Origin of the sequence: Paenibacillus sp. alder61 (assembly GCF_020179875.1) — a bacterium.
Taxonomy (GTDB): domain Bacteria; phylum Bacillota; class Bacilli; order Paenibacillales; family Paenibacillaceae; genus Fontibacillus; species Fontibacillus faecis.
Window position 1 is genome coordinate 1 of record NZ_JAIUDG010000004.1, and the last position, 230,686, is coordinate 230,686.

The 230,686-nt window shown below is 54.9% G+C and carries 176 protein-coding genes, 1 tRNA gene, 4 pseudogenes and 3 riboswitches (1 of these 184 cut by a window edge); of the genes and pseudogenes, 134 read left to right on the forward strand and 47 right to left on the reverse strand.

Features of this window, described 5'->3' with window-relative positions:
- The first annotated feature begins 683 nt into the window (after nt 1–683).
- The 14 genes from LBW89_RS05030 to LBW89_RS05095 all read left to right on the forward strand — a co-directional run bounded on the left by LBW89_RS05030 (nt 684) and on the right by LBW89_RS05095 (nt 20,517).
- Nucleotides 684–2,513 carry a sensor histidine kinase gene (locus tag LBW89_RS05030; RefSeq protein ID WP_148455287.1) on the forward strand — a complete coding sequence of 610 codons (1,830 nt, stop codon included), beginning with the start codon at nt 684–686 and terminating at the stop codon, nt 2,511–2,513.
- Nucleotides 2,506–4,023, forward strand: coding sequence for a response regulator transcription factor (locus tag LBW89_RS05035; RefSeq protein WP_148455289.1), 1,518 nt, complete (start codon nt 2,506–2,508; stop codon nt 4,021–4,023). Before LBW89_RS05030 ends, LBW89_RS05035 begins: the two co-directional genes overlap by 8 nt.
- Nucleotides 4,024–4,158: 135 nt before the next feature.
- Nucleotides 4,159–5,664, forward strand: coding sequence for an ABC transporter substrate-binding protein (locus tag LBW89_RS05040; RefSeq protein WP_148455291.1), 1,506 nt, complete (start codon nt 4,159–4,161; stop codon nt 5,662–5,664).
- A gap of 158 nt (nt 5,665–5,822) precedes the next feature.
- A complete protein-coding gene (locus tag LBW89_RS05045) occupies nt 5,823–6,713 on the forward strand; it encodes an ABC transporter permease (protein WP_211373340.1) in 891 nt (296 codons plus the stop codon).
- A 22-nt stretch (nt 6,714–6,735) separates the two neighbouring features.
- Nucleotides 6,736–7,653: a carbohydrate ABC transporter permease gene (locus LBW89_RS05050; RefSeq protein WP_148455295.1), complete on the forward strand. Its 918-nt coding sequence runs from the start codon at nt 6,736–6,738 to the stop codon at nt 7,651–7,653.
- Nucleotides 7,654–7,680: 27 nt separating this feature from the next.
- Nucleotides 7,681–9,978, forward strand: a complete 2,298-nt coding sequence (locus LBW89_RS05055) for a glycoside hydrolase family 3 N-terminal domain-containing protein (protein WP_225038684.1) — start codon at nt 7,681–7,683, stop codon at nt 9,976–9,978.
- Between the two features lie 3 nt (nt 9,979–9,981).
- A complete protein-coding gene (locus LBW89_RS05060; protein WP_225038685.1) occupies nt 9,982–13,212 on the forward strand; it encodes an alpha-mannosidase in 3,231 nt (1,076 codons plus the stop codon).
- A 44-nt stretch (nt 13,213–13,256) separates the two neighbouring features.
- A complete protein-coding gene (locus LBW89_RS05065) occupies nt 13,257–13,442 on the forward strand; it encodes a hypothetical protein (RefSeq protein WP_148455301.1) in 186 nt (61 codons plus the stop codon).
- A gap of 295 nt (nt 13,443–13,737) precedes the next feature.
- Complete coding sequence (locus LBW89_RS05070; protein WP_225038686.1) at nt 13,738–15,057, forward strand: glycoside hydrolase family 125 protein; 1,320 nt, start codon at nt 13,738–13,740, stop codon at nt 15,055–15,057.
- A 68-nt stretch (nt 15,058–15,125) separates the two neighbouring features.
- Nucleotides 15,126–16,121 carry a glycoside hydrolase family 130 protein gene (locus LBW89_RS05075; RefSeq protein WP_213509117.1) on the forward strand — a complete coding sequence of 332 codons (996 nt, stop codon included), beginning with the start codon at nt 15,126–15,128 and terminating at the stop codon, nt 16,119–16,121.
- A 97-nt stretch (nt 16,122–16,218) separates the two neighbouring features.
- Nucleotides 16,219–18,960 carry an alpha-mannosidase gene (locus tag LBW89_RS05080; protein WP_225038687.1) on the forward strand — a complete coding sequence of 914 codons (2,742 nt, stop codon included), beginning with the start codon at nt 16,219–16,221 and terminating at the stop codon, nt 18,958–18,960.
- Nucleotides 18,961–19,127: 167 nt separating this feature from the next.
- Nucleotides 19,128–19,550 (forward strand): DUF5360 family protein, encoded by a 423-nt coding sequence (locus tag LBW89_RS05085; RefSeq protein ID WP_211373341.1) that lies wholly within the window; start codon nt 19,128–19,130, stop codon nt 19,548–19,550.
- Nucleotides 19,551–19,554: 4 nt separating this feature from the next.
- Nucleotides 19,555–20,103, forward strand: coding sequence for a TetR/AcrR family transcriptional regulator (locus tag LBW89_RS05090; RefSeq protein ID WP_148455311.1), 549 nt, complete (start codon nt 19,555–19,557; stop codon nt 20,101–20,103).
- An 87-nt stretch (nt 20,104–20,190) separates the two neighbouring features.
- Nucleotides 20,191–20,517, forward strand: coding sequence for a DMT family transporter (locus LBW89_RS05095; RefSeq protein ID WP_148455313.1), 327 nt, complete (start codon nt 20,191–20,193; stop codon nt 20,515–20,517).
- A 158-nt stretch (nt 20,518–20,675) separates the two neighbouring features.
- Here the strand turns inward: LBW89_RS05095 and LBW89_RS05100 are convergent, their stop codons facing one another.
- Nucleotides 20,676–23,825 (reverse strand): alpha-mannosidase, encoded by a 3,150-nt coding sequence (locus tag LBW89_RS05100; protein ID WP_148455315.1) that lies wholly within the window; start codon nt 23,823–23,825, stop codon nt 20,676–20,678.
- Nucleotides 23,826–24,080: 255 nt separating this feature from the next.
- On the opposite strand from LBW89_RS05100, the gene LBW89_RS05105 reads away from it, so the two are divergent.
- The 6 genes from LBW89_RS05105 to LBW89_RS05130 all read left to right on the forward strand — a co-directional run bounded on the left by LBW89_RS05105 (nt 24,081) and on the right by LBW89_RS05130 (nt 34,160).
- On the forward strand, nt 24,081–25,922 hold the full coding sequence (locus LBW89_RS05105) for a sensor histidine kinase (protein ID WP_148455317.1): 1,842 nt from the start codon (nt 24,081–24,083) through the stop codon (nt 25,920–25,922).
- On the forward strand, nt 25,922–27,493 hold the full coding sequence (locus LBW89_RS05110; RefSeq protein WP_148455319.1) for a response regulator transcription factor: 1,572 nt from the start codon (nt 25,922–25,924) through the stop codon (nt 27,491–27,493). The genes LBW89_RS05105 and LBW89_RS05110 overlap by 1 nt, the downstream gene beginning before the upstream one ends.
- A 254-nt stretch (nt 27,494–27,747) precedes the next feature.
- Nucleotides 27,748–28,677, forward strand: a complete 930-nt coding sequence (locus LBW89_RS05115) for an ABC transporter permease (RefSeq protein WP_148455321.1) — start codon at nt 27,748–27,750, stop codon at nt 28,675–28,677.
- A gap of 18 nt (nt 28,678–28,695) precedes the next feature.
- Entirely contained in the window at nt 28,696–29,649 is a 954-nt protein-coding gene (locus LBW89_RS05120) for a carbohydrate ABC transporter permease (RefSeq protein WP_148455323.1), read from the forward strand.
- Between the two features lie 142 nt (nt 29,650–29,791).
- Nucleotides 29,792–31,309 carry an ABC transporter substrate-binding protein gene (locus LBW89_RS05125; RefSeq protein WP_148455325.1) on the forward strand — a complete coding sequence of 506 codons (1,518 nt, stop codon included), beginning with the start codon at nt 29,792–29,794 and terminating at the stop codon, nt 31,307–31,309.
- A 73-nt stretch (nt 31,310–31,382) separates the two neighbouring features.
- Nucleotides 31,383–34,160, forward strand: a complete 2,778-nt coding sequence (locus LBW89_RS05130; RefSeq protein ID WP_225038688.1) for an endo-beta-N-acetylglucosaminidase — start codon at nt 31,383–31,385, stop codon at nt 34,158–34,160.
- A 145-nt stretch (nt 34,161–34,305) separates the two neighbouring features.
- Here the strand turns inward: LBW89_RS05130 and LBW89_RS05135 are convergent, their stop codons facing one another.
- The 3 genes from LBW89_RS05135 to LBW89_RS05145 form a co-directional block, all read right to left on the reverse strand.
- Nucleotides 34,306–35,166 (reverse strand): sugar phosphate isomerase/epimerase family protein, encoded by an 861-nt coding sequence (locus LBW89_RS05135; RefSeq protein WP_225038689.1) that lies wholly within the window; start codon nt 35,164–35,166, stop codon nt 34,306–34,308.
- 264 nt (nt 35,167–35,430) lie between these two features.
- Nucleotides 35,431–36,306 carry a sugar phosphate isomerase/epimerase family protein gene (locus LBW89_RS05140; RefSeq protein WP_225038690.1) on the reverse strand — a complete coding sequence of 292 codons (876 nt, stop codon included), beginning with the start codon at nt 36,304–36,306 and terminating at the stop codon, nt 35,431–35,433.
- A gap of 25 nt (nt 36,307–36,331) precedes the next feature.
- Nucleotides 36,332–37,390, reverse strand: a complete 1,059-nt coding sequence (locus LBW89_RS05145) for a Gfo/Idh/MocA family protein (RefSeq protein ID WP_225038691.1) — start codon at nt 37,388–37,390, stop codon at nt 36,332–36,334.
- A gap of 131 nt (nt 37,391–37,521) precedes the next feature.
- Here LBW89_RS05145 and LBW89_RS05150 point away from each other — a divergent pair, with 131 nt between their 5' ends.
- Nucleotides 37,522–38,382, forward strand: a complete 861-nt coding sequence (locus LBW89_RS05150) for a helix-turn-helix domain-containing protein (RefSeq protein WP_148455335.1) — start codon at nt 37,522–37,524, stop codon at nt 38,380–38,382.
- Nucleotides 38,383–38,391: 9 nt separating this feature from the next.
- Here LBW89_RS05150 and LBW89_RS05155 read toward each other — a convergent pair whose 3' ends face one another.
- The gene (locus tag LBW89_RS05155; protein ID WP_225038692.1) at nt 38,392–39,342 is read right to left on the reverse strand and encodes a helix-turn-helix transcriptional regulator; all 951 of its coding nucleotides are present in this window, start codon (nt 39,340–39,342) and stop codon (nt 38,392–38,394) included.
- Nucleotides 39,343–39,619: 277 nt separating this feature from the next.
- Between LBW89_RS05155 and LBW89_RS05160 the strand changes: the two genes are divergently transcribed.
- From LBW89_RS05160 to LBW89_RS05190, 7 genes are all read left to right on the forward strand, one after another.
- Nucleotides 39,620–39,937, forward strand: coding sequence for a thioredoxin family protein (locus LBW89_RS05160; RefSeq protein WP_225038693.1), 318 nt, complete (start codon nt 39,620–39,622; stop codon nt 39,935–39,937).
- 140 nt (nt 39,938–40,077) lie between these two features.
- Nucleotides 40,078–41,187: a hypothetical protein gene (locus tag LBW89_RS05165; RefSeq protein WP_225038694.1), complete on the forward strand. Its 1,110-nt coding sequence runs from the start codon at nt 40,078–40,080 to the stop codon at nt 41,185–41,187.
- Nucleotides 41,188–41,357: 170 nt separating this feature from the next.
- Nucleotides 41,358–42,341 (forward strand): AAA family ATPase, encoded by a 984-nt coding sequence (locus LBW89_RS05170; RefSeq protein WP_148455344.1) that lies wholly within the window; start codon nt 41,358–41,360, stop codon nt 42,339–42,341.
- A 3-nt stretch (nt 42,342–42,344) separates the two neighbouring features.
- Complete coding sequence (locus LBW89_RS05175) at nt 42,345–43,439, forward strand: DUF58 domain-containing protein (RefSeq protein ID WP_148455346.1); 1,095 nt, start codon at nt 42,345–42,347, stop codon at nt 43,437–43,439.
- Between the two features lie 18 nt (nt 43,440–43,457).
- Complete coding sequence (locus LBW89_RS05180; RefSeq protein ID WP_225038695.1) at nt 43,458–44,342, forward strand: GNAT family N-acetyltransferase; 885 nt, start codon at nt 43,458–43,460, stop codon at nt 44,340–44,342.
- A gap of 124 nt (nt 44,343–44,466) precedes the next feature.
- Nucleotides 44,467–45,741, forward strand: a complete 1,275-nt coding sequence (locus LBW89_RS05185; RefSeq protein ID WP_148455348.1) for a glycosyl hydrolase family 28-related protein — start codon at nt 44,467–44,469, stop codon at nt 45,739–45,741.
- Nucleotides 45,742–45,945: 204 nt separating this feature from the next.
- A complete protein-coding gene (locus LBW89_RS05190) occupies nt 45,946–47,448 on the forward strand; it encodes a sugar transferase (protein WP_225038696.1) in 1,503 nt (500 codons plus the stop codon).
- Here LBW89_RS05190 and LBW89_RS05195 read toward each other — a convergent pair.
- Nucleotides 47,384–48,700, reverse strand: a complete 1,317-nt coding sequence (locus LBW89_RS05195) for a glycosyl hydrolase family 28-related protein (protein WP_225038697.1) — start codon at nt 48,698–48,700, stop codon at nt 47,384–47,386. The two genes, LBW89_RS05190 and LBW89_RS05195, sit on opposite strands and share 65 nt — an antisense overlap.
- 132 nt (nt 48,701–48,832) lie before the next feature.
- Between LBW89_RS05195 and LBW89_RS05200 the strand changes: the two genes are divergently transcribed.
- Nucleotides 48,833–49,816 carry an NAD-dependent epimerase/dehydratase family protein gene (locus LBW89_RS05200; RefSeq protein WP_225038698.1) on the forward strand — a complete coding sequence of 328 codons (984 nt, stop codon included), beginning with the start codon at nt 48,833–48,835 and terminating at the stop codon, nt 49,814–49,816.
- Between the two features lie 77 nt (nt 49,817–49,893).
- Nucleotides 49,894–51,324, forward strand: coding sequence for a DUF4129 domain-containing protein (locus LBW89_RS05205; protein ID WP_225038699.1), 1,431 nt, complete (start codon nt 49,894–49,896; stop codon nt 51,322–51,324).
- Nucleotides 51,325–52,527: 1,203 nt separating this feature from the next.
- Here LBW89_RS05205 and LBW89_RS05210 read toward each other — a convergent pair.
- Complete coding sequence (locus LBW89_RS05210) at nt 52,528–53,847, reverse strand: hemolysin family protein (RefSeq protein ID WP_225038700.1); 1,320 nt, start codon at nt 53,845–53,847, stop codon at nt 52,528–52,530.
- A 259-nt stretch (nt 53,848–54,106) separates the two neighbouring features.
- Nucleotides 54,107–54,206, forward strand: a riboswitch (purine riboswitch).
- 70 nt (nt 54,207–54,276) lie between these two features.
- On the opposite strand from LBW89_RS05210, the gene LBW89_RS05215 reads away from it, so the two are divergent.
- On the forward strand, nt 54,277–55,713 hold the full coding sequence (locus LBW89_RS05215) for an NAD(P)/FAD-dependent oxidoreductase (RefSeq protein ID WP_225038701.1): 1,437 nt from the start codon (nt 54,277–54,279) through the stop codon (nt 55,711–55,713).
- A 763-nt stretch (nt 55,714–56,476) separates the two neighbouring features.
- The gene (locus LBW89_RS05220; protein ID WP_225038702.1) at nt 56,477–59,953 is read left to right on the forward strand and encodes a DUF6359 domain-containing protein; all 3,477 of its coding nucleotides are present in this window, start codon (nt 56,477–56,479) and stop codon (nt 59,951–59,953) included.
- A 66-nt stretch (nt 59,954–60,019) separates the two neighbouring features.
- Here the strand turns inward: LBW89_RS05220 and LBW89_RS05225 are convergent, their stop codons facing one another.
- Entirely contained in the window at nt 60,020–60,763 is a 744-nt protein-coding gene (locus LBW89_RS05225) for a zinc-ribbon domain-containing protein (protein WP_225038703.1), read from the reverse strand.
- A 412-nt stretch (nt 60,764–61,175) separates the two neighbouring features.
- On the opposite strand from LBW89_RS05225, the gene pulA reads away from it, so the two are divergent.
- The 7 genes from pulA to LBW89_RS05260 all read left to right on the forward strand — a co-directional run bounded on the left by pulA (nt 61,176) and on the right by LBW89_RS05260 (nt 71,771).
- Nucleotides 61,176–63,137 (forward strand): type I pullulanase, encoded by a 1,962-nt coding sequence (gene pulA, locus LBW89_RS05230; protein ID WP_148455368.1) that lies wholly within the window; start codon nt 61,176–61,178, stop codon nt 63,135–63,137.
- A 99-nt stretch (nt 63,138–63,236) separates the two neighbouring features.
- Nucleotides 63,237–65,276 (forward strand): amylo-alpha-1,6-glucosidase, encoded by a 2,040-nt coding sequence (locus tag LBW89_RS05235; RefSeq protein WP_148455915.1) that lies wholly within the window; start codon nt 63,237–63,239, stop codon nt 65,274–65,276.
- Nucleotides 65,277–65,506: 230 nt separating this feature from the next.
- Nucleotides 65,507–66,547 (forward strand): zinc-dependent alcohol dehydrogenase, encoded by a 1,041-nt coding sequence (locus LBW89_RS05240; RefSeq protein WP_148455370.1) that lies wholly within the window; start codon nt 65,507–65,509, stop codon nt 66,545–66,547.
- A gap of 40 nt (nt 66,548–66,587) precedes the next feature.
- Nucleotides 66,588–68,537 (forward strand): alpha-amylase, encoded by a 1,950-nt coding sequence (locus LBW89_RS05245; RefSeq protein ID WP_148455372.1) that lies wholly within the window; start codon nt 66,588–66,590, stop codon nt 68,535–68,537.
- A gap of 22 nt (nt 68,538–68,559) precedes the next feature.
- A complete protein-coding gene (locus LBW89_RS05250) occupies nt 68,560–69,711 on the forward strand; it encodes an extracellular solute-binding protein (RefSeq protein WP_148455374.1) in 1,152 nt (383 codons plus the stop codon).
- 20 nt (nt 69,712–69,731) lie between these two features.
- The gene (locus LBW89_RS05255; protein ID WP_148455377.1) at nt 69,732–70,391 is read left to right on the forward strand and encodes a dihydrofolate reductase family protein; all 660 of its coding nucleotides are present in this window, start codon (nt 69,732–69,734) and stop codon (nt 70,389–70,391) included.
- A gap of 18 nt (nt 70,392–70,409) precedes the next feature.
- Entirely contained in the window at nt 70,410–71,771 is a 1,362-nt protein-coding gene (locus LBW89_RS05260) for an MATE family efflux transporter (protein ID WP_148455379.1), read from the forward strand.
- A gap of 472 nt (nt 71,772–72,243) precedes the next feature.
- Here LBW89_RS05260 and LBW89_RS05265 read toward each other — a convergent pair whose 3' ends face one another.
- The 4 genes from LBW89_RS05265 to LBW89_RS05280 all read right to left on the reverse strand — a co-directional run bounded on the left by LBW89_RS05265 (nt 72,244) and on the right by LBW89_RS05280 (nt 78,307).
- On the reverse strand, nt 72,244–74,562 hold the full coding sequence (locus LBW89_RS05265; RefSeq protein ID WP_148455381.1) for a glycoside hydrolase family 65 protein: 2,319 nt from the start codon (nt 74,560–74,562) through the stop codon (nt 72,244–72,246).
- A gap of 33 nt (nt 74,563–74,595) precedes the next feature.
- A complete protein-coding gene (gene pgmB / locus LBW89_RS05270; RefSeq protein ID WP_148455383.1) occupies nt 74,596–75,267 on the reverse strand; it encodes a beta-phosphoglucomutase in 672 nt (223 codons plus the stop codon).
- A 104-nt stretch (nt 75,268–75,371) separates the two neighbouring features.
- On the reverse strand, nt 75,372–76,409 hold the full coding sequence (locus tag LBW89_RS05275) for a LacI family DNA-binding transcriptional regulator (protein ID WP_148455385.1): 1,038 nt from the start codon (nt 76,407–76,409) through the stop codon (nt 75,372–75,374).
- A 152-nt stretch (nt 76,410–76,561) separates the two neighbouring features.
- Nucleotides 76,562–78,307, reverse strand: a complete 1,746-nt coding sequence (locus tag LBW89_RS05280; RefSeq protein WP_148455387.1) for an alpha-glycosidase — start codon at nt 78,305–78,307, stop codon at nt 76,562–76,564.
- A 553-nt stretch (nt 78,308–78,860) separates the two neighbouring features.
- Here LBW89_RS05280 and LBW89_RS05285 point away from each other — a divergent pair.
- The 5 genes from LBW89_RS05285 to LBW89_RS05305 all read left to right on the forward strand — a co-directional run bounded on the left by LBW89_RS05285 (nt 78,861) and on the right by LBW89_RS05305 (nt 86,107).
- Complete coding sequence (locus tag LBW89_RS05285; protein WP_148455389.1) at nt 78,861–80,183, forward strand: maltose ABC transporter substrate-binding protein; 1,323 nt, start codon at nt 78,861–78,863, stop codon at nt 80,181–80,183.
- 97 nt (nt 80,184–80,280) lie between these two features.
- Entirely contained in the window at nt 80,281–81,582 is a 1,302-nt protein-coding gene (locus LBW89_RS05290; RefSeq protein ID WP_148455392.1) for a carbohydrate ABC transporter permease, read from the forward strand.
- A complete protein-coding gene (locus LBW89_RS05295; RefSeq protein WP_148455394.1) occupies nt 81,579–82,424 on the forward strand; it encodes a sugar ABC transporter permease in 846 nt (281 codons plus the stop codon). The genes LBW89_RS05290 and LBW89_RS05295 overlap by 4 nt, the downstream gene beginning before the upstream one ends.
- A 112-nt stretch (nt 82,425–82,536) precedes the next feature.
- Nucleotides 82,537–84,606, forward strand: coding sequence for a methyl-accepting chemotaxis protein (locus tag LBW89_RS05300; protein ID WP_148455396.1), 2,070 nt, complete (start codon nt 82,537–82,539; stop codon nt 84,604–84,606).
- 124 nt (nt 84,607–84,730) lie between these two features.
- Nucleotides 84,731–86,107 (forward strand): MATE family efflux transporter, encoded by a 1,377-nt coding sequence (locus LBW89_RS05305; protein ID WP_148455398.1) that lies wholly within the window; start codon nt 84,731–84,733, stop codon nt 86,105–86,107.
- Nucleotides 86,108–86,627: 520 nt separating this feature from the next.
- Here LBW89_RS05305 and LBW89_RS05310 read toward each other — a convergent pair.
- Nucleotides 86,628–88,259, reverse strand: coding sequence for a response regulator (locus LBW89_RS05310; protein WP_148455400.1), 1,632 nt, complete (start codon nt 88,257–88,259; stop codon nt 86,628–86,630).
- Nucleotides 88,260–88,263: 4 nt separating this feature from the next.
- Complete coding sequence (locus tag LBW89_RS05315; protein WP_225038704.1) at nt 88,264–90,000, reverse strand: sensor histidine kinase; 1,737 nt, start codon at nt 89,998–90,000, stop codon at nt 88,264–88,266.
- Nucleotides 90,001–90,392: 392 nt separating this feature from the next.
- Here LBW89_RS05315 and LBW89_RS05320 point away from each other — a divergent pair, with 392 nt between their 5' ends.
- From LBW89_RS05320 to LBW89_RS05360, 9 genes and pseudogenes are all read left to right on the forward strand, one after another.
- On the forward strand, nt 90,393–91,316 hold the full coding sequence (locus LBW89_RS05320; protein ID WP_148455402.1) for an ABC transporter permease: 924 nt from the start codon (nt 90,393–90,395) through the stop codon (nt 91,314–91,316).
- A gap of 25 nt (nt 91,317–91,341) precedes the next feature.
- A complete protein-coding gene (locus LBW89_RS05325) occupies nt 91,342–92,253 on the forward strand; it encodes a carbohydrate ABC transporter permease (protein ID WP_148455919.1) in 912 nt (303 codons plus the stop codon).
- Nucleotides 92,254–92,289: 36 nt separating this feature from the next.
- Complete coding sequence (locus LBW89_RS05330) at nt 92,290–93,906, forward strand: extracellular solute-binding protein (RefSeq protein ID WP_148455404.1); 1,617 nt, start codon at nt 92,290–92,292, stop codon at nt 93,904–93,906.
- Between the two features lie 99 nt (nt 93,907–94,005).
- On the forward strand, nt 94,006–96,423 hold the full coding sequence (locus tag LBW89_RS05335; protein ID WP_225038706.1) for a glycoside hydrolase family 31 protein: 2,418 nt from the start codon (nt 94,006–94,008) through the stop codon (nt 96,421–96,423).
- 32 nt (nt 96,424–96,455) lie between these two features.
- Nucleotides 96,456–98,182 (forward strand): annotated as a pseudogene (locus LBW89_RS05340) (glycoside hydrolase family 13 protein).
- A gap of 344 nt (nt 98,183–98,526) precedes the next feature.
- Nucleotides 98,527–99,918: an L-cystine transporter gene (locus LBW89_RS05345; RefSeq protein ID WP_148455406.1), complete on the forward strand. Its 1,392-nt coding sequence runs from the start codon at nt 98,527–98,529 to the stop codon at nt 99,916–99,918.
- 754 nt (nt 99,919–100,672) lie between these two features.
- Nucleotides 100,673–101,404, forward strand: a complete 732-nt coding sequence (locus LBW89_RS05350) for a prepilin peptidase (RefSeq protein ID WP_148455408.1) — start codon at nt 100,673–100,675, stop codon at nt 101,402–101,404.
- 91 nt (nt 101,405–101,495) lie between these two features.
- Entirely contained in the window at nt 101,496–101,930 is a 435-nt protein-coding gene (locus LBW89_RS05355; protein ID WP_148455411.1) for an NfeD family protein, read from the forward strand.
- Nucleotides 101,930–102,862, forward strand: coding sequence for an SPFH domain-containing protein (locus LBW89_RS05360; RefSeq protein WP_148455413.1), 933 nt, complete (start codon nt 101,930–101,932; stop codon nt 102,860–102,862). Before LBW89_RS05355 ends, LBW89_RS05360 begins: the two co-directional genes overlap by 1 nt.
- 507 nt (nt 102,863–103,369) lie before the next feature.
- On the opposite strand, the gene LBW89_RS05365 is transcribed toward LBW89_RS05360, so the two are convergent.
- Entirely contained in the window at nt 103,370–104,047 is a 678-nt protein-coding gene (locus LBW89_RS05365) for a PspA/IM30 family protein (protein WP_148455415.1), read from the reverse strand.
- Nucleotides 104,048–104,095: 48 nt separating this feature from the next.
- Entirely contained in the window at nt 104,096–104,320 is a 225-nt protein-coding gene (locus LBW89_RS05370; RefSeq protein WP_148455417.1) for a PspC domain-containing protein, read from the reverse strand.
- A gap of 249 nt (nt 104,321–104,569) precedes the next feature.
- Between LBW89_RS05370 and LBW89_RS05375 the strand changes: the two genes are divergently transcribed.
- The 3 genes from LBW89_RS05375 to LBW89_RS05385 all read left to right on the forward strand — a co-directional run bounded on the left by LBW89_RS05375 (nt 104,570) and on the right by LBW89_RS05385 (nt 107,288).
- Nucleotides 104,570–105,124 carry a flavodoxin family protein gene (locus LBW89_RS05375; RefSeq protein ID WP_148455419.1) on the forward strand — a complete coding sequence of 185 codons (555 nt, stop codon included), beginning with the start codon at nt 104,570–104,572 and terminating at the stop codon, nt 105,122–105,124.
- 207 nt (nt 105,125–105,331) lie between these two features.
- Nucleotides 105,332–106,069 carry a glycerophosphodiester phosphodiesterase gene (locus LBW89_RS05380; RefSeq protein ID WP_148455421.1) on the forward strand — a complete coding sequence of 246 codons (738 nt, stop codon included), beginning with the start codon at nt 105,332–105,334 and terminating at the stop codon, nt 106,067–106,069.
- 4 nt (nt 106,070–106,073) lie between these two features.
- A complete protein-coding gene (locus tag LBW89_RS05385) occupies nt 106,074–107,288 on the forward strand; it encodes an SLC45 family MFS transporter (RefSeq protein ID WP_148455423.1) in 1,215 nt (404 codons plus the stop codon).
- Between the two features lie 51 nt (nt 107,289–107,339).
- On the opposite strand, the gene LBW89_RS05390 is transcribed toward LBW89_RS05385, so the two are convergent.
- The gene (locus tag LBW89_RS05390) at nt 107,340–108,071 is read right to left on the reverse strand and encodes a YcnI family protein (RefSeq protein ID WP_148455425.1); all 732 of its coding nucleotides are present in this window, start codon (nt 108,069–108,071) and stop codon (nt 107,340–107,342) included.
- A gap of 48 nt (nt 108,072–108,119) precedes the next feature.
- Nucleotides 108,120–109,829, reverse strand: a complete 1,710-nt coding sequence (locus LBW89_RS05395) for a copper resistance CopC/CopD family protein (RefSeq protein WP_170287147.1) — start codon at nt 109,827–109,829, stop codon at nt 108,120–108,122.
- Nucleotides 109,830–110,085: 256 nt separating this feature from the next.
- Between LBW89_RS05395 and LBW89_RS05400 the strand changes: the two genes are divergently transcribed.
- From LBW89_RS05400 to copZ, 9 genes are all read left to right on the forward strand, one after another.
- A complete protein-coding gene (locus LBW89_RS05400; protein ID WP_148455429.1) occupies nt 110,086–111,063 on the forward strand; it encodes a diaminopimelate dehydrogenase in 978 nt (325 codons plus the stop codon).
- A 626-nt stretch (nt 111,064–111,689) separates the two neighbouring features.
- Entirely contained in the window at nt 111,690–112,664 is a 975-nt protein-coding gene (qoxA, locus tag LBW89_RS05405; RefSeq protein ID WP_225038707.1) for a cytochrome aa3 quinol oxidase subunit II, read from the forward strand.
- 24 nt (nt 112,665–112,688) lie between these two features.
- Nucleotides 112,689–114,632, forward strand: a complete 1,944-nt coding sequence (gene qoxB, locus LBW89_RS05410; protein ID WP_148455433.1) for a cytochrome aa3 quinol oxidase subunit I — start codon at nt 112,689–112,691, stop codon at nt 114,630–114,632.
- A complete protein-coding gene (qoxC, locus tag LBW89_RS05415) occupies nt 114,629–115,225 on the forward strand; it encodes a cytochrome aa3 quinol oxidase subunit III (RefSeq protein ID WP_148455435.1) in 597 nt (198 codons plus the stop codon). Before qoxB ends, qoxC begins: the two co-directional genes overlap by 4 nt.
- Before the next feature lies 1 nt (nt 115,226).
- On the forward strand, nt 115,227–115,511 hold the full coding sequence (gene qoxD / locus LBW89_RS05420; protein WP_148455437.1) for a cytochrome aa3 quinol oxidase subunit IV: 285 nt from the start codon (nt 115,227–115,229) through the stop codon (nt 115,509–115,511).
- A gap of 203 nt (nt 115,512–115,714) precedes the next feature.
- Nucleotides 115,715–116,296 (forward strand): RNA polymerase sigma factor, encoded by a 582-nt coding sequence (locus LBW89_RS05425; RefSeq protein ID WP_148455439.1) that lies wholly within the window; start codon nt 115,715–115,717, stop codon nt 116,294–116,296.
- Nucleotides 116,257–117,234 (forward strand): hypothetical protein, encoded by a 978-nt coding sequence (locus tag LBW89_RS05430; protein ID WP_225038708.1) that lies wholly within the window; start codon nt 116,257–116,259, stop codon nt 117,232–117,234. Before LBW89_RS05425 ends, LBW89_RS05430 begins: the two co-directional genes overlap by 40 nt.
- Nucleotides 117,235–117,472: 238 nt before the next feature.
- Nucleotides 117,473–117,811, forward strand: coding sequence for a metal-sensitive transcriptional regulator (locus tag LBW89_RS05435; protein WP_148455925.1), 339 nt, complete (start codon nt 117,473–117,475; stop codon nt 117,809–117,811).
- Nucleotides 117,812–117,843: 32 nt separating this feature from the next.
- On the forward strand, nt 117,844–118,044 hold the full coding sequence (copZ, locus tag LBW89_RS05440; protein ID WP_148455441.1) for a copper chaperone CopZ: 201 nt from the start codon (nt 117,844–117,846) through the stop codon (nt 118,042–118,044).
- A 114-nt stretch (nt 118,045–118,158) separates the two neighbouring features.
- On the opposite strand, the gene LBW89_RS05445 is transcribed toward copZ, so the two are convergent.
- The 5 genes from LBW89_RS05445 to LBW89_RS05465 form a co-directional block, all read right to left on the reverse strand.
- Nucleotides 118,159–118,758: a hypothetical protein gene (locus LBW89_RS05445; RefSeq protein ID WP_148455443.1), complete on the reverse strand. Its 600-nt coding sequence runs from the start codon at nt 118,756–118,758 to the stop codon at nt 118,159–118,161.
- Between the two features lie 3 nt (nt 118,759–118,761).
- The gene (locus LBW89_RS05450) at nt 118,762–118,941 is read right to left on the reverse strand and encodes an Arc family DNA-binding protein (RefSeq protein WP_148455445.1); all 180 of its coding nucleotides are present in this window, start codon (nt 118,939–118,941) and stop codon (nt 118,762–118,764) included.
- A gap of 18 nt (nt 118,942–118,959) precedes the next feature.
- A complete protein-coding gene (locus LBW89_RS05455; RefSeq protein ID WP_148455447.1) occupies nt 118,960–119,811 on the reverse strand; it encodes an SPFH domain-containing protein in 852 nt (283 codons plus the stop codon).
- Nucleotides 119,812–119,948: 137 nt separating this feature from the next.
- Nucleotides 119,949–120,557 carry a hypothetical protein gene (locus tag LBW89_RS05460; RefSeq protein ID WP_148455449.1) on the reverse strand — a complete coding sequence of 203 codons (609 nt, stop codon included), beginning with the start codon at nt 120,555–120,557 and terminating at the stop codon, nt 119,949–119,951.
- 72 nt (nt 120,558–120,629) lie between these two features.
- Nucleotides 120,630–122,075, reverse strand: a complete 1,446-nt coding sequence (locus LBW89_RS05465) for a PLP-dependent aminotransferase family protein (RefSeq protein WP_225038709.1) — start codon at nt 122,073–122,075, stop codon at nt 120,630–120,632.
- Nucleotides 122,076–122,272: 197 nt separating this feature from the next.
- Here LBW89_RS05465 and LBW89_RS05470 point away from each other — a divergent pair, with 197 nt between their 5' ends.
- The 7 genes from LBW89_RS05470 (at nt 122,273) to nfsA (ending at nt 130,185) form a co-directional block, all read left to right on the forward strand.
- Nucleotides 122,273–122,896, forward strand: a complete 624-nt coding sequence (locus LBW89_RS05470) for a LysE/ArgO family amino acid transporter (protein ID WP_225038710.1) — start codon at nt 122,273–122,275, stop codon at nt 122,894–122,896.
- Nucleotides 122,897–123,048: 152 nt separating this feature from the next.
- The gene (locus LBW89_RS05475; protein WP_225038711.1) at nt 123,049–123,648 is read left to right on the forward strand and encodes a short chain dehydrogenase; all 600 of its coding nucleotides are present in this window, start codon (nt 123,049–123,051) and stop codon (nt 123,646–123,648) included.
- Between the two features lie 617 nt (nt 123,649–124,265).
- Nucleotides 124,266–124,391, forward strand: coding sequence for a hypothetical protein (locus LBW89_RS27445; protein WP_263639035.1), 126 nt, complete (start codon nt 124,266–124,268; stop codon nt 124,389–124,391).
- 377 nt (nt 124,392–124,768) lie between these two features.
- Nucleotides 124,769–127,198: a heavy metal translocating P-type ATPase gene (locus LBW89_RS05480; protein ID WP_225038712.1), complete on the forward strand. Its 2,430-nt coding sequence runs from the start codon at nt 124,769–124,771 to the stop codon at nt 127,196–127,198.
- A gap of 371 nt (nt 127,199–127,569) precedes the next feature.
- Entirely contained in the window at nt 127,570–128,754 is a 1,185-nt protein-coding gene (locus tag LBW89_RS05485; protein ID WP_225038713.1) for a YhgE/Pip domain-containing protein, read from the forward strand.
- A gap of 86 nt (nt 128,755–128,840) precedes the next feature.
- Nucleotides 128,841–129,446 (forward strand): TetR family transcriptional regulator, encoded by a 606-nt coding sequence (locus LBW89_RS05490; RefSeq protein WP_225038714.1) that lies wholly within the window; start codon nt 128,841–128,843, stop codon nt 129,444–129,446.
- Nucleotides 129,439–130,185, forward strand: coding sequence for an oxygen-insensitive NADPH nitroreductase (nfsA, locus tag LBW89_RS05495; RefSeq protein WP_225038715.1), 747 nt, complete (start codon nt 129,439–129,441; stop codon nt 130,183–130,185). Before LBW89_RS05490 ends, nfsA begins: the two co-directional genes overlap by 8 nt.
- A gap of 122 nt (nt 130,186–130,307) precedes the next feature.
- On the opposite strand, the gene LBW89_RS05500 is transcribed toward nfsA, so the two are convergent.
- From LBW89_RS05500 to LBW89_RS05510, 3 genes are all read right to left on the reverse strand, one after another.
- Nucleotides 130,308–131,666 carry an MFS transporter gene (locus LBW89_RS05500; protein WP_225038716.1) on the reverse strand — a complete coding sequence of 453 codons (1,359 nt, stop codon included), beginning with the start codon at nt 131,664–131,666 and terminating at the stop codon, nt 130,308–130,310.
- Between the two features lie 144 nt (nt 131,667–131,810).
- A complete protein-coding gene (locus LBW89_RS05505) occupies nt 131,811–132,395 on the reverse strand; it encodes a metalloregulator ArsR/SmtB family transcription factor (RefSeq protein WP_148455465.1) in 585 nt (194 codons plus the stop codon).
- A gap of 102 nt (nt 132,396–132,497) precedes the next feature.
- Nucleotides 132,498–133,286: a TatD family hydrolase gene (locus LBW89_RS05510; protein ID WP_225038717.1), complete on the reverse strand. Its 789-nt coding sequence runs from the start codon at nt 133,284–133,286 to the stop codon at nt 132,498–132,500.
- A 146-nt stretch (nt 133,287–133,432) separates the two neighbouring features.
- On the opposite strand from LBW89_RS05510, the gene LBW89_RS05515 reads away from it, so the two are divergent.
- Nucleotides 133,433–134,047 carry an HD-GYP domain-containing protein gene (locus LBW89_RS05515; RefSeq protein WP_225038718.1) on the forward strand — a complete coding sequence of 205 codons (615 nt, stop codon included), beginning with the start codon at nt 133,433–133,435 and terminating at the stop codon, nt 134,045–134,047.
- Nucleotides 134,048–134,098: 51 nt separating this feature from the next.
- Here the strand turns inward: LBW89_RS05515 and LBW89_RS05520 are convergent, their stop codons facing one another.
- Genes LBW89_RS05520 through LBW89_RS05535 form a run of 4 tightly spaced genes read right to left on the reverse strand, consistent with a single transcriptional unit; the run spans nt 134,099 to nt 137,078 of the window.
- A complete protein-coding gene (locus tag LBW89_RS05520; protein WP_225038719.1) occupies nt 134,099–134,920 on the reverse strand; it encodes an ABC transporter ATP-binding protein in 822 nt (273 codons plus the stop codon).
- A gap of 16 nt (nt 134,921–134,936) precedes the next feature.
- Nucleotides 134,937–135,707: an ABC transporter permease gene (locus LBW89_RS05525; RefSeq protein WP_225038720.1), complete on the reverse strand. Its 771-nt coding sequence runs from the start codon at nt 135,705–135,707 to the stop codon at nt 134,937–134,939.
- Entirely contained in the window at nt 135,704–135,997 is a 294-nt protein-coding gene (locus tag LBW89_RS05530) for an MTH1187 family thiamine-binding protein (RefSeq protein ID WP_148455474.1), read from the reverse strand. Before LBW89_RS05530 ends, LBW89_RS05525 begins: the two co-directional genes overlap by 4 nt.
- Nucleotides 135,998–136,049: 52 nt before the next feature.
- Nucleotides 136,050–137,078, reverse strand: coding sequence for an ABC transporter substrate-binding protein (locus LBW89_RS05535; RefSeq protein WP_225038721.1), 1,029 nt, complete (start codon nt 137,076–137,078; stop codon nt 136,050–136,052).
- 157 nt (nt 137,079–137,235) lie between these two features.
- A riboswitch (TPP riboswitch) is annotated at nt 137,236–137,346 on the reverse strand.
- A 239-nt stretch (nt 137,347–137,585) separates the two neighbouring features.
- On the opposite strand from LBW89_RS05535, the gene LBW89_RS05540 reads away from it, so the two are divergent.
- Nucleotides 137,586–137,786, forward strand: coding sequence for a cold-shock protein (locus LBW89_RS05540; protein ID WP_009223993.1), 201 nt, complete (start codon nt 137,586–137,588; stop codon nt 137,784–137,786).
- Between the two features lie 120 nt (nt 137,787–137,906).
- Nucleotides 137,907–138,116: a cold-shock protein gene (locus LBW89_RS05545; protein ID WP_148455476.1), complete on the forward strand. Its 210-nt coding sequence runs from the start codon at nt 137,907–137,909 to the stop codon at nt 138,114–138,116.
- Between the two features lie 1,669 nt (nt 138,117–139,785).
- Here LBW89_RS05545 and LBW89_RS05550 read toward each other — a convergent pair.
- Both LBW89_RS05550 and LBW89_RS05555 read right to left on the reverse strand, forming a co-directional pair.
- Entirely contained in the window at nt 139,786–140,445 is a 660-nt protein-coding gene (locus LBW89_RS05550; RefSeq protein ID WP_213508002.1) for a response regulator, read from the reverse strand.
- 76 nt (nt 140,446–140,521) lie between these two features.
- Complete coding sequence (locus tag LBW89_RS05555; protein WP_225038722.1) at nt 140,522–141,679, reverse strand: sensor histidine kinase; 1,158 nt, start codon at nt 141,677–141,679, stop codon at nt 140,522–140,524.
- Nucleotides 141,680–141,892: 213 nt separating this feature from the next.
- Between LBW89_RS05555 and LBW89_RS05560 the strand changes: the two genes are divergently transcribed.
- The 4 genes from LBW89_RS05560 (at nt 141,893) to LBW89_RS05575 (ending at nt 146,809) form a co-directional block, all read left to right on the forward strand.
- On the forward strand, nt 141,893–142,828 hold the full coding sequence (locus LBW89_RS05560) for an ABC transporter ATP-binding protein (protein WP_225038723.1): 936 nt from the start codon (nt 141,893–141,895) through the stop codon (nt 142,826–142,828).
- Nucleotides 142,829–142,839: 11 nt separating this feature from the next.
- Nucleotides 142,840–144,015 (forward strand): ABC transporter permease, encoded by a 1,176-nt coding sequence (locus LBW89_RS05565; RefSeq protein WP_225038724.1) that lies wholly within the window; start codon nt 142,840–142,842, stop codon nt 144,013–144,015.
- On the forward strand, nt 144,008–145,159 hold the full coding sequence (locus LBW89_RS05570; RefSeq protein ID WP_225038725.1) for an ABC transporter permease: 1,152 nt from the start codon (nt 144,008–144,010) through the stop codon (nt 145,157–145,159). Before LBW89_RS05565 ends, LBW89_RS05570 begins: the two co-directional genes overlap by 8 nt.
- Before the next feature lie 180 nt (nt 145,160–145,339).
- Nucleotides 145,340–146,809 (forward strand): GGDEF domain-containing protein, encoded by a 1,470-nt coding sequence (locus LBW89_RS05575; protein WP_225038726.1) that lies wholly within the window; start codon nt 145,340–145,342, stop codon nt 146,807–146,809.
- Here LBW89_RS05575 and LBW89_RS05580 read toward each other — a convergent pair.
- Nucleotides 146,806–147,297, reverse strand: coding sequence for a CcdC family protein (locus LBW89_RS05580; protein ID WP_211373342.1), 492 nt, complete (start codon nt 147,295–147,297; stop codon nt 146,806–146,808). The two genes, LBW89_RS05575 and LBW89_RS05580, sit on opposite strands and share 4 nt — an antisense overlap.
- Nucleotides 147,298–147,421: 124 nt before the next feature.
- Here LBW89_RS05580 and LBW89_RS05585 point away from each other — a divergent pair, with 124 nt between their 5' ends.
- The 6 genes from LBW89_RS05585 to LBW89_RS05610 all read left to right on the forward strand — a co-directional run bounded on the left by LBW89_RS05585 (nt 147,422) and on the right by LBW89_RS05610 (nt 152,817).
- On the forward strand, nt 147,422–147,913 hold the full coding sequence (locus LBW89_RS05585) for an Rrf2 family transcriptional regulator (protein WP_213508008.1): 492 nt from the start codon (nt 147,422–147,424) through the stop codon (nt 147,911–147,913).
- Nucleotides 147,894–148,946 (forward strand): lactonase family protein, encoded by a 1,053-nt coding sequence (locus LBW89_RS05590; RefSeq protein WP_225038727.1) that lies wholly within the window; start codon nt 147,894–147,896, stop codon nt 148,944–148,946. The genes LBW89_RS05585 and LBW89_RS05590 overlap by 20 nt, the downstream gene beginning before the upstream one ends.
- A 385-nt stretch (nt 148,947–149,331) precedes the next feature.
- Nucleotides 149,332–150,378: a sulfate ABC transporter substrate-binding protein gene (locus tag LBW89_RS05595; RefSeq protein WP_148455496.1), complete on the forward strand. Its 1,047-nt coding sequence runs from the start codon at nt 149,332–149,334 to the stop codon at nt 150,376–150,378.
- A gap of 76 nt (nt 150,379–150,454) precedes the next feature.
- Entirely contained in the window at nt 150,455–151,285 is an 831-nt protein-coding gene (gene cysT, locus LBW89_RS05600; RefSeq protein WP_213508010.1) for a sulfate ABC transporter permease subunit CysT, read from the forward strand.
- 393 nt (nt 151,286–151,678) lie between these two features.
- The gene (cysW, locus tag LBW89_RS05605) at nt 151,679–152,545 is read left to right on the forward strand and encodes a sulfate ABC transporter permease subunit CysW (RefSeq protein WP_225038728.1); all 867 of its coding nucleotides are present in this window, start codon (nt 151,679–151,681) and stop codon (nt 152,543–152,545) included.
- A 56-nt stretch (nt 152,546–152,601) separates the two neighbouring features.
- Nucleotides 152,602–152,817 (forward strand): YezD family protein, encoded by a 216-nt coding sequence (locus LBW89_RS05610; RefSeq protein ID WP_213508013.1) that lies wholly within the window; start codon nt 152,602–152,604, stop codon nt 152,815–152,817.
- Between the two features lie 76 nt (nt 152,818–152,893).
- Here LBW89_RS05610 and LBW89_RS05615 read toward each other — a convergent pair whose 3' ends face one another.
- Nucleotides 152,894–153,829, reverse strand: a complete 936-nt coding sequence (locus tag LBW89_RS05615) for a hypothetical protein (RefSeq protein ID WP_225038729.1) — start codon at nt 153,827–153,829, stop codon at nt 152,894–152,896.
- A gap of 148 nt (nt 153,830–153,977) precedes the next feature.
- Here LBW89_RS05615 and LBW89_RS05620 point away from each other — a divergent pair, with 148 nt between their 5' ends.
- From LBW89_RS05620 to LBW89_RS27850, 4 genes and pseudogenes are all read left to right on the forward strand, one after another.
- Nucleotides 153,978–154,685, forward strand: coding sequence for a DUF421 domain-containing protein (locus tag LBW89_RS05620; protein WP_225038730.1), 708 nt, complete (start codon nt 153,978–153,980; stop codon nt 154,683–154,685).
- A gap of 15 nt (nt 154,686–154,700) precedes the next feature.
- A complete protein-coding gene (locus tag LBW89_RS05625; RefSeq protein WP_148455510.1) occupies nt 154,701–155,123 on the forward strand; it encodes a GNAT family N-acetyltransferase in 423 nt (140 codons plus the stop codon).
- A gap of 60 nt (nt 155,124–155,183) precedes the next feature.
- Nucleotides 155,184–155,816 (forward strand): NAD(P)-dependent oxidoreductase, encoded by a 633-nt coding sequence (locus tag LBW89_RS05630; RefSeq protein ID WP_225038731.1) that lies wholly within the window; start codon nt 155,184–155,186, stop codon nt 155,814–155,816.
- 602 nt (nt 155,817–156,418) lie between these two features.
- Nucleotides 156,419–156,784, forward strand: a pseudogene (locus tag LBW89_RS27850) (NAD(P)H-hydrate epimerase); the annotation flags it as partial.
- Here the strand turns inward: LBW89_RS27850 and LBW89_RS27855 are convergent.
- Complete coding sequence (locus LBW89_RS27855) at nt 156,755–157,069, reverse strand: hypothetical protein (RefSeq protein WP_412066990.1); 315 nt, start codon at nt 157,067–157,069, stop codon at nt 156,755–156,757. The pseudogene LBW89_RS27850 and the gene LBW89_RS27855 sit on opposite strands and share 30 nt — an antisense overlap.
- A 9-nt stretch (nt 157,070–157,078) precedes the next feature.
- Between LBW89_RS27855 and LBW89_RS27860 the strand changes: the two are divergent.
- Nucleotides 157,079–158,242 (forward strand): annotated as a pseudogene (locus LBW89_RS27860) (NAD(P)H-hydrate dehydratase); the annotation flags it as partial.
- Between the two features lie 52 nt (nt 158,243–158,294).
- Here the strand turns inward: LBW89_RS27860 and LBW89_RS05640 are convergent.
- A complete protein-coding gene (locus LBW89_RS05640; RefSeq protein ID WP_225038733.1) occupies nt 158,295–159,194 on the reverse strand; it encodes an SDR family oxidoreductase in 900 nt (299 codons plus the stop codon).
- Between the two features lie 252 nt (nt 159,195–159,446).
- Here LBW89_RS05640 and ssuE point away from each other — a divergent pair, with 252 nt between their 5' ends.
- The 14 genes from ssuE (at nt 159,447) to LBW89_RS05710 (ending at nt 178,552) form a co-directional block, all read left to right on the forward strand.
- Entirely contained in the window at nt 159,447–160,001 is a 555-nt protein-coding gene (gene ssuE / locus LBW89_RS05645; protein WP_148455516.1) for an NADPH-dependent FMN reductase, read from the forward strand.
- Nucleotides 160,002–160,048: 47 nt separating this feature from the next.
- Complete coding sequence (locus LBW89_RS05650; RefSeq protein ID WP_225038734.1) at nt 160,049–160,651, forward strand: AAA family ATPase; 603 nt, start codon at nt 160,049–160,051, stop codon at nt 160,649–160,651.
- Nucleotides 160,652–161,133: 482 nt separating this feature from the next.
- Nucleotides 161,134–162,909 carry an ABC transporter ATP-binding protein gene (locus tag LBW89_RS05655; protein ID WP_148455520.1) on the forward strand — a complete coding sequence of 592 codons (1,776 nt, stop codon included), beginning with the start codon at nt 161,134–161,136 and terminating at the stop codon, nt 162,907–162,909.
- Nucleotides 162,890–164,779: an ABC transporter ATP-binding protein gene (locus LBW89_RS05660; protein WP_148455522.1), complete on the forward strand. Its 1,890-nt coding sequence runs from the start codon at nt 162,890–162,892 to the stop codon at nt 164,777–164,779. The genes LBW89_RS05655 and LBW89_RS05660 overlap by 20 nt, the downstream gene beginning before the upstream one ends.
- A 22-nt stretch (nt 164,780–164,801) precedes the next feature.
- Entirely contained in the window at nt 164,802–165,527 is a 726-nt protein-coding gene (locus tag LBW89_RS05665; protein WP_148455935.1) for an AAA family ATPase, read from the forward strand.
- Nucleotides 165,528–165,541: 14 nt separating this feature from the next.
- Nucleotides 165,542–166,297 carry a class I SAM-dependent methyltransferase gene (locus LBW89_RS05670; RefSeq protein ID WP_225038735.1) on the forward strand — a complete coding sequence of 252 codons (756 nt, stop codon included), beginning with the start codon at nt 165,542–165,544 and terminating at the stop codon, nt 166,295–166,297.
- Between the two features lie 16 nt (nt 166,298–166,313).
- Nucleotides 166,314–167,498 carry a DUF4272 domain-containing protein gene (locus LBW89_RS05675; protein ID WP_148455527.1) on the forward strand — a complete coding sequence of 395 codons (1,185 nt, stop codon included), beginning with the start codon at nt 166,314–166,316 and terminating at the stop codon, nt 167,496–167,498.
- 487 nt (nt 167,499–167,985) lie between these two features.
- Nucleotides 167,986–168,378 (forward strand): hypothetical protein, encoded by a 393-nt coding sequence (locus tag LBW89_RS05680; RefSeq protein ID WP_148455529.1) that lies wholly within the window; start codon nt 167,986–167,988, stop codon nt 168,376–168,378.
- Between the two features lie 852 nt (nt 168,379–169,230).
- On the forward strand, nt 169,231–170,568 hold the full coding sequence (locus tag LBW89_RS05685; RefSeq protein ID WP_225038736.1) for an extracellular solute-binding protein: 1,338 nt from the start codon (nt 169,231–169,233) through the stop codon (nt 170,566–170,568).
- 61 nt (nt 170,569–170,629) lie between these two features.
- Entirely contained in the window at nt 170,630–171,508 is an 879-nt protein-coding gene (locus LBW89_RS05690; RefSeq protein ID WP_225038737.1) for a carbohydrate ABC transporter permease, read from the forward strand.
- Between the two features lie 34 nt (nt 171,509–171,542).
- Nucleotides 171,543–172,421, forward strand: coding sequence for a carbohydrate ABC transporter permease (locus tag LBW89_RS05695; protein WP_148455533.1), 879 nt, complete (start codon nt 171,543–171,545; stop codon nt 172,419–172,421).
- A gap of 19 nt (nt 172,422–172,440) precedes the next feature.
- The gene (locus LBW89_RS05700) at nt 172,441–174,282 is read left to right on the forward strand and encodes a sensor histidine kinase (RefSeq protein ID WP_225038738.1); all 1,842 of its coding nucleotides are present in this window, start codon (nt 172,441–172,443) and stop codon (nt 174,280–174,282) included.
- Nucleotides 174,279–175,883, forward strand: a complete 1,605-nt coding sequence (locus LBW89_RS05705; RefSeq protein ID WP_225038739.1) for a response regulator transcription factor — start codon at nt 174,279–174,281, stop codon at nt 175,881–175,883. Before LBW89_RS05700 ends, LBW89_RS05705 begins: the two co-directional genes overlap by 4 nt.
- A 77-nt stretch (nt 175,884–175,960) precedes the next feature.
- Entirely contained in the window at nt 175,961–178,552 is a 2,592-nt protein-coding gene (locus LBW89_RS05710; RefSeq protein WP_225038740.1) for a beta-mannosidase, read from the forward strand.
- Nucleotides 178,553–178,974: 422 nt separating this feature from the next.
- On the opposite strand, the gene LBW89_RS05715 is transcribed toward LBW89_RS05710, so the two are convergent.
- The 4 genes from LBW89_RS05715 to LBW89_RS05730 form a co-directional block, all read right to left on the reverse strand.
- The gene (locus LBW89_RS05715; protein ID WP_148455537.1) at nt 178,975–180,006 is read right to left on the reverse strand and encodes a ribonucleotide-diphosphate reductase subunit beta; all 1,032 of its coding nucleotides are present in this window, start codon (nt 180,004–180,006) and stop codon (nt 178,975–178,977) included.
- A 60-nt stretch (nt 180,007–180,066) separates the two neighbouring features.
- Entirely contained in the window at nt 180,067–182,400 is a 2,334-nt protein-coding gene (locus LBW89_RS05720; RefSeq protein WP_148455539.1) for a ribonucleoside-diphosphate reductase subunit alpha, read from the reverse strand.
- 199 nt (nt 182,401–182,599) lie between these two features.
- On the reverse strand, nt 182,600–183,130 hold the full coding sequence (gene nrdG, locus LBW89_RS05725; protein ID WP_225038741.1) for an anaerobic ribonucleoside-triphosphate reductase activating protein: 531 nt from the start codon (nt 183,128–183,130) through the stop codon (nt 182,600–182,602).
- Complete coding sequence (locus LBW89_RS05730) at nt 183,127–185,118, reverse strand: anaerobic ribonucleoside triphosphate reductase (protein ID WP_148455543.1); 1,992 nt, start codon at nt 185,116–185,118, stop codon at nt 183,127–183,129. Before LBW89_RS05730 ends, nrdG begins: the two co-directional genes overlap by 4 nt.
- A 170-nt stretch (nt 185,119–185,288) precedes the next feature.
- Nucleotides 185,289–185,533: riboswitch (cobalamin riboswitch) on the reverse strand.
- A 542-nt stretch (nt 185,534–186,075) separates the two neighbouring features.
- Here LBW89_RS05730 and LBW89_RS05735 point away from each other — a divergent pair.
- The 5 genes from LBW89_RS05735 (at nt 186,076) to LBW89_RS05755 (ending at nt 190,923) form a co-directional block, all read left to right on the forward strand.
- Nucleotides 186,076–186,384 (forward strand): MTH1187 family thiamine-binding protein, encoded by a 309-nt coding sequence (locus tag LBW89_RS05735; protein WP_148455545.1) that lies wholly within the window; start codon nt 186,076–186,078, stop codon nt 186,382–186,384.
- Nucleotides 186,385–186,495: 111 nt separating this feature from the next.
- A tRNA-Thr gene (locus LBW89_RS05740) sits at nt 186,496–186,567 on the forward strand.
- 363 nt (nt 186,568–186,930) lie between these two features.
- The gene (locus LBW89_RS05745) at nt 186,931–188,418 is read left to right on the forward strand and encodes an oligosaccharide flippase family protein (protein ID WP_225038742.1); all 1,488 of its coding nucleotides are present in this window, start codon (nt 186,931–186,933) and stop codon (nt 188,416–188,418) included.
- 26 nt (nt 188,419–188,444) lie between these two features.
- Complete coding sequence (locus tag LBW89_RS05750) at nt 188,445–189,188, forward strand: polysaccharide deacetylase family protein (RefSeq protein WP_225038743.1); 744 nt, start codon at nt 188,445–188,447, stop codon at nt 189,186–189,188.
- Between the two features lie 220 nt (nt 189,189–189,408).
- Nucleotides 189,409–190,923, forward strand: coding sequence for a glycoside hydrolase family 43 protein (locus LBW89_RS05755; protein WP_225038744.1), 1,515 nt, complete (start codon nt 189,409–189,411; stop codon nt 190,921–190,923).
- A 13-nt stretch (nt 190,924–190,936) separates the two neighbouring features.
- Here the strand turns inward: LBW89_RS05755 and LBW89_RS05760 are convergent, their stop codons facing one another.
- Nucleotides 190,937–191,797, reverse strand: coding sequence for an AraC family transcriptional regulator (locus LBW89_RS05760; RefSeq protein ID WP_225038745.1), 861 nt, complete (start codon nt 191,795–191,797; stop codon nt 190,937–190,939).
- 215 nt (nt 191,798–192,012) lie between these two features.
- Here LBW89_RS05760 and LBW89_RS05765 point away from each other — a divergent pair, with 215 nt between their 5' ends.
- From LBW89_RS05765 to LBW89_RS05800, 8 genes are all read left to right on the forward strand, one after another.
- Nucleotides 192,013–193,719: an ABC transporter substrate-binding protein gene (locus LBW89_RS05765; protein ID WP_225038770.1), complete on the forward strand. Its 1,707-nt coding sequence runs from the start codon at nt 192,013–192,015 to the stop codon at nt 193,717–193,719.
- 216 nt (nt 193,720–193,935) lie between these two features.
- Nucleotides 193,936–194,517: a TetR/AcrR family transcriptional regulator gene (locus LBW89_RS05770; protein ID WP_148455943.1), complete on the forward strand. Its 582-nt coding sequence runs from the start codon at nt 193,936–193,938 to the stop codon at nt 194,515–194,517.
- A 36-nt stretch (nt 194,518–194,553) separates the two neighbouring features.
- Nucleotides 194,554–195,564, forward strand: coding sequence for an ABC transporter permease (locus LBW89_RS05775; RefSeq protein ID WP_148455551.1), 1,011 nt, complete (start codon nt 194,554–194,556; stop codon nt 195,562–195,564).
- On the forward strand, nt 195,557–196,438 hold the full coding sequence (locus tag LBW89_RS05780; protein ID WP_213508036.1) for an ABC transporter permease: 882 nt from the start codon (nt 195,557–195,559) through the stop codon (nt 196,436–196,438). Before LBW89_RS05775 ends, LBW89_RS05780 begins: the two co-directional genes overlap by 8 nt.
- Nucleotides 196,439–196,460: 22 nt before the next feature.
- On the forward strand, nt 196,461–198,074 hold the full coding sequence (locus tag LBW89_RS05785) for an ABC transporter substrate-binding protein (protein WP_148455555.1): 1,614 nt from the start codon (nt 196,461–196,463) through the stop codon (nt 198,072–198,074).
- Nucleotides 198,075–198,141: 67 nt separating this feature from the next.
- On the forward strand, nt 198,142–199,131 hold the full coding sequence (locus LBW89_RS05790) for an ABC transporter ATP-binding protein (RefSeq protein WP_225038747.1): 990 nt from the start codon (nt 198,142–198,144) through the stop codon (nt 199,129–199,131).
- Entirely contained in the window at nt 199,115–200,083 is a 969-nt protein-coding gene (locus tag LBW89_RS05795; protein WP_225038748.1) for an ABC transporter ATP-binding protein, read from the forward strand. Before LBW89_RS05790 ends, LBW89_RS05795 begins: the two co-directional genes overlap by 17 nt.
- Before the next feature lie 23 nt (nt 200,084–200,106).
- A complete protein-coding gene (locus LBW89_RS05800; protein ID WP_148455562.1) occupies nt 200,107–200,526 on the forward strand; it encodes an OsmC family protein in 420 nt (139 codons plus the stop codon).
- 107 nt (nt 200,527–200,633) lie between these two features.
- On the opposite strand, the gene LBW89_RS05805 is transcribed toward LBW89_RS05800, so the two are convergent.
- Both LBW89_RS05805 and LBW89_RS05810 read right to left on the reverse strand, forming a co-directional pair.
- Entirely contained in the window at nt 200,634–201,269 is a 636-nt protein-coding gene (locus LBW89_RS05805; RefSeq protein WP_225038749.1) for a phosphatase PAP2 family protein, read from the reverse strand.
- Nucleotides 201,270–201,283: 14 nt separating this feature from the next.
- The gene (locus LBW89_RS05810) at nt 201,284–201,733 is read right to left on the reverse strand and encodes a hypothetical protein (RefSeq protein WP_225038750.1); all 450 of its coding nucleotides are present in this window, start codon (nt 201,731–201,733) and stop codon (nt 201,284–201,286) included.
- Nucleotides 201,734–201,914: 181 nt separating this feature from the next.
- Between LBW89_RS05810 and LBW89_RS27865 the strand changes: the two are divergent.
- The 4 genes and pseudogenes from LBW89_RS27865 to LBW89_RS05830 form a co-directional block, all read left to right on the forward strand.
- Nucleotides 201,915–201,983: pseudogene (locus LBW89_RS27865) on the forward strand (zinc-ribbon domain-containing protein); the annotation flags it as partial.
- Between the two features lie 180 nt (nt 201,984–202,163).
- The gene (locus LBW89_RS05820; protein WP_225038773.1) at nt 202,164–202,772 is read left to right on the forward strand and encodes a hypothetical protein; all 609 of its coding nucleotides are present in this window, start codon (nt 202,164–202,166) and stop codon (nt 202,770–202,772) included.
- A gap of 204 nt (nt 202,773–202,976) precedes the next feature.
- A complete protein-coding gene (locus tag LBW89_RS05825; RefSeq protein ID WP_225038751.1) occupies nt 202,977–205,262 on the forward strand; it encodes a heavy metal translocating P-type ATPase in 2,286 nt (761 codons plus the stop codon).
- Nucleotides 205,263–205,274: 12 nt separating this feature from the next.
- Nucleotides 205,275–205,925, forward strand: coding sequence for a class I SAM-dependent methyltransferase (locus tag LBW89_RS05830; protein WP_148455572.1), 651 nt, complete (start codon nt 205,275–205,277; stop codon nt 205,923–205,925).
- 359 nt (nt 205,926–206,284) lie between these two features.
- Here the strand turns inward: LBW89_RS05830 and LBW89_RS05835 are convergent, their stop codons facing one another.
- Nucleotides 206,285–206,653 (reverse strand): ArsR/SmtB family transcription factor, encoded by a 369-nt coding sequence (locus LBW89_RS05835; RefSeq protein WP_148455574.1) that lies wholly within the window; start codon nt 206,651–206,653, stop codon nt 206,285–206,287.
- Nucleotides 206,654–206,839: 186 nt separating this feature from the next.
- Here LBW89_RS05835 and LBW89_RS05840 point away from each other — a divergent pair, with 186 nt between their 5' ends.
- The gene (locus LBW89_RS05840; protein ID WP_225038752.1) at nt 206,840–207,385 is read left to right on the forward strand and encodes a CueP family metal-binding protein; all 546 of its coding nucleotides are present in this window, start codon (nt 206,840–206,842) and stop codon (nt 207,383–207,385) included.
- Nucleotides 207,386–207,475: 90 nt separating this feature from the next.
- Here the strand turns inward: LBW89_RS05840 and LBW89_RS05845 are convergent, their stop codons facing one another.
- Nucleotides 207,476–213,382 (reverse strand): S-layer homology domain-containing protein, encoded by a 5,907-nt coding sequence (locus tag LBW89_RS05845; RefSeq protein WP_225038753.1) that lies wholly within the window; start codon nt 213,380–213,382, stop codon nt 207,476–207,478.
- A gap of 292 nt (nt 213,383–213,674) precedes the next feature.
- Here LBW89_RS05845 and LBW89_RS05850 point away from each other — a divergent pair, with 292 nt between their 5' ends.
- From LBW89_RS05850 to LBW89_RS05885, 8 genes are all read left to right on the forward strand, one after another.
- Complete coding sequence (locus LBW89_RS05850; protein ID WP_225038754.1) at nt 213,675–215,075, forward strand: nitrous oxide reductase family maturation protein NosD; 1,401 nt, start codon at nt 213,675–213,677, stop codon at nt 215,073–215,075.
- A complete protein-coding gene (locus tag LBW89_RS05855) occupies nt 215,072–215,629 on the forward strand; it encodes a nitrous oxide reductase accessory protein NosL (protein WP_225038755.1) in 558 nt (185 codons plus the stop codon). The genes LBW89_RS05850 and LBW89_RS05855 overlap by 4 nt, the downstream gene beginning before the upstream one ends.
- A complete protein-coding gene (locus LBW89_RS05860; RefSeq protein ID WP_225038756.1) occupies nt 215,626–216,447 on the forward strand; it encodes an ABC transporter permease in 822 nt (273 codons plus the stop codon). The genes LBW89_RS05855 and LBW89_RS05860 overlap by 4 nt, the downstream gene beginning before the upstream one ends.
- Nucleotides 216,440–217,186: an ABC transporter ATP-binding protein gene (locus LBW89_RS05865; RefSeq protein WP_225038757.1), complete on the forward strand. Its 747-nt coding sequence runs from the start codon at nt 216,440–216,442 to the stop codon at nt 217,184–217,186. The genes LBW89_RS05860 and LBW89_RS05865 overlap by 8 nt, the downstream gene beginning before the upstream one ends.
- A complete protein-coding gene (locus LBW89_RS05870; RefSeq protein WP_225038758.1) occupies nt 217,176–217,733 on the forward strand; it encodes a TlpA family protein disulfide reductase in 558 nt (185 codons plus the stop codon). The genes LBW89_RS05865 and LBW89_RS05870 overlap by 11 nt, the downstream gene beginning before the upstream one ends.
- Nucleotides 217,734–217,830: 97 nt before the next feature.
- Complete coding sequence (locus LBW89_RS05875; RefSeq protein WP_148455587.1) at nt 217,831–218,670, forward strand: sensor histidine kinase; 840 nt, start codon at nt 217,831–217,833, stop codon at nt 218,668–218,670.
- A 1-nt stretch (nt 218,671) separates the two neighbouring features.
- Nucleotides 218,672–219,355, forward strand: a complete 684-nt coding sequence (locus LBW89_RS05880; protein WP_225038759.1) for a response regulator — start codon at nt 218,672–218,674, stop codon at nt 219,353–219,355.
- Nucleotides 219,356–219,786: 431 nt separating this feature from the next.
- Complete coding sequence (locus LBW89_RS05885) at nt 219,787–220,251, forward strand: DUF523 domain-containing protein (RefSeq protein ID WP_225038760.1); 465 nt, start codon at nt 219,787–219,789, stop codon at nt 220,249–220,251.
- Between the two features lie 582 nt (nt 220,252–220,833).
- Here LBW89_RS05885 and LBW89_RS05890 read toward each other — a convergent pair.
- Nucleotides 220,834–220,992 (reverse strand): asparagine synthase, encoded by a 159-nt coding sequence (locus tag LBW89_RS05890; protein WP_114499079.1) that lies wholly within the window; start codon nt 220,990–220,992, stop codon nt 220,834–220,836.
- Between the two features lie 140 nt (nt 220,993–221,132).
- Between LBW89_RS05890 and LBW89_RS05895 the strand changes: the two genes are divergently transcribed.
- From LBW89_RS05895 to LBW89_RS05910, 4 genes are all read left to right on the forward strand, one after another.
- Nucleotides 221,133–222,014 carry a carbohydrate ABC transporter permease gene (locus LBW89_RS05895; protein WP_148455593.1) on the forward strand — a complete coding sequence of 294 codons (882 nt, stop codon included), beginning with the start codon at nt 221,133–221,135 and terminating at the stop codon, nt 222,012–222,014.
- The gene (locus LBW89_RS05900; RefSeq protein WP_148455595.1) at nt 222,014–222,850 is read left to right on the forward strand and encodes a carbohydrate ABC transporter permease; all 837 of its coding nucleotides are present in this window, start codon (nt 222,014–222,016) and stop codon (nt 222,848–222,850) included. The genes LBW89_RS05895 and LBW89_RS05900 overlap by 1 nt, the downstream gene beginning before the upstream one ends.
- A 65-nt stretch (nt 222,851–222,915) precedes the next feature.
- Nucleotides 222,916–224,178 carry an ABC transporter substrate-binding protein gene (locus LBW89_RS05905; RefSeq protein ID WP_225038761.1) on the forward strand — a complete coding sequence of 421 codons (1,263 nt, stop codon included), beginning with the start codon at nt 222,916–222,918 and terminating at the stop codon, nt 224,176–224,178.
- Nucleotides 224,179–225,181: 1,003 nt separating this feature from the next.
- Nucleotides 225,182–230,350, forward strand: a complete 5,169-nt coding sequence (locus tag LBW89_RS05910) for a glycosyl hydrolase family 8 (RefSeq protein ID WP_225038762.1) — start codon at nt 225,182–225,184, stop codon at nt 230,348–230,350.
- 102 nt (nt 230,351–230,452) lie between these two features.
- On the opposite strand, the gene LBW89_RS05915 is transcribed toward LBW89_RS05910, so the two are convergent.
- On the reverse strand, nt 230,453–230,686 hold the end of the coding sequence (locus LBW89_RS05915; protein WP_148455599.1) for an FAD:protein FMN transferase. It continues 888 nt past the right edge of the window; 234 of the gene's 1,122 nt are visible here — the last part of the coding sequence; the start codon falls outside the window, past its right edge; its stop codon occupies nt 230,453–230,455.

The window sequence follows — 230,686 nt, forward strand, 5'->3', positions numbered from 1 at the left end:
TAGATGCATGGGTGACGCTCCTCTCATGAATTGGATTAACTTACCTTTTTGACAAAAGAGTTATAAACCCTTTTTTATAGAAAAAAAAACTTCCCGCACTTAAGCAGGAAGTCCTAAGTAGTAACCAGAATTGCAGGTATTTTGAAATTCTTGTTCCGCACAGGAAAAAAACATGCATTTATGCAGGAATTCTATGTCATTAAGGTTTCTGTCGGGGCATTTAGTTGCAATTGCATAAACAATAAGACGCGTACCCTTGGCTCGAACCGATGCCGGGAGTACGCTTTTTTTGAGGCCAGTTCATTAACGGGAAACCCCCCCGTTAATATTGCGCATTTCGTCCATATGGGTACAATTAGGCGGAATTTCTCCAGCTAATTCTGCTAAAGTGGCGCCGAGAGAAGGCCACAGTTCCAAATTACCTGGAGATTCTCCAGGTAAATGTGAATCGCGTGCCTCCCGGCTCGAATTAACGTGAGGATTCCCCGTTAAATCTCTACGCCCGCCCCGGAGGGGGCGGGACAAAGCTAACGACGGATGGTTCGGTCGGGTGGATAATAAGGACACACTCCGTCGCGCTGCGTTAGCTTAGTTGTCAATATTTCTCTTGCTATGAAAACGCAATCTATCCCTGCCAGGCGTGTTATAATGCTCATGAATCAGACCGGCGGAAAGGGGGCGACATGATCGTGGGCGGCATTTACCGTAAATATTTCAAAAACAATCTGTTCATGAAAATCATCCTGTTCTTTTCCATGATCATGATCCTGACGATTATAACCTTCTCCTATCTGATGTATCAGGTGATGTCGGAGGCGGCCGTCGAGCGGCAGATGGACGTTCAGAAAAGCGCAATAGAGAGCGTTTCCAATTATGTCGCCGGGAAGTACGAGTCGGTTCACCGTATGCTGCGGGACATGTTCCGCGACCGGGAGCTGGCTTACAATACGGCCTATTTTCTGGAGCACCCCTATCAGGATTACATCAGGTATCGATTGGACCGTTTTTTCAGCGACACGGGGACGGGCTCCACAACGGATACGGTCCAGTATTTCCGGAACCGGGTCGAGGACGACCATGATATCATGAGCCTTATGCTGTACAGCGCGGATTTGCAGCAGCTTTACGTCTACAACAGCTTCAAGCAATTCAAAATCGTACCCACGAACGCTTCCCGCTCCTATGTACCCGAAGTCATGTACCTGGATGAGGACGCCAAAGTCTCGCTGCCGAATGTTTGGATCCGCAAAACGATCGGCATGCCGGAAACGCCGATGTATTCGGTAAGGGTTCCCGTCAACAACAATCAGTCCCTGCGGAATATGGGGCAGCTGGTCGTCTATTTCGACACGGCCCGCGTGCAGGAGAGCCTGGCGCGATATAAGGATAACTTAAAGGGTCAGATTTTGGTCCTTTCGGGCAAAGGCGAGGTGCTGTTCGACAGCTCGGGGATGTATTACGGCCAGAAGTATCCGTATTTCGAGCAGGTGAATTCCGTTTACGACAACGGGACGATAGGGAACGGGCTGATCGTGACGAAGCTAACGCAAAGTCAGGGCGGGTTTACCGTCCTCAGCACGGTGCCGGAGGAAGAACTGGCCAAGACGTACCGGGGGCTACGGAACACGATCGTAACGATCAGCGCGATTTGCATTATGGTGGCAATCATCCTGCCGTCTCTGTTTATCAGTAATTTTGCCAAACGGACTTACGGCATCGTCCGCTTCACCCGGCAGGTGAGAAACGGTGATCTGACCGTCCGGATCAAGGATGACCGCGATGACGAACTCGGCCTGATCTCCAAAAGCTTTAACAGCGTGCTGGATAATCTCAACATCTACATTAACCGGGTGTACAAAGCGGAAATCAAGCAAAAGCAGGCGGAATTGAAAGCGCTCGAATCCCGGGTGAACCCCCACTTTCTGTACAATACGCTGGAAGTGATCCGCATGCGAGCCGTGTCCCAAGGGGCCAAGGATGTCGGCGAGATGATTTACAGCCTGTCCATGCTGTTCAAAAACTATGTGCAGCAAAAGCGCAACTACACGCTGAAGGATGAATTGGAGGCGTGCCGGCTTTATCTCGAGCTGTTCCGGATTCGTTATAAGGACAGGCTGTCCTATGAAGTTTATTGTGACAAAGAGCTGGAGACGAAGCCCGTATTAAAAATGTCCCTGCAGCCGATCATCGAGAATTACATCATTCACGGGCTGAGGACCGACCGGGCGGACAACGCCGTCTCGATTTCCGTCCTTCCTTCGGAAGGGAGAATGATTCGCGCGGAGGTGAAGGATAACGGGCGGGGCATTCCACCGGACAGGCTGGAGGAAATCCGTCTCGGGCTGCACAAGCCCGATGAGTACGCGGAGTCCTTCGGGCTGCGTAGCATCCATGAACGGTTGAAGCTGCTGTACGGGGAGACCTGCGGGGTGGAAGTAAGCAGCGTAGAGGGCGAAGGTACGACGGTGGTCGTGACTTTTCCCGAACTGGAGGAGGGTGACCTGAATGTATAAGGTATTTTTGGTGGACGACGAACCTTTTATCATCGAAGGCTTATACGATATCGTCGATTGGTCCCGGCTGGGGATGGAGATCGTAGGACACGCCGAGAATGGCAGCGACGCGCTACAAGCGCTCCATGAGAAGCCGGCCGACATTCTCATTACCGATATTTCGATGCCGCAGATGACCGGTCTGGATTTGATTCGCGCGTCGCGTGAATTCAAGCCGGATCTGAAAGTCATCGTGCTCAGCGGGTATGACGAATTCGCCTATCTGAAAGAAGGCATGGCGCTGGGCATCGAGAACTACTTGCTGAAGCCGATTAATCTGGAGGAATTCACGGCTACCCTGACCACGGTTCGGAACAAGCTGGACCTGACCCGGACCCATGAGGCCTTCAATGAATACAGCACCCGTATCCTGCGGGATAATGTGATGAACCGGTGGATGTATAACCAGATCGGTGTTCAGGAGTTCCGGGAAAGAGCCGATCTGTTGGGGCTTAACCTGGACAAGCCTTGGGTGCTCGTGTCCCTGCTCCGTGTCCGGGAGGCCCCTGCCGCCGACATCTATAGCCGGGTCGAACGGGAGCTGAAGGGCATACCGGAGGTCATTCCGTTCCGGGACAACGACGGGGATTTGGTGCTGCTTCACAATTTTGAGGAGCCCGGCCGGGGCGGGCGGGAAGCGAAAGAACTCATCAGCCTGCTGGCCGCAAAGCTGTCTCCCCATCGCCTGCAAATTTCGCTCGGCAGCGTGGAAGAGAAGGAGGAACGGGCTTTTATCAGCTATGAGAATGCGAAGAAAGCCCAGGAGTACTTCATGATTTCTCCCGAGCTTGGAGTGATCAGTCATGAAGAATTAAAGGACCGGACCGAGAGGGCCCGGGCGTCTTCGATCGACTGGAGCGAAAGCACGAGGCTGCTGCTTGCCCGGGACCAAGAGGGGCTGGACGCCCTGATCGGCCGGGAGCTTTCGAGGCTGGGGGAACAGGGCGCAGTAACGCCGGCCTACCTGCAGGAAATCGCCCTGGAATGGATGCTCCGGTTCAAGATGGAGCTGCAGGAGGTCCGCCACACGGAGGACCCGGGGCTATTTACGGGCGGAATTGAAAGGATAAGGTCGGCGGATACGTTGGAGGAACTGGCCGAGATTGTCAAAAGAACCGCCGCATCGGCCATCGAGGCTTTAAACCGGGACGTCAAGAGCCCGGTCGTTCAGCAAGTGCTGAACACCATTCATGAGGGGTACCATCAGGACCTTTCGCTCAAAACGCTGGGCAATACGTACAAAATCCATCCGGTGTACTTGGGGCAGCTTTTTCATAAGGAAGTCGGGGAGTCCTTTACCGAATACGTCAACCGTTATCGCATCGAGAAGGCGAAGGAAATGCTGAAGACGACGCACCAGAAAGTCCATGAAATCGCTCGTCAGGTCGGCTACTGGGAGACCGGATATTTCTATAAGCAATTTAAGAGATATGTGGGGATATCTCCAACGGAATTCAAAGGGCTTGGCTAGCGAACGTTTCGCTGGCAGGCTCTTTTCTTTATTTTGAACACGATTTATTTATTTTATCTTCTATTTGAAAATGCTTTCATGTCATAAAGTGAAACTAGATTAAGTGGTTCCACATCAAAAGGGAGGTTTACTAAGATGAGCAAAAAAAGAAAAAGCTTCTCCATGCTGCTGGCTTCGTTGGTTGCGCTTACGTTAATTGTTAGCGCTTGCGGGGGCGGAAGCAAATCGGAGGGCGACAAAACCGGCAATGCGGCGGGTTCGGGCAATTCGGCCAAAGCCGAGAAGCCGGTCGAACTGATCTGGTACACGATCGGTGCTCCTCAAAAAGATTTGGATCGCGTCGTGGAGGAAGTCAACAAGTACACCTTGGAAAAAATCAACGCAACCATCGATATGAAAATGATCGACTTCGGTGACTATACGCAAAAAATGCAGGTTATGGCCGCTTCCGGCGAGCCGATGGATATCATGTTTACCAGCTCGTGGGCTTTTGATTATGTGCAAAATGCCCGCAAAGGCGCTTTTATGGAACTGGATGAACTGCTTGAAAAGCATGGCCAGGGCATCAAAGAAGCGCTTGACCCGGCGTTCCTCGAAGGCTCCAAGGTCGACGGACACAACTATGCGATTCCGGCCAACAAGGAACTGCCCGCTCAGGAGGTTTGGCGCTTTAACAAAGAACTGCTCGATAAGTACAATTTGGATCTAAGCCAGGCCACTACGATGGAAAGTCTGGAGCCGATGCTCAAAACGATTAAGGAGAAAGAACCGGGCATTACCCCTTACGCGATGGTGAAAGACTTCATGCCGGTCATGCCTTTCGACTATGTCATCGAAAAGATGCCGATGGCCGTGTATCTCGATACGAAGGACTACAAAGTCGTCAACATGCTGGAAACGCCGGAAGCCAAATCGGCGCTTGAAACCGTTCGCAAATACTACAAGGCCGGTTACATTTCTCCGGAAGTAGCAACCACGACCTCGGTGGAAGATTTGTATAAATCCGGGAAGTGGTTTATGGACCGCGCGTCTACCCAGCCGCTCGCCGATAACCTCTGGTCCGCAAGTTACGGTTACCCTGTCGTTTCCACGCCGGCCGGTAAGCCTTACATCTTTAACTGGTCCGTAATGGGATCCATGCAGGCCATTTCCGCGAACTCCGAGCATCCGGAGAAAGCGATGGAATTCCTGAATCTGCTGAACACCGACCCTTACTTGCGTAATTTGATCGATTCCGGGATTGAAGGCGTTCACTATGAAAAAGTGAACGATACAATGATCAAAAATTTGCCGGAAGGCAAGAACTACGACATGCCGACGTTCTCGTTGGGAAACATCATGATCACTTATCTGAACGAAGGCGACTCGGACAACAAATGGGAAGAGTTCAAAAAATTCAACGCGTCCGGCATCAACGCTCCGCTGCTGGGCTTCAACTTTGATACTTCCGCAGTGACGAATGAAATCGCCGCCGTACAGAACGCGAAAGAAGAATTTTGGTCTTCCCTGATGACAGGAACGGTCGATCCGGACGAGTATCTGCCGAAAGCAAACGAAAAACTGAAAGCGGCCGGTCTCGACAAAATTATCGCCGAAGCGCAAAAACAAATCGACGAGTGGAGAGCCGCAAACAACAAGTAATCGGCATCAGGCACTTGGAGGCATAGAGAAGATCGGGCGGGTGATGAGCCTTACGCCCGGTCTTTTTCACACTCCGTGCGATAAAATTTTAGCGATCAGGAGGGATTCGCGTGAAAAGGGTAGGCGGTTTTTTTCGGGATATCAATACAAATAAAGTCATGCTGTTCATGGTTCTTCCGGGAGCGTTATGGTTCCTCTTCTTTTCGTATCTGCCGATGTTCGGCACGATTATCGCCTTCAAGCAATACCGCTTCAGCCGGGACGGATTCTGGGCCAGCATCGTCAACAGCAAATGGGTCGGTTGGGACAACTTCAAATTTTTGTTCAGCACGAACGATGCGTTCGTCATTACGAGAAACACGCTGCTTTACAACATTGCGTTCATTTTTCTGGGCCTGTTCCTTTCCGTGCTGATGGCCGTGGTATTGAGCGAAATCGCCAACAAGCGGCTGGCCAAGATTTATCAGACCGGGATGTTCCTACCTTACTTTCTGTCCTGGGTTATCGTCGGCTATTTCGCTTTCAGCTTCCTCAGCGCCGACCGCGGGCTGCTGAACCAAGTTTTTAAATCCTTCGGCGCCGAGTCGATGCAGTGGTATTCCGACCCTAAAGTATGGCCCTATATTCTGATTCTGGTCTATTTGTGGAAGGCTGTCGGCTACAACAGCGTCGTTTATCTGGCGGCGATCATGGGGATCGACAAATCGCTGTATGAAGCGGCGATGATCGACGGGGCCAGCAAATTTCAGCAAATCCGCAATATTACGATTCCACTGCTGAAGCCGATCATTACGATCATGACCTTACTGGCAATCGGAAAAATCTTCTACGCGGATTTCGGATTGTTCTTCCAGGTACCGCGAGACTCCGGCGCACTCTATTCGGTAACGAACGTAATCGATACTTACGTTTACCGCGGGCTGAAAACGACCGGGGAGATCGGCATGAGCACCGCCGCGGGTCTGTACCAGTCGGTCGTCGGCTTTGTGCTGGTGATGACGTCCAACTATATCGTGCGCAAATACGACAAGGATAGCGCCTTGTTCTAATACATCGAAAGGAGTGGGTAACGTGTCTGCGAGAACTGTCAAAGTACGCGATTTTCATCAGTTATCGACGCCATGGAATGTGGTGTTCAACCTTTTTGCCGGTATTTTCGCCTTTCTCTGCGTGTTTCCGTTTTTGTTCGTCGTCATTATTTCCTTCACCGACGAGGGCGTGCTGGCGCGCGACGGCTATAAGCTGATTCCGTCCCAATGGAGTCTGGAAGCTTACCGTTATGTGTTTCAAACGGGGGACACCCTGCTTCGTTCCTACGGCGTGACGATCTTCGTCACGGTAGTGGGGACGATGATCAGCTTGCTGTTCATCGCTTTTTACGCTTACGCGATCTCGCGCAAAAGCTTTAAATTCCGCAATTTCTTTGCTTTTTTCGCGTTCTTCACCATGTTGTTCAACGGCGGCCTGGTGCCGACGTACATCATCGTGACCCAATTGCTCCACCTGAAGGATACGATTTGGGCTTTGATTTTACCGTTGGCGGTGAACGCGTTTTACATCATGATCCTTCGTACGTTTTACAGTACCAGCGTACCCGACGCCATCATCGAATCGGGCAAAATCGACGGGGCCGGGGAATTCCGGATTTTTCTCAAGCTGGTCCTGCCGCTGTCCCTTCCGGGTCTCGCCACCATCGGTTTGTTCAGCACATTGGGCTACTGGAACGATTGGTTCAACGCCTTGCTTTATATCGATAATCCGAATCTGGTGCCGCTGCAATCCATGCTCATGCGGATCGAAACCAGTATGCAGTTCATTTTGCAAAATTCGCAAAACAGTTCGCTCAGCCTGGAGGCGCTGCGTTCGCTGCCTCAGGATACGTCGCGCATGGCGATGGTGGTGCTTGCGACGGGGCCGATTATTTTCGCATATCCGTTCTTCCAGCGTTACTTCATTCAGGGTCTGACGGTAGGTGCCGTTAAAGAATAAGATCATCCGGAGGAGAGAGTGGAAACCATGATCTACAAAGACAAAACCAAACCGATTGGGGAGCGGGTAGAGCACCTGCTCGGGCTGATGACTTTGGAAGAAAAGGTCGGTCAGCTGATCCAGCCGTTCGGCTGGCAGACCTATGAGCATATAGACGGAAAAATAAAGCTGGCCGAGTCGTTCAAACGGCAGGTCGAGAACGGCGGCGTGGGCTCGCTGTACGGCGTGCTGCGGGCCGACCCGTGGACGGGCGTCACGCTGGAAAGCGGGCTGTCGCCGCGCCTCGGCGCGGAGGCGGTCAACGAAATTCAGCGCTACGCGATCGAACACTCGCGCCTCGGGATTCCGATTCTGATCGGGGAGGAGTGCTCACACGGCCATATGGCCATCGGGGCGACGGTTTTCCCCGTCCCGCTGTCGCTCGGCAGCACCTGGAACGTCGATCTGTACCGGGAGATGTGCCGGGCAGTCGCCCGGGAAACCCGCAGCCAGGGCGGCGCGGTGACGTATTCCCCGGTGCTGGATGTCGTCCGGGACCCGCGCTGGGGGCGGACGGAAGAATGCTTCGGGGAGGACGCCTATCTGATCGGCCAAATGGCCGCGGCCTCGGTGGAAGGGCTGCAGGGAGAGCGGCTGGACAGCGAAGACAGCGTCGCCGCGACCCTGAAGCACTTCGTTGGCTACGGCAGCTCCGAAGGCGGCCGAAACGCGGGACCGGTGCATATGGGGCGGCGGGAGCTGCTTGAGGTCGACCTGCTGCCGTTCCGCAAAGCCGTGGAGGCCGGCGCGGCCTCGATCATGCCGGCTTACAACGAGATCGACGGCGTGCCCTGCACGACCAACAAGGAATTGTTGGACGGCGTGCTCCGCGGCGAGTGGGGCTTTGACGGCATGGTCATAACGGATTGCGGCGCGATCGATATGCTGGCGTCCGGCCACGATGTGGCCGGGGACGGAGAGGAGGCCGCAATTCAAGCGATTGAGGCGGGCATCGATATGGAGATGTCCGGCGAAATGTTCGGCAAGCACCTGGCGGAAGCGGTTCGTGCCGGCCGATTGGATACCGCGGTGGTGGACCAGGCGGTCCGCCGCGTGCTGGAGCTGAAGTTCCGGCTCGGCCTGTTCGAGGCGCCATATGCCGACCCGGCGCGGGCCGAGGCGATGATCGGAAGCCGCGAACATGTGGAGCTGGCCCGGAAAATCGCGGGCGAGGGCATTGTGCTGCTGAAAAACGAAGGCGGCGTGCTGCCGCTGTCGGCGGCGGCCGGCAAGATCGCTGTCATCGGCCCGAACGCCGACGCCCATTACAACCAGCTCGGCGACTACACCTCTCCGCAGCCGAGGTCGAAGGTCACGACCGTGCTGGGCGGAATCCGCGGCAAGCTGGCGGACACGCCGGAACGGGTGCTGTATGCGCCGGGCTGCCGGATTAAAGGCGACTCCCGCGAAGGTTTTGAGTTCGCCCTGTCCTGCGCGGAGCGGGCGGACACGGTCGTGATGGTCGTCGGGGGCTCCAGTGCCCGCGATTTCGGCGAAGGCAGCATCGATCTGAGAACCGGGGCTTCCAAGGTCACCGGTAACGCCGAGAGCGACATGGACTGCGGCGAGGGCATCGACCGGATGTCGCTGCGGCTGTCCGGGGTGCAGCTGGAATTGATCCAAGAAGTCCACAAACTGGGCAAGCCGCTGATCGTCGTATATATTAACGGCCGGCCGATCGCCGAGCCCTGGATCGACGAGCATGCCGATGCGATTCTGGAAGCCTGGTACCCCGGCCAGGAGGGCGGACACGCCGTCGCCGACGTGCTGTTCGGCGATGTCAATCCGTCCGGCCGGCTGACGGTCTCGATTCCGAAGCATGTCGGCCAGCTTCCGGTGTATTACAACGGCAAGCGTTCGCGCGGCAAAAGATACCTGGAAGACGATGCGCAGCCGCGCTACCCGTTTGGTTACGGGCTGAGCTATACGGAGTTCGGCTATGCGAATCTGACCGTACAGCCTGCCTCGATCCCGCCGGACGGAACGGCGAAGATCGCGGTGGACGTGACGAATACGGGAAGCCGGGCCGGAGCGGAGGTTGTGCAGCTTTACGTGACCGATGTGGCCAGCGCCGTGACAAGGCCGGCTATGGAACTGAAGGGCTTCCGCAAAGTTTACCTGGGGCCCGGCGAGACCCGGCGGGTGGAATTTACCGTCGGTGCGGAGGAATTGCAGTATATCGGCCGCGATTACAAGCCGGTCGTGGAACCGGGGGAATTCCGGATTCATGTCGGCAGGCATGTGAACGAAACTTGGAGCGCCAAGCTCATCGTGCGGGAGGGTTAAGGGATGGAACGGATCAAACGGTTTATTCGGGAACTGGCGGACGTGCAGTGGTTGGAGGAGATCGCGCTGCAAGATTGGAGCATCACTACCTCTATCTACGAAGTTCCCGGCAGATACACCGCGGAAGCGGCGTATCCGGAAGGCGGGAATTACGCAAGATTTCCGAGTACGCAGGGAACGACGTATTTCTTTCGGACCCGGCTGTCGGTTCCCGACGAATGGCGGGGCAGCCACACGGGTCTGGTCTTCGCCTCCGGTGGCGAAGGACTGCTGCGGATCAACGGCAAGTCGTTTCAGGGGCTGGACCGGAATCATACGTTCGTAACACTGCCGCAAACCGAAGCGGGGGAAGCGCTGGAGCTGGAGATCGAGCTGTTTGATCCGATTCCGGAGCCGGTCGATCCGCTCAACCGTCAGGCGGTCATCCATCCCCCGATCTCGGCGATCGACAGCCGGCTTGTGAGGGTGAACCGGCCGGTACAGAGCCTTATGTATACCGCGACCGTGGTACGCGATTCGGCCGTGCTGCTGCCCGAGCAGGATTTCCGGCGCACCCGGCTGTTCGAGGCGCTCCATACGGCCATGGACGAGTTTACCGGGCTGGATGAAGCGGCGATTCGCGAAGGCCGCGCCATCGCGGAAGTGGAAGAGCGGCTTGCGGCACGCGTCAAAGCGATCGGCGGTAACGCCGAGGGGCTGATCCATATGGTCGGGCAATCCCATATCGATATCGCCTGGTTGTGGCCGGCCCGGGAAACGGTGCGCAAAGCGAGCCGGACCTTCTCGACGGTCGACGCCTTAATGCGCGAATACCCGCAGTACCGGTACGCCCAAAGCCAGCCGCAGCTGTTCGCCTACTTGAAGGACAATGATCCCGATCTTTACGCGCGGGTGAAGGAGCGGATCCAGGAAGGGCGGATCGAACTGGTCGGCGGCATGTGGGTCGAACCGGACCTGAACCTGCCCAGCGGGGAATCGCTGATGCGCCAAATGCTGTACGGGCAGCGGTTTTATCTGGAGGAGTTCGGCCGGACCTCGGATATCGAGTGGCTGCCGGACACATTCGGTTACTGCGCCTCGCTACCGCAAATTTTACGTCACGGCGGCGTCCGCTATTTTATGACGACCAAGCTCGGATGGAACGACACGAACGTGTTCCCGTACGATTTGTTCCACTGGGTCGGCATCGACGGGACGCCGATGCTCTCCTATTTGAATCACGGCGTCAACGAGAACACGCTGCCCAAAGATGTTCATGATCATTGGCAGTCTTACCGGGAAAAAGCCGTTCATCCCGAGCAAATGCTGCTTTACGGGCATGGCGACGGTGGTGGTGGCGTCACCCGCGAGATGCTGGAATATATCGACCGCGCCGAGCTGATGGTCGGCCAGCCGTCCAGCGCGTACAGCACGGCCGCGGCGTTCTTTGCCGGGATGGAGGCGGTACGGCCGCAGCTACCGTCCTGGCACGGCGATCTGTATTTGGAGCTGCATCGGGGTACGTACACGACCCATGGCCGCAACAAACGGAATAACCGGAAGGCGGAAATCCTCTATCGCGAAGCGGAGGTCTGGAACACGCTGGCGGCTCCGGCGATGCCGGAGGAGCGGCGGCGCGAGGCGCGGTCCTTGCTGGAGGACGGATGGAAGCTCATTCTGTTGAACCAGTTTCATGACATCATCCCCGGATCGGCGATTACGGAAGCGTATGAGACGTCCGAGAAGGAGTATACGGAGATTTTCGAAAAAGGCCGCGCCGGATTGGCACAGGGGCTGAAGGCGATGGCCGGACAGGTGGCCACGGCAGGCGAGGGTAAGCCCTATATCATATTTAACAGCCTTGGTTGGCCGCGCGAGGCGGTGGTCGAGATCCGCGACCATGGGTTTGTTGGAGACGTTGCCGCCTTCGACGAAAACGGGGGCCGGCTTGACCTGGAGTTGGACCGGTTGTCCGGAACGGTTGGCGAAGAAGGAGCCGCCTGCGTTCGCGTGCCGGAAATTCCGGCTTTCGGCTACAGGACGATCTGGCTGCGAAGCGGAGCGGCGCCGGCGGGAGCCGTAGATTCGGCCGCCGCGTCCCGGGAGCCGGGGGTAGGAGCGGAGGCTGAGATCGGGACGGAGGCTGAGACCGAATTTGAGAACCGGACGCAGACGCAGACTCAGACCGAGACCGGAGAGCATTCCTTCTCCGGTGCTTGGGAAACGATACATTACCGGCTCAAGTTCAATGAACGAGGGGAAATCGTCAGCTTGTGGGACAAAGCGGCGGACCGGGAGATCGTGAAGCCGGGCGAAGCGGCCAACCGGTTTCATTTCTTCCATGACCGTCCGACCCTCTGGGACGCCTGGGATATCGACAGCCGTTACGAACAGCAGCCCGCCGGACGGGCGGAACTGCTGGAGAGCAGGCTGGTCTCCCGCGGACCGATCCGCGATGTGCTGCGCTTCCGCTGGAGCATCGGCCAATCGGAGATGACGCAGGACCTGATCCTGTATCATCATCACCGGCGGATCGACTTCCGCACCAAAGTCCGCTGGAACGAAGCCCATAAGCTGCTGAAGGTCGGTTTTCCGATCGATGTCGTGACCGATAAAGCGACCTACGAAATTCCGTTCGGTGCGCTGGAGCGGCCCACGCACCGCAATACGAGCTGGGAGCAGGCGCAGTATGAAGTGTGCGGCCACCGGTTCGCGGACGTTTCGGAGCGGGGATACGGAGTCAGCCTGCTGAATGACTGCAAATACGGCTACGACGTACAGGGGAGCACGATTCGCCTCTCCCTGCTGCGGGCGCCGAAATGGCCGGACGTGACCGCCGATTTGGGCGAGCACGAGTTCACTTACTCGCTGTATCCGCATGCCGGCGATTGGCAGACGGCGCACACGGTGCGCGCCGCGGCCGAACTGAACCACGAGCCGGCAGTAGCCGCCTGCGAAGCCCGGGCGGAAGGGGAAGGATCGCTGCCGCCGGTACAGTCGCTAATCGGCTTTACGGGCCGGCACGCGGTGCTCGATACGGTCAAGCCGGCCGAAGACGGCAGCGGCGTCGTGCTGCGCTTCTATGAATCCGCCGGCGGACGCGAACGTGCGGAACTAACCTGGAACCTGCCGCACGGGCAAGTTTTCCGGTCCGACGCGCTGGAGCGGGAGCTGGAGCCGGTGGAGGAGAGCGAAGGGCGGATCTTGCTGGAGTTTGCTCCTTACGAAATCAAGACCCTGAAGATAAAGAGCTAGCCCGAAGGGGCAGGGAGAGGATAACGGCTTTAAGAGGCGCTATTTTGTCGAAATTGGCTCTTTGGTGTGAAATAGCGGTCATTTGGGGCCTTATATTAGAGAAAGTCGGGCAAAAACCGGATTTTTGGGCTCGCACCAGAGAAATAGGGCCCTTTTTAGCCGCTATTCTTTCCGAAAAAGCGAATCTGGGCGAAATAGCGGTCAAAAACGCCGCTAATATCGGCGAGTGACAAGAGAAATTTACGGGTGGGTGTCAGATCCAATGTGTCAGGTTGGATTAACGGGATTTTCTCTCGATAATTACTAGCCTTTGTGGCTGCAGGGATGAATTAGGTGGAAAAGCTCCAGTTAATTTCCCGAAATAGGGGGATTTTGCGTCTGGGAGCGTGGAATAAATGGAGGTTTTCCCGTTAAACCCGAGCCAAAGGCCCATCGTATCTGAAATAACGGGAGGAATTCCCGTTAAAGAGATCATTTCAATTTTAATTTCATTTTTAATTTCATTAAAAGGAGCGGAACTGCCCCATGGAACAATTCAGACTCCCCAAAATATCGATGCCGCCGCTTACGCTTCCCGCCGCCGTACAGGACGTTTTGCGCGAAGCGGAGGAGAAGCTGGCCCATCGGCCCAAGCTGCTGCAGCTATTCAAAAACTGCTTTCCGAATACGCTGGAAACGACGACCAAGCTGCTGGACGACGGCACGACCTTCGTCATTACCGGGGACATCCCGGCCTGCTGGCTCCGCGATTCCGTGGAACAGGTCATTCACTACGTGCCGCTGGCGAAGGAGGATTCCGATTTACAGCGGATCATCGCGGGGCTGATCAAAAGGCACATCCAATACATTCACATTGATCCGTACGCTAACGCCTTTAACGAATCGGCCAACGATTGGCATTGGAATACGACCGATGAAACCGAGATGTCGCCGTGGGTCTGGGAACGCAAATTCGAGATCGATTCGTTATGCTTTGTCGTCCGCCTGGCGTACACCTATTGGAAAGAGACGGGGCGCGCGGACATTTTCGACGCCGGGTTCAAAGCGGCCATGCGGCGGATTTACGAGCTGTTCAAAACCGAGCAGCGCCATTTCGAGCAGTCCCCGTACCGGTTCACCCGGAACAACGGGATTCCCGAGGACTCGCTGCGCAACGGCGGGCTGGGCATGCCGGTCAATTACACCGGAATGATCTGGTCGGGCTTTCGTTCCAGCGACGATGCCTGCGATTTCCATTACAACATTCCGGGCAATATGTTCGCGGTCGTCGCCCTGCGCCAAATGCAGGAGTTTGCCGAGTGGGTGTTCCGCGATTTGGCTTTCCTGGCCGAATTGAAAGAACTGGAATTCGAAGTGGACCACGGCATTAAGCTTTACGGCATCTACCGTCATCCGGAATTCGGACCGATCTACGCCTACGAAACCGACGGGTTCGGCAATTATTGTCTGATGGACGACGCGGGCACGCCGGGGTTAATGTCCATTCCGTATCTCGGCTATGTGGACGCGGACGATCCGGTTTATCAGAATACGAGACGGTTTGCGCTGAGCAAGGAGAATCCGTTCTATTTTGAGGGCAAGGCGGCCCGGGGCATCGGAAGCCCGCACACGCCGAAGGATTATATCTGGCATATGGCTTTGTCCATGCAGGGCATTACAGCGCAGACGAAGGAAGAGAAGCTGGAGATGATCGCGATGCTGGAAGCGACCGACGCGGACACCGGGTACATGCACGAAGGCTTCCACGCCGACGATCCCCATAAGTTTACGCGCAAATGGTTCGCCTGGTCGAACAGCCTGTTCTCGCAGCTGGTGTACCGGGCGATGAAGGAAGGCATTTTGTAAGAATTGCAATATCTAGGTTATCTACAATATCTACAATTAACAATATTCCGGAAAAAGGAGACTTGATCATGAGCAAAATTATCGGCGAATCCCTGAAAAACATCCCTTGGCAGGATAAACCCGAGGGCCTGAACGCCCCGGTTTGGCGCTACTCGCAAAACCCGATTATCGAGCGGCACGCGATCCCGAACTCGAACAGCGTGTTCAACTCGGCCGTCGTTCCTTTCGGTGACGGATTTGCCGGGGTGTTCCGCTGCGATTCCAGATCGGTGAGCATGGACATTTTTGCCGGCTTCAGCGACGATGGCGTAAATTGGACCATCAACCACGACCCGATCGTTTTTGAAGGGGACGAGGAAGTGATCAAGCGGGAATACCGTTACGACCCGCGGGTCTGCAAAATCGGCGACCGCTACTATATCACCTGGTGCAACGGCTATCACGGCCCGACGATCGGCATCGCTTATACAACTGATTTCAAAACGTTCCACCAACTGGAAAACGCCTTTTTGCCGTATAACCGCAACGGGGTGCTGTTCCCGCGGAAAATCGGAGAGCGCTACGCCATGCTGAGCCGTCCGAGCGATACGGGCCACACGCCGTTCGGGGATATTTTTTACAGCGAGAGTCCCGACCTGACCTTCTGGGGCAAGCATCGCTATGTGATGGGGACGATCAACGGGGACGCTTCCGCCTGGCAGTCCAAAAAAATCGGCCCCGGACCGGTTCCGATCGAAACCGACCAAGGGTGGCTCCTGATCTACCACGGCGTCATCAATACCTGCAACGGGTTCGTGTACCGCATGGGCTGCGCGCTGCTGGACCTCGACAAGCCGTGGATCGTCAAAGCCCGGTCGCGCAATTACATCCTCGGTCCGGAAACGCTGTACGAATGCGTCGGGGACGTGCCGAACGTAACTTTCCCATGCGCCGCCTTGACGGACGCCGACACCGGCCGGATCGCCATTTACTATGGCTGCGCCGATACCGTGACGGGATTGGCCTTCACGACCGTGGATGAGCTGCTGAGCTACATGGAGCAATATCCGCTGGAAGAAGCGTAATTCTTAGTCCGCGGCAATAAGATGCAAAAGTGCAGCAATTGAGCCATACACAAACAACATAAACCAATTCGCGAGAAAGCGAGGGGACTCCATCGACATGGACAAAAAAAGAACGGCCCATCTTATTTCCCACACTCACTGGGACCGGGAATGGTACCTGCCTTACGAGAAGCACCATGTGCGGCTGGTCGCGTTGGTCGATGCTCTTTTGGACAAATTGGATCAAAGCGATGCCTTCAAAAGCTTCTATCTCGACGGGCAAACGATCATTCTGGAGGATTATCTCCAGGTGCGGCCTGAAAACAGGGAACGGCTGGAGAAGCATATTCGGGACGGCCGGATTCTGATCGGGCCGTGGTATATTTTGCAGGATGCGTTTTTGACGAGCGGCGAGGCCAATGTGCGCAACATGCAGATCGGCCACCGGGACGCCAAAGCGTACGGGGAACCGGCCAAAATCGGTTATTTCCCCGATACGTTCGGCCTGGTCGGGCAGACGCCGCAACTGATGAAGCAGTCGGGCATCGACAACGTCTTTTTCGGACGGGGCGTGAAGCCGACGGGCTTCAACAACACGGTTTCGGACGGAGGTTACGAATCCTCTTTTTCCGAGCTGCTCTGGGAAGGTCCGGACGGTTCGAAGGTGCTCGGCATCCTGTTTGCAAACTGGTACTCCAACGGCAACGAGGTGCCCGTGGATGAGGCGGAAGCCAAACTGTACTGGGAGCGCAAGCTGGCGGACGCGGAGAAATACGCCTCCACGAACGAGCTGCTGTTTATGAACGGCTGCGACCACCAGCCGGTTCAGCTCGACCTGCCGGAGGCGCTGGAAACGGCGGCACGGCTTTATCCGGACACCGAGTTCGTGCACTCCAGCCTGCCGCAGTATTTGCAGTCGCTGAAAGGCGCGATGGACCGGGAGCTGTCCACGGTCAAGGGCGAGCTGCGCAGCCAGCGGACGGACGGCTGGGGTACGCTGGTCAACACGGCCTCGGCGCGGGTGTATCTGAAGCAGATGAACCAGGAAGGGCAGGCGCTGCTGGAAAAAGTGGCCGAGCCGCTGGCTTCCTTCGCGCATCTGCTGGGTAAGGATTATCCGCACCATCTGTTTACGTATGCGTGGAAAACGTTGATGCAAAACCACCCGCACGACAGCATTTGCGGCTGCAGTGTGGACGAGGTGCATCGCGAGATGGTCACGCGCTTTGCCAAGAGCCGCCATGTGGCGGAGGCGATTATCGACGACAGCAAGATGGCGGTCGCCGAGGCGGTCGATACGACGGGATTCGCCGCCTATGGCGAAGACCCGCTTCCGCTGATCGCCATGAATACGACCGGTTGGACCCGGTCGGGCGTGATCGCGGTGGAGATCGATGCCGCCCGCCTGTACCTGCGGGACGGGCTTGGCCTGGAGGAAACCGCCCGCCGGATGAGGGCGGTGGATTTGTCCGGCCGCGTTCTGGTGGACGACCGCGGCCGGGAGGTCGCCTGCACCGTGGAGGATCTCGGCCTGCTGTTCGGCTATGACCTGCCGGATGACCGGTTCCGCCAGCCGTACATGTGCCGCAAGGTGCGGATCACGTTCCGCGCCGAGGCGGTTCCGGCGCTCGGGCTCCGCGCGTATGCCTGGGTGCGGCGGGCGCAGCGGCATGAGGCGGCTCAGGCCAAGGCCAAGTCGCTGCTGACGGGCCACCGCGTCATGGAGAACGAGGCCTTGCGGTTCGAGATTGCCGAGGACGGTTCGTTCTCCCTGAACGATAAGCTATCGGGGCGCGTCTACCGGGATCTGGGCATTTACGAGAACACGGGAGACATCGGCAATGAGTATATGTACCGGCAGCCTGAAGGCGAAAAGCCGCTGACCACCCAAGGGATCGCCGCGCAAATTCGCGTACTGGAAGACAAGCCGTATCGCGCCGCTCTGGAAATCGTGCATGCCTGGGAAATTCCGGCTTCCGCCAACGAGCTGCTGGACCAGGAACAGCGGGAGCTGGTGTATTACCCTGAGCGTAAAGCCCAGCGCGCCAAGCGTCTCGTACCGCTGGAGATCCGCACCGTGCTCTCCCTGGAGGCCGGCAGCAAAGGGGTACGGATCGAGACGAAGCTGAACAATCAGGCGAAGGACCATCGGCTCAGAATGCTGTTCCCGACCGATTTGTCCGCGGCCAAACACCGGGCCGACTCGATGTTTGAAATAGCCGAGCGCGATAACGAGCCGGCTCCCGAGTGGGAAAACCCCAGCAATACCCAGCATCAGCAGGCTTTCGTAGAGCTGGGCGACGGTGAAGCGGGATTGGTCGTAGCCAATCTCGGCCTGAATGAATACGAGGTGCTGCGGGACGGCCGCAATACGATCGCCGTAACGCTGCTGCGAGCCGTCGGCGAATTGGGCGACTGGGGCCTGTTCCCGACGCCGGAGGCGCAGTGCCTCGGCGAGCATACCTTCCATTTGGAACTGATTCCTTATGGCGGCGGGGAGCAAGGGGCGTTCGCCGCTTACGCCGAAGCCTATCAGTTCCAGGTTCCATGGACGGCGGCCCAGACGGGAATTCATGCCGGAAGCATCGCGCCGTTGGCGGCGCCGCTGCGCTGGGAGAGCGCGGAGCTGGCCTTCTCCTCGCTTAAAATCAACGAGGAGACGGGGGACATGATGCTTCGCTGGTTCAACATGAGCCGCCGCGGCTCCGAACTCACGTTCAGCCCGGAGATTCCGGTCAAGCAGCTATACAAAACGACCATTTTGGAGGAGGCGCATTTCCCGTTGACCGGCAATCCGGCAGGCGGCCTTTCCCTCCCGGTCGGGCCATGCGAGATCGTCACGATCGGCGTAAGGGGATAAGTGTAGAAGCCGAAATTGAAAAGCACGGGATGTCGGAGGAGAAAGCCTTCGGCAGCCCGCGCTTTTTTGGTGTTTTGATGCAGGGTTTGACAAATAAGAACGGGCAAGGTAGGATGGAAAACGAAGAAACACTAATGTTTTCCGTGTTTTTCGAGGAGGGAGAAATGATGCGAAGGAGTTTATCCTGGCTGATGCTATTTACCGACATCGGCTTTCTTGCTTATTGGGCGGCCACTTTTTTACAGTGGATTCCCAAGTCTTATGTGTATCAGGACTACAGCAATCCGCTGCTGGTGGCCTGGAACTTGTCTTTTTTGCCGCTGGATTTGTTCATATCGGGGACGGGGCTGGCGTCGGTGGCGCTTTGGCGCAAACAGCGGTCCGCTTGGCAGCCTCTGGCCTTGATCTCCATGGTGCTGACCTTTTGCTCGGGATTGCAAGCGATCGCCTTTTGGAGCTTCCGGGCTGACTTTGATCCCGTTTGGTGGATTCCCAACTTGTTTTTACTGCTGTATCCTTGGTTTTACATTCCGGGTCTGATTCGCTCTGAACAGGCTCTCGAGCCGACGAAAGGGAGAGGGGCGGCGTAATCCGATGAGGGAACGAATTTTGAGCGCGGCCAGGGAAGAGCTGGCGTACCGGGGGCTGAAATTCTCCATCCGCGAGCTCATTGCCCGGCTTGGCATCAGCTCCAAGACGCTGTATCAGTATTTTGCTTCGAAGGAAGAATTGGTCACGGCCCTCACTTTGGCGGAAATCGAAGAAATGAAGCGAAGGGAGCTGGCGATCCGGGAGGACCCTTCCTTGTCGGTTGCGGAAAAACTGCGCGAGGCCTTGCTTGTGCTTCCCGGCAGCCTGGCGGCGAAAGACTTCCGTCTGCTGGATGATCTGCGGCGCAGCTATCCGGAAGCCTGGGGACATGCCGAACGGTATCTCATCGAGGGCTGGAGGGGCGTTGAGCAGCTTGTCGAGGAAGGTGTGAGAGAAGGGACGATTCGCCGTTTTGATCTGGATTTGCTGATTCAGATGTACGTGGGGTCGATGTACCGGCTGCTGGAGACGCGGTCCGAACACATGACCTCCGGCGAAGCGCTAAGAAACATGGTCGATATTCTGCTGGACGGGATCCGCTTGAAGAACTAAGCCCGGCTCCCAACCGGGAGGAAAAGAACGGGGAACCCCCGTCACCCGTCCGTTAGGGGCAACATTTATATAGAGGTGAAGGAACTCATGGCTTATATGTGGTTAGCTTTGGCTATTTTATTCGAGGTTTGCGGGACGACGTTTATGAAGCTGTCCGAAGGGTACACCCGGCTTGGACCGACCATCGCGGTCGCCGTCTTCTATATTCTGTCTTTCGGGTCGCTGGGCATTTCGCTGAAAAATCTGCAGGTAAGTATCGCCTATGCCATCTGGTCGGGGGTGGGCATGGTCCTGATCGCGGTCATCGGAATCCTCTTCTTTAAGGAGGACTTGAATTGGATGAAGGCCGTGTGCTTGATGCTGATCATCGCCGGCGTCATGGGGCTCCAGTTCTCGGGAAATACGCACGGGTAAGCCATAACCGACCGACGCCCCGACTCCCGATTTCATACGGGACCGAGGCGGGACCGTGCACTGGAGGGTTGCGCCGAAGCTAACCGGTGCCACGGGACTCGCAGATATCATTTAAAAAGGTACAGTCCCTTGTATGCCAAGGAGACTGTACCTTTTTTCTATGCTTTCAAATCGATTTCGAAGGTTTTGATTTCATACGGGTTAAGCACGAATGAAACGGCTTCGGACGAAATCCATTCCTGATCGGCCCGTTCCATCAGGTCGCACTCTCTCCAGGCCGCGATCGTCAGATCGCTTTCCAGACAAAGCGGCTTGCGGCTGCCGGAGTAGTCGTGCACGCGAACGATCACGGTGTCCCGGTCCTCGGCCTTCTTAATCGCCGAGATCATGGCCGTATCGCCGGACAACCGGAACATGGAGCGTGCCGGGGCCGGGGCGTTCCCGGGAGATATGCGCGGCGGATTGTTCAGCATCCAGGCCTCCCGGGCCGTATCACCCTGCAGCCAGTCGCCGCGGTGCGGGAACAGGGAGTAAGTGAAGCGGTGGTACCCTTGATCCGCTTCGATATCCGGATGCGTCGCGCATTTGATCAGCGAGAGCCGCAGGACATTGTCCTTGATGTCATAGCCGTATTTGCAATCGTTCAGCAGGCTGACGCCGTACCCCTTGTCGGACAGATCGGCCCATTGATGGCCGACGGTTTCGAAGCGGGCCGCATCCCAGCTCGTATTCCAATGGGTCGGCCGCTTCACGTTGCCGAACTGCACGTCGTACGTGGCTTCCGTAGCCCGGACGTCGACGGGGAAGGCGACCTTCAGCAGCTGCTGGCGTTCATGCCAGTCCGCTTCGGTCACGAAATCGATGCGGCGGCTGCCGGCATACAGGATCATATCCTGTTCAAGCCTGGATTCGCCATAAGTCCAAACGAAATGAACCACGGTGCGGATCGGGCCGGACTCCGTCACCTCCCATGCTTGAAGGTCGCCGATTTCCCGCGATTTTTGCTGGTAAAAAATATCGATATCCCAAGCTTCATGGGCGAGAGGCTTGTCTTCAAACAGCTGAAACAGGTTGCCTCTTTGGCCGTTGGCAAGAATTTCCCTTTGCTCCTCGCGGTCGTAAAGCCGGGTCAACTGGCCCTGTTCGTTCCACTCCAGTTCAAAGAACGGCGTGGTCAGCCCGCGCTCCCGGTGAATGAACGGGGACGCCTGCTCCGCAGCCGCCTGCGCGGCGGGCTCGAACCGGATGACGGCGCAGCCGAGCGAAGGCACGTCGGGAACCTCCACGGTCCAGATGGTATCGCCCCGTTGGACGGCCAGGCGGTTGCCGGACGCGTCGGTCCAAACGCCGTTTTCCAATCCGGCCTCCATCGGAATCTCGGCCAGCCGGGTTTCCGTCCACGGGGATGAATTCCAAACCGTGAAGAAAAATCCCCCGGCTTGCTCTACGGTCCCCACCGCTTGAGCCGCGTTGTCCCAAGCCTGAAGCCCAAGCCGCTCGGCCTCTTCGTACTCGATCCTGCTGTCCTCGTAAACCTCACGGATCGAAGATCCCGGGATGATGTCGTGAAATTGGTTGCGCAGTATGATTTTCCAGCCTTCGTCAAGCGCCGAGGACGGGTACGTCGACCAATCGCTTTCCAGCACGCTCCGGAAGGCGCTCAGCCATTCCGCTTCCCGGTACAGCAGCTCCAGCTTGCGGTTCATCCGCTTGTTGTGGGCCTGGCTCGTATACGTGCCCCGGTGATATTCGAGATATAACTCCCCGTCCCAGGTATGCACGTAGCTGTCGCTGTTGTTGACGGTGTCGCCAAGCTTGCGGAAATAATCTCCGGCTTGGCCGGTTCCGAGATTCGGAAGCCCCGGCAGCTTGTCGAGCCTGCGGCGCATCTCCAGCATATCGCGGTTGACGCCGCCGCCGCCGTCCCCGTAGCCGTAGGAAAGCAGAAGCTCCTGGTTCAGCTCCTTGTCGCGGTAAGCGTCCCAACTGCCTTTCACCGTCTTGGGAACGATCTGCCCGTTATACGTATAGAACCAGGACCCCGGCTGGGACCACGGTTCCGTGGTGGTGATGAAATGCGTCAAAATCTCGGTCCCGTCGATGCCGCGCCATTTGAACGTATCGTGGGGCATCCGGTTGTATTGGTTCCAGCTGATTTTCGTGGTCATGAACGTATGAATCCCGGATTTTTTCAAAATCTGCGGGAGGGACCAGCTGTAGCCGAAGACGTCCGGCAGCCATAAATAATCGCAGTCCGCGCCGAACTCCCGCTTGAAGAACTGGGTCCCGACCAGCAATTGGCGGACGAGCGACTCGCCGGAGGTCAGATTGCAGTCGGCTTCCAGCCACATCCCGCCGCCGGCTTCCCAGCGGCCTTCCGCGACCCGGTCTTTGATGGCCGCATACAATTCCGGATAATCTTCTTTCACGTAATCGTAAAGCTGAGGCTGGGTTTGCAAAAACGTATACTCCGGATACATCTCCATCAGTCTCATGACGGTGGAGAAGGAGCGGGCGCATTTTTCCCGGGTATGCTTCAGTCTCCAAAGCCAGGCCACATCGATATGGGTGTGCCCGATGCAAGTGATGTTGACCAGGGACGACTTGTCCATGCCGTCGATGCGGTCGTTCAGGAACTCTCTCGCCTCATGAACGGACCGGTAGAAACCCTCCGATCCGGGCGCCCGCCAATCGATCAAGCTCAGGGATTGGTCGGCAAATTGCAGCAGTTTCGCCCGCTCGGGCAAGTTTTCGTCCAGGACGGCGACCGTCTCCGAGATCGCCAAGGCGGTGTAATAATAATCGTCGACGGCTTCATCCAGCCAGCACAGCTCGGCAAGCTTGATGCCGTGAGTCTGGTTTCTCGGCTGGCCGCCGCCTTCGAGACCGGACCAAAGCCGGAACAGGAGCCGCTGCGTCGTGCCGGCCGCCTCCTCCGGAAGAAATACCTCTTTATGATTCGAATCCACGCCTTGATAAGGTTTCCCCTGCCAATAAAACAGGGACTCAAAGCCGGAGTTGTTGCCTGCCCCGGTTTCGCCGAAATCGAAGCGTCCCAGTATTTTTTTTCCGGACCACTCCTTCGGGATAGGGACCTCGGATGACAGCCATAAATACAGATCGCGCCCGCTCCAAGTATCGCCCGTTCGCATCGTGTCCCAGGAGTCCGAAACCTCGGGAAGCGGCGGGTTAATTTCAGGGCGTTTATCCTCCAGACTGTAAAAGAAAGGGATTTGTTTCCGGTCACGGTACCGGTAAGACGACAATTCGTGAATACGCGCTTGCAGCTTCTGCTGAGTGAGAAACATCAGGAAAGAACCCCCTTTGGAATCTAAGGGGCAAACGTGGGGAACCTCGGAAGGCGAAGCCTGAGAATAGGCCTCGGTAATAGGTGCTTTCATACGATCTTAGGGGATCATGGTCTATTATAATCAGGCCCGGATCGGAATTCAATGTTTAAAATTCGGACGGCTTGTTCTTAGAAAAAACGGATTGCACGGGGAAGCGGGACGGTGATACACTGGAACGCGTACCCAAAAATGAGAGGACAGGACGTGTCCGGCATGAACAAACTTCGCCGTTTTTATCTTAATCATTTGAAACGGAAAATGTTTAACAAGATCATTTTGATCTACTCCGCGGTGATGATGGTTTTGTTCCTGATCGCAGCCGTCATGGTATATCAGTATCAGGTGCAGCGGATTATCCGGGAGGAATCGGACGCCAATTTGAAAACCGCGCAAGTGCTGAGCATTTATTTAAACCGGCAGTATGAAAATATTCAAACCCTGGTCCAGCAAATTTACGGCGACGCCGCGCTGAGCGACGATTTGATTTATTTTCTGAACCACCGGTACGAAGATTATTTGGGCCACCGCCTCCATTTGTTCAGCAGGCCCGGAGAGCAGAGGGTCCAGTCGTTCAGCTCCGTGCTGAAATCGTATCTGGAACAGAATCCGGGGGCCTCGGGAGTCACGATTTTTAGTTATCCGAAGGATTTCTACATGCAAATCCGGCCGCAAAGCCAGCAGCTTAAATATGAAAACGGTTCCAAGCCGGATTGGGAGTCCTGGTTTAGCGAGCGGAAACATTACGGGTGGGATACGATGAACCGGTATGGTCCTTTTTTGGATGCGGCGGTTAACGCTTCATCGGGGACGTACTCGTATTTCCGGGAGCTTCAGGACCCGTGGACGCTCGAAAAGGTCGGCATGATGATGGCTGAATTCGATGCGGGGCAGTTGTCCGCCTGGCTGAAAACGAGGGCTCCCGATGTCCGGGGCCGCATTCTGGTCATGAGCTCCAGGGGCACCGTCATTTACGATTCCGAAGAGACGGGCGGCTATGCCGGCCAGACCTATCCGTACCTGCATCAGCTGGACAACACGGAAAAATGGATTCCGCTCGACGAAATGTCCAAGGTAAATGTGCTGAGCGTCGGGAATGCGGAGCTTTCGGTGGTCGGGATCGTATCCAAATCCTCGATTCACGACAGCACGGTACGGTTGAGGAATACGCTGATCGTCGTTACGCTGCTGTTCGTGACGGCGAGCTTTCTCGTTACGTTTACGGTTATGAGGAAGCATTCGAAGAAGATTCAACGGATCATCCGCTCCATGAGCCGGATCGGCGAGGGGGACCTATCGGTCCGGATTCAAATGCCCGGGGAAGACGAGCTCCAGCAAATTTCCGTGCGCGTCAACGATATGTGCGAGCGGCTGGAGCTGTATATCGACAAAATGTATACGTCCGAGATCCGCCAGAAGCATGCCGAATTGGTCGCCCTGCAGTCGCAAATTCAGCCTCACTTTTTATATAACACGCTGGAGTCTATCCGCATGAGAGCGCATACCTCCGGGGCCAAGGAAGTGGGGCAAATGATTTACAACTTGTCCGTCATGTTCAGGAGCATGGTGAAAAAAGATACGATCGTGACGGTTCAGGAAGAAATCGAGCTGTGTTCCATCTATCTGGATTTATTCCGGATCCGCTACGAGGGAAGGCTGGCGGTCGGGATCGAGTTGGACCGGGAGATCGGGGGCTGCCGGATTACCAAGCTGCTGATCCAGCCGATCGTGGAAAATTATATCGTTCACGGCTTCCGCTCCCTGGAGAGCGATAATGAAATATCGCTTTCCGCCGTAAGGGAAGAAGAGCGGATCGTGATTACGGTGGCGGATAACGGGAAGGGAATTCCGGCGGGGCGTCTGGAGGAAATCCGCCGCATGCTGTCGGCCCCTTCCCAGCCGTCCGGGGTCGGCGGTTCGTCGATCGGATTGATCAATGTCCATGAGAGAATACGAATGAACTATGGGGAAGATTACGGAGTCACCGTATGCAGCGAAGAAGGAAAAGGCACGGTGGTCCGGGTACGGATACCGATTCTCAGGGAGGGGTTTATGTGATGACGAAAAAAGTGTTGTTTGTGGATGACGAGCCTTTCATCGCCCAGGGACTGAGTTCGATTTTGGACTGGAACCGCTACGGCATCGAGATCGCCGGAACGGCCAACGACGGTTCGAGCGCCCTCGATATCATCCGGGACAATCCCGTGGATTTGCTGGTCACCGATATTATGATGCCTCGCATGGACGGGCTTGAATTAATCCGCAAAGTCAAAGAGTCCGGCTCGCGAACCAAATTCGTCGTGCTTAGCGGCTATGAGGAATTTAACTATGTGAAAACCGGAATTCGGCTGGGCATCGAAAATTATATTTTGAAGCCGATCAACCTGGAGGAATTGGAGTCGACCATCCGGCATATCCGCGGGGATTGGGACCGGGAAGAGATGGAGCAGGTCCAGCTTCAGGAAGATTGGGAAATTCTGCGGAACAACGTTCTGCAGCGCTGGGTGGGCGGTGAGATCGAGAGCCAAGAATTCAAGCAGCGCGCCCAGTTGCTGGGTCTGCCGTTAAACTGCGAGGCGTACCGGCTGTTTGCGGTGAGACTGGTACCGGACGAATCGCAAGGGGACGATGATTTTGGCGCGAATAAGGCGACTTTGAAGTACCGGGAGCTGGCCGAGGCACTGGAACGGTTTAAGCCGAAGGAGGCCGAGGTCATCAGCTTTTTGGATTCGGACGGCGATTTGGTGGTCCTGTACGCTCTCCGGGCGCAAGCGGATGATTCCGCAGCCGGGCGGCAGCTTCGAGCGGCGGCGCAGGACGCGGCAAACGGGCTGGAAGGCGTCATTTGGATCGCGGACGGCGGGTCCGGAGGCGATTTTGGAGGCGTGCAAAGCAGCTACGGGAAAGCTAAGGCGGTGTTCCGCCGGTATTTGGTATCCGGGGAAGGGGGCTCGAAGCTTACGGTTTGCGTGGAACCCGCAGCCGTCGTGATCGGCGAAAGCGCCTCGATCGAATGGGACGAGGAGAGTTATGCCGAATTGTTGATTCAGGGCCGGAACGAAGAGGTCGGGCGGTTTGTTGAAAAGGTGTTTGCAAGCTCCTCCCGGGGAGATCTGATCCCGCGCCAAGCCTGCGTCAATACGGCCCTCCGGCTTATGCTGGCCGCAAAGGAGCAGGAGGAGAGCCCCGACTACAGCGAAGTGTTCGCTTCTTTGGGGCGGGTCAATTCCTTGCCCGGACTCGTGCGGCATGTCGCTGGGGTCGTGCAGCGAAGCCTTGAAAAGCAAGAGAACGTCCGCGAGGAGTACACTCCCCATGTCGCCTTTTTGATCGAGCAGGTGCATCGCCATTATCACGAAGAGCTATCCTTGAAGACGTTAAGCCAGAAGGCCGGACTGCATCCGAATTACTTGGGACAATTGTTTCAACAGGAGGTCGGAAACAGCTTCTCCGATTACGTGAACCAATACCGGATCGAAAAGGCGACCCGGCTGCTGATGCATACGGACCGCAAGACGACGGAAATCGCCCTGAGCGTCGGCTACCTGGACACCTCTTACTTTTATCGCCAATTTAAAAAATACGCCGGAGTTTCGCCGACGGAGCTTCGCCAAATGTACATGAAATGAACGTCGCATGAAGCCGGAAAAACGGCGTTGAACAGGTCCGCCCTTGGAGGGTGGGCCTGTTGTTTTTTCGCGTTCTTTGATTTATCCATGGAATTCTAAGGTTTTTCAACTTGTTGAAGATAGCGCTTACTTGGCACAATGAAAGTAGTCAAGGGCAAGCGTGTAAAGGGCGGTTACCCGCCGGTGCTTTGGTGGATCTTAGGGGATCTTTGGCATGGCAAGCTTTCTTGACCACAGGCATAGGAGGAATGATCATGGCAGCATTTTTGAAAAAAATCGTCAGAAACCGGGCGCTGCTGTTGTTTGTTTTGCCCGGGACCCTCTGGTTCCTCATTTTTGCCTACTTGCCGATGTTCGGTACAATTCTTGCGTTCAAAGATTTCCGAATCAGCCGCGACGGATTTTTCGCCAGCGTGTTCAACAGCAAGTGGGTGGGATTCAAAAATTTCGAATATTTGTTCACGACGAACGATGCGTTCGTCATCACGAGAAACACGATTCTGTACAATCTGGCCCTCATTTTTCTCGGACTGGTCATTTCCGTCGGGTTTGCGATTATGCTGAGCGAACTGGTCAACAAGAGGATGGCGAAGGTGTATCAAACCGGCATGTTTCTCCCGCACTTCCTGTCTTGGGTCATTATCAGTTATTTTGCGTTCACGTTTCTGAGCATGGATAAAGGGACGCTGAACCAAATCATCGCTTTCTTCGGCGGGGAACGGATCAACTGGTATTCGGAACCGAAATATTGGCCGTTTATCATCGTGTTCGTCGGAATATGGAAGAGCGTGGGGTACAACAGCGTCATCTACCTGGCCGCCATTACCGGCATCGACAAATCTTACTACGAGGCGGCCGTCATCGACGGAGCCACCAAGTGGAAGCAGATCCGTTTCATTACGATCCCGCTGCTCAAGCCGCTCATGATTATTTTGACGATCCTCGCCATCGGCGGTATCTTCCGTTCCGACTTCGGACTGTTCTACCAACTGCCGAAAGACTCGGGCGCGCTGTACCCTGTAACCAACGTCATCGATACTTTCGTGTATCGCGGCCTGATCAACATGGGGGATATCGGGATGAGTACCGCTGCGGGGCTGTATCAATCGCTGGTCGGTCTGGTGCTGATTCTGGCTGCCAATGCAATCGTCAGAAAAATAGAAAAAGATCATGCGATCTTTTGAAGCGCGGAGGTCTAAACGATGACAACAACTCAACCTGTCCAGTCCGGAACGCCGATCAAGCCGGGGCGGAAGAAACCGCGGGATTTCAATGCATTAACACCGGCTTGGAACGTGTTTTTCAATATCATCATCGGCCTGTTTTCCTTTTCTTGCGTATTCCCGTTTCTGTTCGTGATCATGATTTCCTTAACCGACGAGCAGACGCTGGTGCTTGAAGGCTTCAGCCTCTGGCCCGGCAAGTTCAGCACCGCGGCGTACAGCTATATTTTCGAAACCGGCCACGAGCTGCTTCTTTCATTCGGCGTCACGCTGCTCGTTACGGTAACGGGCACGTTGTTTACCTTGATTCTGGTCACAACCTACGCTTATGCGGTATCGAGAAAAAGCTTTGGATTTCGCGGATTTTTTAGCTTCCTGGCGTTCTTCACGATGCTGTTTTCCGGAGGCATGGTGCCCGGATACATTGTGATGACCCAGTTCCTGCATTTGCAGAACACGATTTGGTCCTTGATTCTTCCGCTGTCGCTCAGCGCGTTTTCCATCATTGTCATGCGGACGTTTTTCCAGACCACGGTTCCCGACGAAATTATCGAGTCCGCCAAAATCGACGGAGCGGGGGAATTCCTCACCTTTGCGAGAATCGTGCTCCCCGTGTCGCTGCCGGGCATCGCCACCATCGGGCTGTTCAGCTGCCTGGCGTATTGGAACGACTGGTTTAACGCCCTGCTTTATTTCAACAAGCCGGAGCTGACGCCGCCGCTGCAATTTTTGCTGATGAGGATCGAGAAAAATATGGACTTTCTGACCCAGAACGCCCAGAATCTCGGGTCCTTCAACGCCGCGGCAGGCCTGCCCACGGAAACGGTTCGCATGGCGATGGTCGTGCTGGCCACCCTTCCGATCGTACTCGCGTATCCGTTCTTTCAGCGATATTTTGTCCAGGGCTTGACGGTCGGTTCGGTGAAGGGGTAACCTCCACGGGCCGGTGACACCTGATTTCGGTTGTTTCCGCAAAAGCTTTGCCGGAGATTTAAAGTAGCTAGGCGGCAGGGAATGAATGCGGTTTCAAATATACAAATTTTCTTTATCCATCTTATGCGTAGGGGGAAAGAACATGAAAAAGAAGAAGTCCTTTGGTTTCGTGCTGGCTTTGGTTCTTGCGCTATCCACGGTTCTTGCGGGATGCGGCGGAAACGGGAAAAGCAGCAACGGACCATCCAAAGAACAAAATGCGGTTCAAAGCGACGGGACGGTCGACGTGTCAAAACTGGACCCGGTCACTTTGAAGCTATACCTGATAGGCCCGAACCAAAAGGACCTGCCCAAGGTTCAGGAAGAAATCAATAAATACGTGACCGAAAAAATCAACGCCACGGTGGATATCACGATGATCGACTGGGGCGATTACAGCCAGCGCATGCAGGTCATCACCAGCTCCGGTGAAGATTACGATATCGCCTTCACCAGCTCCTGGGCGTTCGACTATCTTCCGAATGCCGCCAAAGGCGCGTTTATGCCGCTGAACGATTTGCTGGACCAATACGGCCAAGGGATCAAGGAAGTGCTGGATCCGCGGTTTTTGGAGGGCACGAAAGTCAACGGCGTCAATTACGGAATTCCCGCCAACAAAGAACTGGCCCAGCAATTCGTATGGCGCTTCAACAAAAAGTATCTCGATAAATACAATCTCGACATTTCCAACGTAACGACGCTTGAAGACCTGGAGCCGCTGCTTAAGACGATCAAAGACAACGAACCGGCGGACATCACGCCGCTGGCGGTTCCTAAAAACTTTAAGCCGTACCTGCCGTTCGACTTCGTCCTGGGCGATGAAATCCCGATCGGCATGTACATCGACACCAAGGATCACAAATACGTGAATATTCTGGAATCTCCGGAGCTGAAAGCAGCCCTGCAAACGATGCGGAAGTATTACAAGGCGGGTTATGTCCGCGAGGATATCGCGACCTTGGAAGGCATCGACAACATGAAGACCGGAAAATGGCTCGTAGACCGCGAAATCACGCAGCCTTACGCTGAGCTTGGATGGTCGAGAAGCGCGGGGTACGATATCGTTACGAAACCGATGCATCAGCCGATCATCTATACCAGCTCGGCCGCAGGCTCCATGCTCGCCATTTCTTCCTACTCCAAAAACCCGGAGCGGGCGATGATGTTCCTGAACCTGCTGAATACGGACGTTTATCTGCGCAATCTGATCCAATACGGCATCGAAGACGTCCACTACAAGAAAATGGAAGAGCCGTACATCGAGGACCTTCCGGCCATGCAGGAAAGCTACGCGATGCCGGGCTTCGCGCTGGGCAACATGTTCCTGACCTACCTGCATGAAGGAGAGCCGAAAGACAAATGGAATGCTTTCGAGGAGTTCAACTCGTCGGCCATCGTGGCGCCTACCTTTGGATTTAACTTCGACACGGCTCCGGTGAAAACGGAAGTCGCGGCGGTAACGAACGTGGCCAAAGAATTTATCCCGGCGCTGTATACGGGATCGGTGGATCCGGACGAATACTTGCCGAGGGCGCTTCAGAAATTCAAGGACGCGGGGATCGACAAAGTGATTGCGGAAGCTCAAAAGCAGTTTGACGCCTGGAAAGCCGAGCAAAAATAGAAATTCGGAGAAACGGGCGGCGCGTACGGCCGTTTCTCGCTTTTTCATATTCCGAAAACGGGAGGTTGGATGGATGAAAAGACGGAAGCCGGACTATTTTACGAAAACGAAATGGAGCAAAGGGGCGGCAAAGGCCGCCGGCATCGCGATGCTCGCCGGAATTCTTCTCGGAACGCCGGGAAATGCGGAAGCGGCGCAGCCTCATTCTTCTTATTGGTACCCGGATACGCTGCTGGAATGGTCACCTGCGACCGATAAGGACGCGGCGTTTAACCGGGGAACGGTGAAGCTGCGGCAGGGCCGGTTTCTCGGAGAAACGGTGAACCCGAACGCCAAAGCGGAGGCTAACGTGATTGCGCTATCCGCGATGTACCCGAGCACCAGCGGAGCGCCGTCCCAAGGCAGCGAGAAGTTTCACACCTACGCATTCAGCTTCTGGCAGTATATCGACAAGCTCGTCATGTGGGGGGGATCGGCCGGCGAAGGCTTGATCGTGCCGCCGAGCGCGGATGTGATCGATGCGGCGCATAAAAACGGCGTACCTGTTTATGGAACCGTTTTCTTTCCGCAAACGGAGCATGGCGGCAAACTGGAGTGGCTGAGGGATTTCCTGCAGCAGCGCGAGGACGGCACGTTTCCGGTTGCGGATAAGCTGATCGAGGCGGCGCGCTATTACGGGTTCGACGGCTGGTTCATCAATCAGGAAACCCAGGGCGCGACCAAAGATGACGCGGATAAGATGCGGCTCTTCCTGAAGTACATGCAGCAAATCAAAGATCCGGGCATGGACATCATTTGGTACGACTCCATGATCGATGAAGGCAAGATTCAATGGCAGGGCGCGTTGACCGATAAGAACAAGGCGTTTTTCCAGGACGGACCGGATCGGGTTTCCGACGCGATGTTTCTCGACTTCCGCTGGCAGTATAAAGATGAAGTCAACGGAAAATACGATTACGTGACCCCGTACCTGAAGTCGCCGGAAATCGCGAAAGGGCTTGGACGCAGTCCTTACGAGCTGTTCGCGGGGATCGATGTCGAAGCGAACGGCTACAACGGAGAGTACAATTGGCCCGTGTTGTTCCCGGAAGGAAAAACGGCCACGACCTCGCTCGGCATCTACCGCCCGGATTGGGCGTTCAACAGTTCGGAGACGCAGGAGGAATATTTGGAGAAGGAGCAGGTCTTTTGGGTTGGAGCGGATCACGATCCGTCGAAATCGGAAGAGACCGCCCCTTATTCTTGGCGCGGCATCTCCCATGATATCGCCGATAAAAGCGTCGTGACCGGACCCGAATTCATTACGCACTTCAACACCGGCAACGGGCGTCTGTTTGCGGTCGACGGGAAGGTGATGCGGGAGAAGGATTGGAGCAACCGGAGTCTGCAGGATATTTTGCCGACCTGGCGGTGGATTGCCGAATCGGGCGGACCGGGAAAAGCCCTGACGCCGAGCTTCGATTTCTCCCGACCCTATTACGGCGGCAGCTCGCTCAAGGTGGCGGGGGACTTGTCTTCGGACAATCCGACCCATTTGAAGCTGTACAAGACGAACATCCCGGTGTCGGCGACGACGGAGCTGTCGCTCATTTATCGGGATAATGGCGCCGCGGGAACCGTACAAATCGGAGTCGCGTTCTCGGACGCGCCGGAGGAGTATATTTTCGTCGAACCTAAAAAATGGACCTCCGCCGGGGAAGGCGGGGCATGGAGAGAGGGCAGCGTTCAACTGAACAAGTATAAAGGCCGTACGATCAGCGGTCTATCGTTGAAATTTGTTTCGTCCGCGCCTGTTGAGGGATATGAAGCGTATATCGGTGAACTCGCGGTTACACAAAAACAGAATAAGGCCAAGCCGCCGAAAGCGGTAACCGGGCTGAAAGTGCTGGAGAACGACTTCCGGGACGGCATTTACGGCGATGCACGTTTGGCGTGGGAAGCTCCGAAGGACGGCGAAGACGTGCCGTATTATCAAATTTACCGCGTCAAGCCGGATGGAGCTTACGAATTGGCGGGCATGACCGGAAACACGGTTTATTACGTGCCTGAAATGAAGCGGCTGGACAAGGAAGCCGCAACGAAATTGGTCGTTATTCCCGTGAATCGGCAGTATGAGCCGGGGAAACCGGCTTCCGTCACCTTCGAATGGCCGGCCTATCCGAAGCCGATGGCCGGTTTTGAAGCGGACCGTACGCTAATCGCCCCCGGCGAAAGCGTGCAATTTACCGACAAATCGTCGGAGGTTACGGAAGGCTGGGAGTGGATCTTCCCGGGCGGCCAGCCGTCAAGCAGCACGGAGCGGAACCCGAAGGTGACCTATCTTCAGGAGGGGACGTTCGAAGTGACATTGAAGGCGACCAACCAGGTCGGCGAGGATGTCGTGAAGCGGCAAATGATCACCGTGACCAAGGAGGCGGCCGGCGGCGTGTCCGACCTGGCCCTGGGTAAACAGGCGACGGCGTCCAGCTATGTGAACGAGAAAGAAGCTCCGCCGTTTGCCCTGGACGGTGACGACAAAACGAAGTGGTGCGCGGTAGGCGATGGGCCGCATACACTGACGGTCGATCTTGGGGCCGAGCATAAAATCAGCGAGTTCGTCGTCAAGCATGCCGAAGCCGGCGGGGAGGCCGCGGCCTTCAACACAAGGGGCTTCCGGATTCAGCTTAGCTCGGACGGCGAGAACTGGACCGATGCCGTACAGGTCGGCGACAACACCAAGGGGATCAGCAAGCATGCCATCGCCTTGACATCGGCACGTTATGCGCGGCTTGTCGTCGAGAAGCCGACGCAAGGCGGAGACACGGCGGCCCGGATTTATGGTTTTGAGGTTTTCGGATTGAATCGAGATTGATGCAATAAAAGGAAAAGGAGGTCCAAGCCGTTGGCTTGACCTCCTTTTTCGGTGTACGCCCAGCAGCCCGGCATAGGCGTCATTTTTACTTTAGGGTGAGAGCCCCGAACGGGGGCTGGCTTCTTCGCTGAGAATAAGCTGCTTTTTAGACTTCATCCCAAATTCGCCGCACATTATCGAAGGCGATTTTTGTACCGGTCAGACAATCTTCCATGCCTTCATATTCAATCGACAGGAACCCGTCGTAACCGGAGCTTTTGATGGTGCGAAGAATCTCCCACAAGTCGAGGTCGCCGTGTCCAGCGATCGCACCGCGGAGGTAATTGCCCCCGGCGCTGCGGAACCAGCCCTCTCCCGGGTTACGGTAGGAAGGACGAATGTAAAAATCCTTAATATGCACCATGGAGGCATAGGGCAAGTTGCGCTTCACCGCGGTGACCAGATTCTCGTCCACGCAAACGAAGTTGCCGACATCCAGCGTCGTTTTGAAGTTCGGACGGTCTACCGCATGGATCAGCGCCTGAACTCTGTCGCTGGCTTGAACGTAATAGCCGTGGTTCTCCACGCTGGTGGTGATGCCATACCCGGCCGCGTGGTCGGCGATGATCCGGCAGGCCGCGGCGGCCTTCTCCAGGTCCTCGTTAAAGCGGACGATGGAGGTGTCTTCACGGGAAGCGACGTCATGCCGCATCAGCTTGATGCCGAGCCGGTTGGCGCGGTCAACCTCGGCGAGGACCTTGGCGATTTCCGCCTCGTATTCCGCCTCCGGTTTCATGACGAAATTGGCCCCGATGCAGTAGCCTGACATCTCCAGGCCCAAGGCACGGGTTTTCTCCTTCAACTGCTCTTCCAGTTCCGGCGTACTGTCGAAATCAAAACCGAGATTAGGCACAATTTCAATGTGCTCCGCGCCGATTTCCGCGATCCATTCGGCGGCTTCCAGAATGTTCATCCGACCCTGGTGCATGGTTTGATATAAGCTGTACGAACTGATGCCCAGCTTCATAACGGGTTCATCTCCCTGTTCTTAAGGATATTAGGATAGCGGTTGAGAATTCCTGCAATTCTGCAGGCTTTTTCGTACGTATGGAGTCGTAAAATCAAAATACCTGCAAATCTGCATCCTTTCTTGATGAAAAGGTCCCTTGCCGCAGAAATGGCCGAAAATCCCTGCACATTTGCATCTTTTTCGCCTGGTGGTCCATGGTTCGGCGGAAATTCCTGCAGATTTGCATCTTTTTCGCTTGCCGGGGGAGGCCGTGTCCCCCGTCTAGCGGAACGAGCGGATAAAAGATACCGCCTTGGCGATATCTTCCGCCGGGTTGTCGCCGACCTCGCGCTCGATCGTCAGGTAGCCGGTATAGCCGATTTCCTGCAACGCCGCGAAATAGGCCGGGAAGTCGACTTTGCCCGCGCCGAGCGGCACCTCTTCGAAGGCGGCCCCGGAGGCGGCCATCTCGGCGATTTTCTCGTGGCTCATCGCGTCGTAGCCGAGGAAGCCGTACACGTCCCGCGGATCAACCGGGCGGCGGCGGATGCCGTCTTTGACATGCGTATGGACGATATAATCGCGCAGCGTTTTGACGCCTTGAACCGGATCGTCCCCCGTGACCATGACCATGTTGGCGGGGTCAAAGTTGACGGAGACGCCGTTGGTGGTGAGCGTGTCCAGGAAGCTTTTGAGATGGGCGGCGGGTTCAGGTCCGGTTTCGATGGCAAAATAAGCGTTCATGCTTTTGGCATACACGCCGAGTTCCTCGCAGGCCCGCTGCATCGCCTCGTATATGCGGCTGTTCGGATCTTCCGGAACGATGCCGATATGTGTGGTAACGATGTTGGTGCCGAGCTCGACCGCCAGGTCGAGAATCCGCTTGGACTTTTCCACCTTGGCCGGATTGGCCTCCGCGTCCTGAAATCCGTGGCCGGCGAGATCGCCGCACAGGGCGGAAATCTCCAGTCCCAGGCTGGCGATATAATCGCGCAGTTCCTTGCGTTTGCCGGCGGTCAGCACCGCGGGGTCCATTTCGCCGGAGACGGCATAAATCTGCACCCCTTCCGCGCCGACCGCTTTGGCCTGCTTCAATCCTTCTCTAACGCCAACGCCGAAGCTGTCCACAATTACGCCGATTTTATTTGGCAATTTCATTTTCGGATCGCCTCCTCACCCGTCTTTAAAATTGAATTTCCCGGCCCGTTGCCGCGGATTCGTAAATAGCGTTCAAAATTTTGATCATTTCCACGCCGTCCTCCACTGGACAATTCGTCTCGTGCAGGCCGAGGCAGCTGTCGACGAAATGGTTGATCTCCCTGTCGAAGCTCCCCTGGAACTCGAAGCCCGGACTGCTGATCTGCGGGTCGATATTGATGATGGTATTGTGTCGCTCGGTCACGATCGCTAACGCCGGCTCGATTTCGGCGCCTCCCTTGTCGCCGTAGATGTTGATTTGCGCCGAGTTCTCCCGGGCATGGAGGGAAAAGCTGACGTCCACCAGGAGCGATGCGCCGTTTTCAAAGCGGATCAACGCGTTGGCCATATCCTCAACGGTATTGAAGGAAGCGTCGTAATCAGCCGCTTTATAGAAATCGTAATTTTCGATATGAGAGCGGTTGCCGAGCTTGTTGTACGTATTGCCGCTAACCGATTTCACCTTCGGTTTGCCCATCAGATACCAGCACAAATCGATCACGTGCACGCCGATATCGATCAGCGGACCGCCGCCGGACCGTTCCTTGTCCGCAAACCAGCCGCCGGGGTTGCCCAGCCGCCGGACGAGGCTCGCCTTGGCAAAGTAAATCTCCCCGAGATCCCCGGCATCGATAAACTTCTTCAGCACGGCGATGTTGGAGGCGTGGCGGCGCACATAGCCGACCTGGAGCAGCTTTCCCGTTTCGCGGACGGCTTGCTCGATCCGGAGGGCTTCCTCCACCGTCTTGCACAACGGTTTTTCGCAAAGCACGTCCTTACCAGCCTGGAGCGCCGCAATGCTGATTTCCGCGTGCGAATTGTTCCAGGTGCAAATGCTTACGGCCTGGACTTCCGGGTTGGCGAGCAGTTCCCGGTAATCGGTGTATACGTGCGGGATGTTGTATTTGGCGGCGGTTTCCCGCGCCCGGTCCTCCTTCAGGTCGCAGACGGCGACAAGCTCCGACTTGGGGTTGGACAAATAAGCTTGCAGATGGGATTCCGAAATCGATCCGTTGCCGATCAGGCCTACTTTCAGTTCGCTCATTGCGATCGCTTACATCCTTTCTTTACTTATGCAAGTCTGCTACAATGATACCGGTTGGCTTGCATAAATTTGTTTTATTTGTTCAATTAATCATAATCTATCACAGTCATACCAAAGGGAGAATGTGCAGGATGACAAAGTATATGGATTATATGATCAGTCCTCATCCGATACGCGTCTTCGATCCGGCCGTCGATCCGAAGCGTTTGAAGCTCCAATCGCTGTCGATCGTCTCCGCCGGGCATTTGCCGGGAAGAACGTCGCAGCGCAGGGATTCCGACTTCCGGCACTGGGCGTTCGTCGTCATCACCGCGGGGAGCGGGTATTACCAGATTGACGGCGGTGAAATAAAGCGGGTGGAGGCCGGCTCCTGGTTCTGTCTCTACCCTGGGGCGATATTCAATTACGGGCCGGATACCGGAGGCTTTTGGGATGAGTACTATTTCACGGTCAAAGGGGATAGGGTGGACGAGTGGCTCCGGGACTGGCTGTTTGAGGTCGATGCGGTCAAAAGCGTCTCCGTCGACGAAACGCTGCTGCACAAAATGGAGATGATGTTTATGCTGATCGACAGCGGCATGCCGAGCAACCTGGACCGGGCGGCCCTGCTTCTGGAGTCGCTGCTGTACGAACTCGTCTCCCAGGGAGACCGGGCGGAAGCGGGGAATCGGGGCAGGTTCGCCCTGAAAATCATCGAGGACCTGGGCCGCTCCCTATATGAGACCCCGAGCGCCTCCGAGCTTGCCGCCAGGCATCATATTTCCGTGTCCACGCTCCGCCGGGTCGTTCACGAATACACCGGTTACCCTTTGAATGAGTTTATCCATCGGCTGAAAACCGCCGAAGCGAGGAATATTCTGCTCAACACGGACATGAGCGTGAAGGAGATCGGCGAGGCGCTGGGGTATAAGGATATGTTTTATTTTTCCCGCGTATTCAAGCGGATCACCGGCGTATCGCCCCGCAGCTACCGCAGCCGGGTCGGAACGTGACCGCCCGGGCTAGCGGTATTTGGCCGTTAACTCGGCCAGCTTCCGCTTGATTTCCTCTATCAGCTCAGGCGGTTCAAGGACGGTGGCTTCACGGCCCAATCCGATAAAAAAACTCGCCAAAAAAGGCACCTCCCCGAGCGGTATCGTGCCTTGCAGGCAGCCGGAACCGTCTTCCCGGAGATGTAGCGGGATGTGACGGCTCAGCTCGGCCTCGCACAGCTCCGCTCCCCTAGGGCTTAGTTCCACGCGGATGTTGGTGTTGTGGACTTTGGAACGTTTTCGGGCTTCCCAATTGTCGAGGTGAACTTCGCTTAAATCCAGGGGCGGGATTTCCGATGAAGGGGCGGCGGACAGAATCCTGTCGCAGCGGAAAAGCCGAAAATCTCCGCGTTGATAGCAGTATGCCGGGCAGTACCACAGGCCGTTTTTGGCATAGATGCCGACGGGTTGAATATCCCGGCATTCCGGCTGGCCGTCGCCCGCCGGGGCGTACTCCATCCGGATCACCTGTCCGCGGACGGCGCTATCCAGCAGCAGCGGGAGGTAAGGGAAGCGGGAATTTCTCTCCGGCGTGACGAAATCGACGCGGTTCTTCATCTCATCGATCCGGTCGCGAACGTCGCCCGGCATGAAATGATAAAACTTGCCGAGCGCGGAGGCCGCCTCCGTCTCAAAGGGAAGGTAATGATAGTGGCGCAGCGCGTGGCTGGCGAAAAAAATCGCGACGGCTTCTCCTTCAGTAAAGGCGATCGGCGGCAGCACGCGCTCGTTTAACACTCGGTAGCCGCCGTGCGGTCCCACTTCGGAGTAGAGGGGGACGCCAAGCTCGCTCAGCTCCTGCAAATCCCGCAAAATGGTGCGGGAGGAGACGCCGAACTCCTCGGCCAGCTCCCGGACCGTGAATTTTCGCTTCCGGTTTACGGTCATCATCAGTTCCATCAATCGTTTCGATTTGGGCATGTCGGTTCTCCTCCGCTATAGTTGGAGTATTGTTAATGTGCATTGGGGCGGCGTGTGAAATTATTCCTCCAGCCAACTCCCAAAAGATGCAAATCTGCAGGAATTTAATCTTCAATGCTATGATCAGCAAGGTTTTGATGGGGTATGGTCACCCAATGGGGCAACAACTGCTTTTTTAATCCAACCTGACTGAGAGATTGGTTTTGTTTTACGGCGACAATCTTTGCCGTTATTATGGCGGTTATCGGATCGTTTTGTAAAGGGAGGAGGGAAGAGCGTGAACATTCCGGAAAAGTCGGAAAACGAACTGCTGGCTCAACTCCGGCAGGAAGGGAGAAACGATCCCGAAGCGATATATTTCCATACGCCCCTTTGCGGGACGTGCGCGTTGGCGGAGCGGATGCTCGGAATCGTTCTGGAGACGGGGACGGCGATGCAGGTCACCAAAGTCAACATCAACTTTGCCCCCGTATTGCGGGAAACATGGCGGATTTCCAGCGTACCCTGCCTGGTGATTCTCGAAAACGGCCGCCCGGCCCGCATCGAGTACGCACTCCATTCCGTGGTCGACCTGCACCGTTGGCTTAAGCGCTGACCGGCCCGGCCAAAGCGCCGGGCTTCCCCCGCAGGAGCATATCCGTGAAAACGGTGCGAGCTGGGCGAACACACAGGGCCGCTATCTCGCATAGGGTGTAAGGTATGAAACACCAGGTGGAGAGAGGAGTTGGGTTCCGAATGACAAAGCGGGAACTTCATTATTTTGCGCGGGGGAATACGGCGGCCGGTCTGCATAGTCTGGTCGAATCGGCGTTTCAGGGACTTTCGGCGATTTATGTATTGAAGGGCGTTCCGGGGGCGGTAGCCGGCCTGCTGGAGCATCTGGCTTCAACCGGCGAAGGGCGGGGATGGGGGCTGCAGCTCATTCATCAGCCGCTCGACGGGGATCTGCTCGAGGGTCTTATCATCGAGGAGTTGTCCGCGGGCTTTGTGGACGGCGAAGCTTGGCCCCAAGACTTCGAGCCAGCAGGAACGAAGCTGACCTTTATCGATCTTCGGACGGCGTATCGGGAAGAGAAGCTCGCGTCCGCCCGCCAGGAACTGCAGCGTCTGGAGGAAGAAATCGCGGCCCTCTACGAGGAGGCGTATGCGGCCTTTTTGCGGACGCTGCGCATTCATGATGAATGGGAGAAGTACTATATCGACGAACTGGATCGGGAGAAGATGAACGGCTTGGCTTCCGAACTTGCCGACAAGCATTTGCCCGTCCTAGAGAATGCCGGCCCGGCGCGAATAACGCATCGTTTCCTCGGAGCGGCGACCTGGCGGGGAGCGGTCGATTTCGTGCCGAATTTGACGGATCGGCTGCGCACGCGGATCTATGTTAAAGGCCGGCCGGGTTCGGGAAAATCGACGCTCTTCCGGAAACTCGCCGTCCTGGCCGAAGAGCGGGGGATCGACACGGAGGTGTACCATTGCGGCTTTGACCCGAACAGCCTGGATATGCTCGTCTTTCCGGAGCTGAGTCTGGCGATCTTCGACAGTACCGCGCCGCACGAGCATTTCCCGGTCCGCGAAGGCGACGGTATTCTCGATGTTTACGAGCTGGCCATTACGCCGGGAACGGACGAGAAATTCGCAGAGCCCCTGCGTTCGATCAAGGAGCGTTATTCCGCGTCCATGAAGCGGTCGATCTCTTTGCTGGCCGAGGTCAAGGCCCGCCGGGAGCGGCTTGAGCAAATTTACGGTGAAGCCGCGGACGAGAAGCGGGTTGCCGGCTTGCGGGAGGAGCTGAACCGCGTTTTGAACGCTCTCGCCGAGACTGTCCCCAATCCGGCGGGCAAGTAAAGCTCGAAACCCCGCTTATGACAACGCAGCCGCGCAGCCGTTGAGCGTATGAAGAGCCCGCTATAAACCAGGCGGGCTTTTTGCTATAGTTAAGGGGTAAACAGGCATAATCATTTGCGTACATAATAACTAACTTCATAACTTGATGAATAAGGGCGGTGGTTTTATCCATGAATATGCAAGATGCGATGAACGCGGCTGACCGGCTGCGGCAAAATATCGGCAAGGTCGTGGTAGGGAAGGAAGAGGTGGTCGAGCTGCTGCTCGCCGGTCTTTTCGGCAACGGGCATGTGCTGCTGGAAGACGTGCCGGGGACCGGAAAAACGCTGCTTGCGAAAGCGCTTTCCGTCTCGCTTGGCGGTGAATTCCGCCGGGTGCAGTTTACCCCGGACCTTTTGCCTTCGGACCTCTCCGGGATCAACTTTTACAACCAGAAGACCGGCGAATTCGAGTTCCGCGCCGGCCCGCTGTTCACGCATGTGCTGCTGGCCGACGAGATTAACCGGGCGACGCCGCGGACACAGTCCAGCCTTCTGGAGTGCATGGAGGAGCGGCAGGTTACGATCGACGGCGTGACGCGGAAGCTGGAGTCGCCTTTCTTCGTCATGGCGACCCAGAATCCCGTCGACAACCAGGGGACTTTTCCGCTGCCGGAAGCCCAACTTGACCGCTTCCTCATGAGGATCTCCATGGGATATCCCTCCCTGGAGGAGGGGGTGGACATCCTGCTGCGGTTCCGTGAACGCAACCCGTTGGAGGAACTGGCCCCGGTGGTGACCGCCGCGGAAATCGCGGAGGCCCAGCGCCTCACCGCCGAGATCCACGTCTCCCGGGATCTGCTCGCCTATATCGTCCGGCTGGCCGAAGCGACCCGGCGGAATCCCGGCGTGCGGCTCGGCGCCAGCCCGCGGGCCGCCATGGCTTTGCTCCGGGCCGCTCAAGGATTGGCGCTCCTGAGCGGGAGGGATTTTGTCACGCCGGACGATATCAAGCTGGTGGCTATCCCGGTCCTGGCACACCGGTTGTTGCTGCACCATGCGCTTCATGTTGGCGTTGGAGAAGCTCCGGAGTCCGCCGTGATCCGGCAGGTGCTCGGCGAGGTGGAGGTACCGGCGGAAGAGACGGGGGCTGGGACAGGAAAGCGGGGCGGTTGACCGATGCTGCCTTGGGCGGTTGTCTGCGCGTTGGGAATCGCGCTCCTTTTGGCCGTGGTGTACGGAAGATGGGCCTTAAAAGGGGTGAGTTATACCCGCTTCTTTTCGAAGGAAGCCGTTTTTGAAGGACAGTCTCTCGAAATGGTGGAGGTCATCTCCAACGAAAAGCCGCTGCCCCTGCCGTGGCTTAGGCTGGAATCCAGTATCGCGGCGGGAATAAACTTCGGCCGGCAGGCCAACCTCGATGTCTATAAAGGCGACCTCTACCAAAACCATATCAGCCTGTTTTTTCTTCGTCCGTATCGGCAAATCACCCGGCGCCACGAGGTCACTTGTTCTAGGCGCGGCCTGTACCGCCTGGAATCGGCGACGCTGACCACCGGCGATCCGCTCGGTATGGTGACGAAGGTCAAAAAATTTGATCTGAACCTGGAGCTGCTTGTGTATCCGCGGATCCGCACTGTACCGGAGCTGCCGCTTCCGAACCATAGCTGGCTTGGCGAGCTGGCGGTCCGCCGCTGGATCGTGGAGGATCCCTTTTTGACCGCGGGGACGCGGGAATACCGGCCGGGGGACCCGCTGCGCAGCGTCAACTGGAAGGCGACGGCACGAACCGGCACGGTGCAGGTGCACCGGCGCGATTATACGGCGGATCATCGCCTTCTGCTCTGTTTGAATGTGGAGAGCAGCGAGACGATGTGGAGGAATATCCTGGACGCGGACCGGATCGAACTCGGGATATCCTTCGCCGCTTCGGTGGCGGCCTACGCGCTGAAGAACGGACTGGAAACCGGGCTGATCTGTAACGGAAGGCTGGCCGACGGCCCGAGGGAGCCGGTGAGGATTGAACCTTCCGGCGAGGCCGGCCAGCTGGAATGGTTGCTGAACCATCTGGCCCGGATCGTGCTCGACCGTACGGTCACCATGTCCAGACTGCTTGAGGAAGCCGTGGAGACCGGAGTCCGGGATACCGATTTCCTGATCATTTCCTGCCACCGGGGCGACAAGCTGGAAACGCTCGCCCAGCAGCTTCGCCGGAACGGAAACGGAGTCGAGTGGATGGATATCCCGGAGGAGGAGAAGAAGACCAAAGACTGACCGTGAGGAGGAGCGAGCGTGGAAGAGATTCGATACTGCCGAGGTACGGAGTGCGAAATACCGGTTTTGTTCGGCGCGTTTCAGGCGGGATTTTCCGATTATATGATTCGGTTTCAATTGACGATGGAGCAGTTTGCGGACCGTTTCTTCGGTCCGGAAGGGAACGCGAGGGAGCACTCCTTCGTCGCGCTTCGGGGCAATGAGCCGGTCGGCCTTGTCCTTGGGGGAATCCGGGAATACGAAGGGGTCCCCACCATGCGATGCGGCGCGCTGGCCGTGATTCCGGAAGAACGGGGCCGAGGGGTCAGCCGGCGCCTGATGGAACTGCATGATCAGGAAGCGGTAAGCCGGGGTTGCCGCCAACTGTATCTGGAGGTCATCGCGGGGAATGAGCGGGCGATATCTTTTTACGATAAACTCGGTTACCGAAAGGTTTACGAGCTTTCCTACTTTCATTTAAAGGATACTGGCCATTTGCGGCCGGCCGCCGGTAAGGAGATGGCGGTGCGGAGGACGGAATGGGCTTCTTTTGAAGCCTGGGTGGCGCAGAGGCGTTATTTTCACCTTAATTGGCAGAATGACCTGAACTCGATCCGGGAAAGTTCCGCTTTTTCTTTCTTCCGTGCTGCGATAAATGATGAGACCGTAGGGATGCTGGCGATAACCGGGGACGGCCGGATTTCGGTGCTTCTGGTGGACCGGCGTTTCCGCGGGCGCGGAGCGGCCACCATGCTGCTCGGCACGGCCGCCCGCGAACTGAATTTGTCCAGGATGAGCGTTTCTTTGGCCAATAACGCCGAGATGGAGGGCTTTTTGCTGGGGCGGGGTTTTCAGCGGGACTCCCTTTTCCAGTATGAGATGTACTTGTCGCTGCCGCGGGCGAACAGCGCGGAAATGCTTTAAATTTGAGGAATATGCCCATTGTCCCTTGGCTTCCCGCATTATTAAATAAGGATAGAGGATGTACAAAAAAATCGTTCTCAAGGGGGCCAGCAAGCCACATCCATGATGTTGGGGGGGAAGGGCCATGATTGATGTAACGATGCTGGGAGCCCGGGGCGATGGCCGAACCGACGATTCGGCCGCCATCCAAAAAGCGCTGGATCAGGCGATGCGGAGCGGCGACACCGTATATTTTCCCAGCGGGGTCTATATGATCCGTCCGGGCAAGGCGCTTCGGGTCTGCGGAAGGACAACGGTTCAGGGAGACGGACCCACCTCTGTTCTAAGGGCTTCCGGCGGCGGGTTCGGCTGGGAACTGATGCGGGCGGCGGGCGACCAAATGGAGATCCGCGATATCGTGCTCGACGGGAATAACCGGGTAAATCGCGTGCTGGTGATCGGCGGGGGAAGCCATGATGTGACGGTGGAAAACGTTCAGGTAACCCGCGCTACGCACAGCACCGATCCCGGCAGCGAGTTCTTCACCGGAATTGTCGCCGGCATTGTGATTTACGGCAACTCGGAAGCCATTCGAATTTCCGGGTGCGAGATATCCCATGTCCAAGCCGTAAATCTTACGAGCGGCAGTCTGATCGCCAGGGGCATTTACGTAACGACCGCATGGGGCAGTGCGGAGCGGGTCGCGAGGGATGTGACGATCAGCAACAGCCATATCCATCATATCGGGCCCGCCGACGACGGCGACGGCATCTATTATGAGGATCCCGCACTGGACGGCGGACAGGGGAGCGAAGTGGGCAGCGTCATTTCGGGCAATCAGTTCGATCACTGCGCCAAGCGTGCGATAAAGATCTATGCCGACGGAATCACCACCCGGGACAACCGGATTACGAACTCGTATTTGAACAACAATTACTACATGGGTACGAACAAAGGCAAACTTGCGCCGGACATGTACTCGGCCATCAGCTTATACGGCAACCATCAACTTGTCGAAAGAAATTCGATCAACGGCAGCGGCAGCTTTTATGCGGCGATCGAGGTCGCCTCGGGCCAGGAGGTCCATGACATTACGATTCAGAACAATCAAATCGGCATGGGAGAGCGAAGCTCGATATCCGGAACAACGGGAATCCGCCTCGGAAATATCCGGGATTTTAAAATTTTGAACAACACGGTCAACAACGGGGAGCGGGGAATCTGGACCTGGCAGAACGCGAGTGGAGGAGAGATCCGGGGCAATATTCTCGTCCAAAAAAGAGGCGGAGGCATCGACCTCAGCACCTATCTTCGGGGTTATGTTCAGAGAAACATCATCTGTGCGAACAACCGGATCCGGGCCGCCAAATTTACCGTTTTGACCTCTCCCACGAACCAGAACGTGGTTGTCAGACAATAGAAAATAATGCCTAATCCTGCTGGGGCGCATCCCGGGGATTAGGCTTTTTTGCGTTTCCTTACGTCCGTTTTTCCCCGTTATACCATCCCGATTTGTGCCCCTCGTCCGTCCACTGTCCGGCTTCATGTTTTCCCGTTCTTGTTTTCCCTACCGTGCCGTATAGATAGAAAGAAAGCACCGATCGGATAAATGGAGGGGAAAAGTTTGATCAAGTCAATGCGCACCAAAGGGCCGGGGGCGGGCCTTATTTTTCTGGACGGCCTATGGATTTACGCAAGCTGGGCGGCGGCATTTCGGCTGGCTCCCGGGGGGGCGGCAGCTTCCAGGGAGGAAGTCCTGCTGCTGATATCTTGGACAGGGCTGGTTACGCTGCTGGTCTTCTACCTGTTCAACTTGTACGACGCAACGGGCCGGCAGAAACCCGCGCATGTGCTGTGGAATCTGTTTCTGTCCCATATCGCGGTAGCCGCCGGGGCGGTACTGCTTCATGGAATGCTGCGGCCGGAGGCGGTTTTGCACCCGGTGATCACGGTGTCCTTGAGCCTGCAGTTGCTTCTTTCATTCGGGTTCCGGATGTCCCGGTTCTTGTTGGGCTGGAGAAGATCGCGCGGTAAAAAGACAGCCCTCCTCACGGGAATCCGCGAAGAGGATCTGGAGTGCGCCCGGAAGCTTGTGCGGAGCGGGCGGCCCTGGCTGGAGATCCGCAGCGTCATGCGGACAGGCGGGGAAGGGGGGGCCGGCGGACGCCCGCCATCGCTGAACCGCCGCCTGGAAGCCCTGCTGCTCGACGGCATCGAGGTGCTCCTGATCGGTCCGGGCGTTCCCCCGGCCCTGCGCCAGGAAGCGGTGCGATTGGCGGGCGTCTTGGGCGTGGAGGTGCTGATGGTGCCGGAGTTTTTGGATTTGTCCGTCCGAGGGGCGGAACTGCAGCAATTGGATGACCAATTGCTCTATTCGCTGCGGCCGCCCGGGCTGACCCGGACGGAGCGTTTCATCAAGCGGGGCGCGGACCTGGGGCTTGCCTCGCTCCTGCTTATCGCGGCTTCCCCGCTCATGCTGCTGCTGTTCGCTGCCGTGCCGCTGACCTCCAAAGGGCGGGCGCTGTATGTGCAGGAACGGCTGGGCCTTCGGGGCAGGCCGTTTCCGCTGTTAAAATTCCGCAGCATGGTGGACCGTGCGGAGGCGAGTACCGGGCCGGTCCTCGCCGGCGACGGCGACGAGCGCATAACCCGGCTGGGCCGCCTGTTGCGGGCGACCCGGCTGGACGAACTGCCGCAGTTGATCAACGTGCTGCTCGGCCATATGAGCCTCGTCGGTCCGAGGCCCGAGCGGGAGCATTTCGTCTCCCGGTTCAGCGCCGAATTGCCGCATTATAACGACCGTATGGCCGTGAAGCCCGGGTTGACGGGTTACGCTCAGGTGATGGCTTGTTACGCGACTACGGCGGCCGATAAACTGCGGTACGACCTCGCCTATATCCATAATTACTCGCTGCTGCTGGACCTGAAAATCCTCGTCCAGACGATCCGCGTCGTCTTGCAGCGGGAACAGGCCAAGGGAGTGAGCGGGGCTTCGCCGGTCTCCCCGGCCGCCGCGGCCTACGATCCCGCGGGCGTTTCCGCCGAAATCGGCGCGGCGGCTTTCAGGGATTCCCGCGGGACCGTGCGGATTCCGCCGGATAACGTATATCCGTTTCCGCACCGGTAACCGCGTTGTCGCGGAACTGTCCCGCCCTGCCGGCGAGATCGCTCGGGAGGAATAAACCCGTAGGCACGCCGCTAATCCGGTTTCCCGTCACGCTTGCGCCCTTGGTGGGGCCGAGGCGGATACCGATGCCGTCGGCGGGAGTTTTGGAAGAGGCGTCCGGATGGCTCATCCGGATGTCGTTATTTTCGATGATGATCCGGCTAAGGCTTCTTGTCCCGGCATCCGCTTCGATGGCCGCGTAGAATGTACCGACTCCGTCGATGATATTATTCGAGACGGTCACATCGCTGGCATACACGGAGATGGCCGCATACATATCCTGAGGGATCCGGTCGGATGCCGGGAACCGGTAGCGATTATTTCCGCTATACGGGTTCGTGATCCGGTTATGGCGGACCAGTACGCCGGGGGCGGCAATTTTGATGCCGCGTTTGGCGCTGTACGAAATCCGGTTGTGCTCGACGATGGAGTCCGATAGCGGAGCCCCTGGGGCCGTTTGGTCAAAATGAATGGCGTCCGCGTCCTCGCGGGGGGTAATGTCAAAAATGCGGTTGCCCGCGATCCGTACCTGTTTTGCCGGAGGGGCTCCCGGATTGTTCCACACCATGATGCCTCGCGCCACGGGTGAAGGATGAATGGCCTGGATCCGGGAGATGACCGAGTTCTCCACCGTGACTTCCCGCGTGCCGCCATAGATCATGATTCCGCTGACCACGGCGGAATATAAAGGGTTCCCGGGATCATCGGGCTGGCTCATTTGCCGGATGACGGTGTTCCGTATCCGGATCTCCCGCGATCCGGTATGCACGCCTATGCCGCGTATTAGACGATAATTGCCGTCAATGGTGATGCCCTCGATACTTATCCGCCGGCCCATGACCGAGAGAGCTTCGTAGCCGGATCGGTCGGTTCCGGGTAAGCCGAAGCGAAGAACCGGTCCTCCTTGACCGGCCATGCGGACATCACTGCGAAGGGGCAGGGGATGCTCGGGATCGAGAAGGTAAGTGCCGGCCGGTATCAAAATGTCCGCCCCGTATTTGTGATTGGCGGATTTTTGCAGAACGAGGCGGAAGGCGGCGGTATCGTCCGTCACCCCATCCCCACGGGCTCCCTCATCCTTCACATTCAGAACCAGCGGAGCCTGAAGGTGCCTGATGACCGCCGGAACCGCCAAGGCCAGCACCGCCAACACCGCCAGCAGCGCCAAGCGGATCAGAGCGGGCCGCCTCTTTGAAATCGGGCTTCGCTTCATATACTCTACCTCCCTCTTTGTACTATCCCTATGAACCCAACGCATAAATTAGCCCTTCGGCACATAAAGTAGGAAGCGGAAATACGTCAAAGGGGGCTTGTAGGCCACCTATTTTAGAATGGAGAGTAGAACATGATGAAGGTGCTTGTTACGGGAGGGGCAGGTTTTATCGGCAGCCATACGGTAAAACTATTACGCGAGCAAGGCTATCAAGTGGTTGTTGTCGACCGGTTGGCGGAGGCGGCCACGCCGGAAAAGGACGAGTCCGTATCCTTCTATCAATTGGACCTCGTATCCGAGCAACTGGAGGAAGTCTTTGAGACGGAGCGGCCGGACTGCGTGATTCATCTGGCCGCCCAGATCAGCGTTCAACGATCCTTGAAGGATCCTTGTCAGGACGCCGAAAACAATATCATGGGGACGATCCATTTGCTGATGCAGTGCGTTCGTTTCGGCGTGAAAAAGCTGGTGTTCGCTTCCTCGGCCGCCGTATACGGGACGCCGGAATCCATCCCGATTCAAGAGACGGACAACACGGATCCCCAGTCCTTCTACGGTGTGTCGAAGCTGGTGGCCGAAAGGTATATTCGCTCGTTCGCCGTCCAATATGGACTGGATTACGTCATTTTAAGGTACGCGAATGTCTATGGATTCAAAACAACCCGCTCCGGGGAAGACGGCGTTATAACGGCGTTCGTGGAACGGATTTTAAGCGGACAGCCGCTGGAGATTTTCGGCAGCGGGGAGCAGACGCGCGATTTCGTTCATGTGCAGGATGTGGCCCACGCCAACGTTCTGGCCATTCGAAACGGGAGCCGGGACATCATCAACATCAGCGGCGGCGGCGGAATTTCCCTGTTGGAAATCGTCGGGCTGCTGCGGGAGTTGTCCGGAGTGGAACCGGCTCTGCATTTCCTTCCGCCACAATCGGGGGATATCGATCACAGCGTGATGTGCAACCGAAAAGCGGCGGAGCAGCTGAACTGGATGCCTTATTATACCCTGCGCGACGGGTTGCATACGCTGCTCCGGCATGAGGCCCAATACAAAACGGGCCTGAGCATGCAGCCTCCCGGCACCCGCCAGCCGAAGCTAACGGGGATTTCGACCATCTAAGCCCTTGGAGCCGTCCGGTTTTCCGGACGGTTCCGCTATGCTATGATGGGAGAAAAGGTGCGGAAGCGGGTGGTGAATTGAAAACGGTTACCAGGGGGTGGACCGCGAAATCGTTTCGACTGTGGGGGTTGGGGCTCGTCGAGGCCATTTTCCTTCTTCCTGCATATATTTTGGTTCTGGCCTATCTCGCACCTGAACTCGTACAGTCCTCCATATCCTCATGGGGAGTGCTTTTGCTCGGCGGGGTGATGGCGTTTGCCGGAGTCTTGCTTCGCGGGCTTGTTCCGCTGTTTTGGAAACGGATTGCGGTCTCGGTGTTGCTGGGCGCGGTTTATGGCATGGCGGTGCTCGCCGCAACCGGCTCCGAACAGGCCGGGCTCTTGTTCGGTTTACCCGCAGGGGCGGTATTGGCGTGGCAGGGGATGACCGTGGCGGGACGGAGCAGCCCTCAGAAATTGTATTGGTGGGGAATCGCACTTTATACATTGTCGGGGGTGGCGTTTGCACGGATCCCCAACCTTGCAGCGTACATGCCGCTGATTACGGCTGCGGGGGTGTTCTGCCTGGCGTGGACCCTGTTTCACGTGAACCGAACCTATCTGCGGTACAGCACGTTCTCCCAAGAAAAAGCAGCCGGTTCCCGAACACTGCCTCGAGGGCTCGAACGGTATAACATAACCTGGATCGGCCTGATCGTTGCGGCGGCCGTTCTGTTGGCCGCCGGGGCGGGACGTTGGCTCGGGGAGGGGCTGCTGCAACTTCTGCGGGTAGTAGTCGGCTGGCTGAACCGGCCTTCCCCGGCGGAAAGTCCGCCGCAGACCGAAGGCGGGCCCGCCCCTACGCCGTTTATGCCGGCCGCCGAAGAGGCGGCGGAGCCCGGGTGGCTTTCACAGGTTCTCGACATCGCCTTTTACGTACTCGGTACCGGTGTTTTGCTGCTCCTGCTGGCCCTGGGGGTGTATTGGTTGTCCAGGCATGCCGGAGACTTTTGGCGGCGGGTGGTGAAGCGTCTGGCCGCCTTGCTCGGACGACGCGGTCTACCGGAGCGGCAGACGGGTTACGTGGATGAGGAAATCCGCTTGAACGCCTCCAAGCGGGCCGGGGGCAAGCTCAGAGAAAGGCGGGGCGCTTCGTTCCTGGGCTTGCGTTTCGGCAGGGGAGAGCGCTGGGAAGAGCTCCGCGATAATCGGGAGCGCGTCCGTTACCTTTACCGCCGTTGGCTTCGTCATGCGCAGTCCTCCGGGTATAAGCCAAGGGCTCATCTTACGCCCATGGAGCAGGCGGCGGAGGCACGGCATCTTTTCGGCCGGAAGGCGGCCTCGGGACGGTTCGGACCGGAGGCTGGGAAACGCGATCCCGAGCCCGATCGTGAGGGCCGGCAAGCCGCGACGGCCAAGCTTCTCGCCCTGTACTATCGGGCTCGCTACGGAGAAGCGGAGCCTTCCGACGAGGAAGTTTCCAGCGCCAAGCGGGAGCTGGATTTGTTGAGAGGCTCAGGCAAAAGATAGGGCACAAGCTGTGACGGCCGGCTGAGGCTGGCTGCCTTGCCCCGGATTGCCTGACAGCCGGGCCGAGGGTCCACGGACCCTGGCGCGGTCTCGCGGGCAAGTGATAAGGGCTTTAATCGGCGCTATTTTGTCGAATTCGTCCCTTCGATGAGAAATAGCGGTCTTTTTGGGCCTTATTTTTTGGAAAAGCGGGCAAAAACCTGATTTTGGGACCCGCATCAGAAAAATAAGGCCCCTTTTGACCGCTATTCTTCCCATGAACCTGAATCGGGCCGAAATAACGGCCCAAAATGCCGCTAAGACCGACGTCAGCCAGGAAGTATGGTCCGTTCCAGCGATCCCTTGCGTCACGCCGCTTCTTATGTTGCTTATAAGTCGACGATTAGTACCATGTCAACCAAGATGGAAAATTAGCAGTTTTTTTCCCGTTATTGCGGGCGACCAAATGGGCTGAGGCTTCTCCACTTGCCAACAGTTCTTTAAACCTCTTAATAACTAATTACTCCAAGTAACTAATTTATCTCATACGAGTCTATCTCAAACGAGCGGGCAGCAATCAGCAACGTTGATGCGAGACCAAGAGTCCATAACATAACGGGATTTTCTCCCGTTAATTCAGTCCGTTTCGTCCTCCGGCACCGAAATAGCTGGAAATTCTCCAGCTAATTCCTCGAAAGGGGGCGAAATAGCGAGGAAACCCAACAATTAGCAGGAATATTTCCAGTTAATCTTCTTCAACGACCGCGAAGAGCCCAAATAACGGGCGTTTTTCCCGTTATTGCGGGCGACCAAATGGGCTGAGGCTTCTCCACTCGCCAACAGTTCTTTAAACCTCTTACATAACTAATTACTCCAAGTAACTCATTTATCTCATACGAGTCTATCTCAAACGAGCGGGCAGCAATCAGCAACGTTGATGCGAGACCAAGAGTCCATAACATAACGGGATATTCTCCCGTTAATTCAGTCCGTTTCGTCCTCCGGCACCGAAATAGCTGGAAATTCTCCAGCTAATTCCTCGAAAGGGGGCAAAATAGCGAGGAAACCCAACAATTAGCTGTAATATTTCCAGTTAATCTTCTTCAACGACCGCTAAGAGTCGAAATAACGGGAGTTTTTCCCGTTATTTCGGCGCTCCCTCGCACCAAAAAAAGGTTGCCCCACAGCAGCTTGACGCCGCTGACGGGGCAACCTTTTTTTATTTTATGATTCCTCAAGTTGTGGTTCGAGCTTGATAATCTCCAGCTTCCGGAATCGATGCGGTTCTTTCTCAAGCAGTTTAAAGCGCAGGCTTTGGTGCTCCAACGTTTCTCCGATTTTCATTTCGGGGTGTCTGCCGTACAGCCAGCCGCCGATCGTGTCGACATCCTCCGTGTCCAGGTTAGCCAACAGCAGGTCATTGATCTGATTGATCGTAACCTTTCCATCGACTACCAGATGGGTTTCGCTGAGCTGAACCAGCGGCTGTTCCTCTTCCTTGTCGAATTCGTCGCGGATTTCGCCGACGATTTCTTCCAGGATGTCCTCGATGGTGACGAGACCGGCGGTGCCGCCATACTCATCAATGAGGATGGCGATATGCGTGCCTTCCCGCTGCATCCGCTGCAGCAATTCGTTGACCGGCGTCACTTCCGAAACGGCCATGACCGGCTGCAGGATCGAAGCGACTTCCAGGTTGGGATTATCCTCGTAAGCCAGGAAGAATTGTTTAGTGTTGATAACGCCGATGACATTGTCCTTGCTTTGTTCCACGACGGGGAATCTGGTATATTGCTGTTCTTTGATGATTTCCAGGTTCTCTTCCCGCGTTTTATCTGTATACAAGCACACCATGTCGGTGCGCGGAACCATAATTTCCTTGGCGAGCAGATTGTCAAACGCGAAGATCCGGTTGACGTAGCCATATTCGCTTTGATTGATTTTACCGCTCTCGAAGCTTTCGTTAATAATAATTTGCAGTTCCTCTTCCGAATGAGCTTCTTCATGCTCGGAAGCGGGTTTAATGCCGATCATCCTCACCAGTTGATTGGCCGAGCCGTTCAAGGTCCAGATGAAGGGGCGCATCACTTTGGTAAACAAAATGAGCGGCTTTGCGGTAAACATGGCCACGGCTTCCGCTTTGCGGATCGCCACGGTCTTCGGCGCCAATTCACCGACCACCACGTGAAGATAAGTAATCACCACAAATGCGATGATGAAGGAAAGCACACCGCCTAATGCTTCAGGTATGTGAAGGCTGTGAAACAACGGTTCAAGGATTCGCTCCACCGTCGGTTCGCCCAGCCAACCGAGTCCAAGCGCCGTGATCGTAATCCCCAACTGGCAGGCGGATAAATATCCGTCAAGATTGGAGGTGACCTGCTTAACGGCCAACGCCTTCTTGTGCCCTTCGGCAATCAACTGATCCACGCGGCTGCCCCGTACCCGGACGATCGCAAATTCCACCGCAACGAAAAATGCCGTCATTGCTATGAGAATCACGACCAAAACCAAATTCAATACCAAAAGCCTGTCACTGTCCATTCGCTACATCTACTCCTTTTTAATTAAAAGTATGAATAAAAGCATAATTATATTATAAAGCATGTGAATTGTTAATGCGAATGAGTAAGTATAGAATCATAACATAAATTATGGATTAATGTTCGTGTTTTAATTGATAATATGGTTGTTTTGTTTAAAATAACTCTTTCTATTTCGCTAATATACGAATAATGACTAATTTATCTATTGACTTATTCGGTAATTTAAAGCTATTATTAGTACCGTAACAAACGAAATCATAGATGGGCTTTAAACGATTCGTATATCCTCAAAAATACGGTTTGAGGGTCTCTACAAGGAACCACAAATTCCTGGCTACGAACGGGTGCTTGCGCATGCCTATTCGAAGTCGGGGATTTTTTTGCGTTTTCTGCAGACCATAACTAACCTCAGGAGGAATTTGAACTGATGAATAAATACGATGTAATCGTTGTCGGGGCCGGACCGGCGGGGATTTTTGCCTGCTATGAGCTGACGCGGAAAGCGCCGCATTGGAAGGTGCTGCTGGTGGATAAAGGACATGATATATACCGTCGCCGTTGTCCGATTTTGGAGGAGAAGATTACGCTTTGTCCTCCCGCTGCCGGGAAAAAGGAGTTTGCCGGCTGCCTTCCCGCCTGCTCCATTACGGCGGGGTTTGGAGGAGCCGGAGCTTACAGTGACGGGAAGTTTAACATCACGACCGAGTTCGGCGGCTGGTTGACGGATTACATCGCTCCGTCCAAAGTGCTGGAGCTGATCCGCTATGTGGACGCAATCAACCTTGAGCACGGCGCTACGCCGGTCATTACCGATCCGCTGACGGACGCGGTCAAGGGGATCGAGCAGCGCGGCTACGCCGCGGGTTTGAAGCTGCTTCGGGCTCAAGTCCGCCATCTCGGCACGGAACAAAATCTGGAGATCCTGAAATCGATCTATGAATATTTGAAAACCCGAATCGATATGATTTACAAGGCGGAGGTGGAGGACCTCATTACGGTCAAGGAAGATGGAGGGCATCGGGTTCAAGGCATCCTATTGAAAAACGGGGATACGTACGAGGCGAACAAGGTAATGGTAGCTCCGGGAAGGGACGGTTCGGCCTGGCTGACCGAAATTTTGAAGAAGCGCCGCCTGAAAATGTCGAACAATCAGGTCGATGTCGGCGTTCGTGTGGAAACGTCCGATGTGGTAATGAGGGAGATCAACGAGCATTTGTATGAAGGAAAGTTTATTTTCAACACCTCGGTCGGAACTAGAGTCCGGACGTTTTGCAGCAATCCGTCGGGGCATGTTGTCGTCGAGAACCACAGCGGTGTGATGGCCGCCAACGGGCACTCTTACAAAGATCCCGCCCTCGGCTCACAGAATACCAATTTCGCGCTGCTCGTATCGCATAAATTCACGGAGCCGTTCGACAAGCCGAACGAATATGCCAGAGAGATTTGCGAGCGGGCGAATGATCTTTCGAACGGCGGCGTGATCATACAGAAGTATGGCGATATTTTACGCGGGCGGCGCTCGACGGCGGCCCGGATCGCCGAGGGATTTTTGGAGCCGACCTTGAAGGAGGCGGTACCAGGGGATCTTGGACTCGTTCTGCCTTACAATACGATGAAGAGTTTGATCGAAATGGTCGAAGCGCTCGATAAGGTTACCCCGGGAATCGCTTCCGAGCACACGCTGTTCTACGGAGTAGAGGCCAAATTCTATTCGGCCCGTCCGAAACTGACGGAATCGCTGGAGACGGAAATCGCCGGCCTATATTGCGGCGGGGACGGGGCCGGTATTACCCGCGGCTTGGCCCAAGCCGGAGCGGCCGGAGTTTGGATCGCCAGGGGAATGATGGAGCAGGCAGGGGTATAGCGCACGACAAGATCATCGGATAATAGGAGTTAAAACGGAGGCGAGTAAGGGGCCTTCGTTTTTTTTGTTTCTTTGGGGCTTTAGTCTGGTGAGCTCGCGAAGCGTGCGAAACAAAAAACACCTGCTATGCGGGTGGTGTAGTGATGCTTATAGCAAAAAGCCATCTGATGTTGGGGTCGTTATCATAGGAGTGTTCAAGCTACGATGTATAACGAAAGGAAAAGGTTACTTAATGGCTAATCTAAGTGAAATGTCACATACAAAGAGGCGCCTAGTGTGCTTCCAAACTTCCAACTCTAAAAAGATGCAAATCTGCAGGTATTTTAGGACGATCTCCGAGGGGATTCGAAAAAAGATGCAAATCTGCAGGAATTTCCAGCGATTTTAGAGAAACGAGCCGATTTCGTCGAAAATTCCTGCAGATTTGCAGGAATTTTGAAATTTTGGGCCCCAACCAAGAAAAACATGCACATATGCAGGAATTCTATGTTATCAAGGTTATCTGAGGGGGGACCAGTAATAATCGCCCCCCTTCAGGGGGAGGCAAAAGCGGCAACGGCCTAGTAGCTTGAACGTAGTAAAAGCTAGCGCCTTTAGACGCGAGCCGATAATAAAGGCTTATAGCCTTAGAGCAAACCACCCGTTGGACGGGTGGTTGTTATTTAACATGATTTTTACAAGTAGGAAATAGTGGGCAATTGTTAGAATTTTATAATTGTAAGGGAAATTATCCAACAATTGTTAAGGGAGGAATCGATCACGTATGAAGCGCGCAAGGAAAAGAAGGCGGTTAAACTGGTTGCTGGTCATCGCCATGCTCGTCACCAGTCTGGCCGGCGCACTGCCCGCCGCTGCTGAGGAAGCGGGCCAGGGAGGCGCGATACCGGCGGCCGCGGCCTCGGATACGCTGTCTCAGACAGCGCCGGTGCCGGAGCAAGGCGGCACGGATTTGGCCGAGCCCGCCGGGTCGAGCGGCGCTTCCATCAGTGTGGGGGCGGCGATTGCCAAAGGTAACAGCGGGGAGCAGACCGTCGTTACCGGGTACATCGTGGGACATGCCACAGGATCGCTGACAGCGAATTTCAACGCGCCGTTCGGCAATGATTATAATTTTTTGTTGGCGGATACCCCGGATGAACGGGATCTCGGCAAGCTTGTTAACGTTCAAGTCCCCTCCGGCCTGCGGGGCGACTTCGGATTGCAGGGCCATCCCGAGCTGATCGGCCGTCAAGTGACCGTCTCCGGCTCCCTGAATGCCTATAATAACTTCCCCGGATTGAAATCGGTGAACAAAATTGAGCTTGCCGGAGGGGAGCTGCCAGGTGGAGAGCAGCCTGGCGGAGAACAACCGGGGGGCGAACAGCCTGGGGGAGAACAACCAGGGGGCGAACAGCCAGGTGGAGAGCAGCCCGAAACGCCCGCGCTACCGGACGGAACGGGCAAAAAGGTTCTGTTCGACCATGCGCACGCCCAAACCGCGGGCGCAGCGGATTGGGTCATCGACGGCGCCTTCTCCGATTTCGCCGACGGTCTCTGGGCAGCCGGATTCCAGGTGGACGCTCTGGACCGCCCCGTTCCATTTACGTTCGGGGAAGCGGCCATCACTTATGATACCCTGAAGGACTATGATGTTTTTATTTTGCCGGAAGCGAACATTCCGTTCAAAGCATCCGAGCAGGCGGCGATCGTTCAATATGTGGAAAACGGCGGGGCCGTATTTTTCATCTCGGACCATTACAATGCCGACCGCAACAAAAACCGTTGGGACGCTTCGGAGGTGTTTAACGGCTACCGCCGCGGCGCTTACGAAAACCCGGCCAAAGGGATGAGCGCGGAGGAAGCGAACTCGCCCGCCATGCAGGATATCATCAGCTCCGACTGGCTGGCCGATCACTTTGGGGTGCGCTTCCGATATAACGCCATTGGGGATGTTAACGCCAATGATATCGTGAATCCGTCCCAATCGTTCGGCATCACGTCAGGCGTGGAAGAGGTTGCCATGCATGCCGGCTCGACGGTGGCGATTCTGGACCCCGAAAAAGCGAAGGGCGTCGTTTATGTGCCGACGGGTGTCCCGGCCTGGGGCAACGCGGTAGACAGCGGCGTTTACAACGGAGGAGGCCGCGCCGAGGGGCCTTATGCCGCGATCGGCAAGCTGGGCCTCGGTAAAGCCGCGTTTATCGGAGATTCGTCTCCGGTAGAGGACGCCACGCCGAAATATGTAAGAGAAGAAAACGGGCAAAAGAAGAAAACGTATGACGGGTTCAAAGAAGTCGACGACGGAATCTTCCTGGTGAATACGGTCAGATGGTTGGCCCATGACGAGAAGTACACCTCTTTTGCCGAAGTCCCGGGTATCGAACTGGACCAGCCTACCGTGCTCGGACCGGAAGAGGAGCCGGCGGCGTCCGTGGAGCCGAAACCGGAGCCTTGGTCGGAGCCGGCGGCGGGGTATAAATGGTACGACCCGACCACTTTCAAGCCGGGGTCCTACGGATCCAGCGAGACTCCGCAACCGCAGCCGGTCTATGGCTTTGTTCATCAGTCCCGGCTGCCGGCCAACGAGGAGTTTCAAATCCGGGTAACGGCGGACAATCTTTTGCCAGGACAAACGATAAACGATCTGAAAGTGGGGATTTATCTGGCCGGCGGTGCGCAAATCGCCCGTTTCAAACATGCGGACGGCACGTGGTCGGATTACAACTATAGCCCGGCGTTTTCGCTGACGGGCGATGCGCTGGGGCACGCGGCCAAGGAACTGACCGTGCAGTTCAAGCCGGGCCAAGCGGGAAGCGCCAATCTGCGCTTGAAACAAGGAAGCGCCAATGCGTTGACGAAGGCCGTCACAATCGCCGATGTGAGCGCGGAGCCGCTGCCGGACGACAAGCCGCCGGTGCCGGAGCTGGCTTCCATTGCGGAGGTCCGCCAGAAACCGGACGGAACGAAGGTTACCGTCGAGGGCGTGATTACTTCTGAACCTGGCGTGTTTGGCGGTCAGGGATTCTACGTTCAGGATGAAACCGCCGGCATCTATGTGTTCCAAACGGCTTCCGGGTACCATGCGGGCGACCGGGTCCGCATCAGTGCCGAAAAAACGGTATATAACGGCGAGGTGGAACTGGAAAACCCGATTTTGATCGAGAAAAAGGGAATGGCTCCTCTGCCGAATCCGATCATCCAAAGCGGCGTGGACGAGACGAACCAGGGACGTCTGATTACTTTGGAGAACGTCGCAATCCAAAACCTGGTGCCGGCTTCACCGGCGGGATCCTTTGAGTTCGACGCCGTCAAAGCGGACGGTTCCAGCGCCAAGGTGCGGATCGACGGGAGAACGGGGATTAGCCAGTCGGCGTTCAGCGAAGCTTACCCGACGGGAACCCGCGTCAATGTTACCGGGATCGCCGCGATTTTTAAAGGGGTCTATCAACTCAAGCCGCTCAGTCTGGATCATGTGGTCCATTTTGACAACGCGGCACCGGTTACCCGTGCGGAGCATAACGGAAAAGCCGGCCAAAATGTCTACAATAAAGCCCAGGTAACCGTAGAGTGGATCGCCGAGGACGAGGGCGGCAGCGGCCTGGATTACACGGAATATCGGATGAACGGGGGAGCATGGGAGCGGGCCGCCGCTCCCCTCCAGCTTACAAAGGACGGCAAGTATGTCATCGAATATCGCTCGGTGGACAAGGCCGGAAACGTAGAAGAGAGCAAGACGCTTTACATCAATGTGGACCGTTTGGGTCCTGAAGTAAGTCTGAACGGAGAGAAAATCGTGATGCAGACGGCGGACAACGTCCCTTTTACGGTAACGGTTGAGGATCGTGCGAGCGGTGTCAAGAAGTCCGTTTATTATTTGGACGGCAAAAAGATCGGGGATCCGAACCGGCTGCAGCCGTATTATCTCTCGACCGGGAAGCACACGCTAAGTGTGACGGCCGCGGATGAACTGGGCCATAAGTCTTTTGTAAAGTTCACTTTTGAAGTGACGATGGATATCGACCATCTCGATGAACTGATTGACCTCGGGATGGAGCAGAAACGGATCAAAAAGAAGGAAGTGGCCGGTCTGCTCCAGGCTAAGGTGGCCGCGCTTCAGAAGGCGAAGACCAAGAAGGAACAACAAATCCGCTTAAATGAATTAAAGCTGATCGTTCTGGCCCAATCCGGCAGAGGCATGAAATCCGAATTCGCGCTTCTGGTTTACGAGGATTTGAGGTACATCGGCAAACAAGCGAGTTAACAATCCACACCTTTAAAGCAAAAAGACCGCAGCCCGGCTCTCCACCGTGCTGGGGTCTTTTTTTGGTTAAGCAGACCTAATCGCTCCATCGCTAGCCTCCAAAGGCCTACTCAGACTGGTCCCCTGCTCCATCATCCGGATTTCTTGGTTGATCTCTTTATAAATATGGGCCGTATAGAGGAGGAAGCTGACGATTCCGATCAGAATCGGGAGAACGGCGAGGGCGATAGGGATGTAGAGGCTGGTTTCGCCGGCGCTTTCGATTTTTTCCTTCCGCAGATCCGGATACCTGTCAAAACGTACGTTCAGTGATCGGATTTTTCGCTGCGCATGATGGAAATAAATCTGATTGGCGAAGGCGGCGAACACAACCTGCAGCACGAAATGAGCCGCGATGACCGTCCAGACCACCCCATTCGATAAATAGTAGGCGGGAAAGGTCAGGTAACGTATCACATTCACGAGCAAGGATAAACAGATCAAGTAAAGCAAAAAGTACAAATACATTCCTCGGTACAACAGCCAGTATCCTCCGAACAGAAAAGCGGGCCAGTTCCAGTGGCGATCTTCTTTCCAGAGGAGCAAGTACTCCTCGGCGCGTTTTCCGATAAAAAGGCTATAGTCCTCTTCGGTAGGCTCCGCCGTATTCCTTCGGGCTTGCTCAGGGTGAGGGTGGGGGGCCGCCGAGTTCAGAAAAGGGGCCAAGCCGTCGCTCTCCCTTTCAAGTTCGCGCGGTTTTACCGGAGCACCGCAGCTTACGCAAAATTTATCGTCTTCATATAAGCCCTTGCCGCAATTTGAACAGTACATGGCATCCTCCGTCGGTCTAGATGTAGTAAATAATATAGTCCTAAAGTACTATTAATTGTTATCGGAGATAGAGAAGAAAAAATGAAGATGCGGGATAAAAAATGGTTAATGATCATTGTGCAAACGATTGACCCGAAGGAAATAGCAATGGTATAATGCACGACATACAAGTGGAAGTAAACGTTTTAGTCATCCTTTGGGCGGAGGCGGATGTAAGGGACCCTCCGGTGGCTTGTTGCCATATGATGCAGTAGGTAGGGGACGCGGGTGTTTTAAGCGGCAACCGTTTTCATAGTTTGATGAGTCGATATCGTCCATTACCGGGAATACCTCCGCTAATTACATTAATCGGATTTCTTTTACATGAAATGAGTCGTTTCGTGCGACAATTTATACGATTGGAGTGAATCCCATGTCCGTACAGAAGGAAATTGACATTGCGATCGATTACGGCGATCCGGAAGTGACCGGAGGCGTTTCCGTGTTCGACCCCGCGTTTGATGAAAAATATAATTACGACGGTGACGACTTGGGGGCTGCCTATACCCCGGAAATGACGGTTTTCCGCCTCTGGGCACCGACGGCCTCGGAAGCCTTGGTGGTGCTTTACGCCTCCTGGAACAGCGAGCCGGAGCAAGAGGTGAAGATGACCCGCGGCCGGAAAGGTACATGGGTAGCGGAGAAACCGGGGGACCTTCATGGCGTTTACTACACGTTCAAGGTAAGGATCGGGTCGGATGTTAACGAGGCCGTCGATCCCTATGCCAAGGCCGTCGGCGTAAACGGGGACCGGGGCGTTGTGGTCGACCTCCGCCGGACCGATCCCGAGCATTGGACCGCTGCGAAGCCGGCGTTTACTTCTCCGGTGGATGCGGTGATCTATGAAGTGCATATCCGGGACCTGTCCATCCACCCGGAAAGCGGGATCCGGCATAAGGGACTATATTTGGGACTGGCCGAGGCCGGCACGAAAGGTCCCGATGGGATTCCGACCGGGCTGGATCACATCGCCGGGCTCGGTGTGACCCATGTGCAGCTTTTGCCGGTGTTTGACTATTCCACCGAGAGCGTGGATGAGACCCGGCTCGATCAGCCCCACTACAATTGGGGGTATGATCCGAAGAACTATAACGCCCCTGAGGGATCGTACGCCACGGACCCGTACTCGCCGACAGCCCGGATTACGGAGCTGAAGCAGTGCATCCAGGCGCTGCATGACAAGGGGCTGCGGGTGATCATGGACGTTGTCTACAACCATGTATACGACGGGTATCTGGTCAACTTCACCAAGCTGGTGCCGGGTTACTATCTCCGCTACAAACCGGACGGCAAGTTTTCGAACGGTTCCTTCTGCGGAAATGAATGCGCGAGCGAGCGGCCGATGATGCGCAAATTTATCATCGACTCGCTCCTGCACTGGATTCGGGAGTACCGCATCGACGGGTTCCGGTTCGACCTGATGGGGCTCCTTGATGTCGATACGATGAAGGAGATCCGCCGCCGCATGGATGAGATCGATCCGTCGATTCTGCTGATTGGCGAAGGGTGGAACATGGAGGGGAGCGTACTCCCGAACGAGCGCCGCGCCCATCAGGGGAACGCGTGGCGGTTTCCCGGAGTCGGGCACTTCAACGACGGGATTCGCGATGCGGTCAAGGGCAGCAACTTTGAGGAGAAGTCGAGAGGATTTGTCAGTCAGGGGAGCGGGCTGGAGGACGGCATCAAGCGCGGAATCGTCGGGGGTATCCGCTACGGCGAAGGCATCGAGCAGTTCGCGCGGGAACCGGTGCAAAGCGTCAACTATGTGGAATGCCATGACAATCATACGCTTTGGGATAAGCTTGCCCTGTCGGCGGAAGGGGCGTCCGCGGAGCAGCGCCGGCATATGCACAGGCTGGCCTCCGCCATTGTGCTGACGAGCCAGGGGATCCCGTTTATTCACGCCGGTCAGGAATTTATGCGTACCAAGAACGGAGTGGAGAACAGCTACAAATCGCCGGTGGAAATCAACCGGCTGGATTGGGCGCGTTGTGCGGAGCGCCAAAACGATGTGCTCTATGTGGCGAGTCTGATCCGCCTGCGCAAATCCCATCCGGCCTTCCGGCTGCGTACGGCCGAAGAGATCCGGAAACACCTGCGTTTCGAACCGGCACCGCCGCTGGCGGTCGCCTACACCTTGCGGGATCACGCCGGCGGCGATCCGGATCGGCATCTGTATGTATTGTACAATGCCAATCCGGAACCGGTGACCTTGGAATTGCCGGACCTCGGCGCATGGGAGGTTCACTATGGCGGCGAGTTCGTCCAGGGATTGGCGCAGCGCAGCCTGAACGTTCGCGGCGTCGGCATGGTCGTGCTGCATGTGACCGATTGAACCGAAAAGGCCTTCCCCGGATTTCAGGGGGGAGCCTTTTCACTGCTTTTTACGTAAACGTTTAAGTCATAAGGAATTGGGGAGGAGAAGTTTGTGGGGATGGAAAGGGCTTATGTATTGGGCAGACATGCCTGGCGCACGATCGAGGAAGGCAACGAACGGGAATGGTTGATCGGAAACGGGATCGGGGGCTATGCCAGCCACTCCGTTCCGGGCGGCGGTTTCCGGATGTCCCACGGTTATCTGGTGGCGTCGGCCAAAGCGCCGGTAAACCGGATGCTCGTATTTACGAGAACCCAGGAGCAGGTGACGATCGGCGGCAAGACCTATGATTTAACCTCGCAGCAGTATGTGAACTGGCAAAAAGACGGGCAGCATTATTTAAGACGCTTCGTCCTTAACACCGTACCGGAATACGATTATCAGGTGGAAGACATCTCGATCCGAAAGACGATCGCTATGGAATACGGGCGCAATACGGCGGTCGTATGTTATGAAATTACCGGTGGACGGGAGTCCGCGCTGCTGAACATCGTTCCGCTGTTCAATTTTCGTTCTCCCGGGGAGGTTTCGGAGAAAGGGAGTCTTTCGTTTGAAACGGAGCTGGCGAATCAGACGTTGAAGCTGATCCCCTCCAGGCAGCCGGAAACGACGATCTCTTTTATGGCATCCGAAGGGGATTATGTGGACAGATCGACATACCCGGTGACGATGGCAACTCCACCTTATTTGTATGAAGAGGCTCACTATTACAAGTTCGAGAACCGGAACGGATTCATGGGGGTGGACAACCACTACACTCCCTATGAAATTCATGTTTCACTGAAACCCTATGAACGCAAAGCCATTTACTTGAAGTGTTCCATAGATCCGCTCGATGACAAGGACGGATTCGAGATCGTCCGTGAATACAGGCAGAGGATGGACGGTTTGGTGGAGCGGGCCGGATACGGAAACCGGTTTGCCGACCGCTTGGTGGAGGCTGCGGATCATTTTATAGTGCAGCGGGAGTCGACGGGCCTTAAAACGGTGCTGGCTGGCTACCCTTGGTTTACCGACTGGGGACGGGACACGATGATCGCATTGCAGGGATTGACCCTGTCCACCAAACGGTTCGAGGACGCGAGAGAAATTCTGGAATCCTTCTCACGCTACCTCCGGAACGGTTTAATTCCCAACATGTTCCCCGATGACGGCCAGGAACCGCTTTACAATACGGCCGATGCCTCGCTCTGGTATTTCCACGCCGTTCACGAGTATTTGCGGTATACCGGAGGACCGGAGGATTACGCCTTTATCGAGAAGAAGATTTACCCGACGCTTAAGGAAATCCTGGCTGCCCATAAAGCGGGAACCGACTTTTCGATCGGCATGGATGACGATGGCCTGATCCATGCGGGCAGCGGCTTGGATCAAGTGACCTGGATGGATGTGAGGGTCGGCGATTGGGTCGTCACGCCGCGTCACGGGAAACCGGTGGAAATCAACGCCTTATGGTACAACGCCCTCCGGGTTATGGCGCAGTTGGCGGAGCGTTTTGGCGACACGGAGCCCTACGATATACTTGCGCAACAGGTACAAGACTCCTTCAGCCGCCGATTCTGGAATGAACAGGCAGGGTGTCTGTATGATGTTATCGATGTGAACGGGAACGAGAATGACGGCAAAATCAGGCCGAACCAAATTTGGGCGGTCTCGCTTCCCTATTCGGCGCTTCCTCCCGAGAAGCAAAAGGCGGTCGTGGACACCGTTTATAAACATTTGTATACGCCTTACGGCTTACGGTCGCTCTCTTTTGAAGACGAGGAATACAAGCCTCGATATATCGGCAAGCTCATTGACCGGGATGGGGCTTATCACATGGGAACCGTATGGGCTTTCCCGCTTGGCGCATTTATATCCGCCTACTGCAAGGTGAACGGGCACAGCCGGGAAGCCGTGCTTACGGCCAAAGGGATGTGCGAGGTGTTCGAGGACCATCTTCAGGACGGAGCCATCGGGGGAATTGCGGAAATTTTCGACGGAGAGTTTGCCTGCACGGGCCGGGGATGCTGCACTCAAGCCTGGAGTGTAGGAGAGATTTTGCGGGCATACACCGAAGATATTCTGCCCTATTTACCCGAAATAAACAGCAAGTAATTACCATACTATAGTCATGCCGCAAAATAAGCTCTTTGTGAGGAGTGAAAGTTTTGCGGCTTTTTTATCATTGTAAACAAAATAAAAACGTTTTCTGATAATTTCTGAAAAACGCCCGCAAAATTCGACACCTTTCACCTTACTTTTACAGAAATTAGTGATAATATGTGGTCGTAACAAATTGTGCAAACGTTTGAACTAATCTCCTAACAAAGTAGAGGTGATTTCAATTGCAGGCATTGATATGGACGGAACGTGGACGATTGGAACTCATCGAACAGGAGTCCCCATCGTGCCGTACTTCCGGGGAGGTGAAAGTAAAAATCGAACTGGCGGGAATTTGCGGTACGGATCTCGCCGTCATCGCCGGGAAGGAGCCGGGGGTGCCCGGCATCATCCGCGGCCATGAAGCCGTAGGAACCGTCGTGGAGACCGGTGCGGACGTAAGCCGGGTTCGGGTGGGAGACCGCGTCGTTATCGACCCGAACCAGAGCTGCGGGGAATGCCGGTTTTGCCGAAAAGGGCAGCTGCACCTGTGCATAGGTCGCTCCGGACAAGGGATGCCGATCGCCGGGTTAAACCTTCCGGGTACGTTCGCTCCCTATTTTGTTACGGATGAGAGCTTTGTGCATAGGCTCCCCGACGGGATGAGCTGGGAGGCGGCCGTTTTGGTGGAACCGCTCGCTTGTGTTCTGCACAATTTCAAGGTGGCGGGAGTTACCCGGGAAGATCGCGTGCTGGTTCTTGGCTCGGGCCCGATGGGCTTGCTGTGCCAAATCGTCGGCGGAGCGCTCGGCTGCTTTACGGTCGGGACGGAGGTTAACCCGTATCGCCTGTCAGTGGCCCGCCGGTTCTCGGAGCGGGTTGTCCTGCCGGAGGAATTGGGCGGGAAGACCGATCCCCCTGCTCCGGAATCCGGAAAGTATGATGTGGTTATCGATACTGTAGGGACGCAAATGGCCCTGGCCGAGCAATGGGTGGAGCGGGGCGGAAGAATCGTTCCCTTCGGGATTAACGGCGGCTATCAATATATTTTGACTCCCACCCATTATGTGCAGCATGCCGTGAAAATCATCGGGGCCGGCGAATACCTGGGTACTTTTGAGCCGGCGCTGAAGTTTGCGGCAGATCACCCCGAACTCGCGTCGCTGGTTACAAGACGCTATCCGCTGACCGAATACGAGCCGGCGATTCAGGAGCTTTTGGGGTACGACTTCTCAACCGGTGCGCGTTTGCCGGCGGAAACGATGAAAACGGTATTTGTGTTCTAGCCGCCATTTTTGAAAGAACGCTGAAAGGGGATGGGGGGTTATGGCCCGCCAAGAACGCTTGAAATATATTTACCGATTTCTGGCCTCACACCGACCCAAAGAAATCGGGCCGATCTGGATACCCGAAATATGGAACGAATGCGGGTATACCGATATTCTCGACACGAAGCATCGGGAAATAAAAGTGGATCCGGTGCCGTTTCTGCTGCATCATCTTAACTTTTTGTTTCAACTGTCCGAATCGTACGCTTTTGAAGAGCAAAGTCTCGACCGGAGTATCATCTACTCGTCGCTGGTCCGATACACCGCGGCATGGGACTATAACCATGACGGCCGCATTCAATCCGGAACTTTTCTTAGATTGATGATCCTGCTTCCGCTGTTGAAGAAAATGGGCGTCAATATACTGTATTTGCTGCCGGTTACAAGATACAGCCAAATGCACTGGAAAGGGGACATCGGCTCGCCTTACGCGGTTCATAGTTTGTTCGAGCTGGACCCCGATCTGCACGATCCCTTATTGGACGGCATCTCGGAGTTTACGCTCCACGACGAAATGGCCGCGCTCGTCGAAGCCTGTCATCTGGTGGGCGTAAAAGTCGTGGTGGATTTTATCCCCAGGGTAACGGCGAGAGACAGTGAAGTTATTGAAGATCATCCCGATTGGGTGTACTGGATCGGCAAGGAACATTTGGAAGGCTTTCGTCCTCCTTATATTCCAGAGCTGGGCTTCTTCGAAGAATGCAGCCCGGACAAGCTCGAAACCATTTATCGCAGCAAGGAAACGGCGGCTTTTTTATCCAAATTTTCGCCGCCGCCGAACGAATTGAATCCTTTGCTGTGGCAGTGTCTGAAGCAGCGCGCCCGGCAATCCGGCGAGCCGCTGTTGTCGCTCGTCGAGGAAAACATGGGGATTACGACGGCGCCGGCTCACTCCGACTGGGTTAACGATGTCCAACCGATCTGGACGGATATTACGTTTTACAGGCTGTTCAAGGATCATGCGCCGCAAGTCCGGGATTTTGTCCCTCCGAATCAACCGCCGTATGTGTTGTTCGACACGATCAAATGCAACATGTACCCCGGAACGGAACCGAACCGGGAATTGTGGGACATGCTGGTGGAGGCCGTTAAGTTCAACTTGCATGCTTATGGCGTCGACGGGTTCCGGATCGATATCGGCCATGTCCTGCCGGTGCCTTTGCTGGAGGAGATGTTCCGGACGATCAAGGAGATCCGGCCCCACGCCATCCTCATCAGCGAGGACTTGTTCAATCGCAACCATCTCAAGGCCGCGAGCACCGGGTATAATGTCATGCTCGGCAGCGGGTGGAAGATTATGACGGATATTTCGGTGGAAACGCTGCAGGCGTACCTCCAGGAGCTCCCCGAGTTGGCCATACATGTATTCGCCTGTTCCGAAACGGCGGACACCCCCCGAATTGCCAGTCGTGGAGGGATTCGTCTGGCGCGGATGATGAGCGTATTCAACAGCTTTTTGCCGAACGCCATTCCTTTTTTGACTACGGGAATCGAGATGAACGAAGAACAGCCTTTGAACTGCGGACTTGCCGATAATACGGGCGGCGCGGAGATTCCGCGGGCTTTTTTCAACCGTCTGGTCATTAACTGGACACACCCGCAGCCCATGATTCCTTTACTGAGCCGTTTGCATGCCGGAAAGAGGCAATTGGAGCATCTGGTCCGGCCCCAGAACTTTTTTGTACCTGACGCCCAGGGAGAGGTATTGATGTACGCCTATCTGAAAGGGAGTGAGATGCTGGTGTGCTGCTTCAATTTAAGCGCCGACGCTCCGCAGGAAATTCGTCTGAATGCGATCTATCCCGTATCGGACGGTTGGACGGTGTGGATCGATAGTCTGGCCGACCCGGAATTCGCTCTGGTCTCTGCGGCCCAAGGCGGCCGGGATTGGCGAATGCTTCAGCCCCACCAGGGCATCGTCTTCTATCATCCTCAAATCAAACCGTAAAGGCAAAGGAGAACTCAAAAATATGGGCTCGTATCTGAAAGAAATGGTCATTTGGCATGAATTTGACGGTCCGGGAGACACCTCCATTGAATTGTTGGAAGGTTTATGTCATGAATATTCCCGCAAAACCGGCGTTCGGGTCATCCCCGAAGTGATGAATATCGTAGAGTTGTCGGCACGGTTGAACCGGATCGGCGAGGGGGGACCAGCGCCGCAGATGGCTATGGTTCCGGCAGATATGGCCGGATTCGGAGCGAATGCGAACTATTCCCCGGTGCCGGAGGAGTTGCTTGCGCTGGCAGCATCCGACGGTTCGGACTTATCGGATTCCATGCGTTCCGAAGGAATCGCCTACGGCCTGCCGGTGCTGACGGGGAATCATCTGGTGCTGTATTACAACCGGGACATCTATCCCGCTCCCCCGGGCTCGTGGGAAGAGATCGAAGCCGGGGGAAACGGCTTGATAGATCAAGGGCTGATCCCTATTGCCGCCGATCTCCTGGAACCGTATTCGTTTATTCCGTTTTTGACGGCATTTGGGGGTTGGCCGATGCGGGGGAACACGCCCTGTTTTCCAAAGAACGAAATGAGACGGGCGCTGCATTTTGTCCGCGCGCAGGGGGAGCGTGGAGTTCTGGCCAGCATGAACGGTTCGACGGAACTGTTGGACAGGTTCATAGGCGGCCAAATCGGCGCGATCATCTGCGGCGAGTGGATCTATAACTATTTGGATCGGCAGATGCAGCACAAGCTGGGCGTTGCTCCGCTCCCTTCCGTGTTGGGGATACCCTCGCTCTCCATGTCCTCGTCGATCGGACTCGTATTCCCGGGGCATTCGCTGGAATCGGAACTCCGGGAGGAAATCCTCTCGTTTGCCGCCTTCATGCTCAGTGAAGAGAACCAGACGAGATGGGGCACCGAGGTGCAGCGGATTCCCGTTCGCAAGGGGGCTCGGGAGAAGGTGATACGTCAAGCCGGCGCCGATCGGGCGACTCTGATCCAGTTGCTGGAGAAGAGCCGTCCCATGCCGATCGAACCGGCCATGGCTTCCGTTTGGGAAGCGATTCGCCCGGGTTTGCGGTGCTTGATGAATGAAGGGGCGGACTCCGCCTATACCGTGGTCGACCGTTATTTTCGGCATATCGCCGATGTCGCTCAGCCCAATAACTATTAAATCAAAGTGAGGGAAAATCCATGAAGACGAGTGTATTTAGCCAAGTTTCGATCGATGGCAAACTGACGTTGGGGCCGGGCCAGTCCAGTAAGCCTTTGTTCAGTCTGTTTGATGGCGGGGATATGGAGTACATTCATAAATTTCGCGGAATCGTGGACGGGATTATGGTCGGGAAGAACACGATCACAACGGACAACCCCTTTTTGACGAACCGGTATGAAGAGAATAAGAATCCGGTGCGTATCGTTCCCACAAGAACGATGGACATTCCGCTGGACAGCCACGTGTTGGCGGACGAGGGACAAACCATTCTCGTGACCACAGAGCTGGGGAAGGATGAACGCAAGATCGAGCTGCTGCGGGAGCGGGGAAAAGAATGCCTGATTTGCGGAGAAGACAAGGTCGATTTCGCCAAGTTGTTTTCCATACTGGAACAAAACTACGGCATTCACCGCCTGATGGTGGAGGGAGGCGGGTTTCTGAATTGGCACGTGTTCAACGAGGATCTCGTCGACGAGATCATTCTGATGCAGCTTCCGATTATTATCGGCGGGGCGTCGAATATTACACTGGTGGATGGCGAGGGCTACACGCGGCTGGATTTTACCAAAAAATTTAAGGTGGTCGAAGTACAGCCGAAGGATCATTACACCTTGCTGCGTTATATGAAGGCGGTATAAAACGGGAGGACAGGCCAGATGAGCGATGAGCTAAAAAAGGATTTTTATAAAAACGTATATAAAATTGCTCTTCCAGTAACTTTACAAAGCTTGATCATGTCTTTGCTCACGCTCACGGACCAGTTGATGGTCGGACAGCTGGGCGATGTGGCTATCGCTTCCGTCGGAATGGCCACGAAAATTTACGGAGTGATCTCCGTCGTACTGGCCGGTCTTGCGGCGGGCGTTTCGATCTACGCGGCCCAGTTCTGGGGAAAACAGGACCGCAAGAGTATCTCCCAATTGCTCGGGATCGGATTGATAGCCGGGTTTGCGCTGTCGTTCCTGTTTACGCTGCTCGTGTTCTTTGAGCCCCAGCTTTGCCTGGGATTATTCACAACGGATGAGCGGATCTTGGGGGAGGGGTACATTTTTCTGCAAATTATCTCGCTTAGTTATGTACCGACGATGTTTACGATGATGTACTCCGCCATTCTCAGAAGCACCACCCATGTCAAACTGCCGATGTTTGTCAGTTTGTTTACGGTAATGCTTAACATTGTATTGAATTATATGCTGATTTTCGGGAACTGGGGGTTTCCGGAACTGGGATTAAAGGGAGCGGCTATCGCGACGCTAACCGCCAGAATCGTGGAGTGTGCGTTGATCATTGGGGCCGTCTACAAGTTCAGGCTTCCCGGTTCGGTCGATTTCGGCAGCCTGTTCGAGGTCCCCAAGCCGCTCCTGCAAAAGTTCATTCGCACGACCTATCCGATCATCTTGACCGAGTTTATCTGGGTGATGGGCGAGACGGCTTATGCCATGATCTACAGCCGGATGGGAACGTCGGAAATGACGGCCATGACGATCACTTTCCCGCTGCAGGGAATCTGTATCGGATTGCTGTCGGGCCTGGCCAGCGCGGGCGGGGTGATGGTCGGCAACAAGCTGGGTGCCGGGGAGGAAGAGCCCGCCTTGCAGTATGCCAAACGTTTTATCGCGTTGGGGATTTCCGTTTCCCTTGCCGTTGGCCTGGTAATTGCCGCAGCTTCCCCTTGGTATGTTTCCTTCTTTAATATTTCGGGAGAGGTCCACCGCCTGGGGATTTATCTGGTTTGGGTGTTTGCTGCTTTCCTATGGGTAAAAGTGGGGAATATGATCATGGCCGGAGGGATTTTAAACAGCGGCGGGGACAGCAAGTTCGTATTCGCCATGGAATCGGCGGCGACATGGCTGATCGGAGTTCCGTCGGGACTGTTGCTGTCGTTTGTCTTTAAACAACCGGTCTATCTGGTCTATCTGGTGCTTTCCTTGGAAGAGGTGGTCCGTTTCGGGATCGGCATGTGGCGTATCCACTCCCGCAAATGGATCAAGAATTTGGTAAACGATATTGCCGCGTAAGTAACCGTTGGTTTGCTCTACCGAATGGGTGATATCGAACAGCCGCAGGATGAACGTAGGCAAGGCCTACATCCTGCGGCTTTTGGCGTGGGGAAGGATGTGAAATGGTTTCGGAGATACCGGAGATACGTTACGTTGCCGACGTCCACAATTGTAGATATATCGGAGTTTACATCATTAAGGGGAAAATCTCCCGTTAATGTACCGCTTTTGGCTCTTCCATCGGATTTAGCTGGAAAAACTCCATCTATTTCGCGGCCCAATTGCCTGTATACACCATTTCAGGCGAATTAGCGGGAGATTCTCCAGCTAATTCGCCTATGCAGCCGCATATTCACCAAATTAACGGGAAGAATTCCATTTAATTTAAATGAGCCGCAGGTGAAGAGTGTGAAAAGAACCCGCTACACCGCCGCCTATTGTCTAAAAAAGGACAGATCCCGAATCAAACGGGAATCTGTCCTTATTTTGCTTATACCGTAACCGTCGCTCTTTGCGCCCGGATTTCGCCATGGGCCCCGACGGTGTAGCTGTTGTCATATATTCGGATCGCGGCCGGTACATCGGTTTCGTTCGTCACGATAATGCTCTCTTCGGTCACGTTGACATTCAGCGTGGCGCCGCGGAACATAACGTTGAACGAGAACGACTTCCAATGCGAAGGAATGAACGGCTTGAGTACCAGTTCGTCGTTTCGCACGCGCAGGCCGGCAAAGCCTTGGATGACGGACATCCACGTCCCGGCCATGCTGGTCGTATGGCAGCCGTCTTCGGTGTCGTTGTTGTAGTTATCCAGGTCCAGACGGGCGGTGCGCAAATACATTTCGTAAGCCTTCTCCTGGTAGCCGAGCTCGCAGGCGATAATCGCATGCAGGCAAGGGGAGAGGGAGGACTCGTGGACGGTGAGCGGTTCGTAGAAATCGAAATTGCGCTTTTTCGTCTCCAGATCGTACCGGTCGCCCAGGAAGTACAATCCTTGCAGTACGTCGGCCTGCTTGATGTAACAGGAGCGCAGAATCCGGTCCCACGACCAGTTCTGATTCAGCGGTAGGTTCTCCGGCGGCAGATCCTTGACCGGTACGATCTCCTTGTCGAGGAAGCCGTCCTGCTGAAGGAAAACGCCGCGCTCTTCATCCACAGGGTAGTACATATTGTCGATAATATGGCGCCACTTGGCCGTTTCCTCATCCGTCAGCTTGAGCTTGTCGACCAGCTCCAGGTAGCGGGCGTTTTCGTTGGCCTTGAGGTAATCCAGCACCTCCAAAGTATATTCCAGCGTCCAGACCGCAATCCGGTTCGTGTACCAGTTGTTGTTGACGTTGTTTTCATACTCGTTCGGCCCGGTCACCCCAAGGATGACATATTTGCCTTTCAGGTTGGAGAAGTTCACGCGCTCTTCCCAGAAGCGGGAAATTTCCGCGAGCACCTCCAGGCCGTATTGGCTTAAATAAGATTTATCCCCTGTATAATTCACATAGTTATAAATAGCATAGGCGATCGCCCCGTTGCGGTGAATCTCCTCAAAAGTAATCTCCCATTCGTTGTGGCATTCTTCCCCGTTCATCGTCACCATCGGATAGAGCGCGCCTTTGGTGAAGCCGAGCTTGCGGGCGTTTTCCTTGGCTTTTTCGAGATGCTTGTAGCGGTAGATCAACAGGTTGCGGGCAATGGTGGAATCCGCGGTGCTGAGATAGAACGGGACGCAGTAAGCCTCGGTGTCCCAGTAAGTACTGCCGCCGTATTTTTCCCCGGTAAAGCCTTTCGGCCCGATGTTCAGACGGTCGTCTTCCCCGGTATAGGTTTGATTCAATTGGAAAATATTAAACCGGATGCCCTGCTGCGCCGATGCATCGCCTTCAATGATGATGTCGCTGCCCTTCCATTTTTCGGCCCAGGCCTCCGCCTGTTCGCGAAGGAGGGTATCGAATCCGGCGGCATGCGCCTCGAGCAGCGCTTTTTTTCCGGCGTCGACGAGCTGCCCCAGCCCATGGTTGCGGGAGGTGACGTTCGCGACGTATTTGTAGAGCGTAAGGGTTTCGCCTTGTTCGATGTCAAAAACGGCTTCCGCGGACACGAATTTCTCGCGTTCGGACAAGGACGGGACAAATTCGAGCTTCTGCCCATTTTTGAACACATCGAAAGCCATGACCGACGTAACATGAAAATCGAGTTTTTTGGTCTTCAGCGTCAAGTAGGAGAGGTCGGCCGCGGCCGCTTTTTCCACCTCGAGCCAAAACTTCTCGTCATAGTTGGAATCCTTGTTCTGCACATCCCCGTCCAGATAAGGCACAAAGCGGATACTGCCGGAGAAGTTCAGCGGAGTCACCGCATAGCGGATCGCCCCGATTTCCTGACGCTTCATGCTGACGAAGCGGACGGCTTCGATCTGAACTTCTTTGCCGCCTTCCATGACGGCCACAAAGCGCCGGGAGAGGTAGCCCTCCTTCATATTCAGTTGACGGACGAAGTCCTTTACCTCGCATTGGGCAAGGTCGAGCGGCGTGCCGTTGATCAGAACGTCGATGCCGATCCAGTTCGTGCTGTTGAGCACCTTGGCGAAATACTCGGGATAGCCGTTCTTCCACCAGCCGACCCGGGTTTTGTCGGGATAGTACACACCGGCCATGTAGCTTCCTTGCAGGGAAGGTCCGCTGTAGCGCTCCTCAAAATTCGCCCGTTGTCCCATATAACCGTTGCCGATGCTGAAAATGCTCTCGGAAATTTCATGCAGGGCGGGATCAAACGATTCTTCAATAATCGACCATTCATCCAGTTTAAGATATTGTTTCATGCGTACCGGCTCCTTTTTTATTCATCTAAGTAATTAAGATATGAAAAAAGCGGGCATTTCTTGCCGCAGACGGGTCACCGTCATCCCTTCCAGCGAAGGGATCACAAGATCGGCCTCGCCCAGCGTGGCCGGCGAGCCGATGCCGACGCTGCGCATGCCGGCTCTCCGGGCCGCTTCAATCCCGGCTTCGGCATCTTCGAAGACGACGCAGTGCTCCGGCTCCACCTCCAGCCCGGAAGCCCCGAGCAAGAACACTTCGGGATCCGGCTTGGCGCTGGATGTCTTGGTCCCGTCGATGATGACGTCGAAGTAAGGGGTGAGCCCCGTGTTGTTCAAAATGGTCATCGCGTTTTTGCTGGCGGAGCCGAGGGCCACTTTTAAACCGCTTTCCCGGCAATCCTTAAGAAAAGAAAGGGCTCCCGGCAAAATCTCCTCCGGGCCCATTTTCGAGATGGCCTCCACATACCAACGGTTTTTGCGCGCCGCCAATTCTTGTTTCTCTGCTTCACTTTTGTGCAATTGGCCTACCGAAAGCAAAATATCGAGCGAGGCCATCCGGCTGACGCCTTTTAGTCTCTCATTGTCGGTCTGCGTAAATTCAAAGCCCAGGTCTGCCGCCAGACGCTTCCAGGCTTCGTAATGGTATCTGGCGGTATCGACAAGAACGCCGTCCAGATCAAAAAGACAAGCCTTAATTGTACTCATTAGCTCTTTCCTTTCGTCAAAATATAGCGCAAACGTTTGAACAAGCTGCAAAAAATAAAAGAAGCAAGTCTGCTTCAATTATTTTTTCAAAGTGATGATGCCTGTCATTTCTGCTTTGGCATATTGTACATGGACGATTCCCTGATCATTAGGCGATGGGGAATGATATGCCGCTTGCGGTAGCTGCTGTCATCGCTGTTCTTGATCGCCTGAATCAAAACCTGCGAGGCTGTATACCCCAAGTTGTATATGCCGATGTCTATGCTGCTGAGCGGCGGTGTCGACAGCTCCGATAACGGGATATTGTTAAAGCTGACCAGACACAAATCATTCGGTACACTGTAACCCAATTCATGCAGACCGCGCAGGACGCCAAACGATACCACGTCGTCGATCAATACGATCGCCGTCGGACGGTCCGGCAGGTTCATGAAGAAAGACATCGCCCGATAACCGCTGTCCTGCAAGAAGTCTCCTTCAACAATCCACTCCGCCCGAGATTCCAGTCCCGAGTCATGGAGGGCATCCAGATAGCCCTTCAGCCGATCTTGGGAAACGATAAGCTCAGGGGGGCCGCTGACGAATCCGATTCGCTCATGCCCTAAGGAGATCAAGTGTTTGGTGGCATCGTAAGAAGCCTGTACGTTATCGTTATCTACGGATAAAATATCGGGATACTGTTCGCTGCGGCCGATCAATACAAAGGGGTGGCCGCCCTCATACAGAAAGTCGATAACGGGGTCGTCTTTTCTCGAATAGAGAAGAATCACTCCGTCTACACGGCGTCCATTCAGCAGCCTGGATACACCCTCGACCTCTTCCTTTTCGTTCGCTCCGGAACTGATCAGGACATCATAACCGAGACGGCTCGCCTGGGTCACGATCCCCCGGATCAATTCCATAAAAAAGAAGTTGGAGAACAATTCTTCAGCCGACTTCGGAAGCATGATGCATATGCTGTTAGTCGTTTTGGATACGAGGCTTTTCGCCATAATGTTCGGATGGTATCCAAGCTGATCCATGATGCTTTTTACTTTTCGCGAAGTTTCAGCACTGATTCTCGGATGATTGGACAGCACGCGGGACACTGTGGAGGGCGATACTCCGGCCTTTTTGGCAACGTCTTTTATAGTTACAGCCATAAAGAACCTCCTTGTGGAACCGTTTGCCTTACATTGTAATATTAATCGATACCTTGCGGAAAGTAAATAGACCCGGGGCAGCAAGGCCGATAGAAAGAAGGCCTGACCCCACCCGGAACAGGGAAGAGACAGGCCGTGTTCATTATGGTGCGCTATTTCGCTTCGGTTAATACGGCATACCCGTAAGCCGGAAGCCGGACGCTCAGTTTGCCGTTAACCGCCTCCCGGGTTTTCCCGCTTAACGCATCCCGCCATATCGGCGTATCCGTGGTCAGTTCCAGGGTTTGGCCGGCATCATAATTATTCAGCAGCACCAGAACGCGCTCATCGTCCAATCTGCGTTCATAGGCCAGCCGGGACCCGTTTTTCTCCGCGAGGAGAAAATGGATGGAGCCTGTCCGAAGAGGAGCGAGTTCTTTGCGCATGGCGATCAGATTTTGATAGAACGCAAACAAATCACGGTCCTGCTTCTGCGGGTCCCACTCCATGCATTTACGGCAATCGGGATCGGGTCCTCCGTCCAGCCCTACTTCGTCGCCGTAGTAAATGCAAGGCGTGCCGTTGTAGGTGAACAGGAAGGTGGCGGCCAGCTTCATTTTATTCTTGTTGCCTTCGCACAGCGTCAAAAGGCGGGGAGTATCGTGGCTGTCCAGCAGGTTGAACGCCACCTCGCTCGCTTGAAGCGGATAACGGGAAATTTGCTGGCCGATGGCATTGGCGAATCCCAAGGCATCCAATTTGCCGCGAACTACAAAATCGAGAACGGCCTCCGTAAACGGATAGTTCATGACCGCATCAAACTTGTCGCCTTGCAGCCAAGGGGAGGATTCGTGCCAGATTTCACCCAGGATATAGGCTTCCGGATTGGCGTTTTTGACGACTTTGCGGAAATCCCGCCAGAAATCATGATCCACCTCGTTGGCCACATCGAGTCTCCAGCCGTCGATTCCCACTTCCTTGATCCAGAACTCCGCTACCTTGATCAAATATTCCTTTACTTCCGGGTTTCTCGTATTCAGCTTCGGCATAAGCGGCTCAAAACCAAAGGTGTCGTAGCTTGGGATTCCGTCTTTCACCTCGAGCGGGAACTCGCGGATATGGAACCAGTCCTTATAACGGGACTGCTCCCCTTTTTCCAACGCATCGACAAAGGGGGCGAAGGTTTTGCCGGAATGATTGAACACGGCGTCGAACAGAACGCGAATGCCTTTTTCATGGCAGGCTTTGACCAACTTTTTGATCGTTTCGATGTCGCCGAAATGCGGATCGATGCGCATATAGTCGGCCGTATCGTATTTATGGTTCGTCGTCGCTTCGAATAGCGGCGTGAAGTAGATGGCCGTAATTCCAAGCTCGCTTAGATGGTCGAGGTGATCGATAACCCCTTGCAAGTCGCCGCCAAAAAAGTTATCGCGTTCCGGTTTGCCGCCCCAGGGCAACACGCCTTCCGGATCATTGCTCGGGTCCCCGTTGGCGAAACGCTCAGGGAAGATTTGATAAAAGACCGCATCCTTGACCCAATCCGGCACGGTGAACACATCCCCCGGGTTAATGTACGGTAATTCAAACAACCGATCCGGAATGACGGGGCGTTCCTTAGTAAATTCGCTTTCCGTCATCCAAATTTGGTCTTCGCCGGATTTCAGCAAAAAGCCGTACTTCAAGCGGCGAAACGGGGGCTTAACCTCACAAGTCCAGTAATCGAACAACGCGTCGGAAATGAATTTTGTCATCGGGACAAGTTCTTTGGTGGAATCCCAGGCATATTTATCCCCGGCAAACGCATATACCTCGCTGAGATCGTTCTTTTTGGCCCGCAGGCGGAGATGAACCGTTTCATGGTCGTACGCGTAACACCAGTTCAATTGGGGACGATGGTAAACCGCTTCCAGAAGCATAGATAATTCCTCCTCATTCTCAGTTCATGAAATTTGTTCGGCAACCCGAATACACTGTTACGAAGCTTGGCCTTTATCCCGTTTTTACCGTTAGAATGTACGAACCTCGATTATTATATAAAGGGATTAAACGAAACCGAGCACCGCGAATAAGAAAAGGCACATCCGGGCTATTAATGCGGAGCCGAGGATGTACCTTAGGGATAACAGTGCCTTCAAGTTTGGATTCGGTCAAGATTATAGCATTGTTCAAACCATTGCACAAGCTTGGAAACGAGGCTGTAATCAAAGCGAAATTGCGATACAGGGAGCAAACGGGAGCATTATCAAGCTATGTAAGCAAAAGATATTAAAAATGATCTGTGCAAACGTTTTTACAAACTTCGCGTTATGTTGTATGATAGGTGTAGTTGTAAAGCGCTTTCTAGTCGAGGGAATCGATAAATCCCGCGAAATTACGTCAAAAACTGCATTTTTTCTCGACATTATGTGAAATCGTTTGCGCTTTTTTGAAAAGAAAAGATTCTATACAAAACAGGAAGGGGTTCGCTTTATGAAAATGAAGAAAATGTTAGCGCTCATCGCATCTTTGTCCATGGTCGTATCTTTTACAGCGGCTTGCGGCTCGGGCGGTAAAGGCAACAACAGTGAGGGTGCGCCGGCTCCCGCTAATCAGACGTCTGAGAATGCGGGAAACGACGCGAAAGCCGCCGGCGGCGAAATCGTGCCGGAAGAGGGCGCGGAACTGCTCATTTGGGAGAGCCGGGAGGAACGGGTATTCGCGGACGAATTGATCAAGCAATTTGAAGCCAAGTATGGCGTCAAGGTGAAGATCGAAGAAGTGGCGCCGACCGACCAGATCGGCCGACTGACGCAGGACGGATCGGCAGGACTTGCCGCCGACGTGTTGATCGTACCGCATGACCATATCGGGAACGCAGCGACTTCCGGGCTGTTGCTGGCCAACGATGTCTTTGAAGAAGAAACCAAGAAGAACAATACGGAGCTCTCCGTTTTGGGCTCGACTTTTGACGGTGTCCTGTACGGATATCCCAGAGCCGCCGAAACGCCAGCTTTGTACTATAATAAGTCGCTTGTGAAGGAAGCGCCTAAGTCTTTTGAAGATGTAATCGCCTTCAGCAAAACATTTAACGACGTTAAAAAGAAAAAGTACGGGATTATGTGGGAAACGGGCAATATGTACTTCAACTATCCGTTTATCGCTTCCGGCGGAGGTTACCTGTATGGGGACAACGGAACCAACAAGGATGATATCGGGGTGAATAATGCGGGAGCCCTGGAAAGTTTGAAAGTATACCAAAGCTTGAGAGAAATTCTCCCCGTCAACAGCGGTGACATTAATCCGGACGTAAAGCGCGGGTTGTTTACCGCAGGAGATATCGCCATGGATATCAACGGACCGTGGGAACTTGCCGGGTATAAAGCGGCTCTCGGCGATAATTTGGGGGTAGCCCCTGTTCCGACCGTAGCCGGCAAGAAAGCTGTGACGTTCTCGGGCATCAAAATTTACGTGGTTAACTCGTTTACGAAGTATCCGAACGCGGCCAAACTGTTTGCCCATTTCGCCTCTACCAAGGAGGCACAGCTCCTGTTGAACGAGAAGGTCGGTTCCGTTCCGACAAATCTTGAAGCGCTTGAAACCGATCAAGTCAAAAATGACCCAACCGTCTCCGCTTTTGCGGAACAGATCGCATCTTCCCAGCCAATGCCGAGCATTCCGGAAATGTCCAATGCATGGGCACCGTTAAACGCCGCATTCCCTGAAATTTGGGACAGCGGAAAAGACCCTAAAGAAGCAATGGATAAAGCCGCTACACAAATCAAGGATCTGAATAACGGGGTTTCCGCTGAATAACGGCAGATGTTGCTCCGCGAGAAATGCAGATTACCCGCCGCGGTTTAGCGGCGGGTAATTTCCTCGGTTTCCCAAGGAGAGGAGAAGGTGAGAGACTATGAACAAACATCGTAATAACGCTACTATTTTATCGATATTGGCTATGGGATTGGGGCAGCTTTATAACCGGCAGTTTATTAAAGGTATCATTTTTTTACTATTTGAAGCCGTCAGCGGTTACTATTTCATCAATAATTTGGGCAGAACGTTCTGGGGAATCTTCACATTGGGCGAAGTCCCCAGACGATTGATTAAAGGGAAATGGGTCGACGGGGACGACTCTATCGTTATTTTGGTGACAAGTTTGATCACCTTGATTTTTCTGGCTATTTTTATCATCGCTTATGTCATGAACGTGAAGGATGCCAGAAACGTGGGAGCAGACAGGGATCAGGGCAAAAAGGTGAAGAACTTCAGGGAATCGGTTCGCTATGTCCTGGATTACAAGTTTGCCCAAGCGTTTTTGACGATTCCGGCTATCGGGATATTGTTCTTTACCGTTATGCCGATCATCTTCATGGTGATGCTGGCGTTCACGAACTATTCCGCGCCCAAACACATTCCTCCGGCGATGCTGGTTGACTGGGTAGGTTTTGATACTTTCAAGAATCTGGTCGCCCTAAAAACCTGGAGTCATACGTTTTACGGGGTTTTGACCTGGACGATCATTTGGGCCGTATTGTCTACGGTCACAACTTATTTCGGCGGGATGCTTGTCGCCTTGCTGATCAATCAAAAAGGGATCAAGTTCAAAGGCCTTTGGAGAACGATTTTGATTTTGCCGTATGCGATCCCGCAAATGATCTCGCTGCTTGTCATGAGAAATATGTTTAACGGCCAATTCGGGCCGATCAACCAGTATCTTGAATACTTCGGACTGGACGGGTTGCCGTGGTTAACTGATCCGTTCTGGGCAAAAGTGACGGTCATCGTTGTAAATATGTGGGTGGGGATACCGGTATCCATGCTGCTGATCATGGGGGTATTGACCACGATTCCCAAAGACTTGTACGAGGCGGCCGAGGTGGACGGGGCTACCGGATTCCAGAAATTCAGAATCATCACCCTGCCGATGATCCTGTTTACCACGGCGCCGATTTTGATCACGCAGTTCGCCGGCAACATCAACAACTTTAATGCGATTTTCCTGCTGACCAACGGGAACCCGGTAAACGGGGACTATCAGTATGCCGGTTCCACCGACTTGCTTGTGACCTGGCTCTATAAGTTGACGCTGGATCAAAGGAAATACAATATGGCGTCCGCCGTGGGCATCATTATCTTTTTGATCATCGCCTCCCTCTCGATCTATAGCTATCGCCGAACGAAATCATTCAAAGAGGAGGACATGATCCAATGAGCGCACGGAAAATAGGGAATGCCGTACGGTTGACGTCGAGCTATATTGTTTTGGTTATTTTAGCGATATGCGCACTATATCCGGCCCTTTGGGTTATCCTGGGTTCGCTGCGGCCGGGGAGGGCGCTGTACAGCAAATCACTGTTCCCCGAAGCTCTTACATTCGAGCATTACAGGGAATTGTTCACATCGCATACGATTCTGTTCGGGCAATGGTATATGAACACGCTGAAGGTGTCTATTTTTTCCACGATCCTGGGCGTATTCCTTACCTTGCTCACGAGTTACGCTTTCTCGCGTTTCCGGTTTCGCGGACGGAAGAACGGGCTGTCCGTTCTGCTGGTACTGGGCATGTTTCCGGGATTTATGAGTATGGTTGCCATCTTCTTATTGTTGCTTTCGATGAACATGCTGGACTCTCACTGGGCTCTGGTTATCGTTTACGCGGCCGGAGCGCCGATTGGAGGCACATTCATTGCCAAGGGCTTTCTGGATACGATCCCGAGGTCGCTGGATGAAGCCGCCAGAATCGACGGCGCCAGCAACTTTACCGTATTCTGGAAGATTATTTTACCATTGTCCAAACCGATGCTAACCTACATTGGATTGACCCAGTTCGTCGGCCCTTGGGTTGATTTTATCTTTGCCCGCCTGGTGCTGCGTTCCAAGGAAAACTGGACGGTCGCCGTCGGGATGTGGGACTTGGTCAATACGAATACAAACTCGAACTTTACGCTGTTTGCCGCGGGGGCGGTGCTGATCGCCGTACCGATCACCATCCTGTTTATGTTCCTGCAGCGGCTGCTCGTGGATGGTTTGACTTCCGGGGCAAGTAAAGGATAATCGAAAATTAATATCTCCGTACAAATCAGTCATGAGGATATAGCTTCAGCCAAGCTGAGCAGCTATATCCTTTCTTTACATAAGAGTGCTATTCAAAAGGGGGCAGGGACATATGAAGTTTGGCCAAGCCGTACAATTTAGGTCGGTCGGAATGAAGCTGTTTGTCATGGTGTTTGGAGTCATTGTCGTCTTATCAGCCATACTCGGATTAAGTTCGTATGTCAAATCGAAGGAGATTATCCGGGCCGAGGTAGGGACGGCGGCTTCCCAGGCGATCGAACAAGCTGCGGACAAGTTGGACTTTCTGTTTTCCGGCTACGAATCCATATCCAGACAGATGGCGGTAGATCAAATCCTGAAGGAGGATCTGGAGACGGTCACGCGGCCGGATGTCGATATTGTCCGGAAAACGGAGGCGGAAACGAGAATAAAAAACAAGCTCAACGCCATGAAAGGTTCGGATGAGCGCTTAATCGGCATCCGGTTGGTCAACAAGGACTTCTCCAACAATTACGCGACCTCCGGGGCTAGCGGTACGCAGAGAAACGACGGGGTGAAGAGCAGGCTCGACACGATTGCCCAGGCTTCCGGAAAGCCGGTCTGGATTCCGGGTCTCAGGAAAGGTTTTTTTGGAACTGCGAATGAACCGACCGTTACGATGGGAAGGGTTTTGAAGAACCTGAACCATCCGGAAGCGGAGTTTACCCTGCTGATTGAGATCAAGAGTGCGGCATTGACAGAGACCCTGGCCAATTTGAAGCTCGGGGATTCGGGTCAGATCAACGTCCTTACGCCCGATAATACGATTGTACATGCGGCCCGTCCGGAATTGATCGAGACCCCGTCCGCCCTCGGGTTAACGGAAACGCAATTCTCCGGAACCCCAACTTCGCTCGCCGCAACAGACGAGCAGGGGATTAGACAGCTGGTGGTATACAAACCGTTGCGGACCGCCCCCTGGCGGCTGATCGGATACGCTCCGGAGAGCGATTTTCTGAGTGCGGCCGACAAGCTTGTGCATGTGACCGTAATTGTGATGGGCGTAGCCATCGCGGTTGCTTTGGGAATCGGGTACTACTTGTTCCGGAACGTCGGAAAACCGCTGCAGAAACTGTCCCGCTTAATGGAGGAAGGAGAGCGGGGCAATCTGAAAGTGCGCGCGAGTTTTAAAGGCCGCGACGAGATCGGGCGGCTGGGACAAAGTTTTAATAAAATGATGGAACAAATCGCAGGGTTAGTGGACGGGATACAGCGGTCGACGCAGGAGCTGTGGCAGACCGCGGACACCCTGGCCCAAGCTTCGAGGGAGACGGCGACGACGGCGGGAGAGATTGCGGCCGCCACCGAAGAAATCGCCCAGGGGTCCTCCAGCTTGGCGGAGGAGGCGGAGAAAGGAAACGCCCTGACGGACGAGATCAGCACGCGAATGGATCGGGTCATCCATTTAACCAAAGCGATGGACACGTCTGCCGGGCGGATCGTGGAAGTGAGTGAACAAGGGCAGAGGCACATGGAACGATTGGTGGAAAAGACGGAGGACGTGTCGAGGATGACCGGGATGATTGAGGAGAACTCCGGCCAATTAAGTCAAAGCACCCTTTCGATCCGAAGTATTTTGCAGCCGATGATTGAAATGACCCGTCGGACGAATATTTTGTCGCTGAATGCCACCATTGAAGCGTCGCGTGCCGGAGCGGCGGGTAAAGGCTTCGCGGTTATCGCGGAGGAAATCCGCAAGCTGTCGGCGCAATCGAACGATTCGATCCGGAACGTCTCCGCCATGACCGAAGAAATTCAGGCCGCCATCGAAAATACGGTAAACGTTCTTCAGGAAATAACGCCGAAATTTCGGGAACAGCTGGAATCCGTCACATCGGCTTCTTCCATCTTTCGGAGCGTGGGGCGGGAAATGGATGGTTTTGCCGGAGAACTGCAAAGCGCCTCCGCTTCCGTCAGCGAGTTGATGAGCGCCCAGTTGGCTTTACGGGATTTCGTCTCGAACGTCGGCTCCGTCGTACAGCAGAGCGGGGCTTCCACCGAAGAGGTGGCTTCCATGGCTTCGGGGCAATACCGTGTCAGTGAGGACCTGGTCGGCCTGTCCCGCCGTTTGAAAGAGCTGTCGGAATCGCTTAAGCAATCCTTAAGCGTGTTTGAATTGCACACAGCCGAGCAAGTTGACTAATGGACGACCGATTAGGGATGAATGAGTTGAATAATGGATTTTGTACAAACGTTTTATCAAAAGCGTCTTGATCATAGAATGGATTTAGATTGCATTTTGGGGGAAAGTCGCGGGTGAAGATCATTTGGAGAAACAACAGGGGAACAAGAAGCTAACGTTATTTGCTTTGACCTGGCCGATTTTTGTTGAAATGTTGCTCGGCATGCTGATGGGGAATATCGATACTTTGATGCTCAGCCACTTTTCGGAAGAAGCGATGGCCGCCGTCGGCGTAGCGAATCAAATTTTGTTCTTTGTGAATTTGATGTTCAATGTGGTATCCGCGGGTACGAGCGTGCTGATTTCCCAAAACCTCGGCGCCGGGCGGAACAAGTCGGCATTGGAGGTCGCTTCGGTGGCCATCGTGCTCAATTTGCTGTTCGGTCTGTTGACCAGTCTACTGCTGCTGGGTGCGGGACGCACCATCTTTGGGTGGATGAATCTTCCGCAGGAGCTGGCTCCCTCCGCCTGGACTTACTTAATGATCACGGGTGGATTTGTGTTTGCCGAAGCGGTCAGGCTGACGCTGGCAACCATTATGCGAAGCTATGGATTTACCCGCGTTACCATGTATGTCGCTTTTGGAATAAACGCTTTGCACCTCTTGGGGAATTATATCGCCCTGTACGGCTCCTTGAGTGCCCCTTTTTCGGGGGTTTCGGGCGTTGCCATCTCCACCGTGCTGTCGCGGTTGGTCGGCTTGGCGTTTTTGTTCGTCCTGATCAAACTCAAGACGGACTTCAGGTTTCGGATGCGGGGAATCCATGCGAAAGACCTGCGGGAACATGCAAGGGGATTGTTCCAGATCGGCATACCGACGGCGGGAGAGAGCTTTTTTTCCACCATGGCGCAGATTTGCATTACCTCTTTTATCGCGCTACTGGGGACCCAGGCGCTCTCGGCCAAAATATACGCCCAAAATCTCGGAATGTTCAACAACCTGTTTACCTTGTCCTTGGCTCTGGCCACGGAGATCATGATCGGCAGGTACATTGGAGCCAAGCTATTTGACGAGACCTATAAGCGGGGAAAAAATTACGCCTGGTTCGCATCGTTGATCTCCGCGGGCTCCGCTTTGTTGATCGCTTCGTGTTCGGGTTTACTGGTCGGGTTGTTCACCAACGATCCGGACACGATCCGGCAAACCGTTCATTTATTGTGGCTTGCCGTTCTGCTGGAGGCCGGGCGCGCGGGGAACCTCATCCTCATCAACGCGCTGCGTGCGGCGGGCGACGTCAAAGTTCCGGTGTATATCAGCGTCTCATCGGTTTGGATCATTAGCGTCTCCCTTTCCTACGTTCTAGGGGTGCATTTAGGCTGGGGCATGATTGGCGTGTATATCGCGTTTATCGCGGATGAGTGGGTGAAGACCTGTTTGTTCCGGCTCAGATGGAAATCGCGCCGCTGGGAGAGCATGAGCCTCATCGAACGGGAGAAAACTGCGGGGTACTCGCCTTTTTAGAGTCCAGTGGCCATACAACAGCGGCGGACCAAGACTTGAAATAGAGTCTTAGACCGCCGCTGTTTTCTAATTCAAAATCCAATCGTTGAACCTGCCAACTCCAAAAAGATGCAAATCTGCAGGGATTTAAGCCGATCCCCGAGGGAATGCGAAAATAGATGCAAATCTGCAGGTATTTCTAGCCATTTTTGAGAAACGAGCCTACTTCGACGTGAATTCCTGCAGAATTGCAGGAATTTTCAAATTTTTGGCTCCAAACAGGAAAAAAACATGCAGATTTGCAGGAATTCTATATTATCAAGGTTGTCTGATGGGGCACTAGCTTTGCGTTCATGGCTCCTGCGTACGTAAATAACTGGAAAATCCCCAGCATTCCGCGGTCTAACCGCCGATCCACGCGTTTTCAGCCGAATCTTAGCGGGAGCTTTTCCCGCTAATTCCCTTTTGCAGCCGTAAAGGTTTTAGTTAACGGGAAGAATTCCCGGTAAGTGGCCGCCTCGCCTCTCGCCCCCTCACCCCCTCAGGGAATGGGGTGCCCGCTTTCTGCACCCAAACATGCCACTCTTTTATACTCGTTGGGCGTTAATCCGACCTCCTGTTTGAACAGCTTGGAGAAATACGAGTCATTGGCATAGCCCACCCGGTTGGCAATGGTGTATACGGACAGCTCGGTGGTCTCCAGCAGCCCCTTGGCTACTTGGATGCGGACCTGGATAACATAGCTTCCCAAGGAAACGCCGGTTTCCCGCTTGAACACTCTGGCCAGGTAGTCGGGATGGAGATAGACGATTTCCGCCAAATCGTTCCTCGACAGATCCTCGCCGTAATGGGCATGAATGTATTGCTTGATTTCCTCGACAACAGACTTGGGCTGGGCGGCAAAATCCCGGTAATCGAGCGCCGTATGCACCAAATACTTCAGGTACTCCTCAAAATCCTCGATAGACGATAGCGAGTGCATGAGCAGCGAATCGTTCGTTTTCCCGGTGTACAGCTTGTGGGCTTGAATTCCTTTTAATTTAAGGAAGGAATAGACCAACTGGACGATATCCAGCCGGAACAGGCTCAGTTCCGAAATGTTCAGCACGCGCCGCCCGCCCAGCCGTAACCTTAGCTCTTTCTCAACTTCCCCGAGGAAAGCGACCGGATCGTTCCGGTGCAGCAGGTCCTCCAGCAGAGTCAAGTCGGGGGGGCGGTACTCCCGGGGTACGGCAGGAGGGGGATAATCCTCCATCAGATAAGTCTCGTTCCGAACCGGAGTCATTTCTCCGTGAATAGAGAGCAGTCGGTGCAGAAGCTGGCCAATGCTTTCGAGAGGAGCGGAAAAGCCGATGCTGCAGCAGGCGTCGCATTTTAAGTACGACCGGCCCCGTTCGATGAACAAGGAACAGAGCTCCCGAAGGAGCGGAACCTCTACCGGGTGGTGCCATTTGAGAATAACGATCCAGTTGCAGTCCCGGTACTCCAAAATCGTTTCCACGGAAAAGCAAGGGCTTTGGATCAGCTCATAAAGCACATTCAGCAGCGCGAAATCGAACAGATTCTTCTCCTCTTTGCCCATGCTGCCGTTATAGGGAAACAGCTGAATCAGCAAAGGCTGAATCCGGTCGGACATGCCGTAGGCAAGATGCTGCTCCTGTACCGAACGGGCGACATCGGACGGCTTGACCGGAACGGAAACACTGTCCACGACCAGCCGCCGCCAAAAATACTCGATGATTTTCGCCTGATTTTTTTGCCAAAACCGCCCATCCTGGATGGCCTTTTCGTTCTTTTGCTGCTCTTTGGACCTCGCCACGGCTTTTTGAATAATCAGCATCAGCTTGTCGAACTCGATCGGCTTGAGAAAATATTCAAAGCTCTGCAGTTCGATGGCTTTCTGCGCGTAGTTAAAATCGGCGTAGTTGGTCAGAAAAATCGTTTGGACCTCGTATTTCTCTTCCCGAATCCAGGCCAGAAGCTCAAGACCGCTTCCCTGCGGCATTTCGATATCCGATATAAGAATCTGTACCGGCCGGGTCTTCAGGATTTCCCGGGCTTGAGCGACATTGTGGGCCGTATAGACGGCATCGACCTGCAAGGAAGCCCAGTCGATTTTTTTCTCCAGCGCGGTTACGACGAAGTAATCGTCATCCACCAGCAATACATGCATCGTTCTATCCCCCCGTCTTCTCCGGCACGACAACCGGAAGGTATAAGGTGACGCAGGCTCCTCCATGCTCGCGGTTGGCGAACAGGACCTTCGCCTCGTTCCGATAGAGGAATTCCAGCCGCCGTAGCGTGTTCATGATCCCGATATGGGTTCCGCCGGATTGATCCAGCGGCCGCCCCTGCTGCAGCGCCTCGAGAATTTCCGACGGATATCCGGGACCGGTATCGGCGATGCGGAAAACGAGCCGTTCCGCGTCCCCGTCCGCTTCGCGGCGGACCGCCAGCTCGATGACCGCCTCGGAGGTCCGGGACACCGCGTATTTCACCGCGTTTTCCACGAACGTCTGAAGGACGAGCGGAGGGATCCGTGCGTTTCGGGTGTCCTCCCCCTCCCGTTGAATGGAGTACGACAGCGCATCCCGATACCGGTGCTTCTGAATGTCCAGATAAGTCCGGACATGATCCAGCTCCTCCTCCAAACCTACAAAGTTCTCACCGCTTTGGAAAATATAACGGAAGTATTTGGAGGTGGACAACGCCATACTCTCGATTTCTTGATGCATCTGCATCTGCGCCATACTGTAGATGCTGGTCAGGCAATTCAGGAAGAAATGCGGCTTAATTTGCAGCTTCATATAATCCAGCTGAATCCGCTGTTTTTCCAGTTCACGTTCATAAAGATCGATTTTGAATTTCCGGATTTGCCCGACGAGATGCATAAACTGCTTGCTGGCCTTTTCCAACTCAATAATCTTGCTGCTGCCGATGTCGAGCGGATCTCCGTCTTCCGTCCAAAAAGCGAGGTTGTAGGAGAAGCTCTTGATCGGCTTAAGCACTTTATTCTTAAAATACAGCATAATGAAGCAGACATTGCAGGTAATAATGACGGCCAGCAGGATGATGAGCAGTTGGGCCACCATAATCCGCTCGAATGCTCCAAACTGAATGACGAGCTTGACGTAAAAGGAAGCGTTGTTGAACTCGCCGTGAACGGTCGTCCGGGTCCGGAACAGATCCGGCAGCAGCGTTCTCCCGGATTCCGCAGCAATCCGCTCTCCGTTGTTGGAGACCGGACTGGTCAGTCCGCGGCCTTCACCGCTAACCAGAGAGACATACCCGTTCTCCCCCAGATTGATCCCGCGTAAGGGGCGGATCAGATCGTCGGCCGATACCAGGCTGATCATGTAGCTGTCGTGGTAGGGCACGATATTCGTAACGTAATGCTTGCCGCCCACCTCGATCGGCGTCCACTGGGAGTAGAACCTTTCGTAAATGTTCTTTTCCTCGACATAAGACATCACCTGCTTCTTCAGAGCCTGGTAATCCGAATAGCCGATGTTGAGCGGCGCACAGTTGAGGAAGAAGCCGGGCTTCTTTAAATACACGAAAAATTGATATTCCTTTCCGTAATTTTTCTGGAGTTCGCTGTATTGTTTATGCAAATTTTCGTTTGCTTTGATAAAGGCATAGCTGTTCACGGGGTTCGCGTTCATGGTTTCGAGGCTCTCATCGTTAGCGAGCGTCCAACCCATATAATGGGTCATGTAAGCGAAATCGTGATTGATCCGGTGAATATAAAGATCCGCCGTATCCTGCAGGGAACGGGTGGATTGCTGCTTCACGATCGAGATGGCGGCAAGGCTGATGACGAAATCCAGGACAAGCGCCAGAAATGAAACGAGGAACATGATTTTTACATAATGCCTGATCGGGTACGCTTTGTCTTTCGTTGGTTTGAACATGGCTCCCAAGCACCGCGTCCTTTCGTTCGCGCTCTGTGATGAATGCGCTTCAATGAAGTATGAACACATTATAAAACCTCCGCCCGGCAAAAAGATACGGCGCCCGCTCCGAAATCGGCGGAAAGTCCGGAAACCGCAAAGAAAAGTCCGAATCGCGTCATTGCTATGGTAATAAAAAAGCTGGAGGGGGTTAAGCGGAAACCGCAGTCCCGAGGGATAGGTCCGGATTACGCTTGCACAGGTCCGGTAAAAGCGCCGGCAAAGCCGTTATACTGAAGGTGCTCAGGCGGTGGACGGCCCGGAAGAGCGGAAGGCCCGAATCCAATCAAGTTACAACGGCTGCCCCACATGCGAGATCAATTAGGTCAACTTATATAAAGGAGGGGGATATCTTGAGATCCGGTCAGACTTACGCGGCGCGAAAGCTCGGACAGATCCGAAGGAACGGCGGGTTATACCTGCTGCTGCTTCCCGCCGCGGTGCTTACGCTTTTGTTCGCCTACAAACCGATGTACGGCGTCTTGATCGCCTTTAAGGATTACAGTCCGGCGCTCGGCATTACGGACAGCCCTTGGGCGGGGTTCAAATATTTCGAAAAGTTTTTTCATTCCTATCAGTTTTCGGCCACGATCAAGAACACGGTGGTTCTCAGTCTTTACAGCCTGGTTACCTTCCCGATTCCAATCCTGCTGGCGTTGATGGTCAATCAGATGCGGCCCAACCGGTTCAAGCGGTTTTTCCAGACGGTTTCGTACATGCCGCATTTCATTTCGACGGTCGTCATGGTTGGTCTGATGCTCATCCTGTTGTCCCCCAGCACCGGGCTGGTCGGGCATCTGTACCGGCTGTTCGGCGCGGAGGCTCCCGATCTCATCGGATCGGCCAGCCTGTTCAGCAGCTTGTACGTCTGGTCCGACGTGTGGCAGCATGTCGGCTGGGACAGCATCATTTATATCGCCGCGCTCTCCACGATCGACCCGAGCCTCTATGAAGCCGCCACAGTGGACGGGGCCAGCCGGTGGCACAAAATCCGCTATATCGATATCCCGATGCTGATGCCGACGGCGATCACGCTGCTGATTCTACGGGTAGGGGGGCTGCTCGGCGTCGGGTTTGAGAAAGTATATCTGATGCAGAACGATCTGAACATTACGTCAAGCGAGATCCTTTCCACTTACGTGTATAAAATCGGGCTGCTCAGCAGCCAGTACAGTTTTTCCTCGGCGATCAACCTGTTTAATACCGTCATTAATTTCATCCTGCTGATTCTCGTCAACCAGCTCTCCAAGAAGTACAGCGAGAACAGCCTTTGGTAAAGGAGGGGGAAGAAAGATGGAGGCGATGAATACCGCGGCGGGCCCGGCGCCAAAGCCGGTTAACAACCGGTCTTCCGACGTCCTGTTGGAAGTGGCCCTGTATGTGTTTGCGGTTTTGTTTTTGATCGTTCTGATGTACCCGCTGTATTTTATTGTCATCGCTTCGTTCAGCGATCCGTCGGCGGTGGCGAACGGACGGGTCTGGTTGTATCCGCAGGGCTTCACCCTGGACGGGTACAAGGAGCTGTTCAAGCACGACAATATATGGACCGGCTACGGAAATACGATTTTGTACACGGTGGTGGGCACGGCCATCGGTTTGATCGTCAATATATCGGCGGCCTACGCCTTGTCGAGGAAGGACCTGGTCGGCAGGAAATTTCTGTCCTTGTTCTTTATTTTTACGATGTTCTTCAGCGGGGGGCTGATCCCGACATTCCTGACCATCCGCGATTTTCACCTGTACGATACGTTCTTGGTCATGGTGCTCCCCTTCTCGGTCGTGGTGTACGATATCATCGTCGCGCGAACCTTCTTCCAATCGAGTATTCCGGGAGATTTATGGGAGGCGGCGCAGATCGACGGCTGCGGCAATATCCGCTATTTCATCAGCGTCGTGCTGCCGCTGTCCAAAGCGATCATTTCGGTGCTCGGTTTATGGATTGCCGTCGGATACTGGAATTCGTACTTCAATGCTTTGATTTATCTGAAAAATCCGGACCTTCATCCGCTCCAACTGATCCTGCGCAATATCCTGATCACGAATCAGATGCAGACCGCCTTGGGGAGCGGGGAAGCCGCCCAAATCGCCATGCGCCTGGCCAATATGATGAGGTACTCCGTCATTATCATCGCTACGGTTCCGATTATGTGCGTGTACCCGTTCGTTCAGAAGTACTTTAATCAGGGGGTGATGATCGGCGCCGTGAAGGAGTAAAGCAGCTTTGATCAAAGAGAATGGGGGATAAATCAAATGACGAGAAAAACGGGGAAGACCACCCTTGCGACAGCGAAAGGATGGATTGCCGCCCTTTTGGCGGCGGCGCTCGTGTTCGGCCTTGCCGGATGCGGGGGAGGAAAAGCGGAAACGGCGTCGCAAACCCCAACCGGTGAGTTTAACAAAGAGGGTCTGCCGATCGTAAACGAGCCCGTCACACTCAAGGTGCTGACCATGCGTTGGGGAAATATGGGCGACACCTTTACTCAAAATCAGTGGCTTCAAGACTTGGAGAAGAACACGAATGTCAAAATCGAGTGGGAGGTCGTCTCCTCGAACGACTGGAGCGAGCAGAAATCGATCATGCTGGCCAGCGGAACGCTCCCGGACATTATTTTGGGCAATCAGACTTTTTCCGATTCCGATATCGTCAATAACCTGAGCTATTTCCGTCCGTTGGATGAGCTGATTGAACAATATATGCCGAATCTGAAAGCCGCGATGGAGGAGACCCCGGAACTGAGGCAGATCAGCACGTTTCCCGACGGCAAAATTTACTCTCTGCCCGCCCGCCTACCGGCCAGACCAAAGAGCAAAAACCAGCCTGTGATCAACAAGGCTTGGCTCGACAAGCTGGGGCTGCAAGCTCCCCAAAACCTCGACGAGCTCCGTAATGTACTGAAAGCTTTTAAGGAGCAGGATCCGAACGGCAACGGGAAAAAGGACGAGATCCCCTATACGGAGAACGGACTCGGTGCCCTCCTGGATCCCTTCGGGATTACGGACCCGAACGGCAACAGCATGACGGTCAAGGACGGCAAACCCGTGTTCATCCCGGTGTCGGAGGAATACAAAGCGGGGCTGCAATGGGCTCATGAATTGTATGCGGAGGGCTTGATCGATCAGGAGCTGTACACCCAGGATGCGACGATGACGTCGGCCAAGCAGCAGAATGCGGACGCTCCGATTGTCGGCTTCACGTATCAATGGACGCCGGATGCGGTGTTCGGCAAATGGAGCGGCGAGTACGAGGCGATTGCGCCGATTGCCGGCCCCGACGGGAAGAAGTATCAGGCCGGCGATCCCAGCGGTTTGAGCTTTAACCGCAATGAAATGCTGATTACCACTTCCTGCAAATACCCGGAGATTGCCGCCCGCTGGGCCGACCAGTTCTACACGAATGAGGCCAGCATTCAGAATTTCTGGGGAGCGATCGATACGGTCATCAAGAAGAACGAAGACGGCACGTATACCTTGATGGACCCGCCGAGCGGCACCAGCGCGGACGCCTGGTACTGGGAGCAGTCGCTTCGGGATTTCGGGCCGAAGTACGTGAGCCCTGCCTTCGAGAAAAATATTGTGCTGAACCCGAAGACCGGCGACGGTTTGAAGCTGGAAATCGATAAAATGGGCAGCGAATACGTTACCGTTCCTTTTCCGAATGTCATGTACACCGCGGAGGAATTCCAGGAGCTTCCGACCCTGACCACCGACATCGACAGTTATGTGTCGGCCATGCGGGCGCAGTGGGTGACCAAAGGCGGTATCGACGAAGAATGGGACGCCTATGTGAAAAAGCTGCAGGACATGGGGCTTGATAAGCTGATGAAAATCAGAACGGATGCGTACAACCGCTATATGAGCGTGAAATAACCAGTCAATGCAAAGCCATGCCGCTTGTGGCGCACCTCGCCGCGAAGCGGCATGATCTTTAAGGAATCGGGTCAAAATGGAGAGAAAGGTGCTGAGGTTATGAAGGAAACCTTGCAAATCGGGCAGGAGATGCCGGAACGTTTCAGAATTCCCGCCGAGCCGCGGGCCCGTCCGGCAGCGGTGATCCAGGGGGAAAACTACCGGTTTACGATCTTGACCGCGGCGTTGATTCGCATGGAATACAGCGAGGGTGGCCGCTTTGAGGACCGGGCAAGCCAGATCGTGTTGAACCGGGCATTTCCGGTACCGGATTTTCGCGTAAACGAGCGGGAGGATCGGCTGGAAATCGTCACGGAGCGGCTACGCTTGATCTATGACAAGCGGCCGTTTTCGCGATACGGCCTCAGGGTTCAGGTGAGAAACGGGGTGGGTCATCTTCTGGGGACCTGGCATTTCGGGGATCGCCCCGAACAGCTGGGCGGTACCGCAAGAACTTTGGACAATGCCGATGGAGCGATTCCGCTTGAAGAGGGGCTTCTTTCCCGCGCCGGTTATACCGTCGTCGACGACAGCCGTTCCCTACTGTTGGAGGAGAATGGCCGGGTGGAGCCGCGTACGGAAGAAGGCACGGATTTGTACTTCTTCGGGTATGGCCGCGACTATCTGAAATGCCTGCGGGATTTCTACCGGCTGGCCGGAGCGACGCCGCTGCTTCCCCGGTACGCCCTCGGAAACTGGTGGAGCCGGTATTACAAATATACGGAAGCGGAGTACAAGGCGCTGATGGAAAGGTTCCAAGCGGAGCAAATCCCGTTCTCCGTGGCTGTACTGGACATGGATTGGCATTTGGTCGAGATCGACCCGAAATACGGCAGCGGCTGGACCGGATATACCTGGAACCGGGAGCTGTTTCCCGACCCTCCGGGGTTCTTGGCTTGGCTGCATCGGAAGGGGCTGCGCGTGACGCTTAACGTCCATCCGGCCGACGGCGTGCGGGCGTTTGAGGCCTCCTATCCGGCGATGGCCGAGGAGTTGGGCTTAAACGTCGCCGAGGAAGAGGCGGTGGAATTCGACCCGACCGATCCGGCATTTTTGCGGGCCTATTTCAAAGATCTGCACCATCCCCTGGAAGACGAGGGGGTGGACTTTTGGTGGATCGACTGGCAGCAGGAGGGCGTGACCCGGGTTCCGGGGCTCGATCCGCTTTGGATGCTGAATCATTATCACTACCTGGACAGCGGGCGCCGCGGGAAACGGCGGCTCACCTTCTCCAGGTATGCCGGCCTGGGAAGCCACCGTTATCCCGTCGGTTTCTCCGGGGACACGATCGTCACCTGGGCCTCGCTCGATTTCCAGCCGTATTTTACGGCCACCGCTTCCAATGCGGGAAACGGCTGGTGGAGCCATGATATCGGCGGGCATATGAACGGCTATCTGGATGACGAACTGGCGACGCGGTGGGTGCAGTTCGGCGTGTTCTCGCCGATCCTCAGGCTGCACAGCTCGGCGAGCCCCTTCAACAGCAAGGAGCCTTGGCGGTTTAACGAAACGGCGGCGGGAATCATGAAGGATTATTTGCGGCTGCGCCATCGGCTGGTTCCGTATTTGTATACGATGAACCGCAATGCCAGCCGGAACGGGCTGCCGCTCGTCCGCCCGCTGTATTACCACGAGCCCGAGCAGCCTGAAGCCTACGAAGCGCCGAACCAGTATTACTTCGGAACGGAGCTGCTGGTTTGTCCGATCACCGGGCCCGTTCACCGGCAGACCGGCGTTGCGGGTTTCAAGGCATGGCTGCCCGCGGGCGTCTGGCTGGACTTTTTCAGCGGGAGAAGGTATGACGGCGGCCGGAGGCTCACCCTGTACCGGGACTTGAAGCAAATCCCCGTGTTGGCCAAAGCCGGAGCGATCGTCCCAATGGCCGATCTAACGGCGTATACATCCTCCACGGATAATCCGCACTGCCTGGAAATCAAAGTGTTCGCGGGAGCTGACGGCCGCTTTGTCCTCTGGGAGGACGAGGGGGACAGCGCCGAAGACCGTGACGAAAACTGGTGCGGTACGGAGATGCTTTTTCAATGGGGAGAGGAAATCAGCTTTACGATCCGCCCGGTCGCAGGCAACACGGCTGTTGTTCCGAAGATCCGGCGCTGGAAGTTGTCCTTTGTCGGCTTTGCCGAAACGACGGTGCGGGCCAGCGCTTCGGGCGAGGAAGTGGCGGTCGAGACCGACTACGACCGGGAGAGCGGCGCGATCGTCGTGACCTTGCCGGGGACGCCGGTCAGTGAAGAGATCCGCATTACATTTGCAGCTGCCGGCGTCGCGGGGAATGAGGTGGAGAGAGAGGCCTTCGTCCTCCTGGATCGGGCGCAAATCGCTTTTCAACTGAAAGAACGCATTTTCCGGGTTGTGAAGGAAGCCTCTGCGCCAGCGGCCGCATTGGCCTCGCTAGCCTCGATGGAACTGGACGAGTCCTTATACGGAGCTCTTTGCGAACTACTGACGGCGAGGCTGTAAACTTGGAAGGAAATGGGAGGTCAGACAGCGGCATGGAGAAAGCTAAACGAGGAGTGGAACCAAAACCGGAACAAGGCGGTCAAGTCTGGTGGAAGGAGGCGGTGGCCTACCAGATCTATCCCCGCAGCTTCAAAGACAGCGACGGAGACGGCATCGGAGATTTGCGCGGGGTGATTTCCAGGCTGGACTATTTGGCCGACCTCGGCATCGATGTAATCTGGATCTGTCCGGTCTACAAATCCCCCAATGACGATAACGGCTACGATGTATCGGATTACCAGGACATCCTGCCCGAATTCGGGACAATGGCGGATTTCGACGAATTGCTGGCCGAGGTTCACCGCCGGGGGATGAAGCTCATTATGGACCTGGTCATCAACCATACCTCGGACGAACATCCCTGGTTTATCGAATCCCGCGCCTCGCTGGACAATCCGAAACGGGATTATTATATTTGGGCCGATCCCAAGAACGGAAGGAGCCCAACAATTGGGCCAGCCTGTTCGGCGGTTCGATTTGGGAATATGACGAGCGGACCGGGCAGTACTATATGCATGTTTTTTCGAAAAAGCAGCCCGACCTCAACTGGGAAAATCCCCGGATGCGCCGGGACATCTACGCCATGATTCGCTGGTGGCTGGATAAAGGGATAGACGGGTTCCGCGTCGACGCGATCTCCCATATCAAGAAAACCGCGGGCTTTCAGGATATGCCGAACCCGGACGGTCTGCGGTATGTGCCGTCACAGGCGGGGCATATGAATCGGGAGGGAATTCACGACCTGCTCTCGGAGCTTAAGCGGGAGACGTTCGAGCGTTACGATATCGTGACCGTCGGCGAAGCCAGCGGGGTCAGCGCCCGGGAGGCGGATCTCTGGGTTGGCGAAGAGAACGGGAAGTTCGATATGGTGTTTCAGTTCGAGCATATGGGTTTATGGCAAAAAAGCCTGGATCACGGGTTGGACCTGCTTCAGTTGAAAAAGGTGATGACGGATTGGCAAAAAGGCTTGGAAGGCCGGGGGTGGAACGCGCTTTTCCTGGAAAATCACGATCAGCCCCGCTCCGTTTCCACATGGGGCGACGATGGGAAGTACCGCGAACTCTCGGCTAAAGCGCTGGCGACGCTGTATTTTTTGATGCAGGGAACGCCGTTTATTTATCAAGGACAGGAAATCGGCATGACCAATGTACGGTTTTCTTCAATCGAGGAGTACAACGATATTTCCATGATTAACTGGTATAACCAGGAGAGGGCCAAGGGAAGGAGCCACGAGGAAGTGATGCCCGTCGTCTGGAGAAACGGTCGGGACAACTCCAGAACGCCGATGCAGTGGGACGGCTCGCAGCACGGCGGGTTCACGACGGGAACGCCTTGGCTGCAGGTCAATCCGAACTACCGCTCCATAAACGTTGAGGCGGCCGTGCGAAATCCGGACTCCATTTATCATTATTACAGGCGGCTGATTGCGCTGCGCAAAAGTTATTCCGTTGCCGTGTACGGAAGCTACGATCTGATTATGCCGGAGCATCCCCGAATCTACGCTTACACCCGGACACTGGAGGAGGAACGGCTCTTGGTTATCGCCCATCTGTTCGGGGGAGAGTCGCGCTTTGAGCTTCCGGATTATCTCCGAAATAAGGAGTTTTCCGTGGATCTGCTGCTTGCCGACGAGGAGGCCCCTCCCGTTAAAGGAGTGGAGGATATAACGGACATTTTGCTCCAGCCGTATGAAAGCCGGGTTTACCTTATGAGAGGATAACCCAAATCCGAGGCTGGCGGATGCTTCTTTTATGGAGAAGCATCCGCCAGCCTCGGTTGCGTTAAAGGATTATTCCAATGCGGCTGCGGCTGAGGTATATCCCGGAATAACAAGCTTGCCATTGTCGCATTTCGTTATAAGAAGGACTATTTTTCTTCCGTCCTTTGGGTAATAATAGATAAGTATTCTAGCCCCAAAGGTCGGAAAAACGGCGTCCCATCAAGGGGTTAGCAGTATACTAAAATTAATCCTATAAATTTACTTGCTTATGTGTTATGATACGTTCTGTAATCCGGGCGAACGCCCGGGAAACCCTTTTATAGACTTATGGGAGGAATCGAACGATGGAAACTTTGCAAATCATTATCAACGTCGCAGTCATGCTCGTATTGCTCGGCGTTCTCATTTGGATGCAGAAGAAGCATATCTCTTTTACGAAACGGGTATTTACCGGCCTCGGCCTGGGGCTCGTATTCGGCGTCATCCTTCAATTGCTTTACCCGGGCGACTCCGAAGTGCTCGCTAAATCGACGGACTGGTTCAATCTGGTCGGACGCGGGTATGTCGGCTTGCTGCAAATGGTGGTCGTTCCGCTGATCATGGTCTCGATCATTTCGGCGATTACCAAGCTGAAAGGCAAGCAGAATCTCGGGAAGATGAGCGCGCTGATCATCGCCGTCCTGCTGATTACGACCGCGATTGCGGCGACGGTCAGCATTGTCACCAGCCTTAGCTTCGACCTGAAGGCGATCGAAATTCAAGCGGGCGAAGCGGAACAAGCGCGGGGGGCGAAACTGGAGGAGCGCGTTGGCGAGGTGGCCGACAAGACGATTCCTCAACAGGTGCTCGATTTCATCCCTACGAATCCGTTTGCCGACATGACGGGCGCGCGCAGCACGTCTACGCTGGCCGTCGTTATTTTCTCCGCTTTTATCGGAGTAGCCGTTCTTGGCTTGGATAAAAAGAAACCGGAACAAGCGGATATGTTCCGCAAAATGGTCGAAGCCGTCTATGCGGTCGTCATGCGCATCGTCACGCTGGTCTTGCGCCTAACCCCGTACGGCATCCTGGCGCTGATCACGAATACGGTCGCGACGACGAATCCCGAGGAAATTCTCAAGCTGATCAAATTCGTAGGGGCCTCCTACGTGGCTTTGATCGTTATGTTTATCATTCACCTGATTTTGCTGGCCCTGTTCGGCTACAATCCGGTGCAATATGTTAGAAAAGTGCTGCCTACGCTCGTATTTGCGTTTACTTCCCGTTCCAGTGCGGCTACGATTCCGCTGAACGTGGAGACACAAACCAAACGCTTGGGCGTGCCTGAAGGCATCGCCAACCTGTCGGCCTCGTTCGGGGCGACGATCGGCCAGAACGGCTGCGCCGGCATTTATCCGGCCATGCTGGCCGTGATGATCGCGCCGACGGTCGGGATCAACCCGCTCAGCTGGGATTTCATCCTCACGCTGATCCTGGTTGTCACCGTCAGCTCCTTCGGCGTAGCCGGGGTTGGCGGCGGTGCGACTTTCGCCTCGCTGATCGTCCTGTCCACGATGAACCTGCCGGTAGCACTCGCCGGCCTGCTGATTTCCGTGGAGCCGTTGATCGACATGGGCCGTACCGCCCTGAACGTCAACGACTCGATTACGGCCGGCGTCATCACGGGCAAGGTGCTGGGCGAGAACGACACCGAAGTGTTCAAGCGCAATGTCGATCTGGACGTGGTTCAAGCGTAAGTTTGAGCCTGCCATAAAGCTTTAAATAGGAGAACCTCCCGGGTAACCGGGGGGTTCTTTTCTGTATAGTGCCGCGCTGGGGGCGCTCGCCCCACCTTCTAATGGCCCTTACTCGCCCGGTGTTAGCGGCCGTTTGAGGCGCTATTTCGGTCCGAACGGGCTCCGCCGGAAAAATAGCGGTCAAAAAAGCACTGACGTTGCATTAAACCTCTGCAATCTTCCTTGCCGCCCGTCATAATAGCGGCGTTTTGGGCCGTTATTTCGGCCCGATTCGCTTTCGCGGGTAAAATAGCGGTCAAAAACGGCCTTATTTTTCTGGCGTGAGCTCAAAAATCCGGTTTTTGCCCGACTTTCTCTAAAATAAGGCCCCAAATGACCTCTATTTCACACCGAAAAGCCAAATTCGACAAAATAGCGCCTCAAATGACCGTTATTTACCCGTCCGGCTCAAAGGGAGGCTGTTACAGCCGCTAGTCCTCTCAGGTTAATGCAACGCTAGCGGTCAAAAAGGGCCTTATTCTCCGCCCCGGGCCGCGAAATCGGGTTTTGGTCCACTTTGGCTCAAATAAGACCCCAAAAGTCCGCGATTCCATGCCAGCGAGCCCAATTCGACAAATAACGCCGCAAAAGACCCTTATTCATCTTCCTGACTTCAAAAGACACCCCATTTACTTTTTTAACGGCAATTTGTCCGAATTAGGTTATAATTGAATTTAATACATAAATGAAATCGAGATGAAAGTGATAAATCGCCATGATGCTACTGACATCTATTATCGTAATGCTCGCCGGGTATGCGCTTGGCGCATGCTGGAGAGCGGTCGGCCTTCGTCCGCCCCGGGCCGCGGAGCCGCCCGTACAGCCCCTCGCTCGCCCTTCTTCGGATTCGCCCCAAGGCGATTCACCGGATCGCAAGCGCCGGCAGGACGGGCCGCGAAAAATCCGGTTTTTCCGCGGCTTCCCCGCAGTTGAACTGGCGACGGCGCTGTTGTTCCTGTGGGCGTATGTCCGGTTCGGGCTGACGGGCGAAGCGCTGATCGGGGCGGCGCTGGTCAGCCTCAGCGTCATCGTGACGGTGAGCGACCTGCGGTTCAGACGGATACCGAACAAGGTATTGCTGGCCTTTTTGCCGGTGCTGGTTGTGCTTCGACTGATGTTTCCGCTGGGGCCGATCTGGAACCATCTGCTCGGTGCCTTCCTCGGCCTCGGCGCGCTTATGACGATCGCCTGGCTGACGCGGGGGATCGGGATGGGGGATGTCAAGCTGTTCGCCCTGTTGGGTTGGACTGTAGGTTTACCATACGTTATAGCGGCCTTTGTGCTGGCTTTTGTTATGGGAAGCCTGGCTGGCGGCATACTATGGGCGACAGGCCGGCTGTCCGCTCAACCATCGATCCCTTTTGCGCCATGCCTGGCGGCCGGAACGCTTGCGGCTTTCGGATACGGAGCGCCGATCATCCAGGGCGCCTTGACGCTTTTCCACTAAATGGGCTCGCGCATCGGGGACGATTTTGATACTTTTTTCGACCAGTCCCGTATATATAACTATAATGCGGAAAGGTGGTGCATCTGACGGTATGGATGCATGGGTACTTTGGTTGATAGCCGCAGGCATTTTATTGGTTTTGGAAATGGTTACGCTGACATTTTATCTGCTCTGGCTTTGTGTGGGTACAGTTGTTGCCGCAGCGGTTTCCTGGTTCGCCCCGGAAGCGTACCTGGCGCAGGTCGTCGCGGGGTGTCTGGTGGCTTTGGTGCTTACGGTTTTTACGAAGCCGATTTCGCGAAAGTTTCGGGCCGCCAAAGGGTATGAGGATACCGGCATCGAACTGGTAGGTAGAGAGGGGATTGTGGTCGAACCGATCGAACAAGGACAGTATGGAATCGTCAAAGTGGGAGGAGACACCTGGAGCGCCACCTCGACCCAAACCTTGGGGAGAGACGAGCGGGTCCGAGTGCTCAGACGAAGCAGTACCATTATCGAAGTAGAACGATGGGAGGAATTTATTTAATGCAATGGGCCATTATTGCCGTTATTGTCGTAGTCGTAGTCGTATTTATTTCGTTGACCGTCAAAATCGTGCCGCAGCAGCGGGTGGGAGTCGTTGAGCGGCTCGGGAAGTTCAACCGGCTGTTGACGCCGGGGCTTAACATCTTGATCCCGGTCATCGACCAGGTCCGCTTGTACCATGATTTGCGGATCCAGCAGGCGAACGTTCCGCCGCAAACCGTAATCACCAAGGATAATGTGCAGGTGCAGATCGATACGATTATCTTCTATCAAGTGGTCGGACCGGAGCAAGCCACTTACGGTATTTCCGATTACGTGTACGGGGTCCGCAATATCACGACGGCGACCCTGCGTCAAATTATCGGTAAGATGGAGCTGGACGAAACCTTGTCCGGACGCGAGAAAATTTCGACCGATATCCGGATTGCCCTGGACGAAGCCACCGAAAAATGGGGCGTGCGGATCGAACGCGTCGAAGTCATCGACATCAAGCCGCCGCTGGATATTCAGGAAGCGATGGATAAACAAATGAAAGCCGAACGGAACAAGCGGGCGATGATCCTGGAGGCCGAGGCGGCCAAGCAGGATATGATTTTGCGGGCCGAAGGGGATAAGCAGAGTAAAATCCTGAAGGCCGAAGGGGACAAGGAAGCGCGCATCCGCGAGGCGGAAGGTTTGCGCCAGGCGCAGGAGCTGGAAGCGCTCGGTGAAGCCAAAGCGATTCAGGCCGTGGCCGAAGCCGAGCAGGCGCGGATCGAGATGCTGCGTAACGCGGCGCTCAATGAGCAGGTCCTGGCGTACCAATCCTTTGAAGCATTGAAGGAAGTAGCCAAAGGTCCGGCGAACAAAGTGTTCCTTCCTTCCAATGCGATCGAAACGCTGGGCAGCATCGGGGCGATCGGCGAACTTTTCAAAGGCAAGGACGGAAAATAAGGTGTTGTTTGTCCCCCCTCCAACCACTCTATAGGTGGTTGGAGGGGGGATTTTTAGACATCCTAGTAGGAGAAAAAAGAGAAGACACTTCGTCAAATCGCCTAGCGCATCTCCAATATTTCCAACTTTCGAACACTTCCAACCTTCCGGCTCCAAAAAGGTGCAAATCTGCAGGCATTTCGGCCGATTATCGAGGGGATGCGAAAAAAGATGCAAATCTGCAGGTATTTCTAGCGATTTTAGAGAAATGAGCCAGTTTCATCTAAAACTCCTGCAGAATTGCAGGAATTTTCATTTTTTTGCTCCGAACAAGAAAAAAACATGCACATTTGCAGGAATTCTTAACAAGGTTGTCTGATGGGCTTCATCATAGATCTTAACCTTGAAAAAAGCCAGAAACTAACAAAGCCCTTTCGACTTCCTCATGAGAAGCGAAAGGGCTTTGTTGGTTTTGCTATATGCGGTACCGGTCAGGAAGGGGGGGAGTTAGAGTCCCGGCCTCGCTTCCTATTCGCTCTTGCGGGAATCCAGTTGCTCCTTCATCCGCCGCAGTTCCTCGTTCACGGCTGCATCTTCGGACGATCCCACCGCTTGCGGGGACTTTCCGGCAGGAAAGGTGCGGCCGGAGAGCTGTGAGCCGGCTTCCCACTCGAGGATTTTCTCCTCCATCCGCTCGAAGCCCCGGGCCGCCGCGCCGTAATCCAGGCCGTGGCTGATATTCGGACGGGCTATTTGCTCCCGTTCCTCGACTTTACGGGCCCGTGCGGCCAACTCGTTGCGTTTCTCTTTCAGCCGGGCATATTCCTCTTTGCCTTCTTGCAGACGGAACTCCAGCTCGGTCACTCGCTCTCTGGCGTCCGCGGCTTCGGCGGCGTATTGCTGCGCTTGCTCTTCATAGCGGATTTTAGCCGCCGTCGCCGCTCTTGCCGCGGCTTCGTCCCCGGCTTCCAGCGCGGACAAGGCCCGCACCTCGCTTTGCTTGGCATTTGCCGCAGCATCCTCGCTTTGGCGCTCGCGGACGCTTGCGTTCATCCGCTGCTCTCTCAGCATATTTTCCGCGATGTGGAGGTCTTCCTCCAGGTTCCGCAAATACTGGCCGGTCATCAACACCGGATCCTCAAGTTTATTTAGTGCTTCATGCAGGGACGCTTTTGTAATATTGGCGATACGGTTGAACAGACTCATTTGGGATTCTCTCCTTTGAATTTGGAATGGAAAATGCAAGTTTTATGCTTAGTAATGGGTAAACGGTTCGTCGTAACCGAATCCGCCGATCGGCTCTTTCGGAACGATCAAGCTGGCGACCAGATACAAGGCAATGGTGGTACCTAAACTGCACAGGGCTACTACGACCGCAATCAGCCGGACGATGGTCGGGTCGGTCCCGAAGAACCGCGCAATCCCTCCGCACAGGCCGCTGATCTGCTTATCGGTGACTGAACGATACAATTTTCTCATGATTTAAAAACTCCCTTTCTTTGTATGTGATGGTGAATTTGTTTTCATATCCGTCGTTGATGTCTTTATTGTAGCTGGATTCCGGGTGCGGGATAACGGGCCTGAGGCGGTTTGTGAACTGGACCTTGGTCGGGTCCCCGTCTCGGTCAGGGGGCTGGGAGGTCATATTTCAGGGAGGTTTTCGCGTAGTATAACCATAAGTTAAAATCCTTTGCTGCTGCGAGGTATTCACGAAAGGAAGTGCGGGGAATGAGCATTTTGGTATTGCAAGGAAGCACGCGGGAAAACGGAAACACGGAGCAATTGGTCCGCCTGGCGCTGGAGGGGATTTCTTACCGGGAAATTGCGCTTCGGGACAAGTGGATCTTGCCCATTCGGGATCAGAGGCACGAGGAAGGCGGATTTGACGCCGTGGATGACGATTACGACGATGTGATTTTGGAGGTCCTTCGGCATGAAACGCTCGTCTTTGCCACCCCGGTTTATTGGTACGGCGTTTCGGGCGTGATGAAAAACTTCATCGACCGATGGTCGCAAAGCTTGCGTGATCCCCGTTTCGATTTTAAGCAGGTGATGTCCCAGAAGAAGGCTTATGTCATCGTTACCGGCGGGGATAACCCCCGGATTAAGGCGCTGCCGCTCATTCAACAGCTGAAGTATACGTTCGACTTTGTCGGTATGCCGTTGGAAGGGTATTTGATCGGCAAGGCGAGCAAGCCGGCGGAGATTCTGAAGGATACCAGGGCGGTCCGTGAGGCCGGCTGGTTGAACGCCAGTTTGCAGTCCCAGGTAATCCCCAGTTAAATGCATTCCTGAAAGTATCTTGCCCTACGTCATCAGAAATTCATGGGGGACGATCCGTGCGGTTTGGGCGGGTGTCTCCCGTATTTTTTTAGCGAATATACGTCAGGGACGTTTTTCTTATATTGCTTTAACATAGGAGGATTATAGTTAAGGGATGGATAATATCTAGGGGAGCAAAAAATAACCTACTAAGGGGAGAACAATCCATTGCCTAAACTCATTAATTTTGCGCACCGCGGAGCCGCGGGGCATCGGCCGGAAAACACGATGGCTTCCTTTACTTACGCCCTGGAGCTTGGAGCTACCGGGATCGAGACGGATGTACAGATGACGAAGGACGGGCACCTGGTCCTGATTCACGATGAAACCTTGAAGCGGACGGCAGGTACGCCGGAGTGGGTCAAGGATTTGACGCTGGACGAAATTCGCACCCGAGACGCGGGAGCTTGGTATCATGAGGATTTTAAAGGGGAGAAAATTCCTACGCTCGAAGAGCTGCTGGAGCTAACCCAAGGGACCGATACGGTGGTCAACCTGGAATTGAAGAACGGGGCGGTGCTCTATCCCGAGATCGAGCGGAAACTCATCGAGACCGTAAGAAAATACAAGATGTCGGAACAGGTCGTCATCTCCAGTTTCAATCACTATTCCTTGTTCGAGTGCAAAAAGATCGCTCCGGAAATTCGCACGGGAATTCTGTACGGGGAAGGCTTGTACGAGCCCTGGGCTTACGCCAAGACCGTAAAGGCCGACGCGCTTCACGCTTTCCATATGGCCGTCCGCCCGGAATTCGTCTCCGCGGCGGCGGCGGCGGGCATCGTTTATCATCCGTTCACGGTCAACGACAAAGAGCTGATGTCCAAGATGATCGAAGCGGGCGTAGCCGGGATTATCACGGACTATCCGGACCGGTTAAACGAACTGTTGAACGCCGAAAGGAAGTGAACGGATGAGGAAAACATGGCTGCTGGGACTTGGCTTTTTCAGCATCAGCCTGACTTGGGCGCTTTACAACGCCTTCGTGCCGCTCTTTCTCGATCACTATTTGACAAGCGCGGCCCTGATTGGGTTTATGATGACGATCGACAATTACTTTGCGATGTTTCTGCAGCCATGGATTGGGCACCGGAGCGACAAAACCCGGACGCGGTTCGGCCGTCGGATGCCGTATCTTCTGATCGGGATGCCGCTCGGCGCCGTCTTCGCGGCACTGATTCCTTTACACACCGGATTCGTGACCCTGGTGCTGTTTATGATGCTTATGAACCTGTCCATGAGCCTGTTCCGGGCCCCGACGGTGGCGCTTATGCCGGACATCACGCCGGAGAAGAACCGGACGCGGGCGAACGGCATCATTAACTTTATGGGCGGCATCGGTTCGGTTCTGGCCTTTGGCGTAGGTTCGAAGCTGTACGGGATCGGCTCGTACGTACCGTTCCTGTTCGCGGGGATCACCATGCTGGTGTGTATGCTCGTCCTGAAAGCCGTGATCAAGGAGCCGGTGCTGCTGGAGTCTCCCGAGGCTTCCGCCAAATCGGCTCCAACGGTGCGGATCAAGGATCAGTTGGATAAGACGACGCTGTTTATCCTGGGCGCGATATTTTTCTGGTTTGTGGCGTACCAAGGCGTCGAGGCGCTGTTTACGCTATACGGAACCAAGCATGCCGGAATGAGCGACAGCGAGGCTTCCTTCTCGCTGACCTTTTTCTCCTTGGCCTTCCTGCTGTTTGCGTTGCCCAGCGGCTGGCTGGGGGCCAGATTCGGCAAGAAAAAAATCATCATGATCGGCGTCGGCGGGCTTTTTCTCGTTTTCGGTTCGGTCGTCTTCGTGGAATCGGTGCTGCTGCTTAGAGTGCTGCTGATCATAGGCGGTATATTCTGGGCATGCATCAATATCAACTCGTACCCGTGGGTCATTTCGACCGGGAAGGAAGAGAGCATCGGAACGCGTACGGGGATTTATTATTTAGTCTCTTCCCTGGCGGCCATCACGTCGCCGCCGCTGCTCGGCTGGGTGATCGATGCGTTCGGCTATCCCGCGCTGTTCGTCAGCGCTTCGGCCGGGCTGCTGCTGGCGTTTCTCTGCCTGCTCGGGGCGGGCGCCGGCGAGAGAGTGGGCGGTCATGATCCGTTGGACCAGGCGTCCGTCACAGCGGGAAAATAGAAAAAATAGCTGGAGCCTGTCCAGCTATTTTTTGTTTTGTTTGAGTTTTGGTTAAGATACTTTTTTGCGCGAGCGAAGCGCCGCAACCAAGGCGGCCAGAGAAAGGATCAGCGCTGCAATCGACAGGATCAGCGTGACGACTTCGGTGGAGGAGGAACCGGCATTTTGGCCGTCTCGGCCATCGGCCGTTGGAGCGGACTCGGTCCCGTCACCTGTACCAGCGCCGGTATTTCCGGCTTCTGCGCCGGTTGCTCCGGCCTCGTGGTCATGCCCATGGGCGGCCGCGTTTTCTTCGGCCGCTCCGGTCGCGTCCGCCGTCACCTTGGTGATCGAGTGCGGATTGTCGGAGCCTTCCTCCCCGTTCCATTCCACGATGCTGCCGTCGCTGTAGTACTGGAACGCGTCCCAGGCCAGGGCTGCATCGTTGTCCGGGTTTTTGCCGACGAATTCAAACTGCTGGAATTCGCCCGGCCCAATTCCTTCTCCTTCGGCCGTCCAAGTCACCACGGTGACCCGGCCGTCCTCGCCTTTCGTCAGTTCCACCTTCCATTCCGGAACGGGCCGATACTGTTTGAAATCGAGATCCTCGGGGATTTTCAGGGCCACTTTGACGGTGGGGATGTCTTTTTCCACCGGCACTTTGATGCTGTAGGTTTCCCAGGCGCCCGGGGCCGAGGTTCCGGGTTTTACGGTGACGTGCGCGCTGGCCCACCCGGCAAACAATACACAGCCGAACAACATGACTGCAAAACTGAATGAAAAACGGGATATAAATGTTTTCATGGAAACGAACTCCTTCTGTTTATGATGAAAAGTCAATGTATCCGAAGTCTATATTGAATCCACATTAAGCGTAAACTCATGGTCAATCGTGTCCAGGTTTTTGAGCAGAATATGAACACGCACGTTCCAGCTTCCGCCCATCGTAATTAATCCCTGACCCTCCGGCTGAGCTCCGGGAAGGACGACCTCGATGGTCCCCATGTCCATTTCGTTGGAGGTGAGCCGCAAAGTGATCTGCTCGATTTCCTCCACGGGGTGACCTTGAAGGTTCTTTAAGCTCACTTTGAATTGATTTTTGCCGACGGCAGCGGGGGCGACATCAAGGGCAATCCGGTAGCCGGACACGCTGGCTTCCAAACGCCCCGGCTGCTGAATCTCCGCCGAGGAGGCGGGCGGCTGGCTTGTCAGCAGGGCGGCCAGCAGCAGAACGACGGCCCCGAGACCCAACTCGGCCCATAGGGCAGCCTTCGGCCGGCGTGTCCGCCGGCGGCTCCGGAGAAGTCCGGAGAGAGCGAGGAGGAGCATCGGCAGAAGCAGACCGATTTTGGCCAGCAAGGTCAGCCCGTAGCTTGTGCTCCACAGCGCATGGAACTCCGGAATATGGAGGAAGGCGCCGTAGAGGCCGGAGGCGAGCAGGACGGCGACGCAAACCGCGGCCGCGGTGGAGAAGCGTTGGAGCGTCTCCCAGTAAAGCGCGGCCGGTTGTCCGGTGCCCGTAGCCGACGCATCTTCTTTTGCCGCCAAGGGAAGCAGCAAGGCGATCGCGAGCAGCCCCCCGAGCCAGAGGGAGGAGGCGGACAAGTGCAGGTAGTCGGCAAAAATCGCCAGCCCTTTGTTCCCCGCAACCGCCGCGTGACCAAGAAACGCTTTGGACAAAAGAAGCGCTTGGCTGACAACGGTCGCTGTCACCACGAAGAACCGGTACCCTCCTTTTGAGCCGGAGTTTTGCTTGTTCCAACTCCTTATGCCGATCCAGGTTATTGCCGCAAGTACGAGAAATAGCAAAATCTGAACTTTCCAGACGGTGCCAAAGGCGGTTTGATTCAGCGTTTGCCGGAGCGCTCCGCCATACAGCAATCCCTGCAAATCGCCTTTATAAGAAGAGGCCTGGAGCGGTAAAGTCATAACAAGGCCGACACCGGCTGCCGCCAGGCCGGCAATCAGCAAGGTTCGGCTTCGCCGAACGAGCCCCGACCCGAAATTTCCCGGCGAACCGGGGGAAAGCAGCACCGAGTGGAACAGCAGCGTGCCCGTATAAAGCGTCATCCCTGCATACCAAATCCAACGCACCAATAGGGACACCGTTCCCGGCGCGTCTTTGGATACATCCGAATTGGACGGCGTTTGGACGGCAGCGCCCGATTCGTCCCCGACTTGAAACGGAATCGTTCCTTCCACAGGGTGCCCGTCGCTGGATACGACCCGCCACTTTAGGGTATAGGCACCCTCGGGCAGTCCCGGTTTCAGAACGGCCGCCAGCTTGTCCGGCTGCGCTTGGTCGTGAGCGGCCCCGGGGCTGCCTTGAACGGCCTGCTCTCCATTCGGTCCCAGCACTTCCAGGGACGAAAAGACGGGTTCGATCGGCTCGTTAAACCGGACATAGACGGAATCGGGAGGGGTTTTCAGGATCGATCCGGAGACCGGATACGATTCCACGACGGAGGCGTGGGCCGCCGCGGAAAGCGGGAAGGCGCTAACCCCAAGTCCGCAGATCCAAATCACCATGAGCGTATATTTCCAAAGTTTTGAGAAGTTCAAACGTTCACCGCCTAACATTGTCAGTGATTTATATCACACCGAACTATTTTACTTTTGATTCCCGATGTTTTATATGGCTCTAGTTTACGTAAATTAACCGGAAATCTTCGCTGATATGTCTAATTTGTGACACTTTATCCCGCCTAAGCCGCCCGGATTCATGTTTATTTCTTTACTTTGCATGTTAGTTATTTTAAATTTCACTGGAGTGCGTTAAAATGGTAAACATATTTGAATTTGGAGGAGGAAACGTTTAGTGGCAGCGAACATCAAGGTGGGTATCGTAGGATACGGTAATTTGGGTCGCGGAGTAGAGAAAGCGATCAAGCAAAACCCGGACATCGAATTGAAAGCGATCTTTTCCAGAAGACAACCGGATGAAGTGGCGGCGGCAAACGGCGCTGTACACATCTCCGAGATTGAGAAATACAAGGGCGATATCGACGTTATGATTCTTTGCGGAGGCTCGGCTACGGACTTGCCGGAACAAGGACCGGAATTGGCGGCGTTGTTCAACACGGTGGACAGCTTTGATACGCATGCCAAAATTCCGGAGTATTTTGAAAAAGTGAACGCGGCGGCCGTCAAAGGCGGCAATGTCAGCGTAATTTCTACAGGCTGGGATCCGGGGTTGTTCTCGCTGAACCGTCTTCTGGCGGAAGCGGTGCTTCCTGAAGGCAAAGAATACACCTTCTGGGGCAAAGGGGTCAGCCAAGGTCATTCCGATGCGATCCGGCGGGTTAAGGGCGTGAAGAACGGCGTCCAGTACACGATTCCTGTCGAGTCGGCCGTAGAGCGTGTCCGCAACGGGGAAAATCCCGAGTTGAGCACGAGAGAGAAGCATTTGCGCGATTGCTACGTGGTGGCGGAAGAAGGCGCCGATCTGGCGGCCATCGAACGCGAAATCAAAGAAATGCCTAACTATTTCGCCGATTATGATACTACGGTTCATTTTATCAGCGAAGATGAACTTAAGAAGAACCACTCGACGATGCCGCATGGGGGAACGGTGCTGCGCAGCGGCCTGACGGGCGAAAACAGCAAGCAAATCATTGAATTCGGCCTCAAGCTCGACAGCAACCCCGAATTTACGGCAAGCGTACTGGTGGCTTACGCCCGTGCCGTGTACAAGCTGTCCCAGGCGGGACAAGCCGGTGCTAAAACGGTGTTCGACATTCCGTTCGGGCTGCTGTCTCCGAAATCGCCGGAACAACTGCGCAAAGAACTGCTGTAATCGAAAGCGGCATAGGCAGTTGGAATCTCCATATTTTGTATTTAGCCAGCCGGTCAAACCGGTTGGCTTTTTTTGTCTTTTTACGTAAAAGCGACCTATATAAGTTGAATTAAAGAATTAGCAATAGGCAAGAGTGTGAAATGATTCTGGAGAAGCGTAGCGCTCGCCTTTGTGACCGGATTTCTACCTTAATAAATTTAAATAAAGAAATCTGGGAGCAACAGCGATCGGAAGAACATTTCACACGGCTGCCTTACATGCAAATCAATAGTTCAACTTATATAGCAACCATAAATAAGAAAATTAAGTAAGTGATTATTCTCACAAACTATTGATTTTGTATGACAATTTTGCGAACTATGACTTGTTTCGTTAGCATTGTGAACAATTATCAAAATCGCCGATTTTGCCGGAATTTGAACTTAAATCGTCCTAAATCGGGATTGTAACACCAAAACACAAGCATTGGACCAGTCTTAACTGTAAAAATATTGAAAATATGTATAACTCTATGAATTGTTTAACTTTCCGGACTTTCCTAACATGATTCTTAAAGGTTACTTTACAAAAATCATCCCGCCTGCTCGTGATGAGCTTTACCAATTAGAAAGGGGTATCGGTATTCTATGAAAAGGAAAGGATTGCTGCTTGCTGTTTTTACAGCTCTTCTTGTCCTCTTGACCGGGTGTAATTCTCTGACTGTGTTGGACCCGAAAGGTCCGGTGGCCAAGACACAATCTAATGTCATTATCTTTTCCATGCTCGTCATGGCCCTGGTCTTGCTGGTTGTTTATGTGCTCTACATCTATATGCTTACCAAATACCGCGCTTCCAAAGCGGCTCCGGATTACGAACCGCCTCACGTCGAGGGAAGCAAATGGCTGGAGATCACCTGGATCGCCATTCCGGTCATCATTGTTACGGTCTTGTCCGTAGTTACGGTGAGGAGCACGGCCGCGGTCGAGACGGTGCCGGAAGGCTATGAAGATCAAAAACCGCTTGTGATCTATGCGGCATCTTCAAACTGGAAATGGCATTTCAGTTACCCGGAAGAGGGGATTGAGACCGTAAACTATGTCAACATCCCGACGCATCGTCCGGTCGAATTTAGATTGTATTCTTATGGCCCGATCACAAGTTTCTGGGTTCCGCAACTCGGCGGACAGAAGTATGCGATGAGCGATATGGTCAATAAGCTGAATCTGGTTGCCGAGCACCCGGGTTCCTATATGGGTAAAAACTCAAACTTCTCGGGCGAAGGCTTCGCCCATATGGAGTTCGAAGCGCTGGCCATGTCCCAGGGCGAATACGACAAATGGGTGAAGGAAGTCAAAGAGACGGCTCCGAAGCTGACGGAACAGGAATTTGATTCGCTCCTTAAAGAAAGCCATGTCGGAAGAAAGACTTACACCTCCACGCATTTGGAATTCAGACCGGCTCCCGAGGGCGAAAATGCCGGCCATAACCATGGCGGCAGCGAAGAGGCGGACCATTCCGGACACTCGGAAACGGATCATTCCGAAATGAACATGGATCACTCCGAAATGAATATGGACCATACGGAAACAGAAGACGCCGGGCATGAAACGCACGGCAACTAACTAACGGAAGGGAGCTAGCTACAGATGAAATGGGACGAATTTTTCGTCACTGGAGAACCGATGATCTACGGGGCCATGGTCAGTATCGTTGTTGCCACGTTAGCGATCATCATCGGACTCACCTATTTTAAAAAATGGGGCTACTTGTGGCGCGAGTGGTTGACGACCGTCGACCATAAGCGTATCGGCATAATGTACATTATCTCCGCATTACTGATGCTGTTCCGCGGCGGTGTCGACGGGCTCCTGATGCGGGCTCAACTGGCGGTTCCGGAAAACGGGCTTCTGGACGGACAGCACTACAATGAGATTTTCACGACCCACGGGGTCATTATGATTCTGTTTATGGCGATGCCTTTCGTCATCGGGCTTATGAACGTCGTCGTACCGCTCCAAATCGGAGCTCGCGACGTGGCGTTCCCGCGGTTGAACGCGGTCAGCTTCTGGCTCTTCTTCGCCGGAGCGATGCTGTTTAACATTTCCTTCGTTATCGGGGGCTCCCCGGACGCGGGCTGGACGGCATACTTCCCGCTGGCGAGCATCGAATTTAGCCCGACCGTCGGCAACAACTACTATTCCATCGCGCTTCAGATCGCGGGGATCGGTACGCTGATGACCGGCGTCAACTTTATCGCTACGATTCTCAAAATGCGTGCGCCGGGCATGACCTTGATGCGCATGCCGATGTTCACCTGGTCGGTGCTCATCACCTGCGTCATCATCCTGTTCGCCTTCCCGGTTCTGACCGTGGCGCTGGCGCTCATGATGTTCGACCGCATGTTCGGCTCGCAGTTCTTTACGATGGCGAACGGCGGGATGGATATGCTCTGGGCCAACCTGTTCTGGGTTTGGGGACACCCTGAGGTTTATATTGTTATCCTCCCAGCGTTCGGGATATACAGTGAGATTATCTCCACTTTCTCGCGCAAAAATCTGTACGGCTACAAGTCCATGGTTTGGAGTATGATCGTTATTTCCCTGCTGTCCTTCGTCGTATGGGCGCATCACTTTTATACGATGGGTCACGGGGTCATGGTCAACGGGATCTTCTCGATCACGACGATGGCGATCGCCATACCGACAGGGGTCAAAATATTCAACTGGCTGTTTACGCTGCATAAGGGCCGAATCGAGTTTACGACACCGATGCTGTACTCGCTCGCCTTTATTCCGATCTTTACCATCGGCGGCGTTACCGGCGTAATGCTCGCGATGGCGAGCGCCGATTATCAATACCACAACACGATGTTCCTGGTGGCCCATTTCCACTACGTGCTGATTCCAGGTACGGTGTTTGCGGTAATCGCCGGTTTCTATTACTGGTTCCCGAAACTGTTCGGATTCCGGCTTAACGAGCGTCAAGGCAAGCTGGCCTTCTGGACCATTGCCATCAGCTTTAACGTGACCTTCCTGCCGCTGTTCTTCCTCGGTCTCAAGGGGATGACGCGCCGGATGTACACGTACTCGGAAAGCACGGGCTTCGGTCCGCTGAACCTGATCGCCTCGATCGGCTCGGTAGGTCTGGCCATCGGTTTCATTCTGTTGGTCTACAATATTTACTGGAGCTTCCGTTACGCGCCAAGAGATACGACGGGCGATCCGTGGAATGCCCGGACCTTGGAATGGAGTACGCACAGCCCGGTACCGGAGTACAACTTTGCGGTAGTACCGAAGGTAAATGGACTGGATCCGTTCTGGGAAGCCAAAAAAGGCGGCCCTGCGCTCTACGAAGACAAAATTGAAGAGATTCATATGCCGAATAACAGCGGTCAGCCGGTTATTCTGGGGATTATATTCTTCTTCTTCGGATTTTTCATGGTATTCAGCTGGTGGGTACCGGCCATCGTCGCCGGCATCGGCGTTCTGGTCATGCTGGCGGTACGTTCGTTTGAACGCGACCACGGCCGCCATATCCCGGTGAAGGAAATTCTGGAGACGGAGTCTAGATTGCGGGGTGAACAGGTATGAAATTAGATAATACGCTGCCGTTGGAGTACCGTTCGGAAGAGAACAGCAACCGTATTTTCGGCTTCTGGCTGTTCCTCGGCGCGGAAATCGTATTGTTCTCGACGCTGTTTGCCGTGTACCTTACGCTCTGGAACCGTACCGGCAACGGCCCGTCGGGGCACGAAATTTTTGAAATCGGACCGGTGCTGATCGAAACGTTCCTGCTGCTCACAAGCAGCTTCACCATCGGTCTGGCGATCAACAGCATGCGGCAGGGCTTCAAAAAGGCCACCTTGGTGTTCTTCCTGATTACTTTGCTGCTCGGCCTCGGGTTCCTCGGGGTGGAAATCATGGAGTTTGTAACCTACGTGCATGAAGGTGCAACCCTCCAGACGAGCGCATTTTTGTCCAGCTTGTTCGTCTTGCTCGGGACGCACGGGGCCCACGTTACGCTGGGTCTCTTGTGGGGCGGCGGATTGATGCTGCAAATTAAGCGCGAAGGGTTCACGCTCGATACGGCGAACAAATCGTTTATTTTCTCGCTGTATTGGCACTTCCTCGACGTGGTCTGGATTTTCATCTTCAGCTTTGTCTACTTGAAAGGACTGATGTGACATGAAAAAACTGTTCCCGCTTCACCACGTCATGGGATATCTGTTCTCGCTGGTCCTGTCCGTGGTCGCGCTGTCCGTCGTTTTCTGGGATATGTCCCCCGCGGTAGGCATGACCATCCTGCTGGTTTCCGCCACGATTCAAATGGGCGTGCAGCTCTTCCTGTTCATGCACATTAACGAGGGCGGATCCAAGAAGGCGTTGTATACGAATATCGCTTATGCCTTGTTCGTAGGCCTGGTAACGGTTTTCGGCACCCTGCTTACGATGATTTGGGGATACAAATAAGAAACAAGTTCATAGCCGAGCCTTAAATGATATGAAACGCCGCACCTCATGGCCGAAGAGGGTGCGGTTTTTTTTTGCGAATCCGTCGAGCGGGCAACTAACCGGAATTCCTCCTGTTAAAATAGCAGCCGGCAGGTGTCCCTTTTCCGGGAGTAGAAGTGTTACATAACCGTATAGGAAAAAAGCGGGGAGGTCTCGAAAGCTTGGATTCCATCGAGGAACATATCAGGGGCGTGCAGGCCGGGGAAGCGGATCGCTTCGAGCCGATTGTCGAGGCGTATCAGAGGCAGATTTACATTTACGCCTGCCGAATGCTCGGCTGCAAACAAGATGCCCAGGACGCGGTTCAGGACATATTCATCAAAGCGTTTACGAAGATCGGGTCGTTCGAGGCAAAGTCGGCTTTCTCATCCTGGTTGTATAAAATAGCCTATCATCACTGCCTCAATATGCTGCGCAAAAGAACCGTCCGTCTGCGGGTGGGACGCTTGATCCGCGGGGCGGGCGTCGCCGATAGTCCGGAGCAGACCTTGGAACGGGGCTGGTTCAGCGAACCGTTGGAATACGCCGTAAGCAAGCTGTCGGGCGAAGAACGGAATCTGCTGGTCTTAAGGGTGTTTGAGGAGAAGCCTTTTGCCGAAATCGCGGAGATTTTGGACAAAAGCGAGGGAGCGGTCAAGAAAAAATACATGCGGATGAGGGGTAAACTCGTAAGGCTTATGGAGGAAAAGGGGGGTGCTGAGGGATGCGGGACGACGAACAATTCAACGAAGATCGAATGTTAAGAAGCATGGAAATTCAAACGGTATATGAAAATGAAGGGAACGCGGCCCCCGCCGTTATGGACAAAGTCCGCCAACTCCGGCGGAGAAGGAAAGGATCGATCAGACATAGCCCCCGCAGGACCGCCTTGATTGCGATGGCTGCGGCCGTTCTGATCCTCACATCCATTACGGCATACGCGGGCGGCTACTTTGTGCATATCAAAAACAAAGAGGGGGAAATTATTCTGTCCGTTATGGAGCCGCAGAATTACCCGGTTTCCGCCTATGAGCAAAAACGAAGGGAAGAGGCTGAAGCGGAGCTGAAAAAAATACTAAAACCGGGTCAGCAAGCGGTTTATTATATCAAGGATAAGCGACTGCCGACGAGCGCGGATAGCCGCGTCTTATATTATTATTACGAGCCGATCCGACACCGGAGTTATGCCGATTTGGCTAAGGATATAGAAGCGACGGGGGCGCCGCTTTTGCCTGAACCATCCTACGTTCCCGAAGGGTATGTTTTGGACCATGGGCTTATCCAGATCCAGAACACGCCTCTGCCGAATACCCCGGAGTACGAGAAATTGTGGGGCGAACTTAAGGAGAGATCCTTAAAATCGGACGAGGAGGCGGGATTGTTTTACAAAATTGTTCCCTGGTCCGAACCCGCTTCAACGGTTCTCGAATACCGCAAAGGGGAGCGTCTTCTGAGGATGATCGCTTTTGCCCGGACCAAGGGATCCGCGGTTCAGGTTCCCTCCAAACAGGCGGTAAAGCTGACCGTGAAGGGGAAAGAGATGATCTTGTCATCGACCTCCGCCGAAGATAGCCGTAAATTGTCGTGGCTGAGCGAAAGCGAGACGGTATTTTATATGATAAGCGATGATCCGCAGGACCCGCTGTCCGAAGAGGAATTTATCCAGATCGCCGAAGGGATGATCCGGGAAGAAGTAAAATGAAGGCCCCCTGAAAAATAAACGGGGTGGAATGCGGATATCCCGGCACCACAGGCACCTGTGGTGCTTTTTTGCGCTATTTTTGCAGGAATAGAAACGATCGTGAAGGGGAGAATGAAAGGCGGAAGCAAAAAAACCTTTACATACCCCTGTGGGGTATATTATAATAGGTCCAGGAAGAGAGAGTGTTAAAGCGATTAAGTTATGGCGGAAGGGAGAGGATCGAATGGCTGCTGAAATGATGCCCGAGGAAAGCAAACACGAAGCGACTGAGGAGGCTTCCTGCAGTCATGAAGGGACGGCACGGCAAAGTCATCATTCGGCTGCTATGAAGAACAATCTGACGAGCCGGCTCAACCGGATTGAGGGCCAGATTCGCGGAATCAAAGGCATGATCGAGAAGGATACCTATTGTGATGATGTGCTGAACCAGATTGCGGCCGTGCAATCCGCATTGAACAGTGTCGGAAAGCTGCTGCTGGAAGGGCATATGAAGAGCTGCATCATCGAGCGCATTCAGGCCGGTGAGACGGAAGTGGTGGATGAACTGTTAATTACGGTCAACAAATTGATGAAATAAATAAATCAAATCATGATGAGGAGGAAGTTAAAATGACGAACATTACTCTGCAAGTTGAAGGCATGTCTTGCAACCACTGCGTAAATTCCATCGAAGGAGCCGTGAAAGGGCTTGGGGCATCGGCCAAAGTGGACCTTTCGGCGAAGAGCGTGACCGTTTCTTACGACGAGAGCAAAATCAGCTTGGAAGCCATTAAAGAAACGATCGAAGACCAAGGGTACGACGTGGTCTAAGAGTAACTTTGTTCTTTTTGTCTTAAATATACCCCTATCAGGTATTGCTGGCGAGACATAAGCAAGGCGCCCTTGAATCCATTCGATTCAAGGGCGCTTTTTTCATTCGCTGCACTACGCTTTCTCCCGGACAAATCCGTGTTCATGCAACGCGTCGATAAAATGCACGGCCACTTTGACACCTGCTTCGAGAAAGCCCAAATCGGGCTTCTTGCTGCGCGCGGATATGGTCAAGACCCCCCGGTTCCCCTTGAGCCCCAGCTTTACGTAAGCACCGGGAAGAAGCTCCAAAGCTTCGTAGAGCCCTTCCTGTTTCAGAATCAGGCGAAGCAATCCCGGATGGGTGGCCTTCGCATGGTACGCCTTGTTCATCGCGGAGTGGGGCAGCGATGCGGGGCGCAGTTCCGGATGAAAAGGGAGGGCCAGCGGGTGCCGGGAACGCTTCAGATAAAATTCCAGTTTCCGCCGTGGCACAAAACTGAATTTTACGGCGGCCGACCATTGTTTCGAGGAATCGGAACCCGAATCGACCAAAGTCACATGAAGGGCCCCGATTCCCTGGTTCAACTCTTTGCGGACATACTGACCGGAGTATTTCCAGCCTTTGAACGAGGCGGGGACATAGATGCCGCCGTGCGTCTCCGCATATTGCTGCAGCAAAGCCTTGGATTTCGACACCCACCAAGGTTTGCGTAGTCTTTTGACCGTATGCATCGCTTAATCCTCCTTACGGGAAGCCCCCTTTGGAGAAGGAAGACGTCCCTCTTTCCGCAATGCCTCCCGGAGCAAATATTCGATATGACCGTTCACGCTTCGGAATTCGTCTGCCGCCCAGCGCTCCAAAGCTTCATAAAGAGTCGGGTCCAGGCGCAGCGGAAAGCTTTTTTTAGCTGCCATTCGTGAATCGCACCGGCATTAATACAATGTGCTCGTGTTGATGACCGGCTGGGCGGAACGGTCGGATACGACGGCAACGAGAAGATTGTTGATCATAGCGGCTTTCCGTTCGTCGTCCAGGTCGACGACATTGTCCTTTTGCAGCCGCTCGATCGCCATTTGGACCATCGTAACGGCGCCGTCGACGATTTTCTCGCGGGCGGCGATGATGGCTTCGGCTTGCTGACGCTGCAGCATCGCGCTGGCGATCTCCGTCGAGTAGGCCAGGTGGGTGAGGCGCGACTCAATGACCTTTACCCCGGCGATAGACAATCTGTTCTGGAGTTCAGCCGTAAGCTCGACGGCAATCTCCTCCGTATTGGCGCGCAGGGAAAACCCGGTACCGTCGGGCTGATCGTAAGGATATTTGCTGGCGACGTGGCGCAGCGCGGTTTCACTTTGAATTTCCACGAAGGTTTCGTACTCATCCACTTCAAAGAGCGCCTTGGCGGAATCGACCACCGAGAACACGACGACCGCGGCGATCTCGATCGGATTCCCGTTCACGTCATTCACTTTCAGCTTGGCGCTGTTAAAATTGCGAACGCGCAGGGAGACCCTTTTGCGGGTGGAGAAAGGCACGGCCAGATAAAACCCGCTCTTCCGGATGACGCCAAGATAGCGTCCGAAAAAAGTGACGACATTCGCCTGGTTCGGCTGGACAATCGTTAGCCCGGTCAGCAGCGCGAAGCCGATCACGCAGGCCAGAATGCCGGCAATCATGGGCAGGGCGAGCTCCAGCGAGATCAGGTAAGCGCCCGAGCCCAGCAGGGCGAGGATGACTAACACGGCGAAGAACCCGTTCACGCATGATAATTCCTTTTCCTTCATAAAAAACACTCCTCTACGACACATATTATTTTGATATTTATATGATATCACTTTTAGAATATATTGTAAATTGGTAAATCAAAAAACGGGCACCCCGCCTATTCCGGCAGGGTACCCGTTTATGGAGCGGCATCCGTTCAGCTGATCCACGTCATTTCGGATTTGGCAACGCTCCAAGCCTCGTCTTTAAGCTCCAGCGTAATTTTTGCCCCGATGGCTCCCGTACCCGACCGGTACTTGGAGCCTTCGATCACGGCGTAATCCTCGCCGAGCTCCACTTTTTCAATCTTCAGCAGAACGCCTTGCAGCACCATCGTCTCTTTGAATTCGGGCTCTTCTTTTTTCAGTTCCTCCATCGTGGTATCGCGGACTTCAACCTCCCGAAAAGCAAAGGATTCGAGGATATGCCGCCGATCCGCATCGGTTAATTGCTGAAGGTCGCTGAGATCGAGGGCGATGTACTTGATGTCCGAATTGAGCGCTTCATCCATGGGAAACATCGCTTCAAAAGCAAGCCGATACAGTTCGCCGGCCGATCCGCGCATTTCCTGTTTACCGTCAGAAGGAGTCGTCTCCGCGTCCTCACCGGCGGCTTCTTCCGTATTCGGCTGCGGCGGACTCTCCGATTGACCGGGGGGCGCCGCCGCCTCGGCTGCGGGTTCGGCGGTCTTTCCGGCTCCGCAGCCGGCGATGACAAGCCCTAACCCCAACAGGCAGACCACCGCTTGAACACGCTTTAGGGTCACTGTCAGATCCCTCCTTTTTAGGATAGACGCTCGGGGAGTGTGTAAAGTTGCTTTTGGCTGCGGCCGCCGGGCCTACAAGCCGGCCACGATGCCGGCAAGACGGGCGATCCCGTCCTCCAGCTCTTCCAGAGAAGCGTACGAGTAAGACAGTCTGAGGCAGTTGCCGGCTTCCCGGTCATACAAATGTCCGGGGTTAATGAGAATGCCCTGCTTCAAGGCGGTATCGAACAGCTTGCGCGGGGCCGCCGCCCGCCTTAAGCGTAGCCATACGTAGAAGCCTCCGGCGGGCACGTTCCAGTCGGCCAGCCCGGTAAAATGCCGCTCCAGCGCATCGAGCGCGATGCGTCTGCGATGCCGCAAAGCGCCGCGCAGGCGGTCGAGATGTTCGTCGTAGAGGCCGCTGGACAGCCACTCCGCCGCCAGCCGCTGCGAAATGGCGCTGGAGCCGTAGTCGCTCTGCATTTTGATGTCGGCGAGGCGCTCAATGACCGGCTGGGGGCCGGTGATCCAGCCGATGCGCAGACCGGGGCTGAGCGTTTTGGACAGGCTGCCGAGGTAGAGGACGCTGCCGCCGGAATCCCCGGCTTTCAGCGGAGCGGGGGGCGGCTCGTCCAACCACAGATCGCGGTAGACGTCGTCCTCCAGCACCGGCAGGCCCGCCGCCTGGCAGGCTTCCAGCAGCCGGGCGCGGCGGGGCTCGCTCATCACGGTCCCCGTCGGGTTATGGAACGTGGGGATCGTATACAGCAGCGAGCCGCCGTACTGCCGGGCGTAAGGAGCGACCAGTTCGGGGCGCAGCCCCTGGTCGTCCATCGGCACGCCCTGCAGCCGCATTCCGGCCGATTGGAACACGGGCACGGAGTACAAATAGGACGGCCGTTCGAGCAGGATCACAGATCCGCGCCGCAGCAGGCCGACCGAAATCAGCTGCAGGGCCTGGAGCGCGCCGGAAACGATCAGGATCGATTCCGGGGAGGCGGTCAGGCCCTGGCTCTTTAAGCGGGCTGCGACAATCCGGCGCAGCCCCGGGTCGCCCTTCGGCTCGCCGTAGCCGAGCTCGGGGACGCGGTCCGCCATCCGCTCCAGGAGGCGGCCCATCTCCGGCCTCGGCAGCAGCTCGGGCGACAGCTCGCCGGTGCCGAGGCGGAGGATGCCGGGGCGGAACTCCGCCCGGTTGATCTCCTGCACGGCCGGCAGGTTGGGACGGTGAATTCCGGCGTTGACGTAGGAATTCCAGTCCGGCGGCGGGGCGGAGGTGAGCACGCCCCACGTCCGGTTCGCGACGCGCGTCCCGCCGCCGCGTCCCGTCTCGATCATGCCGGCTGCGGCGAGCTCGTCCATCGCGGTCACCACGGTGCTGCGGTTGACGCCGAAGCTCTCGGCCAGTGCGCGTTGGGACGGAATCCGCGTCCCGACCGGCCATTCGCCGCCGGCGATTTTATCGCGGAGGTATTCGACGATTTGCGTATGCAGCGGAACCCCGGAACGGCGGTTCGGCTGCCATGGGGCAGGTTCCACGAAGATCAGCTCCTTTGATGAAGAGGATGAAAATTGGCGCACAACGGCAGAAAGAAGTTTTTTTCATTATACAGTTTGGTTGGTTTAATATCCATCCAAATGGATGGAGCCAGATCGCCGCCAAGCGGTTACAATAGCTAGGGGTCCATGATCTCGGGTCGGGAGGATCCCAAGAAAGAGAGAGGGGAAGGGAAGCGATGTCGACGGCGTTCATTCACGGTTTTGTCCTAGCCTTTGGCCTGATTTTGCCGCTGGGAGTTCAAAACGTATTCATATTTAATCAAGGGGCATCGGGTAAAAGATGGACGCGGGCCCTTCCCGCGGTCATCACCGCTTCGGTATGCGATACCCTGCTGATTCTGTTGGCCGTCCTGGGGGTATCCCTGATTGTGCTCACGCTGGAATGGCTAAAAGTGATCCTTTTTATCGGCGGGGCCTGCTTTATGGTTTACATGGGCTGGTCGATCTGGAAAAGCGCCCCTTCGGGCCGGACCGAAGAGAGTTCGGGTCTACCCGCCAAAAAGCAGGTGCTGTTCGCCCTGTCGGTGTCCCTGCTTAATCCGCACGCGATTCTGGATACGGTCGGCGTGATCGGAACCAGCTCCTTGAGCTATGAAGGAGGAGGGAAGGCCGTTTTTGCCTTGGCGGCTATCCTGGTATCCTGGCTTTGGTTCGCGTGTCTGGCACTGGCGGGCCGGCTCGTCGGCGGATTGAACGGAAACGGTGCGCTGCTTAAGCGGATCAACCGGATTTCGGCCTTGGTGGTGTGGGGCATGGCGGCATACTTGCTGTTCGGGCTCCTTGGGAGTAGCACATTTTAAAAGGGAGGCCTGTCTCCTTGGGGAACAGGCTTCTTATTCTTGCTTAGGATGGCAATAGCTTCATTGACATATATTAGGGGGAATTATAATATAGGATCAAATATGTTATACCCCCTTGGGGTATTGTATAAACTTTTGGGGAGGTCATGAACATGAAAATATTGCTGATTGGTGCCAGCGGGACGATCGGAAGCGCCGTTCGCGAGGAGCTCGGGGCGCGTCACGAGGTAATTACAGCGGGGAGGAACGGGGCTGATGTCATCGTTGACATCACATCGCCGGATAGCATAACCGCTATGTACCAAGAGGTTGGGAAGGTGGACGCAGTGGTCAGCACGGCGGGAAGTACTTATTTCGGGCCGCTGACCGAACTTACGCCGGAGAATAATGAGCTTTCCATTGAGAGCAAGTTAAAGGGACAAGTCAATTTGGTACTGCTCGGTCATCCTTATGTCAACGATCGCGGCAGTTTTACTTTGACAACGGGGATTATTATGGACGATCCGATCGTTGGCGGCGTGTCCTCGGCCATGGCGGGGGGAGCGATCAAAGCATTCGTTACGGCCGCGGCGATTGAGATGCCGAGAGGAATCCGGATTAACAACGTAAGCCCTAATGTGGTTGCTGAATCCATCGGGACCTATGGCCCGTACTTTCCCGGCTTTGATCCCGTTCCCGCAAGCAAGGTCGCTTTGGCTTTCCGAAAAAGTGTCGAGGGCGGACAAACGGGGCAAACTTACACGGTTTACTAGTGGCGATTTAGTCCGAATTTGCTCCTTCATGGAGGAATAGCGGCTTGGCTCAGAGCCTCATTCTTGCGTAAAACCGGCCAAAACTTGATTATTGGGCAGTCCGGCAGAAAATAAAGTCTTTTTGAGCGCTAAGATCCCCTTGGTGCCGAAATCGGCCGAAAAGCGGCCCCAGAGGCAGCCTTAAGCCGCTATCTCAACGAGCGGCAAGTGCCCTATCCATTAGACAACCTGGATAACATCGAAATTCCTGCAAATCTGCATGTTTTTTTGTAGCCTGGAACAGAAATTTCAAAATTCCTGCAAATCTGCAGGAATTTTTGACGAAACCGGCTCGTTTCTCGAAAATCGCTAAAAATGCCTGCAGATTTGCATCTTTTTTCGCATCTCCTCGTGAATTGGCTTAAAATACCTGCAGATTTGCATCTTTTTGAGTCGGGAGGGTTGAAGGTTGAGAGATTGTAAGGGCGGAAGGGGGGAGTTTGGGCAGGAAGTGCAGGAAGTGCAGGTAATGCAGGTAATGCGGGTAATGCAGGTAATGCAGGTAATGCAGGTAATGCAGGTAATGTAGGTAATTGGAGTAGTTTCTGGGGGGGGCGGTAGTTTTAGAAGTTCCGGAAGTGGCGGAAGTGGCGGAAGTAACGGAAGTGCCGATAGTGCCGATAGTGCCGATAGTTCTAGTGGTTCTGGAAGTACTCAAAGTGCTGAAAGTGCTGAAAGTGCTGAAAGTGCTGAAAGTGCTCTAGGCACCTGGATCGCCGTGGGCTAACAAAAACAATGCGGATGTCCGTGGCGAGAGACTGCGTACTTATCGAGAACCTAATTGTGGGCAACCGATTTAGCCTGCTCAACCGGGGCGAAAGTCATCATGACAAATGGCCACAAGGGAATTTATACGCTTAGTCCTAATCGTTTCCCTCCTTGCTTACTTTAATCATGATGGGTGTGATTCTTCCTACGGAATCGCCGGGTCTTAACGAAAGTCTTTACATACCCATGAGGGGTATGGTATATTGGTGGTGTCGAGGTAAATTGCTGATCGTAATCCGTTCTTTAAAGCATAATAGCACAAATATGTTTTCTATTTACCCCCTGGGGGTATATGAGGAAGGGGAGTTTGATAATGGGTAACGGCGAGGGTTTAAAACAACAACAAACCACCTTACAGATTACAGGAATGACATGCGCGGCGTGCGCCAATCGGATCGAAAAGGGGTTAAGCAAGCTGGAGGGAGTTTCTCAAGCCACCGTGAATTTTGCGCTCGAACAGGCCGCGGTGACGTTTGATCCGACGAAGACCGATCCGTCGCAAATGGAACAGAAGATACAGGCGTTAGGCTACGGCACGGTTGGAGAGTCCGCGGATTTTCAAATCATGGGCATGACTTGTGCCGCCTGCGCAGCGCGAATTGAAAAGGGCTTGAACAAAATGCCGGGGGTTTCGAAGGCGACCGTGAATCTGGCTTTGGAGACGGCGCATGTCGAATATAATCCGGCAGAGGTTACCCCGGCCGATATGATTCAGAAGGTTGAAAAAATCGGCTACAAGGCGGCGCTTAAAGGCGAGAAAAAAGAATCCGGGGATCATCGGCAACAAGAGATCAAACGCCAGAAACTTAAACTGCTGGTTTCGGCGCTGCTGTCTTTTCCGCTGCTCTGGGCGATGGTCAGTCACTTTTCATTCACTTCGTTCATTTGGCTTCCCGACCTGTTTATGAATCCGTGGTTCCAATTCGCGCTTGCCACGCCGGTCCAGTTTATTATCGGCCGACAATTCTATATCGGGGCCTACAAGGCGCTCCGGAACGGCAGCGCAAATATGGATGTCCTGGTTGCGCTCGGCACTTCGGCCGCCTATTTCTATAGTCTCTATCAAACGATAGAAACGATAAATGCCCATGGGCATCATCAAGTCGACCTTTATTATGAAACCAGCGCCGTATTGATTACCTTGATTTTGCTGGGCAAGCTTTTTGAAGCACTTGCCAAGGGCAGATCTTCGGAAGCCATCAAGACTCTGATGGGCTTGCAAGCCAAAACCGCCACCGTGATCAGAGCGGGGCAAGAGATGACCGTGCCGGTCGAACAGGTTTTGGTTGGTGACGTTGTTGTCGTGAAGCCGGGGGAGAAGATTCCCGTGGACGGCGAGGTCGTAAGCGGTACTTCCTCCGTGGATGAGTCGATGTTGACCGGGGAGAGCATTCCGGTGGAGAAACGCGCGGGGGATAAGGTGATCGGTGCAACGATCAATAAAAACGGGATGCTGCAGATTAAGGCGACCAAAGTGGGCAGAGAAACAGCGCTTGCGCAAATCATCAAAGTGGTTGAAGAGGCGCAAGGCTCGAAAGCTCCGATCCAGCGGGTGGCCGACGTCATTTCGGGGATATTCGTCCCGATCGTCGTAGGCATCGCCGTCGTGACTTTTTTAGTATGGTATATTGCGGTGGAACCGGGAAGCTTCGCGAGTGCGCTTGAGAAGGCTATCGCCGTCCTGGTTATCGCCTGCCCGTGCGCCCTTGGTCTGGCAACTCCAACCTCGATCATGGCCGGTTCGGGCCGTGCCGCCGAACTCGGGATTCTCTTCAAAGGCGGCGAGCATTTGGAGGCCACGCATCGGATCGATGCGATTGTCCTGGATAAAACAGGAACCGTGACCAAAGGAAAACCGGAACTGACCGATGTCATCATTGAAAACGGAATGGAGGAACTGACATTTTTAAGGCTCGTCGGTGCGGCGGAGAAAAACTCCGAGCATCCGTTAGCTGAAGCCATTGTCGCGGGTATTCAGGAAAAAGGGGTCGAGCTGCCGCAAACGGAGCAATTCGAGGCGATTCCCGGTTATGGAATCCGCGCGATTATCGGCGGGCTTGAGCTGCACATCGGCACCAGAAAGCTGATGCGGAAGTTTGGTATCCAGGCCGAGAGCGCATTTGATAAGATGAATCGATTGGAGGAGTCGGGAAAAACGGCCATGCTCGTCGCCGTAGAGGGTCGGTACGCCGGCATGGTAGCCGTAGCGGATACGATCAAAGAGACGTCCAAAGAAGCGGTGAAACGCCTGAAAAATCTCGGCATCGAAGTCATTATGATTACCGGCGACAACGAACGGACCGCGAAGGCCATTGCGGCACAGGCGGGAATCGGCAAGGTATTGGCGGAGGTTCTGCCTGAGGGCAAGGCCGCCGAGGTCAAGAAGCTTCAGGAATCCGGGAAGAAAGTGGCGATGGTCGGAGACGGCATAAATGATGCCCCCGCTCTAGCTACGGCCGACATCGGCATGGCGGTCGGAACCGGTACGGATGTGGCGATGGAGGCGGCGGACGTCACGCTCATGAGAGGGGACTTGAACAGTATTCCGGACGCTATTTTTATGAGTAAAAAGACGATGTCGAACATTAAACAGAACCTGTTCTGGGCGCTGGCCTATAACGTCATCGGAATCCCCGTCGCGGCGCTTGGATTCCTGGCCCCATGGTTAGCCGGGGCAGCTATGGCACTGAGTTCGGTATCCGTCGTGCTAAATGCCTTAAGGCTGCAAAGAGTGAAGTTGTGAGCGAGGGGCGGGAAAAGCGGCACTATCAGGAACAGTAGGTAAAGCAGGAACAGCAGGAAAAGCGGCCTTTTGGGCCGCTTTTTTGGCCCGATTCGGCTCTATGGCAATAATAGCGGTCAAAAACGCCACCGCCTTATTTCCTGCTGCGGGTTCCAGTAATCAGGTTTTGTTCCGAACTGGGCGCAAATTTTTGCCGGAGCTCCCTGTGAAATAAGCTTGTTTGATGAGCGATAGATGGGCGAAAGCGGAGGTGCTTTCATCTACAGCATCATAAATTTTAAATATAAAAAAATAAGATTGACATTCATCCAGGAACTCTTTATGATTTAAACAAACGTTTTAAACGATTGTTTAAGGAGCTGGAAGAGAAAATGAAAAAAAGTCTTCAGGCGTATCTCAAAGCGCCGCAAACCAAAATCGGAATCATCACGGCGTTGATGTTTCAAGTTATTTTCAGTTTAATCTGGATGACCGCTTACGACGGGGTCAACGAACGGGTGAGTTCGTTTCAAATCGCCGTGGTCAACGAGGATGGGGCGTTTGGCGAAAAGCTGGTCGGCGGGCTGCGGCAATCCGTCCCGTTTGCGTGGGAGACGGGCTTGACGGCTGACGAGGCGAAGCAAGCCTTGGAGGACCGGGAAGTCCAGATGATCATGACGATCCCCGAAAAATTCGGTCAAACGCTGCAAACCCCGGGGCAAGCGGGTACGCTCCAATATACGATCAACGGTTCCAACGCCTCCATGGTCAAGTCCGTGATGGAGAACGCGGCGGCAAGAATCACGGAGTCGTTGAACCGGCTCGTATCCACTCAAGCGATCCAGACGGCGTTTCAGGAGATGGCCTTACCGGAGGCTCAGGCCGGGCAGCTCGCACAAGGCTTGTCGACCAAAGTGGCCTCGCAAGTTGACGTCGTTCATCCCATCGACGGTATGAACAACCAAATGGTCCCGATGATGCTGGTATTGGCTTCTTTTGTCGGCTCGATGATTATGGGCATGAACCTGCAGCAGGCGGCGGCCGGAACGAATCCGGGCATCTCGGGCGGAAGCCGGTTTGCGGCGCGTGTCGTCCTCAACGTGGGTGCGTCCTTGCTTGTTTCGCTGGTGGGGACATCGCTGGTCTTCGCTTTGGGCGGGCAAGCGGAGCAGGGATTCTTTGTATTTTGGATGTTCCAATCGCTGCTGGTGCTGACGTTTCTGTTCTTTACGCAGATGTTCCTGCTGCTGTTCGGTATGGCCGGGATGCTGTTCAATATCGCGGGGCTGTCGCTTCAACTGGTCTCCTCCGGCGCCATGGTGCCGCGTCAGCTTCTGAGCGGTTTCTATCAAGCCGTAGGGGATTACCTTCCGGCTACCTACGCCGTTGAAGGGTTGATGAATGTGCAATTTACCGGGGCCGGCGGAGCGGTCGCTTCAGACATGCTTCGTCTGGTCGTCATCATGGGGGTCAGCCTGGCCATCGGGTTGACGGCGGAGCTGGTAAAAGGGCGCAAACGTGGTCCGGCGAAGGAATCGCAGGTTCTCGTCAAGCCTGGAACAGTTGTTCAAGACTAGCCGACTATAACTTGCCGCGCGCCCGTCCTTGCGAACCGGTGATGAAAGTTCCATAATGGGTCTAGAATAGTTAAGGGGTCGAGGGTATGGAACAGGCTGAAACAGACGTGAAAATCCGAATTTTGAAGTCGGCCAAGCGCTTGTTCGCCAAGCAGGGATTTGAAGGGACGAGCGTCCGGCAAATTTGCGAGGAAGCCGGAGCGAATGTGGCGCTGGTATCTTATCATTTCGGGGGCAAGGAGAAGGTGTTCCGGGCGATCTTCGAGCACTTTTTTCCCGGCACTCCGGAAGCGTTCAAAGAGAACGAGGCCATCCTGACTGATCCTGTCGAAGGACTGCGGCTGGTCGCAGGGGAAATCGTGAAATTCACGATGCAGGAAAAGGAGCTGAGCGACATCGTGCAGCAGGAACTGACGCTTCAGTCTCCGCGGCTCGGCGTCGTGTTCTCGTTCCTGAATCCGGTCTGGTTGACGGTGAAGGATCTGTTGGTCCGCGGCAAGGCGCGGGGGGATTTCCGGTTTGAGTCCATGACCTCCGCGCTGCTGATGGTGTTTGGCGTGGCTTTATCGCATAAAAGATTTGGCAATCTGGAACATCTGGTCGATCTCCGTGAGGAGGATTTCGCGGAGAACTACCCGGAGCAGGCCGTCCGGTTTATTATGTTGGGATTGGGAGTGAAAGCGAATGAATGAGGTCATGTCTCTACTGAAAAATCATCGTTCGATCCGAAAATACAGCGACCGCCCGGTTGGCCGGGAACAAGTGGAGGAAATCGTCGCCGCCGCCCAGATGGCGTCCAGCTCCAGCAATGTTCAGGCCTACAGCGTTATCGCCGTCACCGAACAAGCCGGGAAGGACAAGCTGGCGGAATTATGCGGGAATCAGGGTTATATTTCGGAATGCCCGGTATTTTTGGTTTGGTGCGCGGATCTGTCCCGGCTGAAAGCGGCGGCGGAACGCCATCTGCCGGCGGGAGCCGAAACCTATGAGTCCTCGGTGGAGAATTTTATCGTAGCGACGGTCGATGCGGCCTTGGCGGCCCAGAACGGCGCGGTCGCCGCGGAATCGATGGGGCTCGGCATCGTGTATATCGGCGGCATCCGCAACCGGAGCCAGGAGGTGGCCGAGCTGTTAGGCTTACCGCAGCTGGTCTACCCCGTCTTCGGCATGTGCGTCGGCTATCCGGACCAGGAGCCCGGGCTGCGGCCCCGGTTGCCCTTGGAGGCGGTTTTACATTGGGAAGGCTATGACGCAGAACGTTCGGAATCAGGTGTAAAAGCCTACGATGAAACGATGGTGAAGTATTTGCGGGAACGGACCGGCGGCATGAAGGACACCCCTTGGTCCGTTTTGATGGCGGAGAAGCTCGCGCAGCCGGCCCGGCTTCATATGCGGGAATTTTTGCAGCGGCGCGGATTCGGACTGAAGTGAGCGGGAAAGCCTCCTGTGATTTCAACCTGCTTCAAGGCATACTTGCCTTTGAGTCTCGCGGTTGAAAGACACGGGAGGTTTTTTCGTAATTAGCGGGAGTGCATCCCGCTATCTGAAGCTTATTACTCCCCGGCCTTTTCAGATATGTCGCCGGAGACGGGGGCTGCGCGGAGCGTACGGGAGGCGCAATAAAGGATGGCAAATACAGCTCCGCTGAGCGTAAGCAGCCCCCCTCCAATCAGACCCAGCATCCGGGGGGACAGGACTTCCAGCAGTAGCCCGCCGAGAAACATCGCCGCCCCCATGATCGTATTTTGCAGCGCAGCCAGCGTACCCATAAATCTGCCCCGAATTTTTTCGGGGACGATCATCATCAGGATCGTCTGGTTGCAGGCGTTCCCGATGCCCGAACATATCGCCGTTCCCGCCAGCAGGAGCACCAGCAGACCAAACGATCCGCTTTGGCTGATCAGAATATGGCATATCCCCTCCAGCAGTAAGGTCAGCACCGCGGCGGCCTTGATTTGCCGGGCGAACCGCCCCGTCAGTGCGGAACCGGCGACGAGCCCGGCGCCAAGCGCTCCATACAGCAGCCCGATCCCGAGATCGCCCATGTGAAACACTTCCACCGCATAGACGCTGAGCAATATATTGAAGATGCCGTCCCCGATCGGCCAGACCGCAAAAATGAGCAGCATGAGCCGGAGGAAGGGGGAGCGGGCGAGAAGCTCGCGGAAGGCGGCTGCGGCAGGCGCGCCGGCAGGGGCCGAAGCCGATGCGCCGGCGGGGGCTGAAGCCTGTGCGCCGGCGGGGGCCGAAGCCTGCAGGGCGGCGCCGTCAGCGCTCTCGGCCGGGGCGGCCTGACCCGGGCCGTGGGCGCTGGTACCGTCGGGCGCAGCGCCGCGGAGCTGCGGCAGCCGGGCGAGCAGCAGGGCGGTGGCCAGAAAGGACAAGGCGTTGAGGAGGAACGAGACCTCGACGCCCAACAAGGCGGCCACGAACCCGCCGCTGATCGAACCCCCGATCAGCACGAGCCCGGTCATGACCTCCTCAAGGCTGTTGACTTGAAGCAGATGCTCTTTTCGGACCAGGCGGGGGATCGCCGACATGCGGGCGGGGGCATAGATGGCTTCTCCCGCGGACAGCAGAAAGGAGCTTACATAGATCAGCCATATGTCCGCAGGCTCGCGGACCAGCAGCGGAGTCAGGGCGAAAACGGCCCGGATCAAGTCCGTAGCGATCATTACCCGTTTTTTGGACAACCGGTCGGCGAGCATGCCGCCGAGCGGCCCAAAAATCAGGTAAGGAATGAGCCGGATGGCAAAGGTGATCCCGACCGCAAGGCCGGAACCGGTCAGCGACAGCACGAGGCCAAGCACGGCGACTTGGCTGAATCGGTCCCCCATGCCGTTCACGATCCCGGCCGCAAACAGTCTCGCGTAGTCTTTTTCTTTTCGCAGAACGGCCCAGGGGTTCATCATGATAGTTATCCTCCATAATCCAATAATTTTATTGACATCTAATTTTATAAATATCTAATTAGTTGACGAAAAAAGAGACCAGGCAGGCTCCTGGCCGCATTATCCCGCATGATCTATATCTATCCTCGCGCCGGATGGCACGGCTCAAGGCTTCTCCCACAGTTCCGGCGGATTTAGCTCATAAATGCCGTCTTCCCGGTACATATACTGGTGCATAATAAATTCCCGGCGTATCGTGGCAAAATCCTCGTGGAATTTGAGAATGTATTCGTTGATCTCCTTCTCGGCGTATTTTCGGTGCGGCTCCAAGCCCTGAATCAAATGCTCCAGCACGATACGCTTCTTCTTTTGCTGAGCGGGCAAGTGCTTTAACCGGCCGTCTTTGGTAAAAAAGTTACGGAGTACCGCCATGCGGTCCAATGTTTTCTCACCCCCCGGATCCCCGCTTGCGTCGGCGCCTCCGTCTCCGACGGTTAAGATGGCCCGAGCCTGCAAAGCGAGGCTTTTTTCGTTGAGATAAAAATAAATCGTGTTCTTATCCCGGCGTTCGTAGATCAGGTCGGCTTCCCGCAATTTGGTCATATGGTGGGTTACCGTGGGCGGCGAGACCCCCAACTTGCCCGCCAAAGCTTGCCCGTGAAGCGGGCCGTTCTTAAGAAGCGCGATGATCCGGATTCGCGTCACGTCGCCTACCGTTTTATGAAATTGAACGATGCGGTCGAGCTGCATTCGTTGGCCTCCTTTTTTGATATTCAACTAATTAGATATATGTCAAATTATTTCACGCGGAGCAGCGATTGTCAATAGACATCGCATGCTCAAGTTTTACTTCTATATCCGGTAAAAAGCCCGGGTGTTCTCCGTCAACCTGTCCGCGGCTTCTCCATAGGAGAGACCATGCAGCCGGCCCCAGGCCTGGGCTACCTCGCGGATCATGTCCGGCCGTGTAGGCTGTCCGGCAAAAGGCCCTTCAAAAGGCCAGGGGCCGTCGGTTTCCGCCATCACGAGGTCCTGCGGATAGTAGCGGGCCAGCGCGGCGATTTCGGTTTCATACAACAGATCGGGGGTAAAAGATATGAGGTATCCCCGCTCGGCCATCCGGCGAATCGTGGGCTTGGCGCCCTTGAACCAGTGGAAATGCGCCTTCGCGATGCCGTGCCGTTCCAGAAGATCGCAGGCCAATTCGGCGTCCTCGTAAACGGCGTGGAGCACGACCGGCTTATCGAGGCGCTTCGCGAGATCCAGCATACGGTCGAGGAAGGAGAGATACGACTCCAGGGGAAAGGCCTCCGTGGGTTCCCCGCGCTTTTTCATTTCCTGCCGGGTGTAATAAGGTAGCCCGATTTCACCGACCGCGACCATTCGGGAGGCATGGGCTTCCATCCATTGGAACAGCTTCCTTTCGGCTTCGGGCGAAGGAAGGGGCTGCTCCGGATGAAAGCCGAAGGCCGGGTGGATGAGTCCGGGGTACTGGTCCGCCAGAGCCAGGTTGCTCCGGCAGGAATCCAGGTGCATGGAGACGCCGATCAATCCTTCGATCCCTCGTTGTTGCGCTTCCCGCAGCAGATGGGTTCGTTCGGGCTCCTCATATAAATCCAGGTGGATATGGGCGTCAATCATCACGAATTTCTCCTTATCTGCGAAAAAGGATTTAAAAACTTCATTTTTAAGGGTATTATCACTTTATTCCTAGTCAGTTCGCAACTTTTGACCTATAATGTTAATGATGCATGACAGGACTTCCAAGTTTTAGGAGGCGTAAGCCGGTGAACGATTCCGACCTACATATTGAACGCTTAAATCTAAACCAAGACCCGGATGCCGCGATGTGGCTGCGCATACTGCTTCATAAGCACCCCGAAGTCTATTATCATTCTTCGCGGGTCGCCATGCTGGCCGAGAAAATCGCGGAGCCTCTTGAACTGAGTGATGAAGAAACGAGACAGCTGGTGAGAGGCTGTTTTTTACACGATATCGGAAAGTCGGTCATTCCCCGGGAGACTTTGACGCAAAGGGAGCCCTTCACCAGCAGCCAGTGGGATTTGATTAAGCAGCATCCGATCGTTGGTGCCAGGATGGCGGAGAGCAATCCGGGATTCTCCAAGGAAATCGTGCAGATCATTCGGCATCACCACGAAAGATGGGATGGCAGAGGATATCCGGACGGATTAAGCGGCGAGGAAATCCCTTTGGGCGCCCGCATCTGCGCGGTGATTGACGCGTTTGATTCCATGACCTCCAATAAGGTGTACCGTCGGAGCATTCAGGTGAGCGAAGCCAGGCTGGAGTTAATCCGATACGCCAATGTTCAGTTTGATCCGGACGTCGTACATGCCATGGTCAAGCTGCCGATCGAGACATTAAGCATATTTTCACTCTGAATCCATTTATACATAATAGCTTAAAGGCCAAACGGACCGGGGAAACCGCGGTCAGTTTGGCCTCTTACGTTGTTCTTCTCTCATTTGCATGCCGATCTCTTTTTTGAGCCTCAGAAAAGCGGTGTCCTCCGTCAGTTCCTCCCGGCGGGGCCGCGGAAAAGGGACCTCGATCCGGTGAATCACCCGGGTCGGTCGGTTGGAGAGCAAATAAATCGTATCCGACATCATCAGCGCCTCCTCGATGCTGTGCGTGATCAGGATAACCGAGCGGCGCCGGGCCTCCCACAAATCCAGCAGCCAGTGCTGCATCTCCGTACGGGTCAGTTCGTCCAGCGAGCTGAAGGGCTCGTCCAGGCACATCACTTCCTGGGGGGCCAGCAGTCCGCGGAGAAAAGCGGCCCGCTGCTGCATACCGCCCGACAGCATGTGGGGATAGGCTTTCTCAAAGCCGCCGAGTCCCGCCTTGACCAGCCATTCCTTGGCTTCGGCGAGAGCTTCCTTGCCTGCGCCGCCCGAAATTTCCCGGGCCAGCAGCACGTTGTCGAGCGTAGTCCGCCAAGGGAAGAGGGCCGGCTTTTGCGGCACATAGCTGATTAAGCCCCGCTGCCCGGTGACTTCGGCTCCGCCCGCTATTACGCTTCCCGCATCGGGTTTCAACAGGCCGCCGATGACATGAAACAGCGTGCTTTTGCCGCAGCCCGACGGACCGATGATCGAAACGAATTCCCCCTTGGCCACGGCGAGGGAGACTCCGTCAAGGACGGGGAGGGTATTCCGCCGCTCGCGAAAAGAGAGGCGAAGCTCCCTGACCTCAAGGGCCGGCGACTGGGCTGGCAGCGGTTGGGTGAGCGGCGATTGGACCGTATGCGTCATTGCTTGACACCTCTTTCTATTTGTCGTCATTAGCCGGTTTATAGCGGACCAGCCATTTTTCCAGCAGAGCGATGATGGCGAACATAGCCAGGCTGACGGCCACGATGATGGCGATGGCCACGAAAATCCGGTCGGTGCGGAAGGAAGCCTTCTGCAGCATCATATAGTAGCCGATGCCTTTCTCGGCGCCGACCCATTCGGCGATGACCGCGCCCATGACGCTATAGGTGGCGGCTATTTTGACGCCGGACAGCATGGAAGGGATCGCATGGGGGATCTCCAGCTTGCGGAAAATCTCGCTCCGGCTAGCCCCCGTCATCCGCATATAGTCGAGCATCACGCGGTCGGTTCGGGTCAATCCGTCCATCGCCGCCACGGCGACCGGGAAGAAGCAGACCAGCGTAATGACGATAATTTTGGGCAGTATGCCGAAACCGAACCAGATCATGAGCAACGGAGCCAGCGCGATGGTAGGCACATTCTGGCTGAGAATGATCAGAGGGTACAGCGATGATTTCAAAAACGGGACATAATGGAGCAAACAGGCCACAAGCAGGCCGAATCCCGTTCCGATCGCAAAACCGAGGATCATGAGTTCCAAGGTGGCCTGTGTATGCTCCCACAGTCCGGACGGGTTGGCGGCGGCTTCCCTTGCGATATCAGACGGGCTTGGGAGAATCCACTTTTCAATGTGAAACAGGGAGGTCGCCGTTTGCCACAGGAATAAAAACAGGATGACCGCCACTAAGGGCGGCCATGCATGGTTCCAGAGCCGGCGGAGCTTCATGGACGGTATTTCTCGGTCAGCTTGTCCATGCTGACGCCCTTCGGATTGAAAGAGATTTTAATCTGGGAAATAACGCCCGTACTCCCGAAATCGACAACGGCTTCATTCATTTGTTTCACGATAGAGAGCAGTTCGTCCAAATCGCCTTCCATGGTCGTTTCGAGCGGGTTGACCTGATATTTGACGCCGGAGGCCTGAATGACTTCGATGGCGCGGTCCACGTACGGAATGACATCTTCTCCGTTCGGGGTTTTGGGAATGATTTGAATGCTGAGCAGTGCGTTTGGCATACGGTTTCATCCTCTCCATGATCCGAATTGGTGGTTATGGGTTTCTTACTGATTATGATTCCGGCAAAAATTCGTTCGTAAACGCTTTGTCCGTGTCGAGCGGTTTTTCCAGCAATCCGCGTTCATGCATCCAGTCGGAGTAATTCTGCCAAACCTCGCGCTTTTGTTCCCCCCAGCGGGCGGCATCCTCCTGGTACTTCGGGCTCAACCATTTTTGGCTGGCCACAACGAGATCTTTGTCCAGGTCCGGAACGGCTTTCAGCAGCATTTCCGCGGATTCCTCCGGATGCTCGATCGCATAGCGGTAACCTTTGGAGGTGGCGCGCATGAAGGCTTTGACCAGCTCGGGATCGTCCGCGATCGTCTTCTCGTTCGTCACGATGACCGGGGTGTAGTAATCCAGTTGTTTCGAATAGTCCTTCACATACTGCATATCCAGCGGTTCGCCGCGCAGTTCGGCTTCAATGCCGGTCCAGGCGTAGAAGATCCAGGCGAAATCGATGTCCCGTTTGACCGCGGTAAAATAATCGGCCTCTCCGATATTGACGAATTTAACTTTGCCGACGTCGGCCCCACTTTGGTCCATAATCGATTTCATGACGGCTTCCTCGACCGGGGAGCCCCAGCCGCCGTAGGTTTTGCCTTCAAAGTCCTTCGGGGTCTTGATCCCCTTGTCGGCAGGCGCGGCAAAGCCCGAGGTGTTATGCTGGATGACAGCGGCGATGGAGACCAGCGGAACGCCCTGAATGCGCCCTTGAGTGACGTTCTCCTGCACGCTCACCCCGAAAGGCACCTCCCCCGACGCGACCATGGCGTCAGCGCCTCCGGCCCCTGGCAGAACGATATCCACGTTCAGCCCTTCTTCTTCGTAGTAGCCTTGTTCTTTGGCTACGTAAAGGCCTGTATGGTTGGTGTTCGGGCTCCAATCGAGCACGATTTTGACATCGCGCGGCTTTTCGGCCGTTTTCGCGCCGGATGCGGCTGAGCCAGTCTCCGCGGTTTTGCCGGCGGACTGCCCGCAAGCCGTTAAAGTGAGCAGCAGGGCGCACAAGGCGAGCAGCGGCCAGGAATTTTGCTTCACAGAAATTCTCTCCTTTGATATGGAATATGAATTTCCGCAGTCACGTTCATGTGAAGTTCCGAATAATCTGATATGGTGGCGTCCCCGTTCTTCTCCTGTCGGCACAAAAAAAGCGCCCCGGATCGGGACGCGTAGGTTCATGGAAAATGACAATAAGCCCATGCTAAAGCTTTCTTCCTACGCTGGCATTACCCAGATCAGGTTTAAGGGTCAGTATCTTGCGGGATACAATCTCAGCCGGCCTTTTCCAGCTCCCCTGAACTATAAACTGCGGATTACAATAGTCATTATAGACGCGGCCCCGGTTTATGTCCAGTTTTGGTAAAGGCTTTCTTTGGGATTTGCATTTTGGTTCGGAGGGGAGTATAATGAGATCAACTGAAGAATTAAGAAGTGATATTCACGTATTGAAAAGAGTGTCAATTTCTAAAATGAACTTTTTTCAATGTGTGAATTTTTTTATGTAAAAAAGGAGCATGTTAATCTTTAAACAGGAGGTAATTCACTATGGAAACTGGAACAGTAAAATGGTTCAACGCAGAAAAAGGCTTCGGCTTTATCGAAGTTGAAGGCGGAAACGATGTTTTCGTTCATTTCAGCGCGATCACAGGCGAAGGCTTCAAAACGCTTGACGAAGGCCAACGTGTACAATTTAACGTTGTTCAAGGCAACCGCGGACCGCAAGCCGAGAACGTCGTAAAACTGTAATGCAGGCATGGGCTGCTCTTAACGCGTGCGTTAAGAGCAGTTTTTATTTTTACCCAAACGGCATATAGTTTAAAGGTTGGGGATCTCGCCAAAGCCAAACTATTATCTTAGGAGGTAACCATGAACTACCGTAAAAAAACGATTGAAGAAATTCCTGAGGAGAACACGCCGGTATGGTCTTGCATGAGTGAGGATTGCAACGGATGGATGAGGGATAACTTTGCGTTTAATTATGTTCCGGTATGTCCGTTGTGCTCCTCGGAAATGGCGAAAGGGATGAAGATGCTCCCGCAGCTGGTTAACACCAATGCCGTCAAAGTGGACCGGTAATTACGCTCCAACCTGATATAGCATGCGATCTAAAAGCCGCCTCCCGTGTATGTTCGGGGGGCGGCTTTTATGTTTTGGGGAGCGGGAGCTGGACGCAGCCTTGACCGGGGCGGAGCACGGCCCGGCGCGTTTGCGCGGACTTGGGGCGGCCAGCCTCCCTTTGGAGGCCGGGCAGGTGAGTGAGGCTGGGCTGGTATATAAGCGGCAGGTGAATAAGGTCAGGCAAGTGAATAAGGCCGGACCTTCCTTGGGCCCGGCCGAAAAAATCTAACGGAAGCCATAGCGGCTATTTCGTCCAAATGGGCCGATTTCAGATTCTAACGGACGCAGTAGCCACTATTTCGGAGAAACCGAGTCATTTCGATGGGAAGTGGGGCAAATAGGCGCTATTATTTCCGTTAGAATTCCGAAAGTGCGGATTATTGCGAAATAGCGCCTATTATGTCCGTTAGATACCGTGACCGTTAGCGCTGCCGAGTGACGTGCGTTCATGCTTGCGGTCGGCCCAAGGCCAAGAACCGGGAGGGTCCGGGAAGATCCGAAAAGGGTCCGGTGGGTGAATAAGGCCGGGCAGGTATATAAGCGGGTAGGTGAATAAGGTCAGGCAGGTGAGTAAGGCCGGACAGGTGAATAGGCAGGGCAGGTGAATTAGCCAGGCAGGTGAATAAGACCGGACCTTCCTTGGGCCCGGCCGAAAAAATCTAACGGAAGCCATAGCGGCTATTTCGTCCAAATGGGCCGATTTCAGATTCTAACGGACGCAGTAGCCGCTATTTCGGAAAAAGTGAGTCATTTCGGTGGGAAGTAGGGCAAATAGGCGCTATTATTTCCGTTAGAATTCCGAAAGTGCGGATTATTGCGAAATAGCGCCTATTATGTCCGTTAGAGACTGTGACCGTTAGCGCTGCCGAGTGACGTGCGTTCATGCTTGCGGTCGGCCCTAGGCCAAGAACCGGGAGGGTCCGGGAAGATCCGAAAAGGGTCCGGTCGGGTAGGTGAATTAGGCCAGGCAGGTGAGTGAGGCCGGACAGGTGAATAAGCGGGTAGGTGAATAAGGTCAGGCAGGTGAGTAAGGCCGGACAGGTGAATAGGCAGGGCAGGTGAATTAGCCAGGTAGGTGAATAAGGCCGGACCCTCTTGGGCCCGGCCGAAAAAATCTAACGGAAGCCATAGCGGCTATTTCGTCCAAATGGGCCGATTTCAGATTCTAACGGACGCAGTAGCCGCTATTTCGGAGAAACCGAGTCATTTCGGTGGGAAGTGGGGGAAATAGGCGCTATTATTTCCGTTAGAATTCCGAAAGTGCGGATTATTGCGAAATAGCGTCTATTATGTCCGTTAGAGACCGTGACCGTTAGCGCCGCCGAGTGACGTGCGTTCATGCTTGCGGTCGGCCCAAGGCCAAGAACCGGGAGGGTCCGGGAAGATCCGAAAAGGGTCCGGTCGGGTAGGTGAATAAGGTCAGGCAGGTGAGTGAGGCCGGACAGGTGAATAAGCGGGCAGGTGAGTTAGGCCAGGTAGGTGAATAAGGCCGGACAGGTGAATAGGCAGGGCAGGTGAATAGGCAAGGCAGGTAAATAAGTCGGCTAGGTGAATAAGGCCGGGCAGGTGACGTGCGTTCATGCTTCGCGGCCGGCCGGGGAAGCGCGCGCCCGCCCAATCCAGCACGCTAAGCCCCGCTTCGCCCCTTCCAGTACAGGATCGCGAGCTGCGTGCGATCCCGGACTTCGAGCTTGCCGAGAATGTCGGTCACATAATTTTTGACCGTTCCCTCGCTCAGAAACAGCTGGCCGGCGATCTCCTTGTTGGACAAACCGTCGGCGATCAGGCGGAGCACGTTGTGCTCGGTCGCCGTCAATCCGGCGCGTTGGAGCCAGTCGTCGGCGGGAGGGGCGGGAGTAGGGCGCAGCAGACCGGTCAGCTTCCGCGCAATATCCGGGTGAATCAACATGTTCCCGCCGTGAACGGTTTTGATGCCCTGAATGATCCGGTCGGGCGGAATGTTTTTGAGCAAATAGCCGCTCGCCCCGTTGCGAAGCGCCTCCAGGATGAATTCATCGTCATCGAAAGTCGTCAGCATAAGTACCGCGACGTCCGGAAAGAGCGCCTTGATTCTTTTTGTTCCTTCTACTCCATTGCATTCCGGCATGCGGATATCCATAAGTACCACATCCGGCACCGTTCCGCCGGTCTGCAACCGCTCGGCGGCTTCGGCTCCGTTCCCGGCCGAACCGATCACCTCGATGTCCGGATCCATGCCGATGAGTAGGGTTAAGCTCTCCCGGATAAAGGGATCGTCATCCACAATAAATAAAGTTAAATTTGGCATATCGGGTCCTCCCCTTTTGATGTCTTTTCTCTGATGATCCTCATCTATGTACCGCACCTGTATCTTGCTCTGTAACTTAAATGATCCCCGAGCGCTGCGTCACCGGTAGTTTTGTAATTACCGTAAACATCGGTTCAAGCACGACATCAAGGCTTCCGCCGGCCAAGGCGCAGCGCTCTTTCATCCCCTGCATGCCCATGCCGCCGGTTTGCGATGGTGGCACCTGGCCGGGAAGGGCGCCGTCGTTGCTTACGGCCATGGTGATTTCCCGGGCATCGTAGGCGATCACAATGTCGACCGTTTCGGGCCGACCGTGTTTCAGCGCATTGGTAATGGCCTCCCGGGCATTTTTGTACAGAATCAGCTCCTGGCTGGGATACAGGGAACAGGGATCGCCTTCAAGCGTCAGCCGGGTGCGGACCCCGGTCTCCCTGCCGACCTCCTCCAGCATTTGCCGCAAAGAAAGGATGCCTGCCGCTTCGCCGGCCGGTCTGATCCGACGAACGGCCGCCCGCATTTCATCGAGTCCGGAGGACAGCTGGTCACGGATTTGCAGCAGCAGGCCCATGCCTTTGTCCGGATCGCCGGGAATGACCTGCAGGGCGGCTTCCATCATCATTTTGGCCCGGATCAGACGGTGGCCGACCTCGTCATGCAGCTCCCGGGAAATCCGGTTGCGTTCCTCGGCCTGTGCGGCGCCTTCGACCTGTTTGGTGAAGACCAGCAGGCGGTTTCTCGCTTCGTCCAGTTCATAGTGTTTTTTACGCAAGGCATCGAATTGATGATCCGCATGCATTCTGGTCAAGGCGGACTCCCGCAGGAGGGACAGAAGGACGGCGAAGGCAAGCATCATCAAATTGCCCGTGACGATCCATTCCAAGGGTTGGTCCCGCACGGCGTAGTTGAAGGCCAGCAGGTGAAAGCCGGCCAGCGTAAATCGCAGCCCTGGACGCGGGAGTTGGAAGTACAGCAGCACCGGACTCGCGGCGACAATGTTGATCATACCGCCATAGACATGGGCGAGCCATGACGCGTACAAGATTAATACGGCGGAGAACCCCGTCAGCGGTGCTTCCCTGGAGACGAACCGGGATGCCGCAAAAAGGTTAAGCAAGATCAGAACCTGCAACAGGTACCTACTGTAGCCCTCCTTATCGGGCAGTACATAAATATGAAAGAAGCATGGAATCAAGGTAAAGCCGAGGATGAAGATGAACAGGGTTTTTTTGGGCATATCATTCCAGTCCTTATATTCGGGATTCCTTCGGATTTCGCTGGCTCAATTATAGCACGAACCTGCTTGGGGGATAGGCGGGCCGGTGCGAATTTGGATAGGAGGTGACTTTTGTCACCCTCAGGTCATGACGATCCGTACCTTCACCGGGAAGACGGGGCTGATACAATTAAAGTCAAGAAAAGGCAACGACACAGGAAGGTAGGGAGACGCATGGCATTGGTTGAAGTGAAGGACGCGATAAAGCGTTATGGAGATAAGGTGTCCGTTGATCACCTAAGCTTAACGATTGAAGAGGGGGAAATTTTCGGGCTTCTCGGTCCCAACGGCGCGGGAAAAAGCACGACGATCAATATGATGGTCGGTTTGCTGCGGATGGACCAGGGAGATATCCGTATCGACGGCCTTTCGGTCAAGGAAAGACCGCTTGAGGTCAAACGGAGAATCGGGCTGGTGCCGCAGGATCTGGCGCTTTACGAGTCGATGCCCGCCGCCGACAATGTGGCTTTCTTCGGCAGATTGTACGGGCTGCGCGGGCGGGAATTAAAAGCGCGGGTAGCGGAGGCGCTGGCCTTCGTCGGTCTGGAGGACCGGGCCAAGGAACTGCCGAAGACTTTTTCCGGCGGTATGAAGCGGCGGCTAAACATCGCATGCGCGATTATGCATCACCCCAAACTGATTATCATGGATGAGCCGACGGTAGGGATCGACCCGCAGTCGCGTAATCATATTTTGGAATCGGTCAGAGAGTTGAACCGGATGGGCTCCACCGTCATTTACACGAGTCATTACATGGAGGAAGTCTCGGCGATATGCGACCGGGTAGCCATTGTGGATCAGGGGCATGTCATTGCTTGCGGAACGCAGGAGGAGCTGCGTGAACGGGTTTCCGGCGAGGAAAAGATCAAGATGAGAGCGACGGGAATCCGGGAAGAGGTTCTTGTGGAGCTGCGGATGCATCCCACAATCACACGAGTGCTTCATCAGGAGCAGGACCTTGAGCTGTACACTCCTTCTTCGCAGAATGATCTCCAGGATATTTTGTACATCTGTGCCAAGCATGACGCCGTGATTCATTCCGTGGTTTGCGAACAACCGACGCTGGAAACGCTGTTCCTGAACCTGACCGGGCGCAAGCTGCGGGACTAGGGGGGATTAGCATGAGATTAACGACGATCATCGCGTTTGAAGTTCGAAAACTGATTCGCGCAAGGGTTGTGCTGTTCAACTTGTTTCTTCTTCCCTTGCTGCTGATCTTCATCTTGGGAAACGCCCTGTCGCCGATGTTCAATTCGGGCGGGGATCAGACTCTGGAGCAAGTCAGCGTCCATCTGGTGAGATCCACGGCGGAAGGGGGGCCTGATCTGGGGCTGGAAGCCTTTCTGAGCAATCCCGAAATCAAGGAGACGCTGCGTGTCGACCCAGCGGCGAACCGAGCCGAGGCGGAGGCGTCGCTTCGTTCGGGCAAAAGCGATTTTGCCGTTGTGATTCCGGAGGATTTCGAAGCAAGGGTAACCCGGGGGGAAACTGCCGAATGGGAGTATATTTTGGGCAAGGATCAGACCAAAAATCACGTGGCGGAAATGATTTTCGACGCCTATCTGGATGAAGTGAACCGGATGCAGGCCTCAGCGATCGTACTCGGACCGCATGCCGTTACCGCGGCGATGAAACAGGTCCAGCAGGCGGAGAACTCCGGGTTTGTGGAGATGGCGCCGCTCAGTGAACACGGGGCATCCTATTCCGCTTTTCAATACTACGCCGTCTCGATGCTGATCATGTTTCTTCTCTACTCCGGGCTCATGGTCAACGAGAGCCTGCGGAGCGAAATCGACAACCGGACTTTGTACCGTTTGGGGTCCATGCCGATCGGCGGGCTGTCGATTTTCGCGGGGAAAATCATAGGGAACGGGCTGGTCACATCGCTGCAGGCGGCCGTGATTATATTCGGCACCTCCTGGCTCTACGGTGTGGAATGGGGAAATCATCCGTTCTATCTGGCGGCGATTTGCGGATTGGTTATTCTCTGCTCCATGATGATCGCCGTGATCGCTTCCCTTTGGTGCAAGTCGGGGGCGACCGCCGGAACGCTGGTCCAAATCGTCGCGGTGATCATGACCTTTTTAAGCGGAGGTTTTCAGCCGATTCCGGTGGATCTGATTCAGCGGCTCGGAGACTTTACGATCAACCATTGGGCGATGCAGGGGTTGCTCCGCATCATGCTGGGGGCCGACCCGGCGTTGATAGGCCATCATATTCTGATGCTCGGCATATTCGGCGGCGTCCTGATGCTGATCGGCATAATTACGTACCGGAAGGTGGGCTACCATGAATAGTTTGACCATAGCCTGGAATATGATCAGGCAGACCGTCGGGACCAAAAAGGGAATTATCATGCATATCCTTCTGCCCTGCATCGTGATTTCCCTGGCCGTTTCCTTGTTCGGACAAGAGCGGACCTTCGGCGTTCAAATTGTGTATGTCAATGAAGACAACGGTAAGGCCGGCGCCTATTTGCTGGAGGAGCTGGCCGCGAAACCGGATTATTCGCTGAAGGAAGCGGAGAGCGAAGAAGCATTGCGGGAAGAGGTTACCGAGAATCGGGCGGCGGCCGGCTTTATTATCCCCTCCGGCTTTACGGACTCCCTTTTGGCCGGGCAAAAACCGAAGCTGTCCATGTTTGAATTAAAGGTGAGCGAGGGCACGTACACGCTTAAGCTGACTTTGGAAGAGCTGGTGCGGGGAGCGGCGTCCACAGCAGGACTGGTGTCATCGGCACAGGCTCAAGACATTCGGGAAGCTTTAGGCGCGGTTCTGAACCAGACGAAGAAACACGCCGTCAGCCCCTCCAAGACCGACCTTCAGCTGTATCCGAAGCCGGGGTTGAATGTAGTGACCGGCTTTACCCTGATGTTTCTGATGAATCTGGTAGGGAGCACCGTCAGCAAAATCTTGGAGGAACGCCGTCGCCGGACCATGGCCAGGATGTTCAGCGCGCCGGTTAGAGCCTGGGAAATTACGCTGGGCCATTTTCTGGGCAGCTTTACCGTCGGGATTTCCCAAATTGCCCTTGTGCTGATCTTCAGCGGTTATGTATTGAAATACGACTATGATGTACCGCCGCTGCTTCATTTTATTGTGCTGGCCGCCTTTATGCTCGTAGCGATGGGCATCGCCAGCGCGGTGGCGGGGATCATGCGGAATCCGCAAAATGTCGGGATGCTGAACAGTCTGATCATCACGCCGACCTGCATGCTCGGGGGCTGCTTTTGGCCGATCACCTATATGCCCGATTTCATGCAAAAGGCCGCGAACTTCGTGCCGCAAAAATGGGCGATTGAAGCTATCGAGAAACTGTCGGTGGGAGGGGGGCTTCACACCATTACCTTACCGCTCCTGATTTTGGGTTTGATGGCTTTAATCCTGCTGGCCATCGGCTCTTCGGTTCTTCGGCCCGCCGAGACGAATGCCGCCGGTTAATCCGCCGCTTACGCAAGGCTGTTCGCGCGTTGTAATTTCGCGCGGACAGCCTGTTTTTGGGTTTTACCGCTCCAATTGCGGCGATTTAAAGAAAAAAGATTGCAAGTGTTCACAAAATCTACTATCTTGGAACTATTATAGACAACAAAGAACTTGCATCCAAGAGGAGGGAGTCTTCCCATGCATAGCGATTTTAAAGTGGGATCCCAAATCACGGACATTCCCTCTAACCGGAACCAACGGAGGCTCGCGGTGCTGCTGGCCTTGTTTATTTCCGCGCTGTCTGTGGCAGCGCTTCCGTTCGGTGCGAAGACCCTTCCCTCTTTCGAGCCTTTTTTGCTGATCCTGATCTCCTGGTTTATCTTTGGGGATTTGCTGACCGCCTTTATTCTATTCAGTCAATTTCGGGCCTCCGGCGTACCGTCCCTTCTCGTTATTTCATGCACCTATCTATATATCGGAATCATTACCGCACTACATATTCTGACCTTTCCCGGCGTGTTTTCCGAGGAGGGGATGCTTGGCGCGAATAACCAATCGGCCGGGTGGCTCTGGATATTTTGGCATGGGGGCTTTCCGGCCGGAATTTTGATATATTTATATGTAGGGATTCGATATCCTCAGCCGCTGGAGTCGAAAAAGGACATTTCCTTTTATACGGCGATAGGGCTGTTTTTGACGTTTCTGTCGGCCTTCCTATCGTTCGAATTCGCCACCGATGGGGCCGATCATATGCCGCAAATTATCGATGTCGGGAGTTACAGAAGTATTTTGGACTTAGGGATCGGTCCCGTATTAGGAGGGCTGAATCTGCTGGTTATGGTGCTGGTGCTTCTGCGTTTTCGAACGAGAAGCGTACTGCATCTCTGGATTGCCATAGCCTTGCTGGCGTTGTTCCTCGATACGCTCCTCACCGTATTTGCCGGAACCCGTTACTCCTTGGGGTGGTACCTGGCCCGGGTCAATTCGGTAATTTCGGCGACGGTTGTGCTTTGCTCGGCTGTAAGCGAGGTCAATCGGTTGTTCATTCGCCTTTCCGATCAGCATAAACAGCTGCTTGAGTCGGGGAGAAAGCTGGAAAAGGCGAATGAGGAACTGCTCCGGCTGTCGAGTCTTGACGGTTTAACGGAGATTCCCAACCGGCGGAGACTGGACGAAATCATTTCATGGGAGCTGGTGTTTCCCGAAGAGCGGCAGACCCCGCTTTCACTGCTCATTCTTGATGTGGACTGCTTCAAGGCTTATAACGATCATTACGGACATTTGGGCGGGGATCACGTGCTCAAGAAGATCGCCCGGACGATTTCGGCGGAGGTAAAACCTAATTTCGGGTTTGCCGCGAGGTACGGCGGCGAGGAATTTGCGGTGCTGCTGTCCGGCCTCGATGTCCAGGGGACATTTGCCGTGGCGGAGCGGATCAGGACGGCTGTGGAACGACTGGAGATCATGCATGCCGGATCCGCTTCCGGCGGGAAGGTGACCATCAGTATCGGCGGCCACTGTCTTGCCCCGTTTCAAGGCGTCGATCAGGACGAACTGATTTATTTAGCCGACCAGTGCCTCTATGAAGCGAAGGACGCAGGGCGCAACTGCTGCATCATCAAAGGGTGGTCCCGGGAAAGCGGCGGCATGCGAAGCGTGGGAAGCTAAGTTTGCCGGGGAACGCCGGTGATTTCCCGATATTTCTTCAGCATGAACCAACGCCAACGCAGAATCATTCCGTAAGCGAGAATGAAGAAGACGGAGCCGGTCTGCAGGACCGAGATATACTGCTCGACCACTTCGTGCAGGGCGAGCCGCAGCACCAGCAGGCCGATAAGGATATACGCGAACCCCGGGGAGCGCTGGGCATAAACCTCGCCGTCGATAACTTCGAACCGGGTCGTCCGGTTCAGCGGATAAGAGAACACAAACCATCCCACGGCGAAGGCGATAATCGCCCATGAAAGAGGGATACGCATCTCCGGGGCGACGAACATGGCGAACCCCGTGGTCATGCCGAGCGGCGGGATAATGATCTTTTTGACGGTTACGGGTTTTCGGCTGGCTTTTAGGCGAATGATCAGGACGGAGACCGCCATAAGGACGGCGCCGAACGTTACGACCAGATGCATATAAGCAGGGCTGAGAAGGTTCATCATATGAAATTCCTTTCCGTTCTAGTTAAGCTAGAACATTATACCATACTCCCGCCGTGCAACAAATCCGCAGCCCCTTACTCACCAGTCGTGTTTCAAATTTGCCTAAGGAGGGGGAAAAAGAATGAACAGCGAATTTACCATCGCCGTCCACTGCCTTCTGTTTCTTTACACCAAGGAAGACAAGATGGCCAACAGCGAACAGATTGCCTGCAGTGTATCCACCCATCCCGCAAGGGTTCGGAAAGTGTTGAGCTTGCTGCGCAAGCAAGGCCTCGTAGCTACCAAAGAGGGGGCTCGCGGCGGCTACCAGCTGAACAGGGCGCTGGAGGAGATTACGCTTGGCGATTTATACCGGCTGTTTGCGCGCGGTTCGCTGCAGCCCGGCTGGTGTTCGGGCAATGAGCAGTCGCCTTGCCGGATATCTTCCAACATTCATTCCGCAATGGAGCTTATTTTTAACCGCGGCGAAGATCGGTTGGAAGCCTATTTTAACGAGATCCCGTTATCCGAGGTGCATCGGCTTTTGAACCGGTGTGGCGCGGAGGACGTCGGCGATGGAATCGAGAGAGGAGCGAATGGGGAACATGGATGTTATGAGCTCAAAGAAAGTTAAGCTGCTTTTTTACGTGGGGTCTTACGCCGCGGAATCCGAGCCGGGAATTCATCTTATCGAATTGAACGCGGAGACGGAAGAGCTGCGCTTGCTTGAGGGGGCCTCGACCTCGGGGATTCAAAATCCGTCCTTTCTCGTATTGAATCCGGAAGGGACGCGGCTGTACGCGGTAAGCGAGCAGGCGCAAGGAGCCGTGGTCAGCTATGCCGTCCGGCCGGACGGCGGACTGGAACGTTTGAGTTCCGTCCCGACGCAGGGAGCGGACCCGTGCCACCTGTCTTTGACGGCGGACGGCGGGCTGCTGGCGGCCAACTATTCCAGCGGGCATGTGAACCGTTTCGCGCTGGATGAACATGGGGCCGCGGGAGAGTTGACCGCGCTCGTGCAGCATGTGGGCCAGGGATTCCGTCAGGACCGGCAGGAAGCGGCGCATGCGCATAGCGCGGTCCCCAGCGCGGCAGGCGACTATGTTTATGTTTCCGATCTCGGCCTCGATCAGGTGGTGTACTACCGCGTGGAAAACGGAAAGCTGTCCACCGAAGGGGAGATCAAGCTGCCGCCGGGTTCCGGACCGCGCCACTTTGCGTTCCATCCGAACGGAGTACACGCGTACGGCATTAATGAATTGAACAATACGCTCACGGTGTATGCGTATAATCCGGTCCAGGGGCACCTGCAAATTTTGCAGCATGTCTCCACGATTCCCGAAGGGTATGGCGGTGAGAATTATCCCGCCGATGTGCACCTCTCCCCGGACGGCCGCTATTTGTACGGCTCCAACCGCGGCCATGACAGCATCGTCAAATTTGCGGTTCATCCGGGCTCGGGGATGCTGGAGGCGCCGGAATGGACGGGGACCGGGGGCAAGTGGCCGCGTAATTTTGCCGTTCTGGAAAACTATGCGCTGGTGGCTAATCAACACTCGGACAACGTGGTCCTGTTTCGCAGAAATCCCGATACCGGTAGCCTTGAGGCGGCGGGACGGGAATTGGAAATCAAGCAGCCGTCTTGCATCGAGCCGGTTCGCTCGTAAGGGGCGGTACCGCGGGAAAGAATCGGCGTAAGGCCGAAATTGGATAAACAGACACAAAAACCTGGGGCATTGCCCCAGGTTTTTCGCATTTGGACAGGGACAGAATTTTCTCTTGTGAGTACATTATGGTATGGGCGATCTTCAAAAAAAGGTTTGACAACCAAACCTCCGGGCATTTAAAATAGCACCATAACATACTAAACAGGTAGGAATAATTAAAAATGGTTCTCGCCGTACGGACGGAGGAACGCTCTACTTGCCAAGGCAGACACGGGTAGCGGCTCGGTCGGACCAAAACGGGCGGGAGCGTTTCTCCGCTTTTTTTGCCGACAAAAGGGGTTTGCCCGTCAAACGAAAGATGGAAATGAAGGGGAGGAGTGATCCGATGAGTAAGGCGAAGACAAAGGGGATTTTGTTGAGTTTGGTTTTGGCGATGTCGGTAGTTCTAGGGGCCTGCGGTTCGGATTCCGGGGAGAAAACGAGCGGTGGAGCGGGGGAAACGTTGGAGCTCTTGAACGTGTCCTACGACCCTACGCGGGAGCTGTATGAGAGCTATAATAAAGCTTTTGCCGCCTACTGGGAGAAAGAGAAAGGGCAGAAGGTCGAAATCAAGCAATCCCACGGCGGGTCAGGCAAGCAAAGCCGTGCGGTCATCGACGGGCTGGAGGCCGATGTTGTCACTTTGGCCCTCGGGTACGATATCGACGCCATTCAGAAGAGCGGCTTAATCGATGAAGGCTGGCAGCAGGAGTACGAGAAGAACAGCGCGCCTTATACGTCCACGATCGTGTTTCTCGTCCGCAAAGGAAACCCGAAGGGGATTCAGGATTGGAACGACTTGATCAAGGAAGGCGTGGAGGTCGTTACTCCAAACCCGCAAACTTCCGGCGGGGCAAGGTGGAATTATCTGGCGGCCTGGGGCTATGCGCTGCACCAGAACAACAACGACGAAGCGAAAGCCCAGGATTTCGTGAAGCAGTTGTATGAACATGTAAAGGTATTGGATAGCGGCGCACGCGGTTCAACCACAACCTTCGTCGAACGTGGGCTCGGCGACGTTCTGCTGGCCTGGGAGAATGAGGCCTGGTTATCCGTAAAAGAACTCGGTCCCGACAAATTCGATATCGTTTATCCTTCCGAGAGCATTTTGGCGGAGCCGCCGGTGGCGGTCGTGGACAAAAACGTCGACAAGCGCGGAAAGCGCGAGGTGGCCGAAGCTTACTTGAAGTATCTGTATTCGGAGGAAGGACAGACGATTGCGGCGGAGAACTATTACCGCCCGACCCTGGACAGCGTAAAGGCGAAATATGCCGACCAGTTCCCGGATATCAAGTTGTTCACGATCGACGAAGTTTTCGGAGGCTGGGCGCAAGCGCAAGAGAAGCACTTCAGTGACGGAGGGATATTCTCCCAAATTTACTTAGCCAAATAACCGACCGTTGATGACGGAGGTGCGTTCCGGAAGGGAACGGGCAACCCCAGAACGCGAGAAGAAAGGATGAACATTCATGCAAACTGGCGCCACCAAGCGCGGCGTGCTGCCCGGCTTCGGACTGACGATGGGCTACAGCGTGCTCTACCTGAGTCTTGTGGTCCTGATTCCGTTGTCGGCACTGCTGTTGAACTCTACGGGACTGACCTGGGGGAAATTTTGGGAGGTGGCCACGGATCCGCGCGTGTTGGCATCTTACAAGGTCAGTTTGTTGACCGCCGCGGCGGCCGGACTGATCGATACTGTATTGGGATTGCTGCTAGCCTGGGTTTTGGTCAGATACGATTTTCCCGGAAAAAAGATTTTCGACGCGATGATCGATCTGCCGTTTGCGCTCCCCACCGCGGTAGCGGGGGTCTCGCTTACGGCGATCTATTCGCAGAACGGCTGGATCGGCTCGCTGTTTGAACCGCTGGGGATCCGGCTGGCCTTTTCGCCGATCGGCATTACGCTCGCTTTGATGTTTATCGGCATCCCGTTCGTCGTGCGCACCGTTCAACCGGTGCTGCAGGACCTCGATGCCGAGGTGGAGGAAGCGGCGGCCACGCTGGGCGCCAGCCGGCTGCGCACCTTCCGCTCCGTCGTCCTGCCGGAGCTGCTGCCGCCGCTGCTGACCGGATTCGCGCTTGCTTTTTCGCGAGGCATCGGGGAGTACGGTTCCGTTGTTTTTATATCCGGTAACATGCCGATGAAGACGGAGATAGCGCCGCTCCTGATCATGTCCAAGCTGGAGCAGTTCGATTACGCGGGGGCTACGGCCGTCGCCCTGCTGTTGCTGATCATCTCGTTTGTACTGATGCTGCTCATCAATACCCTCCAGCGCAGAGTGCGCAAAACCGCCCGTTAGGAGTGGGGTCTGCGAATGGATGGGGAGAAAATAGCGGCGTTTTGGGCTACTATTTCGCCCAGATTCGCTTTTTCGGGAAGAATAGCGGCTAAAAAGGGTCCTATTTCTCTGGTGCGAGCTCAAAAATCCGGTTTTTTCCCGACTTTCACTAAAATAAGGCCCCAAATGACCGCTATTTCACACCGAAGAGCCAAATTCGACAAAATAGCGGCGTTAAAGGCTCTTATTACAACTCACCAACCTAGTTTTCAAAAGGAAAACGGGCTCCGCCGAATAGGATAAGGTGTTGGCCTAGAATTGCAGATGTGCAGAAATTTTATGCAAAACAAGGTTTTGTGATGGGGCACTAGTTCATCTTTTTCAACTGTTTTCATTACAAAGGAGGTTAACCGCATGGCCGGTTCCGTACCGCTGGCAAAAACAAAGGCGTCTGCCGGGAGAAGTCCGGTGACTCGATCGTCCGGGCCTATGAAATGGGTTCTGATCGGCTTGGCTGTCCTTGTTCTGCTCTGGCTGATCGTGCTTCCCCTGGCCGTGGTGTTGATTGAATCCTTGAAAAAGGGTTTCGGGGTTTACATGGAGGCCATCACCGATCCGGCCGCTCTTTCGGCCCTACGGCTGACTCTGTTGGTGGCGGTTATCACCGTTCCTTTGAACACGATCTTCGGCGTAGCCGCGGCTTGGGCGATCACCAAATTTCATTTTCGCGGGAAACAGCTGCTGGTGACGCTGATCGATTTGCCCTTTGCCGTGTCCCCGGTCATCGGGGGACTCATCTATGTCCTCGTTTACGGGACTCACGGCTGGTTCGGCCCTTGGCTGCAGGAGCATGATCTGAAGGTGATCTTTGCTCTGCCGGGAATTATTCTGGCCACGCTGTTCGTGACGTTTCCGTTTGTGGCCCGGGAATTGATTCCGCTGATGGAGGACCAGGGCCTTCAGGAAGAGGAAGCCGCCGTTACGCTGGGGGCCCGGGGCTTTCGCATCTTCTGGAAGGTCACGCTTCCGAATATCAAATGGGGGCTCTTGTACGGGATTATATTGTGCAACGCCCGGGCGATGGGGGAGTTCGGCGCGGTTTCGGTCGTTTCGGGCCATATCCGCGGCGAGACCAACACGCTGCCCCTCCATGTGGAGATTTTGTACAACGAATATCAGTTTTCCGCGTCCTTTGCCGTAGCGTCCCTGCTGCTTTTACTGGCGCTCGTTACGCTGCTGCTCAAGAGCTGGTTTACGCGAAAAAGCCGGCACGAAAGTTAAATCCATTTATGCACGTACACGTTTAGGACTTTAATCGGGAATAGGAGGGCTGCATCATGGCAAAGCCGTTAAAAGTAGATCAGATTTGGCTGGAACGCATCGCGGGACTGCTCAATGAAATGGAATTCGGATCGCTGAATATCGTGGTTCATGAGGGGCAGATCGTCCAAGTCGAGCGGACCGAACGCAAACGGTATGAGCTGGGGAATGGGGGACAGGGCAAATCCGCCCCGGCGCCCCGTCATGCAGCCAAGTCTTTGCGCAAATCCTGATTCGGACCCGAATGAAAAAAAAGCCTCTTCCCGCGTTTTTCGTGGGAGGGGGCTTTTGCTTTTGGGGCTATTTGGATTATTCCTCCTTGGCACTGCCCTCCGGGTTCGCCTCGGAGAGACTCTTGACCGCCGTCCCCGATTCCGTTTCGGTAGTCGACGGCGGCAGCGGCTGCCCTTCCGGAACCGCCCGGTAATGCCCGGCAAACGGACGTGATTTGCGCGGCTTGGTGCCCGTCAGGCGAAAACCCGCGAGAAACAGCAGCAACTGGAGGATCAGAATGAACGGAGCGAACGACGGATTCAAAAGATGAAGCAGAAACAGCGCCGCGATCAAAACCGACCAGATCCGGAGCAGAACCGCCCCCGCGCCCGGCCGATAGCCTCCCATGATCGCGGGGTACAGCAGCGCCAGGGAGAACAGGGCGGATACGAACAGCGACCATACGGCCGCCATTTCCTCCAACCCGTTCCCTAAAACGATTTCTCCGTTCAGCGTGCGCAGCAGCCAACTGAGCAGGTAGAGCAGCGCCGCCGCGAACAAAAAAGGGATGCCCGGGCGAAGCTGTCTCCAAAACGCCTGTCCCCACCCCGGGCTTTCGGTACGTCTCAACAGCTTGTCCCGCTCCGCGCACATCCGGTCGTTCTCTCGTTCCAGCGTCTTGAGCAGCAGAGGAAGGCGGGCTCTGTCCCGTTCCCCGGCATAAGCGGAGATTTGCGACAGCGCATCCTCCGAAAGGTAGGGCGCGGCGCGACAGGCGAGAAGCCGGTCCAGCAGCAGTTGTTCCTCCGCCCGCGAAAGCTCCGTTCGAGCGTGCAGGTGGAGCAGGGCGCTTTCCGCGGCGGCATAGAGCGTTAGGCTCGCCTCGAGCCGGCGCAACCGGGCCTGCTCTTTACGCCTTAAGCCGAGTGCGGAGCCCCCGTACAGGCCAAGGAAGAGCGCGAGCGCCAAAAATGCGGTTAATGCGGCGGGCTGTGGGGCCAGCAGCCAAGTTAACCAGTCCGACAGTGACAAAAGATATCACCCTTTCGATATTCCTATCCTCCACTATTGCATAGGATCGGGACGAATTTCAAGCGTCACGGGGGAAAACGGAGTCCCTTTTTTACCCGCCCGGGAAAATGGGTAAATAGATGGCATTACGGGTCAGGGGGGATCACGGATGGAACTGGGTCAAATCGCTTTGAAACTGGTCGTCGGGTTTATCGGATTATGGCTGCTGACACGGCTCTTGGGCAAGAAGGAAATTTCCCAGCTCACCCCGTTCGACTTCGTTTCTTCATTGATGTTAAGCGAACTGGTGGGTAATACGGTCTACCAGGAAGACGCGAAGTTTGTGCATCTGTTGTTCGCCTTGTTTTTATGGGGAACCTTGTCCTACTTATTCGAGAAACTCACCCAGCATGCCAAGCGGGCGCGCGGCCATTTGGACGGCAAGCCCTCGATTCTGATTCGCGACGGGGAAGTGGATTTAAAGGAGCTGCGCAAAAACAGCCTGGATTTCGACCAACTCCGGATGCTGCTGAGGCAGCACGGCGTGTTCTTCATCGGCGAGGTCGCTTATGCTATATTTGAACCAAACGGAACGCTTAGTGTAATGAAAAAGCCGGAAGAAGAAACGGTGAAACGGAGGGACCTCGGTTTGGAAGCGGAGCAGCCCCGCCTTTCATATGCTCTGGTCGAGGAGGGGGAGGTCGACCGGGATACCCTACGGCTGATCGGCAAGACGGAGGAGTGGCTCTACGAGCAGCTCCGGCGTCAAGGCGCAAGCAATGCGAAGCAGGTGGCCTACGCCGAGTGGAAGGATGGCGAAGGCTTGTATATTTTGCGGCATAAACAGAGCTCGTTTCGGAATCCGGTCAAAGAGTAGGAGAGGACAATAAGAATGGAACACGAAAAAAAACTGCAAATCGTTCATGAGGCCCCTTCCCTGGAGGATTATTTGGCATTAAGGCGGCAGGCCGGACTAAGCGAAAGAAGCCGGGAAGGAGCCGCGATCGGTCTCCGCAATTCCTTTTTCGCCGTTTCGGTGTACCGGGAAGCGGAGCTGGTCGGCATGGGCCGGGTCATCGGGGACGGAGGATGCTTCATGCAGGTCGTCGATATTGCCGTAAGGCCGGATTTCCAGGGTCAAGGGTTGGGGAAATGGGTCATGGGCGAAATTATGGAATATCTCGAAAGGGAAGCGCCGCCTAAAACGTACGTGAGCCTTATCGCCGACGTTCCTGCCGACCGATTGTACTCGCAATTCGGCTTCCAATATACCCAGCCCCGTTCGCAAGGCATGTATTTATGGTTGAAGTCTTGAGGGTTCGGAGCATACTATTGGAGAATTTTTCATCAAAAAGAGAATAGGATGGTGATCACCATGAAAATAGCCATTTTCGGAAGCACGGGAACGATCGGGAAGGCGATATTGGAAGAAGCGCTGCGGCGCGGACATGAGGTTACCGCGGTGGTGCGAGATCCGGGCAAGCTTACGGCTGGCCGGGAAAGACTGCAGGTACGGACGGGGGACATTTTGATGCCGGATTCGATTGCGGCGGCGGTGAAGGACTGCGATGTGGTGATCAGCGCTTACGGGCCGCGCTTCGGCGAGGAAAGCCAGCTGTCGGAGGCGACGCGCTCCCTGATTGAAGGCGTCCGAAACGGCGGAGTCCGCCGGCTTATCGCCGTCGGCGGCGCCGGCGGATTGGAGGCCGCTCCGGGCACGAAGCTGATGGAAACGCCGGAATTTCCGGAGGAGATCCTTCCGCTTGCCCGCGCTCACGAGGACGCCTACCACATTTATCGGGACTCCGACATCGTCTGGACGGTGCTCAGCCCCGCCGCCATCATCGAGCCGGGGAAACGGACAGGTCAGTTCCGGATCGGCATGAACCAGCTCGTCGTGGACGAACGCGACCAAAGCCGGATCTCGGTCGAGGATTACGCGGTGGCGATGCTGGACGAAGCCGAGGACCCGCAGTTTGTCCAGGCCCGGTTTACGGTCGCTTATTAGCCGCTCAGACTCTGGCTCAGACTCTGGCTTTGGTGCAGAAGGGCTAAAAGGCAAAAAGATGAAAATCGGAAGGGATTTTTGGCCTGGACGGAGGCTGGAGGGGCGGAAAGATGCTAATCTGTGGGAAGGACCGAAAGTCGAAGAAAAGTCGGAAGGGATTTTTGGCCGACGGGAGGTTGGAGGGGCGGAAAGATGCTAATCTGCGGGAAGGACCGAAAGCCGAAGAAAAATCGGAAGGGATTTATGGCCCGACCAGAGGTTCGAGGATTAAAAAGATGCAAATCTGCAGGAATTTTGATCTGGTCGGAGGCCCGAGGATCGAAAAGATGCAAATCTGCAGGAATTTTTGGCGGATGGGGAGTTTTAAGCGAGCTTTGAGTTAAAAACCTGCAGATACGCAGGAATTTGCGAAAAGTTGGCCGAAATCGGAAAAATAGTTGCAGTTTTGCAGGAATTTCGTTGCGGAGTCCATCAGAGTGAGCGATGCAGCGACCGTAATATAGGGAAGAGGGGAATCGAGGATGAAATTCGTCACATCCGGGCAAATGAGGGAAGCGGACCGGTACGCGATTGAAGTGCTGGGCCTTCCGGCTATGGTGCTCATGGAAAATGCCGGACGAGCCATCGCGGAGGAGGTGCTGCGATTTTGCGCGGAGCGCAGCGGTGCTTTCCGCGGTACCGGCGGCGAGGCTCATAACCGGGAAGCATTGCACTTCCGGGAAGCCGCCGAGTCCATACGGGAGGAAGATCCCGGAACGGGCCTGGATTTGTCCCGGGAGCACTGGCTGATCCTCGTCGGAAAAGGCAATAACGGCGGGGACGGGCTCGTCTGCGCGCGGTATTTGGCGGACGCCGGGATGGCGGTCAGCCTTCTGTATGCCGAGCCGCCCGAGCGGCTGCGGGGGGAAGCCGCGGCCCAATACGGCATCGTCCGGGCTTTAGGTTTGCCCGGCACGGTGTATGATCCGGAGCGCGGCGGAGCGGAGCTGCAGGGGTGGAAGCAAGGCGGGAGTGGCCAAGGCAAGAGTGCCCAAAGCGGGAGCGTCCAGGGCGAGGGCGTCCAAGGCGGGAGTGGCCAAGGTGGGAGCGTCCAGGGAGAGAGCATCCAAGGCGGGAGCGTCCGAGGCGGGAGTGGCCAAGGTGGGAGCGTCCAGGGAGAGAGCATCCAAGGCGGGAGCGTCCGAGGCAAGAGCGTCCAAGGCCAGAGCGTCGAGGGCGAGAGCGTCCAAGGCGGGAACAGCCGAGTCCGGCAAATGCCGGTCACCGGCCTTGTGGACGCCCTGCTCGGCACCGGCACGACGGGGGCGCCGCGCGGGGGTTACGCTTCCCTGATCCGGGAAGCGAACGCCAGCGGTCTGCCGATCGTCGCGGCAGACCTGCCGAGCGGGCTGGACGCCGATACGGGCGCGCTCCACGATCCGTGCATCCGGGCCCGGGTCACGGTCAGCCTCGCCTTTTTGAAGGCGGGGCTGACGCAGTATCCGGGGGCCCGGGCTGCCGGGGACGTGGTGGTCCGCTATATCGGCATCCCCCGCACCCTGCCGCCGGGGATGAAACCGGCGGGCACGGTTTTGACGGAGGCGGCGCTGAGCGAGCTCGGCGCCGATCCGGGCCGCCGGCGCGAGCCCGACGGCCACAAGGGCACCTACGGGCACGTGCTGCTGGCCGCGGGCAGCCTGCCGATGAGCGGCGCCGGCCTGCTGGCCGCCAAGGCCGCGCTGCGCGCCGGGTGCGGCCTCGCCACGTGGGCGCTGCCGGCGGCGCTGCTGCCGCCGCTGCTCGGGGCCGTGCCCGAGCTGATGCTGGCGCCGGTCGCCGACGGCGGCTCCGGCGCATGGAACCCGGCCGCAGCGAACGAAGTGCTGCGGCTGCTGGAGGCGCGCGAGGTGCTCGCCGTCGGCCCGGGGCTCGGCCGCTTCCCGGGCGAAGGCGCCTATTTGCGCGCCTTGTGGGAGGGCGCGGCGCGTCCCCTGGTCGTGGACGCGGACGCCCTGAACATCCTCGCCGCTTCCGGCTTCGCGGCGTGGCCCCGCCGGGAAGCGGCTACGGTGCTTACGCCGCATCCCGGCGAGATGGCCCGCTTGACCGGCCTGACGACGGCCGAGGTCCAGCGGGACCGGCTCGGCGTCGCCCGCGGGTTCGCCGCCGAGCATGGCGTGACGCTCGTCCTGAAGGGCGCGCGTACGATCGTCGCGGCTCCGGACGGCCGCGTGTTCGTCAACGTCACCGGCCACCCCGGGATGGCGACGGGCGGAACCGGCGATTGCCTGACCGGCATCATCGCCGGCCTGCTGGCCCAAGGGCTGGACGCGGTCCAGGCCGCCGCGCTCGGCGTGTATCTGCACGGCCGGGCCGGCGAGCGGGCCGCCGCCCTGCGCGCCAACCCCGCCTCTATGCTGGCGGGCGACATTTTGGAGGCGCTGTAGGCGTGTTGACGGCGAGCGAACCGGGGCCGCCGCCAGGCCGCCGCCGCTCCCCCTACGCCGTCACCATCGCTCCGCCGTTGACGTGCAGCGTTTCGCCGATGGTAAAGGACGAATCGTCGCTCGCCAGGTAGACATACGCGGGGGCCAGTTCGAACGGCTGGGCCGCGCGTTTAATCGGAGCATCGGTGCCGAATACGGACACCTCGCGGGCCGAGAAAGAAGCTGGAATCAGCGGCGTCCAAACGGATCCCGGGGCCACGGCATTGACGCGGATGCCGCAATCGATCAGAGAGAGGGCGAGGGAACGCGTGAAGGTGACGATGGCCCCCTTGGTGGCGGAATAGTCGATCAACTCTTTATGGCCCTGATAGGCCGTAATTGACGCCGTATTGATGATCGTGCTTCCCGGCTTCAGATGGGGCAGCGCCGCCTGGACCATGAAAAAGAACGGAAAAATATTGGTTTGGAACGTCTGGTACAACTGGGCTTCGGAAATAGCGGCGATGCTTTTTTGCGGATACTGGACCGCATGGTTGTTCACAAGGACGTCAAGCCGTCCGAAACAGCGCAAGGTTTCGCGGACAACGGCTTCACAATTCTGTTTCAGGCGGAGATCGATTTGCAGGGGCAGACAGCGCTGCCCGAGTTCTTCGATTCTCCGCTTGGTCTCGAGTGCGTCCGAGGTCTCCCAGAGGTACGGAATGACGAGGTCGGCCCCTTCCTTGGCGAAGGCGATCGCTACGGCGCGGCCGATCCCGCTGTCTCCGCCGGTCACGATGGCCACCTTGCCTTGCAGCTTGCCGCTGCCGCGATACTCGGGGTTTTCGGATATCGGTCTGGGGCGCATCAGACTTTCCAATCCCGGCTGAACGGGCTGGTGCTGGGGCGGGAAAGCGATCGGCTGCGGAGTACACACCGTTTCTTGGCCGACATAAGGATATACGGGGATCATCTTTTTTCAGGCTCCTCCCTGGATAGGCGTTGGAAATTAAGTTACACTTATGCTTATCAGTATGCGTTAGCCCAGAAAAGGGTGTGCCGCCGAAAGCTATGCCGGCCGGGGTGGTGCTTCTTTTTGAAATGGTGCAGGACCCGGTTTGATTGACTTTTGGCTAAAATATTGATAGCATTTTTTTAAATTATAGTAAATTTATCGGAATTAAAATGAACGGAACCTTGGCGATTAGAGAAGGAGGGTATTTACATGGCTAAAATCACGGTGATTAACGGAACGCCTACGCCGGGCTCGAGATTGACGGCGATCGTTTCTCTGGCGGAGGAACTGCTGGTAAAGGAAGGCTTTGAGGTGGAGCATGTGAACGTATCGGAGCTGCCGCCCGAGGATCTAATACATACCAAATTCGAGAGCGAGGCGATCGTGAAGGCGAACGCGCTCGTGGCCGGAGCGGATGCCGTCATCGTGGCCAGCCCCGTTTATAAGGCCTCCTATACGGGCGTGTTGAAGACGTTCCTGGATTTGATTCCGCAAAAAGGACTGGCCGGGAAAATCATTCTCCCGCTCTTTATCGGAGGTAGTCTGGCTCATTTGCTGTCGATCGATTATTCCCTGAAGCCGGTGCTGTCGGCGCTTGGAGCCCGGCATATTTTGGGCGGGGTGTACACGGTTGATTCCCAGGTGGCTCGGACGGAGCAAGGCGGGTTTGAAATCGCGGAAGAATTGAAGGAACGGCTGGAGGACAATATCAAGGAATTGGTGGAAGAGACCCGTCGGCGAATCGCGTCGGCCGATCTTAAATAGTGTCCATGTCTAAGGTGGGCAACACGGTACAGGGGGATATCGAGGAGATGCAAAATTCAAAGCAAAAACTGGTGTTTTTTGTGGGCGTGGCCGGAACGGGCAAAACGACGGTGGCGAGAAAGCTGGCGGAACGGATGCAGGCCGCCTTTCTGGATCGGGATACGGTTGGAGGGCGCTTTGTCGAAAAAATCCTGGAGATGAACGGCCTGGACGTCAACGACCGGGACTCCGATTTTTACAAGAAGCATCTGCGCGATCTGGAATATGATACGACCAAGGACATTTGTATTGAAAATCTCGCCGCGGGCCAGAGCGTGTTTATGATCTCGCCTTTTACGGCGGAATTGAAAAACCGGGCCTGGATCGATGAGGTGTTGGCCGCCGCGGGGAAATCGCGGGAAACCGTGGACGTCAAAGTGATCGTCGTGGCTTTGAAGGATATGGAGACGCAAAAAGAACGGATCATCGAGCGCCAAACCGAGCGGGACACCTGGAAACTGGAGCATTGGGACGACTTTAAGCACCGCGTGCAGTTCGTGCCGGAAATCAACTGGGATATCCCAGTCTCGTCGATTCTCGTATTCGACAACAGCGGGGATTTGACCGAAGAAAAAGTGGACAGCGTATACCGCTTCGTCGCCGGGGAGTAGTCCGCGGAAGAGGCTGTCCTAAAAATACACTTTAGAAACCAAGGAGCTAAGCGGGGAATTTGCTTAGCTCCTTGGTTTTTTGGCGTTTACGGACCCGGCCGAAGTCCGGTGTCTGGAGTCCGGTATCCTTTTTCCAGTCGGGCAGGTATTAAGGGCCTTTTGAGGCGCTATTTTGTCGAATTTGACCCTTCCTTGTGAAATAGCGGCTTTTTGGGAGCTTATTTTGGGAAAAAGCGGGCCAAATCCTGATTTCGGTGCCCACTAGAGGAAAATAAGGCCTTTCTTGACCGCTATTATGCTCATGAAGCCGAATTGGGCCGAAATAGCGGCCCGAAATGCCGCTATTTGCTGCGGACGGCCAGGGAATTTGCGGAGCGTCGCACTTACACATTCGCGTTTATATGATCTATAATAGAACACATATTTAGAAATCGGTTTCAGTCAAGAGTGCTTTTCGGGCTGGTGCAGCAGGAGGGACGTTCATGACATCTGTATTTGCCTACATAAAGAAGTACCGCGTGGCCGCGATTTCGGCGATTTGCATGATGTTGATCGAACTGGCGGTGGAATTGATCCAGCCGATGATCATTTCCAAAATTATCGATGACGGGATTCGTCAAAGCGACCTTTCCGTCGCCTGGACTTGGGGCGGCATCCTTCTCGGGAGCGCCGTGCTCGCTTTTGCGGCCGGGATATCCAGCTCGTTTTTTGCTTCCCATGCCAGCCAGGGCTTCGGCTACGATCTTCGGGACAGGCTGTACGAGAAAGTGCAGCGTTTATCCTATCCGGTCTTCGGCAAGTTTGCCGCTTCCTCGCTCATTACCCGGTTAACCGGGGATATTACTCAACTGCAGGAAATGGTCTTTATGAGCTTGAGGTTTGCGACCCGGGTACCGTTGGTGGTGCTCGGGAGCATGATCATGGCCCTGGTCGTTCACGCCCGGCTCGGGTTGTTTCTGACGGTGCTGGTGCCTTTGGCGCTGGGGTTTGTCATCTGGATGATCCGGCGAACCTCGGTTCTGTTCCGGATCGTGCAGAAGCGGATGGATGCCCTGAACGGCGTCATCCAGGAGAATATGACGGGGATGCGGCTCATCCGGGTTTTCGTGCGGCGGGATCAGGAGACGGACCGCTTTCGCCGGCGCAGCTCCGAGCTGATGGAAGGGACGGTTTCGGCGCTGCGCCTGGCCGAAACGACCATGCCGTTCCTGCTGTTCTTCATGAACGCGGGAATTCTGGCCGTGCTGTGGTTCGGCAAGATCGATATCGCCGCCGGCAGCGCGACGGTCGGCGAGGTGGTCGCCGTCGCGAACTATTCGCTGCGCACGATCGGTGCGTTATCCGCGCTGTCGTGGATCATGACGGTGTATTCGCGGGCTTCGGCATCGGCCCAGCGGACCGAGGAGGTGTTGAACACGGCGGATCCGGAGGCGGAAGTGAAGGTGGAAGCCCGTCGCCCGTTCGGCAACGGTGATAACCGGCCGGACTCCGCTCCAGCGCCGCTGCGGGGCGAGCTGGAATTTGAGCGCGTCGGCTTCCGGTACCCGGACGGCGATCTCCAGGTGCTGGAGGGGATTTCTTTTCGCCTGCGGCCGGGACAGCGCGCCGCGATTCTTGGCGCGACCGGTTCCGGCAAATCGTCGCTGGTCCAGTTGATCCCGCGGCTGTATGAACCGGATGAAGGCGTCATCCGGATCGACGGAGAAGACATCCGCCGGATCGGCGGTTCCCGCCTGCGCGGCGGCATCGGGTATGTGCCGCAGGAAGTGATTTTGTTCTCCGGCACGGTGCGGGAGAACATCGCCTGGGGCCGCGAGGACGCCACGCCGGAGCAAATCCGGGAAGCCGCGCGGCAGGCGCAGATTCACGAAACGATCGAGTCGCTGCCGCACGGCTACGACACGATGCTGGGACAGCGGGGCGTCAATTTGTCCGGGGGCCAGAAGCAGCGCCTTTCGATCGCCCGGGCGCTGGTCCGCCGGCCGTCCATTCTGATTCTGGACGACAGCACCAGCGCGCTCGATACGCGGACGGAGGCGGCCCTGCTGCAGGAATTGGAGCGCTTGTCGTGCACGACGCTTCTAATCACCCAGAAGGTCAGCACCACGGCGTCGGCCGATCTGATCCTGCTGTTGGACGAAGGCCGGCTGATCGCCAGCGGCACGCACGCGGAGCTGCTGGAGAAGTCCCCTTTATACCGTCGTATCGTGGAATCTCAGCGCGGAAGGGGGGATGCGCATGTTCAAGGCATTTCTTGAGCCGTTTCGCCACCCTTATCCCAAAGAGATAATCCAGCGGGGAGGTGAAGGGCAACCGCGCGGAAAACCGAAAGCCAAAGCCAAGGACTGGTCGGGCACGCTGGGCCGGATCTGGCGGTATCTTGCCCGGCGCAAAGGCAAGCTCTCGCTGGTTTTGCTGATGGTCGTCTTCAGCTCCGGTCTCGCGCTGCTCGGTCCTTACCTGCTCGGCGTAGCCGTCGACCATTACCTCGAAGGGAGCGGCGGGCGGCCCTGGATTATTTTTCTGACCGGCCTTGCGCTGGTGTATGCGGGTTCGTCCCTGACCAGCTGGCTGCAAAATATCTGGATGATCGAGATCGCCCAAGAGACGGTCTATCGTTTGCGGACCGATCTGTTCGCGAAGCTGCATCGGCTGCCGATTCCTTATTACGGCAAAAGACAGCAAGGCGAAATCATGAGCCGGGTTACCAACGATATCGATAATGTCAGCTCCACGTTGAACAGCTCGGCGATCCAGATCTTTTCCAGTGTGCTGACCCTGGTGGGGACGATTACGGTGATGCTGCTGCTAAGCCCGATCCTAACGCTGCTCACGTTCCTGGTCGTGCCGCTGATGGCGCTCGGCATGCGCTGGATCACTCGGAGGACGGGGCCGCTGTACAAACAGCGTCAGCGGGATCTCGGCAATCTGAACGGCTATATCGAGGAGACGTTGTCCGGACAGCGGATCATCAAGGCGTTCTCCCAGGAGGAGCGCGTGATTCGGGATTTCCGGGAACGCAACGACTCGATCCGGCGCTCGGGATTTTGGGCTCAGACGATCTCCGGCTTCATTCCGAAGCTGATGAACGGGCTCAACAATCTGAGCTTCGCCCTGGTGGCCGGCATCGGCGGCGTGCTGGCGATCCGCGGGGCGGTGACCGTCGGCGTGATCATCGTGTTCGTCGAGTATGCCCGGCAGTTTACCCGGCCGCTGAACGATCTGGCGAATCAGTGGAACACGCTGCTGTCGGCGATTGCCGGAGCAGAGCGGGTGTTCGAGGTGCTGGACGAAGAGGAGGAGTCCCGGGATGAGGGGCAGACGGCCGAGCTCGAAGAGGTGAAGGGAGCCGTTGTCTTCAAGAACGTAACGTTTTCCTATGAAAAGGAAGGGGCAGCCGCGACTTTGAAGGATATCAGCTTCACGGCCGAGCCGGGCGAAACGGTTGCGCTCGTCGGGCCGACCGGGGCCGGCAAAACAACGCTTATTCAACTGCTCTCCCGCTTCTACGACCCCGATTCGGGAACGATTACGCTCGACGGGCGCGATTTGACCTCGGTGACCCGCGACAGCCTGCGCCGCCGCATGGCTTTTGTATTGCAGGATTCATTCCTGTTTCAAGGGACGATTCGGGAAAATATCCGCTTCGGCCGGCTTAACGCGACCGACGCCGAAGTCGAAGAAGCCGCGAAGCTGGCGAACGCGCACTCTTTTATTACCCGCCTGGCCGACGGCTATGACAAGGTGCTCGGCATCGGCGGGGAAGGGATCAGCCAGGGGCAGAAGCAACTGCTGGCCATCGCCCGTGCGTTATTGGCGGATCCGTCGATCCTGGTGCTTGACGAGGCGACGAGCAGCATCGACACGGTGACGGAGATCAAAATCCAGGAGGGGCTGCAGCGCCTGATGCGGGGGCGCACGAGTTTCGTGATCGCCCACCGGCTGAATACGATCCGACAGGCCGATAAAATCCTGGTGCTTCAGGGCGGCAGGCTGATCGAGCAGGGGGACCACGAAACGCTGATGGCCGAAGGCGGATTTTACAGCCGATTGGTTCAGGCCTATTTGGAAGACCGGACGAGGGATACGGAGGAACCGACGGGAGGGAAGCCGAGTGGACATTTTTGAAGCGCAGGCTTATTTGAGAAGCATGGTGCTGCTGAGGGAGGAGGTCCCTTCCTTTGCGCGGTATCCGTTTGAGTTGCCTGCGGTCGCTTCGCTGGAGAAGCTCGATTTTCACCCGAAGGTCACATATATCGTCGGAGAGAACGGGATGGGCAAATCCACGCTGCTGGAGGCGGTCGCGGTGGCGCTCGGGTTCAACCCGGAAGGGGGGACGCTGAACTTTACGTTCTCCACGGCGCCCACCCATTCGGAGCTTTACCGCTATCTCCGCCCGATCCGGGGGGCCCGCAAGCCACGGGACGGCTTCTTTTTCCGGGCGGAGAGCTATTACAATCTCGCGACGGCCATCGATGAGCTGGACCGTGAGCCGGCATTCGGACGGCCCATTATCCACGCTTACGGCGGGAAATCGCTGCACATGATGTCGCATGGGGAGTCGTTCTTCGCCGCCTTTCTGAACCGGTTCGGCGGGAACGGTCTGTATATTATGGACGAGCCGGAGGCCGCGTTGTCCCCGTTCCGCCAGATGGCCATGCTGGCGCGGATCCATGAGCTTGTCGGCAAGCGTTCCCAGTTTATTATCTCGACCCATTCGCCGATTCTGATGGCCTACCCCGACAGTTTGATTTATCAACTGACCGGGGAGGGAATCCGCCGGGTGGAGTTGGAGGAGACCGATCACTATGTGATCATGAAGGAATTTTTGAACAACCGGGAAAAAATGCTGCGCGAACTCTTGGAGGGGGAATGAAGGAGGCGTTAAGTTTGGAAAAACTAAAGTCCTCCTGGAGGTTGGAGGAGGAAAAAGGGGTTGAAGGCTGGGATTTCTCGGGGCTCGACGGACGGATGGTGGAGGAGCCGCTGCCTTGGGATTACAAGCAGGCGGTGCTCGCGTTGATCCAGGAAGAAACCGTGATGCTTGACATGGGTACGGGCGGAGGCGAGTTTCTCCTGTCGCTGAACCCTCTGCAAGGCCGGACGTATGTCACGGAAGCTTATCTTCCCAACTTTGAACTTTGCCGCAAAAAACTGCCGCAATACGGCATCGATGTGCGCCTGGTTCACGACGATAACGATCTGCCGTTTGAGGACGGCATGTTTGATCTGATTATCAACCGGCATGAGTCGTTCAGCGCCGGGGAGGTGCTCCGCCTTTTGAAGCCGGGCGGCGTGTTCGTCACCCAGCAGGTCGGTGGCCAAAATAACCGGGAGTTGTCCCGCTTTCTATTGGGGGACGATCGGATGGTCACCGACGCGGCGTTCGATTTGCAACGGACGGCGGAGCTGCTGGAGGATGCCGGGTTTATTGTAACGGAACGGCGGGAGTATTACCCGGAGCTCCGCTTTCACGATATCGGCGCACTGGTGCGTTTCGCCAAGATTATCGAGTGGGAGTTTCCGGATTTCTCGGTGGACTGCTGTTTCGAGCCGCTTTGCCGGCTGCAGGAACAATTGGCGGAACAGGGATATGTCGCCAGCCGGGAGCATCGTTTTTTTATCTCAGCGCATAAAGGCGTATAAATAAGGAGGACTCATTTTGGCTTACTTTACGATTTTTGCTTCCCGCAATCATAACCATGACCTGGACGGCCTTATTCAGGAGGTTTTCCGGGACAAATTTAAAATTTCCGGTTCCGCGGAAGGAACCCGTCAGGTGGAGATTCAGCCCAAAGGATGGTTTAACCGGGGCCGGATTACGATCCGGATCGCCGACGAGGATTCGGATCCCGCCTATTTCGAGAACAACATTCCGGGGATGATGGGATTTTATCAAGCGATTCCGTTTGAGGACGGTGATTTGCAGCACCGCGTGATGATGCAGATTTCCGTCATTAACACGATGCTGGCGATTGAAACGGAAAAAGAACTCCGCGAGGAGGAACAACGGTTGTTCGTCCAATTGGCAGGGAAAGTGGATGGCATCTGTTTCCTGCCCGACGGGACGCTGCTCGACCGGGACGGCCGGGCCATCGTCACGCCGGACGGCAAGTCGGGACCGGCGGAATTCCGCCCTCGCGCCTGCACCAAAAAGGTCAGAGGGGAAGATCGTTCAACGCCGGAGGGCTTGGCGAGAAAGCAAAGATCGCTAGCCTATATTAAGGAAAAGGGGATTCCGCTTCTTGAGACGCTGCCGGAGCTTCCGCCTTTGGAGGAACTGCGTGTCAAATCCCGGGAAGAGATCGCGCGCAGAGCCGTCGCCCTGCTTATCGTCATCCAATACGCCTGCGATATCGCCCAGGACGGCGATTTGCGGGAGTCGAGGGAATTCGTCGAGGAGATGCTGGACAAATTCGGCGTCAAGGACGAACTGACCGCGGCCGAGCGGGATTTGCTGGAGCAGGCGGAGCCCGCCTCGCGGGATGCGATTAACATCACCTGGCAGTACGAAGCCTATTGGGCCTTGCTCTGGGCGCTGGGCGTACTGGATGAGCTGGGGCTTCCCGTCGAGACCTGCGACTGCGATTTTGCCATCAACGTAGTGGCGAGCTGTGAATCGTTTGACGAGTTTCTGGAGAAAACGGCGCTGCGCCGTCCTGAGGAAATTGCGGACGAGGCGGATAAAATGTACCGCCTGCATTGGGCCTGCGTGAACGAGCGCATTAAAGGACAGCCGGCTCCGGCTGGCATGAACGAGAGCATCGTTGTGGAACGCCGCCGCGCGCTGTTCTGGATGATCGGCTACCGCGACGAGGCGTGGGATGATATCAGCATGGATACATAACAGCATGAGAAAGGACCTGCCCTCCCGGGCAGGTCCCTTTTTGGTGTAGGCCTAGTATGGCCATGATCTTTAGGGTGAGGGTTTCTTAAAAACTAAAAAAGGTGTGAACCATGAACTATAAAAAACCGACTTTTGTAATTGCCCTGTTTCTTATCATCACTTTTTTATTTCTCTTTTTCAGTGCTATACTTACAAAAATGAATGTATACTTGTCATTCTCTATATGTCTATTGATTGGAGTAATTTGTCTCTTTCTGGGCGTTTATTCATTAGCTAAAAGACAATCAACACCGATCTCTATTTTTATTGTATCCATGTCAATCATCATCTTGCTTTTCACCTTATTTGCTTATTTACTTCCTGAAGCGGGCTATCCCCCTCTTATCGAACTTTAGTAAATGAACGGGCTCGCAGCATCGCGTTTAGATCGCTCAAACAGGTTGTAAGTGAGAAGGATGAATTTTGTTTTTTACGGAGGGATAATCGGATGATGATCATTAAATCTCCTGGGGGTTCAATTTTTCCGTATTACTACAAGGGCGGAGAAATACACTGTTTAAAATATGGCAGCTTCCATGCAAATAGCGAATCTTTATTCAGCTTGATGAAAGCGGAGGAAACTTTTATTCTCGGACAGCCGAGGCGATTGGCCATATGGGTGGATTTTTATGAAACAGAGCTTACGAGGGAAGTAATGCTTGAATTTGCAGGGAATCTGGCCAGGTTGCAGTCGCATATCAGAAAGCTGGCAATTGTCGGAGGTTATGGCAGCATATATCGGCTCCGTAGGTATTTGCGTAAGCAGGCTCCTCAATTTACGATTCCTATTCAATATTATGGCGACCCGGAGGATGCCAAGACGTGGCTGGTTATGGGGTGATCTGATCATAAATATCATTACAATTATTAATTATATAGATTGAACTATTGATGTCCATATTAGACAGCGGTGTAAAGGGTTCTTCTCACATCCTTGACCCTACAACAAATGGTTCGGTACGAGTTAAAGGGAATTCTTCCCGTTAATTTGGTGTGTAAGCGGCTGCAGAGGCGAATTAGCTGGAAAACCTCCCGCTAATTCGCCTGAAATGGTGTATACCGGCAATAGAAGCGTGAAATAGATGGAGTTTTTCCAGCTAAATCCGCTCTTAGAGCCAAGAGCGGTACATTAACAGGAGATTTTCCCGTTAATGATGCAGACTCCGACGGTGGGGATCTCCGAAATCCTATCACATCCTTGAACCACTAACTTAATGTTGGTGGAGTTTTTTCTAGTACGCCAACATGGGCGTCATCTCTAGGGTGAAAGCCCCGAACGGGGCTGATTATGTGCTGAAGGAGCAGGCAAGGTAAATTAGGGCCTTTTGCGCCGCTATTTTGTCGAATTCGGCTCATTTGTGTGAAATAGCGGTCTTTAGAGGCCTTATTTTTGGGAAAAACGGTTTAAACCGTGATTTCGGAGCCTGTTCAACAACAATAAGGCCTTTTTTGACCGTTATTTTTCCCGTGGAGCCGATTTCAGCCGTAATAGCGGCTCAAAACGCCGTTATTTTCGCTCGGCACAAAGAAGTGAAGATGCCGCGAACCCGAAAGCCGATCGAATCCAATCCCGTGCTTCCTCCTCCCCCATCCGAAATTTTTCACCCCTTATGCCGCGAATCGTCACCTTACCTGTTGACAGCGCTGCCATTACAATGGGGTTAACCATAAATCGAGGGGGGACCAAGGGGATATGAGAAATAAAAATAAAATGGCTCAAAAATGGATCGCTTTGCTTTGCAGTGCGGCTATGCTCGCGCTCTTGCTCGCCGGATGCGGCGGTGGAAGCAACGCTGCAGGCGGCGCCGGGGAATCGGGGGACAAGGTCAGCATCACGATCTGGCATAACTGGACCGGACAGGACGCCAAAGCCGTGGCGATGCGGAAGATCATCGAGGATTTCCGGACGGAACATCCGGACATCGACGTGATCGACGAAGGTCTGCCGACGGACGGCCTGCGGACCCGCCTGCGCACGGTTGCGGCGGCGAACGAGATGCCGGACTTGTTCGTGATGTGGCCCGATGCGATGACCAAGGAGTTCGTTAAAGGGGATCTGCTCCAACCGATCGATGAGGAGTTGAACGCCAATCCCGAGTGGAAGGACAATTTTATCCCCAATGCGCTGGACGGTTACACGGTAGACGGCAAAATCTACTCCGTCCCCATGAATCTGGCGCCAAGTTCATTCATTTATTATAACGAAGCGATATTTAAGGAGCACGGAGTGAAAGTGCCGGAAACTTGGAGCGAGCTGGAGACCGCGATCAAGACGTTCAATGAAAAAGGCGTCATTCCGATCGTGCTCGGCAACAAAACCAACTGGGTGGCGCAATCCACATTGTTCAGTACTTTGGCCGATCGCATAACGGGAACGGACTGGTTCCTGAAGGCGGTGGCTCAGGACGGAGCGAAGTTCACGGACCCGGAATTCGTGCAAGCCTTGTCGACACTTCAGGATCTCGGCAAACAGGGCGCGTTCCAGGAAGGCTTCAACAGCATCGATGAAACGCAGATGATGCAGCTTTATTTCCAAGGGAAAGCGGCGATGGTGATCAACGGCGGCTGGGCCCTGGCCAACCTGGTCAACAACGCGCCGCCGGAAGTGCTGGACAACACGCACATTACGATCCTGCCGGCGATCGAAGGCGGGAAGGGAGATCCGCAGACGACGGCTGGCGTTGTGGGAACGGGTCTCGGGGTCAGCAAGAAGCTGACCGGCAGCAAGAAAGAGGCGGCGATGAAGCTGTTCTACGAACTGGCGGGGCCCGACGGCCAGAAGGCGACGCTGAACAGCAGCACGCTGGTAAGCTACAAGATCGAGCTGGACAAGAGCCAGGCTCACCCGCTGTTCGTAGAGCTTTACGAGCTGATGCAAAAAGTGAAGATCACGCCGGTTTACGATTCCAAGCTGGGATCGGCCGCTGTCGAAGTCGTGAACAACGGGCTGCAGGAGCTGCTTTCGGGCGGAAATCCGCAGGATATCGCCCAAAAAATCCAGGACGCGCAGGCTGCGGCCGCGGCTAACTGAAGTTCGTCCCCTTCCCCTTGAGGGGGAGGGGGTTATTTTTTCGGAGAGGAAGTGAGCGTTGATGCATGCTTTGCGCAGCCGTCGTTTTATATGGATGGGCCTCGGCCCCACCCTTATCCTTTATGCGTTGTTTGTTTTTGTGCCGGTCATTTGGTCCGCTTACTACGGTTTCTTCAACTGGTCGGGGATCGGGGAAGCGAAGTTTATCGGGTTGGACAATTACGCGGAAATTTTACGCGATCCCGTCTTTTGGCGGGCGCTTAAAAACAACGTCATTTTCGTGCTGGCCTCGGTGTTCGGTCAGGTTCCGCTGGCGCTGATGCTGGCGGTGCTGCTTCATAAGAGCAACCTGCTGCAGCGCTTTTTGCGGTCGGCCGTTTTTCTCCCGATGGTGCTTTCGACCGTCGTTATCGGCATGATCTGGCAGTACATTTACCACCCGCAAATCGGGATTCTCAATTTTCTGCTGGATGCGCTCGGCCTGGAGAACTGGAAGCTCGAATGGCTGTCGGACCGGAACATCGCCATCTATTCGTTGATTCCGCCGTTGATTTGGAGCTATGTGGGGCTGTATCTCATTATTTTCATGTCGGCGCTCCAGAACATTCCGGGCGAGATTCACGATGCGGCCAAAATCGACGGGGTATCGGGGGCCAGAAAACTGGTCACCATCACCCTGCCGATGATCAAAAATACGGTACAGGTCGCGGTCATCCTCTGCATTTCGGGCAGCCTGAAGTCGTTCGACCTGGTGTATATCATGACCAAGGGCGGACCCGCACACGCCAGCGAATTGCTCGCGACATACATGTACAACTCCACGTTTACGACTTATCGTTACGGATTCGGAAGCGCCATTTCAACGACGATCATGATCATCAGCTTGCTGCTGATCGGCACGAGTCAGTGGCTGACTTCACGCAAAAAAGGCCGTGCCTGACAACGCGGCAGGGTAAAAAGGAGGAGACGCGCACATGAATACCCCAACACCGGCCATTGGGCGAACGGCGGACCCAAGCCCCCGGATTTCGCTAAGAAAGGCGGGGACCGCTATTTTTTGGACGGTTCTTGCGCTCTATGGTATTTTAACGTTATACCCGTTTTTGTGGCTGTTAATCAGCGCTTTCAAAACGAATACGGATTTCTATAACCGGCCGTTCGGACTGCCCGAAAGCTGGCAGTGGGACAATTTCTCCCGGGCTTGGGAGAGCTCGCGGCTAGGCTCGGCGTTCGGCAATTCCCTGATCGTGACGATCGGCTCGCTGGTCCTGACGCTGTTTGTGGCCGCGTTGTCTTCGTTTATTCTCGCCCGGTTTCAATTCAAGGGGAAGGGCGGGGTGCTGGCTTTCTTCGTGGTCGGCATGCTGATCCCGATTCACAGCACGCTCGTTCCGCTCTTCATTCTGATGAAGCAGATGTCGCTGCTGAATACGTACTGGGCGCTGGTTCTGCCTTATACGGCGTTTGCTCTGCCCACGGCGATTTTCGTGCTGACCGCCTATCTCACCAGCATCCCCCGGGAACTGGAGGAGGCCTCTTTTATCGACGGTACGGGGCTGTGGGGACTGTTCTTCCGGATCATGCTGCCGATCTCGCTGCCGGCGCTGTCCACGGTGACGATTCTCAGCTTTTTGCACGCCTGGAACGACTTTTCGTTCGCTTTGGTGTTTATTAACAAAACCGCTTTGAAAACGCTGCCGCTGGCGATCGCCAATTTTGCCGACGGGTATCAAACGGACTATGGCCTCACGCTGGCGGCCATGACGTTGTCCGTCATTCCGACGATCGTGCTGTATTTGCTGTTTCAGGAGCAGATGATGAAGGGAATGACGGCCGGCGCGGTGAAAGGCTAGGAACCAAGGAGGGGGAGTTGTGGTGTACGGATGGCGGGGCTGGCTAGCAACTTCCCTGCAGCGTAAATTGTCCGTCGTTATCGCCGGTTCGATGATCGTGCCTTTGTTGGCTTTGGGATTGTTTGCGTTCCTGATCTCCTCGCGGGTGACCGAAGAGAAGACGAAGCTGACCGGCAGCGATATGCTCGAGCAGATGGACGCGAATCTGCGCTTTATGCTGGAGGACGCCGAGACGCTGTCCGTCTTTCTGATCGGGGAGCGCGATATTCAGAATTATCTGGCCCGGCAGGAGGATGACGAGGTCGTGCGGTCGGAGATCGTCGGCCGGATGACGAACCTGGCGGCTTCCAAGTCGTATATCGCCAACATTGCGATTTATCCGGATCGCTTCGGCCCCGCGCTGTCGACGGCGGCCTGGCGGGACGAGGAGGTGTCGGCGGCGGTGCAAGCGGCCTCGGGCACGGAGAAAGCCTGGTCCGGCGTCTACCGGGTGCAGAATTACGACGGGATACAGAACGTCATCACGCTGATTCGGCCGATCCGCAGCGTATACAACTTCCGGCACCTGGGCTGGCTGGCGATCAGCCTGGACGAGGAGGCGATGTCCCGGAATTGGCGGCATCCCGATTTCGGACAAGGCTCGGGGAAGGTGGAGCTTATCGGAGCCCAAGGCATGATCCTCTCCTCGCCTGACAAATCGCGGCTGGGCCAATCGCTGGAGCCGCATGCACCGGGGCTGTTCGCCCGCATTCCCGACGGCTTGGCGGGCAGCATCCTCTACGGCGAGGGGGACAGGAAGGTGACCGTCCTGTACCGCCGGGAGCCGTTGACGAATTGGATGCTGGTCGGAACGGTGCCGTACGAACGGTACCGGGAGCAGAACCGGTACATTCTGACCCTCACGGCCGCGGCCGTCGCGTTGTCCGTGGCGGTCAGCGCGTCTTTGGTCTGGTTTATGGTACGCCGCGTCACCCGGCCGCTCGCGGTGCTCACCCGGCATTTGTCGCGCATCGATCCCGAACGGCCGCTGCCCCGTTTCCCGGTTGTCCGCGACGACGAGATCGGCAGGCTCGGCCAAAGCTACAACTTGCTCGGGGCCCATATCGAGCGGCTCAAGCAGGAGGTGATCCGGGGCGAAGCGCGGAAAAAGGAAGCCGATCTTCGCGCGCTTCAAGCGCAGATCAACCCCCATTTCCTGTATAACACGCTCTCATCGATTCACTGGATCGCCCTGATGGCCGAAGAGAAGCGGATCGCCGATATGGTGGAGGGGCTTAGCGATTTTTTGCGCATCAGTTTGAACCAGGGGAAGGATTACTGCCCCGTCGCGCAGGAATTGGAGCATATCCGGAACTACGTGCGGGTGCAGTCGATCCGGTTCCCCGAGGAGTTTACCGTGGATTACATCGTCGACCCGGCAGTGGAGGATAAATTTATGCTGAAGCTGCTGCTGCAGCCGCTGGTGGAAAATGCGTTGATCCACGGTATCCAGCCGAAAGGCAGCCCCGGCACGATTACGATTCTTATCCAATCCGGGCGGGAGGATATCAAATTCACCGTCCTGGACGACGGCGCCGGGATGCCCGGGCGGCGGCTGGACGAGATTCGCCGCGCTCTGGCTGCGGTCCGTGGCGGAAGTGAGGGCGCCGATGTCGGCGGGGATGTGACCATCAACCAAGACGATGGGTTAGGAAAGCGTTCCCCGAATATAGCTTCGGAGGCTTCCGGCTATGGGCTGTGCAATGTCCATGAGCGGCTGCTGCTTCACTACGGGCCGGATTCGGGGCTGGACATCGACAGCCGTGAAGGCGGCGGAACCCGGGTTGCCTTTTCTATTCCGCGATGGGAGGAAGCGCCATGAAAATCATGATTGTGGACGATGAAGTGATCATCCGGACGGGGCTGGCCAGCGTGATCGCCTGGAAAGAGCTGGGCCTGACGCTGCTGCCGCCGGCCGCCTCCGCGGAGGAGGCGCTGGCTCGGATTCCGGAGGAGAAGCCGCAGATTCTGATGACGGATATCCGCATGAAAGGGAAAAGCGGGTTGCAGTTGGCGGAGGAAGCCAGGGAACTGGCTCCCGGTCTGGAAGTGATCATTCTGTCGGGCTATGGGGATTTCTCTTATGCCCAGCAGGCGCTGCGGCAGGGAGTTTGCGATTACCTGCTGAAGACGAGCAAGCCCGAAGACATTATCCGGACGGTGATGCAGGCGAAGCGCCGGCTGCTGGAGCGCTGGGCGGAGGAGTCCCGGGCCGGGCAGCGGCTGCGGGAAGAACAGAAGCAGCGCTTCCACCAATGGGTTATCGAAGGGAACGCGCCTTTTGAAACGATTCCCGATTTTTTGCGGGCGAGGCCCTTGCGGAACGGGGAATACGGCGAATACGGCGAACACGGCGAAGTTTGGCAGGCGATGATCCTTACGGCGGAAGGCTGGGGCGGCGCCGAATCTTCTTTGTCTCTGCTGCTGTTCGCGGTGCAGAACATGCTGGAGGACCTGGTGCCGGGGGCGGGTTTTTACGCCCAGCGCGGGCGGATGGTCTGCGTGGCTCCGATGAGCGCGAACCGCGGGCGGCGGATGAAGCAGCTGGCCGGCTGGACCGATTGGGTGGAGCGGCAGTTGAAGTGCACGCTGCGCCTGGCCACGGGGGAGCCGGCCGACCTGCCGGAGCGGGTGCACCACAGTTATGCAACCGCCTCCATCGCCTTCCGGTATCATACGCTGATCCCGGAGCGGATCTGGGATTATGGCGACATCGTGCATCGCCGGGGCGGGAAAACGGTTTTAACCCCGGAAGAAGAAACCGAACTGGGCGCCCTGCTGCTCGATCAGGATGCCATCGGCCTGAAGGCCTGGACGCATTGTGTCGTCGAAGAGCTTATCCGCGATCCCGATTGCACGCTGGAATCGCTGCGGGCCTGCGTGCAATCCGCAGCGCTGGCGGCTCACCGCTGGCTTGCGCGCACGCTCCGGGCCATCGGCCGGGAGGACGAATTCCGGCCGGATCCCTGGACCCCGGGCGAGGAGACCGGGCCTTGGACCGGGATTCGGGATGAGCTGTTCCGGCATCTCCACGGAGTGATGCAGGGCTACCATGGCCGGGCGGGCGAAGGCCAGCGGTCTCACGTGGAGCGGGCGAAGGCATTTATCGAGTCCTGCCCGGCCCAAGAGATCAGCCTGCAGCAAGTGGCGAATCATGTGCACCTGCACCCGGGCCACTTAAGCGAGCTGTTCAAAAAGGAGACCGGCAGCACGTTCAGCGATTTCGTCACCGCCGTGCGGATCCGGAAAGCGGAGCAGCTGCTGGCCGTGACCCCTGCCAAAGTCAGCGAGGTCGCCTGGATGATCGGGTACGAGGACGTGAAGTATTTTAGCCGTCTTTTTAAGAAATACACGGGAAAAACGCCAAGCGAATATCGCGAATGGGGCGATTCCCAATATGCGCAAGCGGAACGGCGCATTTAGAGCCGGAAATCCGGAACCGGTGCTGCCGTCGTCCGGTATGGGAAGGTCGTGTTGATTTGAAGGAAGGGGAGATGGGAATGGAACGGGAGTGGAGTATAGAACTGGGCGGTCCATGGAAGATCCAGCATTTCGAACCGGGAGAGAAGCCGGCGCTGGAGCTGGCCGCCCCGGGATTGGACGATCGCTACTGGATCGGCGCCGACGTCCCGGGGGACGTCCACTCGGCATTGATCAGGCGGGGCGTTATCGATTCGCCCTACTACGGGCATAACGACGCGAAATGCCGGTGGATCGAGTACAAAGAATGGTGGTACAGAACTACGTTTACGTTGGATGCTGGACCGGACCCCGCCGCAGGGGAACGCGCCGAGCTGGTCTTCGAAGGCTTGGATACCTTTGCGACCGTGTTCGTCAACGGCCATGAAGTCGGGAAGACCGCCAACATGCTGATGTCCCATACGTTCGATGTGACGCGCCTCGTGCGCGGCGGATGGAACTCGCTGGCCGTCAAGTTCGATCCGCTGCACCTCCATCACCGGGACAAAGAGCAGTTCGAATGGTCCTCCTATACCAAAGAACGGCCCTGGCTGCGCAAGGCGGCGATGAACTTCGGCTGGGACTGGGGACCGCGGCTGGTCACGGCGGGCGTCTGGGGCAAGGTCCGCCTGAACCTGCGGCAGCTGGCCAAGCTGGAGGGCGTCTACGCTTATACCGCTTCACTGGAGGAGGATCGCAGCCAGGCGGTTCTCGTCGTCGAAGCGGAGACGAGGACCTTGGCGAGCGGCGTCCGCGCGGAAGTCGAGCTGAGGCTGCTCGACGCGGAAGGACACGCGGTCGCCGAGGCCGTACGGCCGGTAGAGGAGAGCCGGAAATCGCTCTACACGGGCAGGCGGGCCAAAGCGGCCGCGGAGCTCCGGGTTCCCGCTCCGCGCCTGTGGTGGACGCATGACCTCGGCGAACCGTATCTCTACCGCCTTGAGGTTGTACTCCGGGCGGAAGGCCGCGAGGTCGACCGGTACGTTCAGTCTTTCGGCATCCGGACGGTCGAGCTGGCTCTACACGATGAAGCGGACAACCGTTCGTTCGCCTTTGTGCTGAACGGCGTCAAAATATACGCCAAAGGGGCCAATTGGATTCCGGCCGATCATATGATCGGCGCGATTCCGGAGGAGAGATACCGCGAATTGGTGGAGCTGTCCGTGCTGGGGCATATGAATATGCTGCGTGTCTGGGCGGGGGGCATTTACGAGAAGGATGTTTTTTACGAGGAATGCGACCGTCAGGGCGTGCTGGTGTGGCAGGATTTTGCCTTCGCCAACGCGCTTTTCCCGGATTTTAACCGGGATTTCATGGAGAATGTCCGGCAGGAGGTGGCCGACAATGTACGCCGTTTGCGGAACCGGGCTTCCCTGGCGCTCTGGTGCGGGAACAATGAGATCGACTGGTTGTTTGACATGAAATCGGCCGCCGGGGATATTACCGGTCCGTTTTACGGCGAGAGCATTTACCATGAACTGATCCCCGAGCTGTTGGAGGAGCTGGACCCGGCGCGGCCGTATTGGCCTTCCTCGCCCTATGGGGCGGAGGACGGTTTTGACGCCAACGACCCGGGGACGGGGGACCGCCACAATTGGCAGGTCTGGCACGGCTCCGTTTACCCCCGGATGTACGGGGAGCCGCCGCGGCTGGACTACAGCATGAAGGGCGTGACGTTCAAAAATTACAAGCAGGACCTCGCGCTGTTCAGCAGCGAATTCGGGATGCATGCCTCGGCCAACCGCCACACTTTGGAGCGGAACATTCCGGCGGGCGAATTTTATTGGGGCAGTCCGGAGATGGCTTACCGGAACAAAGACACGAACCACCAGAAGGGGATTCTGCTGATGGAAAGCTTCACGGGCATTCCCCGCGACATCGAGGAGTACATGAACTTCTCGATGCTCACGCAGGCCGAGGGGCTGAAATACGGCATCGAGCATTACCGCCGCCTGAAGCCGCGCAACAGCGGGGCGCTGATTTGGCAGCTGAACGACAGCTGGCCGGGGACCAGTTGGTCCATGATCGACTACGAGCTGCTGCCGAAGGCTTCTTATTATTATGGCCGGACCTTTTTTCATCCGCTGCTGCTGTCGCTGGAGCATGAGCCGGGCGAGCCGCTGAAAGTGTGGGTGGTCAACGATACGGCGGATTCGTTGAAAGGGACGGTATCCCTTAAGGTTTACCGTCTGGATGACGGCAGCCTCGTGTCCGAGAAGCGGTTTGACGTCGAGGCTGCGGGATTCGCCCCGGCCCAGCGGGTGGGCGAGCTGTCCGAACCGGAGGCGCTGGCGGGCGCCGCGTCCGCGGAGGAAGTGATGGTCGAGCTCACCGCCCAAGGGTTCGACGCTCCGGCGAACCGCTATTACCTGCGGGACCCGAAGGATCTCCGGCTGCCGCAGGCTTCGCTTGCGGCGGAGATCGACCGGGAGGCCGGCACGGTAACGGTGACGGCGGCGGCCGGCCGGGGCGCGGCCCGGCTGGTGAAGCTGGAGCTGCCGCTGGGGCGGGTCCGCTACAGCGACAACTACTTCGATCTGCTGCCGGGCGAGAGCCGGGTCGTCGAGGTGCGGCATCCGGAGGGTCTGCCGCTGCCTTGGGACCAGTTGCGGGTGAGCGCGCTGAACGAATAAAAAAGGTTGACCGAATGCGGGGCGTAATGCCCCGTCGGTCAACCTTTTTTGAGCTTGAGGGATTAACGGGAGAACCTCCCGTTAATTCAGAACATTTCGCCCTTCGGTAGGGAATTAGCGGGAATTGTTCCCGTTAATTCGCCCATAAAAGGCCAAATGTGCAGCAGAGCTCCCGATTAGCGGGAGTTTGTCCCGTTAATCGTTCCGTGTGAGCTTCCCGGCCGGAATTAACGGGAGTTTATCCCGCTAATTCTTCGCAGGGCCCCGCGAAGTTCCAGCGCCGGCGCACCGGGCCCGGCAGCCCTGGCACCCGGCAGCCCGGGCGCTCTCTTTTACCGGCCCAGGCCCAAGTCCAGTCCGCTTCGCATTACCCTTGGCTGGACGCACCAACGAACCATCTTGGCCGTCCGGGGTACTCCCGCTTACAGGTCGTCAAACCCGTTGTCGTCGCCGACCTTCCCGTAGTTGCGGGACTTGGCTTCGAAGAAATCCGTCTTGGTCGCGTTCAGCGCTTCGTCCGAGAACGGCTTGATCCAAGGCATGCAGTTGACGTCGACGCCTTGGTAGCCTTTTTCCAGGCCCATCAGGGTGAGGCGCTTGTTGGCGATGTATTTGATGTAGTCGGACAGCTCGTTCAGGTCGATGCCGCGCACTTCCTTCAGGGTATAATGCGCCCAGTTGGTTTCGAGCTGTACGGCACGGTCGATCGTGCGGTATACGTAGTCCATGTTTTCCTTGGTGTTCAGCTCCGGATAGTCGATCAGCAGTTGCTTGAACACTTCGGCGAAGAAATAGCAGTGCTGGTTCTCGTCGCGCTGAATGTACGAGATCATTTGGCTTGTGCCCATCATCTTCTGGTCGCGGGCCAGATTGTAGAAGAAGGCGAAGGTGCTGTAGAAGAAGATGCCCTCGAGAATCAGGTCCGCCACCAGCGCTTCAAAGAACGACTGCGGCGTCGGTTCGTCGCGGAAGTTTTGATAGATGTCGGAAATGAACTTGTTCCGCTCCAGCAGAACCGGGTCGTGCTTCCAGTATTCGAAGATTTCCTTCTGCTCCTGCTCGGACACGATGGAGGAGAGCACGTAGGAGTACGACTGGTTGTGAACGACTTCCTGCTGACCGATAATCGCCGAGATCGCCTCCAGCGAGGAGTCGGTAAAATACCGTTTCACATCGCCGACGAACATCGTCTGCATCGAATCCAGCACGGCGAGCAGCGAAATGTTGATTTTAAACGTGCGCTGTTCCTCCGGATCGAGCCCCACGAATTGCTGGGCGTCCTTGTTCATCGGAATTTCGTCCGCGATCCAGTGGTTCAGGAGCAGGACTTTGTACAGCTTATACATATGCGGCATGCGGATATCGTTCCAGTTGAGTATTCCCGAGCATTCCCCGCCGATGATGCGCGTGGATTTGTTCGGCGCCTCCGTGTTAAAAATCGTTTGCAGTTGCATGGATTTTCATCTCCTTGATTATATTGAAAGCCTTCGGGCCGGGTTCGCCTCCCGCGCTTCTTATGAAGCGCAGGATTCGCATTCCTCGATCGTCAGGGCGCGGCTGCGCACATAGTACGTCGATTTCAGGCCGGCCTTCCAGGCGTGCAGATGCAGGTCCAGGAATTCGCTCGCCTTGATGTCCGGGCGAACGTAGAAGTTGAAGCTCTGCCCTTGATCCACGTGACGTTGACGGGCGGCGGCCATGTTGATCGACGCGTGCTGGTCGACCATGAACGCCGTCTTGTAGTACCAGATCGTTTTTTCGGACAGATCCGGCGCCGGGTTGGCGATTTTGTACGTCGTTTTCTCTTCGTACGAGAGCAGCTCATACAGCGGATCGATGCTGGCCGTGGAACCGGCGATGATCGACGTCGAACCGTTCGGCGCGATCGCGAACATCCAGGCGTTGCGGACGCCGTTTTCGCGGACCAGCTCGGCCAGCTCTTTCCATTGCTCCGTCGTTACGAACTTGCCTTCACGGGAGCCGTCCGTGTAACCGCGGTATGAGAAGTACTTGCCGTTTTCCCAGTCGGAGCCGGCGAATTTCGGATAGCGTCCTTTTTCTTTGGCGAGCTCCATGCTGGATTTAATCAGCAGGTAGTTGATTTTTTCGTAAAGCGCATCGTTGTAAGCTACGGCTTCGTCGGACTCCCAGCGGATGCCTTCGAGGGCCAGCAGGTGGTGAAGCCCGAACGTACCGAGGCCGATCGCGCGATATTGGCTGTTGGTGTACTGCGCCTGCAGCACCTCGATGTTGTTGATGTCGATGACGTTGTCGAGCATCCGCGTCTGGATCGGCACGAGGCGGTCCAGAACGCCGGCCGGTACGGCACGGGCCAGGTGGATCGAATTCAAGTTACATACGACGAAATCACCCGGGATTTTGGAGACGATAATCCGCGTTTGTCCGTCTTTCGTGATCAGCTCTTCTTTTTCCACCACGGTTGGGGTCTGATTCTGCATAATCTCCGTGCACAGGTTGGACGAATAGATCATGCCGTGCGCCCGGTTCGGGTTGGCGCGGTTGACGGTGTCGCGATAGAACATATACGGTGTGCCCGTCTCGAGCTGGGACTTCATAATGCGTTTCATGATGTCGATCGCCGGCATCGTGATCCGCGGAAGCGTCGGATGGTTGACGGCCTCTTCGTATTTTTCGCGGAAGGAGCCTTTGCCGAACTCCTCATCGTAGAAATCCTCGAGGCCGAGCGGACGGCCGTTCTCGTCTTTCCAGCCCATCGTTTTCTTCACTTCATGCGGACAGAACAGATTCCATTCGCCGCGCTCTTCAACCTTCTCCATAAACAGGTCGGGCAGGCAGACGCCGTGGAACACGTCATGGGCGCGCATCCGCTCATCCCCGTTGTTCAGCTTAAGATCGAGGAAGGCGAGAATATCTTTATGGAATACGTCGAGGTAAACGGCGATCGCGCCCTTGCGCGTACCGAGCTGATCGACGCTGACAGCGGTGTTGTTCAGCTGGCGAATCCAAGGGATGACGCCGGAGCTGGTGTTTTTGTGACCGCGGATGTCGGAGCCGCGGGCCCGCACCTTGCCCAGGTAGACGCCGATACCGCCGCCCATTTTGCTGAGCCGGGCCACGTCGGTGTTGGAATCGAAGATGCCTTCCAGGGAATCGTCCACCGTGTCGATAAAGCAGCTGGACAGCTGGCCGGCCACTTTTTTGCCCGCATTGGACATCGTCGGCGTCGCCGCCGTCATATAAATGTTGCTCATGGCCCAGTAAGCTTCCTTAACGAGTTCCATGCGCTTCTCCGCGGGCTCTTGGTGCATCAGGTACATGGCGATGACCATATAACGCTCTTGTGGAAGCTCCATGGTGCGGCCTTCGAAATCGGTAGCCAGGTAACGCTCGGCCAGCGTCAGCAGTCCGATATAGTCGAACAGCAGGTCGCGGGACGGGTCGATCGTTTCGCCCAATTCTTCAATTTGCTCTTTGGTGTAGCACTCCAGCAGTTCCTCGCGGTAGATGCCGGCTTTGCACAATTCTACGATCAGATGGTGGAATGATCCGTAAGGTTCTTCCGGGTATGCTTTATAGCGGCGGTTGACGGCCGCTTTTTTGTAGAGCGAGGTCAGCAGCGCGCGTGCGGCCGCGAATTTCCATTCCGGTTCTTCCTTCGTCACCAGCTCAAGCGCCGACATGGTGAACGCATTGCTGATTTCCTCCCCCGTGACTTCGTCGCGTCTCAGCTTCGCGTTGACGCCGCGCAAAAGACGTTCCTTGTCCAAGGTATGTAGTCCGTCCAGAATGCGATCGGCATAGACGCCAAGACGTTCGCTGTCAAACGCGAGCTGGCGGTTGTTGGGTTTATTTACGAGCAGTGGCATGAGTAAATTCCTCGCTTTCTGAGCATGGGGTGATGCCCGGATCGGATCTCTCCGTCAGGCTTAAATCTACAAATCTTAATTCTCAAATTGAGAATATTCAGGGGAAAAGGGGCGTCCGCTGAGGACGCCGTCGGTACTATTTTTGAGCAAGTCTATAAAAAGCATCACAGACCATAAATTATACTAGAAACTTCATAAGCTAGAAAGAGAAAGTTGGCTCCCAAAGCACCGCTTCTCCGGAGGAGAGGCTCTTCGGAATGTCGATCAGCCTCTGGTTGGAGCTGCCCCGGTAGAGCAGGGAGGGGTCGCGCAGTTCCTCGACAAAGCGCCCGTCTACCAACACTTGGCACCGTTCGAGCAGGCGGTATTCGGGCGACCCGGTCTCCGCGTGCTCCGGCGTGGTCAATTCTTCATAGGTATAGCCGCTGTAAATCCAAATCGGCACGGTTCCGGCCGCGGCGCGGAGCCGGTCGATAAACGCCCCGACTTCCGCCGCGGAGAAGAACGGATCGCCGCCCAGCAGGCTTACTCCGCTCAGCAGCGGGTTGTTCGCAATATCGGCGATGATCTCCGCCTCCCGTTCGGGCGTCAGCGGCTCGCCGTAATTGAAATTCCAGGTGGCCGCGCTGAAGCAGCCTTTGCAGTAATGGCGGCACCCGCTGATAAAGATGGCGGCGCGCAGGCCTTCGCCCTCATTGATGGATTCCGGGTAGTAGCCGCAAATATTCATGCGTCGTGCTTGACCCGATCCCGGACCTCCGCCTGTTTGGCCGCGTTGAAGCGGGTTTGAAAATCGCCGGTCAAATATCCTGTGACGCGGCGCAGGCGGCGGATGTGAACATCGTTCTCGTGACTGCCGCAGGAAGGGCAGTTCGCGCCGATAATCCCCTCGAACCCGCAAGCCGAGCAGCGGTCGATCGGATGGTTGATGCTGAAGTAGCTGACCTGCTGCGAGAGCGCGTATTGCACGATCTTCAGGAACGCCGCCGGATTGCTGCGGGCGTTGCCGTTCAATTCGATATAAGAGATCGCCCCGGCGTTGCAGAGGCCGTGGAACGGCGCTTCGAGCTCTATTTTTTTGGCGGCGCTCAGTTTGTAGTACACCGGGATGTGGAACGAGTTCGTATAGTATTCGCGCTCCACGACGCCCGGTACGGTGCCGTAAAAAGCGCGGTCGCGCTTCGTGAACTTCCCGGACAGCCCCTCCGCCGGCGTGGCGAACAGGGTGATGTTCAAGTTGTGGACTTCGCTCATCCGGTCGCAGTAGTCGCGCATATAGGCGATCAAATCGTAAGCTTTTTTGTAGACCGCTTCATCCTCGCCATGGTGCTTGCCGTACATCGCCTTCATGCATTCCGCAAGTCCGATGAAACCGATGGAAAGGCTGCCGTGCTTCAGCAGGTCGCCGACCGCGTCATCCGGGCCGAGCTGTTCGCCGCCTTCCCATACGCCTTCGCGCATCATGAAATCCGAGGCTTTGGCCTTCTGGGCCGACTGGATTTGGAAGCGGTGCAGCAGGCCCTCGAGGGCGATATCCATATAGTGGTCCAGTTCCCGGTAGAACCCGCGCTCATCGGCTTCCTTCCGCCGACCCAGCGCGATGCCGTGCTCCAGTCCGAGCTTGACGAGATTGAGCGTATTAAAGGAAAGATTGCCTTTGCCGGACAGGCGGTTCCGGCCGAACCGGTCGCTCAGCACGCGCGTGCGGCAGCCCATGGTGGCGAATTCGGTATCCGGATTCTGCGGATCGTAATGTACCAAGTTCAGCGGCGCGTCCAGATTGGCGAAGTTCGGATAGAGCCGCTTGGCCGAGCATTCGGCCGCCATCAGGAACAGCTCGTAATTCGGTTCGCCCGGATTCTGGTTGACACCCTGTTTGCACTTGAAGATTTGAATCGGAAAAATCGGAGTCTCCCCGCTGCCGAGTCCCCGCATCGTCGCGGTCAGCAGCGAGCGGATAACGAGTTGGCCTTCCGGCGATGTGCAGGTCCCGTAGTTGATGCTGGTGAACGGGATTTGCCCGCCCGCGCGGCTCGACATGGTGTTGAGATTGTGAATCAGGCTTTCCGCGCCCTGGAGCGTTTCGCTTTCGGTTTCTTTTAAGGCGTATTTGAAAGCTCTCGGAAACCGCTCCCGGAGATCGTCGCGGCTCATGGTCACTTCACCGCCGAGATCGGCGGCCGGATCGCCTTCCTCCATATATTCCAGCCCTTTGCGGAAGTATTTGGCGAAGGACTTGGCTACGTAAGGGGCCAGGTCAAAGTCGAGCATGTTGGCGGAGACGCCGCCGTATTGGCTGTTTTGCTGCGACTGGAAAATAATCGCGACGAGCGCCATCGCGGTCATGATCGAGTTCGGCGGTCTGACGCTGCCGTTGCCGGTATTGAAGCCTTCACGGAGCAGTTTGGCGAACGGGATAAAAATGCAGTTCGTCGTTCCGATGGCGTATTGGTCGAGGTCATGCACATAGACCACATTATCTTGAATCGCTTGAACGAGCCGCGGAGGCATAACGAAGTGGTTGGCGTACCATTTGGCGTACTCGCTGCCGAATTTGCTCATTTTGCCCGAGAAGCTCTCCCCGTTCAAATTGGCGTTTTCGCGCAGGACTTCCAAATTGGAGCTGGCCACGATTTCTTCGCCCAGCTTGATGACTTCCTCGAGCATGCCTTCCTTGGCGTTATCGGTATTTGTAGTGAAATGGTTGAGCAGTGCCATGATATGATCTCCTTCCGATTCACAACTGGAAATAAAAAAGCATTCCCAACCCAAGGAGGTCGAAAATGCCCGGATGCGCTCTGAAAACAGCACGTCGCCTATGCGGCGCGCCGGAATGACTTCTATGTATGGCGGCAAGCGGACACCTTGGCCTGTACCTCGCAGGGTTATCGGGTGCCATCCAGACGGGCAGGTCTCCTGGCTTCCGGACCTTCCGGCGCCTTCCCGCGGACGATAGCGTTCGCAGTGGCCTAATGCCGGAGGTTGCTGGCTTATGGGGAGCGAGATCCGGTGGGATCTCACTCTATAAAAGCTTCCGGTTACAGTGGCGGGACCGCAGCGGATTTGCACCGCACTTCCCTATTAAGCCCCGGCATCGTTCTTGTGCCGGTTCACCCGTCTGTACACTATATTTGGTTGTTGTTGTAACATCATAACCCAATATATTGTGTTTGTAAACGGGCGGATAACTAGATTCAAGGTTGAAAAACAGCTGAAAAACAGTCGAAAGCAAACAGGATGCGGGGACTCGGCGACGAAAAAAATATAGTAGATTTTGAGGCAAGATTGTGGCGGACTAGAGGTAAGCGTTTGCTAGGTTGAGAGGGGAAACTGAGCGTAACGTGCGTAACGGAAATAATAGCCGCTATTTTGCATAATATCGCTCGCTCAGAGATTTAACGGAAATGATAGCTGCTATTTTCGAAAATATAGCCTCGGAGGCCCCGGATTTAACGAAATAGCTGCTATTGCGTCCGTTAAAAATATAAATGGGCTGTTTTGGCCGAAATAGCCGCTATAGTTTCCGTTAGAATCCGTTGACGTTCTATGAGCCGGCCAAACTGCTCATTTACGCCCGGCAAACGTAACCTTTTGTCCTTGGCGGATTGAATTCCACGCCCCGAACTTGCTACAATGAATGAAAATCCGGTTAGCGGAAAAACAGGAGGAGATCACATGGCGATCGCGGAAGTGACGGTTATTCCGATCGGTACAGGTTCCACCAGTCTGAGTTCTTATGTTGCCGAACTGCAACAGGTTCTAGCGAAGCAGGAAGGAATCCAATACACCCTGACTTCGATGAGCACGATCATCGAGGGGCCGCTGGATCGAATTTTTGCGGCGATTCGCGCGATCCATGAGGCTCCGTTTCAATCCGGAGCACAGCGCGTCTCCACCTCGGTCAAAATCGACGACCGCCGGGACAAAGAGAGCTCCTCCGAGCAGAAGCTCCGGTCCGTGCAGGATAAACTCGGCCCATCCTGACCCGCGGCGGCCGGGCTGCGATTGAAGGCGCAAATTTGCCGAAAATTGGCCCTTGCAATATTTTGAAAACCGAGTATAATAATTTTTGTTTCACTTCATAAAAGTGATTCCGCTGGTGTAGCTCAGGGGTAGAGCAACGCACTCGTAATGCGTAGGTCGGGGGTTCAATTCCCTTCACCAGCATCTTTCATAACACAAACACGGCGCGTCTTCCGAGGTTTTCGGGGGGCGCGTTTTTTTGCGCGGGAAATTATTTTGATGCCTTCCGTCGGAGTTCGTCCTCCTTGAGGGTAATGCCGGTATCCAGTATAGTGTTCTCGAAATTGGACAACATACCTTCTACGCGGGTATAGCCTGGGAAGCGGGAAATAACCGCAGGTACAACCCCAATTATTAGTACTTGGCGACGAACAGTGGAATTATAGTGGGGATCGTTAAACCAAATATGTACTTATTCACATTAGGGACTAGGCTCCACGCTTGTCAGCATAACTTAATTTGAAAAGTAATAAGAATGAGGTATGACGTTTTTATTCCGGGGGGAACATGGAAAAGCCTCATTTATTGATGCAATCTGCAATAAGAGCTGGCGCGATGGCTTTCGTAAAATTACTCGGTTTAATCGGACGAGTCATTTTAGCCAGGATGGTTGGTGCGGAAGGAATCGGCCTGTATCAAATGGCCTACTCGTTTTATGGGTTTGTAATTATGCTTTTTGGGGGAGTGCCTACCGCTCTGGCGATCATTACCGCAAAAAAGCCGGGCCAGGGGTGGCAGCTCCTAAAAATTTTATTATTTGGTTTTATCGTTCTAGGCAGTGTGGTCAGTCTAATTGTTTTTATGGAATCGACATGGCTCGCCAAGCTGCTTGGGAATTCGGATTTAAGCGGTTTATTGAAAAGCATGGCTTTGGCCATTGTGATCGCACCATTGCTGGGGTTGCTGCGGGGATATCTGCAGGGACTCGAACAGTTTGGCATTATAGCCGCCTCGGAAGTCATTGAGCAGGCTGTTCGAATTTTTTTCATGCTGCTGATTGTGTATTATTGTCTGCCATCCGGAATAGGGAATGCCCTGGGAAAGGGTTTGTACGCTACTTTTTTGAGCATGATTTTCTCCTTACTAGTTGTGACGATTTATATCGCTCAAAATAACTTGAACTCTTCAAGCGAGCACCCAAAAAAAGATTCTTTTCCTGTAAAGTGGTTAGTTCAGACATCGTTCTTGATATCCATTACCCGGTTGTTAATCCCTGCCTCTGAATTTTTGGATGCGATCATCATCCCTAACAGGTTAATGGCTTCGGGATACAGTTCTGCAGAAGCTACATCCATTTTTGGCATTATCACGGGCATGGCCCTCACCATCGTATACACCCCAACGCTTATTACCGAAGCGCTTAGCTATACATTAACCATGAGAATCGCTTCCGTGTGGCAGCGAAAGGAAGGTAACAAATTTAAAGAACTGCTGCGTATAACCATGAAATTAAGCTGGCTATGGGGTTTAATTTCAACTTCGTTTTTATTCGTTTATGCCGAAGAATTATCCGTGTACATATTTGATACAGATAAACCTAGTGAATTAATCAAATATTTATCCGTTGTTCCTATTATTGTCGGTTTTCGAGAAGTATCCACCAGTATACTTTGGGCTCAGGATATTAAAAAGACTCCATTTACTGGACTTGCCATAGGTATATCCATCTCAACAATTATTCATTATTTTGTCATTGCCATACCGGGGTATGCCTACATTGGAGCGGCTGCGGGCGTATTGACTATGGAAGTGGTTTCGCTGCTTTGGAACTTAACGGTGTTTAGAAACAAAATGAATTTCATCAAGACGATCCCTTCAGCGCTACTGGATCTCCTGGTCATTGGCGGAATCGGTACTTTTTTGGCTGAAACGAAGCCCAGTACATTATCCAGTTTAATGGATTTTGTTATGAGCGGCATTTTCTTCTTCTCTTTAACCGGGGTTTATTTTGTTTTGCGGTGTAAGGAAGTGAATAAAATGAGCTACATGTTCTAAACAGAAAAAATCTAGAAGGTGACCCTATGAAAAATCGTTTAATCTTGTTGTTCTTCAGTGCCTCTTTGTTTATTGGTTCAGGGGCGGTTTCTAGTGAGCCGATCAAGAAAAATCGTCAATATTATGAGGAGAGAAAGGATATTATATGGGAAGTCAAGACGGATCAAAAATTGATCGCTTTAACTTTTGATGATGGGCCCGACCCTGAAGAGACCATTGAAATTTTGGATGAGTTAAAAAAATATAATGCAAAATGCACATTTTTTGTGATTGGAAAAAGGGTGGTCGAGTATCCCGACGTTGCCAAAAGGGTTGTGGCTGAAGGTCATGAATTGGCAAATCATACGTATAACCATGTTTACTTTAAAAAATCAAGCTTATTAAGCGAGGTAATACAAGAGCTTCATCAAACTGAAACTGAAATCATGAAAATAACCGGATTTAAAAGCACTTTGTTTCGGCCACCCGGAGGAATTTACAATGATAATGTCATTTTAGCGGCCAAAAAATTAGGATTAATGCCTGTATTATGGTCATGGCATCAAGATACGCGTGATTGGAGCAAACCGGGCGTAAATGCAATTGCCAACAAAGTATTAAAGAATGCAAGAAACGGCGATATTGTGTTAATGCATGATCAAGTTCACGGACATTCGCAAACGGTTCAAGCATTAAAAAAGATTTTACCCGAATTAACCAAAAGGGGTTTCAGAGTAGTTACCGTAACAGAACTGATTAATTCGGATGGAGCACGGCAGGTTGGCAAATAAGGTCGTACGAGGCAGGAGATGAGCGTTTTGCTCATCTCTTTTTCTTTTATTGGGATTTCCTACCGCCCCCACATTCCACGGCTCTCCCCGGTGCTTGCACTTGTCCGGATCATGCTAGATCAGGGGCCTAAAAGTGAAGGTTTGACTTTAAGCCAGGACCTAAAATGAGAAAAGGCCGGCGGTTTGGCCGAAATTTTAAAGAGAACGGGAGTGGAAGTTCATGCGGTATGCAAATCCCGTCATCCCGGGGTTTTACCCCGATCCCAGCATCTGCCGGGTGGATGACGATTTTTATTTGGTGACCAGCACGTTTGAGTATTTTCCGGGAGTGCCTATTTTTCACAGCAAGGATCTCGTCAACTGGCGCCAGATCGGCCATTGTCTGACAACCAAGGAACAGCTGCCACTGTCAAAGGCGTGGACTTCGGGGGGGATTTACGCGCCGACCTTACGTTATCACAAGGGCTGGTTTTATATGGTGACGACCAATCTGGGGCATTGCGGAAATTTCTATGTGAAAAGCATGACACCGGAAGGTCCATGGTCCGATCCGATTCCGGTGGCCCAGGACGGGATCGATCCTTCTCTTCTGTTCGATGAGGACGGCCGTGTTTACTTTCAATCAAGCCGGGTGGACGATCAAGGAAGCGGCATTTATCAATGCGAAATCGACCCGGAGACAGGGCGCAGGTTGACGGAGAGCCATCTGATTTGGAGGGGAACCGGCGGGGCGCACCCCGAAGCTCCTCATTTGTACCAAATAGACGGGTACTATTATCTGATGATAGCCGAAGGCGGAACGGAGTACGGTCATATGGCGACCGTCGCCAGAAGCAAGGATCCGTACGGGCCTTACGAAGCCTGCCCTTATAATCCCATTCTTTCGCACAGAAGCCTGGATAGCCCTATTCAGGCAACCGGCCATGCGGACATGCTTCAAATCCAGGACGGTTCCTGGTGGGCTGTTTTCCTGGGAATCCGGCCCGTCTCCTACCCAAAGCGGCATCATCTGGGGCGGGAGGTTTGTCTCGCGCCCGTCACTTGGACGGCGGACGGCTGGCCGATCGTCGGGGAAGAAGGTCGGATGGAGCCCGTTATGAAAGGGCCCGAACTGACGGAGGTCCGTTGGCCGAAGAAACCGGTCCGGGACGACTTCAACGAACCGATGTTGGGTCATGACTGGATGTTTTTGCGAAACCCCGCGGCAAATAGCTGGTCGCTATCCGAACATCCCGGGCATCTTACGCTGCGTGGAAATGAAACGACCTTAGACGATGCGGGTGCCCCGGCTTTTGTTGGGCGCCGACTTCGCCATTTCTCATGCCGTATTGCGGCGGCCCTGGAGTTTGAACCGGTGAATGAACGGGAGGAGGCCGGGCTGACGGTTTTCATGAATGAAAACTACCACTACGATCTTGCCGTCAGGCTCGTTGAGGGGCGTAAGAGCATCGTATTTCGGCGCACTGTCGGCTCGCTCCGGGTCCAGAAAATCAAAGATTGCCCGGAAGGACCCGTCGAACTGAACATAAGAGCTTTGCCCGAAAGGTTTGAGTTTTCTTTTCGGTCTCATGCAGAAGGGGCCGGCGTTGAAATGGGATGGGGGGAAACCCACCTGCTTTCGACGGAGGTGGCCGGCGGTTTCACGGGGGTTATCCTGGCGATGTACGCAACCGGACAGACGGGAGGGGAAGCTCCGGCTCTGTTTGATTGGTTTGATTATGAGCCCTTGGACTGAAATCGACCGAGGTTTAACGTTGCATGCGAAAAGACTTGGGGGTCATACCATACTTTTTTTTGAACTGTCTCGCGAGATAATTGCTGTCGTTAAACCCGCACTCGTAGGATATATCCGTGATGGATAGATTTGTCTGCCTTAGCAAGGTGCAGGCCCTTTCCAACCGGAGCCGCTGCAAATAAGCAATTGGCGTCGTTTGGTAGTAAGCTTTAAAAATTCGGTTCAAGTGTCTGACGGAAATTTCCGATTTGGCGGCGATCTCCTCCAAGGTGACCGGTTCCAGATAGTGATCTTCAATATAAGAGACGGCGTTCGCCAGATGCATCAAACTGGGGTCGATACTTTTCTCCTGACTGTCATACTGCCTCGATAAATAAACGGCCAGTTCCATAAAGCGGGAGGTCAGCATGGTTTGATAGCCTTGATGCTTGTTGTGGTATTCCTCAATCATGCCGGAAATAAGGGAAGAGACAACATCCAAGCCTACCATGGACAAGTTCAGCTTGCTTTTATAATCATGGATTTGGCGATAAAAAGGCTCCAGGATGAACAGCGCCTGAAACCCGGTGGATGTCCTTAAATCGGGTCCGGCGGCGCGCAGCATCTCCGGGTGATACATGATGTTGCAGATTTTTAAATCGCAAGGGTCTTTATACGCATGGGAGGTGCTGCCGTTGATGACGAATACGTTCCCTTTCTTGATAAATGACGCCTCATTGTTCACGATGTGTGTGGCGTTCCCGTTCAGCACGATGACAAGCTCCGAGAAATCGATATGTCTGTGCAGGGAAGTGTCTTCTTCATGACCACCGTATTGAATGAAGAAGGGAAAGTGCTCGTCCGTTGTAAACCAGTGCAAATACACATTATTCAAGGAGAACCCCCCTAGGACTGATTGATCCGATCGTGTCTATATCATGCTATAAGCATGACTTGAAAATCAAGGTGTCACGTCCATCCTTGCATTAATATGAAAAGCGGAGAAAAGACGGGAGGGAGCGTGGCGCAAGTTCTTTTTAATCGACAAGTCTGCAAGCGCAAACAAGAGGTGTTTTCTATGAAAATGAAGGGGGATTTAGAATGGGCGGAATGAGATGCAAATTCAAACATTTAGGGATTCTGTTCATGGCCGGGATGTTGATCGTTTCTGCGGGTTGCGGCAGTTCGGGGAATAATTCCAAATCGGTTAATTCCGGACAAGAGACCGGAGAAGGAAAGGATAGTCCGATGACCTTTTCGTTTTTCGGCGCCGACGCCAGCCCGAATTGGAACCATATGCAAGATGACGTGGGAAAAGAGATTACAGCCAAAACGGGGGTTACCCTTGAAGCGGAATATGATGTCGGCAGCGGCGGCGGACAGAGCAAAATTGCGTTAATGGCGGCCAGCGGGGAATACCCCGATCTGATCTACGCCAAGGGGGAATTGGGCAGGCTGGTTGATGCCGGAGCGGTCATTGATTTAACGGAGCTGATCGATAAGTATGCGCCGAACATCAAAAAAGTCATGAGCAAAGATATGAACCGCATGAAGTACAGTAAGGACGATCCGGCGATCTACTCAATCCCGACCAATATCGGAGTCGATCAGCAGATCTTTGATGCGACCAGCGGTTTCCAGGTTCAACTCCGCGTTTTGAAGGAGCTGGGGTATCCTGAAATCAAAACGGTTCAGGATTTTGAGAACGTACTGAAGGAATACGTGGCCAAACATCCGACGACGGACGGACAACCTACCATCCCATTGACGCTGAATGCCGACGATTGGAAAATCATGATTACGGTAACCAATCAGGCCGTGAACACTACGGGGGCTCCGGGAGATGGGGAATACTACGTAAATCCGGGGACTTATGAAGCCATGCTTCACTACAAACGTCCGGAGGAGCGGGAGTATTTTCGTTGGTTGAACCATATGTACAATGAAGGTTTACTGGATAAGGAATCTTTTATTCAGAAGGATGACCAATACAAAGCAAAAATCGCAAGCGGCCGCGTGCTGGGCCTCACCTCCGTCGAATGGGAATACCAGGACGCCGAGAACGCGCTAAAGGCCGCCGGCAAAGACGAGTTTACCTACGGTCATTTTCCGGTAACGTTGAAGGAGGAGTATAAGGACCATTCCATGCAGTCCTTCGGTGTCGACGGCTATGGCATCAGCATTACGACCGCCTGTGAAGATCCCGTCCGGGCCATCCAATTCCTGGACTGGCTCTCCTCCGATGAGGGGCAGGTATTAAGAAACTGGGGCATCGAAGGCAAGCATTACAACCTGGAAGACGGCAAACGCGTCATCCCCAAAGATGTGCTCGATCAAAAGGTGAATGACGCTGAAAATTTCAGCAAACAATCGGGCATCGGGTTGTATTCTGTATTCGGCGTCCGTTATGGTGACGGGGTCAAGGATTCAACCGGCAACTACTATACGACGAACTTCCCGGAACAAATTATCGCCAGCTACTCGGATGCGGAGGAGGAAACTTTGAAAGCTTACAAGGCGACGACATGGAAGGACTTGTTTCCTAGCGAAAAAGATCTTCCCGTGAAGGAGTGGGGGGCTCTGTACAACATGCAGGTGCCGACGGACGGGAATTATCAAGTGATTTACCAAAAAACGCAGGATATCGTCCGCAAACGGATTCCGGAAGCCGTCTTGGCAAAACCGGCCGATTTTGACAAGGTCTATGACGAATTTATCGCCGAGCTGAACCGGGTAGGAGCGGAAAAAATGGAAAGCGAGTATACCGAGTTAGTGAAAGCGAGAGTTTCATTGTTTACGGGTAAAGAAATTCAATAGTTTCGAACGGTTACATGCCCCCGCCATCTTGGCGGGGGTACTTTAACTTATAAAACAGAGTATGACAGTGGGATTGAAAGGAAATTATCCATTGACATATCCCTACTAAACCTATAAGATATGAAACGAACTGACTGACCAGTCAATCTGGAGGGGATGATTTCCATCGCTAACTTAAACCAGTCTAGACTACGGGACGCGAGAAAATCTCAATTGATGGAAATCGCAGTTGAGAGATTTGCAAAATACGGTTATCAGAATACGAAAATTTCTGACATCGTCAATGACGCGGGCGTTGCGCAGGGCACATTTTACTGGTATTTCAAGAGCAAAGAAGCTATAGCTCTCGAAATTATTGAGTCCGGCAGAGAAGCTTTACTTACCGTCATCCAGAGAGGTTATCGTACGGAAGCCGGCTCTGTACAGGAAATGGTTCAGGGGTCCGGGCGCTTGCTGGCCGATATTTTTAGATTCGCTCAGGAGCACCGGTATTTCATGGAACTACTGCTCACGGGCAATGGAGAAGAGGAAGCCATCCGAAATGCGTTTCGAGAAACCCGCATTGAAATGGAGAAGTCCTTCAGGCGAAATATTGAACGCGCCGTTGAACTGGGGATGCTGCCGAAGTCAACGGATATACATATACGGGCGGCGCTGCTGATGAGCCTGATTGAGGGCATTATTGCGAGATGGCTGTTTGGTCCTAGTCCCGCAGAATCCAATCTGGCTGAACTTACCGTGGATGAATTGGCGGCGGAAGCCGTTCATTTCGAATTTTTCGGATTGCTTGGGATATGACAGGTTCAGACAGCATGAGAAGGAGGATGATGTGAGTTGCTGAAATACGCGCTTAGACGTATAGCCATGATGATTCCAAGTATTGCGGGAATCGTCATGATCACGTTCATCTTGACAAGAATTTTACCGGGGGATCCGGCCCTGATGATTACAGGGGAACAAGCGCTGCCGGAGTTTGTGGACAAAGTTAGGGAAGAGTATGGCTTCAATCAACCGCTTTATATCCAGCTGTGGGATTATATCAAGCAGTTGCTCCGGGGAGATTTGGGGTTTGCCTGGCATACCGGACACTCGGTTGCATCCGATTTTGTCTCACGGTTTCCGGCCACCTTGGAGCTTACACTGGCGAGCATGTTTGTAGCTTTGATCGTAGCGATTCCTCTCGGCATTGCGGCGGCTTCCCGGCAAAATTCGATTTTTGATCATATAGCCCGGGTGCTTTCCTTTATCGGCTCATCGGTTCCTATTTTTTGGCTGGGATTGCTGCTTATTACGCTATTCTACTCCAAACTTGGATGGCTGCCCGCCCCGATGGGACGTATTAGCGGCGGGATTAATCCGCCGACCCATATCACGGGCTTGTATGTGCTGGATAGCCTACTAAGCTGGGACATGATCGCACTCAAAAGTTCGCTGCATCATTTAATCCTGCCCGCGATCTGCTTGAGCATGGGGACGATGGCGATCGTTACAAAAATGGTGCGGGCGAGCATGCTGGAGGTCATACGGCAGGATTTCATGAGGACGGCCAAAGCAAAGGGATTATCCCATGGAGCGGTTATCTATAAACATGGGCTGATAAATTCGTTAATCCCTTCGCTGACGGTAATCGGATTGCAATTTGGCGCACTGCTTGGCGGAGCCGTAATTACGGAGACGATCTTTGTATGGCCGGGGATCGGGAACTATGTGACGGAGTCGATTCTTTCGGCCGACTATGCCCCCATTCAGGCGATGACACTGATCAGCGCCATATTGTACGGATTCATTAATCTTATTGTCGAATTGCTATATGGGGTGCTTGATCCCCGGGTGAGATATGAATAGATCAACAAAATCAACAAGACCGTCATGGGCAAGTTTCATGGGGAGAATCGCGGCAAAAAAACTGTTATTAGTCGGTTTAATCCTGGTTCTCGCATGGGTGATATTGGCGATATTAGCTCCGTGGATTGCGCCGTTTGGCCCCGACGAAATACGGACGGAGGACAAACTGCAATCCCCGAATATGGTGCATTGGTTCGGGACGGATAATTTCGGCAGAGATATTTTCAGCCGGATTTTGTACGGAGCGAGAGTCACGCTTTGGACAGGGATGGTAGCGATCGGAATCGCTTGTATCGTCGGGATTCCGCTTGGTGCGATCGCAGGTTATTTTGGTGGAAAAATCGGAAATCTCATCATGAGGTTGATGGATATTCTGCTCGCTTTTCCATCGTTGATATTGGCTATGGCGCTCGCGGCGTCGATCGGTCCCGGGTTGTTCGGCGCCCTGCTGGCGGTGGGGATCGTGGCGATCCCGGAATTCGCCCGTTTGATGTACGGCCAGACTGTAGTGATTAAAGAGAAGGAATTTATTGAAGCAAGCAGGGCGCTCGGCGTTCGACATTCCTCGATTATTTTTCAGCATATTTTGCCGAACGCATTGGCTCCGGTTGTTGTGCAGATTACGCTGGGCTTGGGATCGGCCGTTTTGATCACCTCAAGCCTCAGCTTTCTCGGTCTGGGGGTGAAGCCTCCGACGGCAGAATGGGGGGCTATGATCTCCTATGGCCGCGATTATATTATTTCGGGCGAGTGGTGGATGACGGTGTTCCCGGGCGCTGCTATTGCTACAACCATTTTCGGATTCATATTGCTTGGAGATGGATTGCGTGACGTTCTTGATCCGCATGGCCAGTCCTCTAAACAAAATTCATAACTATAGACCAGGGGTGGAAGACATGAAAAAAAGCAACTTGTTTATCCTTATTTCGGCTTTGCTGGTATTGGCGCTCGCATCGGGCTGCGCGCAAAGCTCCAATCCCAAGGGAGCTGCGGGGAATAATACGGCGACAAAGGCCGAGAACTCCACGGGCGCTGATTCCGCGGCCGGGAAAACCATTACGATCGCTTATTCGCAAGGAGCCGGTCAAACGATGGACCCGCATGAAGCGGCCGACCTGACTTCAGCTTCCTATGCCTTCGCTCTGTATGACACGCTTGTGACCAGCGCAACGGAAGAAGTCGATGGCAAAACCGTGGGACGGACCGATAAAGTCGTTCCTTCGCTGGCTGAATCCTGGAAAGTTTCCGATGATTTGACGACGTATACGTTCACCCTCCGGGACGGTGCCAAGTTCCAAAGCGGCAACCCCGTCAATGCCGATGCCGTCGTGTACTCGTTTGAGCGGGTAAAAACCAAAGGTGAAGGCGGAAGCCTTTATAAGCTGTCGAATATTCAGTCGGTTACGAAAATCGACGACAAAACTGTAGAATTCAAGCTGGGCGCTCCCAACCATTTGTTCCTGAAGTACCTGGCAACCTTTACGTTCTCCATCGTCGATCCATCCGTGGCCAAAGACCAGCCGGAGGATTACTTAACGCAGCATTCCGCGGGTTCCGGGGCTTTTAAACTTGAAAAATGGGATCCCGCCACAGAAGCCGTATTTGTAGCCAACAAAGACTACTGGAACGGCGCCCCTAAGGTTGACAAAGTTATCGTTAAATATGTAGCGGAAGCATCGAACCGCGAAATGTTCCTTGAAAAAGGAGAAGTCGATGTGGCGCTTGATATCCCGGCAAAAGACGTAGAGAGCCTGTCGAAGAAAGACAACATCACGATCAGCTCGGAATCGTCCAACCGGATCGTGTATCTTGGCATGAACGCGAATTTCAAGCCGTTCGATCAGTTGAAGGTGAGACAAGCCATCAACTATGTTATCGATCAAAACAAGTTGATCCAGGATGTTGCCTTCGGGCAAGCATCTCCACTGAAAAGCTCGATTTCCAGCAAATCTCCGGATTTTACCGCCGAGGGAAATGAATATGAATACAACCCGGAAAAAGCTAAAGCGTTGATGAAAGAAGCGGGCTACGAGAACGGATTTACCTTTGATCTGACGGTAAACTCCTCCACCCAGGATTATGAAGATATCGCGGTCTTGCTCAAAGCCGAGCTTGAGAAAATCGGAGTAACCCTGAACATTAACAAAGTAGCTCCGGCGCAATACCGCGAACTGATCAACAATAAAAAAGCGGCGGCTTTTCTCGGCAAATATACTTCACTGGTAAATGACCCATCCTATCATTATGGATTCCTGCTGGATAGTAAAGGTGCTTCCAACTACACGGGTTACAATAGCAAAATCGTTGATGACCTGTTGGCGCAGGCGAATGTCGAGCCGGATGATGCGAAGCGGTCGGAGCTGTACAAACAAGTACAGAAACAGGTGACGGCGGATTCCCCTTGGGCTTATCTCTATGAAAGCAATCTGATTGTCGGAATCAGCAAGGGCGTAAACGGGTACATCTTCTACCCGGATGAAATTATCCGTTTCAGCTCATTGTACAAATAAGGAGAAGGGACCCCCGAGCCGAAGGGCAGGGGGTCTTACCTACTTTAATTCATCGGGGGAGGCCGCTATGACAAAGCTCTTGGAAATAGATCAGCTGTCTATCGATTTCGCCAATGGTTCGGGCCCGATTCGGGTAGTGGGCGGTGTTAGCCTGGAGCTTGAGGCCGGGGAAACGCTTGGCATTGTCGGGGAGTCCGGCAGCGGAAAGAGCGTGACCTCGTTATCCATTATGCGACTTCTTCCCGAGGGTTTGGCCAAGGTAGCCGAGGGAGATATTCGTTACCGTGGAAAGAGTCTGCTGAACATGTCGGAGTCCGAAATGCAAAAGGTGCGCGGCAATCACATCTCCACGATCTTTCAAGAGCCGATGACGGCCTTGAACCCGGTCTTTAAGATCGGCCGTCAAGTTCGAGAATCGATCCGACAGCACTCGAAGAAGAGTAAAAGAGAGGCGCATCGGGAAGCGATCGCTCTGCTCGGCGAAGTCGGCATTTCCGCGCCGGAGCAAATTATGGAGGCCTATCCGCACCAGCTATCGGGAGGAATGCGGCAGCGCGTACTGATCGCGATGGCGATGGCGTCCAACCCGGATATTCTGATTGCGGATGAACCTACGACGGCCTTGGACGTGACGATTCAGGCGCAAATTCTCGAGCTGATGAAGAAGCTGCAGAAGGAGCGGGGAACCGCGATTATTTTTATTACCCATGACCTGGGAGTCGTGGCTGAAATGTGTGACCGGGTGGCGGTGATGTATGCCGGTCAAATCGTGGAACAGGGGGACGTGCGGACGATATTTAAGGAGCCCAAGCATCCTTATACGGTCGGCCTCTTGAATTCAATGCCGCAATTTTCGGGAGAAAAGACACGCCTGGAAGCGATAGCCGGACAGGTTCCTCATCCTTCGGAATTTTTGCCGGGGTGCCGGTTTGCCCAGCGCTGCCCTTCCAGAATGGATTTGTGCGAGAGCGTGGAGCCGGCTTTGTACGATTTTGGCGGCAAGCATAAATGCAAGTGCCATCTCTATAGGAGGGATACGGATGCTGCCCATTCTTGAAATCAAAGAGTTAAAGAAGCATTATCCCGTAAAAACGGGGCTGTTCGGCCGGGTCACCGGCGTTGCCAAATCCCTCGACGGCGTCTCGTTTTCGGTTAAGAAAGGGGAAACATTCGCGGTCGTGGGGGAATCGGGTTCGGGGAAAACCACCTTGGGCAAAACCGTACTTCGATTAATCGAACCTACTTCCGGGAGCATCCTGTTCGACGGGACGGACATTACGGAACTGGGAACGGAGCCGATGAGAAAGCTAAAGACCGACATGCAAATGGTATTTCAGGACCCGTTCGGTTCCCTTGATCCGAAGTGGACCGTTCGCCGGATTTTGGAAGAGCCGCTGCGTACCCATTACAAACTGCCGCAAGAAGAACTTCTAAAGAAAGTGAATGATATTCTCGAAGTGGTAGGGCTGACGGCAAAACATGCCTCGCGATATCCGCATGAACTGTCGGGCGGGCAGCGGCAAAGAGTAGGGATCGCCCGGGCGCTGATTCTCGAGCCTAAATTTATCGTGTTTGATGAGCCGGTGTCGGCGTTGGATGTATCTATCCAAGCTCAGGTTCTGACCCTGCTGGAGGATCTGCAAAACCGCCTGTCCCTTACTTATCTGTTCATTTCCCATGACTTGTCGGTTGTGCGCTATATTAGCGATCAAGTCGGGGTTATGTATTTGGGGAAAATGATGGAGATTGGACCCTCGGAGGAACTGTTCACGAACCCGCTCCATCCCTATACGAAGGCGCTCATTTCGGCTATTCCGGAGCCGGATATGGACAAGCGAAGAGAGCGGATCGTTCTGTCCGGGGAGGTGCCGAGTCCGCGTAAACCGCCTTCAGGCTGCGTATTCCATACCCGTTGTCCCCATGCCATGCCGGAGTGCGGGAGCGTTCAGCCGGAATGGCTGGAAGTATCGGCCAATCGGTATACGGCTTGTCATTTATATCATAAATAAAACAAAGAAAGTGGGCTAAAAACATGCAAGTAACGACAACATGGCAAGGTAAGAAGTTTTTTCAAGCAGCGGGTCCTTCCGGCTACGTAGTAAACATGGATGCAACTCCGCAATGGGGAGGAGAAGGCAACGGCGCTTCGCCCGTGGAGGTGTTATTGGCAAGCTTGGCGGGTTGTATCGGTATGGACGTAACCATGATTCTGGAGAACTTTTTGTCCTCGATCAATAAAATAGAGATTGTAACGAACGGAGTGCGCAAGGAAGAGCCGCCCAAAGGATTTACCGCGATCGAGCTCATTTTTAAAGTGGATGGCGATATTCCCGATTACCGAATTTGGAAGGCCATCGAACTTGGGACGGCGAAATATTGTTCCGTATCGGATTCACTGAGTGCGACCATCACGCATAGACTCATTCTGAACGGCGTGGAAGTGTTTAAATAACGATATGCCGCTGTCGCACCGGCGGCCGCAAACACATTACGCTCGGGCAGGACAAAGCACAGCGCGGTTTCCGAAATTCGGAAATCGCGCTTTTTTGCTGCGTTCCGTCAGGCTCTCCGGCCCATATATTTGTCATACAACATGATGGTTAGAATCAACCAGCAACCGCTGACGAAATAACCGCCGATGACGTCACTCGGGTAATGCACTCCCAAATAAATGCGGCTGGTTCCGATGACGAATATAAACAGCGAACTTAGTATTATGACCGACGAACGGCCTAATAAAGAGGGGATATGGCTCCAAATCAGATAAGCAAGGGCTCCGTAGAAACTGAATGCGGCCATGGAATGCCCGCTCGGAAAACTGTAGCCCGCAACTTCGATCAACCGGTGAATGTCGGGCCGCACACGGTGGAACAGCGTTTTGAGGCCCCAATTGATCAGGGTTGAACCGAGCATCACAACGGCCAGAAAAATCAGCTCCTTCCGGTGCCCCAAGAACGTATGCAAAATGACCATGACCGTGATCATCAAGAGAATCAGCGGCAGCCCTCCGCCGATGGTTGTAAATAGCTTCATAACGATGGTCAATGACGGCGTTTCCCATCCCTGAACCGAAGCGGTTATGATTCTATCAAAATCGCGAATTTGATCCCCTCGGATATTTAGGGCTGTCCAGCCAAAGCCGAGAATGCAGACGATGAGTACAGCTATGGGGAAGAAAGCTTTTATTTTGAGCATATGATGGCCGTTCCTTATGGTTTCTGTTTATCGTCGATGTAATTCCAGTTAGCCTTAGATACGGTATCCATGCCTAAGGATTCCATGTTGGCGATGGCTTCAGTAAGCTTCTCGCTATATTTACCCTCTTTGAGATCGGTACTTGCCTCAATCACGGTTCGATCTTTATTTTTATAAGCCAGATCCAAATAAGTAATATTTCCGTCTTTGTTGTTCAATTCCATCCTTAAGTTTTCTTTCCCGTTGTTCACGATCTTATAACTAAATGTGGTCTCGACCCCATTAAAGACTTGCGTGAAGGAATCCCCAGTAAGGTAGATATCATAGCTAGTGTTCATCTTCGTGTCCGTTACTTTCCAATGTCCTGAAAGATCGTCCTTAGAATTCCCGCAACCGGAAAAAATAACAAATAATGAGATACAAATAAGGAAAGTCAGGATGTGCTTACACTTGTTTTGTGACATGCCGGTTAGCCCCCAAAAATAAATTAATGATTTTAATAGTTTAGCACAATCGTCATCGGGTTGCAGGGGAAGGCACTGGCGCTGGTCGGATTAAGTTTCTTAACTGGAAAAAAATATAATTCAAGAGAAAGTGAGTTTGATATAATGGGATGACTGAAGAACTATTTTGTGGGGGATGAATATGGCCTATTGTCCTAACTGTGGAACCCGAAATAATCCGGGAGCAAGATTTTGTACCAACTGCGGAAACTCCTTAGATGTAAGCTCACATAATGAACAATTCGAGAAAGTGACTCACACCCCGGTAAGCACCGATTCTCAGCCGAGAAGAGACAATCTATTCAAACCCGGTCCTATATTGTTTTCGGGACTGCTCTTCTCGCCCCTTTTGCCGGCGATATTCACAAGCATAAACCTTAAAAGGCGGGGCTTGACGAAAGTATGGGGTTGGACGTTATTGTCCGGTATTATAGGCTTAGTTGCTTTGATCTGTGCATACGGAATATTTGAAATCCCGTTCAAAGTATGCATCGTTGTCAACTTCGTTATTTCTTGTTTATTTTATTCTTTTGAGAAGCGCCTTATTGCGAACGAGAAATTAAATGAGAATGTCCTTAAAAAAGGAGAGCGCTATCGGAAAGTATCGATTGCTCTAACCGTCATATTCACCTTTTTTATTGCATGGTCACTATATCATACCTTTAACTCGGCCACCGAAATTATTTTCGGTACCGGACTAAACGCAGATGGTTCTATTGCGGGTGAAACCCATGAATTTACCTTGGATCAACCGATTACTATCGGTTTCAACAAATTCGTAGGATCGCTCAAGGCATCCTCAGTTAGGATCACGTTGCTGGATCAAGAAAATAATGAGAACCTTATACATAGTTTCGACGTAGAGGTTGATCCTACCTGGGAGGGGGTATTTCTTGACCTAAAGCCGGGCTGTGTTGATGATATAGGGTTTGGGAAATATATACTGAGGATTTTTATACAGGACAAACTTGTCGCAGAGGGGAATTTCCAAATCGAATAAAGATTAAGAAATGATGCCAGCCTATCGGAGAACCACCGGAGCTGGCATTATTTTTTGTATAGGATGCAGATGGATTCAAAATGGGCTTGGGAATGGGTTGCGTAGAATTCGAAATCATTGACAGAGAGCCATAAAAGTGAAATAATTTATATATGATCAATCATTCATATGTTATCCGTTTTTCTCGGAAGGATGGGATAGAAGATGGAGACGGCTGCGGGTACGGCCAAACGTAAATTTTTGCTGGAAGGTCTGGATTGCGCCAATTGCGCGATGAAGATTGAGAACGGCGTCAAGAAGATTGACGGCGTGTCCGCTTGTTCGGTGAATTTCGTAAACAAGACGCTAACGATGGAGATGGCCATGGAGCGGTCCGAGGAGATTGTGGATTTGGCCAGGAAAAAGATCCGCGCATTGGAGCCTGACGTCAAAGTGCTGGAACAAGGAGCACCAGGGACGCCAGCGAGCGGGGGGCGGAACCGGAAGTCCGCAGAACCGGGTCAAGTCCATGACCACGCTCATCACCACGGCCATGATCACGACCACGATCATGACCACGATCATGACCATGCTCACGAACACGGTGACGGAGCTTCGGCTGACGGGCACGGCCATTCCCACGATCATGGCGCACAGGGCGTGAAAACCATGGTACTTCGCCTGGCTGCCGGCCTTGTCATCGGGGCGGCGGCATTAGGGTTGTCTCTGGGCCGGGAGCTGGAATTGCTTCTGTACCTTGTTTCTTATCTTGTGGTAGGCGGGGATATCGTACTCAAGGCGCTGAAAAATATCGTCAGAGGCCAGGTGTTCGACGAATACTTCCTGATGTCGATCGCGACCATCGGCGCCTTTGTGATCGGGGAGTACCCCGAAGGCGTTGCCGTCATGCTGTTCTACCAGGTCGGAGAACTGTTCCAGAGCATCGCCGTCAACCGGTCGCGCAAATCGATCGGCGCGCTGATGGATATCAGACCCGATTTCGCCAACTTGAAATCCGGGGACGAGATCAAGCGCGTGAACCCGGAGGAAGTGCGGGTCGGAGATCGGATCGTCGTACGGCCGGGCGAAAAGGTGCCGCTGGACGGCAAAGTGATCGAGGGCGGATCGGCCATGGACACCTCCGCGCTGACCGGAGAATCCGTACCGCGCGAAGTGGCGGCGGGCGACGACGTGCTGAGCGGATTCATCAACAAAAACGGGGTTCTGACGGTCGAGGTGACCAAGGAGTTCGGCGAGTCGACCGTAGCCAAAATTCTCGATCTGGTCGAGAACGCCAGCGGCAAAAAAGCGCCGACGGAAAACTTCATCACGAAGTTCGCCCGTTATTATACGCCTTTTGTCGTCATCGTCGCCGTTTTGCTGGCCGTTCTGCCTCCGCTGGTCGTCAGCGGCGCGACTTTTTCGGATTGGGTCTACCGGGCGCTGGTCTTTCTGGTCATTTCCTGCCCTTGCGCCCTGGTCGTTTCGATTCCGCTCGGCTTCTTCGGCGGCATCGGAGCCTCTTCCAGGAACGGTGTGCTGGTCAAGGGCGGCAATTACCTGGAAGCGCTGAATGACGTCAAATATGTCGTCTTTGACAAAACGGGGACGCTGACCAAAGGCGCGTTTCAAGTTGCCGGCACTTATCCGCAAAACGGATGGACCGAGCAGGAGCTGCTGCGTCAGGCCGCTTTTGCCGAGATACACTCCACGCATCCGATCGCCCAGTCGATCCGGGAGGCTTACGGACAGGAATTGAATGAAGCGCTGCTTGCGGATTATAACGAAGTTCCGGGGCACGGCATCCAGGTCGTGTTCGAGGGCAGAGAAGTCCTTGCGGGGAACGCCAAGCTGATGGAACGGGAGAATATCGAATTCGCCGTACCAACGGAGCTGGGGACCATTGTGCACGTCGCGGTCGACAAACAATATGCCGGCTATCTGGTCATCGCCGATGAGGTCAAGGAAGACGCGGCGGGTGCGATTCGTTCCTTGAAGCGATTGGGTGTGAAGGAAATCGTCATGCTGACGGGCGACATCCAAGCGGTCGGGGAACATATCGGCAAAAAGCTGGGTGTGGACGAGGTCAAGGCCGAACTGCTGCCGCAGCACAAGGTGGAGGAGCTGGAAAAGATCGACCGCCGGAAATCGAAAAAGGAAAAAATCGCGTTCGTCGGCGACGGGATCAACGACACTCCGGTTCTAGCCAGAGCCGATGTCGGCGTGGCTATGGGCGGGCTCGGATCCGACGCGGCGATTGAAGCCGCCGATATCGTCATCATGACCGACGAGCCTTCCAAATTGAGCTCCGCGATTCATATCGCGAAGAGCACCCGGCGGATCGTATGGCAAAACATTATTTTCGCCCTGCTGGTCAAAGCGGTCTTCCTGCTCTTGGGCGCTTTCGGGATCGCCACGATGTGGGAAGCGGTGTTCTCGGACGTGGGCGTGACATTGCTGGCCGTTCTCAATGCCATGCGCGTAATGAAAATCAAGCCCAATTTGGAATAGGGGATGCGGTAAGTGAACAATCGCTGGAATAAGTTGATTTATCGGGCGTTGTCCCCTTTCTATGATGCTTTGTTCGACGCGGGCCCTTTCGCCCGGGCGAGAAAAAGAGCGTTCGCCGATCTAGCTCCGAAGCCGGGCCAACGCGTGCTGCTGGTTGGGGTGGGAACGGGCGCGGACCTTCGCTTTTTCTGCGGAAAGGAGCTTGAAGTAACCGCCGTCGACATCTCGCCGGTGATGCTCGCTAAAGCGAAATCCAAGGCAAGCGGGAACGAGAATATCCGCTTTATGGAGATGGATGCGCAGGACCTGCGTTTTGCCGACCAATCCTTTGATTTGGTGATCGCAAGCCTGATTCTGTCTGTTGTGCCCGATGAGCACAAATGTATGCTGGAGCTCGTTCGCGTTACGAAGGAACAGGGGAGGATCGTCGTATTCGACAAATTCAAGCCCGGGGAGAGCAAAATGTCGCTGCCCATGCGGTTGCTGCGGCCGCTTATCGCCGTATTGGGCACCGATATCGGCCGGGATTATCAGGCTATACTTAAACCTCATCTTGGAGAGTTATTGATTCAGGAAGACAGCCCCGCCATGTTTGGAGAAATGTATCGCAAAATCGTGCTCCAGCGGCGGGCTTCGGCAGAACTCCGTTTTGATCCGGATTGAAGCGCGCAAAGCTTAGCGCTAAATTAACAAGGACTGTTCCGCATGCACCGCGGAGCAGTCCTTGTTTTTGAACAACGCCTTGAATCGAATCTATATAGGCCAACTTATGGTTTGGTTCGAATTAAAGGGAATTCTTCCCGCTAATTTGATGCGTATGCGGCTACAGAGGCGAATTAGCTGGAAAACCTCCCGCTAATTCGCCTGAAATGGTGTATATCAGCAATAGGGCCGCAAAATAGATGGAGCTTTTCCAGTTAAATCCGATCGGAGAGCCAAGAGCGGTACACATTAACAGGAGCTTTTCCCGTTAATGGTGTAGACTCCGGCGGTGGGACCTTGTATCCACAATTGTCCCCGCATCATCCATGGTTGGTGTGCTGGAGGGTTTGCAGAAAAATCTGCTCGATATGCGCGTCGTCGAGCGAATAATAGACCGTCTTTCCGACTTTGCGCCGTTTTACGATCCTCATGTTGCGCAGGTACCGCAGCTGGTGCGAAACGGCCGATTGTCCCATCTCCAGGAGGACCGTCAAGTCATGCACGCATAGCTCTCTTTTTAGCAGGGCGCCGATGATTTTGACGCGGGTCGGGTCGCTGAAGGCTTTGAACCAATCCGCGAATTGAACGGCCGCCTGGTCATCGATTAACTCCGCCTTGATCGCATCCAAGTCCACCGTTCCCGAGCAGCTCGTATCGCATTCTTCCGTTATATTTATAGATCGTGTCATGGATGATCACCTTTCCGCTGGGGGTTTACATTATTATATCAAAAAGGACGAATTAAACGAAATCATTACTATTAAACGGAGATGATATGCGCTTGAGTGCGGATAGTGCGAATTATGTATTTGCAAAAAATGCAGTCAAAGGGTGAAAATAGAAGGGACGATACTATAAGGGAAGGATGAACCGGAGTGCAGCGGAGTAAACGTGTGTTGGCTTTTGGAGTTCTGATCGTGGCGGTCGCGGGGGGCTCTCTATTTTTATCCCAAAATGCAAACCGCCCCACCCGTGAAGTACAACAAGACAATCCCGAGATTAAGGAAATCGTGCAAAAATATAGTGCCTGGAAGGGTGCTTCCGAATCGGCATCGATCACCTCGCACCAACTCATTGTGTCCGACGGGGGAAAAGAAGTCGTCTACGACCTGCCCGAACGTGAATTTTTTATTTCCATCGCACCGTATAAGCAGGATACACATCCCTGTCAAATTCACAGTTTGACGGGCTGCCAAGGGGAACTGGTCAATGAGGAGTTTAACGTCCGCATTGCCGATTCGAACGGAAATATCGTGTTGGATGAAGTAAAGATGTCCGGGTCGAATGGGTTTATCGACTTATGGCTGCCGAGAGACCAACAATATCAAGTAATCATCGAGCAGGACGGGAAAAAAGCGGAGTCCACCCTTTCTACGTACAAGAATGATAATACCTGCATTACTACGATGCAACTAGTGTAATCTTGAACGAGCTTCTTCACACAAAAAAAACAGCCTCTCCCTGACACTGCACGGGAGAGGCTGTTTTGCTTTTGATCAGGATAGATTCGACTACAGGCCGGAGACGAAATTGTATACGGCCTGGGCCGCTTGAGCGCGGTTGGTTTTAGCCTGCGGCTCCAGCAACCTATCGCCCGTACCTTGGATGATTCCGGCCTTCAGCATGGCTTCCATGGCCGGCGCGGCGTACCCGGCCACCTTGTAGGCATCCCGGAACGCCTGGATCCCGCTACTCCCGCTGCCGGAAGGCAGCTTCGTACCGGAGAGCTCCGCGATGCGGTGGAGCATCACCATCATATCTTGGCGGGTAATTCCGGCTTCCGGCCGGAAGCGGTTATCGCCCTCGCCTTTCACCAACCCCAACCGTTTCGCTTCCGCCAGGTATGGAGTATAGTACTTGTTCCCCGCATCGGCAAAATTGGCGTCTGCTCCGGGGCCGGAGATTTTATACCCGAAGGCGTTCATCGCCATGACCAGGAAATCCGCCCGGCTGATCTCGGCTTTCGGCCGGAAGTTTTCGGCTCCCGTCCCTTTGACGACATCCCGGGCCGACAAATAATTGACCGCCGCGAAATACCAATCGGTCGCCTTCACGTCCGCGTACGGCACCGTTTTGTAAGCTACGGCAAATGTACCGAGATGATTCGTGCGGAAAACCATGGAGCGAGTCTGCTCGTCGTAACGGCCATTGATGACGGCCTGAGCCGTCCCGTCCTCCTGAATCGACATGATTACCAGATTGTCCGGCTGTTCTCCGGCTGCCGGAGTGTAAGGCAGGGAGATGACGACCTCCGTTTTGCCGTTGGCCCATTTGGCTGCGGCGCCTTCGATCTGGAGCGACAAATCGATAGCCGGTCTGGCGCCGATCATTCCGCGGACCGGGGAGGCCAAACTTTCGCGTTCGGCCCGTCCGATGACAAGCTCTGCGTATTCGCCCGTATTCGGCAAATTCGTCAGCAGATCGGAGGGAACCGTAACGGTTGCTGCCGGCGTTTCCACACGATACCGGTCGCTTCCGCTAACTTGGTTCAGCAATCCGGAAGGCAGACGCAGGACGACGTCCCCGTTATGCCGTTTCCCCTGCGCGTCCAATTCGATCGTGACCGTACGGATCCCGTTGTCTGTCGCCGCCTGGTTCAGCGCCTGGTTCAGCGCGCTTGCATCCGGCGTAGCGACGGCTTGGTCTCCCTCGATCTTGGTAGGGGCGACCACGGTGCCCGGGGGCGGTGTTTGGCCCGATGGCGGTGCGGTTCCATTCTTACCGCCCGGAGCGCCGCCGGTCATTCCGCCCGAACCCGAACCCGATCCCGGGCTGTTCCCGGCGTTGCCGCCACCGCTTCCCGGATTCGTTCCAGGGTTACCGCCGGGATTCTCCCCGTCTCCGCCGCCCGGCTTGGGCGTCCCGGTCGTAAAACGGTAAATCGGGCTCAGCCGCTCGGCGCCGTATTCGTCCGTAAGCTGCATGTACCAGTAGTAGGTATGGTCTCGCTGCAGGTTTTTCCAGACGGCCGACGCTTCCGAACCGGAGGCCAGGTCCGTTTGTTCGCCGATGACCCGGTCCTTGAAGACGTTCAAGGCAAAGTAATCGGTGGCGACCCGTTTAGTCGTATCGCGGAAGGCAAACGGCTCGGTAAAGTCCTCGATCGCGTCATCGAAAAAGTTGTAGTCGTCCAGATACGGCGAATATGTGTCCACGTCGAGCGTTCCCGCCGACGGATCGAATTTCAGCAGGCGCAAATAGCCGCTGCCTCCGCTCGGTCCGCCCTGATAGTCCGCCAGCATTTCAATGACCCGGCGCGTGGAGCCGTCCGGGTTCTGCACCGTCTTCACCACACGGTTGGCCGCATGGTAATGGCCGCTCAGCACGAGCTGAACATTCGGATTCGGCGCAATGACCTGATCGAAGACGTTTTGCGCCATATTGGACAACGTCCCGTTCGTCTCCAGATAGGCGTGCATCCCGACAATCGCGACGCGATCCGCATGCTTCTTCAGCACTTCGTTGGCCCAAGCGATCGTTTCCGGTGTATCCTCCAGACCGAAACCGATGTACAGGAAGATGAAATCATGGCCGCCGAACGAATAGAGGTCGTAATGGTTTCTGTTGTTGTCCATTTGCCCGCCGTACCACGGGTTTTTCTCGTACCGGTCGGCGCCCACATATTTTCCGTAGTTGGTATAATCCACGCCGTCGATAATGACGTCGTGATTTCCGGCAAGCACGCCGTAAGGCACTCCGGCCTCGTCCAGCTTCTTCAGGTTCCGGTCGGCCACCTTCCACTGAGCCTCGTCATTCGCTTTGTTGACGATATCGCCGGTGTGAATGGCGTAGCTGAACGTCCCCCGACGGTACTGATCGGCGATCCAGTCGCCCATCGTATCAAAGATTTCCGGGTAGGACTCGGCGTAATATTGCGTGTCCGTAAACCACAGGATCGTAAACGGATCGTTAACGCCCTTCACTTCATCCTGCACCATCGCCTGAATCCGTCCATCCCGGACGAAACGGGAGGGCTCGACCTGCGACGCAAGCTCGATATCGCTCTCCTTCGCGTCACCTGTCGCCGATTTCAGCGCGGTCCATTTGCCCGCTTCGTAATCCCAGGCATACAGCGTGACGATCCGTCCCGGCAGCGTGCGGCCTTTCCAATACAGCTCGGCCGTATCGCCAGGCTGCAGTTCTTGTTCCAACTTGATCTCGAACCGGTGATACGGGAATCCCGAATCGGTGTCCGATACCAGATATTCGCCGTCGGGTTTGGCGATCCGCGCTTTTTCGTCGGCCGACAGGCCCGTCTCTCCCTCGGGAGTCAGCACGAGCGGAGGTTCGCGGTCGGCCGTGTTCCGGTAGCCGGCGATTCCTTCAGTTCGAACGAAATCGTACTTGTCGGCTTCGAGGAACCGTACATCCAACTTGTCCCCGCTCGGGTCGGAAACGTGAGCGCGCAGCGTCGCGTCCGTCGGCACGTTGATCGCAAAATCCGCAGGCGACACTTCGCCCGGAGCGAGCGGTTTCTCTTCGCCGATGACGAAAGCGCGCTCCATAACGGCGGTGTTGCCCGCTCCGTCATACACGGTAACCTTAAGCCGATGCTCGCCCGGCGTCAGCACCGTGGAAGAAGTCGCGTGCGGCAGTTCGATTTTCGCTCCGTCGAGCTCGGCTTCCGTCTTGTGGATGCCGGTCAGGTTATCGGAGGCGATGACGTTTAAGGTAATGGCGCCTTTCAGCGCCTGTCCTTCCTCTACCGGTAGCCCTTCGCCGGATACGACGGCTTCGATGACGGGATCGGTGTTATCGATCATAATGTCGAAGGCTTCCAGCTCGTCGTTTCCGATCGTCAGGGCCAGCGGATAGACGCCGTCTTTCAGTTTTTCGGTGTCCAGCTCCACGTACCGGGCCGTGTACTTCTCTTCCGGCACGGGGAAGTGGAAGTCGCTGATCATCGGTTTGTTCGGATTGCTGCCGTAATCGGCATCCCCGAACCCGTAATAGGTGTCTTCCCGGTAATCCACCATCGTTTGGCTGCGGTTACCCAAATAGTTAACGACCCGGTCGGGTTTGACCACCGAACCGTCGGGCAGAACCAGATGCACGTTCATCACTTCAAAGTCGTCGTGGTTATTGATGCCGAACACTTTGTCGTGCTCGCTTAACTGATAGGGAGCATTCTCGTTGCCCGTATGCACGGATACCACGGAGCCGGTGACGAGCAAATCCGGTGTCATCGGGAAAATGGACCAGGCCCCGTCGGAATATTTGGGCAGGATGCGGGTGAAAAAGGACGGCTGGCCCGACGGATCCAAGGCGCTCGCCGAAGCCTGATAAATCTGGTCGACTCCCCGCGTCTGCATCCCCAACTGCAACGTGCCCGGTAGGGCCTTGCGCATCGGAAGCGGCTGGCCGTCCAACCGGACTTCGACTTGCTCCTGCGCGCTGCGCCCGTAAGCGTAGAACGCGGCCTTGTCTTTGAACATGCCGCCCGCTTCAATCGACAAACCCGGCTCCGGCAGTTCGGTTCCGGCTCCCGTTGCGTTCACGGTGAGCAGGCCGCCCCGCGAATTGTAAGGAACGCGCGTCCGGTTGCCGTGCTCGTCCTGCGCTTCGATAATGTATCGGTAAGCCCCTTTTTCAGGGAAGGCGATCGTTCCGCCATACACATACTTGCCGCCGTCTTGGGACAGCAGCTTCAGCGGCTCCTTGCCGGCGAAGACGGTCGCTTCGTTCGTTGCGGGACCGTACATCACTTCCGCTCTCGCGAGCGGCTCGTTGCTGACCAATTTTACGGTGTAGGGCTCGTTTTGCCCCAAATTATAAACCGCCTGCTCATGCTCGAGAACCGGAGCGGTCATATCCACGCCGTCCACGGGCGGAACCTGACCGGGATCGATGCTGCCCGGATTCGCATACATCCGGTTGTCCAGACGTTTCATGACATGTCCGGATTCCGGATAAGTATAGCGTACTACGGCATTGCGTACGTCATTGACGAGTCTGTCGGGACTATCCGGCGTGCTCGGATCGTACCAAGCCTCCACCAGATAACGGTCCGGCTGTTCCGGACTCGACAACGCCAAGCCGCGCTGCAGCGAATTCGGCAGGTTGAAGTCCGACGGCTTCGAGTTGTCGTAGAAGATCACGTCGCTGTCTTCCAGCGTAGAGTTAAAGTGCAGATTAAAATCCGCCGTCGTTGTATATCCCTGCCCGTTGGCTATCGCTTCCTTGGCAAACCAGATGACCGCTGCGGTGTAGGGCTCGATGGCCGTATGCTGCGGGATGGTCCACTGCTTCGGTGCGGTATTCCCCGGATACAGGTACCATAAACGGTAATCCTTCAGGTCCAGCGTCTCGCTCGAATTATTGTAAATCTCCACATATTCGTATTGATTGCCGCTGCCCCAGCGGTAATCGCCCGCCGGATTCGGCAGAATTTCCGTAATCAATACAAGGGGGACCTCCGCAGTCACGGTGCCGGTCAGCGTTATCGCGTACTCTTGGGACCGGGTCGTTTCAATGCCGTCCGTAGCTTCGATGTAATAATACAACATGTCCCCGAACAGCTGAGCTGAGGGGATAACGCCTGCATAGGCGTCTCCGCCGGAGCTTTGCATCGGAGCTTCCGCGAACGGACTGTTCGCGATCGACTTATAGAACAGCTTGACCTGCGGTGCGTCTCCATCCTCATCGTAAACGCTGGACGTTACGGTCACATCCTGCGAACGGTCGGCTGAAGCCGCCGGAACATGGACGATGGCCGGAGCGTGGTTCGCGACGGATACCAGCTGTTCGGGTTCGATCACGCCGGCGGAAGGCGCCGCCTCCCGGGCGTATGCGACCATGGCGGCACCGCTGGAGGGCAACTGCAGATGCAGGCTTTTGCCGTCCCCGACATCGTCTGCGGTGTAATACACTTCGCTGATCACGGCGGCATTGTCATTCTTGCGGGTCACGTACAAGCCGCGGTCCGTGTTAGCGAGGCCATCCTGCCCCCGCAGCTTGAACACCGGAATCCCGTCAGGTACGCCGTGATAGCTTCTAAAGTCCGCCTCGGTCAATTTGCTGGCGGCTCCGGTAATGGATGAGCTGGTACGCTCTACCCAGAGTACCGCCGGACTTCCCGCGGGAATAATGACATCGTTAAGGCTGCCGTAGGCCGTATCCGTAACGGTCACGGACAAATCCTTTACGCCGGTATTATAGTTGTAACGGATTTTATACTCCTCGTTGAACGATACCTCCCGGTCCGAGGGGTTATAAATCTCCACGAACTCAAACAAATCCGCACTTCCGGCGCCCTCAATCCGATCTTGATTGGAGCGATCGTCGGGATATACCTCCGTAATAAATACGCCCGCTCCGGGCGCCGCCGCTTGTGCCTTGTTCTTCAACGCAGGATGGAAGAACTGCACGCATAGCATGCTGCAAGCTAAAAGACCGGCCAACCACTGCTGTTTCCTCATGTTTTCCTCCCTATGTCTTTTTTACCTTAAAGAGCATAGCGGAGGGAGGTAAGAAGGATGTCAAAAGAAGTCGATAAATATGTAAATTTATACGAAAATTTGATTTTCTATTCATAGCACATCAACACTTTCCTAAAAGAATGTCATTAAAAAGTCACAATCTTCCTCGTGTTCCCCGAAAATACCCCCCGTGAGAGCTATACGAAGTGATGAAAGTTATAGCTTAATATATCGGTGAAAGTCTTTCAATTTTTGGAATGGGGAAATCCAAGGATCGGAGTAGGTTTATGAAATGATGAACGGAAAGCGCTGGGTATGGGTGTGTCTAGGCTTTGTCGCGACAAGTTGGATCATCCAATTGTACATGGGGAATTCGAGTCAAGCCGCCCAAGCCGCTCAAAACAAAAAGCCTCCGATCCCGCTCCAGGAACTGGTGGATCGGGCGCGGCCGGGCGAGGTTGTGCGGCTTAAGGCGGGGGACTATGCGGGCCCTGTCGTCATCGGTAAGAAGCTGGTTCTTCAGGGGGAGGACGGAACTCTGCTCGTCCATGATAGCCAGGGGCCTGCCATTACGGTGAAGGCCGAAGGCGTGGAAGTCCGGGGTCTTGCTATCCGGCAGAAGGCGGAGGGGGAAGGCTCGGCGGCGGTACTCGTCCGCGCGGACAAGGCGGTCCTGCGGGAGTTGGACATCCGAACTCGCGGGTCCGGCATTTTGCTGCGTGAAGCGAGCGGCGGACGAATTGAGGATAACGTCATTACGTGGGACAGGGTCGGAGCCAGACTCAGTCTGGGACAGAAAGGTAACGGGATCGATCTTTACGGTTCCCCCGACAACCGAATGACTCGCAATGAAATCCGGAACATGAAGGACGGAATTTACCTGGAGAACAGCCGCAGCCTTACCATTGAGAATAACAGGATTTACGGCTCGCGTTACGGCATTCACTGCATGTACATCGACGGTACCCGGATCGCGGGGAACCGGGGTGAATCGAACTTTACCGGCGCGATGGTCATGGGAGTCAAGGATATCGTTCTATCCGACAACGTGTTCACCAAACAAAGCCAAAATGTTCATGCCCAAGGCATCCTGCTGTATGACGTGCGGACTTCGCTGGTCGAAAGAAACAGGGTCGACGGGAACCGCGTGGGAATTTATCTCGAGCGATCCAGCGATAATGAGCTGCGGGATAACGCGGTTTACCGGAACTTCATCGGCATCCAGTTTGCGGATGCGGAGCGAAACCGGATTCACGGGAACGATTTCGTAGCCAATGTGATCGAAGCGGAGGCGGCGCAAAGCGGGGAGAACCGGATCGAACGGAACTATTGGGATTCCTTCCAGGGACTGGACCTGAACGGTGACGGGTTTAGTGAGACGGAATACGCAATGAACCCGTTTTACAAAAACCTGATCTCCCGTACTCCGGCCTTTCAGTTGTTCTTTCAATCGCCGGGCATGACGTTCCTGAGCGATATGGTGGAAGAAGATCGGAAGCGGTGGGCTAGGGATGCTTCTCCGTCGATGCATCTTCTTCATCCCGATCTCGACCCTGCGCTGGAGCGGGATCAAGATCCGGTCGCTGAGCAGCGGGAACGGATTCCGGAGAAAACATTTATGCTGATCATCGCTTCCATGCTGTTTGCGGGATCGTTGGTCGTCATTATTTATTCGAGAGGGGCAAAATCATGAAAAAGGGATTTTTCGCTTTAGCGCTGATGACCGTGGTGTTGATTATGCTGGCGCTGGCAGGCTGCGGCGGAAGTAAAACGTATCAGCCGCAGGCCATTAATGAAGATGTCGACGTTTGCGTTGTCTGCAACATGCAGGTGAAGGATGACGCTTTTGCCACCCAGATCGTGCTGAAGGACGGGAAAAGCTTGAAGTTCGACGATATCGGATGCATGAACGAATGGAAACGGAAGAACGATACGTCCCAGATCGGGATGGACTTCGTGCGTGATTACAATGATAAGGAATGGGTGGAATTCAAAAAGGCGACCTATGTCTATGACGCCGCCATTCGTACCCCGATGGCTTACGGGATTGTCAGCTTTAAGGACAAAGCTTCCGCTGAGGCGTTTCTAGCCGAACAGGGGGTTGGGCAGATCATGAGCGCCGAGGAATTGGCGAATCATACCTGGAAACAAAGCAAGGAAATGATGGAGATGCCCGGTCATATGGAGCATGGCGAAGAACACGAAGAAGGACACGGAGAAGCGCAAGGAGAAGGACATGGATCATGACGGATCTGCTGCAAGTGGCCAAAAAGGAACTTAAAATCGGCTTTCGCAACCCATGGGCTTATTCTTTTTTATTGCTGTTCTCGGTGTTCGGCCTTAGCTTGCTGCTTGTAAATTCGCAAAACCGGATCGGCGGCTATTCGGGGATTACCGGCTCCATGTTGAGCCTGATTTTGTACCTGCTTCCTCTGATGGCCCTTTTTTTGGGCTCGTTTTCCCTGACGGCGGAAAAAGAGGAAGGAAGCTGGCAATTGCTTTCCACCTATCCGTTAGGAACGGTCCCGTTTCTGCTGGGCAAATATGCCGGGCTGTCGATCGTCCTGCTAACCATCCTCTCCTTCGGGTACGGGCTGATGGGGCTGGTCACCGCGCTGCTCGGGAAAGCGTTTGAAATCAATACGTATTTGCTGTTCTTCTTTTTTTCCTGCGGCCTGGTTCTGTTATATCTGGCGCTCGCTTTATGGATTGGAGCGTTGTCGAAAAACCGTTGGCAGGCGATGACCATTTCCGTCATGGTGTGGTTCTTTACGGTCATCGGCTGGACGACCCTACTGGTCGCAGTCCTGGGTTTGCTGCCCTACTTATGGATCAAGCCGGTACTGACCGTGCTGACGCTGTTGAATCCGGCGGAATTTGTGCGCCTGTTCGTCGTCGTGAAGCTGGGCGGTGGTTCAGTGCTGGGACCGGAATATTATCAATGGGTTGGCTGGATTCAAAAACCGGGCGGAAGTCTGCTATTTGCCCTGCTATTTATCGTTTGGGCAGCTTGTACGATATTCGGTGTTTGTCGGATTTGGGAAAGGGGGAGAACCCGTGGCTGAGCCTCTGGTCGTCGTTAGTAAAATTGATAAGTCCATCAAAGGGCAGAGGCTGGTGGCGGATATCTCGTTCGAGCTTGGCGCCGGCCAAATCTTCGGGCTTTGCGGCGGCAACGGCGCGGGAAAAAGCACCGTCCTGCGTATGGTGGCGGGGATTCTCCAGCCAACCTCGGGAGATATTCGAGTAAACGGCTTGGAGTGGAAAAAGGAGCGGAAACGGTTTTCGGAGCAGATCGGGTATATGCCGGACGATTTTCAGTTTCCGCAAGGCATGACGGCGGCCGAGATGTTGTCCTTCTGGGCCGGCTTGCGCAAGCTTCCGGCCGCTAGCGTGCAGGAGGCCCTGGCACTGGTGGGACTTGAGGACAAGCGGCACAAAGCCGTCGGTACATTCTCCAAAGGGATGCGGCAGCGGGTGCTTTTTGCGCAGGCCATACTGGCGAAACCGGCTCTGCTTATTATGGATGAGCCCACCAACGGGATGGACCCCTACTGGATCGGCGAGTTTATGGAGCTGCTCAAGCAGATGAAGCGCCAAGGGCAAACGGTGCTTTTCTCCACGCATCAACTGGAAGTCGCCGAAGAGCTCGCAGACTATGTCTTGTTTTTGAACTCCGGCCGAGTCTGCGGGGAAGGTCCTGTGGAGCTTTTTCGCAAAATGTACGGGACGCTGCCCCTTCATGCGGCCTTCCGGCACAGCTTGGGGCTGGATCCGGGAGGGACGATCCGGGATGATGAATAGAACGCTGAACAAGCGAAAGAATTCCTTTCTTGCCGCCGGAATACTCGCTTTGGTTTTGATTGCCGCAGGATGGGTGCTCTTGACGAATCTCTCCGAAAACGACGGACCGTCTCAGTCCGGCAGGTTGACGGTCGGCAGCCCGGCGCCGGATTTCCAGGCTGTTGATATGGCGGGCGAAAAGGTATCGTTGTCCGATTACCGGGGAAAGGTGGTTGTCCTTAACTTTTGGGCCTCCTGGTGCGGTCCCTGCGTGAACGAAATGCCGCTCATCGACCGCGTCCGGCAAGCGAATGTCCCGGAAGCGGAAGTCCTGTATATCAATGTCGGCGAGTCGAAAGGAACGGTGCGCGAGTTTCTGGCTTTGCATAAGTTTAATTTTTCCGCCTTCATTGATGCTACGGGGAAATTAGCCGGCCTCTACAAAGTGACCGGACTGCCGGTGACTTATGTTCTTGACCCGGATGGAGACATCGCTGGGGTAGCCATCGGAGAGATCCGCAATGAGGCGCAGCTTCAAGCTTATATCGATGCCGCCAAAGAGGATTAAATTTATTTTTAATCCTCTTTGCTGTGGGCGGAACTTGTGGTTTGATACTAATATACGACCAAGCGCTTGACAGGAATCGCGAAACGGAGGAGTTACCTTGACCTATAAACGGATAAAATGGATGATTCTGTTCATCCCCACGCTTACCGTAGGGATATGGGAATATGTAAGGCATCAGTTCCTGTTATCCTATATTTCCATGGATCTGGGCAACTGGCTGACCCCCTTGCTGGTCTATCTGGTCAGTGTGACTCTGCTGGCCCAATTGTTCTCCGTGCTGGAGAAAATCCAATCCGAGCTGCAGGCCGAACGAGCCCAGAAGGTCGCTTTGGAGGAGCGCGAACAGCTGGCCAAGGAGCTTCACGACGGCATCTCCCAATCGCTGTTTTTGCTGTCCGTCAAGGCGGACCGTCTGGAGTATACGGAAGACCGGGCCAAGTTCGAGCAGGAGTTGTATAAAATCAGAAAAACGGTCCATGAAGTGAACCGTTATGTCAGACAAGCTATCGCCAACCTGAAATACGTCCCGACCTCCGAGGCTGATTCGGCTCCTTTTGCCACCTTGCAGGAACAAGTTAAGCAGGTGGCGGGAGAAGTTCTAATCCCGGTGGACATCCGGTGGGAGATCCCGGAGGAAGCTTTTTCCCCCAAAGAGAAGGTGGAGCTTCTGGCCTGTATCCGCGAAGCTGTCGTCAATATTCAGAAGCATGCCCGCGCGGGAAAAGGGTGGATTGAAGCGCAGGGGACTTTCGGCGAATGGAAGGTTGAAATTATGGACGATGGACGCGGGTTCCGGAGAAATCCGTTTGAATCGCAAGGCAGTTACGGGCTCAGCATTCTGAAGGAACGGGCTGAAGCGATGGGATGGCGATTCCGGATCCGTACGGAGCAGGAGCGGACGACGCTGGAGCTGCAAAAGACGGGAGGCGGCGCATGAAATGAAGACACGTGTGCTCGTTGTGGACGATCATGCCCACGCAAGGGAGGCCATCTGCGAAATTTTGGCGATGGATGATCAGTTTGAGGTGATCGGAGTGGTGAAGAGCGGCCAGGAGGCGATCGAGTTTACCGGACAGTGGATGCCCGACCTGATTCTGATGGACATTCAGATGCCGGGGATGGACGGGCTGGCGGCGACGCAGCGAATTAAGCTGAGTTTTCCCTATGTCAAGATCGTTATGATTACCGTCTCGGATGATATGTTTCATCTTCTCGAAGCTTTAAAACGGGGAGCGCAAGGGTATCTGCTCAAAAACCTGGCCCCCTCGACCTGGATCGAGTACCTCCGCTCCATCGTCAACGAGGAGGCCCCTTTAAGCCGGGAGCTGGCCTTCGAGATTCTGAAGGACGTTTCGCTTTCGACGAAGCGGGAAGCGGCGGAGGGTCTGACCCAGCGGGAACAGGAGATTTTGGGGCAGGTGGCCAACGGCCTGACGAATAAAGAGATCGGGGAAACGCTGAATATTTCCGAGCATACGGTCAAAAACCATCTGAAAAACATCCTTCAAAAGCTGCAGGTACAAAACCGGGTGCAGTTAACGAGGTATGCCCTGGAACAAGGGCTGGTTGCGGGGAAGGGCAGCGGCCTTAAAGGGGAAAAGGGAAGGGAAGAGACCGACTAGGGTCCGGGTCCCCTCCCGTTGGCGGAAACCGGGTCATAGGGCAGGGAGGTCGTAGGCTTCGCCCGCGATCTGAAGGGAATAAAGGTCTTTTGAGGCGCTATGGTGTCGAATTCGGCACAAAAGCGTAGATTAGCGGTTTTTTGGGCCTTTATTTTTGGAAAAAGCGGGCCAATCCCTTATTTCGCGGCTCTCACCGGGTAAATAGGGTCCTTTTTGGCCTTTTTGGCCGCTATGTTCCCCACAGAGCTGATCTGGGCCGGAATAGCGCCCCAAAATGCCGCTAAGTTGGCGGACGGGTAGCTGGGCGGGGGGGATTGCCGGGGATTTTACCCGGCACGCGCTGCCGTTTTTATAAAGCGTCGATGCCGATACCGAGTGCCTAATTCTGATGCCAAATAAGATGAGATAAAATCCAAGGAGGAACCACCACCATGATTATCGTAAGCTCCTGCCTGGCGGGCATGAAGGTCCGCTATAACGGTACGGACTGCCTGGAGGACACCATCGGGCGATTAGTGAAAGAAGGGAAAGCCGTGGCGCTATGCCCCGAGCTACTTGGCGGCTTTGCAACGCCGCGGGAACCGGCGGAAATAGCCGGCGGCACCGGCGAGGACGTTCTGCTCGGTAAAGCCCGGGTCGTGACCAAATCCGGCGAGGACGTCACGGACATGTATGTGAAGGGCGCCGAGGAAGCGCTCCGTCTCGCCAAAGAGGCCGGCGCCACCGCCGCCGTACTGAAGGAGTTCAGCCCGTCCTGCGGGAGCTCCATGATTTATGACGGCAGCTTCGCTAACCGGCGGATTGCCGGCAATGGAGTTACGGCCGCTTTGTTCGAGCGGGAAGGGATTCGTGTCGTCTCCGAGGCGCAGATCGCGGAGGTCGTCGACGTCGAATAACGGCGGCGATTGACAGCGGTCATTTTATACATCACAAAGCTTGCGGTAAATAAAATACCGCAGGCTTTTTTTTATTTGGGGCTTTAACCAGTTGAGCTCGCGAAGCGTGCGAAACAAAATTAAGAGGCGCCTATTGTGCTTCCAGGCTTCCAACTCCAAAAAAGATGCAAATCTGCAGGTATTTAGGCCGATTCCCGAGGGAATGCGAAAAAAGATGCAAATCTGCAGGTATTTCTAGTGATTTTAGATAAACGAGCCGGTTTCGTCAAAAATTCCTGCAGATTTGCATGAATTTTGAAATTTTGGGCCCCGAACAAGAAAAAAACATGCACATATGCAGGAATTCTATGTTATCAAGGTTTGTCTGACGGAGTACGAGTTATAATCGCACCCCTCCAGGGGTAGGCAAAAGCGGCAACGGCATACCTGATCGTAGTGAAAGGTAGCGCCTTTAGACGCGAGTCGGTAATAAAGGCTTATAGCCTTAGAGGAACCCACCCGTTTGACGGGTGGTTATGATTTATGGATAAAACGTAATAAAAGGCCCGGAAGCCCTAAGCTCCCGGACATCTTCCAACTAGGCTAGCGGTGCTCGATCAGATCGATCGCGCCAAGCACGATGTGGGCCAAGCCAAATCCGAGAGCCCCGGTCGCAGCAAGCTTATACTTGCTTCCAAGCAGTGATGCGGCAGAAGCGGACACTACAGCTCCAAGAACGGTAGGAATCAAACCTTCACGCATGCGTAACACCCCTTTGGACTGGTTTGGAAAGACATCACTATTTTGGGGAGGCAGGGGATCATTTATGCATCGGGTCAGATTCAAAGCTTGAACCGAAAGGGTAAAAAGAGGGCAAAACAGTTAGTCAAGGGGTGAGACGCATGAAACGGAGAAAAACGTCCCAACTGACGCAACAGCTCGTGTTCGTTGGACCCTCCACGATATTTTTCGTATTGATCGTGGCCGTTCCGTTTTTTCTCGGCTTATATTACGCCTTTACGGACTGGAACGGGATTTCGAGGCAGGCGGATGTGGTGGGCGTCCGCAATTTCGTCCATATTTTTACCAAAGATCCCGCCTTTCTGAATTCATTTTGGTTTACGGCCAAATTTACCGTGCTCGGCGTCATTCTCACGAATGTGGTGGGCTTCGCGCTGGCGTATTTTTTAACGAAGCGTTTGTACACGCGAAACGTGATGCGGACGGTCTTCTTTATGCCGCACGTCATCGGGGGGTTGCTGCTGGGATTCATCTGGCAGTTCATTTTTGTCCGGGGGTTCGCTTCCATCGGCGGGGCGACCGGCATTCCCTTTTTCCAGCTGCCGTGGCTGGGAACGGAAGCCACCTCGTTTTGGGCGATCGTGATCGTCTTCGTGTGGCAAAATGCGGGTTACCTTATGATCATCTACATATCCGCCATCAACAATGTGCCGAAAAATCTGATCGAAGCGGCCAAAGTCGACGGGGCCGGACGGAGACAGGTGCTGAGGCATGTCATCGTCCCGCTGGTTATGCCGGCGGTCACCGTCTGCTTGTTTCTGGCGATTTCGTGGTCGTTCAAACTGTTCGACCTGAACTTGTCCCTGACCAAAGGGGGGCCGTACAAATCGACCGAGTCGGTGGCGCTGAACATCTACAATGAGGCGTTTACCATCAGCCGTTTCGGGATGGGCTCGGCCAAAGCCATTATTTTCTTCATCATCGTGGCGTTGATCTCGATTCTTCAGGTCCGGGCCACCAAGCGCAGGGAGGTTGAACTGTGATGGATACAGCCAAACGTTATCGTGGCGGCATGCTGCTGGTCGAGGCGCTTTTGATCCTCGGAGGCCTGGTGTTTCTCGTTCCTTTCTACTTCCTGGTGGTGAACTCGGTGAAAACCTTCGGGGAGATTCTCAGCGACGCGGCCGGATGGCCCGCCGTGGCCCAATGGAGCAACTATGCGGAAGCCTGGGACAAAACCTCGTTCCCGAAGGCGTTCGGCAACTCGCTGCTCATTACGGTGGCCAGCAATTTGCTGCTCGTCCTGATGTGCTCGATGGCCGCTTACCGGATGGCCCGCAAGCCGACAGGATATAACCGTTTTTTGTATGCGGCCTTCGTCGCCGCGATGGTCATTCCTTTCCAGGCCATTATGATTCCGCTGGTCAAGGTGTCCAGTCTGCTCGGCCTCATGAACTCGACCTGGGGACTGATCGTCTGTTACCTCGGCTTCGGCGCGCCGCTGACCGTATTCCTGCTGCACGGCTTCGTCAAGTCGGTGCCCGTGGACATCGAAGAAGCGGGGCGGGTCGACGGCTGTTCGGTGTACGGCATTTTCTTCCGCATCATTCTGCCGCTGATGCAGCCGATCGCGGTGACGGTCATCATCTTGAACACGCTTTGGATCTGGAACGATTACCTGATGCCTTCGCTGATTTTGCAGAAACCCGAACTGTATACGATTCCGATCGAGACTTTCGCCTTCTTCGGCCAATACACCAAGCAGTGGGATCTGGCGCTGCCGGCTCTGGTGCTCGGGATTACGCCGATCGTGATCTTTTTCCTGTCCATGCAAAAATACATTATCGAGGGCATCGCCCAAGGTTCGGTGAAAGGGTAAACGGAGGGCCGAGGCGATTCGATAAGGGAGATCGACAAGAGTGGTGGAAGGAGAGTGACTCAGACATGAGAAGGGGTAAACTGGCATGGCTCCTGCTGGTGATGGCGCTGCTTGTCGCCGGGTGCGGCCAAAGCGGTCCGGACATGGACGGAGGACGCAAGGTGCTGCATATTTTTCAATTTAAAGTCGAGATTGCGGAAGCGATGGATCGCCTGAAGGTAGAGTACGAGAAAGAGCATCCGGACATCAAGCTCGATATTCAGACCGTGGGCGGAGGCAGCGATTACGGCGCTTCACTGCGGTCGAAATTCGCCTCCGGCGAAGAACCGGATATTTTCAATATCGGCGGCTACACGGAAATGGAGATGTGGCAGGAGTACCTGGAGGATCTGACGGACGAGCCGTGGGTGCAGGACGTCAAAGAGATTGCCCTGGAGCCGATGACCAAGAACGGCAGGCTGTACGGTATGCCGGTAAACCTGGAGGGCTATGGGTTTATATACAATAAGGATCTGTTCGCCAAGGCCGGCATCAAGGAAAAGCCCGTCACGCTCAGCGGGCTGCGCGAAGCGGCCGAGAAGCTGAAGGCGGCGGGGATCACGCCGTTCTCCAACGGCTACCAGGAGTGGTTCGTGCTCGGGAACCATAACGTCAACGCCGCCTTTGCCAACCAGAAAGATCCGGCGGATTTCATCCGGGGATTGACCGAAGGCAGGTATAAATTTGCCGACGATCCGGTATTCGAGCGGTGGACGAAGCTGCTGGATCTGACGCTGGAATACGGCAACCCGAACCCGCTGACCACGGATTACAACACCCAGGTGACGATGTTCGCCAACGGGGAAGCGGCCATGCTGCAGCAGGGCAACTGGACCCAGGTGCAGCTGGACGGCATCAATCCCGACCTGAATCTCGGCATTCTGCCGATGCCGATCGACGATACGGGGGAAGACAACGACAAGCTGTTCGTCGGCGTGCCGAACAACTGGGTCATTTACAAGGACTCTCCCATGAAGGAAGAAGCGAAGGAATTTTTGAACTGGCTCGTCACTTCGGAGACGGGGAAGCGGTTTATTACAAAGGAATTTAAATTCATCCCCGCCTTCGACAGCATTGAAGGGACGGAGGAGGACCTCGGCGCCCTCGGGATGGAAGTGCTGAATTATACCGATGCCGGGAAGGCGCTCACCTGGAACTGGTTCCGCTTCCCGAACGGCATGCCGTCCGAGTTCGCCAGCATCATCCAGGCTTACATCGGAGGCAAAATCGACAAAGCGGGGATGTTCGAACAGTTCCAGCAGAACTGGGACAATCTCAGTGTAGAATAAAAAGCCCGTAAAATGGACGCAAGCGTCAAACGGTTTGATCCGTCGACGCTTGCTTTTTTGTTTCTTTAATTATATATTGCAACCCGTCACCTTCATGTACACGCTGAAGGGATGTTGGCGAAGTGGTTCCTGCCTAGACTACAACCGTAACTGCAGACGGTTTCCAAAACAACAAAAGCCCTACCTCTCATTTGTCCTTGCGGCTCCGATGACCGCGCCAGTGTGAATCAGAAATCTACGAAAATTCTTACTCGTTGGGTCATTCAAATAGGAATTTCATACCGGATAAGGTATTAGGAGAGTTATAATCTTTTGAGGAACTACTATAGAGGGTTTAACAATCTAATAAAATATATTACAGGAAGTTTTATGGAAAGTCAAGTTTGAGCTGTCAGCCGTCGTTGAAGTTCCCATCGAATTTTATAAAAGTAAAAGCGCTTAAGTTTTATTGCCGATTCGCTAAAATCTATCTCTCGCGGCTCATGGGAAACGATTCGGGAGATTTTACGCTGTTTTACACCCGCTTAATGTGAAATTGACGCTAGAATCGGATAATATAAGGAGCTCATCGGAGAACCCCCGGACGCATCATTTAGTGAGAAATAAGTTGAAACTATATAAGTTGAACTAAAGAATTAGCAATAGGCAAGAGTGTGAAATGATTCTGGAGAAGCGTAGCGCTCGCCTTTGTGACCGGATTTCTACCTTAATAAATTTAAATAAAGAAATCTGGGAGCAACAGCGATCGGAAGAACATTTCACACGGCTGCCTTACATGCAAATCAATAGTTCAACTTATATAGTTGGGGTTTGGGAAAAATATGCATAGAATATGTGCGGATCTATAAGCTATAATGAAAGCGGATTCGTTCTTCATGCAAGGGATCCCGGTGAGGTTTGAAGAACTCGGTATAAGAGAGGGGGCGCGTTTGGAAAACGGAATATTTTTTACGACAAAAGTTTAAGCGCTTAAACTTTATGAAGAAGTGAGGGGGTAGACCGGATGAAATATCAGGGCGGAACTAAATTGAAACGGATGCTGTCTCTGTGGATGGCCTTATTGATGCTGCCGTTTCAGGCCGCAGGATTCGCCGCCGCGGAGGAAGCGGCAGACGGGGGAGCGCCGGCCGGACCGGAGATCGTGGCGGAATGGGGGTTTGATCAGGCATACGCTTACACCGATGACGTTATCTCGGCCACGTATGGAGCATACCGTTCGGCATCGCTGATCTCCGCCGCCGGCGGACCGTATTACGAGCAAGCCAGCGGGGAAGGGATTCAATATCAAGGATGGGATCGGGGCAAGGACAAAAAATATTGGCTGGCGCTGATCCCGACAAAGGGCTTCCGGAATATCACGCTGTCGTCCGAGCAGAAATCCTCCGGATCGGGGCCGCGCGACTTCCGGCTGGAGATCAGTAACAATGGTCGCGACTGGACCAAACTGAAGGATATTGAGCTGTCCAAAGAAGCCTACAGCAAAATCAACGATCTTCCGCTTACGGCGGCCGCCGACGATCAAGACTTGCTCTATGTCCGCTGGATCGTCGCTTCCGAAATCGCGACGGACTCGAAGGCGAATTCCGCCGTGGGACCGTACGGCTCCAGCTTTTTGAAGGATGTTCGCGTGAAAGGCGATCCGATCGCCGGTGCCGGGCATACGCCTGTCGTTCCAACGATCGATCTGGCGTATTCGCCCAAAGACGGAGCGGAGGAAGTTCGCGTTGACACGCCGCTTACGGTGAAATTCAACAAGAACATTGCCCTGACCAGCGACGCGTCCGCCGTCATTACCGACGGAACCGACACGTTGCCGCAAGTGTCGTTGGAAGTTGCAGGCAACACGCTGCGGATCCATCATCCGGCATTCGCTTACGGTAAAACATATACGGTTTCCATTCCGAATAGGGCCGTCGAGAGTAAGGACCATGCCGCGCTGGTGCGCGATATTTCCTGGAGTTTTACCGTACAGGACTCCCCATATCTACCGAAATTGATCAATATGACCTTCAACGCGGACCCGAAGACAGGCATCGCTTTTGCGTGGTATACGGACGAGATGACGGACACGAAGGTACAGGTCGTCGAAGCCGCGCGCATGACGGGAAAAGAGTTCCCGGCACAGGAAGCGCGGGAATTCACGGGAACCGGCGAAGTCATTAAGACGTTCATGTCAAAGAGCGACCGGGAGTCCGGCGATCAGGCGCAATTTATCAGCCACAAGGCGATCGCCGACGGCTTGAAGCCGGGGACGAAGTACCGTTTCCGCGTCGGCGACGGCAAGGAATGGAGCGAGACCGGTTCGTTCACGACCGATGCGGCGGACCATCAGCCATACCGCTTCATCGTCGGATCGGATTCCCAAGCGTCGAGCAAGGAGGATTTCGAGCCTTGGGGGGATACGTTCCGCAAAGCGCGCGCCCATATCGGCGATCCGAAGTTCCTCATCAATGCCGGCGACCTGGTCGATAACGGCGACCTGGAGGAGCAATGGCAGTGGATGCTCGGCGCGGCGCAGGAAGAATTGCTGAACGTGCCGTTCGTACCTGTACTGGGCGGCCATGAAGTTCAAGATTACGACGGAGACGAGACGACGCCCAACAACAACTTTTACTACCATTTCAACCTGCCGCGGAAAGTGGTCGCGGCGACGCAGGACGGTTCCGTCTACGCCTTCGAATACGGCGACGCGCTCTACATGGTGTACAACTCGCAATTTGACGGCAAGCTGAACGAAGACGGAACGGTGAATTGGGACGACGAGCAGCACGAACAGTTCTGGAATCAGGTGGACTGGATGCGCAACACGGTTGCCAAGACGGACAAAAAGTGGAAGTTCGTCACGTTCCACAAATCCCCTTACGCGGCCGGCGACAATTCGGCTCAATGGGAAGGCGGACGCATTGAATTTTATAAGAAAAATTTGATCCCCGTCTTCGACGAACTGGGCGTCGACATGGTCTTTGAAGCGCATGACCATATGTACATGAGGTCTTTTCAAATGTACGGCGACAAAGTCATCGATCCCGACAGCTTGGAGAAGGATGGGGAAGGCAATGTGATTAACCCGCAAGGCACGGTCTATCTGATGTCCAACGCCTTCGGGAACAAGTTTTATTATAAAAACAATCAGTACGTGATCGGCGAGGACGGCGAACCGGTGGAAGCGATCGGCCCGGATGGCAAACCGATTCCGTACGACGACTATTTCGCCGCGAAAGACGAACAGCCGGAGAAGAAAATGTTCACCGACGTATCCATCGCGGACCAAGTCATGAAATTTACCGCTTATACCGCGGCGGTGGAAGACGAAGGTAAGGAAGGGACGGTCGGCGACGGATTGTTCGCTTACGACCGCTACGGTATCAAACGCACGGACACCAAGCCGGATAAGGTGGAACAAGCCAAGGCCGCGCTGCAAGGCAACAAGGCCGTTCTCTCCTGGAAAGCCCCGGCGAACAGCAAGGAGCCGGTAAGAGGGTTCCGGGTTTACGAGAAAAACGATAAAGTCAAAACCTACTGGAGCGAATATGTGCCGGCGAAAGCAGGGCAGACGGAGTACAGCCTCGCCGTGGAAGGCCTGAATCCGGCCATAAAATACGATTTTATCATCAAAGCCGTCGGCAGAAGAGACAATTCCGCTCCGGTCGAGACGAGCACGATGGACGGTCCCGTGGACCGGGAGCCGCCGTCCGCGCCGACGAATTTGCGCGGAACGGGAGTTTCGCCCTTCCAGATCAATCTGAGCTGGAACGCATCGCCCGGCACGGCCGCGCCGGCGGGATATCATGTGTACCGCGACGGAGCTTTGGTCGGGACGACCGCGGAAACGTTCTATCACGATACCGGATTGCAGCCGGAAACGTCCTACCGTTATGCGATCAAAGCATACAGTGCGGCGGGCGTCGAATCACTGGCGAGCAACGAAGCCGTGGTGAAGACGAAATCCGCGCCGGCGGGCGAAGGGCCGCACCGGGCGTTCCCGCAGCATACGGCGTATGCCGCGGGTTCGATCAAGCCCAGCCATGTGACGCAAGCGCAAATGGATCAGACCGTGGCCCGGCTCTACGATGAATGGAAGGCGAAATATTTGAAACGCCATCCGTATCTGGCGGCTTCGGAACCCGACCAATACTACGTATGGTACGCCGACGGCGATTGGTTCGAGGAAGAGTTCGATGAAGAATTGGGCGTCGAATATATGGCGACCACCGTGTCCGAAGCGCATGGCTACGGGATGTTGATCACCGCCTTGATGGCCGGGCATGATCCGGACGCGAAGCGATATTTTGACGGGATGTTCCGTTATTTCAAGGCCCATCCAAGCCATATCAATCCGAATCTGATGGCCTGGAAGCAGGGCGATACGGGGAAGGACATCGTTGACGTCGACGGCGCCGATTCCGCGACCGACGGGGATATGGACATCGCCTACGCGCTGCTGTTGGCCGACAGCCAGTGGGGCAGCGGCGGGGAGATCAACTATCTGGCCGAGGCGAAGAACCTGATCGGCGCGATCATGGACAGCGAAGTGAACCGGGACGACTGGATGCTGCGGCTCGCCGACTGGGCGACAAGCGGCAAGTGGGCGTCGGCGACAAGGCCTTCCGATTTCATGCTGCAGCATATGAAAGATTATCGGAACGTAACGGGTGACAGCAACTGGGACCGGGTCGTCGAAACAACGTATGACATCATCGATGAACTGGTTCGCAATTACAGCCCGAACGCGGGGCTGCTCCCGGATTTTGTCGTGAAGTCCGGCGGCAAATACGCTCCCGCGGAACCGAACTTCCTGGAATCGGAATACGACGGGGATTACAGTTACAACTCTTCCCGCACGCCTTGGCGGATCGGCACCGATTACCTGATCACCGGCGACGCGCGGGCGAAGGAACAGCTCGGTAAGCTGAACCAATGGATTCGCGGGGTTACCAACGGGGATCCGGACCAAATCCGGGCGGGGTACAAACTGGACGGCTCGCAAGCGATCGAGGAATATGGGGCTATTACTTTCTCCGCTCCGCTGATGGTAAGCGCGATGGTCGATTCCTCCAATCAAACGTGGCTGAACCGGTTGTGGGATCACAATGCGGCGGTACGGACGGAAGATGATGTGTATTTCGGCAACAATCTGCGCCTGCTGAGCATGATTGTCGTATCGGGCAATTGGTGGTCGCCTTCCGTGACGGACACCGAGGCGCCTTCCGAACCGACGATCGAAAAAGCGGAGGCCGCTTCGTCCACGGCCATTACGCTGAAATGGGCTCCGTCCTCCGACAATCTGGGCGTTGCCGGTTACAAAATATACCGTGACGACGTCGAGATCGCAACGACGATGAAGACGGAGTATCGGGATACCGGCCTGTCCCCGGGTACGACGTACAAATATTTTGTGGTTGCGTTCGACGCGGCAGGAAACTTGTCGAAAATGAGCAATATGAGGTTCGTGGCAACGCTGGGATCGTCGGGTGGCGGTTCTGGCAGCTCCGGCGGTTCCGGATCTAGTGGCGGTGGTTCGGCGTCCACACCGGGCGGAACGAAGACCGAACCGGAAGTTACGGCGCCGGAACCGGGGAAAACCCCCGATGCGGGCGGGACTCGGCCAGGGAAGAAGAACTTTATCGATATCGGCGATAAATACGCTTGGGCGAAAGAGGCGATTGAAGAACTGGCGGCCCAAGGCATTATCCGGGGCACGTCCGATACGACCTTCGAACCGGGACGAAAAATTACTAGGGCGGAATTCACCGTGCTGCTGGTGCGAGCGCTCGGACTGAAAGCCGATTTTGCGACCAGCTTCGGCGATGTCGCTTCGGACGCTTATTATTACGAAGCGCTGGGCATCGCCAAAAAACTCGGTATCGCCAAAGGAGTCGGCGCCGACCGTTTCAATCCGCAAGCGGCCGTTTCCCGGCAGGAAATGATGGTGCTGACGGCTAGAGCGCTGCGGCTGGGAGGCAACCTCGGCGATGGCGCGGGAATCGCGGCCGACCTGGAACGTTTTACGGACGCCGATACCCTGGCCGACTATGCTGTAGACAGCGCTGCGTCTCTCGTCAAGGAAGGCATCGTCCAGGGCGACGGGGCGAACCTTCGCCCGGGAGCCCCAACAACGCGGGCGGAATCCGCGGTCATGATTCACCGCATTTTCAAGAAATACGGCTTATAATCTGAAAGAGAAACCCGGGCAAAGCCCGGGTTTCTCTATGGCACCGTCGCGATATTCAAAAACCCCCGCTTTGTAAAGATAGCGGGGGTTTTCCTGCGTAAACTAGTTGGCGAACGTATAGCTGTCGTTGGTCTTCTTCAACATTTCCTTAAATCCGGGAGAAGCGTACAGCTTCTTGTCCTTCGTGATAAAAAGGACTTCCGTGTTCGGCGTATTTTCCGCGAATTTAAGCCCGTCCTCAATGCCCATAATCAGCAGGGAAGTGTCCATCGTATCGGCATCGGTGGAGCGGTCCGTCACGATCGTGACACTGCTGATATTGTTATCGACCGGATA

What these genes read in the sequence shown, in the direction of transcription:
- LBW89_RS05030 (WP_148455287.1), top strand. Translation starts at nt 684, where the DNA reads ATGATCGTGGGCGGCATTTACCGTAAATATTTCAAAAACAATCTGTTC.
- LBW89_RS05035 (WP_148455289.1), top strand. Translation starts at nt 2,506, where the DNA reads ATGTATAAGGTATTTTTGGTGGACGACGAACCTTTTATCATCGAAGGC.
- LBW89_RS05040 (WP_148455291.1), top strand. Translation starts at nt 4,159, where the DNA reads ATGAGCAAAAAAAGAAAAAGCTTCTCCATGCTGCTGGCTTCGTTGGTT.
- LBW89_RS05045 (WP_211373340.1), top strand. Translation starts at nt 5,823, where the DNA reads ATGCTGTTCATGGTTCTTCCGGGAGCGTTATGGTTCCTCTTCTTTTCG.
- LBW89_RS05055 (WP_225038684.1), top strand. Translation starts at nt 7,681, where the DNA reads ATGATCTACAAAGACAAAACCAAACCGATTGGGGAGCGGGTAGAGCAC.
- LBW89_RS05060 (WP_225038685.1), top strand. Translation starts at nt 9,982, where the DNA reads ATGGAACGGATCAAACGGTTTATTCGGGAACTGGCGGACGTGCAGTGG.
- LBW89_RS05070 (WP_225038686.1), top strand. Translation starts at nt 13,738, where the DNA reads ATGGAACAATTCAGACTCCCCAAAATATCGATGCCGCCGCTTACGCTT.
- LBW89_RS05075 (WP_213509117.1), top strand. Translation starts at nt 15,126, where the DNA reads ATGAGCAAAATTATCGGCGAATCCCTGAAAAACATCCCTTGGCAGGAT.
- LBW89_RS05080 (WP_225038687.1), top strand. Translation starts at nt 16,219, where the DNA reads ATGGACAAAAAAAGAACGGCCCATCTTATTTCCCACACTCACTGGGAC.
- LBW89_RS05085 (WP_211373341.1), top strand. Translation starts at nt 19,128, where the DNA reads ATGCGAAGGAGTTTATCCTGGCTGATGCTATTTACCGACATCGGCTTT.
- LBW89_RS05090 (WP_148455311.1), top strand. Translation starts at nt 19,555, where the DNA reads ATGAGGGAACGAATTTTGAGCGCGGCCAGGGAAGAGCTGGCGTACCGG.
- LBW89_RS05095 (WP_148455313.1), top strand. Translation starts at nt 20,191, where the DNA reads ATGGCTTATATGTGGTTAGCTTTGGCTATTTTATTCGAGGTTTGCGGG.
- LBW89_RS05100 (WP_148455315.1), bottom strand. Translation starts at nt 23,825, where the DNA reads ATGTTTCTCACTCAGCAGAAGCTGCAAGCGCGTATTCACGAATTGTCG.
- LBW89_RS05105 (WP_148455317.1), top strand. Translation starts at nt 24,081, where the DNA reads ATGAACAAACTTCGCCGTTTTTATCTTAATCATTTGAAACGGAAAATG.
- LBW89_RS05110 (WP_148455319.1), top strand. Translation starts at nt 25,922, where the DNA reads ATGACGAAAAAAGTGTTGTTTGTGGATGACGAGCCTTTCATCGCCCAG.
- LBW89_RS05115 (WP_148455321.1), top strand. Translation starts at nt 27,748, where the DNA reads ATGGCAGCATTTTTGAAAAAAATCGTCAGAAACCGGGCGCTGCTGTTG.
- LBW89_RS05120 (WP_148455323.1), top strand. Translation starts at nt 28,696, where the DNA reads ATGACAACAACTCAACCTGTCCAGTCCGGAACGCCGATCAAGCCGGGG.
- LBW89_RS05125 (WP_148455325.1), top strand. Translation starts at nt 29,792, where the DNA reads ATGAAAAAGAAGAAGTCCTTTGGTTTCGTGCTGGCTTTGGTTCTTGCG.
- LBW89_RS05130 (WP_225038688.1), top strand. Translation starts at nt 31,383, where the DNA reads ATGAAAAGACGGAAGCCGGACTATTTTACGAAAACGAAATGGAGCAAA.
- LBW89_RS05135 (WP_225038689.1), bottom strand. Translation starts at nt 35,166, where the DNA reads ATGAAGCTGGGCATCAGTTCGTACAGCTTATATCAAACCATGCACCAG.
- LBW89_RS05140 (WP_225038690.1), bottom strand. Translation starts at nt 36,306, where the DNA reads ATGAAATTGCCAAATAAAATCGGCGTAATTGTGGACAGCTTCGGCGTT.
- LBW89_RS05145 (WP_225038691.1), bottom strand. Translation starts at nt 37,390, where the DNA reads ATGAGCGAACTGAAAGTAGGCCTGATCGGCAACGGATCGATTTCGGAA.
- LBW89_RS05150 (WP_148455335.1), top strand. Translation starts at nt 37,522, where the DNA reads ATGACAAAGTATATGGATTATATGATCAGTCCTCATCCGATACGCGTC.
- LBW89_RS05155 (WP_225038692.1), bottom strand. Translation starts at nt 39,342, where the DNA reads ATGCCCAAATCGAAACGATTGATGGAACTGATGATGACCGTAAACCGG.
- LBW89_RS05165 (WP_225038694.1), top strand. Translation starts at nt 40,078, where the DNA reads ATGACAAAGCGGGAACTTCATTATTTTGCGCGGGGGAATACGGCGGCC.
- LBW89_RS05170 (WP_148455344.1), top strand. Translation starts at nt 41,358, where the DNA reads ATGAATATGCAAGATGCGATGAACGCGGCTGACCGGCTGCGGCAAAAT.
- LBW89_RS05175 (WP_148455346.1), top strand. Translation starts at nt 42,345, where the DNA reads ATGCTGCCTTGGGCGGTTGTCTGCGCGTTGGGAATCGCGCTCCTTTTG.
- LBW89_RS05185 (WP_148455348.1), top strand. Translation starts at nt 44,467, where the DNA reads ATGATTGATGTAACGATGCTGGGAGCCCGGGGCGATGGCCGAACCGAC.
- LBW89_RS05195 (WP_225038697.1), bottom strand. Translation starts at nt 48,700, where the DNA reads ATGAAGCGAAGCCCGATTTCAAAGAGGCGGCCCGCTCTGATCCGCTTG.
- LBW89_RS05200 (WP_225038698.1), top strand. Translation starts at nt 48,833, where the DNA reads ATGATGAAGGTGCTTGTTACGGGAGGGGCAGGTTTTATCGGCAGCCAT.
- LBW89_RS05210 (WP_225038700.1), bottom strand. Translation starts at nt 53,847, where the DNA reads ATGGACAGTGACAGGCTTTTGGTATTGAATTTGGTTTTGGTCGTGATT.
- LBW89_RS05215 (WP_225038701.1), top strand. Translation starts at nt 54,277, where the DNA reads ATGAATAAATACGATGTAATCGTTGTCGGGGCCGGACCGGCGGGGATT.
- LBW89_RS05220 (WP_225038702.1), top strand. Translation starts at nt 56,477, where the DNA reads ATGAAGCGCGCAAGGAAAAGAAGGCGGTTAAACTGGTTGCTGGTCATC.
- LBW89_RS05225 (WP_225038703.1), bottom strand. Translation starts at nt 60,763, where the DNA reads ATGTACTGTTCAAATTGCGGCAAGGGCTTATATGAAGACGATAAATTT.
- pulA (WP_148455368.1), top strand. Translation starts at nt 61,176, where the DNA reads ATGTCCGTACAGAAGGAAATTGACATTGCGATCGATTACGGCGATCCG.
- LBW89_RS05235 (WP_148455915.1), top strand. Translation starts at nt 63,237, where the DNA reads ATGGAAAGGGCTTATGTATTGGGCAGACATGCCTGGCGCACGATCGAG.
- LBW89_RS05245 (WP_148455372.1), top strand. Translation starts at nt 66,588, where the DNA reads ATGGCCCGCCAAGAACGCTTGAAATATATTTACCGATTTCTGGCCTCA.
- LBW89_RS05250 (WP_148455374.1), top strand. Translation starts at nt 68,560, where the DNA reads ATGGGCTCGTATCTGAAAGAAATGGTCATTTGGCATGAATTTGACGGT.
- LBW89_RS05255 (WP_148455377.1), top strand. Translation starts at nt 69,732, where the DNA reads ATGAAGACGAGTGTATTTAGCCAAGTTTCGATCGATGGCAAACTGACG.
- LBW89_RS05260 (WP_148455379.1), top strand. Translation starts at nt 70,410, where the DNA reads ATGAGCGATGAGCTAAAAAAGGATTTTTATAAAAACGTATATAAAATT.
- LBW89_RS05265 (WP_148455381.1), bottom strand. Translation starts at nt 74,562, where the DNA reads ATGAAACAATATCTTAAACTGGATGAATGGTCGATTATTGAAGAATCG.
- pgmB (WP_148455383.1), bottom strand. Translation starts at nt 75,267, where the DNA reads ATGAGTACAATTAAGGCTTGTCTTTTTGATCTGGACGGCGTTCTTGTC.
- LBW89_RS05275 (WP_148455385.1), bottom strand. Translation starts at nt 76,409, where the DNA reads ATGGCTGTAACTATAAAAGACGTTGCCAAAAAGGCCGGAGTATCGCCC.
- LBW89_RS05280 (WP_148455387.1), bottom strand. Translation starts at nt 78,307, where the DNA reads ATGCTTCTGGAAGCGGTTTACCATCGTCCCCAATTGAACTGGTGTTAC.
- LBW89_RS05285 (WP_148455389.1), top strand. Translation starts at nt 78,861, where the DNA reads ATGAAAATGAAGAAAATGTTAGCGCTCATCGCATCTTTGTCCATGGTC.
- LBW89_RS05290 (WP_148455392.1), top strand. Translation starts at nt 80,281, where the DNA reads ATGAACAAACATCGTAATAACGCTACTATTTTATCGATATTGGCTATG.
- LBW89_RS05295 (WP_148455394.1), top strand. Translation starts at nt 81,579, where the DNA reads ATGAGCGCACGGAAAATAGGGAATGCCGTACGGTTGACGTCGAGCTAT.
- LBW89_RS05300 (WP_148455396.1), top strand. Translation starts at nt 82,537, where the DNA reads ATGAAGTTTGGCCAAGCCGTACAATTTAGGTCGGTCGGAATGAAGCTG.
- LBW89_RS05310 (WP_148455400.1), bottom strand. Translation starts at nt 88,259, where the DNA reads ATGCATGTATTGCTGGTGGATGACGATTACTTCGTCGTAACCGCGCTG.
- LBW89_RS05315 (WP_225038704.1), bottom strand. Translation starts at nt 90,000, where the DNA reads ATGTTCAAACCAACGAAAGACAAAGCGTACCCGATCAGGCATTATGTA.
- LBW89_RS05325 (WP_148455919.1), top strand. Translation starts at nt 91,342, where the DNA reads ATGAATACCGCGGCGGGCCCGGCGCCAAAGCCGGTTAACAACCGGTCT.
- LBW89_RS05330 (WP_148455404.1), top strand. Translation starts at nt 92,290, where the DNA reads ATGACGAGAAAAACGGGGAAGACCACCCTTGCGACAGCGAAAGGATGG.
- LBW89_RS05335 (WP_225038706.1), top strand. Translation starts at nt 94,006, where the DNA reads ATGAAGGAAACCTTGCAAATCGGGCAGGAGATGCCGGAACGTTTCAGA.
- LBW89_RS05345 (WP_148455406.1), top strand. Translation starts at nt 98,527, where the DNA reads ATGGAAACTTTGCAAATCATTATCAACGTCGCAGTCATGCTCGTATTG.
- LBW89_RS05350 (WP_148455408.1), top strand. Translation starts at nt 100,673, where the DNA reads ATGATGCTACTGACATCTATTATCGTAATGCTCGCCGGGTATGCGCTT.
- LBW89_RS05355 (WP_148455411.1), top strand. Translation starts at nt 101,496, where the DNA reads ATGGATGCATGGGTACTTTGGTTGATAGCCGCAGGCATTTTATTGGTT.
- LBW89_RS05360 (WP_148455413.1), top strand. Translation starts at nt 101,930, where the DNA reads ATGCAATGGGCCATTATTGCCGTTATTGTCGTAGTCGTAGTCGTATTT.
- LBW89_RS05365 (WP_148455415.1), bottom strand. Translation starts at nt 104,047, where the DNA reads ATGAGTCTGTTCAACCGTATCGCCAATATTACAAAAGCGTCCCTGCAT.
- LBW89_RS05370 (WP_148455417.1), bottom strand. Translation starts at nt 104,320, where the DNA reads ATGAGAAAATTGTATCGTTCAGTCACCGATAAGCAGATCAGCGGCCTG.
- LBW89_RS05375 (WP_148455419.1), top strand. Translation starts at nt 104,570, where the DNA reads ATGAGCATTTTGGTATTGCAAGGAAGCACGCGGGAAAACGGAAACACG.
- LBW89_RS05385 (WP_148455423.1), top strand. Translation starts at nt 106,074, where the DNA reads ATGAGGAAAACATGGCTGCTGGGACTTGGCTTTTTCAGCATCAGCCTG.
- LBW89_RS05390 (WP_148455425.1), bottom strand. Translation starts at nt 108,071, where the DNA reads ATGAAAACATTTATATCCCGTTTTTCATTCAGTTTTGCAGTCATGTTG.
- qoxA (WP_225038707.1), top strand. Translation starts at nt 111,690, where the DNA reads ATGAAAAGGAAAGGATTGCTGCTTGCTGTTTTTACAGCTCTTCTTGTC.
- qoxB (WP_148455433.1), top strand. Translation starts at nt 112,689, where the DNA reads ATGAAATGGGACGAATTTTTCGTCACTGGAGAACCGATGATCTACGGG.
- qoxC (WP_148455435.1), top strand. Translation starts at nt 114,629, where the DNA reads ATGAAATTAGATAATACGCTGCCGTTGGAGTACCGTTCGGAAGAGAAC.
- qoxD (WP_148455437.1), top strand. Translation starts at nt 115,227, where the DNA reads ATGAAAAAACTGTTCCCGCTTCACCACGTCATGGGATATCTGTTCTCG.
- LBW89_RS05430 (WP_225038708.1), top strand. Translation starts at nt 116,257, where the DNA reads ATGCGGGACGACGAACAATTCAACGAAGATCGAATGTTAAGAAGCATG.
- LBW89_RS05435 (WP_148455925.1), top strand. Translation starts at nt 117,473, where the DNA reads ATGCCCGAGGAAAGCAAACACGAAGCGACTGAGGAGGCTTCCTGCAGT.
- copZ (WP_148455441.1), top strand. Translation starts at nt 117,844, where the DNA reads ATGACGAACATTACTCTGCAAGTTGAAGGCATGTCTTGCAACCACTGC.
- LBW89_RS05445 (WP_148455443.1), bottom strand. Translation starts at nt 118,758, where the DNA reads ATGCATACGGTCAAAAGACTACGCAAACCTTGGTGGGTGTCGAAATCC.
- LBW89_RS05450 (WP_148455445.1), bottom strand. Translation starts at nt 118,941, where the DNA reads ATGGCAGCTAAAAAAAGCTTTCCGCTGCGCCTGGACCCGACTCTTTAT.
- LBW89_RS05455 (WP_148455447.1), bottom strand. Translation starts at nt 119,811, where the DNA reads ATGAAGGAAAAGGAATTATCATGCGTGAACGGGTTCTTCGCCGTGTTA.
- LBW89_RS05470 (WP_225038710.1), top strand. Translation starts at nt 122,273, where the DNA reads ATGTCGACGGCGTTCATTCACGGTTTTGTCCTAGCCTTTGGCCTGATT.
- LBW89_RS05475 (WP_225038711.1), top strand. Translation starts at nt 123,049, where the DNA reads ATGAAAATATTGCTGATTGGTGCCAGCGGGACGATCGGAAGCGCCGTT.
- LBW89_RS05480 (WP_225038712.1), top strand. Translation starts at nt 124,769, where the DNA reads ATGGGTAACGGCGAGGGTTTAAAACAACAACAAACCACCTTACAGATT.
- LBW89_RS05485 (WP_225038713.1), top strand. Translation starts at nt 127,570, where the DNA reads ATGAAAAAAAGTCTTCAGGCGTATCTCAAAGCGCCGCAAACCAAAATC.
- LBW89_RS05490 (WP_225038714.1), top strand. Translation starts at nt 128,841, where the DNA reads ATGGAACAGGCTGAAACAGACGTGAAAATCCGAATTTTGAAGTCGGCC.
- nfsA (WP_225038715.1), top strand. Translation starts at nt 129,439, where the DNA reads ATGAATGAGGTCATGTCTCTACTGAAAAATCATCGTTCGATCCGAAAA.
- LBW89_RS05500 (WP_225038716.1), bottom strand. Translation starts at nt 131,666, where the DNA reads ATGATGAACCCCTGGGCCGTTCTGCGAAAAGAAAAAGACTACGCGAGA.
- LBW89_RS05505 (WP_148455465.1), bottom strand. Translation starts at nt 132,395, where the DNA reads ATGCAGCTCGACCGCATCGTTCAATTTCATAAAACGGTAGGCGACGTG.
- LBW89_RS05510 (WP_225038717.1), bottom strand. Translation starts at nt 133,286, where the DNA reads ATGATTGACGCCCATATCCACCTGGATTTATATGAGGAGCCCGAACGA.
- LBW89_RS05520 (WP_225038719.1), bottom strand. Translation starts at nt 134,920, where the DNA reads ATGACGCATACGGTCCAATCGCCGCTCACCCAACCGCTGCCAGCCCAG.
- LBW89_RS05525 (WP_225038720.1), bottom strand. Translation starts at nt 135,707, where the DNA reads ATGAAGCTCCGCCGGCTCTGGAACCATGCATGGCCGCCCTTAGTGGCG.
- LBW89_RS05530 (WP_148455474.1), bottom strand. Translation starts at nt 135,997, where the DNA reads ATGCCAAACGCACTGCTCAGCATTCAAATCATTCCCAAAACCCCGAAC.
- LBW89_RS05540 (WP_009223993.1), top strand. Translation starts at nt 137,586, where the DNA reads ATGGAAACTGGAACAGTAAAATGGTTCAACGCAGAAAAAGGCTTCGGC.
- LBW89_RS05545 (WP_148455476.1), top strand. Translation starts at nt 137,907, where the DNA reads ATGAACTACCGTAAAAAAACGATTGAAGAAATTCCTGAGGAGAACACG.
- LBW89_RS05550 (WP_213508002.1), bottom strand. Translation starts at nt 140,445, where the DNA reads ATGCCAAATTTAACTTTATTTATTGTGGATGACGATCCCTTTATCCGG.
- LBW89_RS05555 (WP_225038722.1), bottom strand. Translation starts at nt 141,679, where the DNA reads ATGCCCAAAAAAACCCTGTTCATCTTCATCCTCGGCTTTACCTTGATT.
- LBW89_RS05560 (WP_225038723.1), top strand. Translation starts at nt 141,893, where the DNA reads ATGGCATTGGTTGAAGTGAAGGACGCGATAAAGCGTTATGGAGATAAG.
- LBW89_RS05565 (WP_225038724.1), top strand. Translation starts at nt 142,840, where the DNA reads ATGAGATTAACGACGATCATCGCGTTTGAAGTTCGAAAACTGATTCGC.
- LBW89_RS05570 (WP_225038725.1), top strand. Translation starts at nt 144,008, where the DNA reads ATGAATAGTTTGACCATAGCCTGGAATATGATCAGGCAGACCGTCGGG.
- LBW89_RS05575 (WP_225038726.1), top strand. Translation starts at nt 145,340, where the DNA reads ATGCATAGCGATTTTAAAGTGGGATCCCAAATCACGGACATTCCCTCT.
- LBW89_RS05580 (WP_211373342.1), bottom strand. Translation starts at nt 147,297, where the DNA reads ATGAACCTTCTCAGCCCTGCTTATATGCATCTGGTCGTAACGTTCGGC.
- LBW89_RS05585 (WP_213508008.1), top strand. Translation starts at nt 147,422, where the DNA reads ATGAACAGCGAATTTACCATCGCCGTCCACTGCCTTCTGTTTCTTTAC.
- LBW89_RS05590 (WP_225038727.1), top strand. Translation starts at nt 147,894, where the DNA reads ATGAGCTCAAAGAAAGTTAAGCTGCTTTTTTACGTGGGGTCTTACGCC.
- LBW89_RS05595 (WP_148455496.1), top strand. Translation starts at nt 149,332, where the DNA reads ATGAGTAAGGCGAAGACAAAGGGGATTTTGTTGAGTTTGGTTTTGGCG.
- cysT (WP_213508010.1), top strand. Translation starts at nt 150,455, where the DNA reads ATGCAAACTGGCGCCACCAAGCGCGGCGTGCTGCCCGGCTTCGGACTG.
- cysW (WP_225038728.1), top strand. Translation starts at nt 151,679, where the DNA reads ATGGCCGGTTCCGTACCGCTGGCAAAAACAAAGGCGTCTGCCGGGAGA.
- LBW89_RS05610 (WP_213508013.1), top strand. Translation starts at nt 152,602, where the DNA reads ATGGCAAAGCCGTTAAAAGTAGATCAGATTTGGCTGGAACGCATCGCG.
- LBW89_RS05620 (WP_225038730.1), top strand. Translation starts at nt 153,978, where the DNA reads ATGGAACTGGGTCAAATCGCTTTGAAACTGGTCGTCGGGTTTATCGGA.
- LBW89_RS05625 (WP_148455510.1), top strand. Translation starts at nt 154,701, where the DNA reads ATGGAACACGAAAAAAAACTGCAAATCGTTCATGAGGCCCCTTCCCTG.
- LBW89_RS05630 (WP_225038731.1), top strand. Translation starts at nt 155,184, where the DNA reads ATGAAAATAGCCATTTTCGGAAGCACGGGAACGATCGGGAAGGCGATA.
- LBW89_RS05640 (WP_225038733.1), bottom strand. Translation starts at nt 159,194, where the DNA reads ATGATCCCCGTATATCCTTATGTCGGCCAAGAAACGGTGTGTACTCCG.
- ssuE (WP_148455516.1), top strand. Translation starts at nt 159,447, where the DNA reads ATGGCTAAAATCACGGTGATTAACGGAACGCCTACGCCGGGCTCGAGA.
- LBW89_RS05650 (WP_225038734.1), top strand. Translation starts at nt 160,049, where the DNA reads ATGCAAAATTCAAAGCAAAAACTGGTGTTTTTTGTGGGCGTGGCCGGA.
- LBW89_RS05655 (WP_148455520.1), top strand. Translation starts at nt 161,134, where the DNA reads ATGACATCTGTATTTGCCTACATAAAGAAGTACCGCGTGGCCGCGATT.
- LBW89_RS05660 (WP_148455522.1), top strand. Translation starts at nt 162,890, where the DNA reads ATGTTCAAGGCATTTCTTGAGCCGTTTCGCCACCCTTATCCCAAAGAG.
- LBW89_RS05665 (WP_148455935.1), top strand. Translation starts at nt 164,802, where the DNA reads ATGGTGCTGCTGAGGGAGGAGGTCCCTTCCTTTGCGCGGTATCCGTTT.
- LBW89_RS05680 (WP_148455529.1), top strand. Translation starts at nt 167,986, where the DNA reads ATGATGATCATTAAATCTCCTGGGGGTTCAATTTTTCCGTATTACTAC.
- LBW89_RS05685 (WP_225038736.1), top strand. Translation starts at nt 169,231, where the DNA reads ATGAGAAATAAAAATAAAATGGCTCAAAAATGGATCGCTTTGCTTTGC.
- LBW89_RS05690 (WP_225038737.1), top strand. Translation starts at nt 170,630, where the DNA reads ATGCATGCTTTGCGCAGCCGTCGTTTTATATGGATGGGCCTCGGCCCC.
- LBW89_RS05695 (WP_148455533.1), top strand. Translation starts at nt 171,543, where the DNA reads ATGAATACCCCAACACCGGCCATTGGGCGAACGGCGGACCCAAGCCCC.
- LBW89_RS05705 (WP_225038739.1), top strand. Translation starts at nt 174,279, where the DNA reads ATGAAAATCATGATTGTGGACGATGAAGTGATCATCCGGACGGGGCTG.
- LBW89_RS05710 (WP_225038740.1), top strand. Translation starts at nt 175,961, where the DNA reads ATGGAACGGGAGTGGAGTATAGAACTGGGCGGTCCATGGAAGATCCAG.
- LBW89_RS05715 (WP_148455537.1), bottom strand. Translation starts at nt 180,006, where the DNA reads ATGCAACTGCAAACGATTTTTAACACGGAGGCGCCGAACAAATCCACG.
- LBW89_RS05720 (WP_148455539.1), bottom strand. Translation starts at nt 182,400, where the DNA reads ATGCCACTGCTCGTAAATAAACCCAACAACCGCCAGCTCGCGTTTGAC.
- nrdG (WP_225038741.1), bottom strand. Translation starts at nt 183,130, where the DNA reads ATGAATATTTGCGGCTACTACCCGGAATCCATCAATGAGGGCGAAGGC.
- LBW89_RS05730 (WP_148455543.1), bottom strand. Translation starts at nt 185,118, where the DNA reads ATGGCACTGCTCAACCATTTCACTACAAATACCGATAACGCCAAGGAA.
- LBW89_RS05735 (WP_148455545.1), top strand. Translation starts at nt 186,076, where the DNA reads ATGGCGATCGCGGAAGTGACGGTTATTCCGATCGGTACAGGTTCCACC.
- LBW89_RS05745 (WP_225038742.1), top strand. Translation starts at nt 186,931, where the DNA reads ATGGAAAAGCCTCATTTATTGATGCAATCTGCAATAAGAGCTGGCGCG.
- LBW89_RS05750 (WP_225038743.1), top strand. Translation starts at nt 188,445, where the DNA reads ATGAAAAATCGTTTAATCTTGTTGTTCTTCAGTGCCTCTTTGTTTATT.
- LBW89_RS05755 (WP_225038744.1), top strand. Translation starts at nt 189,409, where the DNA reads ATGCGGTATGCAAATCCCGTCATCCCGGGGTTTTACCCCGATCCCAGC.
- LBW89_RS05765 (WP_225038770.1), top strand. Translation starts at nt 192,013, where the DNA reads ATGAGATGCAAATTCAAACATTTAGGGATTCTGTTCATGGCCGGGATG.
- LBW89_RS05770 (WP_148455943.1), top strand. Translation starts at nt 193,936, where the DNA reads ATGGAAATCGCAGTTGAGAGATTTGCAAAATACGGTTATCAGAATACG.
- LBW89_RS05780 (WP_213508036.1), top strand. Translation starts at nt 195,557, where the DNA reads ATGAATAGATCAACAAAATCAACAAGACCGTCATGGGCAAGTTTCATG.
- LBW89_RS05785 (WP_148455555.1), top strand. Translation starts at nt 196,461, where the DNA reads ATGAAAAAAAGCAACTTGTTTATCCTTATTTCGGCTTTGCTGGTATTG.
- LBW89_RS05790 (WP_225038747.1), top strand. Translation starts at nt 198,142, where the DNA reads ATGACAAAGCTCTTGGAAATAGATCAGCTGTCTATCGATTTCGCCAAT.
- LBW89_RS05795 (WP_225038748.1), top strand. Translation starts at nt 199,115, where the DNA reads ATGCTGCCCATTCTTGAAATCAAAGAGTTAAAGAAGCATTATCCCGTA.
- LBW89_RS05800 (WP_148455562.1), top strand. Translation starts at nt 200,107, where the DNA reads ATGCAAGTAACGACAACATGGCAAGGTAAGAAGTTTTTTCAAGCAGCG.
- LBW89_RS05805 (WP_225038749.1), bottom strand. Translation starts at nt 201,269, where the DNA reads ATGCTCAAAATAAAAGCTTTCTTCCCCATAGCTGTACTCATCGTCTGC.
- LBW89_RS05810 (WP_225038750.1), bottom strand. Translation starts at nt 201,733, where the DNA reads ATGTCACAAAACAAGTGTAAGCACATCCTGACTTTCCTTATTTGTATC.
- LBW89_RS05825 (WP_225038751.1), top strand. Translation starts at nt 202,977, where the DNA reads ATGGAGACGGCTGCGGGTACGGCCAAACGTAAATTTTTGCTGGAAGGT.
- LBW89_RS05835 (WP_148455574.1), bottom strand. Translation starts at nt 206,653, where the DNA reads ATGACACGATCTATAAATATAACGGAAGAATGCGATACGAGCTGCTCG.
- LBW89_RS05845 (WP_225038753.1), bottom strand. Translation starts at nt 213,382, where the DNA reads ATGAGGAAACAGCAGTGGTTGGCCGGTCTTTTAGCTTGCAGCATGCTA.
- LBW89_RS05850 (WP_225038754.1), top strand. Translation starts at nt 213,675, where the DNA reads ATGATGAACGGAAAGCGCTGGGTATGGGTGTGTCTAGGCTTTGTCGCG.
- LBW89_RS05855 (WP_225038755.1), top strand. Translation starts at nt 215,072, where the DNA reads ATGAAAAAGGGATTTTTCGCTTTAGCGCTGATGACCGTGGTGTTGATT.
- LBW89_RS05860 (WP_225038756.1), top strand. Translation starts at nt 215,626, where the DNA reads ATGACGGATCTGCTGCAAGTGGCCAAAAAGGAACTTAAAATCGGCTTT.
- LBW89_RS05870 (WP_225038758.1), top strand. Translation starts at nt 217,176, where the DNA reads ATGATGAATAGAACGCTGAACAAGCGAAAGAATTCCTTTCTTGCCGCC.
- LBW89_RS05880 (WP_225038759.1), top strand. Translation starts at nt 218,672, where the DNA reads ATGAAGACACGTGTGCTCGTTGTGGACGATCATGCCCACGCAAGGGAG.
- LBW89_RS05885 (WP_225038760.1), top strand. Translation starts at nt 219,787, where the DNA reads ATGATTATCGTAAGCTCCTGCCTGGCGGGCATGAAGGTCCGCTATAAC.
- LBW89_RS05890 (WP_114499079.1), bottom strand. Translation starts at nt 220,992, where the DNA reads ATGCGTGAAGGTTTGATTCCTACCGTTCTTGGAGCTGTAGTGTCCGCT.
- LBW89_RS05895 (WP_148455593.1), top strand. Translation starts at nt 221,133, where the DNA reads ATGAAACGGAGAAAAACGTCCCAACTGACGCAACAGCTCGTGTTCGTT.
- LBW89_RS05900 (WP_148455595.1), top strand. Translation starts at nt 222,014, where the DNA reads ATGGATACAGCCAAACGTTATCGTGGCGGCATGCTGCTGGTCGAGGCG.
- LBW89_RS05905 (WP_225038761.1), top strand. Translation starts at nt 222,916, where the DNA reads ATGAGAAGGGGTAAACTGGCATGGCTCCTGCTGGTGATGGCGCTGCTT.
- LBW89_RS05910 (WP_225038762.1), top strand. Translation starts at nt 225,182, where the DNA reads ATGAAATATCAGGGCGGAACTAAATTGAAACGGATGCTGTCTCTGTGG.